General features: G+C 71.8%; 158 protein-coding genes, 6 tRNA genes, 1 pseudogene and 1 riboswitch (1 of these 166 cut by a window edge). Of the genes and pseudogenes, 50 read left to right on the top strand and 115 right to left on the bottom strand.

Annotated features, from left to right (window positions below; genetic code table 11):
* Nucleotides 1–346 (top strand): hypothetical protein (locus ACIQWR_RS04245; protein ID WP_404004994.1); only part of this gene is annotated, 346 nt, incomplete at its 5' end.
* Between the two features lie 149 nt (nucleotides 347–495).
* Here the strand turns inward: ACIQWR_RS04245 and ACIQWR_RS04240 are convergent.
* The 3 genes from ACIQWR_RS04240 to thyX all read right to left on the bottom strand — a co-directional run bounded on the left by ACIQWR_RS04240 (nucleotide 496) and on the right by thyX (nucleotide 4212).
* Nucleotides 496–2181 (bottom strand): ribonuclease J, encoded by a 1686-nt coding sequence (locus tag ACIQWR_RS04240; RefSeq protein WP_404004992.1) that lies wholly within the window; start codon nucleotides 2179–2181, stop codon nucleotides 496–498.
* Between the two features lie 153 nt (nucleotides 2182–2334).
* Nucleotides 2335–3234 (bottom strand): 4-hydroxy-tetrahydrodipicolinate synthase, encoded by a 900-nt coding sequence (gene dapA / locus ACIQWR_RS04235; RefSeq protein ID WP_399265870.1) that lies wholly within the window; start codon nucleotides 3232–3234, stop codon nucleotides 2335–2337.
* Between the two features lie 237 nt (nucleotides 3235–3471).
* Entirely contained in the window at nucleotides 3472–4212 is a 741-nt protein-coding gene (gene thyX / locus ACIQWR_RS04230; protein ID WP_404004991.1) for an FAD-dependent thymidylate synthase, read from the bottom strand.
* Nucleotides 4213–4441: 229 nt separating this feature from the next.
* Here thyX and ACIQWR_RS04225 point away from each other — a divergent pair, with 229 nt between their 5' ends.
* Nucleotides 4442–4681, top strand: coding sequence for a hypothetical protein (locus ACIQWR_RS04225; RefSeq protein WP_385787470.1), 240 nt, complete (start codon nucleotides 4442–4444; stop codon nucleotides 4679–4681).
* Nucleotides 4682–4785: 104 nt separating this feature from the next.
* Nucleotides 4786–5346, top strand: coding sequence for a PH domain-containing protein (locus ACIQWR_RS04220; protein WP_404004989.1), 561 nt, complete (start codon nucleotides 4786–4788; stop codon nucleotides 5344–5346).
* Between the two features lie 46 nt (nucleotides 5347–5392).
* Here the strand turns inward: ACIQWR_RS04220 and ACIQWR_RS04215 are convergent, their stop codons facing one another.
* The 6 genes from ACIQWR_RS04215 to eccD form a co-directional block, all read right to left on the bottom strand.
* Nucleotides 5393–5845, bottom strand: coding sequence for a hypothetical protein (locus ACIQWR_RS04215; protein WP_404004988.1), 453 nt, complete (start codon nucleotides 5843–5845; stop codon nucleotides 5393–5395).
* A gap of 19 nt (nucleotides 5846–5864) precedes the next feature.
* A complete protein-coding gene (dapB, locus tag ACIQWR_RS04210; protein WP_404004987.1) occupies nucleotides 5865–6617 on the bottom strand; it encodes a 4-hydroxy-tetrahydrodipicolinate reductase in 753 nt (250 codons plus the stop codon).
* A gap of 37 nt (nucleotides 6618–6654) precedes the next feature.
* Nucleotides 6655–8031, bottom strand: a complete 1377-nt coding sequence (locus ACIQWR_RS04205) for a M16 family metallopeptidase (RefSeq protein ID WP_404004986.1) — start codon at nucleotides 8029–8031, stop codon at nucleotides 6655–6657.
* Nucleotides 8028–10250: a polyribonucleotide nucleotidyltransferase gene (locus ACIQWR_RS04200; protein ID WP_404005047.1), complete on the bottom strand. Its 2223-nt coding sequence runs from the start codon at nucleotides 10248–10250 to the stop codon at nucleotides 8028–8030. The genes ACIQWR_RS04205 and ACIQWR_RS04200 overlap by 4 nt, the downstream gene beginning before the upstream one ends.
* 286 nt (nucleotides 10251–10536) lie before the next feature.
* Nucleotides 10537–10824: a 30S ribosomal protein S15 gene (gene rpsO / locus ACIQWR_RS04195; protein ID WP_330332947.1), complete on the bottom strand. Its 288-nt coding sequence runs from the start codon at nucleotides 10822–10824 to the stop codon at nucleotides 10537–10539.
* Nucleotides 10825–11008: 184 nt separating this feature from the next.
* Nucleotides 11009–12511, bottom strand: coding sequence for a type VII secretion integral membrane protein EccD (eccD, locus tag ACIQWR_RS04190; protein ID WP_404004985.1), 1503 nt, complete (start codon nucleotides 12509–12511; stop codon nucleotides 11009–11011).
* A 219-nt stretch (nucleotides 12512–12730) separates the two neighbouring features.
* Here eccD and eccCa point away from each other — a divergent pair, with 219 nt between their 5' ends.
* Both eccCa and ACIQWR_RS04180 read left to right on the top strand, forming a co-directional pair.
* Complete coding sequence (gene eccCa, locus ACIQWR_RS04185; protein WP_404004984.1) at nucleotides 12731–16684, top strand: type VII secretion protein EccCa; 3954 nt, start codon at nucleotides 12731–12733, stop codon at nucleotides 16682–16684.
* 111 nt (nucleotides 16685–16795) lie between these two features.
* Nucleotides 16796–17029 (top strand): DUF397 domain-containing protein, encoded by a 234-nt coding sequence (locus ACIQWR_RS04180; protein ID WP_399265854.1) that lies wholly within the window; start codon nucleotides 16796–16798, stop codon nucleotides 17027–17029.
* Nucleotides 17030–17109: 80 nt separating this feature from the next.
* Here the strand turns inward: ACIQWR_RS04180 and ACIQWR_RS04175 are convergent, their stop codons facing one another.
* The 4 genes from ACIQWR_RS04175 to eccB all read right to left on the bottom strand — a co-directional run bounded on the left by ACIQWR_RS04175 (nucleotide 17110) and on the right by eccB (nucleotide 20819).
* A complete protein-coding gene (locus tag ACIQWR_RS04175; protein WP_354383793.1) occupies nucleotides 17110–17400 on the bottom strand; it encodes a WXG100 family type VII secretion target in 291 nt (96 codons plus the stop codon).
* Between the two features lie 48 nt (nucleotides 17401–17448).
* On the bottom strand, nucleotides 17449–17769 hold the full coding sequence (locus ACIQWR_RS04170; RefSeq protein ID WP_354383792.1) for a WXG100 family type VII secretion target: 321 nt from the start codon (nucleotides 17767–17769) through the stop codon (nucleotides 17449–17451).
* Between the two features lie 129 nt (nucleotides 17770–17898).
* Entirely contained in the window at nucleotides 17899–19197 is a 1299-nt protein-coding gene (gene mycP / locus ACIQWR_RS04165) for a type VII secretion-associated serine protease mycosin (protein ID WP_404004981.1), read from the bottom strand.
* A 14-nt stretch (nucleotides 19198–19211) separates the two neighbouring features.
* Nucleotides 19212–20819 (bottom strand): type VII secretion protein EccB, encoded by a 1608-nt coding sequence (gene eccB / locus ACIQWR_RS04160; protein WP_404004980.1) that lies wholly within the window; start codon nucleotides 20817–20819, stop codon nucleotides 19212–19214.
* A gap of 404 nt (nucleotides 20820–21223) precedes the next feature.
* Between eccB and eccE the strand changes: the two genes are divergently transcribed.
* The 3 genes from eccE (at nucleotide 21224) to ACIQWR_RS04145 (ending at nucleotide 26378) form a co-directional block, all read left to right on the top strand.
* Nucleotides 21224–22405: a type VII secretion protein EccE gene (gene eccE / locus ACIQWR_RS04155; protein WP_404004979.1), complete on the top strand. Its 1182-nt coding sequence runs from the start codon at nucleotides 21224–21226 to the stop codon at nucleotides 22403–22405.
* A gap of 13 nt (nucleotides 22406–22418) precedes the next feature.
* Nucleotides 22419–23117: a hypothetical protein gene (locus ACIQWR_RS04150; RefSeq protein WP_399265847.1), complete on the top strand. Its 699-nt coding sequence runs from the start codon at nucleotides 22419–22421 to the stop codon at nucleotides 23115–23117.
* Nucleotides 23118–23501: 384 nt separating this feature from the next.
* Nucleotides 23502–26378: an SCO5717 family growth-regulating ATPase gene (locus ACIQWR_RS04145; RefSeq protein ID WP_404004977.1), complete on the top strand. Its 2877-nt coding sequence runs from the start codon at nucleotides 23502–23504 to the stop codon at nucleotides 26376–26378.
* A 107-nt stretch (nucleotides 26379–26485) separates the two neighbouring features.
* Here ACIQWR_RS04145 and ACIQWR_RS04140 read toward each other — a convergent pair whose 3' ends face one another.
* The 9 genes from ACIQWR_RS04140 to rimP form a co-directional block, all read right to left on the bottom strand.
* Nucleotides 26486–27442, bottom strand: a complete 957-nt coding sequence (locus ACIQWR_RS04140) for a bifunctional riboflavin kinase/FAD synthetase (RefSeq protein ID WP_385779807.1) — start codon at nucleotides 27440–27442, stop codon at nucleotides 26486–26488.
* Nucleotides 27443–27554: 112 nt separating this feature from the next.
* On the bottom strand, nucleotides 27555–31319 hold the full coding sequence (locus ACIQWR_RS04135) for a trypsin-like peptidase domain-containing protein (protein WP_404004975.1): 3765 nt from the start codon (nucleotides 31317–31319) through the stop codon (nucleotides 27555–27557).
* Nucleotides 31320–31582: 263 nt separating this feature from the next.
* The gene (truB, locus tag ACIQWR_RS04130; RefSeq protein WP_404004973.1) at nucleotides 31583–32491 is read right to left on the bottom strand and encodes a tRNA pseudouridine(55) synthase TruB; all 909 of its coding nucleotides are present in this window, start codon (nucleotides 32489–32491) and stop codon (nucleotides 31583–31585) included.
* Nucleotides 32488–32934, bottom strand: coding sequence for a 30S ribosome-binding factor RbfA (gene rbfA / locus ACIQWR_RS04125; protein ID WP_399265836.1), 447 nt, complete (start codon nucleotides 32932–32934; stop codon nucleotides 32488–32490). Before rbfA ends, truB begins: the two co-directional genes overlap by 4 nt.
* A gap of 27 nt (nucleotides 32935–32961) precedes the next feature.
* Nucleotides 32962–33255 carry a DUF503 domain-containing protein gene (locus tag ACIQWR_RS04120; RefSeq protein ID WP_354383783.1) on the bottom strand — a complete coding sequence of 98 codons (294 nt, stop codon included), beginning with the start codon at nucleotides 33253–33255 and terminating at the stop codon, nucleotides 32962–32964.
* Nucleotides 33256–33425: 170 nt separating this feature from the next.
* Entirely contained in the window at nucleotides 33426–36593 is a 3168-nt protein-coding gene (gene infB / locus ACIQWR_RS04115) for a translation initiation factor IF-2 (RefSeq protein ID WP_404004971.1), read from the bottom strand.
* Between the two features lie 166 nt (nucleotides 36594–36759).
* A complete protein-coding gene (locus ACIQWR_RS04110; RefSeq protein ID WP_354383781.1) occupies nucleotides 36760–37032 on the bottom strand; it encodes a YlxR family protein in 273 nt (90 codons plus the stop codon).
* Between the two features lie 135 nt (nucleotides 37033–37167).
* Entirely contained in the window at nucleotides 37168–38202 is a 1035-nt protein-coding gene (gene nusA / locus ACIQWR_RS04105; RefSeq protein WP_399265831.1) for a transcription termination factor NusA, read from the bottom strand.
* 2 nt (nucleotides 38203–38204) lie between these two features.
* The gene (rimP, locus tag ACIQWR_RS04100; protein ID WP_399265829.1) at nucleotides 38205–38717 is read right to left on the bottom strand and encodes a ribosome maturation factor RimP; all 513 of its coding nucleotides are present in this window, start codon (nucleotides 38715–38717) and stop codon (nucleotides 38205–38207) included.
* Nucleotides 38718–38873: 156 nt separating this feature from the next.
* On the opposite strand from rimP, the gene ACIQWR_RS04095 reads away from it, so the two are divergent.
* The 4 genes from ACIQWR_RS04095 to ACIQWR_RS04080 all read left to right on the top strand — a co-directional run bounded on the left by ACIQWR_RS04095 (nucleotide 38874) and on the right by ACIQWR_RS04080 (nucleotide 41973).
* Entirely contained in the window at nucleotides 38874–39479 is a 606-nt protein-coding gene (locus tag ACIQWR_RS04095) for a hypothetical protein (protein ID WP_404004969.1), read from the top strand.
* A gap of 8 nt (nucleotides 39480–39487) precedes the next feature.
* The gene (locus ACIQWR_RS04090) at nucleotides 39488–39964 is read left to right on the top strand and encodes a ferritin-like domain-containing protein (protein ID WP_404004968.1); all 477 of its coding nucleotides are present in this window, start codon (nucleotides 39488–39490) and stop codon (nucleotides 39962–39964) included.
* A 16-nt stretch (nucleotides 39965–39980) separates the two neighbouring features.
* Nucleotides 39981–40886, top strand: coding sequence for an aminoglycoside phosphotransferase family protein (locus ACIQWR_RS04085; RefSeq protein ID WP_404004966.1), 906 nt, complete (start codon nucleotides 39981–39983; stop codon nucleotides 40884–40886).
* 208 nt (nucleotides 40887–41094) lie between these two features.
* Nucleotides 41095–41973, top strand: a complete 879-nt coding sequence (locus tag ACIQWR_RS04080; RefSeq protein ID WP_404004964.1) for a slipin family protein — start codon at nucleotides 41095–41097, stop codon at nucleotides 41971–41973.
* Between the two features lie 177 nt (nucleotides 41974–42150).
* On the opposite strand, the gene ACIQWR_RS04075 is transcribed toward ACIQWR_RS04080, so the two are convergent.
* The 11 genes from ACIQWR_RS04075 to ACIQWR_RS04025 all read right to left on the bottom strand — a co-directional run bounded on the left by ACIQWR_RS04075 (nucleotide 42151) and on the right by ACIQWR_RS04025 (nucleotide 58054).
* On the bottom strand, nucleotides 42151–43845 hold the full coding sequence (locus tag ACIQWR_RS04075; protein WP_399265819.1) for a proline--tRNA ligase: 1695 nt from the start codon (nucleotides 43843–43845) through the stop codon (nucleotides 42151–42153).
* 53 nt (nucleotides 43846–43898) lie between these two features.
* On the bottom strand, nucleotides 43899–44468 hold the full coding sequence (locus tag ACIQWR_RS04070; RefSeq protein ID WP_404004963.1) for a GNAT family N-acetyltransferase: 570 nt from the start codon (nucleotides 44466–44468) through the stop codon (nucleotides 43899–43901).
* 161 nt (nucleotides 44469–44629) lie between these two features.
* A complete protein-coding gene (locus ACIQWR_RS04065) occupies nucleotides 44630–45475 on the bottom strand; it encodes a GNAT family N-acetyltransferase (protein WP_404004961.1) in 846 nt (281 codons plus the stop codon).
* Between the two features lie 192 nt (nucleotides 45476–45667).
* Entirely contained in the window at nucleotides 45668–46825 is a 1158-nt protein-coding gene (ispG, locus tag ACIQWR_RS04060; protein WP_404004960.1) for a flavodoxin-dependent (E)-4-hydroxy-3-methylbut-2-enyl-diphosphate synthase, read from the bottom strand.
* 211 nt (nucleotides 46826–47036) lie between these two features.
* Complete coding sequence (locus tag ACIQWR_RS04055) at nucleotides 47037–48338, bottom strand: M50 family metallopeptidase (RefSeq protein WP_404004958.1); 1302 nt, start codon at nucleotides 48336–48338, stop codon at nucleotides 47037–47039.
* A complete protein-coding gene (gene dxr / locus ACIQWR_RS04050; RefSeq protein ID WP_404004957.1) occupies nucleotides 48335–49585 on the bottom strand; it encodes a 1-deoxy-D-xylulose-5-phosphate reductoisomerase in 1251 nt (416 codons plus the stop codon). The genes ACIQWR_RS04055 and dxr overlap by 4 nt, the downstream gene beginning before the upstream one ends.
* A 45-nt stretch (nucleotides 49586–49630) precedes the next feature.
* Complete coding sequence (locus ACIQWR_RS04045; protein WP_404004956.1) at nucleotides 49631–50398, bottom strand: hypothetical protein; 768 nt, start codon at nucleotides 50396–50398, stop codon at nucleotides 49631–49633.
* A gap of 70 nt (nucleotides 50399–50468) precedes the next feature.
* The gene (locus tag ACIQWR_RS04040) at nucleotides 50469–52403 is read right to left on the bottom strand and encodes an acyl-CoA dehydrogenase family protein (RefSeq protein ID WP_404004955.1); all 1935 of its coding nucleotides are present in this window, start codon (nucleotides 52401–52403) and stop codon (nucleotides 50469–50471) included.
* Between the two features lie 169 nt (nucleotides 52404–52572).
* Nucleotides 52573–54018 (bottom strand): aldehyde dehydrogenase family protein, encoded by a 1446-nt coding sequence (locus ACIQWR_RS04035; RefSeq protein WP_399265805.1) that lies wholly within the window; start codon nucleotides 54016–54018, stop codon nucleotides 52573–52575.
* Between the two features lie 177 nt (nucleotides 54019–54195).
* Nucleotides 54196–55782 carry a PucR family transcriptional regulator gene (locus ACIQWR_RS04030; protein WP_404004953.1) on the bottom strand — a complete coding sequence of 529 codons (1587 nt, stop codon included), beginning with the start codon at nucleotides 55780–55782 and terminating at the stop codon, nucleotides 54196–54198.
* Between the two features lie 97 nt (nucleotides 55783–55879).
* Entirely contained in the window at nucleotides 55880–58054 is a 2175-nt protein-coding gene (locus tag ACIQWR_RS04025; protein WP_404004952.1) for an ATP/GTP-binding protein, read from the bottom strand.
* A 519-nt stretch (nucleotides 58055–58573) separates the two neighbouring features.
* Between ACIQWR_RS04025 and gabT the strand changes: the two genes are divergently transcribed.
* Nucleotides 58574–59908, top strand: coding sequence for a 4-aminobutyrate--2-oxoglutarate transaminase (gene gabT / locus ACIQWR_RS04020; RefSeq protein WP_404004950.1), 1335 nt, complete (start codon nucleotides 58574–58576; stop codon nucleotides 59906–59908).
* A gap of 454 nt (nucleotides 59909–60362) precedes the next feature.
* The gene (locus ACIQWR_RS04015; protein ID WP_404004949.1) at nucleotides 60363–60920 is read left to right on the top strand and encodes a phosphatase PAP2 family protein; all 558 of its coding nucleotides are present in this window, start codon (nucleotides 60363–60365) and stop codon (nucleotides 60918–60920) included.
* Here ACIQWR_RS04015 and ACIQWR_RS04010 read toward each other — a convergent pair.
* The 8 genes from ACIQWR_RS04010 to ACIQWR_RS03975 form a co-directional block, all read right to left on the bottom strand.
* Nucleotides 60859–62655, bottom strand: a complete 1797-nt coding sequence (locus tag ACIQWR_RS04010) for a chitinase (protein ID WP_404005046.1) — start codon at nucleotides 62653–62655, stop codon at nucleotides 60859–60861. The two genes, ACIQWR_RS04015 and ACIQWR_RS04010, sit on opposite strands and share 62 nt — an antisense overlap.
* 82 nt (nucleotides 62656–62737) lie before the next feature.
* Nucleotides 62738–63214: a hypothetical protein gene (locus tag ACIQWR_RS04005; RefSeq protein WP_404004947.1), complete on the bottom strand. Its 477-nt coding sequence runs from the start codon at nucleotides 63212–63214 to the stop codon at nucleotides 62738–62740.
* Between the two features lie 230 nt (nucleotides 63215–63444).
* On the bottom strand, nucleotides 63445–64863 hold the full coding sequence (locus ACIQWR_RS04000; RefSeq protein ID WP_404004946.1) for an NAD(P)/FAD-dependent oxidoreductase: 1419 nt from the start codon (nucleotides 64861–64863) through the stop codon (nucleotides 63445–63447).
* Nucleotides 64864–64942: 79 nt separating this feature from the next.
* Nucleotides 64943–65749, bottom strand: coding sequence for an ABC transporter permease (locus ACIQWR_RS03995; protein WP_404004944.1), 807 nt, complete (start codon nucleotides 65747–65749; stop codon nucleotides 64943–64945).
* Entirely contained in the window at nucleotides 65749–66672 is a 924-nt protein-coding gene (locus tag ACIQWR_RS03990) for an ABC transporter permease (protein WP_404004943.1), read from the bottom strand. Before ACIQWR_RS03990 ends, ACIQWR_RS03995 begins: the two co-directional genes overlap by 1 nt.
* Complete coding sequence (locus ACIQWR_RS03985) at nucleotides 66669–67820, bottom strand: ABC transporter ATP-binding protein (RefSeq protein ID WP_404004941.1); 1152 nt, start codon at nucleotides 67818–67820, stop codon at nucleotides 66669–66671. The genes ACIQWR_RS03990 and ACIQWR_RS03985 overlap by 4 nt, the downstream gene beginning before the upstream one ends.
* Before the next feature lie 242 nt (nucleotides 67821–68062).
* Entirely contained in the window at nucleotides 68063–69316 is a 1254-nt protein-coding gene (locus ACIQWR_RS03980; RefSeq protein ID WP_404004939.1) for a spermidine/putrescine ABC transporter substrate-binding protein, read from the bottom strand.
* Nucleotides 69317–69364: 48 nt separating this feature from the next.
* Nucleotides 69365–70879, bottom strand: coding sequence for a gamma-aminobutyraldehyde dehydrogenase (locus ACIQWR_RS03975; RefSeq protein ID WP_404004937.1), 1515 nt, complete (start codon nucleotides 70877–70879; stop codon nucleotides 69365–69367).
* A gap of 174 nt (nucleotides 70880–71053) precedes the next feature.
* Here ACIQWR_RS03975 and ACIQWR_RS03970 point away from each other — a divergent pair, with 174 nt between their 5' ends.
* The 3 genes from ACIQWR_RS03970 (at nucleotide 71054) to ACIQWR_RS03960 (ending at nucleotide 73764) form a co-directional block, all read left to right on the top strand.
* On the top strand, nucleotides 71054–71605 hold the full coding sequence (locus ACIQWR_RS03970) for an NADAR family protein (protein ID WP_404004936.1): 552 nt from the start codon (nucleotides 71054–71056) through the stop codon (nucleotides 71603–71605).
* 96 nt (nucleotides 71606–71701) lie between these two features.
* Nucleotides 71702–71775 (top strand) — tRNA-Lys (locus ACIQWR_RS03965).
* 345 nt (nucleotides 71776–72120) lie between these two features.
* The gene (locus tag ACIQWR_RS03960; protein ID WP_404004935.1) at nucleotides 72121–73764 is read left to right on the top strand and encodes a TROVE domain-containing protein; all 1644 of its coding nucleotides are present in this window, start codon (nucleotides 72121–72123) and stop codon (nucleotides 73762–73764) included.
* Nucleotides 73765–73837: 73 nt separating this feature from the next.
* On the opposite strand, the gene ACIQWR_RS03955 is transcribed toward ACIQWR_RS03960, so the two are convergent.
* Nucleotides 73838–74590, bottom strand: coding sequence for a DUF4190 domain-containing protein (locus ACIQWR_RS03955; RefSeq protein WP_404004934.1), 753 nt, complete (start codon nucleotides 74588–74590; stop codon nucleotides 73838–73840).
* A gap of 110 nt (nucleotides 74591–74700) precedes the next feature.
* Here ACIQWR_RS03955 and ACIQWR_RS03950 point away from each other — a divergent pair, with 110 nt between their 5' ends.
* The 5 genes from ACIQWR_RS03950 to ACIQWR_RS03930 all read left to right on the top strand — a co-directional run bounded on the left by ACIQWR_RS03950 (nucleotide 74701) and on the right by ACIQWR_RS03930 (nucleotide 79745).
* On the top strand, nucleotides 74701–75726 hold the full coding sequence (locus tag ACIQWR_RS03950) for an adenosine deaminase (RefSeq protein WP_404004933.1): 1026 nt from the start codon (nucleotides 74701–74703) through the stop codon (nucleotides 75724–75726).
* A 20-nt stretch (nucleotides 75727–75746) separates the two neighbouring features.
* Nucleotides 75747–76442: a glycerophosphodiester phosphodiesterase gene (locus tag ACIQWR_RS03945; RefSeq protein ID WP_404004932.1), complete on the top strand. Its 696-nt coding sequence runs from the start codon at nucleotides 75747–75749 to the stop codon at nucleotides 76440–76442.
* Nucleotides 76442–77662 (top strand): sensor histidine kinase, encoded by a 1221-nt coding sequence (locus ACIQWR_RS03940; protein WP_404005045.1) that lies wholly within the window; start codon nucleotides 76442–76444, stop codon nucleotides 77660–77662. The genes ACIQWR_RS03945 and ACIQWR_RS03940 overlap by 1 nt, the downstream gene beginning before the upstream one ends.
* Complete coding sequence (locus tag ACIQWR_RS03935; RefSeq protein ID WP_404004931.1) at nucleotides 77659–78390, top strand: response regulator; 732 nt, start codon at nucleotides 77659–77661, stop codon at nucleotides 78388–78390. The genes ACIQWR_RS03940 and ACIQWR_RS03935 overlap by 4 nt, the downstream gene beginning before the upstream one ends.
* A gap of 155 nt (nucleotides 78391–78545) precedes the next feature.
* Nucleotides 78546–79745 carry a serine hydrolase domain-containing protein gene (locus ACIQWR_RS03930; protein ID WP_404004930.1) on the top strand — a complete coding sequence of 400 codons (1200 nt, stop codon included), beginning with the start codon at nucleotides 78546–78548 and terminating at the stop codon, nucleotides 79743–79745.
* On the opposite strand, the gene ACIQWR_RS03925 is transcribed toward ACIQWR_RS03930, so the two are convergent.
* From ACIQWR_RS03925 to ACIQWR_RS03915, 3 genes are all read right to left on the bottom strand, one after another.
* Entirely contained in the window at nucleotides 79735–80253 is a 519-nt protein-coding gene (locus tag ACIQWR_RS03925) for a hypothetical protein (protein WP_404004929.1), read from the bottom strand. The genes ACIQWR_RS03930 and ACIQWR_RS03925 overlap by 11 nt on opposite strands.
* Before the next feature lie 67 nt (nucleotides 80254–80320).
* Complete coding sequence (locus tag ACIQWR_RS03920) at nucleotides 80321–81499, bottom strand: spermidine/putrescine ABC transporter substrate-binding protein (protein ID WP_404004928.1); 1179 nt, start codon at nucleotides 81497–81499, stop codon at nucleotides 80321–80323.
* A 106-nt stretch (nucleotides 81500–81605) separates the two neighbouring features.
* Nucleotides 81606–83045, bottom strand: a complete 1440-nt coding sequence (locus ACIQWR_RS03915) for a gamma-aminobutyraldehyde dehydrogenase (RefSeq protein ID WP_404004926.1) — start codon at nucleotides 83043–83045, stop codon at nucleotides 81606–81608.
* A gap of 169 nt (nucleotides 83046–83214) precedes the next feature.
* On the opposite strand from ACIQWR_RS03915, the gene ACIQWR_RS03910 reads away from it, so the two are divergent.
* The 6 genes from ACIQWR_RS03910 (at nucleotide 83215) to ACIQWR_RS03885 (ending at nucleotide 89262) form a co-directional block, all read left to right on the top strand.
* Nucleotides 83215–83718, top strand: a complete 504-nt coding sequence (locus ACIQWR_RS03910) for an Lrp/AsnC family transcriptional regulator (RefSeq protein ID WP_037791052.1) — start codon at nucleotides 83215–83217, stop codon at nucleotides 83716–83718.
* Nucleotides 83703–85082, top strand: a complete 1380-nt coding sequence (locus ACIQWR_RS03905; RefSeq protein ID WP_399265762.1) for an aspartate aminotransferase family protein — start codon at nucleotides 83703–83705, stop codon at nucleotides 85080–85082. Before ACIQWR_RS03910 ends, ACIQWR_RS03905 begins: the two co-directional genes overlap by 16 nt.
* Before the next feature lie 171 nt (nucleotides 85083–85253).
* On the top strand, nucleotides 85254–86078 hold the full coding sequence (locus ACIQWR_RS03900) for an ABC transporter ATP-binding protein (protein ID WP_404004924.1): 825 nt from the start codon (nucleotides 85254–85256) through the stop codon (nucleotides 86076–86078).
* A complete protein-coding gene (locus ACIQWR_RS03895) occupies nucleotides 86060–87139 on the top strand; it encodes a hypothetical protein (RefSeq protein ID WP_404004923.1) in 1080 nt (359 codons plus the stop codon). Before ACIQWR_RS03900 ends, ACIQWR_RS03895 begins: the two co-directional genes overlap by 19 nt.
* Nucleotides 87140–87165: 26 nt before the next feature.
* A complete protein-coding gene (locus ACIQWR_RS03890) occupies nucleotides 87166–88257 on the top strand; it encodes an LOG family protein (protein ID WP_404004922.1) in 1092 nt (363 codons plus the stop codon).
* An 87-nt stretch (nucleotides 88258–88344) separates the two neighbouring features.
* The gene (locus tag ACIQWR_RS03885) at nucleotides 88345–89262 is read left to right on the top strand and encodes a hypothetical protein (protein ID WP_404004921.1); all 918 of its coding nucleotides are present in this window, start codon (nucleotides 88345–88347) and stop codon (nucleotides 89260–89262) included.
* A 548-nt stretch (nucleotides 89263–89810) separates the two neighbouring features.
* Here ACIQWR_RS03885 and ACIQWR_RS03880 read toward each other — a convergent pair.
* The 9 genes from ACIQWR_RS03880 to rpsB form a co-directional block, all read right to left on the bottom strand.
* Nucleotides 89811–90833 carry an ABC transporter ATP-binding protein gene (locus tag ACIQWR_RS03880; RefSeq protein ID WP_404004920.1) on the bottom strand — a complete coding sequence of 341 codons (1023 nt, stop codon included), beginning with the start codon at nucleotides 90831–90833 and terminating at the stop codon, nucleotides 89811–89813.
* Nucleotides 90833–92449, bottom strand: a complete 1617-nt coding sequence (locus ACIQWR_RS03875; RefSeq protein WP_404005043.1) for an ABC transporter permease — start codon at nucleotides 92447–92449, stop codon at nucleotides 90833–90835. The genes ACIQWR_RS03880 and ACIQWR_RS03875 overlap by 1 nt, the downstream gene beginning before the upstream one ends.
* 119 nt (nucleotides 92450–92568) lie before the next feature.
* Nucleotides 92569–93645, bottom strand: a complete 1077-nt coding sequence (locus ACIQWR_RS03870; RefSeq protein ID WP_404004918.1) for a thiamine ABC transporter substrate binding subunit — start codon at nucleotides 93643–93645, stop codon at nucleotides 92569–92571.
* A gap of 98 nt (nucleotides 93646–93743) precedes the next feature.
* Nucleotides 93744–93852, bottom strand: a riboswitch (TPP riboswitch).
* 72 nt (nucleotides 93853–93924) lie between these two features.
* Nucleotides 93925–95040, bottom strand: coding sequence for a 23S rRNA (adenine(2503)-C(2))-methyltransferase RlmN (gene rlmN, locus ACIQWR_RS03865; RefSeq protein WP_404004917.1), 1116 nt, complete (start codon nucleotides 95038–95040; stop codon nucleotides 93925–93927).
* A 165-nt stretch (nucleotides 95041–95205) separates the two neighbouring features.
* On the bottom strand, nucleotides 95206–96273 hold the full coding sequence (locus ACIQWR_RS03860) for a phosphatidate cytidylyltransferase (RefSeq protein WP_404004916.1): 1068 nt from the start codon (nucleotides 96271–96273) through the stop codon (nucleotides 95206–95208).
* Nucleotides 96273–96830: a ribosome recycling factor gene (gene frr / locus ACIQWR_RS03855; RefSeq protein WP_404004915.1), complete on the bottom strand. Its 558-nt coding sequence runs from the start codon at nucleotides 96828–96830 to the stop codon at nucleotides 96273–96275. The genes ACIQWR_RS03860 and frr overlap by 1 nt, the downstream gene beginning before the upstream one ends.
* Before the next feature lie 68 nt (nucleotides 96831–96898).
* The gene (gene pyrH, locus ACIQWR_RS03850; RefSeq protein WP_404004914.1) at nucleotides 96899–97678 is read right to left on the bottom strand and encodes a UMP kinase; all 780 of its coding nucleotides are present in this window, start codon (nucleotides 97676–97678) and stop codon (nucleotides 96899–96901) included.
* A gap of 162 nt (nucleotides 97679–97840) precedes the next feature.
* Entirely contained in the window at nucleotides 97841–98677 is an 837-nt protein-coding gene (tsf, locus tag ACIQWR_RS03845; RefSeq protein WP_404004913.1) for a translation elongation factor Ts, read from the bottom strand.
* A gap of 134 nt (nucleotides 98678–98811) precedes the next feature.
* On the bottom strand, nucleotides 98812–99747 hold the full coding sequence (rpsB, locus tag ACIQWR_RS03840) for a 30S ribosomal protein S2 (RefSeq protein WP_404004911.1): 936 nt from the start codon (nucleotides 99745–99747) through the stop codon (nucleotides 98812–98814).
* A 250-nt stretch (nucleotides 99748–99997) separates the two neighbouring features.
* Here rpsB and ACIQWR_RS03835 point away from each other — a divergent pair, with 250 nt between their 5' ends.
* Nucleotides 99998–100537: a M23 family metallopeptidase gene (locus tag ACIQWR_RS03835; RefSeq protein ID WP_404004909.1), complete on the top strand. Its 540-nt coding sequence runs from the start codon at nucleotides 99998–100000 to the stop codon at nucleotides 100535–100537.
* A gap of 17 nt (nucleotides 100538–100554) precedes the next feature.
* On the opposite strand, the gene ACIQWR_RS03830 is transcribed toward ACIQWR_RS03835, so the two are convergent.
* The 18 genes and pseudogenes from ACIQWR_RS03830 to proS form a co-directional block, all read right to left on the bottom strand.
* Nucleotides 100555–101112, bottom strand: coding sequence for a TetR/AcrR family transcriptional regulator (locus tag ACIQWR_RS03830; RefSeq protein ID WP_385779218.1), 558 nt, complete (start codon nucleotides 101110–101112; stop codon nucleotides 100555–100557).
* Between the two features lie 52 nt (nucleotides 101113–101164).
* Nucleotides 101165–101998 carry an RNA polymerase sigma factor WhiG gene (whiG, locus tag ACIQWR_RS03825; protein ID WP_385779103.1) on the bottom strand — a complete coding sequence of 278 codons (834 nt, stop codon included), beginning with the start codon at nucleotides 101996–101998 and terminating at the stop codon, nucleotides 101165–101167.
* Nucleotides 101999–102207: 209 nt separating this feature from the next.
* Nucleotides 102208–103392, bottom strand: a complete 1185-nt coding sequence (gene dprA / locus ACIQWR_RS03820; protein ID WP_404004906.1) for a DNA-processing protein DprA — start codon at nucleotides 103390–103392, stop codon at nucleotides 102208–102210.
* Entirely contained in the window at nucleotides 103389–105014 is a 1626-nt protein-coding gene (locus ACIQWR_RS03815) for a YifB family Mg chelatase-like AAA ATPase (RefSeq protein WP_404004904.1), read from the bottom strand. The genes dprA and ACIQWR_RS03815 overlap by 4 nt, the downstream gene beginning before the upstream one ends.
* Nucleotides 105014–105463, bottom strand: coding sequence for a YraN family protein (locus tag ACIQWR_RS03810; protein WP_404004902.1), 450 nt, complete (start codon nucleotides 105461–105463; stop codon nucleotides 105014–105016). Before ACIQWR_RS03810 ends, ACIQWR_RS03815 begins: the two co-directional genes overlap by 1 nt.
* 104 nt (nucleotides 105464–105567) lie before the next feature.
* Complete coding sequence (locus tag ACIQWR_RS03805; RefSeq protein WP_005311352.1) at nucleotides 105568–105876, bottom strand: DUF2469 domain-containing protein; 309 nt, start codon at nucleotides 105874–105876, stop codon at nucleotides 105568–105570.
* 55 nt (nucleotides 105877–105931) lie between these two features.
* Entirely contained in the window at nucleotides 105932–106423 is a 492-nt protein-coding gene (locus tag ACIQWR_RS03800) for an NUDIX hydrolase (RefSeq protein ID WP_404004900.1), read from the bottom strand.
* The gene (gene lepB, locus ACIQWR_RS03795; RefSeq protein ID WP_404004898.1) at nucleotides 106410–107186 is read right to left on the bottom strand and encodes a signal peptidase I; all 777 of its coding nucleotides are present in this window, start codon (nucleotides 107184–107186) and stop codon (nucleotides 106410–106412) included. Before lepB (ACIQWR_RS03795) ends, ACIQWR_RS03800 begins: the two co-directional genes overlap by 14 nt.
* A gap of 45 nt (nucleotides 107187–107231) precedes the next feature.
* A complete protein-coding gene (gene lepB / locus ACIQWR_RS03790) occupies nucleotides 107232–108104 on the bottom strand; it encodes a signal peptidase I (protein ID WP_404004896.1) in 873 nt (290 codons plus the stop codon).
* Nucleotides 108076–109113 (bottom strand): annotated as a pseudogene (lepB, locus tag ACIQWR_RS03785) (signal peptidase I); the annotation flags it as partial. The pseudogene lepB (ACIQWR_RS03785) and the gene lepB (ACIQWR_RS03790), both read right to left, overlap by 29 nt.
* Nucleotides 109106–109870: a signal peptidase I gene (lepB, locus tag ACIQWR_RS03780; protein WP_404004894.1), complete on the bottom strand. Its 765-nt coding sequence runs from the start codon at nucleotides 109868–109870 to the stop codon at nucleotides 109106–109108. The pseudogene lepB (ACIQWR_RS03785) and the gene lepB (ACIQWR_RS03780), both read right to left, overlap by 8 nt.
* 46 nt (nucleotides 109871–109916) lie before the next feature.
* The gene (rplS, locus tag ACIQWR_RS03775; RefSeq protein WP_399265722.1) at nucleotides 109917–110267 is read right to left on the bottom strand and encodes a 50S ribosomal protein L19; all 351 of its coding nucleotides are present in this window, start codon (nucleotides 110265–110267) and stop codon (nucleotides 109917–109919) included.
* 133 nt (nucleotides 110268–110400) lie between these two features.
* Nucleotides 110401–111222 (bottom strand): tRNA (guanosine(37)-N1)-methyltransferase TrmD, encoded by an 822-nt coding sequence (trmD, locus tag ACIQWR_RS03770; RefSeq protein ID WP_399265720.1) that lies wholly within the window; start codon nucleotides 111220–111222, stop codon nucleotides 110401–110403.
* A complete protein-coding gene (gene rimM, locus ACIQWR_RS03765) occupies nucleotides 111222–111833 on the bottom strand; it encodes a ribosome maturation factor RimM (RefSeq protein ID WP_404004892.1) in 612 nt (203 codons plus the stop codon). The genes trmD and rimM overlap by 1 nt, the downstream gene beginning before the upstream one ends.
* Before the next feature lie 93 nt (nucleotides 111834–111926).
* Nucleotides 111927–112166 carry an RNA-binding protein gene (locus ACIQWR_RS03760; RefSeq protein ID WP_283456387.1) on the bottom strand — a complete coding sequence of 80 codons (240 nt, stop codon included), beginning with the start codon at nucleotides 112164–112166 and terminating at the stop codon, nucleotides 111927–111929.
* 2 nt (nucleotides 112167–112168) lie between these two features.
* Nucleotides 112169–112609, bottom strand: a complete 441-nt coding sequence (gene rpsP / locus ACIQWR_RS03755; RefSeq protein WP_330332868.1) for a 30S ribosomal protein S16 — start codon at nucleotides 112607–112609, stop codon at nucleotides 112169–112171.
* Nucleotides 112610–112840: 231 nt separating this feature from the next.
* Nucleotides 112841–113440 (bottom strand): hypothetical protein, encoded by a 600-nt coding sequence (locus tag ACIQWR_RS03750; protein WP_354380087.1) that lies wholly within the window; start codon nucleotides 113438–113440, stop codon nucleotides 112841–112843.
* Between the two features lie 199 nt (nucleotides 113441–113639).
* The gene (proS, locus tag ACIQWR_RS03745; RefSeq protein WP_404004889.1) at nucleotides 113640–115052 is read right to left on the bottom strand and encodes a proline--tRNA ligase; all 1413 of its coding nucleotides are present in this window, start codon (nucleotides 115050–115052) and stop codon (nucleotides 113640–113642) included.
* A gap of 133 nt (nucleotides 115053–115185) precedes the next feature.
* On the opposite strand from proS, the gene ACIQWR_RS03740 reads away from it, so the two are divergent.
* Complete coding sequence (locus tag ACIQWR_RS03740) at nucleotides 115186–115869, top strand: methyltransferase type 11 (protein WP_404004887.1); 684 nt, start codon at nucleotides 115186–115188, stop codon at nucleotides 115867–115869.
* Between the two features lie 40 nt (nucleotides 115870–115909).
* Here the strand turns inward: ACIQWR_RS03740 and ftsH are convergent, their stop codons facing one another.
* The 6 genes from ftsH to ACIQWR_RS03710 all read right to left on the bottom strand — a co-directional run bounded on the left by ftsH (nucleotide 115910) and on the right by ACIQWR_RS03710 (nucleotide 125842).
* A complete protein-coding gene (ftsH, locus tag ACIQWR_RS03735; RefSeq protein ID WP_404004885.1) occupies nucleotides 115910–117874 on the bottom strand; it encodes an ATP-dependent zinc metalloprotease FtsH in 1965 nt (654 codons plus the stop codon).
* 130 nt (nucleotides 117875–118004) lie between these two features.
* The gene (gene ffh / locus ACIQWR_RS03730; protein WP_399265709.1) at nucleotides 118005–119576 is read right to left on the bottom strand and encodes a signal recognition particle protein; all 1572 of its coding nucleotides are present in this window, start codon (nucleotides 119574–119576) and stop codon (nucleotides 118005–118007) included.
* Between the two features lie 291 nt (nucleotides 119577–119867).
* Entirely contained in the window at nucleotides 119868–122303 is a 2436-nt protein-coding gene (locus ACIQWR_RS03725) for a [protein-PII] uridylyltransferase (RefSeq protein WP_404004883.1), read from the bottom strand.
* 19 nt (nucleotides 122304–122322) lie between these two features.
* Complete coding sequence (locus ACIQWR_RS03720) at nucleotides 122323–122661, bottom strand: P-II family nitrogen regulator (protein WP_351040006.1); 339 nt, start codon at nucleotides 122659–122661, stop codon at nucleotides 122323–122325.
* A complete protein-coding gene (locus tag ACIQWR_RS03715) occupies nucleotides 122658–124001 on the bottom strand; it encodes an ammonium transporter (RefSeq protein ID WP_399265705.1) in 1344 nt (447 codons plus the stop codon). The genes ACIQWR_RS03720 and ACIQWR_RS03715 overlap by 4 nt, the downstream gene beginning before the upstream one ends.
* Nucleotides 124002–124315: 314 nt before the next feature.
* Complete coding sequence (locus ACIQWR_RS03710) at nucleotides 124316–125842, bottom strand: hypothetical protein (protein ID WP_404004881.1); 1527 nt, start codon at nucleotides 125840–125842, stop codon at nucleotides 124316–124318.
* A gap of 396 nt (nucleotides 125843–126238) precedes the next feature.
* On the opposite strand from ACIQWR_RS03710, the gene ACIQWR_RS03705 reads away from it, so the two are divergent.
* Nucleotides 126239–126907 (top strand): bifunctional DNA primase/polymerase, encoded by a 669-nt coding sequence (locus ACIQWR_RS03705; RefSeq protein ID WP_404005042.1) that lies wholly within the window; start codon nucleotides 126239–126241, stop codon nucleotides 126905–126907.
* 136 nt (nucleotides 126908–127043) lie between these two features.
* On the opposite strand, the gene ftsY is transcribed toward ACIQWR_RS03705, so the two are convergent.
* Nucleotides 127044–128258: a signal recognition particle-docking protein FtsY gene (gene ftsY / locus ACIQWR_RS03700; RefSeq protein WP_404004879.1), complete on the bottom strand. Its 1215-nt coding sequence runs from the start codon at nucleotides 128256–128258 to the stop codon at nucleotides 127044–127046.
* Nucleotides 128259–128404: 146 nt separating this feature from the next.
* Between ftsY and ACIQWR_RS03695 the strand changes: the two genes are divergently transcribed.
* The gene (locus ACIQWR_RS03695) at nucleotides 128405–129868 is read left to right on the top strand and encodes a cytosine permease (RefSeq protein ID WP_404004877.1); all 1464 of its coding nucleotides are present in this window, start codon (nucleotides 128405–128407) and stop codon (nucleotides 129866–129868) included.
* 71 nt (nucleotides 129869–129939) lie between these two features.
* Entirely contained in the window at nucleotides 129940–130926 is a 987-nt protein-coding gene (locus tag ACIQWR_RS03690; protein ID WP_404004875.1) for an LLM class flavin-dependent oxidoreductase, read from the top strand.
* A gap of 43 nt (nucleotides 130927–130969) precedes the next feature.
* Here ACIQWR_RS03690 and ACIQWR_RS03685 read toward each other — a convergent pair whose 3' ends face one another.
* From ACIQWR_RS03685 to ACIQWR_RS03670, 4 genes are all read right to left on the bottom strand, one after another.
* Nucleotides 130970–132400 (bottom strand): sugar porter family MFS transporter, encoded by a 1431-nt coding sequence (locus ACIQWR_RS03685; RefSeq protein ID WP_404004873.1) that lies wholly within the window; start codon nucleotides 132398–132400, stop codon nucleotides 130970–130972.
* 256 nt (nucleotides 132401–132656) lie between these two features.
* Entirely contained in the window at nucleotides 132657–136421 is a 3765-nt protein-coding gene (locus ACIQWR_RS03680; protein ID WP_404004871.1) for an AAA family ATPase, read from the bottom strand.
* A 229-nt stretch (nucleotides 136422–136650) separates the two neighbouring features.
* The gene (locus ACIQWR_RS03675) at nucleotides 136651–136866 is read right to left on the bottom strand and encodes a hypothetical protein (RefSeq protein ID WP_283460000.1); all 216 of its coding nucleotides are present in this window, start codon (nucleotides 136864–136866) and stop codon (nucleotides 136651–136653) included.
* 314 nt (nucleotides 136867–137180) lie between these two features.
* The gene (locus tag ACIQWR_RS03670) at nucleotides 137181–137462 is read right to left on the bottom strand and encodes an acylphosphatase (RefSeq protein WP_399265689.1); all 282 of its coding nucleotides are present in this window, start codon (nucleotides 137460–137462) and stop codon (nucleotides 137181–137183) included.
* 123 nt (nucleotides 137463–137585) lie between these two features.
* On the opposite strand from ACIQWR_RS03670, the gene ACIQWR_RS03665 reads away from it, so the two are divergent.
* A complete protein-coding gene (locus ACIQWR_RS03665; RefSeq protein ID WP_404004869.1) occupies nucleotides 137586–138446 on the top strand; it encodes a CAP domain-containing protein in 861 nt (286 codons plus the stop codon).
* A gap of 34 nt (nucleotides 138447–138480) precedes the next feature.
* Here the strand turns inward: ACIQWR_RS03665 and ACIQWR_RS03660 are convergent, their stop codons facing one another.
* A complete protein-coding gene (locus ACIQWR_RS03660; RefSeq protein ID WP_404004867.1) occupies nucleotides 138481–139083 on the bottom strand; it encodes a flavodoxin family protein in 603 nt (200 codons plus the stop codon).
* Nucleotides 139084–139188: 105 nt separating this feature from the next.
* On the opposite strand from ACIQWR_RS03660, the gene ACIQWR_RS03655 reads away from it, so the two are divergent.
* The gene (locus tag ACIQWR_RS03655) at nucleotides 139189–139596 is read left to right on the top strand and encodes a winged helix-turn-helix transcriptional regulator (RefSeq protein WP_399265683.1); all 408 of its coding nucleotides are present in this window, start codon (nucleotides 139189–139191) and stop codon (nucleotides 139594–139596) included.
* On the opposite strand, the gene mutM is transcribed toward ACIQWR_RS03655, so the two are convergent.
* From mutM to ACIQWR_RS03610, 9 genes are all read right to left on the bottom strand, one after another.
* A complete protein-coding gene (mutM, locus tag ACIQWR_RS03650) occupies nucleotides 139569–140438 on the bottom strand; it encodes a bifunctional DNA-formamidopyrimidine glycosylase/DNA-(apurinic or apyrimidinic site) lyase (protein WP_404004865.1) in 870 nt (289 codons plus the stop codon). The genes ACIQWR_RS03655 and mutM overlap by 28 nt on opposite strands.
* Before the next feature lie 127 nt (nucleotides 140439–140565).
* Entirely contained in the window at nucleotides 140566–141405 is an 840-nt protein-coding gene (gene rnc / locus ACIQWR_RS03645; protein ID WP_404004863.1) for a ribonuclease III, read from the bottom strand.
* A gap of 19 nt (nucleotides 141406–141424) precedes the next feature.
* Nucleotides 141425–141598 carry a 50S ribosomal protein L32 gene (rpmF, locus tag ACIQWR_RS03640; RefSeq protein WP_003965982.1) on the bottom strand — a complete coding sequence of 58 codons (174 nt, stop codon included), beginning with the start codon at nucleotides 141596–141598 and terminating at the stop codon, nucleotides 141425–141427.
* Between the two features lie 2 nt (nucleotides 141599–141600).
* The gene (locus ACIQWR_RS03635) at nucleotides 141601–142248 is read right to left on the bottom strand and encodes a YceD family protein (RefSeq protein ID WP_399265878.1); all 648 of its coding nucleotides are present in this window, start codon (nucleotides 142246–142248) and stop codon (nucleotides 141601–141603) included.
* A 143-nt stretch (nucleotides 142249–142391) separates the two neighbouring features.
* On the bottom strand, nucleotides 142392–143510 hold the full coding sequence (locus tag ACIQWR_RS03630) for a cell division initiation protein (RefSeq protein ID WP_404004861.1): 1119 nt from the start codon (nucleotides 143508–143510) through the stop codon (nucleotides 142392–142394).
* A 94-nt stretch (nucleotides 143511–143604) separates the two neighbouring features.
* Entirely contained in the window at nucleotides 143605–144084 is a 480-nt protein-coding gene (coaD, locus tag ACIQWR_RS03625) for a pantetheine-phosphate adenylyltransferase (protein ID WP_404005041.1), read from the bottom strand.
* 29 nt (nucleotides 144085–144113) lie between these two features.
* Nucleotides 144114–144692, bottom strand: coding sequence for a 16S rRNA (guanine(966)-N(2))-methyltransferase RsmD (gene rsmD, locus ACIQWR_RS03620; protein WP_404004859.1), 579 nt, complete (start codon nucleotides 144690–144692; stop codon nucleotides 144114–144116).
* A 67-nt stretch (nucleotides 144693–144759) separates the two neighbouring features.
* The gene (recG, locus tag ACIQWR_RS03615; protein WP_404004857.1) at nucleotides 144760–146973 is read right to left on the bottom strand and encodes an ATP-dependent DNA helicase RecG; all 2214 of its coding nucleotides are present in this window, start codon (nucleotides 146971–146973) and stop codon (nucleotides 144760–144762) included.
* Nucleotides 146974–147034: 61 nt separating this feature from the next.
* On the bottom strand, nucleotides 147035–148711 hold the full coding sequence (locus ACIQWR_RS03610; RefSeq protein WP_404005039.1) for a DAK2 domain-containing protein: 1677 nt from the start codon (nucleotides 148709–148711) through the stop codon (nucleotides 147035–147037).
* 253 nt (nucleotides 148712–148964) lie between these two features.
* Between ACIQWR_RS03610 and rpmB the strand changes: the two genes are divergently transcribed.
* Nucleotides 148965–149150, top strand: coding sequence for a 50S ribosomal protein L28 (gene rpmB / locus ACIQWR_RS03605; RefSeq protein WP_073911113.1), 186 nt, complete (start codon nucleotides 148965–148967; stop codon nucleotides 149148–149150).
* A gap of 156 nt (nucleotides 149151–149306) precedes the next feature.
* Here the strand turns inward: rpmB and thiD are convergent, their stop codons facing one another.
* Both thiD and ACIQWR_RS03595 read right to left on the bottom strand, forming a co-directional pair.
* Nucleotides 149307–150110 carry a bifunctional hydroxymethylpyrimidine kinase/phosphomethylpyrimidine kinase gene (gene thiD, locus ACIQWR_RS03600; protein WP_404004855.1) on the bottom strand — a complete coding sequence of 268 codons (804 nt, stop codon included), beginning with the start codon at nucleotides 150108–150110 and terminating at the stop codon, nucleotides 149307–149309.
* Nucleotides 150107–151087: a thiamine-phosphate kinase gene (locus ACIQWR_RS03595; RefSeq protein WP_356407989.1), complete on the bottom strand. Its 981-nt coding sequence runs from the start codon at nucleotides 151085–151087 to the stop codon at nucleotides 150107–150109. Before ACIQWR_RS03595 ends, thiD begins: the two co-directional genes overlap by 4 nt.
* Before the next feature lie 236 nt (nucleotides 151088–151323).
* On the opposite strand from ACIQWR_RS03595, the gene ACIQWR_RS03590 reads away from it, so the two are divergent.
* Together ACIQWR_RS03590 and ACIQWR_RS03585 are read left to right on the top strand one after the other, a co-directional pair.
* The gene (locus ACIQWR_RS03590; protein ID WP_404004853.1) at nucleotides 151324–151557 is read left to right on the top strand and encodes an Lrp/AsnC ligand binding domain-containing protein; all 234 of its coding nucleotides are present in this window, start codon (nucleotides 151324–151326) and stop codon (nucleotides 151555–151557) included.
* A 23-nt stretch (nucleotides 151558–151580) separates the two neighbouring features.
* Nucleotides 151581–152081, top strand: coding sequence for a DUF3515 domain-containing protein (locus ACIQWR_RS03585; protein WP_404005038.1), 501 nt, complete (start codon nucleotides 151581–151583; stop codon nucleotides 152079–152081).
* 84 nt (nucleotides 152082–152165) lie between these two features.
* Here the strand turns inward: ACIQWR_RS03585 and ACIQWR_RS03580 are convergent, their stop codons facing one another.
* From ACIQWR_RS03580 to ACIQWR_RS03570, 3 genes are read right to left on the bottom strand one after another with little or no spacing between them, the layout of a single operon-like run.
* Nucleotides 152166–153323, bottom strand: coding sequence for a D-alanine--D-alanine ligase family protein (locus tag ACIQWR_RS03580; protein ID WP_399265664.1), 1158 nt, complete (start codon nucleotides 153321–153323; stop codon nucleotides 152166–152168).
* Between the two features lie 39 nt (nucleotides 153324–153362).
* Complete coding sequence (locus ACIQWR_RS03575; protein WP_404004851.1) at nucleotides 153363–154373, bottom strand: NAD(P)H-dependent glycerol-3-phosphate dehydrogenase; 1011 nt, start codon at nucleotides 154371–154373, stop codon at nucleotides 153363–153365.
* Nucleotides 154370–155122: a lysophospholipid acyltransferase family protein gene (locus tag ACIQWR_RS03570; RefSeq protein ID WP_404004849.1), complete on the bottom strand. Its 753-nt coding sequence runs from the start codon at nucleotides 155120–155122 to the stop codon at nucleotides 154370–154372. Before ACIQWR_RS03570 ends, ACIQWR_RS03575 begins: the two co-directional genes overlap by 4 nt.
* Before the next feature lie 172 nt (nucleotides 155123–155294).
* On the opposite strand from ACIQWR_RS03570, the gene cofC reads away from it, so the two are divergent.
* Together cofC and ACIQWR_RS03560 are read left to right on the top strand one after the other, a co-directional pair.
* Complete coding sequence (gene cofC / locus ACIQWR_RS03565) at nucleotides 155295–155987, top strand: 2-phospho-L-lactate guanylyltransferase (protein ID WP_404004847.1); 693 nt, start codon at nucleotides 155295–155297, stop codon at nucleotides 155985–155987.
* 70 nt (nucleotides 155988–156057) lie between these two features.
* Complete coding sequence (locus ACIQWR_RS03560) at nucleotides 156058–156264, top strand: hypothetical protein (protein WP_283459872.1); 207 nt, start codon at nucleotides 156058–156060, stop codon at nucleotides 156262–156264.
* A gap of 93 nt (nucleotides 156265–156357) precedes the next feature.
* Here ACIQWR_RS03560 and ACIQWR_RS03555 read toward each other — a convergent pair whose 3' ends face one another.
* The 4 genes from ACIQWR_RS03555 to leuC form a co-directional block, all read right to left on the bottom strand.
* The gene (locus ACIQWR_RS03555) at nucleotides 156358–157035 is read right to left on the bottom strand and encodes an HU family DNA-binding protein (RefSeq protein WP_404004845.1); all 678 of its coding nucleotides are present in this window, start codon (nucleotides 157033–157035) and stop codon (nucleotides 156358–156360) included.
* Nucleotides 157036–157179: 144 nt separating this feature from the next.
* Nucleotides 157180–157407, bottom strand: coding sequence for a hypothetical protein (locus ACIQWR_RS03550; protein WP_330332835.1), 228 nt, complete (start codon nucleotides 157405–157407; stop codon nucleotides 157180–157182).
* A gap of 125 nt (nucleotides 157408–157532) precedes the next feature.
* Nucleotides 157533–158126 (bottom strand): 3-isopropylmalate dehydratase small subunit, encoded by a 594-nt coding sequence (gene leuD / locus ACIQWR_RS03545; RefSeq protein WP_404004842.1) that lies wholly within the window; start codon nucleotides 158124–158126, stop codon nucleotides 157533–157535.
* Nucleotides 158127–158129: 3 nt separating this feature from the next.
* Complete coding sequence (gene leuC / locus ACIQWR_RS03540) at nucleotides 158130–159554, bottom strand: 3-isopropylmalate dehydratase large subunit (protein ID WP_404004840.1); 1425 nt, start codon at nucleotides 159552–159554, stop codon at nucleotides 158130–158132.
* A 184-nt stretch (nucleotides 159555–159738) separates the two neighbouring features.
* Here leuC and ndgR point away from each other — a divergent pair, with 184 nt between their 5' ends.
* Nucleotides 159739–160455 (top strand): IclR family transcriptional regulator NdgR, encoded by a 717-nt coding sequence (ndgR, locus tag ACIQWR_RS03535; RefSeq protein ID WP_389120751.1) that lies wholly within the window; start codon nucleotides 159739–159741, stop codon nucleotides 160453–160455.
* 163 nt (nucleotides 160456–160618) lie between these two features.
* Here ndgR and ACIQWR_RS03530 read toward each other — a convergent pair.
* The 9 genes from ACIQWR_RS03530 to ACIQWR_RS03490 all read right to left on the bottom strand — a co-directional run bounded on the left by ACIQWR_RS03530 (nucleotide 160619) and on the right by ACIQWR_RS03490 (nucleotide 164647).
* Nucleotides 160619–160691: transfer RNA gene (locus ACIQWR_RS03530), tRNA-Glu, on the bottom strand.
* A gap of 18 nt (nucleotides 160692–160709) precedes the next feature.
* Nucleotides 160710–160781, bottom strand: a tRNA-Gln gene (locus ACIQWR_RS03525).
* Between the two features lie 24 nt (nucleotides 160782–160805).
* Nucleotides 160806–160878 (bottom strand) — tRNA-Glu (locus ACIQWR_RS03520).
* Between the two features lie 61 nt (nucleotides 160879–160939).
* Nucleotides 160940–161012 (bottom strand) — tRNA-Glu (locus ACIQWR_RS03515).
* A gap of 27 nt (nucleotides 161013–161039) precedes the next feature.
* Nucleotides 161040–161111, bottom strand: a tRNA-Gln gene (locus ACIQWR_RS03510).
* Nucleotides 161112–161198: 87 nt separating this feature from the next.
* Complete coding sequence (locus tag ACIQWR_RS03505) at nucleotides 161199–161963, bottom strand: HAD family hydrolase (protein ID WP_404004838.1); 765 nt, start codon at nucleotides 161961–161963, stop codon at nucleotides 161199–161201.
* A 77-nt stretch (nucleotides 161964–162040) separates the two neighbouring features.
* Nucleotides 162041–163516 carry a glutamate--tRNA ligase gene (gene gltX, locus ACIQWR_RS03500; RefSeq protein ID WP_404004836.1) on the bottom strand — a complete coding sequence of 492 codons (1476 nt, stop codon included), beginning with the start codon at nucleotides 163514–163516 and terminating at the stop codon, nucleotides 162041–162043.
* A complete protein-coding gene (locus ACIQWR_RS03495; RefSeq protein ID WP_351040087.1) occupies nucleotides 163509–164312 on the bottom strand; it encodes a fumarylacetoacetate hydrolase family protein in 804 nt (267 codons plus the stop codon). Before ACIQWR_RS03495 ends, gltX begins: the two co-directional genes overlap by 8 nt.
* 140 nt (nucleotides 164313–164452) lie before the next feature.
* Entirely contained in the window at nucleotides 164453–164647 is a 195-nt protein-coding gene (locus tag ACIQWR_RS03490) for a hypothetical protein (RefSeq protein ID WP_404004834.1), read from the bottom strand.
* A 583-nt stretch (nucleotides 164648–165230) separates the two neighbouring features.
* On the opposite strand from ACIQWR_RS03490, the gene ACIQWR_RS03485 reads away from it, so the two are divergent.
* From ACIQWR_RS03485 to ACIQWR_RS03450, 8 genes are all read left to right on the top strand, one after another.
* Nucleotides 165231–169052 carry a nitrate- and nitrite sensing domain-containing protein gene (locus ACIQWR_RS03485; protein WP_404004832.1) on the top strand — a complete coding sequence of 1274 codons (3822 nt, stop codon included), beginning with the start codon at nucleotides 165231–165233 and terminating at the stop codon, nucleotides 169050–169052.
* A gap of 9 nt (nucleotides 169053–169061) precedes the next feature.
* Nucleotides 169062–169475, top strand: coding sequence for a roadblock/LC7 domain-containing protein (locus ACIQWR_RS03480; protein WP_008739864.1), 414 nt, complete (start codon nucleotides 169062–169064; stop codon nucleotides 169473–169475).
* A 149-nt stretch (nucleotides 169476–169624) separates the two neighbouring features.
* Complete coding sequence (locus ACIQWR_RS03475; RefSeq protein ID WP_330332826.1) at nucleotides 169625–170020, top strand: DUF742 domain-containing protein; 396 nt, start codon at nucleotides 169625–169627, stop codon at nucleotides 170018–170020.
* Nucleotides 170001–170585, top strand: coding sequence for an ATP/GTP-binding protein (locus tag ACIQWR_RS03470; RefSeq protein ID WP_354380050.1), 585 nt, complete (start codon nucleotides 170001–170003; stop codon nucleotides 170583–170585). The genes ACIQWR_RS03475 and ACIQWR_RS03470 overlap by 20 nt, the downstream gene beginning before the upstream one ends.
* A 291-nt stretch (nucleotides 170586–170876) precedes the next feature.
* Nucleotides 170877–174104, top strand: coding sequence for a nitrate- and nitrite sensing domain-containing protein (locus ACIQWR_RS03465; RefSeq protein ID WP_404004829.1), 3228 nt, complete (start codon nucleotides 170877–170879; stop codon nucleotides 174102–174104).
* 10 nt (nucleotides 174105–174114) lie between these two features.
* Complete coding sequence (locus tag ACIQWR_RS03460; RefSeq protein WP_319722215.1) at nucleotides 174115–174528, top strand: roadblock/LC7 domain-containing protein; 414 nt, start codon at nucleotides 174115–174117, stop codon at nucleotides 174526–174528.
* 93 nt (nucleotides 174529–174621) lie between these two features.
* Nucleotides 174622–175206 carry a DUF742 domain-containing protein gene (locus tag ACIQWR_RS03455; protein WP_404004827.1) on the top strand — a complete coding sequence of 195 codons (585 nt, stop codon included), beginning with the start codon at nucleotides 174622–174624 and terminating at the stop codon, nucleotides 175204–175206.
* Complete coding sequence (locus tag ACIQWR_RS03450) at nucleotides 175187–175774, top strand: ATP/GTP-binding protein (protein WP_351048370.1); 588 nt, start codon at nucleotides 175187–175189, stop codon at nucleotides 175772–175774. Before ACIQWR_RS03455 ends, ACIQWR_RS03450 begins: the two co-directional genes overlap by 20 nt.
* A 113-nt stretch (nucleotides 175775–175887) precedes the next feature.
* On the opposite strand, the gene ACIQWR_RS03445 is transcribed toward ACIQWR_RS03450, so the two are convergent.
* The gene (locus ACIQWR_RS03445; protein WP_404004825.1) at nucleotides 175888–176091 is read right to left on the bottom strand and encodes an acyl-CoA carboxylase subunit epsilon; all 204 of its coding nucleotides are present in this window, start codon (nucleotides 176089–176091) and stop codon (nucleotides 175888–175890) included.
* Nucleotides 176092–176114: 23 nt separating this feature from the next.
* Nucleotides 176115–177698 (bottom strand): acyl-CoA carboxylase subunit beta, encoded by a 1584-nt coding sequence (locus ACIQWR_RS03440; protein ID WP_404004823.1) that lies wholly within the window; start codon nucleotides 177696–177698, stop codon nucleotides 176115–176117.
* A 277-nt stretch (nucleotides 177699–177975) separates the two neighbouring features.
* Here ACIQWR_RS03440 and ACIQWR_RS03435 point away from each other — a divergent pair, with 277 nt between their 5' ends.
* Nucleotides 177976–178608 (top strand): YceI family protein, encoded by a 633-nt coding sequence (locus ACIQWR_RS03435; protein ID WP_404004821.1) that lies wholly within the window; start codon nucleotides 177976–177978, stop codon nucleotides 178606–178608.
* A gap of 76 nt (nucleotides 178609–178684) precedes the next feature.
* Here ACIQWR_RS03435 and ACIQWR_RS03430 read toward each other — a convergent pair whose 3' ends face one another.
* Nucleotides 178685–180019: a hypothetical protein gene (locus ACIQWR_RS03430; RefSeq protein ID WP_404004819.1), complete on the bottom strand. Its 1335-nt coding sequence runs from the start codon at nucleotides 180017–180019 to the stop codon at nucleotides 178685–178687.
* Nucleotides 180020–180116: 97 nt separating this feature from the next.
* Nucleotides 180117–181625, bottom strand: partial view of a citramalate synthase gene (cimA, locus tag ACIQWR_RS03425; protein WP_404004817.1) — the 3' portion only. It continues 114 nt past the right edge of the window; the window shows 1509 of its 1623 coding nt (coding positions 115–1623); the start codon falls outside the window, past its right edge — the gene reads right to left on this strand; its stop codon occupies nucleotides 180117–180119.

Below are 181625 nucleotides of genomic sequence, written 5' to 3'. Positions count from 1 at the left end.
TCATCCACCGAAGTGGACGGGGTATCAACTTCTGGCGTTGATTTTTGGCACGCTGTTGAGTTCTCAAGGAACGGACGCTTCCTTTGTACTCACCCTCTCGGGCTTTCCTCCGGGCTTCGTTCTTCGTTTCCGACTCTATCAGACTCTTTCGTGTCCGATTCCCGGTCGAAACGGGATCTTGCTTTTCGCTTTCCAGGTCTTCGCTTTCGCGTTTCCCTTTCCTGAGATTCCAACTCTACCAGATTCTTTTCCCGCTCCGTTTACCGGAGTTGAATTCGAATTCGGTGACCGTTGGGGGTCTTTCCCTTTCGGGAGGTTCAGACCATATCAGGTTTCCCTGGGCTGATTTACCCGCGCTCGTGGGTGTGCCCGGGCACGTGAGTGCTCACAGGTTCCTTCGAGGCGGGAGACGTAAACGTACTGGAGCGGGGCCCCCGGATGCAAATCCGGTTGCCCCGCTCCAGTGAGGACGCTACGAGGTCGCTACGGAGAGCGTCAGACCTCGACCACGACGGGGAGGATCATCGGGCGGCGGCGGTAGCCGTCCGAGACCCACTTGCCCATGGTGCGGCGGATGAGCTGCTGGATCTGGTGCGGCTCCGCTACGCCGTCCGCCGCCGCGCGGGCGATGGACTCCTCGATCTTCGGCAGGACCGCGGCGAAGGCCGAGTCCTCGATGCCGGAGCCCCTGGCCTGGATGTTCGGGCCGCTCACGATCTTGCCCGTGGTGCTGTCCACCACGACGTAGACCGAGATGATGCCCTCGTCTCCGAGGATGCGGCGGTCCTTGAGGGAGGCCTCGGTGACGTCGCCGACCGAGAGGCCGTCGACGTACACGTAGCCGGCCTGGACCTTGCCCGTGATCTTGGCCTTGCCGTCGATGAGGTCGACGACCACGCCGTCCTCGGCGATGACGATGCGGTCCTTCGGGACACCCGTCAGGGCGCCCAGCTCGGCGTTGGCGCGCAGGTGGCGCCATTCGCCGTGGACCGGCATGAGGTTCCGCGGCTTGCAGATGTTGTAGAAGTACAACAGCTCGCCGGCCGAGGCGTGGCCCGAGACGTGCACCTTGGCGTTGCCCTTGTGGACGACGTTGGCGCCCCAGCGGGTCAGGCCGTTGATCACGCGGTAGACCGCGTTCTCGTTGCCCGGGATCAGGGACGACGCCAGGATCACGGTGTCGCCCGGGACGATCCTGATCTGGTGGTCGCGGTTGGCCATGCGGGACAGCGCGGCCATCGGCTCGCCCTGCGAACCGGTGCAGACCAGGACGACCTCGTGGGCCGGCAGGTCGTCGAGCGTCTTGACGTCCACGACGAGACCGGCCGGGACCCGCAGGTAGCCCAGGTCACGGGCGATGCCCATGTTGCGGACCATCGAGCGGCCGACGAAGGCGACCCTGCGGCCGTGCTCGTGGGCGGCGTCGATGATCTGCTGGATCCGGTGCACGTGGCTGGCGAAGCTCGCCACGATGATCCGGTTCTTGGCACTGGCGAAGACGTTGCGCAGGACGCCCGAGATCTCGCGCTCCGGCGGGACGAAGCCCGGGACCTCGGCGTTCGTGGAGTCCGAGAGGAGGAGGTCGATGCCCTCTTCGCTCAGACGCGCGAAGGCGTGCAGGTCGGTGAGGCGGTTGTCCAGCGGGAGCTGGTCCATCTTGAAGTCACCGGTGCACACGACCATGCCGGCGCCGGTGCGGATGGCCACGGCCAGGGCGTCCGGGATGGAGTGGTTGACCGCGATGAATTCGCAGTCGAAGGGGCCGAGGTTCTCGCGCTCGCCTTCCTTCACCTCAAGGGTGTAGGGGCGGATGCGGTGCTCCTGGAGCTTCGCCTCGATGAGGGCCAGCGTCAGCTTGGAGCCGATCAGCGGGATGTCCGGCTTCTCGCGGAGGAGGAACGGAACGGCGCCGATGTGGTCCTCGTGGCCGTGCGTGAGGACGATGCCCTCGATGTCGTCGAGGCGATCCCGGATGGACGAGAAGTCCGGAAGGATCAGGTCGATGCCCGGCTGCTCCTCTTCGGGGAAGAGGACGCCGCAGTCGACGATCAGCAGACGACCGTCGAACTCGAAGACGGTCATGTTGCGACCGATCTCGCCGAGACCGCCCAGGGGGGTGACCCGGAGGCCGCCCTTGGCGAGCTTCGGCGGCGGGCCCAGTTCAGGGTGCGGATGGCTCAAAAGTATCTCCTTAACCACACACGCCACGTACCTACGAAGGCACGTGGCGGGCATGTCATTCGTGCACAGGTGCACTTGCTGTGTGTCTTGTGGGTGTCTCTGGTACTGCCTATTCAGTTGTGAAGTCTGTGGTGCCCGGCGTCGGGCCCGGTGTCAGAGCTGTACCCCGCCGGCAGCAAGATCGATCTTGAGCTGGGCCGTCTCTTCGGCCGTCAGCTCGATCAGCGGCAGTCGCAGCGGACCCGCGGGCAGGCCCTGGAGGTGCAGCGCGCCCTTGGTGGTGATGACGCCCTGCGTGCGGAACATGCCGGTGAAGACCGGGAGCAGCTTCTGGTGGATCTCGGTCGCCTTCTGCACGTCGCCGCCGAGGTAGGCCTCCAGCATGGAGCGCAGCTCGGGGGTGACCACGTGGCCGACGACGGAGACGAAACCGGCCGCGCCCACGGACAGCAGGGGCAGGTTCAGCATGTCGTCGCCGGAGTACCAGGCCAGGCCGCTCTGCGCGATGGCCCAGCTGGCACGGCCCAGGTCACCCTTGGCATCCTTGTTGGCGACGATACGCGGGTGCTCCGCGAGGCGCACGATGGTTTCGGTGTTGATCGGGACACCACTGCGACCGGGGATGTCGTAGAGCATCACCGGCAGCCCGGTGGCGTCGGCGATCGCCGTGAAGTGCCGGTAGAGGCCCTCCTGCGGCGGCTTGCTGTAGTACGGCGTGACCGCGAGCAGGCCGTGCGCCCCGGTGCGCTCGGCCTCGCGCGCCAGTTCCAGGGTGTGGGCGGTGTCGTTGGTGCCGATGCCGGCGACCACATGGGCGCGGTCCCCGACCGCTTCGAGCACGGCTCGTACGAGGTCGTTTTTCTCCGCGTCGGTGGTGGTCGGGGACTCACCGGTGGTCCCGTTGATGATCAGGCCGTCGTTGCCTGCGTCCACCAGGTGGACGGCGAGCTGCTGCGCGCCGTCGAGGTCGAGTGCGCCATCCGCCGTGAACGGCGTGATCATGGCGGTGAGGACCCGCCCGAAGGGGGTCTGCGGAGTCGAGATCGGAGCCATGGGTAACACGCTACTCGCTGCCACGCTCGCGGTGTCCCCTCGGGGGACGTCAACAGGGGGGTGCCGACCTCTGAGGGGTCGGGTGGTGTTGGATCCCGGCACTGCCTGCTCGGGGGTTCAAGCAGTGCCGGGTCCGTTTGATCAGCCTAGATGAACTTTGCGAAACGTCGCAATACGGACACTTCGGTCAAGTCTCCGTACATGCGTACGTGCCGGGCGCCGCACGGGATTCCGGCGTTACGGAGCCACGCGGCCGTTTGTGTTGAAGGCCGTGTGGGTCAGGGGCATCAGGGCCGCCCAGTGCTCTTCCATCTTCTCGCCGACCATCTCGATCTCCCGCTGCGGGAAGGACGGGACCGCCGCCAGCTCGTGCTGGGTGCGCAGGCCGAGGAAGTGCATGAGCGAGCGCGCGTTGCAGGTGGCGTACATCGACGAGAAGAGGCCGACCGGCAGCACCGCGCGGGCCACCTCGCGGGCCACGCCCGCGGCGAGCATCTCCTGGTACGCCTCGTAGGCCTGGCGGTACGAGTCCTCCATGACGCGGCCGGTCAGCTCCTGCTGGTCCGCCGTGCCGTCGACGAAGACGTACTTGCCCGGGCGGCCCTCCTGGACCAGCTTGCGCTCGGCGTCGGGCACGTAGAAGACCGGCTGGAGCTCCCTGTAGCGGCCCGACTCCTCGTTGTAGGACCAGCCCACGCGGTGCCGCATGAACTCGCGGAAGACGAAGATCGGGGCGCTGATGAAGAAGGTCATCGAGTTGTGCTCGAAGGGGCTGCCGTGGCGGTCCCGCATCAGGTAGTTGATCAGGCCCTTGGACCGCTCGGGGTCCTTCTGGAGCTCTTCGAGGGACTGTTCCCCGGCCGTGGAGACCCGGGCCGCCCACAGCACGTCGGAGTCGGCGGCGGAGTGCTTCACCAACTCCACCGTGACGTCACTGCGGAAGCTGGGTTTGAGGTCTGAAGCGGCGGTCTCGCTCACCGGGGGTCCTTCCAAAGGGCATCGCTTGGGGCGCGACCACTCTACGGCGCCGGGCAGCCGCCCCCGGACCGCGGCACAGACCGTTCCACATCTGACTCCCAGCCATAAAGTTCCGCTAAATTGCCGAAATCCGGCACCGTTCGGCCCCGTTGTACGTCCTTACGAGTAGTGGTGGCCGCCCGGGTCGCCACCCGGCCCCAAGGGCCCGATCGTGAGGAGAGTCGCTCCCATGTTCCGCCGGCGCGAACCCGTCCCGTTTGCCTTCGTCGCCGAGGCCGACCGTTTCCGAAGCAACGTCACCCCGCCGCCACGCGAGAGTCTCGGTTTCGGGCAGATCGCCGCCCGTAGTCTGGTCGGACTGACCGTGGTGGCGGGGCTCGTCGGCTCGTTGCTCTTCGGCATGCCCGCACTGCAGCCGCACAAGGCGCCCGAAAAGGCCCAGCAGTCCGAGGCCTCCGAAGGGCGTTGAGCCGTACCGACCCGTCCGGCCCCCCTGAGGTGGTCGGCCGTGATCGGACTGGGTAGCCTCACCGGCACTGCCCTACCGAATGTGCATGTGAGTGAGGATCAGCCGTGCCCCTGCCCTTCCTGACGGCCGAGCACCTCGACGGCGAGGACGATGCCGACGCGGCGCTCCCCCACGACGACCCGGACCGCTGGCGTCGGCCCTACCGGCCCGGCCCCTGGCGGGTGGCCATCGCGGCCGTACTGCTCCTGCTGGCCTCGTTCATGCTGCTCGCGACGATGATCATCGCGTTCGCGGGCGCATGGGCCGGCGCCGCCGTCTGTGCCGCCGCCGCCCTCGCGGTCATCGGGACCGCGCTGCGGATGCTGCGCGCGGGCGTCTGGGTGAGCCGTACGGGGCTGCGCCGGGTGTCCTTCTTCTCGACCCGCTCGATTCCCTGGTCCGAGGTCGGCGAGGTCCGCACGGTCCAGCAGCCGGTGCGCTGGCTGGGCCTGCCCCGCACCGTGCAGGGACAGGCGCTGACCGTGGCCGCGCGCGACGGGGCCCCGGCCCCGGTGCTGCTCACCGACCACAGCGCGGACTTCCTGGCCCGCGCCGAGGCCTTCGACCGTGCCGCGGGCATCGTCGAAGCCTGGGCCGAGGAGTACCGGGCCGTGCCGGTGGGCTGAGCGGGCGTCACCGGACGCACACGCCGCGCGGAGGGCCGTACAGGTATCAGACCTGTACGGCCCTTCCGTCGTGGAGGGCGATCGCCCGCTGCATGGCCTTGCGGGCCCGCGGGGTGTCGCGGGCGTCGTGGTAGGCCACGGCGAGGCGGAACCAGTTGCGCCAGTCCCCCGGGCCCTCCTCGGTCTCGGCCTTGCGGCGCGCGAAGACCTCGTCGGCCGACTCCCGCAGGATCCGGCCGTGCTCGTCCCGCTCCAACTCGTCCACGGGCAGCCCGCCCTCGGCCTCCAGCTCGGTGGAGAGCTGGTTGGCCCGGGTGACGAACCGCGTGTTCTTCCAGAGGAACCACACGCCGACGACGGGCAGGACCAGCACCGACAGCCCGAGGGGGACGGTGATCCAGGTGCCCATGGACAGCAGGGTCACGCCCTGGCGGCCGGCCAGGACGAAGTAGAAGACCAGGACGGCGGCCGTGATGAAGTAGATGATCTTCGCGCGCATAAGGAGTGCTACTGCCTGCTCAGCCGAGGTCGAGGAAGTGTTCCAGGCCGAAGGTGAGGCCCGGGGTCTGCGTCACGCGGCGCGCGCCGAGCAGGATGCCCGGCATGAAGCTGCTGTGGTGCAGGGAGTCGTGGCGCAGGGTCAGGGTCTCGCCCTGACCGCCGAGCAGCACCTCCTGGTGGGCCAGCAGGCCCGCCAGGCGGATCGCGTGCACCCGGACGCCGTCCACGTCGGCGCCGCGGGCGCCGTCGAGAGCGGTGACCGTCGCGTCGGGCTGCGGGGCGCAGCCGGCTTCGGCGCGGGCCGCCGCGATCAGCTGCGCCGTGCGGGTCGCCGTGCCGGAGGGCGCGTCGACCTTGTGCGGGTGGTGCAGCTCGATGACCTCGACGGAGTCGAAGTAGCGCGCGGCCTGGGCCGCGAACTTCATCGTGAGCACCGCGCCGATGGAGAAGTTCGGGGCGATGAGCACACCGGTCCGCGGCGAACCGGAGAGCCAGGTGTTCAGCTGCGCGAGGCGGTCCTCGGTCCAGCCGGTCGTGCCGACGACCGCGTGCATGCCGTGGCGCACGCAGAAGTCGAGGTTGCCCATGACGGAGGCGGGGGTGGTCAGCTCGACCACGACCTCGGCGCCGACCTCGGCCAGCGTCTCCAGCTTGTCCCCGCGGGAGAGGGCGGCGACCAGTTCCATGTCCTCGGCGGCCTCGACGGCCCGTACGGCCTCGGAGCCGATCCGGCCCTTGGCACCGAGGACGGCCACGCGCAGCTTGCTCATGTCTTTCGCTTCCTTACGTCCGTGACGTCGTACGTTGCTACGCGACCGCTTCGTCGAGGCGCGCGGCCTGCTTCTCCTTCAGCGGGCCGATCACCGACAGCGAGGGCCGCTGGGCCAGTACATCGTGCGCGACCGCGCGGACGTCGTCCGGGGTCACCTCGGCGATCCGGGCCAGCATGTCGGAGACCGACATCTGGGTGCCCCAGCACAGCTCGCTCTTGCCGATGCGGTTCATCAGGGCGCCGGTGTCCTCCAGGCCGAGGACCGTGGAGCCGGAGAGCTGCCCGATGGCGCGGCGGATCTCGTCGTCGGTGAGCCCGTCGGTGGCGACCTTGTCCAGCTCGTCCCGGCAGATCCGCAGCACGTCGTGGACCTGGCTGGGGCGGCAGCCCGCGTAGACCCCGAAGAGGCCGGTGTCGGCGAAGCCGGAGGTGTACGAGTACACGCTGTAGGCCAGGCCGCGCTTCTCGCGGACCTCCTGGAAGAGGCGGGAGGACATCCCGCCGCCGAGGGCCGTGTTCAGCACGCCGAGCGCCCAGCGGCGCTCGTCGGTGCGGGCGAGTCCCGGCATCCCGAGGACCACGTGGGCCTGCTCGGTCTTGCGGTTGACCAGCTCGACCTGCCCGGCGACGCGGATCCGGCGGGTGCCGGTGCGCGGGCCGATGGGCTCCTGGCCGGTGCCGTCGAAGCCGGCGCGCTCGAAGGCGGCGCGGACCTGGCGGACGACCTTGGCGTGGTCGACGTTGCCCGCGGCGGCCACGACCAGGTGCGTCGGGTCGTAGTGCTTCTTGTAGAAGCGGCGGATCCGGTCGGCGCTCAGCGCGTTGATCGTGTCGACGGTGCCGAGGACGGGACGGCCCAGCGGGGTGTCGCCCAGCATGGTGTGCGCGAACAGGTCGTGCACGCAGTCGCCCGGATCGTCCTCGGTCATCGCGATCTCTTCGAGGATGACGCCGCGCTCGGAGTCGACGTCCTCCTCGCGGATCAGCGAGCCGGTGAGCATGTCGCACACCACGTCGATGGCGAGCGGCAGGTCCGTGTCGAGCACCCGTGCGTAGTAGCAGGTGTACTCCTTCGCCGTGAAGGCGTTCATCTCTCCGCCGACCGCGTCGATCGAGGAGGAGATGTCGAGGGCACTGCGCTTCTTGGTGCCCTTGAAGAGGAGGTGCTCCAGGTAGTGGGTGGCTCCGTTCAGCGTGGGGGTCTCGTCGCGGGATCCGACGTGGGCCCAGATGCCGAAGGTCGCCGAGCGCACGGACGGCAGCGTCTCGGTGACGATGCGCAGTCCGTTCGGCAGGGTCGTGCGGCGGACCGTGCCGGTCCCGTTCTCGCCCGGGAGCAGGGTTTGGGTACGGGCGACGGCCCGCACCTCGGAAGAGGTGCGGGCCGTCACTCGGGAACTACGCGACATCACTTGTCGGAGTCGTCCTTGTCAGCGTCGGCGTCGGCCGCTTCGCCGTCGATCACGGGGATCAGCGACAGCTTGCCACGGGAGTCGATCTCGGCGATCTCGACCTGGACCTTGGTACCGACCGCGAGCACGTCCTCGACGTTCTCCACGCGCTTGCCACCGGCGAGCTTGCGGATCTGCGAGATGTGCAGGAGGCCGTCCTTGCCGGGCATGAGGGAGACGAAGGCACCGAAGGTGGTGGTCTTGACGACCGTACCCAGGTACCGCTCGCCGACCTCCGGCATGGTCGGGTTGGCGATCTGGTTGATCGTGGCACGGGCGGCCTCGGCGGCCGGACCGTCGGAGGCGCCGATGTAGATGGTGCCGTCGTCCTCGATCGTGATCTCGGCGCCGGTGTCCTCCTGGATCTGGTTGATCATCTTGCCCTTGGGGCCGATGACCTCACCGATCTTGTCCACGGGGATCTTGACCGTGATGATCCGCGGGGCGTTGGGGGACATCTCGTCCGGCGTGTCGATCGCTTCCATCATCACGTCGAGGATGTGGAGGCGGGCGTCGCGGGCCTGGGTGAGGGCCGCGGCCAGGACGGAGGCCGGGATGCCGTCCAGCTTGGTGTCCAGCTGGAGGGCGGTCACGAACTCCTTGGTGCCGGCGACCTTGAAGTCCATGTCGCCGAAGGCGTCCTCCGCACCGAGGATGTCGGTGAGGGCGACGTAGTGCGTCTTGCCGTCGATCTCCTGGGAGATCAGACCCATGGCGATGCCGGCGACGGGGGCCTTGAGCGGCACACCGGCGTTCAGCAGCGACATGGTGGAGGCGCAGACGGAGCCCATGGAGGTCGAACCGTTGGAGCCGAGGGCCTCGGACACCTGACGGATCGCGTAGGGGAACTCCTCGCGGGTCGGCAGGACCGGCACGATCGCGCGCTCGGCGAGCGCGCCGTGGCCGATCTCGCGGCGCTTGGGCGAACCCACGCGACCCGTCTCGCCGACCGAGTACGGCGGGAAGTTGTAGTTGTGCATGTAGCGCTTGCGGGTCACCGGGGAGAGGGTGTCCAGCTGCTGCTCCATGCGGAGCATGTTGAGGGTGGTGACGCCCAGGATCTGGGTCTCGCCACGCTCGAACAGCGCCGAGCCGTGCACGCGCGGGATGGCCTCGACCTCGGCGGCGAGGGTACGGATGTCCGTGAGCCCGCGGCCGTCGATGCGGACCTTGTCCTTGATCACGCGCTCGCGGACCAGGGCCTTGGTCAGGCTGCGGTACGCGCCGGAGATCTCCTTCTCGCGGCCTTCGAAGGCCGGGAGGAGCTTCGCGGCGGCGATCTCCTTGATGCGGTCCAGCTCGGCCTCGCGGTCCTGCTTGCCCGCGATGGTCAGCGCCTTGGTCAGGTCGCCCTTGACCGCGGCCGAGAGGGCCTCGTAGACGTCGTCCTGGTAGTCCAGGAAGACCGGGAACTCGCCGGTGGGCTTGGCGGCCTTCGACGCGAGGTCGGCCTGCGCCTTGCAGAGGGCCTTGATGAAGGGCTTCGAGGCGTCGAGGCCGGCGGCCACGACCTCCTCGGTCGGCGCCTCGGCGCCGCCCTGGACCAGGGTGATGGTCTTCTCGGTGGCCTCGGCCTCGACCATCATGATCGCGACGTCGCCGTCGTCGAGCACGCGACCGGCGACGACCATGTCGAAGACGGCGTCCTCGAGCTCGGTGTGCGTCGGGAAGGCGACCCACTGGCCACGGATCAGCGCGACGCGGACGCCGCCGATCGGGCCGGAGAAGGGCAGGCCGGCCAGCTGGGTGGACGCGGACGCGGCGTTGATCGCGATGACGTCGTACAGGTGGTCCGGGTTGAGCGCCATGATCGTGGCGACGACCTGGATCTCGTTGCGCAGGCCCTTCTTGAAGGAAGGACGCAGCGGGCGGTCGATCAGGCGGCAGGTGAGGATCGCGTCCTCGGAGGGCCGGCCCTCACGACGGAAGAAGGAGCCGGGGATCTTGCCGGCCGCGTACTGCCGCTCCTCGACGTCCACCGTCAGGGGGAAGAAGTCGAGCTGGTCCTTGGGCTTCTTCGACGCGGTGGTGGCGGACAGCACCATCGTGTCGTCGTCCAGGTAGGCAACGGCGGAGCCGGCGGCCTGGCGGGCCAGACGGCCCGTCTCGAAGCGGATGGTGCGGGTGCCGAAGGAACCGTTGTCAATGACGGCCTCGGCGTAGTGGGTCTCGTTCTCCACTAGCGTTTTCTCCATTTTCGTCGTCTCCCGTCCTCCGCCCGTGTGGCGGGGGACGGTTTTCGGAGAAGCGCTCCTTGCGTGCGGGCCGGTCTTCGATCGAAGCATCCGGTTCGTGGCCCGGCATTCGGGCCTTCCGGGTGCCACTACCGAGGACCGGCGGCGTAGGGAGGGCGCTCCTCCTCTTCTGTTGTGCTGCGAACCAGACTACAAAGCGTCCGGTACGTCCCGCACGTACAGCAAAGGGAGCGGTCCCCTAATCGTGGGAACCGCTCCCTTCACGGCGTTCTTACTTGGCGCCCGCGGCACCGCGGCGGATGCCGAGGCGCTCGACCAGGATGCGGAAGCGCGCGATGTCCTTCTTGGCCAGGTACTGCAGCAGGCGGCGGCGCTGGCCGACCAGGATCAGCAGGCCACGACGCGAGTGGTGGTCGTGCTTGTGGGCCTTCAGGTGCTCGGTCAGGTCCGAGATGCGGCGGGAGAGCATCGCGACCTGCACCTCGGGGGAGCCGGTGTCGCCCTCCTTGGTGCCGAACTCGGTCATGATCTGCTTCTTCGTAGCGGCGTCGAGCGGCACGCGTACTCCTCGTGATAGGTCTTCGTAGCCACCGAGTGCCCCAGGTCGAATTCTCTGGGGAGCTTCCGTAACTCGGGAGGCGGGTCCGCTGGGCGCAGTTCTTCAGAGGCTTCGTGAGAAGGCTCCGGGAACGCGTACACAAGCGGCCGTCACCCACAGTACCAGGCCGCCGGAGCGGCCCGTCTCAGCTGGTGAGCGCGCGGGCCGCGGTGTAGACGTCGAGGACGGCCAGGCAGAGCGGGACCAGGCTGAGCAGCACGGCGGCCTCGGTGAGGTCGAGGAGTCGACCCCAGAAGGGTGACAGGCCCTTGCTCGGGATGACCAGCGCGATCATGGCGAGCAGCGCGGCGCCCGCGGCGACGGCGGCCGAGAGCCAGATCGTACGGATGTCCAGGCCACCGTGCTCCCCGTACTTGTACAGGTCGTCCAACAGGGCGGTCGGCGGGTTCAGGGCCAGCCCGAGGACGAGCAGGGCGATGGCGGCGAGCCCGGCGGTCAGGGCGCACACCACCTGCGAGGTGTAACGGAAGAGGCGGGCGCGCAGCAGCATGGCCAGTCCGGCGCCCAGGGCGAGGAGCTGGCCCCAGAGGTTGTGGGAGAAGCCGAGCACGGCGGCGGAGCCGACGACGACCGCGGCGCAGCCGCCGACCAGGCCGAGCAGCATCTCGTGACCGCGGCGGGCCTGGGCGGCGATCAGCTCGGCGTCCAGGGGGGCGCCCTGCTCGGAGGGGTCCGAGGAGGGGTCGCCGTAGGGCTCGCCCTCGTAGCGGTCCGGGGTCTCGTAGTCCTCCACGGAGCTCTGCGGGGCGGCGTAGCCGATGGGCAGCCGGGCGAAGCGCGCGGAGAGGCCGGGGAGGAAGGCGACCAGGGCGATGGCGGTGGGGGCGCAGACGGAGGCGGTCGCGGTCGCGGAGGCCTCGGTGAGGATCGCGACGAAGGTGGCGATCGTGCCGGTGGCGCCGAGGAAGGTGGCCGCGACGAAGGGGGCGTCGCCGCTGGGGGTGAGGGCGGCCAGGGCGACCGAGGCGACCAGGACGACGACGCAGCCCAACAGGAACTGGAGCCGGCCGGGTCCCTGGCCCGGGTCGGGCCCGATGATCCCGGAGCCCGCGATCAGCAGGAGCGGGAGGGCGCCGAGGCCGAGGGCGACGGCGGAGCCGCGGTCGCGGTAGACCCGGGCGCGCAGGCCGGCGGTCGCGGTGAGCAGCAGGCCGATGGTGCCGGCGATGATGCCGGGCAGGCCGTGCATGTCGTGGCGGACGGGGTCGGCGTACCAGAGGACGAAGCCGATCAGGACGAGCAGCAGGACGGCGCCGGCCAGGCCCGCGCCGCGCAGCATGTCGTCGCTCCAGCGGTGCCGGTCGCGGACCACGGCCGAGGCGACGGCGTCGGAGACGTCGTCGAAGACGGCGGGCGGCAGCGATTCGGCGAAGGGGCGCAGGCTCAGCACTTCGCCGTCGAGCACCTGCTGGCCGGCCAGGGTGCGGGCGCCGTCGAGGACGGTGCCGTCGCGGCGCACCAGGTGGTAGCCGGTGGGGGCGCCGACGGGCTGGGTCTGGCCGGTGAGGCGGAGCAGCTCGGGATAGACGTCGGCGACGGCGATGTCCTCGGGGAGGGCGACGTCGATGCGGCTGTCCGGGGCCACGACGGTGACCCTGCAGAAACCCGTCGTTGCGGCCGTACTCACCTGTGTGACCCCCTGGTTGGCGGACTCGTCCGGCGTGGCGCCGACACCTGCCGCGCTGCGGATTCGCGGATGCGCATGCTGCGCGCGGCCACCCTACCGGGCATAAGGCGGACTGTCGGCAAGTAGGATCACCTCCGCGCGGAGGACACCCGCTCCGCACCCGGGACTTGGGGGCGCCGGTATCGACGTCCCGTCCGCTTTCGAGGGATTGATGCTCCGGTGAGCCAGATCGTCGTCAAACGCCCGCCACGGTCGCTGCCGCCCGAAGTGCCTTCGGACGAACTGCACCTGGAGCCGCCGCCGGAGCTGCCGCGCGGGCAGCAGGAAGGCATGGCGATGCAGCTCCTGCCGATGCTCGGCATGGGCTCTTCCGTCGTGTTCTTCTTCATGCCGAACGTGCCGTCGTTCATGCGCATCATGGGTGTGCTGATGCTGGTGTCGACGGTGGGCATGGTGATCGCGCAGATCATGCGGTACCGGCGCGGTACGCAGGGGCAAATGGCCGACGTGCGCCGCGACTACCTCAAGTACCTCGCGCAGACGCGGCGCCAGGTGCGGCGGACCGCGCGTTCGCAGCGCGACGCGCAGCTGTACCTGCACCCGGCCCCCGAGCAGCTGTGGTCGGTGGTGGCCGAGGGCTCGCGGCTGTGGGAGCGCCGGGTCGGCGACGAGGACTTCGGACAGGCCCGGCTGGGCCTGGGCGCGCAGCGGCTGGCGACGCCGCTGGTGGCGCCGGACACGGCGCCGGTGGACGAGCTGGAGCCGCTGACGGCGGGCGCGATGCAGCGCTTCCTGAAGGTGCACTCCTCGCTGGACGGGCTGCCGGTGGCGGTGTCGGTGCGGGCGTTCTACCACGTGACGGTGTCCGGCGAGCCGGAGGCGGCGCGGGGCACGGCGCGGGCGCTGGTCGCCCAGCTGGCGACGCTGCACTCCCCCGAGGACCTGATGGTGGCCGTGGTGGCCGCGCCGGGCGCGGTGCCGGTGTGGGACTGGACGAAGTGGCTGCCGCACACGCAGGTGCCCGGTCAGGTGGACGGCGCCGGCACGAAGCGGTTGTTCGGTGACGACCTGGGTGAGATCGAGGACCTCCTCGCGGCGCGGTTGGACGGGCGGCCGCGGTTCAGCCGGGACGTGCAGCCGGTGCTGGACCAGCCGCACATCGTGGTGGTGCTCGACGGCGGGATGGTGCCGCCGGATTCGGTGTTCGCGGCGGCCGAGGGGTTGCAGGGGATCACCATCGTCGAGGTGGTCCCGGGCGAGCTGGACGAGCCGCGCGGCGGGCTCTCCGTCGTGGTGCGGCCCGGCCGGCTGCGGCTGGAGTCGGGTGCGGGCATCGCGTACGAGGGCGTGCCCGACGTCCTGTCGCTGCCCGCGGCCGAGGCGTTGGCGCGCCAGCTGGCGCCGCTGCGCACGGGCGGCGGGGACGACGACGAGCCGCTGCTCGCCAACCTGGACTTCACCGACCTGTTGAACCTGGGCGACGCGGGCTCGATCGACGTGGCCCGGACCTGGCGGCCGCGCTCCGCCGGTGAGCGGCTGCGCGTGCCGATCGGGGTCGGCGAGGGCGGCGCCCCGGTGATGCTGGACCTCAAGGAGGCGGCGCAGGAGGGCATGGGGCCGCACGGCCTGTGCGTCGGCGCGACCGGTTCCGGCAAGTCGGAGCTGCTGCGCACGCTGGTGCTGGGCCTGGCGGTCACGCACACCTCGGAGACGCTGAACTTCGTCCTCGCGGACTTCAAGGGCGGTGCGACCTTCACGGGCATGTCGCAGATGCCGCACGTGGCGGCGGTCATCACCAACCTGGCCGACGACCTGACCCTCGTGGACCGCATGGGCGACTCGATCCGCGGCGAGCTCCAGCGGCGCCAGGAGCTGCTGCGGTCGGCGGGCAACTACGCCAACATGCACGACTACGAGAAGGCGCGGGCGGCGGGCGCGCCGCTGGAGCCGCTGGCCGCGCTGGTGCTCGTCATCGACGAGTTCAGCGAACTCCTGACGGCGAAGCCCGACTTCATCGACATGTTCATCCAGATCGGCCGGATCGGCCGGTCGCTGGGCGTGCACCTGCTGCTGGCCTCGCAGCGGTTGGAGGAGGGCAAGCTCCGCGGCCTGGACACCTACCTCTCCTACCGGATCGGTCTGCGGACCTTCTCGGCGGCGGAGTCGCGGACGGCGATCGGCGTGCCGGACGCCTACCACCTGCCGTCGGTGCCCGGTTCGGGCTACCTGAAGTTCGGCACGGACGAGATGACCCGCTTCAAGGCGGCCTACGTCTCGGGCACCTACCGCTCGGGCGGGCCGGACCTGTCGGTGGGCCGGTTCCCGTTGGAGCGGCGGCCCGCGCTGTTCACGGCGACGCCGGTGCCGGTGGTGTACGCGGCGCCGGACCCGGCGTACCTGGCGGCGCAGGCGGCGCGCGCGGACGACGCGCTCGCGGACACGGTCCTCGACGTGATCGTGGCGCGGCTGGAGGGTCAGGGCGTGCCCGCGCACCAGGTGTGGTTGCCGCCGCTCGACCAGGCGCCGCCGCTGGACCAGCTGCTGCCCGCGCTGGCCAGCACGGCGGAGCGCGGACTGCACGCGGAGGGGTACACGCGGCCCGGCGGGCTCGTCGTGCCGCTCGGCCTGATCGACAAGCCCTTCGAGCAGCGGCGCGAGGTGCTCTACCGGGACTTCTCGGGCGCCGCCGGCCACCTGCTGATCGTCGGTGGTCCGCAGTCGGGCAAGTCGACGCTGATGCGGACGCTGGTGTCCTCGTTCGCGCTCACGCACACCCCCCGCGAGGTGCAGATCTACGGTCTGGACTTCGGCGGCGGCGGTTTCTCCGCGGTGCAGGACCTGCCGCACGTGGGCGGGATCGCCTCGCGGCTGGACCCGGAGCGGGTCCGGCGCACGGTCGCGGAGGTCGCGGGCGTGCTGAACAGGCGCGAGGAGTTCTTCCGCGCGCACGCGATCGACTCGATCGGCACCTACCGGCGGCGGCGGGCCTCGGGCGACCTGGCGGAGGAGGCGTTCGGTGACGTCTTCCTGTTGATCGACGGCTGGGGCCAGTTCAAGAACGACTACGAGCACCTGGAGCCGGTGGTCGCGGACATCGCGGCGCGCGGGCTGGGCTACGGCATCCACGTGGTGCTGACCGCCTCCCGGTACATGGAGGTGCGCGCGGCGCTCAAGGACCAGATCCTGGGGCGCCTGGAGCTGCGCCTCGGTGACGTCATGGACTCCGAGTTCGACCGCAAGGTCGCGGCGAACGTGCCGCAGGGCGCGCCGGGCCGGGGCCAGGTGCCGGAGAAGCTGCACTTCATGTCGGCGCTGCCGCGGGTGGACGGGCAGTCGGGGCCGGACGGGATGTCGGACGCGACCGCCGCTTTCGTGGAGTCCGTGCGGACGGGCTGGTCGGGGCCGGGGGCGCCGGCGGTACGGCTGCTGCCGCGCAAGCTGCCCGCGGACCGACTGCCGAAGGGCTTCGAGTACCCGGAGCACGGCATCGCGATCGGCATCGACGAGACCAACCTGGAACCGGTCTTCATCGACTTCGAGACCGACCCGTTCTTCCTGATCTTCGGTGAGAGCGAGTCGGGCAAGACGGCGCTGCTGCGGCTGATCGCGAAGCAGATCAGCGAGCGCTACACGCCGGAGCAGGCGCGGATCGTGGTCGGTGACTACCGGCGCACCCTGCTGGAGGCGGTGCCGTCCTCGCACCTGTTGGAGTACGCGCCGATGGCCTCGGCCATGCAGATGCACATGGAGGCGATCGCGACGGTCATGGGCAAGCGCGCCCCGGGCCCGGACATCACCCCGCAGCAGCTGCGCGACCGCAGCTGGTGGACCGGCCCGGAGCTGTTCGTGATCATCGACGACTACGAGCTGGTGTCGACGAACGCCTCGAACCCGCTGTCGCAGCTGGTGGAGAACCTGCCGTTCGCGCGGGACGTGGGCATCCGCTTCATCGTGGCCCGCTCCTCGGCGGGTGCGTCGCGGGGTGCGTACGAACCGTTCATGCAGCGGGTCAAGGAGCTGGGCGCGCAGGGCCTGATCCTGTCCGGCGACCGCAACGAGGGCGACATCCTGGGCAACGTCCGGGCCCGCCCGATGCCCCCGGGGCGCGGCACCTTCGTCTCCCGCAAGCGCGGCACCCCGCTGATCCAGGCGGGCTGGCTGGCGGACCGTTAGCACAGGGCGGTGCGGGTGGTCCAGTACCGCTGACGGGCGGGGCGGGCGCACGTACGATGCGGGGAGTGGCCGCGCAGTGACCACCCGCACCGCCGAGAGGAATTCGTGCCGATGGCTGACGCACACGAGAAGGACGCGCTGTACGCCCTGGACATTTCGGGCGTGGAGTGGACCAGTGCTCCGGGCACCGAGGAGCACGAGGAGCGGGTCGAGATCGCGCACCTGCCCGAGGGTGCGGTGGCGATGCGGTCCTCGCTGGATCCGGAGACGGTGCTGCGCTACACCGAGGCGGAGTGGACCGCCTTCGTACTCGGCGCGCGCGACGGGGAGTTCGACCTCCGCTAGGCGCGGTCGTCGCACACGTACGAGAGGGGCCCGCGCACCGAAGTGCGCGGGCCCCTCTCGTACGTTCGGGGTGCTGCCGGTCAGACCATCCGGAAACGCGTCGCGTTGCCGCGGTCGGTGTCCTGGTAGCCGACGAGCGAGCTGTCGAGCAGATTCGCGATGTTGCCCAGCTTCGCGTTCATCTGGTCCATGTTGGTGGTGACGTCGCGCTGGATCTCGAGGTAGGCGGTCTTGGCCTCACCCTCCCAGCTCTCGGCGACGGTCTTCACCTTGTTCATCAGGTTCTCGAGGCCCTGGCTGAGCTGCGAGCTGGTGGTGCGCACGTCGGACGCGGCGGTCGCGACGGTGTCGTAATTGACTGCGAGTGACATCGCTGTCTTCCCTCCCGTTGTGGTTCGTTACAGCCGTGCGGGCGTGCGTCAGACGCCGAGGATGGAGCTGGTGTTGCCGCCGACCTTGCGGATCTCGGCGATGCGCTCCTGCTCCTGGGCGGTGAAGCCCTTGACGCTCATGCGCATGGCGTCCTCCAGCTCGATCAGGCGCTGCTTGATCTTGTTCATGTTGTCGTTGACGCCGCGCTGGAGTACGTCGTACTCCTTGCTGGCGGCACCCTGCCAGCCGGCCTGGATGCGGTCGACGACGTCGTTCAGGCGGTTGATGCGGCCCGAGAGATCAGAGTGGTACGTGTTGATCTCATCTGCGAGCTTGACCTTCTTTTCGTCATCGACTTGAAGGTTCATCGCCATGTCGGTTCTCTCCCGTCATCACACTTGTGAAGTCCACTGACACTGTAGCCACTTCATAGGACAGGCCCAACAAGTATGCCCGGGCAGGTGCTCGGTTCCCGGAGTGCAAACCCGCGTTCCGGCCTACGCAGGGGCGCTTGGTCCGGTTCGGCGCCTTCTGCGACGCCTCTCCCGGGCCACCGCCGCCGCTCCCGCGATGACGGCGATCAGGACGGATCCGATGCCCAGAGCGTACGTCCCCACGCGCGCCTGGCGCTCCTGCGCGGTCTCGTCGAGGACGAGCGGCGCGGCTTCGGGCGCGGCCGCGGGCGGCGGTCCCGGGTCCGCGCTCGGCGGCCCGGCCGGCGGTGTGGCGCTGTCCGTGGCGACCGCGCGGACCGGGTCGACGACTCCCCAACCGACGTAGTCGTCGCGGCCGTTGACGGCGCGCTCGGCGGACTGCTCGATCTGCCAGATGATCTGCGGGGCGGTCCACTTGGGGTTCTGGGCGCGCAGCAGGGCCGCGAGGCCGGCGACGTACGGCGCGGAGAAGCTGGTGCCGTTGTCCACGCACTGGCCGAAGCCGGGAACGGTCGAGACCATGTCCACGCCGGGCGCCGCGACGCCGACGAAGGGTCCCGGCTGGGAGAAGGCGGCGCGCTCGTTGTTGCGGTCCACGGAGGCGACGGCGAGCACGCCGGGGAAGGCGGCCGGGTAGGTCTTGCGCTTCTGGCCGTCCATGCCGTCGTTGCCCGCGGAGGCGACCACGACGATGTCGGCGGCCACGGCCTCCTTGACGGCCTTGCCGAGGTCGGATTCCTCGGCCATCGGCAGGGTGGTGTCCTGCGAGATGTTGATGACCTGGGCCTTCTGGGCGATCGCGTGGCGGATCGCGGCGGCCAGGGTGTCGGCCTTGCCGGTTTCCTTGTCGTCGTTCTGCCGGATCGGGATGATCGTGGCCTCGGGGGCGAGCCCGACGAATCCGGTGCCCTCCTGCGGGCGGGCCGCGATCAGGCCGGCCACCTTGGTGCCGTGGCCGACGGTGTCGGTCGTGCCGTCGCCGCCCTTGGGGTCGATGTAGTCCTTGCCCGCCCCGACGTCCACGGCGGAGGCCAGCTGCGGGTTGACCCGGTCCACGCCGGTGTCGATGACGGCGACCCTGACGCCCTTGCCCTTCGTCTTCGCCCACAGCGCGTCCAGCAGCAGGCGCTGGAGGGCCCAGGGGCGGTCCGCGATCTGCTTCTTCATGGGGAAGGTGCACTCGCCCGCGCCGGCGAGCCGGACCGCGGGGACCGCCCCGGCGGGGCGCGGGTCGGCGGTCGGGGCCGCCGCCGCGGCGGCGGACGTCAGGGTCGCCGCGGAGGTCAGGGCGAGGGCCGTGGCGCAGAGCGCGACCCGGTGGCGCGCCGCCTTCGGCTTCGGGGTCGGCTCAGGGGTTGGCATCGGCATCGGCGTCCTCACGAACCCTGGGGCTGGCGCGCGGCGTTGGTGTCCAGCCGGGGGCCCTTCGACAGGAACTCGGACCACGCGATCGGCACCAGGGCCGGTACGACGTTCCCGTAGCCCAGCCGGATCTGCGCCTGGCTGGCTTCGGGGCGGCCGTCGGAACCCTTCGCCTTGGGGTCGGTCGCGCCGATCTTCGAGTGCTCGGCGTCGCTGTCCCCGTTGGCCTGGACGGCGTACCGCAGGCCGGTGTCGGTCACGAGGAACAGGGTGCCGCCGGCGCTGCCCTGGTTGCCCTGGGTCTGGGTGTAGAGGAGACCCGAGCCGGGGGTGACGTACGCGCTGGTGCCGCTCGCGGTGATGTCGACGGGGAAGCCGGTGCCCGCCCAGGTGCTCATCGTCTGGTTGCCCTGGCCGTCGACGCCGCGCAGGACGTTGCAGACGGTGTCGCGGTCGGGGCTCTGGCCGGAGCCCGCGGCGGGGGCGGGGGTGCCGGGTGCGGGGGTCCGGTTGATCTGCGCGGACTTCTTCGCGGGCCAGCGGGCGTCGCCCCGGAAGGGGACGGGGTCCGGGCTGAGGGACTGCAGGTCCACCTCGCGCGGCTTGCCCGTCATGTTGAGCTTGTCGGTCGCGGGCGCGTTGATGAGCAGCCAGGCGACGAACTCGGTGACCGGGGAGACCTTGCCGCCGGGCAGCACCACGTAGTGCTGCGGGCCGGAGCCGGTCACGGCGCGCAGCACCATGCCGACCCGGTTGTCGGCGGTGCTCAGCCCGGACACGCCCGCGTCCGCGCCCACGCCGGCGGGCAGTTGCGGGAAGCCGAGGTCCTCGCCCGGCTTCAGGGTGGCCAGCCACTGGTCGGTGACCTGCTGCGGAGTGCCGCTGCCGACCAGGGCGTTGGTGAGCTTCTGGGCGTCGGAGGCCGCCGGGCTGCCGGCCGCGCCCTCGGGGAACTTGTACTTGGTGCCCGTGGCGTCGACCAGGAAGCGTTCCTTGGTCGGGCCGGAGCTCTGGACGTAGAGCACCTGGCCGTCGGCGACCCGACGGGCGTCGTCCAGCAGGGGGGCCTCGCGGTCGGCCAGGACGAAGGCGGCGGTCTGCACGCCGTGCCCGTTGCCGCCCGGCTGCTGGCAGACGGCCCAGCGCTTGGCCTTGCCCGCGTCGGCGGGGGCGGGCAGCCGGTCGGGGGCGTAGGGGATGCCGATGATCGGGCCGCGCGGGGGCTTGCCCCCGTCCAGGAGCTTGTCGTCGACCTGGATGACCTGGAACTTGTCCGGGTCCAGGAGGAGCCGGGCGGACGCCAGGTTGAGGACGGGGTGCAGCCGGGTCTGCGTCTTGCCGCCGTCCTTCGTGGTGAGGACCACGTACCGGGTCGTCGAGTTCTTGCCGACGATGACCTTCGCGCCCGGCTCGGCCCATCCCTTGGGGGCCTGGGACTTGAACATGCCCCACGCGCCGAACGCGGCGAGGATCAGCGCTCCGACCACCAGCCCCGGCACGGCCGCGCGCAGGGGGCGCGGCGCGCCCTCCTCGGTGCCGGTGGCGGACGGCTGGAGGAACGCGGCGACGGTGCGCCGCTTCGCAAAGGTGTACGCGTTCAGCTCATCGCGTCGTGATGCCATGACCGCCTGCTTCTCCCCGCACGGCCCGGTCGGTGGGTCCGGTCCCCGAGCCTCGATTGTCGGACCGGGCACCTACTATGCCTGTTGACGGAGGGTGCGCAGGGGCCGGGTAGGGTGAGGGCGCCGCTCCGTGCCTCCCGTACCGGGGTAATCAGGGCTTGTTGGGGTGGTTAGGGGAGATTCCGGGGTCACGCGGGCAGTTACCGCACCGTCGGAACTCACGGGGCCCGGCCCCGGGAAGGGGAGGTCCGCCAGTGAGGACGACCGCGAGGCAGCGGCGTGCGGCCGAGGCCGCACCGGAGCGCGGCGCACCGTCCGCCCGGGAGCACACGGGGAATTCGAGTACCGCGTCAGGCGTGACACCACACCCCCGGTCGAGCCCGGGGCGGTTCGGACCGTTCCGATTGCAACAGCTCGTCCTGGTCCAGGTCGCGGCCGCGGTGCTGCTCGTCGCCTGGGTGGTGGACCCGCTGCTGCTGGTGCCGGCCGGCGTGCTGGCGGCCGTGCTCCTCCTGCTGGCGGTGGTCCGCCGCCACCAACGCTCGCTGCCCGAGTGGATCGGCACCGCGCTCGCGCTGCGCGCACGCCGCCGCCGGGCCGCCTCCTCCCCCGTGCCCACGGGCACCGAACCGGGGCTGGCCCCGCTCGTCGAAGCCGATCCGGCGCTGCGGACCTGCACGTTCAGCGACCGCGACCGCCGTCCGGTCGGCATGATCGGCGACGGGACCTTCCTGACCGCGGTCGTCCAGGTCGACATGGACGCGACCGCGCTGCGCCCGGACCGCTCCGCGCGGCCGCTGCCGCTCGGCATCGTCCGGGACGTCCTCGAAGTGGACGGCATCCGGCTGGAGTCGGCGCAGCTGGTGCAGCACACCCAGCCCGCGCCCGCCCCGCACCTGCCCGCCCAGTCGATGGCCACCCGCAACTACGCGCCCCTCCAGGCCCTGACCGGCACCCCGGCCGTCCGCCTCACCTGGATCGCGCTCAAGCTCGACCCCGAACTGTGCCCGGAGGCGGTCGCCGCGCGCGGCGGCGGCCTGGCGGGCGCGCAGCGCTGCGTGGTGCGGGCCGCCGACCAGCTGGCGAGCCGCCTGGCCGGGGCCGGTTTCCGGGCCACGGTCCTCACCGAGCAGGAGCTGACGGCCGCGCTGGCGACCTCCTCGTGCGCGAACCCGATGGCGATCACCCAGGCGGGTCGCGCGGCCGGCCGCGCGGGCACGCCCGGGCGGCGCACCGAGGAGACCCCGCGGACCTGGCGCTGCGACGACCGGCGGCACACGACGTACTGGATCTCGCGCTGGCCGCAGCTGGGCGGCGGCGCGGCGCCGCTGCCGCAGTTCGTCGCGCTGCTGACCTCGCTGCCCGCGCTGGCCACCAACTTCAGCCTGACCCTGGCCCCGGCCGAGCGGCACGGGGTCACCGTGACGGGACACGTCCGGATCACCGGGCGCAGCGACGAGGAACTGGTGGCCGCGCGGCGGGCGTTGGAGACCACCGCGCGCGGGGTGAAGACCGCGCTGGTCCGACTGGACCGCGAACAGCTGCCGGGCGTACTGGCTTCGCTGCCCCTCGGCGGCGCACGATGACGGTGGGATCACGATGAGAGTGGGATACGGGCTGGTCGGCCCGCGCCGGGAGCGGCACGCGATGCCGGCCGCGGACCTGGACGGGCTGGCCCTGCCGATCGGGGACGACGGCGTGGTCATAGGCGTGGACGCCGATGGCCGACCCGCGGTGCTCGGCATCAACCGTCCCGCGCCGTACGAGGTCACCCTCATCGGCGGCCTGTGGACGGCCCAGGTGCTCGCGCTGCGCGCGGCGGCGACCGGGGCCCGCGTGGCGGTGGAGACCGGGCGCCCGCAGGTCTGGTCGGGGCTGGCGCAGGCCGCGGGCGGCGGCCAGCAGTGCGTGACCCTGCACGAGGTGGGCCGGGTGCCCCCGCAGGGCGCGTCGGCCGGTAGCCCGGTGCTGGTGATCCGCGACTGCGGGATGCGCCCGCCGCGCGGCCGGGTGGTGGCCGGGCCCTGGCAGTCCGTGCTGACCCTGCTGCCCTATCTGAGCCCGACCGCGCCGAGGTTGCTCCAGCAGTCCTCGTTGGTGGGGGTGCAGCGGGTGTCCCCTGACGAGGCGGACCAGCTCGGCCGGCTGATGAACCTGCCGCGGGGCGCGGTGGAGTCGCTGCCGACGCTCGGCGACGGCGTGACGCTGTGGTGCACGCCGCGGGACCGGCAGTTCGTGATGACGCAGGGCACGGATGCGGAGACGGGGCTGCTGGGGGCGGCCCGACGGATCGACTGAGCGGTCCCCTGGCCGGGTGGCCGTGGATGTCCTGGTTCCGGTGACGGGGGTGTCCTCGGGGGCCGGCGGTTCCCGTGGGCGTCCTGGGCGAAGGGTTTGCGCAGCTCGTCGGGCCCGCCCGGCTTGCGCGGGGCGCCGTGCGGGCAGGCGTCTTCGTACGCGCCCGTCGCGCGCCCGTCCCGGCGGCGGGGCCGTGCGCGCGGGCCCCGCGGGCGGGGGCGGGCGGCCGGCCGACGGCACGCGACCGGAACCGGACCGACCCGTGGGGCGTCCGCGCCGGTGACGGGTCGGGTCCGGAGGTCGGCGCCGGGCGCGATTAGGCTGACCGTGGGCGCGGTGCCGATGGGGGCGCCGGCCCGGTGTTCGACCAGACCAGGAGGACCAGTGAACGGCGATCGGAACGAGAGCCGCGGCGGGACGTGGAACGTCCCGACGGACGATCAGTCCGACGCGGAGCCCGAGCTGACGGGCGAGTTCACCATCGACTACACCCCGCCGGCCTGGTACACGCAGGACGCGCCGGCGGGCCCGACCCCGCCGGACCTGCCGGCGGGCAGCGGGTTCGAACCGCACCGGCCGGGTGATATCACCTCCCCGTCGACGATGCGGATCGCGCCGGTCCCGGCGCAACCCTCGGCCCCCCGCCCCGCCGAGGCGACCGGCGGCTCGCCGTTCCCGGCGGCGCGCGTTCCGGGTACGGACGCGCCCGCGGACGCGGCCCCGACCGGCTCCGCCCCCACGGGCGCGCCGCACCCCGCCGCGGCCGACACGCCCCTGCCCACGGCCCCGACCACAGCCCCGGCGCCGTACCCGGCCACGGGTGACACTTCGCCGTACCCGGGCGCGCCGGTCACGGGTGGCACTTCGCCGCACCCGGGCGCACCGGCCGCGGGTGGCGCCTCGCCGCACCCGGGCGCGGGCGTTCCGCCCCTGGGCTCTCCCGTCCCCGGCCCGGCCGGGGACGGCCTCGCGCCCTACCCCGCCACGCCCGCCGACGCCGGTGCGGTGACGCCGTACCCCGCAGCGCCCGGCACGGACCCGGGCACGCCCGTTGCCGACGCCGAGGCGGCGCCGCCGGCGCCGTACCCCGGCGCGCCCGACGCTGCCGCGCAGACGCCCGGCGGTGGCTCCTACTCCGCGCTTGCGGGTGCGGGTACGCCTGCGGATGCGCCGTACCCCGGCGCGGCCGCCGCGGCCCCGGTCGCGGACGACCACGCGCCCCGCTCCGCCGACGCGGGTGCGGCGGCGGGTGGGAGCGGTGGTTCCGGGTTCACCCCCGCGGGTGACTCGGTGACCGCGTTCCCGGAGGGCCCCACCGCCTCGGCCGGACCGGAGGCGACCCCGGCCGACGGCTCGCCCGTACCGCTGTCCGGCGCCGTCGAGCCGACCCCGGCGGACGGTTCGGCCGCGCCGTCGGCCGGCCCGACCCCGTACTTCCCTCCCGCGCCGGAGACCGCCCCCGCGTCCGCTCCGGTGAGCGGTGCGACGGCCCCGGACCCGTACCGCGGCGTGGCCGACGCGCCCGCGGGTGACGGGAGTTCGCCGTTCCCGGCTCCCTTCCCGGCTCCGTACGCGGCGGCGCCCGCGCCCGCCGTGGCCGCCGCCGAGCCGCAGGACGCCGCCCCCGGGCAGCCCTGGTCCGCTCCCGCGGCGCCGGCCGAACTGCCGCCGCTGCCCGCCTCGTTCCCCTCGCACGCCGTGGACGAGCCGGCTCCGGACCCGCAGCAGGGGTACGGGTACCCCCCGGCCCCCGCACCGGCACCCGCACCCGCCCCGGCGCCCACCGCGCCGCCCGGCTACGGCTACCCGGCCGCGCCCAACCCGCCCCAGACCGGCGCCCCTTGGGGCCAGCCGCAGGCGCCTCACGCACCCCAGGTCCCGCAGCCGCCGCAGACCCCGCAGGCACCGCCGCAGGGCGACCCCCGGCTCGGCCAGCAGTGGCCGCAGCCCGGTGGCCCCGGCGCGCCCGGCCCGCAGGACCCCCGCTACCCCTCGGCCTCGCCCACCGGCGGCGCCCCGCTCGGCTACACGGCCGCCGTGGAGCTGTCCTCCGACCGCCTCCTGCGCAACAAGCAGAAGCCGAAGAGCAACCGCGCGGGCGGCTCCGGCGGCGCCGCGGGCCTCTTCCGGTTCGGCGGCAAGGCCGCCGAGGCGGAGCGTCAGCGCAAGCTGGACCTGATCCGCACCCCGGTCATGTCCTGCTACCGCATCGCCGTCATCAGCCTGAAGGGCGGCGTCGGCAAGACCACGACCACCACCGCCCTCGGCGCGACGCTGGCCACCGAGCGCCAGGACAAGATCCTGGCGATCGACGCGAACCCGGACGCCGGCACCCTCGGGCGCCGTGTGCGCCGCGAGACGGGGGCGACGATCCGCGACCTCGTCCAGGCCATCCCGTACCTGAACTCGTACATGGACATCCGGCGGTTCACCTCCCAGGCCCCCTCCGGGCTGGAGATCATCGCCAACGACGTGGACCCGGCCGTCTCGACGACCTTCAACGACGAGGACTACCGGCGCGCGATCGACACGCTGGGCCGCCAGTACCCGATCATCCTCACGGACTCGGGCACCGGGCTCCTCTACTCCGCGATGCGCGGGGTCCTGGACCTGGCCGATCAGCTGATCATCATCTCGACCCCGTCCGTGGACGGTGCGAGCAGCGCCAGCACCACGCTCGACTGGCTCTCCGCCCACGGGTACGCCGACCTCGTCTCGCGCTCGATCACCGTGATCTCGGGGGTCCGCGAGACCGGCAAGATGATCAAGGTCGAGGACATCGTCCAGCACTTCGAGACCCGCTGCCGCGGGGTGGTCGTGGTGCCGTTCGACGAGCACCTGTCCGCCGGCGCCGAAGTGGACCTCGACATGATGCGGCCGAAGACGCGCGAGGCGTACTTCAACCTCTCCGCCCTCGTCGCCGAGGACTTCGTCCGCGCGCAGCAGTCCCAGCCGCAGCCGCACTGGCAGCAGGGACCGCCGCACGCCGCGCAGGCACCGCAGCAGCCCCAACCGCCGCAGCCCCAGCCCGCACAGGCGCCCCCGCAGCCGTACCCCTACCCCCCGCACTCCCCGTACGGCCAGCCGCAGCAGCCCTACGCCCCCCAGCAGCCCCAGCAACCACAACAGCAGCCCGCCCAGCCCCACCCCCAGCAGCAGCCCCCGCAGCCCTACGGCCAGCCGTACCCGCAGCAGCAGCCCCAGCCCGGCCAGGGCTGGCCGCAGCAGCCCCCGGCCCCGCCGCAGGACCCGCGCCAGTAGCGCCACCGGCAACAGCGAGGGCCCGTACCGTCCAGGGGACGGTACGGGCCCTCGCCCGTTCCTGCGGCGCCGACCGGGCGGCCGGCGCCGCGCGTCGTGGTCGCCGGTCAGCGCTCCGCGTCGTAGACGTCGGTCAGTACCCGCGCCCGCTTCACGTCGTCCGCGATGGCCTCCAACAGGCCGTCCAGCGACTCGAACTTCGCCATCCCGCGCACGTACGCGAGGAAGTCGACCGTCACGTGCAGCCCGTAGAGGTCCAGCCCCACGCGGTCGATCGCGTACGCCTCGACCGTCCGCTCGGTCGCGTCGAACTGCAGGTTCGTGCCGACCGAGATCGCCGCGGGCATCCGCTCGCCGTCGGCCGTCAGCCAGCCCGCGTAGACGCCGTCCGCCGGGATCGCCGTGTGCGGCAGGGTCTCGACGTTCGCCGTCGGGTAGCCCAGCTCGCGGCCGCGCTGCGCACCGCGCACCACGACGCCCTCGACCCGGTGCGGCCGTCCGAGGATCTCGGCCGCGCCCTCCATGTCGCCCTCGGCGACCAGTCGGCGCACGAGCGTGGACGAGAAGGCCTCGCCGCCGCCCGCCGTGCCGCGCACAACCAGGTCGATGACCTCGACCTCGTAGTCGTAGGTGGCGCCCAGCTCCGCGAGGAAGGCGACGTTCCCGGCGGCCCGGTGGCCGAAGCGGAAGTTCGGGCCCTCGATGACGGTGCGCGCGTGCAGCTTGTCGACCAGGACCTTCACGATGAAGTCGGCCGGGGAGAGCTGCGAGAACTCCGCCGTGAACGGCAGGATCAGCAGCGCGTCGACGCCCAGCTCGGCCATCAGTTCGCCGCGCCGGTGGTGCGGGGCCAGCAGCGGCGGGTGGCTGCCGGGGCGCACGACCTCGCTGGGGTGCGGGTCGAAGGTGACGACGACGGACGGAACGCCCAGTTCGCGCGCCCGCTCCACCGTCCGTCCGATGATCAGCTGATGACCCCGGTGCACACCGTCGTACGAGCCGATGGTGACGACGCTGCGTCCCCAGTCCTGGGGGATGTCCTCCAAGCCACGCCAGCGCTGCACTGTGACCGCTCCTCGCCCGAACCCGTGTCGTACCTGTAGAGATTGCAGGTCTAAGACTGCCATGCCGGTGCTCCGGGGCCCGCATCGGCATCTGCCTCAGGTCAGGGGCACGTCAAGGCACCCTTGAGTCCGGGCGCAGCGTCTCGATCATCCGCCGCGCGCTGGGCCCGAGCAGCGAGGCCGCCTCCGCGGGGGCCTCGGCCAACCAGCGGGCCGCCAGCGCCCCGAAGGCGGGGACGGCTCGCGCCAGCTCGACCGCGCGCCGGTCGAAGACGGCCGCACCGCCCGGTGCGCGCAGCAGCCCGCGCCCGGTGCGCCGCAGCAGTTCCCGGCTCCGATCGGCGGGGCGCGCGGCCGCGCCGAGCGCCACGGCGCCGAGCAGGGCGTCCAGTACCCGCACGTCGGCCTCCGTGTCGAGGAGTACGTCGACCAGTTCGTCCCGCAGCGCGTACGCGTCCTCCCCGCCCGGCGCCGCGAGCACCTCGGCGAGCGCGGTCCGCACGCCGACGGGCCCGTCCAGCAGGTGCAGCACCAAGGGGCGCAGCACCGGGCCGGCGCAGGGGCCCTGCGCCAGGCGGTGGTGCACGAAGGCGGCCGCGTGCGGGGCGTCCTCGGGGCGCCGGGCGAGGTGGGCACGGACCAGCTCGGCGGCCCGACGGGCCAGCGCGGGCGTGGTCAGCACGGCGAGCGCCCGCAGCACCTCGCCGTCGGCCCGGTCGGCGAGCGCGTCGAAGACGGCGTCCTGGTCGGGGAGGACGGGCAGCGCGGCCACCAGCTCGGCGGCGGGCAGCCGGGAGCTGCGCGCGCGGAAGCAGACGAGCGCGTCCGGCAGGTGGCGGGCCCGCTCCTGCGGGTCGCGCAGCAGGATCGCGAGGGCGGTGCCGTGCAGCGAGGCGTCGGCCGGGCGGGCGAGGATCGCCTGGGCGGCGAAGCGGAGCAGCTCCCGGTCCGCGGGGGTGCGCACGTGCGGGGCGGCCGCCAGTGCGTACGTGGCGGCCGCGACCCGGCGTCCGGGGCGCTCGTCGTGGGCCCACCGGTCCACGGCGCGGCTGACGGCGGAGGGTTCCTCCTCGGCGAGTACGGAGAGCAGCTCGTCGGCGCGGGGGTGCGCCGCGGTGACCAGCGCCTCGGCGAGGTCGTCCACCGCGAAGCGGCGGTGCGTGTGCAGCAGGGCCTGGGCGGCGGTGGCGACGGTGGCCCCGGGACGGCCGTGCAGGCGGCGCTCGTCGCCGAACCAGGCGCAGAGCAGCGGCTGGACGGAGCGGGCGTCGCGGGCGAGGCGGCGGGCCGCGGCGTCGAGGAAGCGGTCCGCGCCCGCGCCCGGCGGACCCGGCGCCGGGTCCGGTGACGGGTCCGCCGGGAGCAGGCGGCGCAGCAGGTCGAGGCGGTCGGCTTCGGGCAACCGCAGCCGGTTCCAGAACCAGCCGCCGAACTCCCCGGGACCGGCGCGCGAGACGTGCTCCGCGAGGGCGTGCAGGACGGGGAGTTGGGGCAGGACGTCGTAGCGGCGCAGCAGGGCCCCGCGCACGAGCCGCCCCGCCCACCAGCCGCGGTCCCCGTCGGTCCCGGCGATCCCCTCGTCCCCGCGCTCGGCCAGCAGGTTCAGGACCTCGACGAGCCGGGTGAGGACCCCGGTCAGGGCCGGGTCGGGCAGGAGCAGGAGGGCCTCCAGCACCGGTCCGATCCGGTGGCGCGGGACGGGGAGGCCCAAGGCGACGTCGGGGTGGTGGACGAGCGTGTCGAGGGCGGTCGGCACGTCGAGGTGGGCGGCCTGGAGCCAATCGGACAGCTCCTCGTGGGCGAGCCGGTAGCCGCCGGGGCCGGCGGGCACGAGCAGCCCTTCGGCGAGCACGGCCGAGGCCCAGCCGGTGCGCCAGGGGAAGAGCTCCTCGAAGGAGGCCCGGTCCAACTGCCCCTGCCCGGGACCCAGGCACCGCCGCGCCGCCTCGTGCACGCGTCCGCCGACGCGGGCCGCCAACCGCCGGACCCCGGGCCCGTGCACCCCGGCCCCTCCCCCGGGCCCGCGCCCGGCCCCGGGCTCCGGCTCCCGCTCCGGGCCAGGGTCCGTGCCGGGGTCCGTGCCGCCGCCTTCGCGGGGCGCCTCCGGGGCGGGCGGCAGCCACCAGCCGGGGGCGTCGTACTCCGCGCCCCCGGACGCGGAGGGCTCCGCCTCCGGCTCCGGTCCCGGCGTGTCGGCGACGCCGTCCGGACCGCCGCGCTCCCCCGGGTCCGACGACAGCGCGGCGCCACCGGATCCCGGGCCGGACGACCCGGCGGCCTCCGGCGCCGGGTCCGTGGTCAGCGGGGAGGCCGATACGCGGACCGCGACGCGCAGGCACATCAGGTCCAGGTGGGCCGCGAAGATCTCGTTGCGGGACGGTCGGCCCGAGGTGACGCCGGCCGCGCGGACGTCCGACAGCAGCCGCAGCGCCAGCGGGTGGCGGGCGGCCAGCGGGTCGACCCCGTCGTCCGGGACGCCGTAGCGGGACCGGGCCAGCGCGGCCTCGTCCGGGGTCAGGTCGCCGAGGCGCAGCGCCGGCGGGAGGCGGCGGGCCGGGCGGCCGGGGGTGTGCAGGGCCTCGGGCGGATAGAGCGCGCCGGCCCGCTCCCAGTGTTCCGGCCGCCCCGCCACGATCAGCCGCGCGCCGGTCCGGGTCAGCCAGGCCGCCGTGCCGGCGGTCCAGTCCGCCAGCCGGTGGGCCAGGTGCGGCGGCATCTCCTCCGGCGCGTCCAGCAGGACCAGCAGCGGCCGCCGGGCGCGCACGGCCAGCGCCGCCACCCGTTCCCCGAGCTCCGGATCGACGGTCGGGATCCGGGGTGCGGCCACGATGCGGGCCGCTTCCGACAGCGCCCTCCCCACCGCTTCGCCCACGGAGCCGTCGGTGGCCAGCAGGTCCGCGCCGCGCAGCCACACCGTGGGGGCCGGTGCGCAGCCGCGGGCCCGGCGGGCGGCCAGGGCGGCCAGCTCCGTGGTGCGGCCCGCGCCCGGCTCGCCGACCAGGCCCAGTACCGGCCGCCCGGAGCCGAGGAAGGCCTCGAACTCCCGGACGGTGCCCGCCCGTTCCACTGCCTCCACGGCGGGTGCGGGGGCCGCGGGTCCCATCGTCATCCCGGTCAGCTGGAGGGCCCCGGCGAGGTTCAGGTCGTTCCCGTAGCCGGGGACGGTCGCGGCGTTGCGGGCCAGGAGTTCGGCGAGGGGGCCGCGCGGGTCGGCAGCGGCCGCCGCGTGCAGGGGGACCACGAAGGTTCCGCAGCGCTGGTCCGCTTGGAGTGCGGTGCTCACCACCGCGAGCACCGAGCCGGTCTCGGCGTCCAGCACGGGACCTCCGCAGACCTCCCCGCCCAGCCTGAGGGCGTCCCGGCCGTCGGTGCCGATGGCCAGTTCCACCGCCGCGGCGACGGGCCACGGCCCGCCGTCCCCCACCCGGTCCGCGACCGCCCGGTAGGTGACCTGCGCGCCCCCGAGCACCCTTGCCTGCCGCCAGCCCCGCGCGGCCAGCCGGACGTACGCCCCCGGCTCGACCGCCTCCCGCGCGGCCACCGGCAGCGGCCGCACCCCCAGGCCGTCGGTCCGTACGAGCGCCAGCGCGGTCCCCGGCAGCAGGGTCACCTGGTCCGCCGCGGCGAGCCGGCCGCGTTCCCCGGCCCCGCGCAGCAGGACCCGGTCGAGACCCTCCACCGCTTCGTGGGCGGTCAGTACCGTCCCGCGGTCATCGGCGACGAAGCCGCTCCCCCGCGGGTGCCCGGCCGGGTCGAAGATCCCGACCAGTCCCACCTCGCGCTCCGGATCGGCCGCGCCGAATGCGGCGCCCTCGGCGCCCTCGGCATCTTCACCGCCCGAACCAGCCGTACCGCCCGTACCGCCCGTGAACGCCATCGCCGCACCCGCTCCCCGCCACGCCCGTACTCACGACGGTAGGTCGGTGAAGATCAGCGCGAAAAGCACGCGTCGCGAAAGCGCCCCCCTTCGCTCCCTCCATTCACTCCGAGCGCCTGCTCGGACGGGTGAATAAGGGGGTCCGGGTGGATAGAGACCTACCCGAGGGGGGTCGTGGAGCGGTGAGCAGCGGTCTTCGAGCGCTCACCGCTCCACGTCGAAAGGCGTCGAGCGCCGCCGGGCACGACCCGGCGGCCGGCGTGTCAGACGAAGACCGCCAGGGACTTCGCCTTGCCGCCCTTGTTCTCCACCAGCCCGAGGAGCGTGCCCTGCGGCCCGTAGACCGCGACGGTCCTGCCCACCGGGTACTCCTCCGGCATCTCCAGCCGCACTCCGTTGCCGAGCAGTGCGGCGCGCCGGGCGTCGAGGTCCCAGCGCGGGAACGCCGCGGCCGCCGCCTCGGCGATCGGCATGACGGTGAGTTCCTCCTGGTGCTGCTCCAGGGTGCGCGCCTTGTCCAGCTTGTACGGGCCCACCCGGGTGCGCCGGAGCGCCGTGAGGTGGCCGCCGACGCCGAGGTCGGCGCCCAGGTCGCGCGCGAGGGCGCGGATGTACGTACCGCTGGAGCAGACGACGGAGACGACGAGGTCGACGACCTTGGTGCCGTCCTCGGCCTCGGCCTCGCGCATGTCGTAGACCTGGAACGAGGAGATGGTGACCGGGCGGGCCGGGATCTCGAAGTCCTCGCCGTCACGGGCGCGCTTGTAGGACCGTACGCCGTTGATCTTGATGGCGCTGACCTTCGACGGGACCTGCATGATCTCGCCGGAGAGCTTGGCGATGCCCTCGTCCACGGCCTCGCGGGTCACCCCGGAGGCGTCCGTGGAGGAGATGAGGTCGCCCTCGGCGTCGTCGGTCAGGGTGTTCTGGCCGAGGCGGATCGTACCGAGGTACTCCTTCTCGGTCAGCGCGAGGTGGCCGAGCAGCTTGGTGGCCTTCTCCACGCCGAGGACGAGGACGCCCGTGGCCATCGGGTCGAGCGTGCCGGCGTGGCCGACGCGGCGGGTCCTGGCGATCCCGCGCATCTTGGCGACCACGTCGTGCGAAGTGAAGCCGGACGGCTTGTCGACGATGACAAGGCCGTCCGGCGGCGGGGTGCGGTCAGTGCTCATTCCGCAGCTGCGTCCTCGTCCTCGTCCGGCTTCTTGTACGGGTCGGCCTCGCCCGCGAACGTGGCGCCCGAGGACGCCTCGCGCACCTGGGCGTCGGAGGCGCGGACCTTGTCGAGGAGGTCCTCGATGGTCTTGGCGTTCTCCGGGAGGGCGTCCGCCACGAAGGTCAGCGTGGGGGTGAACTTGGTGCCGGCCGCCTGGCCGACCGCCGAGCGCAGGACGCCCTTGGCGCTCTCCAGCCCGGCTGCCGCGCTGGCGCGGTCCTCGTCGTCGCCGTACACCGTGTAGAAGACCGTGGCCTCCCGCAGGTCACCGGTGACCCGGGTGTCCGTGATCGTCACGTGCGTACCGAGACGCGGGTCCTTGACTCCACGCTGGAGCTTCTGGGCGACCACCTCCCGGATGAGGTCTGCCAGCTTCTTCGCGCGCGCGTTGTCGGCCACTGGTCCGTCTCCTTCTTTTCCTTGCAGTCAGTCGTCATCACCGTGGATCCGCCGTCGTACCGACAGCAGCTCCACTTCCGGACGTGCCGCGACCAGCCGCTCACAGCGGTCCAGTACGTCCGACAAAAAGCTCGTGTCCCCGGTCACCAGAGCGACCCCTATCTCGGCCCTGCGGTGCAGGTCCTGATCGCCCACCTCGGCCGCGCTCACAGAGAACTTGCGCTGGAGCTCGGCGACGATGGGCCGGACGACGGAGCGTTTCTCCTTCAGCGAATGAACATCGCCGAGGAGCAAATCGAAGGACAGAGTCCCCACGTACATGCGGTTGCCGGATGTCCCGCCGGTTCGGGTTCGGTGACCTGCCGGACCATCGCCCGGCAGGGACACCAGAACCGTACACGCAACGCCCGGGGCCGATCGACGGATATTCCGCCGACCGGCCCCGGGGTTACGACACGGTGCTCACCGAGAGGGTGCGAACCGCCGCGTGCTTACGCGCGCGGCTTCTCGCGCATCTCGTACGTCGCGATGACGTCGTCGATCTTGATGTCGTTGTAGCTACCGAGGTTGATACCGCCCTCGAAGCCTTCACGGATCTCGGTGACGTCGTCCTTGAAGCGGCGCAGACCGGAGATGGTGAGGCTCTCGGCGATGACCTTGCCATCGCGCAGGAGCCGCGCCTTGGTGTTGCGCTTGACCTCGCCGGAGCGGATGAGAACACCCGCGATGTTGCCCAGCTTGGACGAGCGGAAGACCTCGCGGACCTCCGCAGTACCGAGCTCGACCTCTTCGTACTCCGGCTTGAGGAGACCCTTCAGGGCCGCCTCGATCTCCTCGATGGCCTGGTAGATCACCGAGTAGTAGCGGACGTCGACGCCCTCGCGGTCCGCCATCTGCGCGGCGCGACCGACCGCACGGACGTTGTAACCGATGACGATGGCGTCGGAGCCCATCGCCAGCGAGATGTCCGACTCGGTGACCGCACCCACACCACGGTGCAGGACGCGGATGTCGACCTCTTCGCCGACGTCGAGCTGGAGCAGCGAGGACTCGAGGGCCTCGACCGCACCGGACGAGTCGCCCTTGATGATGAGGTTGAGCTCCTGGACGAGACCGGCCTTGAGGACCGAGTCGAGGTCTTCCAGGGACACCCGGCGGACGCGCTTGGCGAAGTTGGCGTTGCGCTCACGCGCAGCACGCTTCTCGGCGATCTGACGGGCGGTGCGGTCCTCGTCGACGACGAGGAAGTTGTCGCCGGCGCCGGGGACGTTGGTGAGACCCAGGACCAGGACGGGGGTCGCGGGACCCGCTTCCTCGATGTTGTTGCCCTTGTCGTCGAGCATGGCGCGCACGCGGCCGTAGGCGTCGCCCACGACCATCGTGTCGCCGACGCGGAGGGTACCGCGCTGGACGAGGACGGTGGCGACGGCACCGCGGCCACGGTCGAGGTGGGACTCGATCGCAATACCCTGAGCGTCCTGCTCCGGGTTGGCGCGCAGGTCGAGCGAGGCGTCGGCGGTGAGGACGACGGCCTCCAGCAGGGAGTCGATGTGCAGACCCTGCTTGGCGGAGATGTCGACGAACATCGTGTCGCCGCCGTACTCCTCGGCGACCAGACCGAACTCGGTGAGCTGACCGCGCACCTTGACCGGGTCGGCACCCTCGACGTCGATCTTGTTGACCGCGACGACGATCGGGACGCCGGCGGCCTTGGCGTGGTTGAGCGCCTCGATCGTCTGCGGCATGACGCCGTCGTTGGCCGCGACCACGAGGATCGCGATGTCGGTCGACTTGGCACCACGGGCACGCATGGCGGTGAACGCCTCGTGACCGGGGGTGTCGATGAAGGTGATCTTGCGCTCTTCACCGTTGACCTCGGTGCCCACCTGGTAGGCGCCGATGCCCTGCGTGATGCCGCCGGCCTCGCCCGCAACGACGTTCGTCTTGCGGATGGCGTCGAGCAGTCGGGTCTTACCGTGGTCGACGTGACCCATGACGGTCACGACCGGCGGACGCGGCATGAGGTATTCCTCGCCGCCCTCGTCCTCGCCGAACTCGATGTCGAAGCCCTCGAGCAGCTCGCGGTCTTCTTCCTCCGGGCTGACGATCTGGACGACGTAGTTCATCTCGCCGGCCAGCATTTCGAGCGTCTCGTCGGAGACGGACTGCGTCGCGGTGACCATCTCGCCGAGGTTCATCATCACGGCGACGAGCGACGCCGGGTTGGCGTTGATCTTCTCCGCGAAGTCGGTGAGGGACGCACCGCGCGACAGGCGAACGGTCTCGCCGTGACCACGCGGCAGCATGACGCCGCCGACCGACGGGGCCTGCATGGCCTCGTACTCCTGGCGCCTCTGACGCTTCGACTTGCGACCACGACGGGCGGGCCCGCCGGGACGGCCGAAGGCACCCTGCGTGCCGCCACGGCCACCGGGGCCGCCGGGACGACCGGCGAAGCCGGGACGGCCACCGCCACCCGCACCGGGACCGCCGCCGAAGCCGCCGCCACCACCGGGACGGGGGCCGCCGAAGCCGCCGCCGCCACCGGGACGCGAGCCGGGACCGGCCGGACGGCCGGCGAAGCCGCCGCCACCGGCGGGACGACCGGCACCACCGGTGCCGGGACCGCGACCGCCTGCACCGGGACCGCGACCGGCGCCGCCGGGGCCGCCACCGGGACGGGGACCGGCAGCGGGACGCTGCGGCATCATGCCGGGGTTCGGACGGTTACCACTGGGGGCACCACCCGGACGCGGAGCGCCGCCCTGCGGGCGGGGCATGCCGCCCGGGGTCGGACGAGCGCCGCCGGGACCACCCTGCGGACGCGGAGCGCCGCCGGGACCACCCTGCGGACGGGGAGCACCCTGACCACCGGCGCCGGGGGCACCGGGACGCGGAGCACCCTGCGGGCGGGGAGCCTGCGGGCGCGCCATGCCGGTGGAGCCACCGGAGGTGAAGGGGTTGTTGCCGGGACGGGGACCCGCGGGACGGGCACCACCCGGACGGGCAGCACCCTGACCGCCGGCGGCGGGGCGCTGGCCCTGGGCCGGACGCTCCTGGCCACCCTGACCGGCCGGACGCGGGGCGCCGGGACGGGCACCGGACTGACCCGGGGCGGCGGCCGGACGCTGCTGCGCGGGACGCGGGCCGGGGGTCGCACCGGCGGGACGCTCGGCGCGCTCGGCGCGCTGCGGGGCAGCGGGGGCCGACGGCGGCGCGGTGAACTCGGTCGCGACCGGAGCCGGCGCCTGGGCGGCGGGCTTCGGGGCGGCCGGTGCCTTCGGACCGGGACGCGGGCCGGAAGCGGCCGGAGTCACCGGGGCGGGGGCGCTGGGCGCGGCTGCGGCCGGAGCCTCGGCGACGACCGGCTTGGGGGCCGGGGCGCCGGGCTTGGGAGCCGCGGGACGTGCAACGGGACCCGGGGTGGGAGCCCCGGGCTTGGCAGGCGCGGCCTTGCGGGGCGCGCCGGGCTTCGCAGCGGCCTTGCCGGCGTTGCCGCCGGGGCCCTGCAGTGCGTCAGTCAACTTGCGTACGACCGGCGCCTCGATAGTCGAGGACGCCGAACGCACGAACTCACCGAGTTCTTGGAGCTTGGCCATGACGACCTTGCTCTCCACTCCGAACTCCTTGGCGAGTTCGTATACCCGGACCTTAGCCACTTCGCTCCTTTTAGGTCCGGGTTACGCCGGACCGTCGCTACTTCATGGGCGTACTCATCGCGTACTCATCGAGTGCTCATCGCAATCTCGACCTACTTCCAACTCGCGAGGTACCTGACCGCACGGAGGCATCCGTGCCGTACTGCTTTGTTCTTGCGCTGTGCCTCTACGGCCCTTCTACGGCCTTGCGCAGCTCCGCCGTGTCGAACGGTCCCGAGGACTTGAAGGCCCTGGAGAACGCTCGTCGGCGTACCGCCTGGTCGAGGCAGACCACAGCGGGGTGCACATATGCACCCCGGCCGGGCAGCGTACCGCGAGGATCGGGGACGCATGCGTCCCCTGCCACCACGATGCGCAACAGGTCGTTCTTGGCCGCTCGCTCCCGGCACCCCACACAGGTGCGTTCAGGGCATGCGCCGGCATGCGTCCGGCCAGACACGCTTAAGTCTACCTCCCCGCACCGACCTCACCCGTACGGGCGAAAAATCGAACGGACGTCGTCGTGTAATCACCTGTCTACCGGCCGGGAACCTCCGGCCGGTAGCGGTTTATTCCCGGTCGCTGTCCTGGTGGACTAGCGGACCGGACGGTCCGACCGCTGGTCGCGGTCGTTTCCGGCACCCTCTTCGGAGGCCTGCTCCGTGTCGGGACGGATGTCGATGCGCCAGCCGGTGAGCCGCGCGGCGAGGCGGGCGTTCTGGCCCTCCTTGCCGATGGCCAGCGACAGCTGGTAGTCGGGCACGATCACCCGGGCGGAACGGGTGTCCCAGTCCACGACCTCGACCTCGCTCACCCGGGCGGGTGACAGCGCGTTCGCGACCATCTCCGCCGGGTCGTCCGACCAGTCGACGATGTCGATCTTCTCGCCGTGCAGCTCGGCCATCACGTTGCGCACGCGGCTGCCCATCGGGCCGATGCAGGCGCCCTTCGGGTTCAGGCCCGAGCGGGTGGACCGGACAGCGATCTTGGTGCGGTGACCGGCCTCACGGGCGATCGCGCAGATCTCGACGCTGCCGTCGGCGATCTCCGGGACCTCCAGGGCGAACAGCTTCTTCACCAGGTTGGGGTGGGTGCGCGAGAGGGTCACGGACGGACCGCGGACACCCTTGGCCACCCGGACGACGTACGTGCGAAGACGCAGGCCGTGGGTGTACTCCTCGCCCGGCACCTGCTCCTGCACCGGCAGGATGGCTTCCAGCTTGCCGATGTCGACCAGGACGTTCTTGGGGTCCTTGCCCTGCTGGACGACGCCGGTGATGACGTCGCCCTCACGGCCGAGGAACTCGCCGAAGGTCTGGTCGTCCTGCGCGTCGCGCAGACGCTGCAGGATCACCTGCTTGGCGGTGGTGGCGGCGATCCGGCCGAAGTCCGACGGTGTGTCGTCGAACTCCTTGGGCTCCTGGCCCTCCTCCAGATCCCGCGGGTCCTCCTTCGCCCACACGACCACGTGACCGTTGGTGCGGTCCAGCTCGACGCGTGCGCGGCGGAAGCTCCCGTCGGTGCGGTGGTAGGCGATGAGGAGAGCGGACTCGATCGCCTCGACCAGCAGGTCGAAGGAGATCTCCTTCTCCCGGACCAGACCCCGCAGGGCACTCATGTCGATGTCCACGACTACGCCTCCTCTTCCTTCTTGTCCTTGCGGTTGAACTCGATTTCGACACGCGCCTTGGCGATGTCGGCGAACGCGACGCGGCGGGCGGTCGCCTTGCGGCCCTTCACGCCCGGCACTTCGAGGTCCATGCCCTCGTCGTCGACGTCGAGGATGCGGGCGACGAGGTCGCCGGCTCCCTTGTCGTCCTCGCCGGCCAGCTGGAACTTGGCGAGGCGACCGATGGCGCGCACGTAGTGGCGGTGCTCGGTCAGCGGGCGGTCGGCGCCGGGCGAACTCACTTCGAGGACGTACTCGTCCTCGCCCATGACGTCGCTCGCGTCCAGTGCCTCGGAGACCACCCGGCTCAGCTCGGCACAGGTGTCCAGTTCCACGCCCTCGTCGGAATCCACGATGATGCGCAGCATGCGGCGCTTGCCCGCCTTGGACATCTCGACGTCTTCGAGGTCCAGGTCCTGGGCGGCGACGAGCGGCTCCAGCAATGCGCGCAGCCTGTCGCTCTGGGTGGTGCTCATCCGGGTGACTCCTCGGCCGCGTGTGCTGTTGTGGTTCCGTCGCGTGTGTCGCGTGTCAGGTCCACAGGGTATCCGGTCGCGGGGGGTGTTGCCGTCCGCCCAGTGGACGGGGCCCCGGGTACCGTGATCTTTGCCTGTCCCCCGCCCCTGCCCGCCGTGACCACCGAGGACGTCGCCGTGCCCTGGACCATGCCTTCGCGAAGGAGCCTGCTGGCCGGAGCCGCAGGCGCGGCCACGGCCGCGCTGCTCACCGGCTGTTCGGGGGGCGCCGGCGCCACCGAGGGGGCCGAGGCTCCACCCGAACGGCCGGTGCGGGAGGGCGCCGTGCGGGACAGCAAGGCACTGCTGGAACGTTACGACGCCACCATCGCCGCGCATCCGCCGTTGGCCGCGCGCCTGGCGCCGCTGCGCGCCGCGGTGGCCGCGCACGTCGGGGCGCTGGCCCCCGACGACGGCCGGGGCAAGCCGTCCCCGTCGACCTCCCGGTCCCCCTCCGCGGCCGCCCCGACCGCGCCGGGTCCGGGAACCGGCGCGGCCGGGAACCCCCCCGGGAAGGCCCCGGGCAAGAGCGCCGAACCGGTGCCCGCGCAGCCCGCGGAGGCCATCACCGCGCTCGCGACCGCCGAGCGGGACCTGGCCGAGGCCCGCACGATCGCCCTGGCCGGGGCGTCCGGCGAGCTGGCCCGACTGCTCGCGTCGGTGGCCGCCTGCGGCGCCGTGCACACCCACCTGCTCAGCTCGAACCCCGGAGGCAAGGCGTGACGAGGCCCGTGACACGAGCGTCGGGCGCTCCCGAACCCACCCGCGGCGGCGGGCGCTCCCTGACCGCCGCGCAGGCCGCGTTGGCCGCCGAGCACGCGGCGACCTACGGCTACGGGGTGATCGGCGCCCGGGTCGCTCCGGAGCGCGCGAACGAGGCCCGGGACGCCTACGGGGGCCATGTGGCCCGCCGGGATTCGCTCGCCCGCACCGTGCGTGACCTGGGCGGAGCCCCGCAGCCCGCGGAGGCGGCGTACACGCTGCCGTTCCCCGTGCGCACCCCGGGCGACGCGGAGCGGCTCGCGGCCGACATCGAGGAGCGGGTGGCGGGCGCGTACTCCGATCTGGTGCGCGCGGCCGACGGCCCGCTGCGCCGCGAGGCGGCCGACGCGCTGAGCGCCGCGGCGGTCCGCGCGGCGCGCTGGCGCGGCGGCGGCGTAGCCTTCCCTGGGCTCGCGGAACGCGCGGAACCAGCCCGCACCAGCTGAAAGGGACCACGCACGCATGGCTTTCGAACCGCCGGAGCGGCTTGTACGGGCGCTCGGCGAGACGCCGGGATCGTCGCGGACCACGGAATGGCTGGGGCGGTTGCCCGAGCTGGCCGGGAAGGCTCTGGACCGGCGTGGGGTGCAGGCCCAGCGGGTGCAGGCACCGGGCGGGCGCAGCAGTCTGGTCATCCTGGTCCGGTACGCCGACGGCACACCGGCCGCGCTGAAGATCGCGCCGCCGCAGGCCCGGCCCGACCGGGAGCGTGCCGCGCTGGAGCACTGGGCCGGTTTCGGCGCCGTACGGGTCCTCCCCGCGCCGGACGGGGCGGACGAGGACGGCGCGCTGCTCCTGGAGCGGCTCCAGCCGGAGGTCTCGCTGCGCTCGTTGCCGGAGGCGAAGGCGCTGCTGGAGGCGGCCGGGACGATCCGGCGGCTGTGGGTGGCGCCGGCGGCGGACCACCCCTTCGAGACGGTGGCGGAGCGTACGGGGCACCAGTGCGCGGCGTTCGCCACGGCGCCCGCGCAGGCGGCCCCGCTGGTCGCGGCGGCGCTCGCGGCGCGCGAGGAACTGACCGCGGCGGCGGGCGAACCGGTGCTGCTGCACGGCAACTTCCGCCAGGGCAAGGTGCTGGCGGGCGAGCGGGCGCCGTGGCTGACGGTCGGCCCGGAGCCGCTGGTCGGCGACCGGGAGTACGACCTCGCCCGGCTGTGCCGGGACCGGTTGGAGGACCAGGTCGCCACCTCGGCGGGGGCGGCGGGCGCGCGGCGCCGGGTGAACCGGCTGGCGGACTCGCTGGAGGTCGACCGGGACCGGCTGCGCGGCTGGACCCTCTTCCGGGCGGTGGAGTCCGGGGTCCGGGCCCTGGCGGCGGGGCGCCACCGGGACGGCGAGCTGCTGCTGGAGTTCGCGGGCTGGCTCTAGTGCCGCGTCAGGCAACGTTCGCCCCGTCGCGACGCCCGGCACGCACTCTCGCCGCACCGGCCGAAAGCCCAAGTACATCCAGTACGAGCGCTTCCGTCCGGCACGGCGAGAACACGCACCGGACGCCGCTCCTCAACGGGCGAACGTTGCCTGACGCGGCACTAGCAGCCGGTTGTCGGGCGCGCCGGCGGGCATACCGTAGGTAGGTGTGTCAGTCCGGCAGGAGGCCGTCATGGTCGCAGAGCTGCTGACGGCGTCGATCGCCGCGGGAACCGGTGTCGCGGTCCTCTTCGGCGCCGCCTCCCGGGTGGTCAAGCAGTACGAGCGCGGTGTGGTCTTCCGCTTCGGTCGGCTGCGGGAGGGGATCCGGGGGCCCGGTTTCACGCTGGTCGTCCCGGGGATGGACCGGCTGCGGAAGGTCAACATGCAGATCGTGACGATGCCGATCCCGGCCCAGGAGGGCATCACGCGGGACAACGTCACGGTCCGGGTGGACGCGGTCGTCTACTTCAAGGTGGTCGACGCGGCGAGCGCGATCATCGAGGTGGAGGACTACCGCTTCGCGGTCTCGCAGATGGCGCAGACCTCGCTGCGGTCCATCATCGGCAAGTCGGACCTCGACGACCTGCTGTCGAACCGGGAGCAGCTGAACCAGGGCCTGGAGCTGATGATCGACAGTCCGGCGATCGGGTGGGGCGTGCAGATCGACCGGGTCGAGATCAAGGACGTGTCGCTGCCGGAGACGATGAAGCGGTCGATGGCCCGGCAGGCGGAGGCGGACCGCGAGCGGCGGGCCCGGGTGATCAACGCGGACGCGGAGCTCCAGGCGTCGAAGAAGCTGGCCGAGGCGGCAGAGGTCATGTCGGAACAGCCGGCGGCGCTCCAGCTGAGGCTGCTCCAGACGGTGGTGGCGGTGGCCGCGGAGAAGAACTCCACGCTGGTCCTGCCGTTCCCGGTGGAACTGCTGCGCTTCCTGGAACGCGCGACCCCGGCGGCGCCCCCGCCCCCTGCCTCCGGCGCCACCTCGGCTGGAACGCCTCCCAGCGGGAACGAGGCCGCGCCCCGGATCAGCCCCGCCGGCGATTGAGGCGGCGCCGGAGGCGAAACGACACCAGCACCGGTCGCCGGACACCCGCCGGCAACGGGGAGGCCTCCGGCGGGGCTGGATGGGCTCCGACGGGGCCGGGTCCGAAACAGCCCCGCCGGCGATTGAGGCGCCGCCGGAGGCACACGGCACCGACGGAGCCAGGGGCGGACACGGGCGTCAGATCAGGCGGGACAGGGCCTCGTCCAGGGTGAGTTCCTCGCGGACACCGGTGGCCCGGTTCTGGAGCTCGACGACCTCTTCGGCGGACCGGCGCCCCGCGACCAGGATCCACGGCACGCCCATCAGTTCGGCGTCCGTCAGCTTCACCCCGGGCGAGAGCCCCGGCCGGTCGTCCAGCAGGACCCGCCGCCCGGCCCCGCCGAGGGCCTCGGCCGCCCGCTCCGCCAGCGCGAGCGGCACCGCCTTGCCCGCCGCCACCACGTGGACGTCGGCGGGGGCGACCTCCGCGGGCCAGCACAGGCCGCGGTCGTCGGCGCTCTGTTCCGCCAGGGCCGCGACCGCGCGCGAGACCCCGATGCCGTAGGAACCCATGGTGACCCGGACCGGCTTGCCCTCCTTGCCGAGGACGTCGAGCCCGAAGGCGTCCGCGTACTTGCGGCCGAGCTGGAAGATGTGCCCGATCTCGATGGCACGGTCCAGCCGGAGGCCCGCACCGCAGGAGGGGCAGGGGTCGCCGGGTTCGACGACGACCACGTCGAGGTACTGGTCGACCTCGAAGTCCCGCCCGCAGACCACGTTGCGGGCGTGGGTGTCGACGCGGTTGGCGCCGGTGACCCACGAAGTGCCGGGCGCGACGCGGGGGTCGGCCAGGTAGCGGACCTTCTCCAGGCCCTGCGGGCCGACGTAGCCGCGGACCAGGTCGGGACGACCGGTGAAGTCCTCGGCCGTCACCAACTCGACCACGGCCGGGGCCAGGTGCTCGCCGAGCTTGCCCAGGTCCACCTCGCGGTCACCCGGCACGCCGACGGCCACGATCTCGCCGTCGACCTTGACCAGCAGGTTCTTCAGCGTGGCCGAGGCCGGTACGCCCAGGTGCGCGGCCAGCGATTCGATGGTGGGGGTGTCGGGGGTCGCGATGTCCTCGACCGGGCCGTGTTCCCCGGCGACCGGCGCCAGGGCGAAGGTGACGGCCTCGGTGTTGGCCGCGTAGTCGCAGGAGGGGCAGTCGACGAAGGTGTCCTCGCCGGCACCGGCGGGGGCCAGGAACTCCTCGGAGGCGGAGCCGCCCATCGCGCCCGAGACGGCCGAGACGATGCGGTGGTCCAGCCCGAGCCGGGTGAAGATCCGCTGGTAGGCGGCGCGGTGGAGCGCGTAGGACTCGGCGAGGCCCTCGTCGCTGACGTCGAAGGAGTAGGAGTCCTTCATCTGGAACTCGCGGCCGCGCAGCACGCCCGAGCGGGGCCGGGCCTCGTCGCGGTACTTGGTCTGGATCTGATAGAGCATCACCGGCAGGTCCTTGTAGGACGTGCACTGGTCCTTCACCACGAGGGTGAAGATCTCCTCGTGGGTGGGGCCGAGCAGGTAGTCGGCGCCCTTGCGGTCCTTGAGCCGGAAGAGCAGGTCGCCGTACTCCGACCAGCGCCCGCTGACCTCGTACGGCTCGCGCGGCAACAGTGCGGGCAGCAGCACCTCCTGGGCGCCGATCGCGTCCATCTCCTCGCGGACGATGCGCGAGACGTTCTCCAGGACCCGCTTGCCCAGGGGCAGCCAGCTCCACACCCCGGCCGAGCTGCGGCGCACGTAGCCCGCGCGGACGAGGAGCTTGTGGCTGAGGGTCTCCGCGTCGGCGGGGTCCTCGCGGAGGGTCTTGGCCATCAGTCGGGACATGCGCTGCACGTGTTGCGTTGACATGCCGCGAGGCTACCGGGGGCTCCGGCGCCCCGGAAAATCCATTACGGAGCCGGTCAGGGGCGCCGCAGCGGCAGGGGGGCGCCCATCACCGCGTACGGCAGCCGGGCGCTCGGGAAGCGCACCCGGCGGGCGAGGTCGGTGTAGCCCAGGTTCCGGTAGAGCGCGCGGGCCGGGCTGTCGGCGTCGATCGCGGAGAGGATCGAGCGCGGCTCGGCGGCGGTGTCGGTGATCCGGGTGATCAGGGCGCGGCCGACCCCCCGGCCCTGGAAGGCGGGGTGGACGTGGAGTTCGGTGATGACGAAGGAGCCGTCGAGCCACCCGTCGTGGCCGCCCGCGAGCAGGTGCGGCTCGACGACCGTGGACCACCAGTGCGCGCGGTCGTTGGGCATCCCGTAGACGAAGCCGACCAGGGCGCCGCCGTCCTCGTAGGCACCGAGCGCGCGGGCTCCGGGGGAGGTCATGTGGCGCTGCACGATGTAGCGCCGGATGGCGACCTCCTCCTCGCTCAGGCCGAAGGCGACGGCCTGGACCCGCAGGGCCTCGTCCACCCGGGCGGCGAGGTCGAGCGGACCGAGGGTGACGCCGGCGGGGTGGCGGGGGTCGCCCCCGGAGGTAGGCAGCATGCGGCCGACCTTACTTCGCGCCGCCCGCGCCCGGATACGCCTTCGGCACAGCTCGACGGCAAGGGACGGCGACACCGGGCGGGGGCACGGGACGGCGGCAGCGACCCCCGGCATACGACGCCGCGGCGCCGGGGCGCGTCCGGAGCCGGCGCCGGCCCGGATCAGAACAGGACGCTCATGAACGCGCCGACCTCGCGGAAGCCCACGCGCCGGTACGAGGCCCGTGCGGCGGTGTTGAAGTCGTTCACGTAGAGGCTGACGACGGGGGCGACGTCCCGCAGGGCGTACTCGACCACGGCGGCCATCCCCGTCTCGGAGTGGCCGAGGCCTCGGTGGTCGGGGTCGACCCAGACGCCCTGGATCTGGCAGGCGCGCGCGGTGGCCGCGCCGATCTCCGCCTTGAAGACGACCTTGCCGCCCTCGATCCGGGCGAAGGAGCGGCCCGCCGCGACCAACTCGGCCACCCGGGCCTGGTAGAGCAGGCCGCCGTCCCCGGCGAGCGGGGAGACGCCGACCTCCTCGGTGAACATGGCCACGCACGCGGGCATGATCACGTCCATCTCCTCCTTGCGGACCCGGCGGACCAGCGGGTCCGCGGCGATCTCGGCGGAAGGCCGCTCGATGGTCATCAGGGGCTGGTGGGAGCGGACGTCCCGGGCGGGGCCCCAGTGCGGCTCCAACAGCCGCCACAACAGACCGGCGGCCTCGACGGGGCCCACGATGGAGGAGCAGCGGCGGCCGGTGCGCCGGGCGCGGTCGGCGAAGGCCCGTACGGCGTCGGGGGTGGCGCAGGCCGGAACCAGGTTCGCCCCCGCGTAGCACAGGGAGCGCAGCTCGCCGTCGGTGTACCAGCCCCACATCTCGCCGCCGAGCCGCCAGGGGTCGAGACCCGCGACCTGGACCCGGGACGTGACGAAGGCGTTCGCGACGGGCTCGCGGCCGAGCACCGCGAGCGCGGCGTCGAGATCACTGGGTTCCAGGACCCGGGTGGTGGTCTGCGTCAACACTGTAGGGGGCCTCACCGTGCACGTCCGCTGATCTCCGCACTGTACCCGCAGGACCTGTGGGATGCCGCCCGCAGCGGCGCGAAAAGGCCCGGGCCCCGCCCGCGAGCTGCGGGAACGGGGCCTGGGCCGGGACGAGCGGGGGTGCGGCGAGCGGCCGCGCGGGGCGCGGCGACGGCCGGCTCGCGGTGGTACTCAGCCCGCGACGGAGATCTGCGGCTCGCCGGAGGCCACGCCGTCCTTCTCCATCTGCTCGGCGATCTTCAGCGCCTCTTCGATGAGGGTCTCGACGATCTTCGACTCGGGCACGGTCTTGATGATCTCGCCCTTGACGAAGATCTGGCCCTTGCCGTTGCCGGAGGCGACGCCGAGGTCGGCCTCACGGGCCTCGCCGGGGCCGTTGACGACGCAGCCCATGACGGCGACGCGCAGCGGCACCTCCATGCCGTCCAGACCCGCGCTGACCTCTTCGGCGAGCTTGTAGACGTCGACCTGGGCGCGGCCGCAGGAGGGGCAGGAGACGATCTCCAGGCGGCGCTGCTTGAGGTTCAGCGACTCCAGGATCTGGAGGCCGACCTTGATCTCCTCGACGGGCGGGGCCGAGAGGGAGACGCGGATGGTGTCGCCGATGCCCTCGGAGAGCAGGGCGCCGAAGGCGACCGCGGACTTGATGGTGCCCTGGAAGGCGGGGCCGGCCTCGGTGACGCCGAGGTGCAGCGGGTAGTCGCAGGCGGCGGCGAGCTGGCGGTAGGCGTTGACCATGATGACCGGGTCGTTGTGCTTGACCGAGATCTTGATGTCGCCGAAGCCGTGCTCCTCGAAGAGGGAGGCCTCCCACAGCGCGGACTCGACCAGCGCCTCGGGGGTGGCCTTGCCGTACTTCTTCAGCAGCCGCGCGTCGAGGGAGCCCGCGTTGACGCCGATCCGGATCGGGGTGCCCGCGTCCTTGGCGGCGCGCGCGATCTCCTTGACCTTGTCGTCGAACTGCTTGATGTTGCCCGGGTTCACGCGGACCGCGGCGCAGCCCGCGTCGATCGCCGCGAAGACGTACTTGGGCTGGAAGTGGATGTCGGCGATCACCGGGATCTGCGACTTCTTCGCGATGGTCGCGAGCGCGTCGGCGTCGTCCTGGGTCGGGCAGGCCACCCGCACGATCTGGCAGCCCGAAGCCGTCAGCTCGGCGATCTGCTGCAGCGTGGCGCCGATGTCGGAGGTCCGGGTCGTGGTCATGGACTGCACCGAGACGGGTGCGTCGCCGCCGACGGCGACCGAGCCGACCTGGATCTTGCGGCTGACCCGGCGGTCGGCAAGCTTGGTCGGCACGGACGGCATTCCGAGAGAGATGGCAGTCATCTGCTGAGCAACCCCAAGGTGTGGATCAAGGTGTGGATCGAGGTGGATCGAGGTCCCGGGACCGACGGGCTCCAGCGTTCGAGATTACGCCAATCAGCGCGCCCCCCGCGCATCCGAGGGGGCGTACCACCCGAACGTAGGGAGTCGGACACGATTTGTGGCCGACTCCCCCTGGAGTGCGGTACGACAATCGGCTGATCCCGAACGAGGATCAGCTGATCTTGATCGGGTTCACCACGTCCGCCACCATCACCAGCAGCGTGAAGCAGACGAAGACCCCGGCCACCAGGTAGGCGGCGGGCATCAGCTTGGCGACGTCGAAGGGACCCGGGTCGGGGCGCCGGAAGACCCGCGCCACGTTGCGCCGGAGCGACTCCCACAGGGCGCCGGCGATGTGCCCGCCGTCGAGCGGGAGCAGCGGCAGCATGTTGAAGAGGAACAGCGCCAGGTTGAACATCCCGACGAGGTTCAGGTACATCACGAGCTGATCGGTGACCGGGATGTCGAGGTTGGCGATCTCGCCGCCGATGCGGGCCGCGCCGACGATGCCGATCGGGGAGTCCGGCTCGCGCTCGCCGTTGCCGAAGGCCGCGTTCCACAGCGGGGGGATCTTGGACGGGAGCTTGAGCAGGCCGGTGACGCTCTGGTCCACGACGTCGCCCATGTGGGTCACGGACTGGCCGAAGCCGAGCGTCTCGGTCTCCCGCGCGGGGCCGAAGCCGAGGAAGCCGGCCGTGACGAACTGTCCCTTGACGTAGCCGCCCTGGCCGTCGGTCTTGCCGACGGTGTTCTCGATCAGCTTGGCGTTGAGGGTCAGTTCCTTGCCGTCGCGCAGCACGGTGATGGTGGCCGGCCCGACGGTGGCGCGGATCCGGTCCTGGAGCACGGACCAGTCGTCGACCTTCCGCCCGTCGAAGCCGACGATCCGGTCGCCGGCCCGGAGCCCGGCGGCCTTGGCCGGTGCCACCGGGTCACCGGGCTGGCAGGTGGTGCGCTTGTCGCTCTGCTTCAGGACGCAGTCCGAGACGGAGGAGACCTTGGTCGTCTGCTGGGTGACGCCGAAGGTCATCCAGACGCCGAAGAAGACCGCGAGGGCGAGCACCAGGTTCATGAAGGGGCCCGCGAACATCACGATGACGCGCTTCCAGGGCTTGCGCGTGTAGAAGAGCCGCTTCTCGTCGCCGGGTTCGAGCTCCTCGTACGCCGCCGAGCGCGCGTCCTCGATCATCGACCGGAAGGGCGAGGTCGAGCGGGCGGTGACCTTCCCGTCCTCGCCGGGCGGGAACATCCCGATCATGCGGATGTAGCCGCCCATCGGGATGGCCTTGAGGCCGTACTCCGTGTCGCCCTTCTTCCGCGACCAGATGGTCCGGCCGAAGCCGACCATGTACTGGGGCACGCGGATGCCGAACATCTTGGCCGTCGACAGGTGGCCCAGCTCGTGCCAGGCGATCGAGATCAGCAGCCCGATCACGAAGATGAGCATGCCGATCACGGTCATCACAATCGTCATGCGCGCGCCTCCACTGCGGCCTGTGCCGCCGTCTCCCGGGCCCGGGCCCGTGCCCAGGCTTCCGCTTCCAGGACGTCCTGGACGGTCAGAGAAGTTCCCGAGCTCGGGGTTCCGTGCTCGTCGACCACGGCTGCGACGGTATCCATGATTGCTGTGAACGGCAGCCGACCGGCCAGGAAGGCCTCCACGCACTCCTCGTTCGCCGCATTGAAGACGGCGGGGGCGGTGCCGCCGAGGGTGCCGACGTGCCGGGCCAGGCCCACGGACGGGAAGGCCTCGGTGTCGAGCGGGAAGAACTCCCAGGTGGACGCCTTGGTCCAGTCGAAGGCGGGGGCCGCGTCGGGGACCCGCTGGGGCCAGCCGAGGCCGATCGCGATGGGGCCGCGCATGTCGGGCGGGGTGGCCTGGGCGAGGGTGGAACCGTCGGTGAACTCGACCATCGAGTGCACGTAGGACTGCGGGTGGACCACGACCTCGATGCGGTCGAAGGGGATGTCGTAGAGCAGGTGCGCCTCGATGACCTCCAGCCCCTTGTTGACCAGGGTCGCGGAGTTCACCGTGATGACGGGGCCCATGGCCCAGGTGGGGTGCGCGAGGGCGTCCTCGACCCGGACGTCGGCGAGCTCGGCGCGGGTGCGGCCGCGGAAGGGGCCGCCGGAGGCGGTGACGACCAGCTTGCGCACGTCGGCGCGGGTGCCGGCCGCGAGGGCCTGGAAGAGCGCCGCGTGCTCGGAGTCCACCGGGATGATCTGACCGGGCTTCGCCAGCTCCTTGACCAGCGGGCCGCCGACGATCAGCGACTCCTTGTTGGCCAGCGCGAGGGTGCGGCCGGCGCGGAGCGCGGCGAGGGTGGGCGCGAGGCCGATGGAACCGGTGATGCCGTTGAGGACGGTGTGGCAGTCGGACGCGGCGAGTTCGGCCGCGGCGTCCGGGCCGGCCAGGATCTCGGGCATCGGCTCGGCGCCGTACTGGTCGCCCAGCGCCTCCTTCAGGGCCGGCACGACGTCCTCGCGGGAGACCGCCACCGTCTTCACCCGCAGCAGCCGCGCCTGCTCCGCGAGCAGCCCGACGCGGCCGCCCGCGGCGGACAGCGCGGTCACCCGGAACCGGTCCGGGTTGCGCAGGACGAGGTCGATGGCCTGGGTGCCGATGGATCCGGTCGACCCGAGGACGACGATGTCCCGGCGGCCGACCGCGGCGTCGAAGAGGAGGTGCGGGTCGGCGAGGGGGGATGGGCTGTCGCTCATCCCCCTATTGTTGCCCCATCGCCGACCCGCTCGGACACCGTCTCCCTAGGAGGAGGCGCCCGATCCCTTGGCGAACTTCTCCCACTGCGCCGTGACGACCTCCGGCGGTACGGCGCCGAAGTCCTTGATGTCGAGAATGTCGGAGCGGAACGAGAGCGTGACCGCGCCGGAGCGGATCACCGTCAGGTACTTGTACAGCGAGAGGTTCTTCTCCTTCACGTCCTGGACCACGATCCGGTACGCCAGCGCCTCGTCCCCGAGCTTCGGCGCCTGGACCGCCTCCACCTTGAGGACCTTGCCCTCGGCCAGCATCCGGTCCTCGGTGTAGCCGCCCGCGCAGCTCTTGCCCGCGGCGGCCAGGGACTTCAGGGCCGCGTCGGCGGCGGTCCCGTCCTTGTACGAGCGCAGCAGGATGTCGGTGCCGACGCCCGTCAGCTCACCGGGCACGCTCGTGTGCGCGTACGCCTGGGCGGTGTGGCCCGCCTTGCCGAGGCTGGTCAGCGGCGCGCAGACCGCGGGGGTGACCTCGTAGGACTCGTTGATCGGCTCGTCCAGGACCGGTTCGCCCGCCTGGTAGGGGCCGGTCGTCTCGCCGGCGGCGAGGGCGAGGGCCTTCAGCCGGTCCGCGCCGGGTCCCGGGGCCGCGGGGGGCACCGGGGTCGGCGCGCCCTGCGCGCTGGGGGCCCCGGTGCGGGGCGCGGGCACGCCCGTCTCCTTGTCCGCCCGGTCGGAGCCGCCGCAGGCGGTGGCTCCGACCAGGAGCAGCGCCCCGAGGGCGGCCCCCGTCGCGCGCCGGACCGTCGTGTTGCCCACCCTGTACATCGTGTCCCCGTCCCCTTCGGATCATGTCGAGGGGACGATTGTCCGACAGGCGTCCGACGGGTCAGCGGATGGGTCGGTGCACGTTCTTGTGCGCGGAGGGGCCGGGGGTGGCGTCGGCGATCCACGGGCCGTCGCCGGAGGGGTCCAGGACGCCCTCCTCCAACCAGGTGTAGACGCCGCCGAGGACGCCTTCGACCACGGTGCGGTCGAGGTCGTCGGTGTTGTCCCAGAGCCGGCCGAAGAGCTCCTCGACCCGCAGCCGGGACTGCCGGCAGAAGGCGTCGGCCAGTTGGTAGGCCTCGCGACCGTGGTCGCCGGTGGCGCGCAGGTGCTCGGCGCGCACGCAGGCCGCGCTCATCGCGAAGAGCTCGGCCCCGATGTCCACGATCCGGCCGAGGAAGCCCTGTTTGGTCTCCATCCGGCCCTGCCAGCGGGACATGGCGTAGAAGGTCGAGCGGGCGAGTTTGCGGGCGCCGCGCTCGACGTACCGCAGGTGGGTGGCGAGGTCGGGGTGACCGCTCGGGTGGAAGGCCCGGTAGGTGCCGGGGACCTGGCCGGCGCCGGTCGCCAGTTTGGGCAGCCAGCGGGCGTAGAAGCCGGCGGCCCGGGCGCCGGCCCTGGCCTTGTCGCCGAGCGCCTTGTCGGGGTCGATCAGGTCGCCCGCGACCGAGAGGTGGGCGTCGACGGCCTCGCGGGCGATCAGGAGGTGCATGATCTCGGTGGATCCCTCGAAGATCCGGTTGATGCGCAGGTCGCGGAGCATCTGTTCGGCGGGGACGGCGCGTTCGCCGCGCGCGGCGAGGGACTCCGCGGTCTCGAAGCCGCGGCCGCCGCGGATCTGGACCAGTTCGTCGGCCATCAGACAGGCCATCTCGCTGCCGTACAGCTTGGCCAGCGCGGCTTCGATGCGGATGTCGTTGCGGTCCTCGTCGGCCATCTGGGAGGCGAGGTCGACCATCGCCTCCAGCGCGAAGGTGGTGGCCGCGATGAAGGAGATCTTGGCGCCTACGGCCTCGTGCCGGGCGACCGGGCGGCCCCACTGCTCGCGCACCCCGGACCATTCGCGGGCGATCTTCAGGCACCACTTGCCCGCGCCGACGCACATCGCGGGCAGCGACAGCCGGCCGGTGTTGAGGGTGGTCAGGGCGATCTTGAGACCGGCGCCCTCGGGGCCGATCCGGTGGGCGGCCGGGACCCGCACCTTGTGCAGCCGGGTGACGCCGTTCTCCAGCCCGCGCAGGCCCATGAAGGCGTTGCGGTGCTCGACGGTGACGCCCGGCGAGTCCGCTTCGACGACGAAGGCGGTGATGCCGCCCTTGTGCCCGTCGGACTTCGGCACCCGGGCCATGACGACGAGCAGGTCGGCGACCACGCCGTTGGTGGTCCAGAGCTTCACGCCGTCCAGGACGTAGGCGTCGTCGCCGTCGGGCACGGCCGTGGTGGCGAGCCGGGCCGGGTCGGATCCGACGTCCGGTTCGGTGAGCAGGAAGGCGCTGATGTCGGTGCGGGCGCAGCGCGGCAGGAAGAGGTCGCGCTGTTCCTGGGTGCCGAAGAGCTTGAGCGGCTGCGGCACGCCGATCGACTGGTGTGCGGAGAGCAGGGCGCCGATGGCCGGGCTGACGGAGCCGACCAGGGCCAGTGCCTTGTTGTAGTAGACCTGGGTGAGGCCGAGGCCCCCGTACTTGGTGTCGATCTTCATCCCGAGGGCGCCGAGCTCCTTGAGCCCGCGCACGGTCTCGTCGGGGATCTTCGCCTCGCGCTCGATGCGGGCGCTGTCGATCTCGGTCTCGCAGAAGGCGCGCAGCCGCTCCAGGAAGGCCTCGCCGCGCCGGACGTCCTCGTCGGCGGGGAGCGGGTGCGGATGGATCAGGTCGAGCCGGAACCGTCCCAGGAAGAGTTCCTTGGCGAAGCTGGGCTTGCGCCAGTCCTGCTCCCGGGCCGCCTCCGCGACCTGCCGGGCCTCGCGCTCGGTCACCTTGGGCTGTGTTGCGGACATGCGCAGCTCACCTCGCCGCCGAATCGGATGATCAGGTGATTACCGGTCGGTGCTACCAGTGAGTCGTACCCGCTTCGGGCGCGGGGGAAAAGGGGCCGGGCAAAAGAGGGACGGCCCGAACCCCCGCACAGTGGGTTCGGGCCGTCGGCTCATCGCCGTACGAGTCGGCTCAGATGTCGAGGCCCGTGAGGACCAGGACGCGCTCGTAGGTGTAGTCGTCCATGGCGTAGCGGACGCCCTCGCGGCCCACGCCGGACTGCTTGACCCCGCCGTACGGCATCTGGTCGGCGCGGTAGGAGGGGGCGTCGCCCACGATCACGCCGCCGACCTCCAGCTCGCGGTGGGCGCGGAAGGCGGTCTGGATGTTCCGCGTGAAGACGCCGGTCTGCAGGCCGAACTTCGAGTCGTTGACGGCGGCGAAGGCCTCGTCGACGCCCTCGACCTTCCGCAGGGTCAGGACCGGTCCGAAGACCTCTTCGCAGGCCAGCTTGACGCCCGCGGGCAGCTCGGCGATCACGGTGGGCTCGTACGAGGCGCCCTCGCGCTTGCCACCGGTCAGCAGCTTGGCACCCGCGGCCACGGCCTCGTCCACCCAGGACTCGACGCGCTTGGCGGCGTCCTCGGAGACCAGCGGGCCGACGTCGGTGCCCGCGTCGGACGGGTCGCCGGTGACCTGGGCCTGGACCTTCGCGACGACCTTCTCGACCAGGCGGTCGTAGACGGTGGCGTCGGCGATCACGCGCTGCACCGAGATGCAGGACTGGCCGGCCTGGTAGTTCGAGAAGGTCGCGATGCGGGTCGCGGCCCAGTCGAGGTCGGCCTCGGAGGACCAGTCGTCCAGGACGACGGCCGCGGCGTTGCCGCCCAGCTCCAGGGTGCAGTGCTTGTGGGGCACCGACTGCTGGATGGCGTAGCCGACGGTGTCGGAACCCGTGAAGGAGATGACGGGCAGCCGCTCGTCCTTGACCAGGGCCGGCATCTTGTCGTTGGCCACGGGGAGCACGGACCAGGAACCGGCCGGGAGGTCGGTCTCGGCGAGCAGCTCGCCCAGGATCAGGCCGGAGAGCGGGGTGGCCGGGGCCGGCTTCAGGATGATCGGCGCGCCGACGGCGATGGCCGGGGCCACCTTGTGGGCGCACAGGTTCAGCGGGAAGTTGAACGGCGCGATGCCGAGGACCGGGCCCTTGACGAAGCGGCGGGTCAGGGCGAGGCGGCCGACGCCGCCGGCGTCGGTGTCCAGGCGCTGGGCGTCACCGCCGTTGAAGCGGCGGGCCTCCTCGGCGGCGAAGCGGAACACGGAGACGGCGCGGCCGACCTCGCCGCGGGCCCACTTGATGGGCTTGCCGTTCTCGGCGGAGATCAGCTGGGCGATCTCCTCGGTGCGCTCGGCGAGCCGCTTGGACACGTGGTCCAGGGCGGCGGCCCGTACGTGGGCGGGGGTCGCCGAGAACTCCGCGGTCACGGCGTGGGCGGCCGCCACGGCCTCCTCGACCTGCGCGTCGGTGGGCACGCTGACGGTGCCCACGACGCGGCCGTCCCAGGGGGACGTGACGTCGAAGCTGTCCTCGCCGGTGGCCTGGCGACCGGCGAGCCAGAAGGCGTGGGTGGAAGTCATGGCGAATCCCGGCCCTTCGGAGTGTGTGCGGAGTCCTTGTCCCTCCCACCGTAGGACTCCGCCGCGGATTCGGCGCTTGTCCGGCGTGGAGTGGCGCCCGGGCGTGGTGCGCCGGTTTGTCAGGGGACGACCCGGCCCGGCCCGCACCCGCCGACCGGCGGGCTTCCGGGCGCGGGGTCAGGACGGGGCGTCGGTGCCCGCGACCTTCAGGGCGAGCCACAGCTCCATCCGGACGTCCGGATCGTCCAGGGAGCGGCCCAGGATCTCCTCGACCCGGCGCATCCGGTAGCGCAGCGTGTGCCGGTGCACCCCGAGGTCGGCGGCGGCCGCGTCCCACTGGCCGTGCCGGGAGAGCCAGGCCCGCAGGGAGGCGACCAGGTCCCCGCGGCCGATGGCGTCGTGGTCGATCAGGGCGCGCAGCGTCCCGTCCGCGAAGGCCCGTACCGCGTCGTCGGCGAGCAGCGGCAGCACGGATCCCGCCGCCAGGTCGTCGTGCTCGACCAGTGGGCGGCCGCGCCGCCGGGCGACGACGAGGGCCTGGTCGGCCTGCTTGTAGGCGGCCGCGGCGCTCGCGGAGCCCGCGGGCGCGGACAGGCCGACGACGAGTTCGTCGGGCTCCGCTCCCGTCGTATCGCGCCCGCGCCGTGATTCGAGGGCTTCGGCGTGGTCCGCCACGGCCGCGGCGGCCGCTCCCCCGTCCGCGGCGAGCACGACCAGCCGGCCGGGCTCGTTGACCACCAGCAGGGCCTCGCCGCTGCGGGCCGCCGCCGACTCCACGGCGTCGGCGAGCAGCGCGAGCCCCTCGGGCTGCGCCGTGCCCGCCAGGGCGGGTTCGGCGATGACGAGGCGGAAGGGCGCGTCGAGGAGTACGCCGTACAGGTCGCCGGCGACGGCCCGGGCGTGCGCGGTCTCCCCGTCCAGCAGCAGCCGCAGCACGGCCGAGCCGAGCCGGGATTCGGCGTCGTGGAGGGAGCGGGAGCGTTCGGTGGTGAGGGTGAGGAGGGCGACCGCGGAGTGCACGGCGTACCGCTCGGCGGTGCCCAGCGGGGCTCCCGTCCCGACGGCGAGGGCGCCGCGGGCGCGCCGGCCCGTGCCCAGGGACTGGAGCTCGACCCGGTCCTCGGAACCGCCGACGACGGCGCTGGCGGGGGCGGGCCGCTCGCGCAGCCGCTCGACGTCGGGGGTGAGCCGGGCGGCCCGCCGGGCGGCCCAGTCGGGGGCGGCGGCGACGACGGCGCCGGAGGTGTCGTAGAGGGCGGCCCAGCCGTGCACGTGCGCGGCGAGCTTGGCCAGGAGCTCGGCCGGGCCGTCGGCGGAGAGGGCGGCCCGGGTCAGCTCGCGCTGGGCCTCGAAGCCGGCGGTGACGGCCCGGTACTGGTCGGCGGCCAGGGCCGCGGAGACGGCTTTGCTGATGGCGAGGAAGGGGGTGCGCCGCGGCACCTCCAGCAGGGGGAGGTCCTCGGCACGGGCCGCCTCGACGAGCGCCTCGGGGACCGCCTCGTAGTTGACGCCGACCGCGAAGCCGAGGCCGACGACGCCGGCGGCGGCGAGCCTGCGGACGTAGCGGAGCATCTCCTCGGGATCCTCCGCGTCCAGCTTCATCGCGGTGATCAGCAGGAGCTCGCCGCCCTCCATGTAGGGGACGGGATCGGCCAGCTCGCTGACGTGGGCCCACCGGACGGGGGTGTCCAGGCGGCTCTCCCCCGCCCGGACGCTGAGCTTGAGCGCCGAGTGCTGGACGAGCGAGGCGAGGGTGAGCGGCATCGGATACCAGCGGCCTTAGGGCGGAGGGGGAATTTCGCCGTGTCGTACGAACGACACCTCTCGATTCTGCCACCTCGTACGGGTCGCCGAACCCGCCTCAGCCGAGGAGTGAGACGAGGAGCGGCGCCGCCCTCTCGCCGTCCACCGAGGTCAGCGAGAGCACGGCATGGCCCGGTGGCACGGTGTTGGCCAGGGCAGAGGCGGACCAACGCTCGCGTTCCACCTGCCGCACGGTGACGGCATCCGTGGTGACCGCCTTGCCGGTGATCAGCTTGCGCACCGTGTTGATGAACCGGGTCATGGGCTGGTCGGCGTAGACCGTCCGGCTCGTGACGTCGCGGGTCTCCACCAGCTCGGTCCCCCAAGCGTCGGCGAACCACTTTCCGTCCCAGGTGGTGACACCGGAGAAGGCCATCCGGCAGCCGACGGCGCCGAGCAGCGGAGTGCGCAGCGGTTCCGGTACATCGTCCAGCGTGCGCAAGGTCAGGAGCACCCCGGCGTTGGCAGCGCGTAGCCGCTGGATACCGCGGATGGTTCCCGAGGTGAGGGTGTGCGAGGCGTCGTCGATGGCGAGGAAGGCGAAGAGGGAGCGGTCGCCGCGCGCCGCGACCGCGGCGTTGAACTGCGCGAGCAGCAACCGGGCCAGCAGACGGGAGGCATCCGCGTGGCCGCGCTCGGGGAGGTCGATACGGACCCGGACGGGGTGCTCCAGGGCGCGCAGGGAGAAGGGCCGCCCGGCGCCGGAGGTGTCGAAGAAGCCGTGGAAGGCGGGTCGGTCCAGGAGGGCGACCCGGTCGGCGAGGGCCGGGCCGGGGTCCCCGTGGGCCCCGTGCTGCCGGGTCCTGGCGTCAAGGTCGCGCAGCATGTCCTGGCGGCCCGCGTTCTCCAACTCCTGGCGCAGCGCGCCGAGCGTGGCGGGTCCCCCGTCAAGGAGTTCGCGCAGCTCCGGCACGGCGGGGAAGCGTTCGTACGCCGCCCGGAAGGGCCCGATGAGCTGGGCGAGGACGGTGGCGCACCGGCGTACGTCGATGCCCGGGACGTCGCCGACGAAGGCCTCGGCGAGCACGTGGGCGGCCTCATCGGGATCGGTGGTGCCGCCGTAGAGGTCGAGGTCGTGGACGGAGGCCGGGTCTCCGGGGCGCACCACGATGTCGTAGGCGCTGTCGGATCCGAGCGGCGAACCGGCGGCGGTGACGGCGATCAGTGCGGCCTCGCCGGCCAGTGCCTGGAGCATCAGCGATTCGACGGCGGGCCGCACCAGCCGGGTGGTCTTGCCCGCTCCCGATGGGCCGACGGCCAGCACCGAGGTGCCCAGCACGCGCGGGTCGAGGGCCAGGCCGGTGCCGCGCCGGTCGTGCGGGTTGGGTTCCGCCTGGGTCACGCCGCCGAGGCGGACCTGGGCGACGGTCAGGTCGTGGTTGGCGGTGCGCGCGGGCAGGTCACGGGCCCCGGAGGGGTGCGCGCAGGCAGCGGCGCCCTTGTCCCGTACGGCCCGGACGAAAGCCGAGTGGCGCGCGGGGTCGGCCAGGACGGAGTCCCAGGCCCGGCGGATCCGCACGTGATCGACGTCGTTCATCCGCCCGGCGGCAGCCTCACCGGCCAGCCGGTCGGCGACCTCCGACAGCCCGGCTGCACGCAGCTGCGGCCACGCGGCGGGGTCATCGGGACCGCCGGGGGCGACCGGGAGGGGTTCGCTGGGCGCGGCGGGGCCCGCGATGACCGACCGCACTAGGCCCGGCCAGTCCCCCATGCGTCCGAAGAAGAAGGCGATGGGGAAGTAGATCACCACGTAGAGGACGAAGGTGATGACCGAGCTGACGACTGGGTCGATTTCCGCGTACGGGAGGTGGCCAAAGGCAAGCGGATAGACCGGCAGGACCTGGTACGCGATCAGCAGGAAGACGAGGAAGGCGCCCGCAGCGGCGCCCAGCGCGCGGTACCAGGGGCCGCGCTCGGCGATCAGGCGATCGAAGGCCGCGCGCCACCCTCCGATCTTGGCGAAGCCGAGGAACAGGCCCACCGTGACCAACAGCTCGTAGAGCTCTAGGGCTACCCGGCCCGGGTCGCCGGCGGGGACGGACACCAATTCCCCGGTCCACCAGCTGTCGGGGGTGAAGTAGTAGAGCGGAGCACCGAGCAGGGGGAGCTTCCCGTCGAGGAAGGCCTGCCAGCACACGAAGAAGACGAGGAAGGCGACGACGACGCGGGTGAGCACTGACCGGTCGGTGTCGGGCCGCTTCGGCGCGGCCGGAACGTGGCCGTAGCGCCACACGCCCGGTCCCGCGGCGGGACGCGGGACGCGGAGCCAGGCCGCAAAGGGAGAGGAGGCGGGAGCATCGGAAGCGGTCCGCGCGCCCACGACCGTTCCCGGGGCGTATCCAGGCACGGGCGGCGGGACGGTGGCAGGACGGGGCGGCAGCCCCTCGGGCAGGGGCGGCGGAGGCCCCGCCGGGCGGGGTACCTGGGTCGGGCCCGGTACGGCCCGGGCCGTGCCGGGGTCCGGCGTGTCGTACGCACCGTGCGTCCCGTCGGTGTCCATGAACCCCAAGCCCCCTGCCCGTTCGCTGCGCTGCGCGCGGCCGTGCCGCGGGCTCAATCTAGTCGCCGGGAGCGCTCGGCGACCCGTACCCCGCCATGATCCACACGGCGCGCGCCGGATCCCTCCTATGGCCGCCACGGACAAGGACACGCGGGCACCACTCCCTATCGGAGCATGCCCTACCCCCTCCCCCGGGCCTAGCCTGCGGACAAAGACACAAGTGCGTCCGAAAACACCCCCCAGGAGCCCCCTATGACCGCTGTCCCGCAGGAGCGCCGCATCGTCACCGCGATCCCCGGCCCCAAGTCGCAGGAGCTGCAGGCCCGCCGCCTCCAGACGGTGGCCGGTGGCGTGGGCTCCGTGCTCCCCGTCTTCACGGCCCGTGCGGGCGGCGGCATCATCGAGGACGTCGACGGCAACCGCCTGATCGACTTCGGCTCCGGCATCGCCGTGACCTCGGTCGGCGCCTCCGCCGAGGCCGTCGTGCGCCGCGCCGCCGCGCAGCTCGCCAACTTCACGCACACCTGTTTCATGGTCACGCCGTACGAGGGTTACGTCGAGGTCTGCGAGGCGCTGGCCGAGCTGACCCCGGGCGACCACGCCAAGAAGTCGGCCCTGTTCAACTCGGGCGCCGAGGCCGTCGAGAACGCGGTGAAGATCGCCCGCTCGTACACCAAGCGCCAGGCCGTCGTCGTCTTCGACCACGGCTACCACGGCCGCACCAACCTGACCATGGGCATGACGGCGAAGAACATGCCGTACAAGCAGGGCTTCGGCCCCTTCGCCCCCGAGGTCTACCGCGTCCCGGTCGCCTACGGCTACCGCTGGCCGACCGGTGCGGAGAACTGCGGCCCCGAGGCCGCCGCGCAGGCGATCGACCAGATCGTCAAGCAGGTCGGCGCCGAGAACGTCGCCGCGATCATCATCGAGCCGGTGCTCGGCGAGGGCGGCTTCATCGAGCCGGCCAAGGGCTTCCTGCCCGCGATCGTGCAGTTCGCGAACGACAACGGCATCGTCTTCGTCGCCGACGAGATCCAGTCCGGCTTCTGCCGCACCGGCCAGTGGTTCGCGTGCGAGGACGAGGGCATCGTCCCGGACCTGATCACCACCGCCAAGGGCATCGCGGGCGGTCTGCCGCTCGCCGCCGTGACGGGCCGCGCCGAGATCATGGACGCCGCGCACGCGGGCGGCCTGGGCGGCACCTACGGCGGCAACCCGGTGGCCTGCGCCGGTGCGCTCGGCTCCATCGAGACGATGAAGGAGCTCGACCTCAACGCCAAGGCGAAGCGGATCGAGTCCGTGATGAAGGCCCGCCTGACGGCGATGGCGGAGAAGTTCGACATCATCGGCGACATCCGTGGTCGCGGCGCGATGATCGCGGTCGAGCTGGTCACCGACCGCGCGACCAAGGAGCCGAACGCGGCCGCCGCGGGCGCCCTGGCCAAGGCCTGCCACGCCGAGGGCCTGATGGTCCTCACCTGTGGCACCTACGGCAACGTGCTGCGCTTCCTGCCCCCGATCGTGATCGGCGAGGACCTGCTGAACGAGGGCCTGGACATCATCGAGGCCGCGTTCGCGGGCGTCTGAGGCCGCGTCATGGGGATCGTCGTGGAGGTCCGGGCGAACACCCGAGCACCACGCTCGATCCCCTGCTCGATCGATACCGGCGGTAACGGTCGGGCGCTGTGAAGAAGGTGTGGGGGGCCGATGGCGGGAGCGCGTTCTCGCTGTCGGTCCCCCTTTCGCTGCCGTACGGTTTCTGCAGATGAGTGAAACAGCCCGCCCGCGGAATTCCACGGGCGACCCTGGTAACGGGCTTCCCCAGCGCCGTACTGGGCATGCGTTCGCGCACACTCCTCACCGATCGGACAGCCGTTCGCTCCAAACCCCCCGGGGTGGGCGGCAACCCGGTCCGGGCGGCCGCCCCGGAACCACCCCCCCTGTTCCGGGGCGGCCGGCCACCTCCTCCTTCCGCTCGCCCCGCTCCCTGCTCGCGCTCGGCGCCGCCTCCTGGGCCGCCTTCGCGCTGATCACCTGGCAGGTGCTGGCCGCGGGCCCACTGCTCACCCCGGACGCGCGGATCAGCCGCGCCGTGGTGCGCACCGTCCCCGACTCGGTCACCGAGCGCCTCGCCGACCTCGGCAACGTCGAGGTCGCCGTACCGGTCCTGTTGCTCGCCATGGCGTACGCCGGCCGCCGCTCCCGGCGGTGGTGGCCCGCGCTGGCCGCGGGGCTCGCCATGGCCCTGGTCCCGGCCCTGATCGTGCCGCTCAAGGAGTGGACCGCCCGGCCGGGGCCGCTGGAGCCGTGGGCCACCGGGTACTTCCCCTCCGGCCACACCGCCACCTCGACCGTCGCCTATCTGGGCGCCGCCCTGCTGCTCGCTCCGCACGCGCGTCGCCCGTGGCCGATGGCCGTGGCCCTGCTGCTCGCGGGGGCCACGGCCGTCGGCCTGGTGCTGCGGGGGTTCCACTGGCCGCTGGACGTGCTGGCCAGTTGGCTGCTGTGCCTGCCGCTCCTGTTGGGCGTGGGCGCGGTCAGCCGAAGTACGCGTGGAAGTTCTTCGAGAACTCCCAACCTCCGAACCGGTCCCAGTTGACGGACCAGGTCATCAGGCCGCGCAGCGCGGGCCAGCTGCCGTGGGTCTGGTAGCTCCCGCAGTTCGTCTTCTTCGTCAGGCAGTCGAGCGCCTTGTTGACCTCGGCGGGCGCGGTGTAGCCGTTGCCCGCGTTGGTGGTGGCCGGGAGGCCGATGGCCACCTGGTCCGGGCGCAGCGGCGGGAAGACGCGCGCGGTGTTGCCCGCGACCGGGAAGCCGGTGAGCAGCATGTCGGTCATGGCGATGTGGAAGTCCGCGCCGCCCATCGAGTGGTACTGGTTGTCGAGGCCCATGATCGAGCCCGAGTTGTAGTCCTGGACGTGGAGCAGGGTGAGGTCGTCGCGCAGGGCGTGGATCACCGGCAGGTAGGCCCCGGCGCGCGGGTCCTGGCCGCCCCAGGGGCCGGATCCGTAGTACTGGTAGCCCAGTTGGACGAAGAAGGTCTCGGGGGCCATGGTCAGGACGAAGTCCGGACCGTACTTGGCCTTGAGGGTCTTCACCGCCGCGATCAGATTGACGATCACCGGTGTGGTGGGGCTGCGGAAGTCGGTGTCGCCGGTGGCCAGGGAGAGCGAGTGGCCCTCGAAGTCGATGTCGAGCCCGTTGAGCCCGTATTCGTCGATGATCTTGCTGACCGAGGAGACGAAGGCGTCCCGGGCGGCGGTGGTGGCCAGTTGGACCTGGCCGTTCTGGCCGCCGATGGAGATCAGCACCTTCTTGCCCGCCGCCTGCTTGGCCTTGATGGCCGCCTTGAACTCGGCGGGACTCTCCACGCCCGGGCATTCGCTGACCGGGCAGAGCTGGAAGCGGATGTCGCCCGAGGTCACCGAGGTCGGTTCGCCGAAGGCGAGGTTGATGACGTCCCAGGAGGCGGGTACGTCGGCCATCTTGAGGTAGCCGGACCCGTTGGCGAAGCTCGCGTGGAGGTAGCCGACCAGGGCGTGCGCGGGCAGGCCCGGGTTGCCGGGGTTGCCGCCGCCGGTGGTGCTCGCCGAGAGGGTCGCGCTCCGCGGGGACTCCCCCGCCGCGTTCCTCGCGCCGACCTGGAAGGCGTACGTCGTGGACGCGGCCAGACCCGTGACGGTCGCGGAGGTCCCGGTGACCTGGAGGGGCGCCGCGCCCTCCCGGTAGACGGTGTAGCCGGTGGCTCCGGCGACTGCGGACCAGGACAGGGTCAGCGCGCTCGCGGTGGCGCCGGAGGCGGTCAGGCCGGTGGGGGCGGCCGGGGGCTGGGGCTGGCCGGGGCCGGTGCCGCCGGGATCGGGGCCGACCAGGGTGAGGTCGTCGGTGAGGACGGGGCCCTGGCCGTACCAGCCGTGGGTCCAGACGGTCACCGAGGTGGTGGCGGGGCCGGTGCGGAAGGTGGTGGTCAGCTGCTTCCAGGCGCTCGGGGACTGGGTCCAGGTGGACACGTCGGTGGTGCCGGTGCCGGTCGCGCCGAGGTAGGCGTAGCCGCCCTGCACCCAGGCGCCGAGCGTGTAGGTCGAGTCCGGCTTGACGGTGACGCTCTGGGCGCACTGGGCGTAGTCCTGGCCCGCCGGGGTGGCCTTGAGGGCGGAACTCCCGCCGTGGACGGGGTTGCTGACGACGGCTCCGCTGCCCGCCGAGCAGTTCCAACCGTCGAGGCCCGCCTCGAAGCCGCCGTTGCGGGCGAGATCCGCGTCGGCGGCCGCGGCCGGCGGGCCCGCGGTCAGCAGACCGGCCACCGCCAGGGCGGTGGCCGTAAGTATGGACAGTCTTCTGCGCACAACTGCCTCCGGTGCATGGGGGGATGGAGGGGAGTAGCGGCGCCCAAGATGGTCCAGACCAATGCCCTTGTCAAGAGTTCCGATCCTCCTTCGCAGCCGCGGCCCCGGCCACCTGCGCCGCCGCCTCGTGCATCGCCAGCTCCAGCACCACCGGATCGGTGAGCGTGCCGTGGCCGTCGGGCACCACCAGCCAGCGCACGCCGCCGGTGGCCCGACCGGGGTAGGGCACCACGATCCAGGTGCCGCGCCCGGCGCCGCGCACGCCCGTACCGAGCCAGCGCGAGGCGGTCCCCGCGGGCACGAAGAAGCCCAGCCGGGCGTCGCCGAAATCGGCGAGCACCGGGCCGGGCTTCTCGATGAGCAGGTTCAGGACGTCGAGGGTGGCCTGCCCGAGCTCCCCGGGCAGGATCAGCACGTCCCAGCGCCGGCCGGCGGGCAGCAGGGTCACCCCGAGGGGGTTGCGCTCCCACTCCCACCGGCACGCCTCGGGATCCGGCGCCACCGACACCAGCCACTCCACCGCGGTCTTCGTCCCCGGGACTGTCATCGCCCGGCCTCCGATCACTCCGTGTCGAGGAAGGTCCTCGTCCGGAGAGAGCGGGGTCGGGGGCGATGATGACGCGGGTTTCGTTACTCCGTGGTAGTGAAGCGGGTCACACGGCGCTGACGGTGGTGCGCCGGGCGCTTCACCATTTCATCCGGGTATCGGGGTATCGGGTCATGTGCTCATCGGGTCACCGCACGAGCACATGACCGGCGGGCCGGCGCCTGCGGCCGTCAGCTGTCGAAGCCGAGGCCGAAGCGGTCCAGCGTCTTGAGCCACAGGTTGCGGTGCCCGCCCCGCGCGTCGGAGCGCGCCAGGGACCACTTCGTCAGCGCGATCCCGGTCCAGGCGAACGGCTCGGGCGGGAAGGGCAGCGGCTTGCTGCGCACCATCTCCAGCCCGGTGCGCTCCCCCCGTACGCCGTCCAGCAGGTCCAGCATGACGTCCGCGCCGAAGCGGGTGGCGCCCACGCCGAGTCCGGTGAAGCCGGCGGCGTAGGCCACCTTGCCCGCGTGCGCGGTGCCGAAGAAGGCCGAGAACCGCGAGCAGGTGTCGATCGCCCCGCCCCAGGCGTGGCTGAATCGCACCCCCTCCAGCTGGGGGAAGCAGGTGAAGAACTGCTCCGCGAGCTTGAGGTAGGTCTCGGGACGGTGGTCGCGCTCCGGGTCGAGCCGGCCGCCGTAGGGGTAGATGGCGTCGTAGCCGCCCCACAGGATCCGGTGGTCGGGGGTGATCCGGAAGTAGTGGAACTGGTTGGCGCTGTCGCCGAGTCCCTGCCGGTTCTTCCAGCCGATGGCGGCCAGCTGCTCGGCGTTCAGCGGCTCGGTCATCAGCGCGTAGTCGTAGACCGGCACGGTGAACGGGCGGATCCGCTTGACCAGGCTGGGGAAGATGTTGGTGCCCAGCGCGACCCTGCGCGCGAAGACCCGGCCGTAGGGGGTGCGTACGGCCATCCCGGCGCCGGAGGCGGCCAGGTCCAGGCCGCGCGTGTGCTCGTAGATCCGCACCCCGAGCTCCAGGCAGGCCCGCTTGAGGCCCCAGGCGAGCTTGGCCGGATTCAACATGGCCACGCCCTCGCGGTCCCAGAGGCCGCCGAGGAAGGTCGGCGAGTCGACCTCGGCGCGCAGCGCGTCGCGCTCCAGCCATTCGGAGCCGTCGGCGAGACCGAGGCGCTGCGCCTCCTGGTGGAGTTCGAGCAGCTCCTCGACCTGGTGGGGTTCGGTGGCGACGTCGATCTCACCGGTGCGCTCGAAGTCGCAGTCGATGGAGTAGCGGGCGACCGCGGCCTCGATCCCGTCGAGGTTGCGCGCGCCGAGCTCCTCCAGCTTGGCCAGCTCTCCCGGCCAGCGGGCCAGGCCGTTGGCGAGGCCGTGGGTGAGGGAGGCGGCGCAGAAGCCGCCGTTGCGGCCCGAGGCGGCCCAGCCCGCCTCGTTCCCTTCGATCAGGACGACGTCCCGGCCGGGGTCGCGCTCCTTGGCGATGAGCGCGGTCCACAGTCCGCTGTAGCCGCCGCCGATGACGAGCAGGTCGCAGCGCTCGTCGCCGGTGAGGGCGGGCTCGGGGGCGGGCTTGCCGGGGTCGTCCAGCCAGTACGAGACCGGCAGTGCTTCGGAAAGTGATCGTGCAGCGGTGCGCATGGCGACTGGGGCCATGTCTTCCAACTCCCTACGGAATACGGACTACGGACTACGGATTGCGGTTGCGCGGCCGGCGCCGTACCGGGACGGCGCTCTACTTGGGTTGCGCCTTCTTGCGGCGGTTGCCGATCATCATGCCGGCGAGGACCACCAGCACCGCGATGACGAACATCGCCGTACCGATGACGTTGATCTGCACGGGCGTACCGCGCTGCGCCGAGCCCCACACGAACATGGGGAAGGTCACGGTGTTGCCCGAGTTGAAGTTGGTGATGATGAAGTCGTCGAAGGAGAGCGCGAAGGAGAGCAGCGCGCCCGCCGCGATGCCGGGGGCGGCGATCGGCAGGGTGACCCGCAGGAAGGTCTGGACGGGGCCCGCGTAGAGGTCGCGGGCGGCCTCCTCCAGCCGCGGGTCCATCGACAGGACACGGGCCTTGACGGCGGCGACGACGAAGCTGAGGCAGAACATGATGTGGGCGATCAGGATCGTCCAGAAGCCCAGCTGGATGCCCATGTTGAGGAAGAGGGCGAGCAGCGAGGCGGCCATCACGATCTCGGGCATGGCCATCGGCAGGAAGATCAGCGAGTTGACCGCGCCGCGCGCCCGGAAGCGGTAGCGGACCAGGGCGAAGGCGATCGCCGTGCCGAGGACGGTCGCGCCGAGGGTGGCCCACACCGCGATCTGGAGCGAGAGCGAGAGCGAGCCGCACATGTCGGCGACCCCGCAGGGGTCCTTCCACGCGTCGAGCGAGAACTCCTGCCAGGCGTAGTTGAAGCGCCCGGTGGGGTTGTTGAAGGAGAAGACCGTGACGACGACGTTCGGCAGGATCATGTAGGCGAGCGTGCCGAGGCCCGCGATGACGACGAGGTCGCGCCGGAGCCGCGTGAGGAGCGTACGCATCAGACCAGGTCCTCCGTTCCCGCTCGGCGGATGTAGATAGTGACCATGACCAGCACGATGGCCATGAGGATGAAGGACAGCGCGGCCGCGGTCGGGTAGTCGAGGATCCGCAGGTACTGCGACTGGATGACGTTGCCGATCATGCGGGTGTCGGTGGAGCCGAGCAGTTCCGCGTTGACGTAGTCGCCGCTCGCCGGGATGAAGGTGAGCAGGGTCCCGGAGACCACGCCCGGCATCGACAGCGGGAAGGTGACCTTGCGGAAGGTGGTGAAGGGGCGCGCGTACAGGTCCCCGGCCGCCTCGTGCAGGCGGGTGTCGATCCGCTCCAGCGAGGAGTAGAGCGGCAGGATCATGAAGGGGAGGAAGTTGTACGTCAGACCGCAGACCACGGCGAGCGGGGTGGCGAGCACCCGGTCGCCCTCGGTCATCCCGAGCCAGCTGGTGACGTCGAGGAACCCGATCTTGTTCAGGACGCCGACCACCGGACCGCCGTCGGCCAGGATCGTCTTCCAGGCCAGGGTGCGGATCAGGAAGCTCGTGAAGAACGGCGCGATGACCAGGATGAGCAGCAGGTTGCGCCAGCGGCCCGCCCGGAAGGCGATCAGGTAGGCCAGGGGGTAGCCGAGCAGCAGGCACAGCGCGGTCGCCGTGCCGGCGTAGAGCAGCGAGCGCAGGAACTGCGGGTAGTACTCGGTGAAGGCGTCCCAGTAGGTCTGGAAGTGCCAGGTGACCTTGAAGCCCTCCTCCAGCGAACCGGTCTGCACCGAGGTGGAGGCCTGGTAGACCATCGGCAGGACGAAGAACACGAGCAGCCACAGGATGCCGGGGAGCAGCAGCCAGTACGGGACGAGCCGCTTGCGCATCGAGGGCTTGTGGACCGGGGGCTCGGCGGCCGCCCGGGGCGGGGCTTCGGTGGCGGTCATACCCCCTCCTCCACCGTGAGCGCGCCCGCGTCGATGTCCTGGGCGGCGTCCAGGCCGAAGGTGTGCTCGGGGTTCCAGTGCAGGATCACCTCGGCGCCGGGGGTCAGGCGCGCGTCCCGCTCGATGTTCTGGGCGTAGACCTCCAGCTCGGGGCAGACCGGGCTGTCGATGACGAACTGGGTGGAGACCCCGATGAAGGAGGAGTCGACGATCCGGCCGGGCACCTTGTTGCGGCCGGCCCCGATCGTGTGCTCCTCGTCCGCGTGGGCCAGGGAGATCTTCTCGGGACGCACTCCGACCAGCAGCTTTCCGCCGGTGCGGGGCGTGGTCGAACATCGCGCCGCGGGCAGCCTGAGCTTCGTACCCGCCGAGCTGACGGTGATGTCGTCGGCGCCGGCCGCCAGGACCTCGGCCTCGATGAGGTTGGAGGTGCCGAGGAAGTTGGCGACGAAGGTGGTGCGCGGGTTCTCGTACAGCTCGGCGGGCGCGCCGAGCTGCTCGACCCGGCCGCCGTTCATCACGGCGACGGTGTCGGCCATGGTCATGGCCTCTTCCTGGTCGTGCGTGACGTGCACGAAGGTGATGCCCACCTCGGTCTGGATGCGCTTGAGCTCCAGCTGCATCTGGCGGCGCAGCTTGAGGTCGAGGGCGCCGAGCGGCTCGTCGAGGAGCAGCACCTGCGGGTGGTTGATCAGGGCGCGGGCGACGGCGACGCGCTGCTGCTGGCCGCCGGAGAGCTGGTGCGGCTTGCGCTGGGCGAACTGGCCGAGCTGGACCAGCTCCAGCATGTCGTCGACCTGCTTCTTGACGGACTTGATGCCGCGCCGGCGCAGGCCGAAGGCGATGTTCTCGGTGACGTCGAGGTGGGGGAAGAGCGCGTAGCTCTGGAAGACGGTGTTGACCGGGCGCTTGTAGGGCGGCAGGTGCGTGACCGCGGTGTCGCCGAGGTGGACCGTGCCGGTCGAGGGCTCCTCCAGGCCGGCGATCATGCGCAGGGTGGTGGTCTTCCCGCAGCCGGAGGCGCCGAGCAGGGCGAAGAAGGAGCCCTGGGGGATGGTGAGATCGAGCGGGTGCACGGCGGTGAAGGAGCCGTAGTGCTTGCTGATCCCGGTGAGGCGGACGTCGCCGCCCTCGGTCTTGTCAGTCATGGAGGGATCCCGGAGTTGGGTGCGGTCAAGGGGCCGGAGGGGGAGCCGAGGCCGGGCCGGGCGGGCCCGGCCGGCGCGCTAGGGGGTGTCTGACGGATGTGCGTGGGGAAGGAGCGGTGTCCGGTGCGTGCTCTCGGCGCGGCGACCGGAAGTCCGCGTACTGGACGTACTCGGGCTTTCGGTCGGTGCGGCGAGAGTGCGTGCCGGGCGCCGCGACGCCGCGGACATCCGGCAGACAGCCCCTAGGCGCCGATGAGCTTGGTGAACTTCTCCTCGTACGCCGTCTCTTCCTCACCGGTGAGGGAACGGAAGGCGTGGGACTTGGCGGTCATCGCCTTGTCCGGGACGATCAGCGTGTTGTCCGCGAGCGCGGGATCGATCTTGGCGAGGTCTTCCTTGACGCCCTCGACCGGGCAGACGTAACTGATGTACGCGGCCAGCTGGGCGGCGACGGGCAGCTCGTAGTAGTAGTCCATGAGCTTCTCGGCGTTCGCCTTGTGCCGGGCGTGGGCCGGGACCAGCATGTTGTCGCTGGAGGTGATGTAACCGGCCGCGGGGATCGCGTACTTGATGTCGGGGTTGCCGGCCTGGAGCTGGATGATGTCGCCCGCCCAGGCGAGGCAGGCGGCGATGTCGCCCTTGTCGAGGTCCGCGGTGTAGTCGTTGCCGGTGAAGCGGCGGATCTGCTTGCTGTCGACGCCCTTCTGGAGCCGGCCGATGGCGCCGTCGAAGTCCGCGGTGGTGAAGCTCGCCGGGTCCTTGCCCTGGTCGAGGAGGGTCATGCCGACGCTGTCGCGCATCTCGGTGAGGAAGCCCACCCGGCCCTTGAGCGTGGGGTCGTCCAGGAGCTGGGTGACGGAGTCGACCTTCTTGCCGTCGGTGGCCTTGGAGTTGTAGGCGATGACGGTCGAGATGCCGGTCCAGGGGTAGCTGTAGGAGCGGCCGGGGTCCCAGTCGGGGCTGCGGAACTGCGGTGACAGGTTCGCGAAGGCGTGCGGGAGCAGCGCGGGGTCGAGCTTCTGCGCCCAGCCGAGCCGGATGATGCGGGCGGCGAGCCAGTCGGTGACGACGATCAGGTCGCGGCCGGTGTCCTGGCCGGCCGCGAGCTGGGGGCGGATCTTGCCGAAGAACTCGACGTTGTCGTTGATGTCCTCGGTGTACTTGACCTTGATGCCGGTGCGCTTGGTGAAGGCGTCCAGCGTGGGGCGGGTCTTCTCGTCGTCGCTGGTGTCCATGTACTCGGTCCAGTTGGAGAAGTTGATCTCCTTCTCCCGGTCCGAGCGGTCGTCCGAGGCCGCCTGCTCGCCCGTACCGGCCCGCTTGGCGGGCGGGATGCCACAGGCGCTCAGCGTCGAGAGACCGCCGAGGGTGAGCGCTCCGACTCCGGAGGCGCGCAGCAGCGAGCGGCGGGTCAGGGCGCCGCGACCGCTGGTGAGACTGCGCCGCATCGCGGCGAGCTGCGCCGCCGAGAGGCGGTCGGGCTCGAACTGCTCCATGAGCTGTGCCCTTTCGGGAGGTGTGGGCCGCTGGTCAGGCAGCGTGGGTTATCTGTCCCCGAAGATCGTGCGGTGCCAGTCCTTCTCGGCGACCGCCGTGATGTCGTACATGACGTGCTTGACCTGCGTGTACTCCTCGAAGGAGTAAGCGCTCATGTCCTTTCCGAAACCACTCGCCTTGTAGCCTCCGTGGGGCATTTCGCTGATGATCGGAATGTGGTCGTTGACCCAGACGCAGCCGGCCTTCAGCTCCCGGGTGGCCCGGCCGGCGCGGTAGACGTCGCGGCTCCAGGCGGAGGCCGCGAGGCCGTACGGGGTGTCGTTGGCCAGGGCGATGCCCTCGTCGTCGCCGTCGAAGGGCAGCACGACGAGCACCGGGCCGAAGATCTCCGACTGCACGACCTCGCTGTCCTGGGCCGCGCCGGAGATCAGCGTGGGCCGGTAGTAGGCGCCCTCCGCGAGGTCCCCGCCGGGGATCTCGCCGCCGGTGACGACGGTGGCGTAGCCGCGGGCGCGCTCGACGAAGCCGGCGACCCGGTCGCGCTGCGCGTGCGAGACCAGCGGGCCCAGGTCGGTCGTGGGGGCGAAGGGGTCGCCCAGGCGGACGGTCTCCATCAGTTCGGCCACCCGGGCGACGAAGGCGTCGTGGAGCGGGCGCTGGACGTAGGCGCGGGTGGCCGCGGTGCAGTCCTGGCCGGTGTTGATCAGGGAGGCGGCCACCGCGCCGTGGGCCGCGGCCTCCAGGTCGGCGTCGTCGAAGACCAGGAAGGGGGCCTTGCCGCCGAGCTCCAGGTGGAGCCGCTTGACGGTGGCGGTGGCGATCTCGGCGACCCGCTTGCCGACCCCGGTGGATCCGGTGAAGGAGGTCATGACCACGTCGGGGTGGCCCACCAGGTGCTCGCCCGCGGTCCGGCCCGCGCCTGTGACGATGTTGATCACCCCGTCGGGGATCCCGGCGCGCTGGGCCGCCTGGGCGAACATCAGCGAGGTGAGGGGGGTCAGCTCGGCCGGCTTCAGGACGATCGTGTTGCCCGCGGCGATCGCCGGGAGGATCTTCCAGGCGGCCATCTGGAGCGGATAGTTCCAGGGCGCGATGGAGCCGACCACGCCGATCGCCTCGCGGCGTACGGAGGAGGTGTGGTCGCCCGAGTACTCGGCGGCGGCCTGGCCCTGGAGGTGGCGGGCGGCGCCCGCGAAGAAGGCGGTGTTGTCGATGGTCCCCGGTACGTCGAACTCCGTGGACAGCTTGATCGGCTTCCCGCACTGCAAGGACTCGGCCCAGGCGAAGTCCGCGGCCTCTTCGGCCAGCACGGCGGCGAGCCGGTGCAGGGCGTCGGAGCGCTCGCCCGGGGTGGCCCCCGACCAGCCGGGGAAGGCCCGCTTGGCGGCGGCCACGGCGTCGTCGACGTCGGTCGTGCTCGCCAGTTCGTAGGTGAAGACCTCTTGGCCGGTGGCCGGGTCGACGACGGTGTGTGACGCGCCCGAGGTGCCGGCCCTCAGCCGGCCGTCGATGTATTGCGCGCCGTCTGCGAATCGGTCTTTGACCTGGAAGCGGTTGCCCATCGCGCTCTCCGTAGCTACAGCTCGAATTGACTGCCGATCCTGGCAGAGGGGCTGCCCTCCGCCAAGTGATTCCGTCGTTGCCTTTTGATTACGCGACGGAATCGGTCGACCATGTGTCGAGGCGGACCTCAAATCCTTTACGAAGTGTCAGTGGTGGCTGCCAGACTCGCGTGCATGGAACGGATCGACGAACTGATCGAGCAGGTCAACCGGGGTGAACGAGTCAAGTATCTGCCGTTCTGGGGACACACGCCCCGGCACGACGGGACGCTCGGGCCGAGCTGCCTGAGTCAGTGGTGGCCCGCGCCCTTCACTGTGGGTGAGGTCCGCTACACCACCGCCGAGCACTGGATGATGGCCGAGAAGGCACGGCTGTTCAAGGACGCGGAGGCGGAGCGCGCGGCGCTGACCGCCACCAGCCCCGCCGCGGCGAAGAAGGCGGGGCGCCTCGTGCGCGGCTTCGACGCGGACACCTGGGAGCGCGAGCGGTTCGGGATCGTGGTGGCGGGCAGCGCGGCCAAGTTCGCCTCCTCGCCGGAGCTGCGCGGCTACCTCCTGGGCACCGGGCAGCGGGTCCTGGTGGAAGCCTCGCCGGTGGACCGGATCTGGGGGATCGGGCTGGCGCCGGACGACCCGGGGGCGCTGCATCCGGCACTCTGGCGCGGGCTGAACCTGCTGGGCTTCGCGCTGATGGCGGCCCGGGAGCAGCTGGCCGCGCAGGGCTGAGCGGCTGACCGCGCAGGGCTGAGCCGCTCGGCCGGAAGGGGGTGGCGGCCCGGCTAAAAGGCGTGGCGGCCCGCCGACGGCTCCTCCTAGAGTGAGGGCGTGTCCAGGTGCGCAGGCAGGACCTACTTCCACTCTTAATGGGGCGGTCGCGGGTTCGAGTCCCGTCACCGGCTTCGGGCCGGTGTAGCTCAGTTGGTAGAGCACCATGCGGTTCCGCCGCCGTGATCTCTGGACGCACACGCTTCGCACCTCCCGGTGCGCGGGCTGCGGCTCCTTCTTCCACGAAATCACGCCGCCGCCCATTCGATCTCGGGAGGCGCGCGTGGAGGATGCCCGGTGCGCAGGCGACGGTTCCTTCTGGATCGACGTGCCGCGGGTTCGAATCCCGCCCGGCTCCGGCCGGTAGCTCAGTCCGGTAGAGCGAGCGACAACACCGTCACCGACTCGATCTCGGGCATCCCCCACGCGCGCCTCCCCGATCGTTCACTCATTGCCATGAATTCGGGGGGATTCACATGTCTCGTTTCAACCGCCGCACGCCCGCGCCCGCGCCCGCCGCGTCGGGCGCCCCGCACTCGCCTATCCGGTCCACCGGGCAGGTCGCCGCGACCGCTCTGGGCGCGGTGGGCCGACTGCGTGACGCGCGCTCCGAACTCTTCCTGCTGGCCGTCGCCAACTTCGTGACCCAGCGGACCTTCCACGAGGACGCCGGGCGGCGCGACGACCGCTACACCGCGCTGGTGCGCGAGCTGGCGGTCGAGGACCCGCAGTGGACCGCCGGGCTGCTCGGTTGGCTGCGCGGGGAGGGCAACATGCGCACCGCGGCCCTCGTCGGCGCGGCCGAGTACGTCAAGGCCCGGCTCGACGCGCCGCAGGCGTCGTCCGCCACGGCGCAGGCGCAGGCCCAGGCGCCGTCGCAGGCGCAGGCGCCCTCGAACCGGCAGGTCATCGACTCGGTGCTGCGGCGGGCCGACGAGCCCGGTGAGCTGCTCGCGTACTGGACGGCCGTGCACGGCCGCAACGTGCCCAAGCCCGTCAAGCGGGGCGTCGCCGACGCCGTGCGCCGGCTCTACTCCGCCTCCTCCCTGCTGAAGTACGACACCGCCACCAAGGGCTTCCGCTTCGGCGACGTCCTCAACCTCGTGCACGCCGTGCCCGATCCCGCCAAGCCCTGGCAGGGGGAGCTGTTCCGGTACGCCCTCGACCGGCGCCACCACCCGGAGTCCGCGGTCCTGCCCGAGGGGGCCCGTACCCTGGCCGCCCACCAGGCGCTCATGGAGCTGCCGGTCGCCGAGCGGCGGACCGTGGTCACCGGGCCCGGCGGCGCCGAGCGGCTCGCCGCGGCGGGGATGACCTGGGAGGCGCTGGCCGGCTGGTTGCAAGGACCGCTGGACGCGGCCGCCTGGGAGGCGGTCATCCCCTCGATGGGGACGATGGCGCTGCTGCGCAACCTGCGCAACTTCGACGGGGCGGGGGTCGGCGACGAGGTGGCGGCCTCCGTCGCGGAGCGGATCAGCGACCCGGAGGCGGTCGCCCGCTCCCGGCAGTTCCCCTTCCGCTTCCTGGCCGCCTACCAGCACGCGCCCTCGCTGCGCTGGGCCTATCCGCTGGAGCGGGCCCTGGGGCACTCGCTGGCCGCCGTTCCGGCGCTGCCCGGCCGGACGCTGGTCCTGGTCGACCGTTCGGGGTCGATGTGGTCCCGGCTGTCGGACCGCTCGCAGCTCAACCGGGCGGACGCGGCGGCGGTGTTCGGCGCGGCGTTGGCGCTCCGGGCGGCCGACGCGGACCTGGTCCAATTCGGCACGGGCAGCGCGCCGGTGGCGTACGCCGCGGGCGAGTCGGTACTGAAGGTGCTGGAGCGGTTCGGCGACCTCGGCGGGACCAACACCACCGAGGCGGTGCGGCGCCACTACGCCGGGCACGACCGGGTGCTGATCGTCACCGACGAGCAGGCCGCCCGCCACCACGCCGGGGACCCGACCGAGCAGGTGCCGGCGGAGGTTCCGGTCTACACCTGGAACCTGGCCGGATACCAGGTGGGGCACGGCCCCTCGGGCGGCGCCAACCGGCACGTCTTCGGCGGCCTCACCGATGCCGCGTTCCGCATGGTGTCCCTGCTGGAGGCCGGGCGCGAGGCGCGGTGGCCCTGGGAGGCATAGGAACGGCGGACCGGGGCGGGGCCCGAACGGGCTCGGCCCCGGGGCGCGAGCCGACCGGGGCCGCCCGTGGGGCTCAGGTGCCGAAGGGGGTCTCGGAGACCGTGGCCGGGTAGTCGCGCCGCGTTCCGTAGGGGTCCCGCGCGTTCTCGTCCATGATCCCGGTCAGGACCGCCGCGAGCATGAGCCCGCCCAGCACGATCCCGACGATGCCGAGGATCAGGCCGGCCAGCGCCATGCCGCCGTTGTCGGCCTCGCCGCGCCCGGCTCGTTGCCGCCCGAGTGCGCCGAAGACCACCGCCACGACGCCCATGACGACGGCGAACACGCTGGTGATGCAGCCGACCACCGACAGGATGCCGAGGACCAGGGCGGTGACGCCGAATCCGTTGCGCGGGGCGGCGTAACCGCCCGGGTAGCCCGGCTGGCCCGGGTATCCGGGATAGCCCGGGTAGCCCTGGTATCCGGGGTACCCCGGATGGCCGCCCTGGTCGGGCTGGGTCGGGTACCCGTAGGCACCGGCCCCGGGCGGGGCGGGCTGCGCCGGGTACCCGTAGGCGGGCGCCGACGGCGCCCCACCCGGTATCTGGCCCGCTCCCGGTATCGGGGCGAATCCGGGGGCCGGCTGCGACGGCGGCTGCCCGAAGGGACCGCCCGTGCTCTCGCCCCCCGGCATGCCGACGACCGTCGGCTGGTCGTGCACGCGCGACGGATCCGGCGCGCCCGGCGCGGGAGCGCCCCCCGGCGCGCCCTGCTGCTTGCCCAGATCCACCGCGGGCCGCTCCGGCGGCGCCCACGGGTCGATGGGCTCGGGGCTGTGTTCGGTCATGCGACGCCCCCCTCTCGTACAGCCATGCTACGGGCTGCCACCGACATGCCCCGGGCTGCCTACGATGAACCCCAGACCTGCCCGCACGCGCGTCCCGACGGAGACTCCTCATGCCCGATCTGCACCCCTTCATCGCGGGGCTGCCCAAAGCCGAACTCCACGTCCACCACGTCGGTTCGGCCTCGCCGCGCATCGTGGCCGACCTGGCCGCCCGGCACCCCGACTCCGCGGTCCCGACCGACCCCGAGGCGCTGGCCGACTACTTCACCTTCACCGACTTCGCGCACTTCATCGAGGTGTACCTGTCGGTCGTCGACCTGATCCGCACGCCGGACGACGTCCGCCTCCTGACATACGAAGTCGCCCGTGACATGGCCCGGCAGAACATCCGGTACGCCGAACTCACCATCACCCCCTACTCCTCCACCAGCCGCGGCATCGAGGAGAAGGCCTTCATGGAGGCCATCGAGGACGCCCGCAGGGCCGCCGAGAGCGAGCTCGGCGTCATCCTCCGCTGGTGCTTCGACATTCCCGGCGAGGCCGGCCTGGAGGCAGCCGCCGAGACGGCCCGGCTCGCGGTGGACCTGCGCCCCGAGGGCCTGGTCTCCTTCGGCCTCGGCGGTCCCGAGATCGGGGTCCCGCGCCCGCAGTTCAAGCCGTACTTCGACCGGGCCCGCGCGGCCGGTCTGCACAGCGTGCCGCACGCCGGCGAGACCACGGGGCCGCAGACCGTCTGGGACGCGATCCGCGACCTGGGCGCCGAGCGCATCGGCCACGGCACCAGCTCCACGCAGGACCCGGAGCTGCTCGCCCACCTCGCCGAGCACCGGATCGCGCTGGAGGTCTGCCCGACCTCCAACATCGCCACGCGCGCCGTGGCGGACCTCGACGCGCACCCGATCAAGGAGATGGTCGCGGCGGGCGTGCTCGTCACCATCAACAGCGACGACCCGCCGATGTTCGGCTCCGACCTCAACAACGAGTACGCGGTGGCCGCGCGCCTTCTGGAGCTGGACGAGCGCGGTCTGGCGCAGCTCGCCAAGAACGCCGTCGAGGCCTCCTTCCTGGACCCGGCCGGCAAGGCGAAGCTGACGGCGGAGATCGACACGTACACCGAGGCGTGGCTGGCTCCCTGACACTGCGGAGAATGGGGATCATGCGCACTCAGACTGTGACCGCCGTCGGCCACCGCGGTGATCCCTACCGCGTCCGTGAGAACACCCTGACCTCGCTCCGCTCCGCCTTCGACCGCGGGGCGGACGCCGTCGAGATCGACGTACGCCTCACCCGGGACGGCGTCCCGGTGCTGCTCCACGACGACACGCTCCGGCGGCTGTGGGGCCACGACGTGCGGCTCGACGCCGTGACGGCCCCGCAGTTGCGGGAGCTGACCGGGGGCGGGGTGCCGACCCTGCGGGAGGCCCTGATGGCCACCGGCGCGGGACGCGTGATGATCGACCTGCCGGGCGCGAGCCCGGAGGGGGTCAGGGCGGTGGTGGGCCTGGTGCGCGAGTGCGGGGCGCGCGAGCGCGCGTACTACTGCGCGGGCGCGAACACGATGCTGGCCGTCCGGGCCGCCGATCCGGGCGCCGAGATCGCGCTGACCTGGACCTCGCTGAGCCCGCCGCGCCGGGTGCTGATCGACGCGGTGGCACCCGCCTGGCTCAACTACCGCTTCGGGCTGGTGCGGCGGGAGCTGGTGGACGCGCTGCACGGGGACGGGCTGCGCGTATCGGTGTGGACGCCGGACACCAAGCGGTCGATGCGCACGGTGTTGGCGGCCGGGGTGGACTCGGTCACGACGAACCGGATGGACGTGCTCACGGCCGTACGGGCCGAGTCCGACCGGTGATACCCGTGTGGGGGGATCTCGCCGGGGCCGTCCGGCGGGCCGATCCGCGCGCCCAGGACCTCGGGCTGACGCTGCTGGTGCAACTGGCCGTGACGATGCCGTTCGTGGTCCCGCGCGCGGCCGATCTGCCGCCCGCGGACTGGGCGGCGTACGCGGTGACCACGCTCGGCGTGCTGCCGCTGGTCTGGCGGCGGCGCTCTCCGGTGGGCGTGCTGGTCGCGATCCTGGCGGTCGGCGGCGTGTACAACCTGGCGGTCGACGGGCCCGGGCAGCCGATCCCCTACGCCGGTCTGATCGCCTTCTACACGGTCGCGCTGCTGTGCCCGCCCCGGGTCCGACTGGCCGTGGGCGCGCTCGCGGTCGTGACGGTCGCCGTGTCCGTGGGGTGGAACACGGGGTCCGCGCGCGAACTGCTCTTCACCCTCTTCGTCTCGGGCGCGGCCTACGCGCTGGGGCGCCTCCAGCACACCCGGCAGGCCTACACCGCCGCCGTGGAGGACCGCGCGGCCCAGCTGGAGCGGGCGAACCGGATCGAGGCGGAGCAGGCGGCCGCCCGGGAACGGGCCCGGATCGCCCGGGAGATGCACGACGTCCTCTCGCACGCCGTCAGCATCATGATCGTGCAGGCGGAGGCGGGTCCGGTGGCCGTGCGGCGGGCCCCCGAGCGGGCCGAGGCGGCCTTCGACGCCATCGCGGAGACCGGTCGGGACGCGATGGCCCAACTGCGCACGATGCTGGGCGTGCTGCGGACGGACGACGCTTCGCCGCGCCGCCCGCAGCCGGGGATCGCGGAGCTGGCGGAGCTGCTGGAGCGGGTCCGGGCCAGCGGGCTGACGGTGTCGTACGAGCGGACCGGCGCGGTCCGCGCGCTGCCCGCCGCGCTGGAGGCGACCGTGCACCGGGTGGTGCAGGAGGCGCTGACGAACGTGGTGAAGCACGCCGGGGCGGCGCGGGTGACGGTCACGCTGGAGTACGGGCCGCGGATGCTCGGGGTGACGGTGGTCGACGACGGGCGCGGCCCGGCCCGCGACGGGCGGGGCGGCCGGTCCGACGACGGGGCCGGGGGCGGGGGCGGGGCCGGCGGCGGGCACGGACTGATCGGGATCCGGGAGCGGGCCGCAGCCCACGGCGGCACGGCCCGGTGCGGTCCGGGTCCGGCCGGCCGGGGGTTCGAGGTGCACGTCAGCCTTGTAGCCTCGCCGCTGGAGGTGGGGAATTGACGATCCGTGTGGTGGTCGCGGACGACCAGGAGCTGGTGCGCGCCGGCTTCGCGATGATCCTGGACGCCCAGGAGGACATCGAGGTCGTCGCGGAGGTGGGTGACGGCGCGGCGGCGGTGGCCGCGGTGCGGGAGCTGGCCCCGGACGTGGCGCTGTTGGACGTCCGGATGCCGGTCATGGACGGGATCGGGGCGTGCCGGGCGATCACGGCGAGCAGCGGCTGCCGGACGGTGATGCTGACGACCTTCGACGCGGACGAGTACGTGTACGAGGCGCTGCACGCGGGGGCCAGCGGCTTCCTGCTGAAGGACGTGCGGCGGGACGATCTGGTGCACGCGGTACGGGTGGTGGCGGCGGGCGATTCCCTGCTGGCGCCCTCGGTGGCGCGGCGGCTGATCGAGGAGTACACGGCGGCGACGGCGCGGGGCCGGCTCGGGGCGGAGTCGGCGGCGGCGGAGTCAGTCGCGGCCGCCGAGGCCGCGCGCCGGTTGGCGGGGCTGACGGCCCGCGAGCGGGAGACCCTGCTGTACCTCGGGCGGGGACTGTCGAACGCGGAGATCGCGAGCGCGCTGGTGGTGAGCGAGCACACGGTCAAGTCGCACGTGGGGAACGTGCTGGCGAAGCTGGGGCTGCGGGACCGGATCCAGGCGGTGATCTGCGCGTACGAGACGGGGCTGATCTCGCCCTCCGGCGCCTCTCCCTCCGGGGGTTCTCCCTCTGGAGAGTGAGGGGTGGGCGTGTCGACTCCCCCGCGCCGGCTAGTTGTCACACCGCTGAAGACCCCTCTCGCTGGTGATCCACAACCACCCCTGTGAGCAGCACCATTGAGTCATCGGGGGCCGCGGTGGCCGCCGGAACTCGCAGTCACTCACAGGGGGAGACCATGAACGCTCGTACCCGCACGCTGATCGCCGCCACACTGGTCCTGGGGATCGCCTCGGGCCCCGTGCTCGCCCACGCGGCCCCGGCTCCGGCCCCTGCTTCGGCCACGGCTTCGGGGGTCGCCGCGCCCACGGTCCCGACCCCGCCGAACGCGGCGGCGCTGTCGGAGGCGATCGCCGGGCTCGGCGCCGACAACGAGCACGCGACCGCGGCCCTGGTCCGCGTGGGCGGCACCAGCGGGAGCTGGCAGGGCAGTTCGGGCGTCTCGGACGTGCGCACCGGCCGCGCGGCGATCGCGGAGGGCCGCTTCCGGGTGGGTTCGGTGACCAAGACCTTCACCGCGGCGGTGGTGCTCCAGCTGGTGGCCGAGGGCAAGGTGGGCCTGGACGAGACCGTCCAGCAGCGCCTGCCCGGCCTGCTGCCGGACACCTTCGAGCCCGTGACCGTGCGCCAGCTGCTCAACTACACGAGCGGCATCCAGTCGGCCGACGGCCCCGGCGACACCTTCGAGGACGCCTACCCCCACCGGTTCGGCATCAGCGACCCGCGCGCCATGATCGCCAACGCGGTGGCCAAGGGACCCGCCTTCGACCCGGGGACCAAGCAGGAGTACCTCAACATCGGCTACACGATCCTGGGCGTCCTGATCGAGAAGCTGACGGGCACCTCGTACGCGAAGGTGGTCGAGGCCCGGATCGCCAAGCCCCTGGGGCTGCGCGACACCTCCTCCCCCGGCCCGGTGCGCGTCCGGATCCCGGGCCCGCACAACCACGGCTACCAGGCGGTGTCGCGGGCGGACGGGACCAGCGAGCTGGTCGACGTGAGCGACTGGAACGCCTCCGCCCAGTTCGCCGCGGGCGACCTCGTCTCGACCACGGCGGATCTGGAGCGCTTCACCGTGGCCCTCTTCAGCGGGCGGCTCGTGCCGAAGGCGCAGCTGGAGGAGATGTTCACCGTGCCCGCGGTGAAGAACACGGACGGCGAGGACGCGGATCTCACCGCGGGCATGAAGCGGTTCCTGCTGCCGGGCGGGGTGGTGGCCTGGGGCAAGACGGGCGCCCGCCCCGGCTACAGCACGGTGATCGGGGGCACCCGCGACCTGTCCCGCACGCTGGTCTACTCGCTCAACTCCACGGACGCGAAGGGGCGGGAGACGAACCCGATAGCCGAGAAGCTGGTGATGGCGGCCTTCAAGAAGTGACGGCGGCCCCCGCCGACGCCGCCGACCCGGGCCCCGCCTCCGGCCCGCCGGCCAGCGCTTCCAACCGCTTGATCATCCGGCGGAGCACCAGCAGGGGGATCACCCCGAACACGCCGAACGACATGTCGATGACGCTCCACCCGAAGGGGATGCCGCGGATCGGTCCGCAGATCAGGGCCAGCGGGATGATTCCGGCGCAGGCGATCATGCCCGCCTCGACGATCCAGATGTTGCGGACCGGGTCCCGGTGGACTCCGTAGAAGAACACCGCGATCACCAGGTGGGCGAAGGCGAGCCAGTCGGTTCCGTAGAGGAGGAAGGGGTAGTCCGCGTCGGCCCGCTCCAGCCCCTCACCGACCCGCCGCAGCCACGCGTGGGACATCAAGGAGTTGGCCCAGTGCAGCTCGCTGACCAGCGGGAAGGCGGTGAGGCCGCTGAGCACCAAGCACACGATGAACAGGGCCAGCCAGGCCTTGATCCGGCGCAGCAGAACGCTTTGTTCGGTCATGGACCGAACAGTACGCCGATTTCTGAACGCGTTCAGCAAAATCTCTGAACATGTTCAGTTCTGTGTCTCAGAGACCGACGATCGCGTTCCATCGCTTCGCGAAGGACTGCCGCTCCGCCGCCGAGATGTCCCGGGCCACGACGAGCCGCTTGCGCATCTCGTCGTCGGGGAAGATCAGCGGGTTCGCGGCCAGTTCGGCGGTGTCCTTGTCGTCGGATCCGGCCAGCACCTCGCGGGCGGCGGGGACCGGGCAGACGTAGTTGACGGAGGCGGCGAGCTCGGCGGCGATCTCGGGCTGGTAGTAGTGGTCGACGAGTGCCTCGGCACTGGCCTTGTGGCGGGCCAGGTTCGGGATGAGCAGGCTCTCGGCCCACAGCTCGGCCCCTTCCTCCGGGACCACGAACTCGATGTCGGGGTTGTCCGCCTGGAGTTGGATGGCGTCGCCGGAGTAGGCCTGACAGGCGAGCACATCGCCCTTGCTGAGGTCCGAGGTGTAGTCGTTCCCCGTGAAGCGGCGGATGTGCTTCTTGCGGACCATCTCCTCCACCTGGTCGCAGATCCGGTGGAAGTCCGACTCGGTCCAGCGCGTGACGTCGACGCCGTTGCCCTGCATCAGCAGGGAGAAGGACTCGTCGAGCCCGGAGAAGAGCGTCACCTTGCCCGCGAGGTCGGGGTGCCAGAGCTCCTTGGTGGACTTGATCTCCCGCCCCAGCGCCTTGCGGTTGTAGGCGATGCCGGTGATCCCGGACTGCCAGGGGACCGTGTGCAGGCGCCCCTGGTCGAAGGCCGGGGAACGCAGCTGCGGGTCCAGGTACTTCGCCACGTTCGGCTGGGCCCCGCGGTTCATGGTCTGGGCCCAGCCGAGCCGGACGAACCGGGCCGCCATCCAGTCGCTGACCACCACCAGGTCGCGGCCGGTCTCCTGGTGGTTCATCAGGGCCGGGCTGACCTTGCCGAAGAACTCGTCGTTGTCGTTGATCTCCTCGGTGTACTTCACCTCGATCCCGGTCCGCTTCGAGAAGGCGTCCAGCGTCGGGCGCCGGGTCTCGTCCTCCTCATCGGTGTCGATGTAGAGCGGCCAGTTCGCGAAGGCCAGGCTCCGGTCGGCACCGGAGCGGTCCGTGCCTTCCCGTCGGCCCTCCGGGACATAGGCGGCGGGCACGCCACAACCGACGAGGCCGGCCAGCAGGCCCGCGGCGCCGAGGCCGCGCAGGGCCGCGCGGCGGGAGAGAGCGAGTTCAGGCATGCGCACAGACTGGGCGAACGCGAAGGGGCGGGCAATAGACATGTTGTCTACTGCCCGCCCCTTGAGCGAACGGCGGTGAACGATGCGCCGACGGGTCGGCGACCGGTCAGCCGTCGAGCGAGGTCATCACGTGCTTGATCCGGGTGTAGTCCTCGAAGCCGTAGGCCGAGAGGTCCTTGCCGTAGCCGGACTTCTTGTACCCGCCGTGCGGCATCTCGGCGACGAGCGGGATGTGGGTGTTGATCCACACGCAGCCGAAGTCCAGGTTCTTGGACATGCGCATCGCGCGGCCGTGGTTCTTGGTCCACACGGAGGAGGCGAGGGCGAACTCGACGCCGTTCGCGTACTCCAGGGCCTGCGACTCGTCCGTGAAGGACTGGACGGTGATGACGGGCCCGAAGACCTCGTTCTGGATGATCTCGTCGTCCTGCTTCAGGCCGGAGACCACGGTCGGGGCGTAGAAGTAGCCCTTCTCGCCGACCCGGTGGCCACCCGCCTCCACCTTGGCGTGCGCGGGCAGGCGCTCGATGAAGCCCGCGACCTGCTTCAGCTGGTTCGGGTTGTTCAGCGGGCCGTAGAGCACGTCCTCGTCGTCCGGCTGACCGGTCTTGGTGTCGGCCGCGTTCTTGGCGAGCGCCGCGACGAACTCGTCGTGGATCGACTCGTGGACGAGGACGCGGGTCGCGGCGGTGCAGTCCTGGCCCGCGTTGAAGAAGCCGGCGACCGCGATGTCCTCGGCGGCCTTGGCGATGTCGGCGTCCTCGAAGACGACGACCGGGGCCTTGCCGCCCAGCTCCAGGTGGACGCGCTTGACGTCCTTGGCGGCGCTCTCGGCGACCTGCATGCCCGCGCGCACCGAACCGGTGATGGAGGCCATCGCCGGGGTGGCGTGCTCGACCATCGCCTTGCCGGTCTCCCGGTCACCGCACACGACGTTGAAGACGCCCTTGGGCAGGATCGAGTCGATGATCTCGGCCATCAGGATCGTGGAGGCCGGGGTGGTGTCCGACGGCTTGAGGACCACGGTGTTGCCCGCCGCGATGGCCGGGGCGAACTTCCACACGGCCATCATCATCGGGTAGTTCCACGGCGCGACCTGCGCGCAGACGCCGACCGGCTCGCGGCGCACGATGGAGGTCATGCCCTCCATGTACTCGCCGGCCGAACGGCCTTCCAGCAGACGGGCGGCGCCCGCGAAGAAGCGGATCTGGTCCACCATCGGCGGCAGCTCCTCGCTGGCCGTGAGGCCCAGCGGCTTGCCGGTGTTCTCGGACTCGGTGGCCACCAGCTCCTCGGCGCGCGCCTCGAAGGCGTCCGCGATCTTCAGGAGGGCCTTCTGGCGCTCGGCGGGGGTGGTGTCGCGCCAGCCCGGGAAAGCCGCGGCGGCGGCGGCCATGGCGGCGTCGACGTCATCCTGCCCGGACAGCGGGGCGCTGGCGTACACCTCGCCGGTGGCGGGGTTGACCACCTCGGTGGTCCGCCCGTCGGCGGCGTCCTTGAACTCCCCGCCGATGTAGTTGCGCAGACGACGCAGTTCGCTGGTCACTACGGCCACTCTCCTGATCACATGTCCAATGGTTGAGACAAAACCCCAGCCTAGCCGCTGCGGAGACGCTTTCGACAGAGCCGGACGCCACGAACTACGAAATCCGCGCAATCGGAGACCCTGAACAACGAATTACATCGGTTACCGCTTGCGGAACAGACGACTCCTCGTGCACAGTGAGGTCGTGGTCAGTCGAAGCGCAGATTCCAGGAACAGACAACCGTCCCCTTCGGTCGATGCTGTGTCCCTGGCGATCATCGAGCAACTGCAAGAGGACGGCCGCCGCCCCTACGCGGCGATCGGCAAGGCCGTCGGCCTCTCCGAAGCCGCCGTGCGCCAGCGCGTGCAGAAGCTCCTCGACCAGGGCGTCATGCAGATCGTGGCCGTCACCGACCCGCTCACCGTGGGCCTGCGGCGTCAGGCGATGGTCGGCATCAACGTCGAGGGAGACCTCGACCCGGTGGCCGACGCGCTGACCGCGATGGCCGAGTGCGAGTACGTGGTGATGACCGCGGGCTCCTTCGACCTGATGGTGGAGATCGTCTGCGAGGACGACGACCACCTGCTCGACACGATCAACAAGAAGATCCGCGCGCTCCCCGGCGTGCGATCAACCGAAAGCTTCGTTTACCTGAAGCTGAAGAAGCAGACCTACATGTGGGGAACCCGATAACCGTGAGCCAGGACCTCTCCAAGACCGCGTACGACCACCTGTGGATGCACTTCACCCGCATGTCGTCCTACGAGAACGCGCCCGTCCCCACCATCGTCCGGGGCGAGGGCACCTACATCTGGGACGACAAGGGCAAGCGCTACCTGGACGGTCTCGCCGGACTGTTCGTGGTCAACGCCGGTCACGGCCGCAAGGAACTGGCCGAGGTCGCCTACAAGCAGGCGCAGGAACTCGCGTTCTTCCCCATCTGGTCGTACGCGCACCCCAAGGCCGTCGAGCTGGCCGAGCGCCTCGCCCACTACGCCCCCGGCGACCTGAACAAGGTCTTCTTCACCACGGGTGGCGGCGAGGCCGTCGAGACCGCGTGGAAGCTCGCCAAGCAGTACTTCAAGCTGCAGGGCAAGCACACCAAGTACAAGGTCATCTCGCGTGCGGTGGCCTACCACGGCACCCCGCAGGGCGCCCTGTCCATCACCGGCCTGCCGGCGCTCAAGGCCCCCTTCGAGCCGCTGGTACCCGGCGCGCACAAGGTGGTCAACACCAACATCTACCGCGCCCCGATCCACGGCGACGACCCGGTGGCCTACGGCCGCTGGTGCGCCGACCAGATCGAGCAGGAGATCCTGTTCGAGGGCGCGGACACCGTCGCCGCCGTCTTCCTGGAGCCGGTGCAGAACGCCGGTGGCTGCTTCCCGCCGCCGCCCGGCTACTTCCAGCGCGTCCGCGAGATCTGCGACCAGTACGACGTACTGCTCGTCTCCGACGAGACGATCTGCGCCTTCGGCCGTCTGGGCACGATGTTCGCCTGTGACAAGTTCGACTACGTGCCGGACATGATCACCTGCGCCAAGGGCATGACCTCGGGCTACTCCCCGATCGGTGCCTGCATCATCTCGGACAAGCTCGCCGAGCCGTTCTACAAGGGTGACAACACCTTCCTGCACGGCTACACCTTCGGTGGCCACCCGGTCTCCTCCGCCGTGGCCCTCGCCAACCTCGACATCTTCGACAAGGAAGGCCTCAACCAGCACGTGCTGGACAACGAGGACGCCTTCTTCTCGACGCTGAAGAAGCTGCACGACCTGCCGATCGTCGGTGACGTCCGCGGCAACGGCTTCTTCTACGGCATCGAGCTCGTCAAGGACAAGAACACCAAGGAGTCCTTCACGGACGAGGAGACGGAGCGCGTGCTCTACGGCTTCCTCTCCAAGGCGCTCTTCGAGAACGGCCTCTACTGCCGCGCCGACGACCGTGGCGACCCGGTCATCCAGCTGGCCCCGCCGCTGATCGCCGACCAGGGCACCTTCGACGAGATCGAAGGAATCCTGCGCTCGGTGCTCACCGAGGCGTGGACCAAGCTCTAGATCGGACCCCGGCACCGCCGGACCCCACGGCCCGGATCCTCCGTTCGAGTGAGAACGAGAGGGTCCGGGCCGTGTGCTGTAGCCAGCCAAGACGTTCATCTCTTTACATCTCATTGCGGCGCCAGTGACCAAGCGGGCTCCGCTTCGTTCCCCCGGACGGAGGTGTACGCCATGGTTGCTCCACCGGACAACGACGTGCTCTGGGCACGCTCTCTGCACTACTCCCACAGCGGATCGCCCGGCCTCATCGGTGTCTCGATCGGCGTCCGCCAGGGTGAGGTCCTCGCCGTCACGGGCCCCCGCGGCAGCGGCAAGACCACGCTGCTGCACTGCCTTGCCGGGCAGCTCGTGCCCGAACAGGGCGAGGTCTGGTTCGACGGCGTCCCCGTGCACACCATGGGGACGTTGGCCCGGGAGCGGCTGCGCCGCGACCGGTTCGGCTGGATCGGCCCCGAGCCCGGGCTGCTGCCGGAGCTGAAGGTCTGGGAGAACGCCGCGCTGCCGCTGCTCCTCGCGGGCGCCCCGCACCGCGTCGCCAAACACGCCGCCTGTGAGTGGCTGGACCGGCTCGACATCGGCGGCTTCGCCCGCAAGCGCCCCGGCGCCCTGACCCGCGCCGAGGCGCAGCGGGTCGCCCTGGCCCGGGCCCTGGTCGGCGACCCCTCGGTGATCTTCGCGGACGAACCGACGGCCCCGCTGCACCGCGCCGAGCAGGCCACCCTGCTCCGCACGCTGACCACCGCCGCCCGCTCGCACGGGATCACCGTGCTGCTGGCCACGCACGACGAGCGGACCGCCGAGGTCGCCGACCGCCGCGTGGCCCTCCTCGACGGCCGCTCGGCGGCGACGGCGGGCGCGGACCCGGGCATGGGCGCGGGCATGGGCGAGGTCCCGAGCGCGGAAGCGGACCCGAGCGGGGACGCGGACAGCGCCGCGACCGGTCCGGGGCTGCCGACGGAAGCGGAGGGTCAGGGCGCGTGCTCGCTCTCCGCCTGACCCGGGGCTCCCGGCCGCTCGTCCAGCTCCGCCGGCTGCTGGTCGCGGCCGCCTCGGCCGGTACCGGTTTCCTGCTGCTGTACGTGCTGGCGGAGGCGCTCGCCGGACCTGCCGGATCGTTCCCCCGGCTGTTGTGGGCGCTCGTCCCGCTCGCCGTGACCGTGCACTTCGCCGTCGCGGTGGCCCGTACCGACCCGGCCACCCGACCCCGCGGGGGAATGGACGCGGCCGGACTGGGGCCCGTACGCCTCGTGCTCGTCGCGGCGATCTCCACCGCCATCGCCTGCACCCTGGGCAGCGCGGTCGCCCTCGCCGCCTTCCTGCACCTGCGCGGGGAGGTCTCCGGGCTGCCCTTCGACGGGGCCGGGGCCTCGCTGCTGCACGCCGACCGGCCGCTGCCGGTGGCCGCCGCCCTCACCCTGCTCGCGCTGGTGCCGATCATCGCCTCGGCCACCGTGGCCCTCGCCCTGCGGCCCGGGGCCCGGGCGCGCCGTGCCCCGCAGGCCGAACTGCCGTGGGGGATCTCACTGACCGCCTGCGGGCTGGCGGTCGAGGCCTACGCGGGCCGCGGCGGCCCCGGGATGCTCACGGGCTGGGCACTCACCGCCGTCGGCCTGTCCCTGGCCGGGCCCGGCCTGGCCTACGCCTGCGGCACCCTCGTCCAGTCGGTGCGCCCCGGCGCCACGCGGCTGCTCGCCGGCCGGATCCTCCAGGAGGAGGCGCCCCGGGTCGGCCGCCCCCTCGGCGTGGTGTGCGCGGTGGCGGCCGGGGGTCTGACCGCCCTGGCCCTGCGCGAGCAGGGCGGACTGCACGTACCGCTGGGGCCGCTGACCGGACCCGCGGCCGCGCTAGTCGGCGCCTGCGCCGCCGCGACCCTGCTGACCACCGCCGTCGAGATCCGCCAGGGCCGCTCACCGGCCCGCGAGGCGCTGCGCGGCCTGGGCGGCGCGGCCGGGGTGCTGCGCGGCGCGGTGGCGCTGCGGGCCGTCGCCCTGCTCGCGGTCTGCGTTCCGCTCAGCTGGGGTGTGGCGCAGCTGACGGTGACCGCCTTGACCCACTGACGCGGACAGCCCTTAGGGTGGGCGAAATGGCTTACCCGGACATCGAGATCGAGACCCTCGCCGAATTCGACCAGGTCGTCGCCCGCGGGGACCTGAGCGGCTACCGCATCCAGTCGGTCAACCTGCTGGAGCGCACCCTCGCCCTGCTGTCGAGCGACACCACCGCGGCCGTCTTCCTGGGCTGCCCCATGGAGCCGGACGCGGCCGCGAAGGTGCGCGCGGACGGGGCGCTGGTCTTCCCGCCGGTGCCCGACCTGCCGTTCAACCCCTACCGGGGGCTGCTCTACACCCCACAGGAGCTCTTCGCCTCGCTGTCCGCCGGGTACGAGGCCACCCCGGACGCCGAGGCGTACTCCTGGTTCCAGGAGACGAAGGCCGACGGCGACGTCTTCTCCTCCATGCTGCGGTCCATCCACGACGACGCCATCTCGGACGCCCTGGACGAGCACCTCGCGGGCGCGCGGGTGGTGGGCGTCATGGGCGGGCACGCCATGGCCCGCGGCGGCCCGGCCTACGCGGGCGCGGCCCGACTGGGCCGGAGCCTGGCCCGGACCGGGCTGACCGTGGCCACCGGCGGCGGCCCCGGCGCGATGGAGGCGGCGAACCTCGGTGCGTACCTGGCCCCGGCCGCGGACGACGCGCTCACGGAGGCCCTGAAGATGCTGGCCGAGGCGCCGTCGTTCGCCCCGTCGGTCTCCGAGTGGGCACGGGCCGCCTTCGCCGTGCGGGAGCGCTGGCCCGACGGGGGCGACTCGGTGGGCATCCCGACCTGGTTCTACGGCCACGAGCCGCCGAACGCCTTCGCGGGCCACATCGCGAAGTACTTCGCGAACGCCGTCCGCGAGGACGGGCTCCTCGCCCGGTCCAACGCGGGCGTGGTCTTCCTGCCGGGCGCGGCGGGGACCGTCCAGGAGATCTTCGACAGCGCCACCCCGAACTACTACGGGTCGCGCGGCGAGCCCGCCCCGATGATCCTGGTCGACCGGGAGCACTGGACCGAGCGGCTCCCGGCGTGGCCACTGCTCCAGGCCCTGGCGGCGGGCCGGCCGATGGAGTCCCGGATCGCCCTGGTCGACTCCGTCGACGAGGTTCCGGCGACACTCGCGTCATTCGTTTAGGGGTACGAGGCAACTTCCGGGGCCGATAGGCCGTCTGGCATAGGTAATAGATACGTAAAAACCTGCCAGACGTGAACGGAGCCCTCTGTGCTCATAGGCCTGCTGACCGCTGTCGCGGCTTCCATCTGCTACGGCACGGGATCCGTCCTACAAGCCGTGGGCTCCCGCAAGGCGGCCCGGAGTTCCGATGCGGGCGCGGGGGTCACCCAGCACGGGGGCCCGAACCTCGCCTCCACCGCGAAAGCGGCGATGACCTGGGAGTTCATCGTCGGCACCATCCTGGACTTCGTGGGGTTCGGGCTCGGTGCGCTGGCCGCCCGGCTGCTGCCGCTGTTCCTTTCCCAGACGGTCATCAGCGCCAACCTGGTGGTCACCGCCGTGCTGAGCGTGAAGATGCTCGGCATCCGACTGACCCGCAAGGAGTGGACCTCGATCGGTGTCGTCTGCAGCGCGCTGGTGCTGCTGGCGACGGCCGCGGGCCACGAGGGCGGACACCACGCCGCCGCCGCGACGCACTGGTGGCTGCTGGCGGTGACCGTGCTGATCATCGGCGGCGGCACGGTGGCCGTGCGGTTCCTCGGCGGGCGGGCGGCGATCCTGGCGGGTCTGCTGTCCGGCCTGGCGTTCGGTGCGCTGGGCGTGGGCGTGCGCATCCTGGACGGCGTCGAGCCGTTCTCGCTCGGTGCGCTGCTGGCGGACCCGGCCTTTTACGCGATCTTCCTCGCCGGGACCGGCGGCATGTACCTGCACACCGTGGCCCTGCAGATCGGCTCGGTGAACGGTGCGACGGCGGCGCTGGTCGTGGGCGAGACGGTGCTGCCGGGGGCCATCGGCGTCCTGTGGCTCGGGGACGCGTCCCGGCCGGGGCTGGCGTGGTTGGCCGTACTGGGCTTCGTCCTGGCCGTGGCGGGTGCGGTGGCGGTGGCCTGGTTCGGCAACCACGAGGGCGCCGACCCCGAAGCCGCGCCCAGCACCAGGACGGACCCCCCGGTCCCGGTCCCCTGACGACCCCCACCCCGGGCCCCGGGCCACTCTCCCCGCCGTGGTCCGGCCCGGGCCGGTCTCGGCACCCCCGAAGCCCGGCCGCGCCCCGGCCCGGGCCGGTCTGGCCATCACCGTGGTCCGGGCCTCACCCCGGCCCGGGCCGGTCTGGCCATCACCGTGGTCCGGGCCTCGCCCCGGCCCGGGCCGGTCTCGCCTCCGGCGGGCCCTCAAACGCCGGGCAGGCTGGATGTGCCCTCAGGGCACTCCAGGCCAGCCCGGGGTACCTCCCAGCGGTAGCCCGGGGGACCCCACCCAACGCAGCCGAAGGCAAACCCAGCCCCGCCGGCGATTGAGGCGCATCCAGCCCCGCCGGGGTTCGAGGCACGGACGGCCCGCGCGGGCCGATCCCGCCCACGCCATTCCAGCCCCGCCGGCGTTTGAGGCGCCGCCGGAGGCACACGCGGCCCGCACGGGCCCACCGAGCCCAGGGATCCAGCCTCGGGCGGGCCCTCAAACGCCGGGCGGGCTGATTTTGCCCCGCCCAGCGGCCAGCGCCGGAGGCAGGGGGCCTACTCCGGGGGGAGGACGACCACCTCGGACGGGGTGAAGGTGACCGCGACCCGGTCCCCCGGCCCCGGCGCCCCCGCCCACCCGCACTCGGCCTCCAGCACCGGCCCCGAAGCCGCCCGCAGCCGCAACGCCACGTGCGTCCCCCGGAACGTCCGCGCCTCCACCACGCACCCCAGCCCGGAGGCCCCCGGCACCACCCCCGCCGACCGCACCAGCACCCGGCACGGCCCCTGCGGGGACCCCTCCGGCACCGGGATCCGGCCCCAGACGGTCTGCGCCACGCCCCCCGAGACCTCCGCCGGAACCACGTTCTCGAAGCCGAGGAACCGCGCCACGAACTCCGACGCGGGCCGCTGCCAGACCTCCAGCGGGGTCCCGACCTGGGCGATCCGCCCCGCCCGCATGACCACCACCCGGTCGGCGAGCGCGAACGCCTCGCCCTGGTCGTGCGTCACGGCGAGCACGGTCGTACCGAGCCGGGAGAACAGCTCCCGCAGCTCGACGACGAGTCGCTCCCGCAGCCCCCGGTCCAGCTGCCCCAGCGGCTCGTCGAGCATCAGCAGCCGCGGCGACGGAGCCAGCGCCCGGGCCAGCGCCACCCGCTGCTGTTCGCCGCCGGAGAGGGAGGCCACCGCCCGGCGCTGCGCCCCCGGCAGGCCGACCAGCTCCAGCAGCTCCGCCACCCGGGCCTCGTACGACGTCCGTGCCGCGCCCTGCATCCGCAGGCCGAAGGCCACGTTCCCGCCGACGTCGCGGTGCGGGAAGAGCTGGTGGTCCTGGAACATCAGGCCCACCCCGCGCCGGTGCACCGGCACCCCGCGCTGGTCGGCCCCGCCGAGGCGCACCCGCCCGGCCGCGGTCGCCTGGAGTCCGGCGACCACCCGCAGCAGCGTGGACTTCCCGCTGCCGCTCGGCCCGAGCACGCACACGGTCTCGTGCTCGGCGACCGCCAGGTCCACGGCGTCCACGACCGCGCGCTCGCCGAAGCGCACCGACACTCCGCTCAGTTCCAGCAGGGTCATCAGAACTCTCCGGAGGTCTTGTCGGGGCGCAGCCGCTCCAGCACCAGCAAGGACGCCGCGCACACCAGCATCAGGATCGTGCTCAGGGCCATCGCCTGCCCGTAGTTCATCTCGCCCGCGCGCCCCAGCAGCCGGGCCACGGCCACGGGCAGCGTCGGGTGGTCGGGCCGGGCGATGAAGACGGTCGCCCCGAACTCGCCGAGCGAGACCGCGAAGGCGAAGCCGGCGGCGATCAGCAGCGCCCGCCGCACCAGCGGCAGGTCCACCTCCCGCCAGGCCCGCAGCGGCGAGGCCCCCAGCACCGCCGCGGCCTCGCGCAGCCGGCCGTCCACCGCGCGCAGTACGGGCAGCATGGTCCGTACAACGAAGGGGACGCCGACCAGCGCCTGGGCCAGCGGCACCAGGATCCACGAGGTGCGCAGGTCCAGCGGCGGCTCGTCCAGGGTGATCAGGAAGCCGAATCCGACCGTCACGGCCGATACGCCCAGCGGAACCATCAACAGCGCGTCGAACCCGCGCACGAAGCGGCCCCCGCGCCGGGTGAGCGCCGCTGCCGCGAGCCCCCCGACGACCAGGGCGATGGCGGTGGCGGCCAGGGCGTACTGGAGGGAGTTCCAGATCGCCTCCAGCGGCGGCACCAGGAAGGTCCCGCCGCCGGCGCCCGCCTCTTGCAGGGCCCGGTAGTAGCGGAAGCCGTAGCCCCCGGGCGTGTCGAAGGACCGTTCGACCAGGACCCCGAGCGGCAGCACGATCAGCAGGGCGACCGTCAGCAGGACCGCGCCGAGCAGCAGCCGCTGCCCGATGCCGCGCGGCCGCTGCGCCGTCCCGGCGGGATCGACCAGCCGCAGCGCGGTCTCCCGCTTGCGCACGGTCCAGGCGTGCACGCCGAGGATCGCGCCGACGGCCACGAACTGCACCATCGTGAGGACGGCGGCGGTCGGCAGGTCGAGGAGCTGTGCGGTCTGCCGGTAGACCTCCACCTCCAGGGTGGAGTACGCCGGTCCGCCGAGGATCTGCACGACGCCGAAGGAGGTGAAGGTGAACAGGAAGACCATCAGGGCGGCCGCGGCGACGGCCGGGCCGAGCGCCGGCAGGGTCAACCGGCGCCAGGCGGCGAACCGCCCCGCCCCGAGCACCCGGGCGGCCTCCTCCTGGCGCGGGTCGAGCTGCGCCCAGAGGCCGCCGACCGTGCGGACGACCACGGCGTAGTTGAAGAAGACGTGGGCGAGCAGGATCGCCCAGACGGTGGTGTCCAGCCGTACGCCCCACAGCTCGTCCAGCATCCCGCCGCGTCCGACCAGGGCCAGGAAGGCGGTGCCGACGACCACGGTGGGCAGCACGAAGGGAACGGTGACGACCGCCCGCAGCAGCTGCTTGCCGGGGAACTCGAAGCGGGCGAAGGCGTACGCACCGGGCAGCGCGATCAGCAGGGTCAGCGCGGTCGAGGCCAGCGCCTGCCAGGTGGTGAACCAGAGCACGTCGGCGATGTCGGGCCGGGCGAGGACCTCGCCGATCCGGCCGAACTGCCAGCCGTCGTCGCTCTGCAGCCCGCGGCCGACGATCGCGGCGACCGGGTAGGCGAAGAACAGGCCGAAGAAGGCGAGGGGCAGGGCCATCAGGGCGAGCCGCACCGCGACCGCCCGACGCCCCTCGGCGCCCGGCGGCGGCCCGACCGGACCGGACCCGGAGTCGGGCGCGGCGCCCCCCGGCGCCGCGCCCGACTCCTTCGCGCCGCTTACTTCACGACGAGCGAGGACCATGCCTTGACCCACTGCTCACGGTTCTTGGCGATGGCGTCGGGCGCGACCGTCTCCGGCTTCTCGACGACCACGCCGTGCTTCGTGAAGAGCTCCGGCAGCTTCGCGTCCTTGACCACCGGGTTCACGAACATCTGGAGCGGCATGTCCTCCTGGAACTTCTTGCTCACCAGGAAGTCGATCAGGGCCTTGCCGCCCGCCTCGTTCTTCGCTCCCTTGAGCAGGCCCGCGAACTCGACCTGACGGAAGCAGGTGCCGGTGGCGACCCCGGTGGGGGCCTCGGCCGGCTGCGGCTCGGCGTACAGCACCTCGACCGGCGGGCTGGACGCGTAGGAGACGACCAGCGGGCGGTCACCCTTCGCCTTCTTGCCACCGGCGGAGCCGGAGAACCGCTCGTTGTACGCGGCCTCCCACGAGTCGACGACCTCGACGCCGTTCGCCTTGAGCTTGGTCCAGTAGTCCTTCCAGCCGTCGTCGCCGTACTTGCCGACGGAGGCCAGGAGGAAACCGAGGCCGGGCGAGGAGGTCGCCGCGTTCTCGGTGACCAGCAGGTTCTTGTACTCCGGCTTGATCAGGTCGTCCAGCGTCTGCGGCGGGGCGAGCTTCTTGTCGGCGAAGTACGCCTTGTCGTAGTTGACGCAGATGTCGCCGGAGTCGACCGGGGTGACCCGGTGCTCCTTGTCGAGCTGGTACTGGGCGCCGACCCCGGCCAGGCCCTTGGCCTCGTACGGGGTGAAGATGCCGCTGTCGAGACCGCGCGAGAGCAGGGTGTTGTCGATGCCGAAGAAGACGTCGCCGCGCGGCGAGCCCTTGGTCAGGATCTCCTGGTTGAGGGCGGCGCCCGCGTCGCCGCTCTTGAGCACCTTGACGGTGTAGCCGCTCTGCTGCTCGAACTCCTTCAGGACCGCCGGGGTCACGTTGAAGGAGTCGTGGCTGACGAGGGTGATCGTCTTCGGTGCGGCGGACGGCTTGTCCTCGCCGCCGCACGCGGCGAGGGTGCTCACGCCCAGCGCGACGACGAGCGCGCTGCCCGCGATCTTCTTGGTGGTGCTCATTGAATGCTTCCTCCTGGGATGTCCAGGAGAAGACGCGGCCCTGCCCGGCGCCTCGCGTCACGTGGACGCGAGAGCGGTCGCCGGGCAGGGCGCAACAGCTTGAGTGGTGACCGAACTTCCTACCCGGAATGACCCGGGCGAGGTTCAGAGGGTCTGCGGTGACGGTTACCGCACTCTCAGCGCTGTGGCGCTCCCCTGTCGGAATATGCAGTTGGTTTCGGCCACAGGGTACCCCGCGGCCCCACTCCAGGAAGAAATCCGGAACCCGGCGCCGTGCTGCTAGCGCTCCGAAGCGGCGAGCTGGCCGCAGGCGCCGTCGATCTCCTGACCGCGCGTGTCCCGGACGGTGACCGGCACGCCGTGGTTCGCGATGGCCTGGACGAAGGCCCGCTCGTCCTCGGGGCGCGAGGCGGTCCACTTGGAGCCCGGGGTCGGGTTCAGCGGGATCAGGTTGACGTGCACGCGCTTGCCCTTGAGCAGCCGGCCCAGCCGGTCGCCGCGCCAGGCCTGGTCGTTGATGTCACGGATCAACGCGTACTCGATGGAGATCCGGCGGCCGGACTTGTCGGCGTACTCCCAGGCCGCGTCCAGCACCTCGCGCACGTTCCAGCGGGTGTTCACCGGTACCAGGGTGTCGCGCAGCTCATCGTCGGGCGCGTGCAGCGAGACGGCCAGCCGGCACTTGAAGCCCTCGTCGGCGAAGCGCAGCATGGCCGGAACCAGGCCGACGGTGGAGACCGTGATGCCGCGCTGCGACAGGCCGAGGCCGTCGGGCTCCGGGTCGGTCAGCCGGCGGATGGCGCCGACCACGCGGTTGTAGTTGGCCAGCGGCTCGCCCATGCCCATGAAGACGATGTTCGACAGGCGCGCCGGGCCGCCGGGCACCTCGCCGTCGCGCAGGGCGCGCATGCCGTCGACGATCTGGTGCACGATCTCCGCGGTGGAGAGGTTGCGGTCCAGCCCCGCCTGGCCGGTGGCGCAGAACGGGCAGTTCATGCCGCAGCCCGCCTGCGAGGAGATGCACATGGTGACCCGCTCGGGGTAGCGCATCAGGACGGACTCGACCAGCGTGCCGTCGTGCAGCTTCCACAGCGTCTTGCGGGTGGTGTCGTCGTCGCACGAGATGTGCCGGATGACCGACATCAGGTCGGGGAGCAGCTCCTCGCGGAGCTTCTCGCGGGAGGCCGCGGGAATGTCCGTCCACTGCGCCGGGTCGTGGTTGTACCGGGCGAAGTAGTGCTGCGACAGCTGCTTGGCCCGGAACGGCTTCTCGCCGATCGCGGCCACGGCCTCGCGCCGTTCCTCGGGGGTGAGGTCGGCCAGGTGCCTCGGGGGCTTCTTGACTCCACGAGGGGCGACGAAAGTGAGCTCTCCCGGGACAGGACGGGGGGCCATGACTGGTACTCCTCAAATCTGACGAACCCGGGCGATCTCCGCGCGTGAGCGGAGTCAGTGTGAATGGCGCGCCCGGTGCCCGGAGAGCTCACGGGGCCATCCCCGCAGAAACGGGGAAAGCGCGCCACTCATCCGCGACGCGCTTTCCAGGATAACCCGGACGGGTCAGCCGGTGCCGACGAACGCCGCCAGCAGCAGCCACACCACGGGCGCGGTCGGCAGCAGCGAGTCCAGCCGGTCCATGATCCCGCCGTGCCCCGGCAGCAGCGTGCCCATGTCCTTGATGCCGAGGTCCCGCTTGATCATCGACTCGCCGAGGTCGCCCAGCGTGGCGCTGACCGCGACCGTCAGACCCAGCAGCAGACCCTGCCACCAAGCGCCGCCGTCGATCAGGAACTCCATGCACAGCGCACCGGCGACCATCGCGAAGGCCACCGCTCCGAAGAGCCCCTCGCGGGTCTTCCCGGGGCTGATGCGCGGGGCCAGCTTGTGCTTGCCGAAGCGCCAGCCGACCGCGTACGCCCCGGTGTCGCTGACCACCGTCAGGAGCAGGAAGGTGACCACGCGCTGCGGCCCGTCGTCCGCGGTGAGGAGCATCGCGACGAAGGTGGCCAGGAAGGGGACGTAGAAGGCGGCGAAGACCCCCGCCGTGACGTCTTTGAGGTAGTCCTCGGGGGGTTCGGTCATCCGCCACACGAGCACCGCGAGCGCGGTGAGCGCCATCGCGACCCAGGCGCCCTCGGCCCCCCGGACGTATCCGGCGATGACCATGGCCGCGCCACCGACCGCGAGCGGGACCAGCGGGGCCTTGATGCCCTTCTGCTCCTGGAGGCGGGAGGTCAGCTCCCACAGCCCCACGACGACCGCGACGACGACGACGCCGACGAACACCGCCTTGACGATGAACAGCGAGGCGAAGATCACCGCGCCGAGGCCGATGCCGACCCCTATGGCGGCGCGCAGGTCACGCCCGGCCCGCTTCTTCTGCGGGGGCTGCGAGGCGTCCTGCGGGGCCTGCGAAGGTGGGGTGGACATGGGCTCCTGCGGCGGCGTCTCGGCGCGGAACTGGGGGCCGCCCGCATCGGCGGCCCCCGGATCGCGTGCTTCCCGGTCGTCGAAGTCACGGCCGGCGGCATCGGGAACGATGGGCATGGGCCGAGTGTGCGTGCCCACCTGCGCATCGTATGCGGGACCCGCCGGAACCGGCTCCGCCCGCCAGGGAGAGTCGTTCATCAGACTTCGAGCAGCTCGGCTTCCTTGTGCTTCAGCAGCTCGTCGACCTGCGCGACGTACTTCGCGGTGGCGTCGTCGAGCTCCTTCTCCGCGCGGCGCACGTCGTCCTCGCCGGCCTCCTTGTCCTTCACCATCTTGTCGAGGGTGTCCTTCGCCTTGCGGCGGATGGAACGGATGGAGATCTTGGAGTCCTCGGCCTTGGTCTTGGCGACCTTGATGTACTCCTTGCGGCGCTCCCCCGTCAGCTCGGGGAAGGTGACGCGGATGATGCGGCCGTCGTTGCTCGGGTTGACGCCGAGGTCGGAGTCCCGGATGGCCTGCTCGATGTTCTTCAGGGCCGACGCGTCGAACGGCGTCACGATGGCCATGCGCGGCTCGGGAACCGCGAAGGAGGCGAGCTGGTTGATCGGCGTGACCGCGCCGTAGTACTCGGCCACGATCTTGTTGAACATCGCCGGGTGCGCACGGCCGGTCCGGATCGCCGCGAAGTCTTCCTTGGCGACGACGACGGCCTTCTCCATCTTCTCCTCGGCCTCGAGGAGGGTTTCTTCGATCACCACGTGCTCCTGCATGTCTTGAATGGATGGTTCAGGCTGGCGGGCCGGCCGGGCGCCGGTCGCCCGTGTCAGGCCCGGGTGCTCTGGTCGCTGACGAGCGTGCCGATCTTCTCACCCTTGACCGCGCGGGCGATATTGCCCTCGGCGAGCAGTTCGAAGACCAGGATCGGCAGCTTGTTGTCGCGGCACAGCGTGATGGCCGTGGCGTCGGCGACCTTGAGGTCGCGGGACAGCACCTCGCTGTACTCCAGCGCGTCGAACTTCACCGCGTCCGGGTTCTTCTTCGGGTCGGAGTCGTAGACCCCGTCCACGCCGTTCTTGCCCATCAGCAGGGCCTCGGCGTCGATCTCCAGGGCGCGCTGGGCGGCCGTGGTGTCGGTGGAGAAGTACGGCATGCCCATGCCCGCGCCGAAGATGACGACGCGCCCCTTCTCCAGGTGGCGCACGGCGCGCAGCGGGATGTAGGGCTCCGCGACCTGGCCCATGGTGATGGCGGTCTGGACGCGGGAGTCGATGCCCTCCTTCTCCAGGAAGTCCTGGAGGGCGAGGCAGTTCATGACCGTGCCCAGCATGCCCATGTAGTCGGACCGGGCCCGGTCCATGCCGCGCTGCTGGAGCTCGGCACCGCGGAAGAAGTTGCCGCCGCCGATGACGACCGCGATCTCGGCGCCGTCGCGGACTACGGCCGCGATCTCGCGGGCGATGGCGTGCACGACGTCGGGGTCGACGCCCAGGCCGCCGCCGCCGGAGAAGGCTTCGCCGGACAGCTTCAGCATGAAGCGGCGACCCTTCTTGTCCTGGTCGCTCTTGTCGTCGGAAGCGGTGTGGGGGTCCACGCCCTGATTCATGGAGATCTCCTCGTGCACATACGAAGGAGGCCATTGCCGGTGGGTCCTTGCGGTTCCCTCTACGGCAATGGCCTCCTCGTCAGATCTGCGGTCGTCCGGCGCGAACGCGGACGACTGCTTCAGACCCTACCGGGGTCCGGTGTCCGTCGCGTACGGACGGACTCAGATGCCGACCTTGATGCGCGCGAAGCGCACCAGGGTGACACCGGCCTCGTCCAGAATCTTCTGGACGGACTTCTTGGCGTCCAGGGCGTAGGCCTGGCCGAGCAGGGTGTTGTCGCGGACGAAGCCCTTGACGCGACCCTCGACGATCTTCGGAAGGGCAGCCTCGGGCTTGCCCTCCGCGCGGGTGACCTCTTCGGCGACGCGACGCTCGGACTCGAGGAGCTCGGCCGGGATCTCGTCCTCGGCCAGCCACTTCGGCGCGAACGCGGCGATGTGCTGCGCGACGCCGCGGGCGACCTCGGCGTTGGCCTTGTCCAGCTCGACCAGGACGCCGATCTGGAACGGCAGGTCGGGCATGGTGCGGTGCATGTACGCCGAGACGTAACCGCCGGTGAACTGCGCGAAGCGGTCCAGGACGATCTTCTCGCCAAGGTTGGCGTTGGCCTCGTCCACGAACGCCTGGACCGTCTTGCCGGCCTCGATCTCGGACGCGAGCAGCGCCTCGAGGTCGGCCGGGGTGGTCTTGGCGATGTGGGCGGCCAGCTGGTCGGTGACGGCCTGGAACTTGTCGCCCTTGGCGACGAAGTCCGTCTCGCACTTCAGCTCGACGATGACACCGGAGGTGTTGTCGTCGGCGATGAGCGAGGCGACGGCACCGTTCTCGGCAGAACGGCCTTCGCGCTTGGCGACGCCCTTCTGACCCTTGATGCGGAGCGCCTCGATGGCCTTGTCGACGTCGCCGTCGGACTCGACCAGCGCGTTCTTGCAGTCCAACATGCCGACGCCGGTGAGCTCGCGGAGCTTCTTGACGTCAGCGGCGGTGTAGTTCGCCATGAGTCTGTGATTCTCTCTCGAAGTCGTAGATCTACGGGTGAACGGCGGAGGAGCGCGCTTGTGGCGCGGCTCCCCCGCCGTCATCGTCCGTGCTGCGAGTGCCCGGCGCATGAACGCCGGGCGCTCTCAGTGGGTCAGGCCTGCTCGGCGTCGGCGGCCGGAGCCTCGACGACGGCCTCGGCGGCCGGAGCCTCGACCTCGGCGGCCGGGGTCTCGACGACCTCGGCGGCCTCGGCGACCGGAGCCTCGGCAGCGGCCTCGGCCGGAGCCTCAGCAGCGTCGTCGGCCTTCTTGTCGCCCTCGAGCAGGTCGCGCTCCCACTCGGCGAGCGGCTCGGCGACGGCCTTCTCGCCCGGCTTCGAGTCACCGGTGGCGGCACCGGAACGGGCGATGAGGCCCTCGGCGACGGCGTCGGCGATCACGCGGGTGAGCAGGGTGACGGAGCGGATCGCGTCGTCGTTGCCCGGGATCTTGTAGTCGACCTCGTCGGGGTCACAGTTGGTGTCGAGGATCGCGACGACCGGGATGTGGAGCTTGCGCGCCTCACCGACGGCGATGTGCTCCTTCTTGGTGTCGACGATCCAGACGGCGCTGGGAACCTTCGACATCTCGCGGATGCCGCCGAGGGTCTTCTCCAGCTTGGTCTTCTCGCGCGAGAGCACGAGGAGCTCCTTCTTGGTGAGACCCGAGGCCGCGACGTCCTCGAAGTCGATCGCCTCAAGCTCCTTCAGACGCTGGAGGCGCTTGTAGACGGTGGAGAAGTTGGTGAGCATGCCACCGAGCCACCGCTGGTTGACGTACGGCATGCCGACGCGCGTCGCCTGCTCGGCGATGGCTTCCTGCGCCTGCTTCTTGGTACCGACGAACATGATGGAACCGCCGTGGGCGACGGTCTCCTTCACGAACTCGTAGGCGCGGTCGATGTACGACAGCGACTGCAGCAGGTCGATGATGTAGATGCCGTTGCGCTCCGTGAAGATGAAGCGCTTCATCTTCGGGTTCCAACGACGGGTCTGGTGACCGAAGTGGACGCCGCTTTCCAGCAGCTCCCGCATCGTGACGACGGCCATGGCCATCTCCTTGTTTTCTCGGTTTGGTTCCTGACGTCCCACCGCGCCCTGCCCCCGTGGAGGGGACCGAGAGACGCTGCCACGCGGCCTGAGAGGCCGGTGCTGGGGCGTGCGAAGTCGACCCGGTGACCCGGATCGCCACCAGAAGTGTACGGGACCCGGCGGTATGCCGGGTGACGGCGATGTCCACATCGAACGGTCCGTCCACAGGCCGCGACGGAGCGTGTCCCCGGCGCGGGACGGTGGGGGCATGAAGACCCTGAACCTGGTGCTGGCGGCCCTGCTGGCGGCCCCGGCGGCGGCGCTCGCCCCGGCGTCCGCGCCCGCTCTCGCGCGTGCCGCTGCCGCTGCTCCCGTTCCCGCTCCAGTTCCCGCTCCCGGCGGGGCCGGCGGCCGCCCGCTGCCCGCCCCGCTGCACGTGGCGCGCTGGTGGGACCCGCCGCCCACCCCGTACGCGGCGGGCCACCGGGGCGTGGACCTGATCGCACCGGTGGGTACGCGGGTCCGGGCGGTGGGTACCGGCCGGGTGCACTACGCCGGACGGGTGGCGGGACGCGGCGTGCTCTCGCTGACCCTGCCGGGGGGCCTGCGCACCACGTACGAGCCGGTGCGCCCCCTCGTCGCCGAGGGCGACCAGGTGCGTGCCGGGCTCGTGGTCGCGGCCCTCGAAGCGGGCGGTCACTGCGCGGCCCCGTGCCTGCACTGGGGCCTGTTGGCGGGCGAGACGTACCTCAACCCGCTGCTCCTGCTCCCGCGCCCGAGCCCCCGACTGCTACCGCGGGCCCCCTGAGGGCGCGCCGCGCGGCGTCAGCCCCGGACGCCCCGGAGCGCCATCGAGACGGCGGTCTCGGTCACCTCGGCCGGGTCCTCGCCGGCCCCCAGCTCGATCCGGCGCACGGCGGCGTCGACGACCCCTTGCAACAGCATCGCGGCCAGTCGCGGCTGCTCCTGGCCCAGGGCGGCCAGCGCCTCGACGATCATCGCGATCAGGCCCCCGTGCGCGGCGCGGATCTTCTCGCGCGCACCGGCGTCCAGCTCGCTGGCGGAGATCGCGACCACGGCGCGGTGGCGCTGGTCGCCCACCAGGCCCAGCTGGCTGCGGACGTACGCCTCGATCTTGGCCTCCGGAGTGGCGGCCCGCTCCATCGCGGCCTCGATCTCGGCGGCCCAGACGGGGAAGTCCACGACGCACAGCTCTTCGACCACGGCCGCGCGGGAGCGGAAGTACTCGTAGACGGAGGACCGGGCGAGACCGGTCCGTTCGGCGAGGGCGGGGAAGCTCAACGCTTCCGTCCCGCCTTCGGACAGCAGGGAGCGCGCGGCGTCCAGCAGGGCGCCTCGCTGCATCGTCCGGTGCTCGGCCACGGAGGCCGCTCGAATCCTGGGCACGCGCCCACTCTACGGAGGTACCGGGGACTCAGCGCCCCACATCCGCCAGCTTGGCCCGCAGCTGGAGGACCGACTTGGTGTGGATCTGGCTGACCCGGCTCTCGGTGACCCCGAGGACGTGACCGATCTCGGCCAAGGTGAGCCCCTCGTAGTAGTAGAGGGTCACCACCGTCTTCTCCCGGTCGGGGAGCGTGTTGATCGCCCGCGCGAGCAACCGGCGCAGCTCGCGGTCCTCGGCCACGGCCACCGGGTTGTCGGCGGCGGTGTCCTCCAAGGTGTCCATCAGCGAGAGGCGGTCGCCCTCGCCGCCCACGTGCAGCAACTCTTCCAGGGCGACCACGTTGGCCAGCGACAACTGGCTGAAGACCGCGTGCAGTTCCTCCAGCGCGACGCCCATCTCGTCGGCCACCTCGGTCTCGGTGGGCGTGCGCCGCAACTGGGCTTCGAGCGTGGCGTAGGCCCGCTCGACGGCCCGCGCCTTCTGCCGCACCGAGCGCGGGATCCAGTCCAGGGCGCGCAGTTCGTCGATCATCGCGCCCCGGATCCGGGTGATCGCGTACGTCTCGAACTTGATGGAGCGCTCGATGTCGAACTTCTCGATGGCGTCGATCAGCCCGAAGACCCCGGAGGAGACGAAGTCGGCCTGCTCCACATTGGGCGGCAGGCCCACGCTGACGCGGCCGGCCACGTACTTGACGAGCGGCGAGTAGTGCAGGATCAGCTGTTCCCGCAGACGCTCGTCCCCCGATTCCTTGTACGAGCGCCAGAGCACGTCCAGGGACGAGGGCGCGGTGGTCCGCACGCTGCCGCGGGCAGCGGGGGGCACCGCAGCGCGGTCAGACCCTGAGGTGTGCTGGGGCATGCTTCGCCTTTGCCGGAGCCGGAATCCTTGGGAGCGTAGCGTGACGAAAGTGTCGCGGTGCGCGAAGAGTACGGGATCGCGCGGGGCCGTCGGGGCCTCCTGCCTCGCACGGGAGGCCCGGGACCGGCGCCTCGCGCGGGGTCCCGGCGGCTGCCATCGGGAAGACCGCTTCTCTCATCGGCTTCACTCTTTCACCGGAACGCCCCAGGTCAATGACCGCCTCGCCGGACGCCACCGGTTTGAGTGGCTCTCCCATGTGTTTGCCTGCTCAACTGCCAGTCATCGCCCTGCCGTTCGACGAACCCCAGAGAGTGAAGTTCGTACAGTCTGCCGATGACTTCATCGGTGCCGCCGCCCACGGCCCGGGCGAGGTCCGCCGCCCGCACGGGCCGTCCGGCGGGGAGCTCTTCCAACACCCGTGCGGTGTCCGGGTGCAGCAGGTCCCGGGCGAGCACCGGTCCGCGCCGCTCGGGGGCCAGCTCCCCGATGGCGCCGACCAGTTCGATGACCTCGGCGGCGTCCGTGACCAGTACCCCTTCGCCGCGCAGCAGTTCGTGCACGCCGCCCGAGAGCCCGCTGGTGGCGGGCCCGGGGACGCCCATGATGAAGCGACCCAGCCCGTGCGCCCGCCGGGCGGTGACGAGGGACCCGCTGCGATGGGCGGCCTCGACGACCACGGTCCCCCGCGTCAACGCCGCGATGACCCGGTTGCGCTGGACGAAGCGGCTGGGCGTGGGATGGCTGCCGGGCGGGAGTTCACCGATCACCAGCCCCTGCGCGGCGATCCGGCCCAGCAGTCCGGCATGTCCGCGCGGGTAGGCGACGTCCACCCCGCAGGCCAGTACCGCCGCCGTGGCCCCGCCCGCGGCGAGCGCCCCCCTGTGGGCCGCCCCGTCGATCCCGTACGCCGCCCCGGACACCACCACCCAGCCCCGCTCGGCCAGCCCGGCCGCCAGACCCTGCGCCATGTGCGCGCCGTACGGGGTGCAGGCGCGGGCGCCGACCACCGCGACCGAGCGCAGGGCCCAGGTGCGCAGGTCGGGCAGGCCGCGCAGCCACAGCCCCACCGGCCGGGCGTCGCCGAGGTCGTCGAGCTGCGAGGGCCACTGGGGCGAGCCCGGGCAGACGAACCGGGCGCCGACCGCCGCCGCGGCGGCCAGGTCCCGGTCGGGATCAGCGGCCGATGCCCGCCTGCGGTACCCGTCGAGCCGGCGCCCATCCGGCCCGGCCAGGCCCTCGGGTCCCGGGCCGGGCGCGGTCAGCTCCCGCAGCAGCGCGACCGCGCCCCGCTCCCGCAGCAGCCGGCCGGCCCGCTCGTCCCCGGGCTCCAGCACCCGGGTGAGCGCGGCCCGGGCCCGCCGCTCCTCCTCCGGGGCCGGCGCTTCCGGGGTCATGACCCGCATCCCTCGGGGAGCGGGACACCGCGGGCGATGCCGGTGCGCAGTTCCAGGGCGACCGCCACGTCCCGGGCGTCGGGGCGGTCCTTCTCGGCCAGGTCGGACACCGTCCAGGCGACCCGCAGCACCCGGTCCAGGCCGCGCGCGGTGAGCAGGCCCCGCTCCAGGTCCCGCTCGGCCTGCGCCAGGGCGCCCGGTGCGGGCAGCCAGCGGGTGCGCAGCTCATGGCCCGGCACCTCGGCGTTGACCCGCCAGGGGGTGCCGGCGAGCCGCTCCGCCGCCCGCGCCCTGGCCCCCGCCACCCGCAGGGCCACGACCGCGCTGGCTTCGCCCCGACCGCCCCCGCCGACGAGGTCGGACCGGCCGACCGGTTCCACCTCGACCCGCAGGTCCACCCGGTCCAACAGCGGCCCGGACAGCCGCCCCTGGTAGCGCCGGACGGCCGAGGGCGCGCACTCGCACCCCGCGCCGCGCAGGGTCTGCCGCCCGCAGGGACAGGGGTTGGCCGCGAGGACCATCAGGAAGCGGGCCGGCAGCCGCATCACCCCGGCGGCCCGGGCGATCACCACCTGGCCGGACTCCAACGGCTGGCGCAGGGCGTCCAGCACCCGCCCGCTGAACTCGGGCGCCTCGTCCAGGAAGAGGACCCCTCGGTGGGCCAGGGACACGGCCCCGGGCCGGGGCATCCCGCTGCCCCCGCCCACCAGGGACTGCATGGTCGCCGAGTGGTGCGGGGCGCAGTACGGCGCCGCGGTCACCAGGGGTTCCCCGGGCGGCAGGATCCCCGCGACCGAATGCACGGCGGTGACCTCCAGGGAGTCCTGCCGACCGAGCGGCGGCATGATCCCGGGCAGCCGCTCGGCGAGCATGGTCTTGCCCGCCCCCGGCGGTCCGGTCAGGAACAGGTGGTGCCCGCCCGCGGCGGCCACCTCCAGCGCCCGCCGGGCTCCGCGCTGCCCCGCCACCTCCGCGAGGTCGGGCGGCGCGCAGGCGCCGTACCCCCCGCTCGCCAGCCCCGTGCCCAGACCGGCCCCCGGGACCACCAGCCCGGCCGTCATCGGATCCGGTCGCACGACCGCGTCCGGCGGCCCCTCGTCCGGCACCTCCCCGTCGGTCAGCACGGCGATCAGCTGGCGCAGGCTCCGCACCCCCAGCACCGACACCTCGGGCACCAACGCGGCCTCGGCCGCGCACTGCTGGGGCACCACCACCTGCCGGTACCCCGCCTCGGCCGCGGCGAGCACGGCGGGCAGGATCCCCCGCACCGGGCGCACCCGCCCGTCGAGCCCGAGTTCACCGATGAGCAGCAGGTCCGCGATCACCGCCGGGTCCACCCGCTCCGCCGCGCCCAGGACGGCGGCGGCGACGGCGAGGTCGAAGCCCGAGCCGGATTTGGGCACCGAGGCCGGGCTGAGACCGACCGTCAGCTTCTTCTGGGGCCATTCGGCGCCGGAGTTCACCACGGCGGCCCGGACCCGGTCCCGGCTCTCGACCAGTGTCTTGTCGGGGAGCCCGACCAGGGTGAAGGCGGCCACTCCCGGTTCGAGGTCGGCCTGGACCTCGACCACCACGCCCTCGACGCCCACGAGTGCCACCGAGCAGGTCCGCGCGAAGCCCATCAGGCCACCCCCCTGACGTGTTCCACCACGGGGGCCCCGCGTCGGGGCAGCACCACCCCGACCAGGTCGATGCGCACCCCGCCCGGCGGTGGTCCGCCGTGATCGGCGAGCCAGCGCCCGGCGAGCAGCCGCAGCCGGTCGGTCTTGCCGGGCCGGACCGCGGCCATCGGGTGTTCGAACATCGGTGAACCGGCGGGCCCGGACCGGCGGGTCTTCACCTCGCAGACGACGAGGGCGTCCCCGTCCCGGGCGAGGATGTCGATCTCACCGGCCCGGCAGCGCCAGTTCCGGGCGATCACGGTCATCCCGGAGCCGGTCAGCCGTCGGGCGGCCAGCTCCTCGCCGTACCGCCCGAGCGCCCGCCGGGCCGCGGCCCGCTCCCCCGATGTCCGTACCACCCGCGCCGGCCGGGCCGACGCCTCCTGCTGTGCCACGCCCTTCGCGTCCATCCGGCACCACCTCCGGCACCGACGATCCCGCGACCCGGCCCACCGTGTGGATCTTGGTGGACAACCCGGGCGTTGTGGACAACTCACTCACCCCTTCGGGTGAATCAGCTGCCCGGCAGCTCCAAGTCGCTCTTGTTGAGCTCCTCGATGTTCACGTCCTTGAACGTCAACACCCTCACCTGCTTGACGAACCGGGCCGGTCGGTACATGTCCCAGACCCAGGCGTCCGCCATCGAGACCTCGAAGAAGACCTCGCCCTGGACCGAATGCACCTGCATCTCGTAGTCGTTGGTCAGATAGAAACGACGTTCGGTCTCGATCACGTACTTGAACAGCCCGACGACGTCGCGGTACTCCCGATAGAGCTTCAGCTCCATCTCGGTCTCGTACTTCTCGAGGTCCTCGGCGCTCATGGCATGTTCCCCTTCAGCCGTGCGTCCCCCTATTGTGCGCCAGGCCCGTCCGCCCCTAAACGATTTCCGGGGCCAGGATCACCGGCGCACGCGGCGGACCCTCTGCGAGCAGCGTGCGCAGCAGCTCGCCGAGTCTGGTCGGGTACACCGTCTCACGCGCCGCGATGAGTTCCTCGGAGGTCCACCACCTGGCTCCGGTGACGCTGCGCCGCTCCAGCTCGGTGAAACCGTCCGTGGCCACCTCCGTCCGGTCGGTACGGGCCAGGAAGTACCACTCGTCCTGCTCCCAGCGCCGCCCGTCGAAGGGGAACGCGCAGTAGCGCTGCCAGAGCACCGGCCCCAGCTCCACCTCGGTGATCCCCGTCTCCTCCGCGAGCTCCCGCAGCGCGGCCTGCTCACGGCTCTCGGCGCCCTCCAGCCCGCCGCCCGGGGTGAACCACCAGTGCTCCGCCGGGTCCTGCGGTTCGAAGCCGTGCAACAGCAGGATCCGGTCGGCCGGGTCGAGCAGGATCACCCGGGACACCTTGCGGACCTCAGCCCCGGGCACCGACGCGCTCCCGTCGCCGCGAGCGCCCGAGGACCCGCGCCAGCGGCCCGTAGGCGGCTCCGAGGAGCACCAGCGCCGCTCCGGCCACCACCGCGGCCAGCTGGAGCCGCAGCGGGCCCGGGCGGGAGGTCCCGCCCGGCAGCGCGTCGTAGGTCGTCGGCCGCGCCAGCATCGCGGGGTCCGGCCACGCCCGGGCGTCCACCCGCGCGCTCACCGAGTCCAGCGGGACCATGCCCTGACCCGCTTCCTGCAGGTGGGCCCGGGAGTCCAGGGAGATCGAGCGCCGGTCGCCCAACAGGAAGAGCTTGCCCTGCGGCACGGTCACCTCGAAGGTGACGTCCGACGCCTTGCCCGAGCCCGTGGAGGTCTGCGTGGACCCCGGATCGGCGATGTAGGGCTCGACCAGCGGCTTGCCGTTCAAGGTCAGCCGGCCCGCCGCGTCACAGCAGCGCACGGTGTCGCCGCCGAGCCCGACGACCCGCTTGACCATCGGCGAGTCGCTCCACACGGAGTCGGTGAAGATGACCACGTCCCCGCGGCGCACCTCGGAGCCCTCGATCCGCTGCGCCATCACCCGGTCCCCGGCCTGCACCGTCGGGACCATCGACTCGGTCGGCACGGTGTACGGCCGGTACACCAGCGCACCCCAGGCGAACCCTCCGAGGAAGAGGGCGAAACCAATGGCCACGGCGATCCCCGACAAGACATTGCCGAGGCCGCCGCGGCCGTCCCTGCCACGTATCGAACCGTTTGACCCGCCCATACCAGCGCCCCCAGCACCTCGGAGATCGTCGACCTGGGCGGCACCCTACCCGGCGGTAGGCGTCTTGGTCAGCTTCCGCCTGCGCCACAGCACGATCGGCAGCGCCGTCGCGAGGCCCAGACCGGCCGGAGCGGCCGCGCCGAGCGCCGTCGCCACGGGCTTCTTGTTGATCCCCGGCTGGTCGAAGGTGTCCGGCACCGGCAGCGTGGACCAGCGGGTGATCGGCCAGGCCACCACCACGGCGCGGCCGACGACCTTGTCGACCGGCACGAAGCCACCGGTCGAGTCCTCCTGGTGCCAGCGCGAGTCCTGCGAGTTCTGCCGGTGGTCGCCCATCACCCAGATCTTGCCCTTGGGCACGGTCAGCGGGCCGAACGGCTTGTCGTCACAGGCGGTGTTGCCCGGGAAGATGTACGGCTCGTCGAGCTGCTTGCCGTTGACGACGACCGGGCCGCCCTTCTTGCACTCCACGGTGTCCCCGCCGACCGCGATGGTCCGCTTGATCAGGTCCTTCTCCTCGGCCGAGGGCATCAGACCGATGAAGCTGAGCACCTTCTGCGCGATGTTCGGGTCCGGAGTGGGCTCGCCGTCCAGCCAGTTCGCCGGGTCGTGGAAGACCACGACCTCGCCGCGCTCCGGCTCCGAGCCGAACCACGGGGTCAGCTTGTCGACCAGGACCCGGTCGCCCTTCTGCAGCGTGTTCTGCATGGACTCGGACGGGATCGAGAAGGCCTGGACCAGGAAGGTCTTGATCAGCAGGGCCAGCACCAGCGCGATGCCGATGAGGAGCGGAAGCTCCTTCCAGAAGGACCGGTGCGCGGGCGGGGCGCTCTCGCCGTCGTGGGTCTCGTTCTCGACGGCTGCCTCCGGCCGCTGGTCCTCGGGCTCATCGCGTCCGGATCGTGCTCCTACCGCCACGTCCCCCACATCCACTCCTCACTCCGATGTGCCGCCCGCGCCGAACCGGCGGGGGCCCTCCCCTCCCTTAACGAGCGGGAGTTCCCTTGGTAAGGAGCGGGAGACCTAGGACACACTATGCGAACGCGGCACCCCCACGACGCGCACGCCGCCCGCGGCGCCCCCGCCTGCCCCGGCGCTCCTCGTCCGGAACGGAGAGGAAGGTGGCGGGTTGATCGAACTCGCCCCAGTGCCCGTAGGGCCAGGCGATCACGATGGCGCGCCCCACCACGCCGCTTTCGGCGATCGTGCCGTGAAACGCCTCGTCGAGGTGGTAGCGGGAGTCGGCGGAGTTGGCCCGGTGGTCACCGAGGACGAAGAGCCTGCCCTTGGGCACCTTCACCTCGAACATGATCTCGGAGGGCGCGTTGCCGGGTGACACGTACGGCTCATCGAGCGGCGCTCCGTTGACGGTGACCCGGCCCCGGGCGTCGCAGCACTTGACGGTGTCCCCGCCCACCCCGATGACCCGCTTGATCAGGTCCTGCTCGTCGGCCGAGGGCAGCAGGCCGATGAAGGTCAGGCCCTGCTTGATCTGCTTGACGACGATCGGGTCGGCCGCGGGCCGGGCCGACTCGCCGCGCAGCCAGCCGCCGGGGTCCTTGAAGACCACGACGTCGCCGCGCTCGACCTTGGCACCGAACCAGGGGGTGAACTTGTCCACGAGGACCCGGTCGCCGATCCGGATCGTCTGCTCCATCGACCCCGACGGGATGTAGAAGGCCTGGACGAGGAAGGTCTTGAGGAGCAGGGCGATGCACAGCGCGACCGCGACCAGCAGCGGCAGCTCACCGACCCGCCGGGTGCGCCTGCGCCGCTTGACCTTGCGGGCCAGCCTGCGCCGCTCCGCCCGACCGCCGAGCACGGCCAGCTCGGGGTCCGCGCCCGGCGTCGGCGTTGGCGTCGGCGTCGGCGCCACCGGACGGGCGGGCTCCGGCTCCTCGCCGCGCTCCCGCCCCCGGCTACCCATGTCCACCGCCGGAGCCGCCGGAGCCGCTGGTGGTCCCCAGGGACCTCCAGCGGGAGGCGGGCCAGCCGATCCAGTCGGCCCGTCCGATCACTTTGTCCACCGGCACCATCCCGCCGCCCGGCTCCCCGAGGTGGTCCCGGGAGTCCCGGGACTGGGAGCGGTGATCACCCATGACCCACAGGGTGCCCAGGGGGACGACGATCCGGAAGGGCACCTTCGACGCCGTGTCACCCGGATACAGGTAGGGCTCCCGCACGGGGACGCCGTTCACCACCAGCTGCCCGCCCGCGTCGCAGCACACCACGTCGTCGCCGCCGACCCCGATGACCCGCTTGACGAAGTCCGTGTCGGACGGTTCGGCGAGCCCGAGGGCCGACGCGGCGCCGTGCAGGGCCTCGCCGACCGGGTTGTCGTCGCCGGCGCGCTCCGGCACGAAGGACCCCGTGCCGTCGAAGACGACCAGGTCACCGCGCTCGGGCTGGGCCCCGGACCCGTACGCCAGCTTGTTCACCAGCACCCGGTCGCCGATAGCGAGCGTCGGCTCCATCGAGCGGCTCGGGATCAGGAAGGGCTGCACCACGAAATTGCTCAGCAGCAGCAGGAAGACGGTGCAGACGACCCCGAGCAGCCCGGCGCGGCGCCAGGTGAACCACCCGGGGCGCCTCAGCCGGGCCCCGGAGAACGCGAAACGCGACCTCCCCTCCCCCTCGTCGGGGGAAGAGCGGTCGCGTTGCGTGTGAGATGCCTCGGTGTCCATATCGGGGGCGAGCCTATCCGGATGCCTCCGGACACCGAAGGGGACCTCAGCGGTCGCGCTTCTCCTTGATCTTCGCGGCCTTGCCGCGGAGCTCACGGAGGAAGTACAGCTTGGCGCGACGCACGTCACCGCGGGTGACGAGCTCGATCTTCTCGAAGATCGGGGAGTGCACCGGGAAGGTACGCTCCACGCCGACGCTGAAGGAGACCTTGCGGACCGTGAAGGACTCGCTGACGCCAGAACCCTGGCGACGGATGACTACGCCCTTGAACTGCTGGATACGGGAGCGGTTGCCCTCGATCACGCGGACGTGGACGTTGACGGTGTCACCCGGGCGGAAGGCCGGGAGGTCCGTACGCAGGCTGCCGGCGGTGACGGCGTCGAGCACGTGAGACATGTTCTTCGTCTGCTTTCTACGCACGACGCCACAGGCCGCCGGGCGGGTTCTTCGGAGAGAATTCGGGAGCTGTCCCGACCCGCGGGCGACGGTCCCCCTGTGGCAGGGGCGCGCGCGGACGTACAGCAGCCGCCTATTCTTCCACGGCCGGGGGCCTGCGCCAAAATCGGCCGTCGGGCGTCGGCGACCAGCCCAGGACCGAGAGGGTCTCGCGGTCCTTCTTGTCGAAGCCGGACGCCTCGCAACGCTCGATCAGGTCGGGCCTGTTGAGGGTGGTGCGGCGGAACGCCTCGTCCCGGCGCCAGCGGGCGATCTTCCCGTGGTGCCCGCTGAGCAGGACCTCGGGGATGCCGCGTCCGCGCCACTCCGGGGGCTTGGTGTAGACGGGCCCCTCCAGCAGGTTCGCCATGTCACCGGGAGCGAAGGAGTCGTCCCGGTGCGATTCGGCGTTGCCGAGGACCCCGGGGAGCAGCCGGGCCACGGCCTCGGTGATCACCAGGACCGCCGCCTCGCCGCCTGCCAGCACGTAGTCCCCGATGGAGACCTCGTAGACCGGCATGCGCGTCGCGTACTCGTCCATCACCCGGCGGTCGATGCCCTCGTACCGGGCGGGGGTGAAGATCAGCCAGGGGCGCTCGGCCAGCTCGACGGCGAGTTCCTGGGTGAACGGGCGCCCGCTCGGGGTGGGGACGACCATGACCGGACCGTGGGCGCCGGATTCGTAGCCGTCGGCCAGGGCGGTGTCCAGGGCCTCGCCCCACGGGTCGGTCTTCATGACCATCCCGGGGCCGCCGCCGTAGGGGGTGTCATCGACCGTGTTGTGCCGGTCGTACGTCCATTCCCGCAGGTCGTGGACGTGTACGTCGAGCTGGCCGCGGGCCCGGGCCTTGCCGACGAGGGAGACGTCGAGCGGGTCGAGGTACTCCGGGAAGATGGTGACGACGTCCAGCCGCATCAGGCATCGCCCTCGGGCTCGGCCTCGGTCTTGACCTCGGTCCCGGCCTCGGCGTCGGCCCCGGCTCCGGCCTCGGCATCGCGCTCGGAAGCGATCACCGCACGGTCGTCGATCAGCCCGGGCGGCGGGTCGATGACCGCGCGCTGCTCCGAGAGGTCGATCTCCAGGACGATCTCCTCGACGAAGGGGATCATCACCTCGGTGCCGTCCGGCCGCTCGACGATGAACAGGTCCTGCGAGGGCAGGTGGGAGATCTCGGTGATCCGACCGATCTCCGTCCCGTCCTGGAGCACGACGTCCAGGTCCATCAACTGGTGGTCGTAGAACTCCTCCGGGTCCTCCGGAAGCTCCTCGGGGTCCACTTCGGCGATCAGCAGGATGTTGCGCAGCGCCTCGGCGCCGGTGCGGTCCTTGACGCCCGCGAAGCGGAGCAGGAGCCGGCCGCTGTGCACCCGGCCGGTCTCGATGGTCAGCGGACCCGCCGACAGGGGTTCGGTCTGGAGGACCGCACCGACGCCGAGCCGCAGCTCCGGCTCGTCGGTGCGCACCTCTACGGTGACCTCACCCTTGATCCCATGGGCGCGGCCGATCCGCGCGACTACGAGCTGCACGCTTGTCTCTCCTGTTCAGACGACGACGGGCCGGGAAGGGCACATGCCCTCCCCGGCCCGTGCCGGTGATTCATTCCTGCGCTGGACGCGGTCTCAGCGGACCTGGTCCACGTCGACGAGGTCGACGCGGATACCACGGCCGCCGATGGCGCCCACGACGGTCCGCAGGGCACGTGCGGTGCGGCCGTTGCGGCCGATCACCTTGCCGAGGTCATCCGGGTGGACCCGGACCTCGAGCACCTGCCCGCGACGCAGGGTGCGCGAGGCGACCTGCACGTCATCGGGATTGTCCACAATGCCCTTCACGAGGTGCTCAAGAGCCTCCTCGAGCATGATCAGGCCTCGGTCGACTCGGCGGCGGCCTCAGCCTCGTCCGCCTTCTTGTCGGCCTTCTTGGCCTTCTGCGTGATGGCCTCGCCCTTGGTCTCGCCGATGCCCTCGAGGGCCTTGGCGAACTCGTCGAAGGTGCGACGCTTGCTTTCCTTGGTCTCCGGCTGCAGCAGCGGCGCGGGGGCCGGGAGGCCCTTGTGCGCCTGCCAGTCACCGGTGAGCTTCAGGATCGCGAGGACGGCCTCGGTCGGCTGGGCGCCGACGGAGAGCCAGTACTGCGCGCGCTCGGCGTCGACCTCGATGCGCGAGGGGTTGTACGTGGGGTGGTACAGACCGATTTCCTCGATCGCACGACCATCGCGGCGGGTGCGCGAGTCGGCGACGACGATGCGGTAGTGCGGCTGGCGAATCTTGCCGAGGCGCTTGAGCTTGATCTTGACTGCCACTGGAGTGGTGTCTCCTGAACTTGACGTGGTTGGGCACATGAGATGCCACGTGGGGTTGCGGTACTCGGATGCCCGATGGACGCGTCAGTCGTAGGAGAGAGGGGCCTGTTCGACTGTCGAGTACAGCTAGTCATTGTGCCACATGACCGCGGTGCTTCCACCCCGGGGTCACCCGCACCCCCGGCCGGCCCTCCGACACCCCCCGGGGGCCGGCCCCTCGCCGGACCGGGCTCAGGAAGCCGCGGCGGAGACGGCCACCTCGGGGATGCGGAAGGGCTTGCCGCAGCCGCCGCACACGATCGGGGCCTGGGCGAGCACCGACGGCACGACCCGGACGTTGCGCCCGCAGTCGCAGACCGCCTTGACGCGCACCCCGCCGCCGGAGGACCCGTGCCGGGCGGCCGGTCCGCGGAAGCTGCGCTTGGTGTCGGCGGCGGTGGCGACGGTATGGGCCTTCAGGGCGCGCTGGAGGCGCTCCATGGTCGGCCGGTACCGCTTCTTCGCCTCGGGGTTCAGGGCGACCAGTGAGAAGCCGCTGCTCGCGTGCGGCTCCTCGGAGTGGTCCAGGCCCATCTCCTCGGCGATCGCGAGGAATCTGCGGTTGTGGTAGCGGCCGGCACGGGACGTGTCACGGACACCGCGGGCTGCGGCGATGCCGTGGACTGCCTCGTGCAGCAGTCGCTCGAAGGAGAGTTCCGCGCCGCAGGCGGACGAGGACTCTCCGATCAGGGACTCGGGCGCGGCAAGGTCAGGCAGCTCGGGGTGGTACCGCTGAATATCGGCCCACGCCTGCGCCAGCTCTGCGGCGAGAACAGGTGGTGTCGTGCTCACGTCGTGACAACGAGCCGAGGTGCCCCGGTGTTCCGATTCCGGGCCATTCCAAATTTTTTGCACGTACCAGTCAGTTCAGTCTCATGCGTCCGGATGAGGCCGGGTGCGCAGATCTCCGGAGGAGTCGGTACGTATGGGGGTGCCCCCGGAGGTGGTCAGTCACCTTCCGGGGGCACCCCCAGCGTCACTTCAGGTCACATCAGTAGGAACGCGCCACGATGGCGAGGGTTCCCGGAGCGTCGTCCGCCTGCGGGACCGAGCCGTCCTCGGCGATGAGGCAGCGCACGGAGACGGCCTGCTCGGCGAGCTTCGCCTCGCCCTCGGGGCCGAGGTCGGCCCACGGGATCCGCGCCCAGCCACCGGCGACGGCGGCCTCGGCGGCCTCCCCGATGGTCGCGACGTCGGACGTACGGGCGATGCGGCGCTCGCGGGACTCGCGCAGCAGCTGCGCCTGGTCCTCCTCCATCACCTTGGGCAGCAGCGCGACCAGGTCCGTGATCTGCACCGGCTCCTTGCCGCCCGGGATCCGGCGGGCCAGCATCGCGGTGCCGGCCTCCAGGTCGCGGGGGCCGATCTCGATGCGGACCGGTACGCCCTTGAGCTCCCAGTCCACGGCGCGACGGCCGAAGGGGGTGTCGACGCGGTCGTCGACCTGCACGCGGATGCCCGCGGCCTTGAGCTGGTCGCCCAGCTCGCGCACCTTCGCGACGGCCTCGTCGCCCTTGATCGCCATGACGACGACCTGGACGGCCGCCAGCCGCGGCGGCACCCGCAGCCCGTTGTCGTCGCCGTGGGACATGATCAGGCCGCCGACCATGCGGGTCGAAACGCCCCACGAGGTCTGCCAGACCAGCTCCTGCTTGCCTTCCTTCGACAGGTACTGCGTGTTGAAGGCCTTGGCGAAGTTGGTGCCCAGCTCGTGGCTGGTACCGAGCTGCAGCGCCTTGCCGTCGCCCATCATGCCCTCGAGGGTGAGGGTGTTGATGGCGCCCGCGAAGCGCTCCTTGGCGGTCTTGCGGCCGAGCACGACGTCGATGCCGAGCACGTTGGTCATGAAGTCGCCGTAGACGTCCGTGTGGATCCGGGCGGCGTACGCGCGGGCGTCCTCGTAGGTGGCGTGGGCCGTGTGGCCCTCCTGCCAGAGGAACTCGCTCGTACGGAGGAACACGCGCGGACGCATCTCCCAGCGGACCACGTTCGCCCACTGGTTGATCAGCAGGGGCAGGTCGCGGTAGCTCTGGACCCACTTGGAGAAGTAGTCGTTGATGATCGTCTCGGAGGTGGGCCGGACCACGACCGGCTCGTCGAGCTCCTTGCCGCCGCCGTGCGTGACGACCGCCAGCTCGGGGGCGAAGCCCTCGACGTGCTCGGCCTCCCGCGTCAGGTACGACTGCGGGATGAACAGCGGGAAGTACGCGTTCTGGGCGCCCGCGTCCTTGATGCGCGCGTCCATCTCCTGCTGCATCCGCTCCCACAGCCCGTAGCCGTACGGTCGGATGACCATGGTGCCGCGTACCGGACCGTTGTCGGCCAGCTCGGCCTTGTTGATCAGATCCTGGTACCAGCGGGGGAAATCCTCCGCCTGGGGGGTGAGAACGGGTGCCTTTGCCATGGCGCGAATGGTACGGCGCCCGGCACGCCGAACGTGAATCGGGGCCGGCGCTCCTCTGGACGCGGGGGCGAATGGGGAGTTCCCTGGCAACGGGGGCCAAGGGGGGCGACACGGAATCAGGAGCGCTCTTTCGATGACACCGACGCCGACGGCGACGCACGTGGCCCGGGACTGGGCGGAGATCCAGGAACGGATGCTGGTGCCGCTCTACGAAGCGGTCTACGACCGACTGGAGGTCGGGCCGGGCGACCGGCTGCTCGGCCTGGACTGCGGGGCCGGTCTCGGCCTGCTGCTGGCCGCGGGCCGGGGAGCCCGGGTGACCGGGGTCGAGGGACGGCCCGCGCTGCGGGCCCTGGCCGGGGAGCGGGTGCTGGAGGTGCTGGCCGCGCCGCCCGGGCCGGGGCCGGAGCTGCGCCCGTACGACGTGCTGACCTCCGTGGGTCCCGATCCCCGGGCGCTGCCCGCGGCCCTGGCCGTGCTCCGCCGCGGCGCGACGGTGGTGCTGGCCGACTGGGGGCCGCCGGAGCGCTGCACGGTCCCCGCGGTGCCGGGCGGCGGGCCCGCGCCGGTGGACCTGGACGCCCTCGTGGAGCGGGCCGGGCTGCGGCCCGACGGCTCGGGGCGGGTGTTCTGCCCGTTCGGGTACGCGGACATGGAGAGCGCGGTGCGGGGCCTGCTCTCGACCGGGCTCTACGACGGCGCCGACCCGGTGCAGGCGGAGAAGGAACTCGTCGAGGCGCTGCACCCGTTCGAGCGACCCGACGGGGCCGTGTGGCTGCCGAACATCTTCCGGTACGTCATCGCCCGGACGGCTTGAGGGCGCCAGGAGGCGGGGGCGCGCGGCCCCCGCCGCTCCCTCAGGAGTGCTTCGTCAGCCGGGTGATGCCGGCCGCCTCGTACGCCGCCGCCTCCTCCAGCGTCTCGTTCGCCAGCAGGGCGCGGGCCAGCGCGTCCAGCTTGTCGCGGTTCTCGCGCAGCAGCCGGCAGGCCGTCTCGTAGCACTCGTCCACGATCCGGCGCATCTCGGCGTCGACCGCGTCCAGGGTGGCCGGGGCCGCGGAGAGGCCGTAGGCGCTCTGCGCGTCCGAGGGGATCGCGGTCAGCCTGCCCACGCGCTCGCTCATGCCCCAGCGGGCGACCATGCCCCGGGCCAGGTTCGTCACCTGTTCGAGGTCGTTCTCGGCGCCGGTGGTGATGACCTCGTAGACCACCTGTTCGGCGGCCATCCCGCCGAGCGCGCCGATGATCCGGCCGCGCAGGTACTCCTCGGTGTACGCGTACCGGTCGGCGTCCGGGGTGGAGAGGGTGACGCCGAGGGCCCGTCCGCGCGGCACGATGGTGATCTTGCGGACCGGGTCGGCGCCCGGTTGGAGCATGCCCAGCAGCGCGTGGCCGCTCTCGTGGTACGCCGTGCGGCGGCGCTCCTCCTCCGGCATGACCAGCGGCCGCTCCGCGCCGAGCTGGACCTTCTCCAGGGCGTCGGACAGGTCCGTCTGGGTCACGGCCTTCTGCTCGCGCTTGACGGCCAGCAGGGCCGCCTCGTTGGCGAGGTTGGCGAGGTCGGCGCCGGTCATCCCGGGGGTGGTGCGGGCGACCTGGGCCAGGCTCACCTCCTGGGCCAGCGGGATGTCCCGGGTGTGGATGCGCAGGATGGCCTCGCGGCCGCCCCGGTCGGGCGGGGAGACCACGACCGTGCGGTCGAAGCGGCCGGGCCGGGTGAGGGCGGGGTCGAGCACGTCGGCGCGGTTGGTGGCGGCGATGACGACGACGCCCTCGGAGCCGGAGAAGCCGTCCATCTCGGTGAGGATCTGGTTCAGGGTCTGTTCGCGCTCGTCGTGGCCGCCCATGCCCGCGCCGCCGCCGCGGGCCCGGCCGATGGTGTCGATCTCGTCGATGAAGATGATCGCGGGGGCCACCTTGCGGGCCTCGGTGAAGAGTTCGCGGACCCGGGAGGCGCCGACGCCGACGATCATCTCGATGAACTCGGAGGCGGAGGCCGAGAAGAACGGCACGCCGGCCTCGCCGGCGACCGCGCGGGCCAGCAGGGTCTTGCCGGTGCCGGGCGGGCCCGCGAGCAGGACGCCGCCGGGCATCCGGGCACCCATCCGGTGGTAGCGCTCGGGGTTCTTGAGGAAGTCGACGACCTCGCTCAGCTCGCCCTCCACCTCGTCGATGCCCGCCACGTCCTCGAAGGTGGTGCGCTTGCCGCCCTCCAGCTCGACCGGCTTGGGGGGCTGCTTGCGACCGAGGCCGCCGGGGCCGCCCAGGCCGCCGCCGCTCATCCTGCGGGCGATGAGCACCCACAGGCCGACGAGCAGCAGCATCGGGGCGAGCGAGATGAGCAGGTTGGCCAGGAAGCTGCGGTGCTCCACCACCGGGGAGGCGGTGACGACGACGCCCTTGGACGTGAGGCTGGACCAGAGCTGGTCGTCGGCGAAGGCGGGGCGCTGGGTCGTGAACTTGGTGTAGTCGCCGTCCCCGTCTCCGGCGGGCCTGGGCTGCTTGTTCTTCAGCTCGCCCTGGATGGCGTCGCCCTTGGAGTAGATCTTCGAGACGTTGCCGCTGGTGACCTGCTTGCTGAACTCGGTGTACGGGATGGTCGGCTCGTCGCCCTCGTTGAAGAACGACAGCACCAGGTTGGTCAGCAGGTAGACGATCAGCGCCGTCAGGATCAGCCCGCGCCAGCCGCCGGGCATCTTCTTCTTGGGCGGCGGGGCGGGCGGGGCGCCCTCGGAGCGCCAGGGCGTGTCGGCCCGGTCGCGCGGCGGTACGGGGGTGGGGCTGGGCACGAGGCCTCCTTCTGCCGTCCTCCCGGCCGACATTAAGCCACAAACCGGACCGTCGCCCCATGGGGCGACGGTCCGCGCGGCAGCCCCGCCACAGCCCCTGACCAGCCCGCACGCGCGAGGGGCCCCGGTCGCTGGTCGCGACCGGGGCCCCTCGTGGTGCGTGCTACTTCATGAACTTCTTGAACTCGTCGGGGAGTTCGAAGTCCTGGCCGGCGGGACCGGCGGGCAGGCCGAACGGGTTGCCCGCGTCGCCGCCCGGCTCGACGGCCTGCGGTCCCTGCTCCTTGCGCAGGACGGCCGCGGCCTCCTCTTCCTTGCGCTTCATCGGGTTGCCGCTCTTGCGCTTGCCCTTGGCCTGCTTGATCTGCTTCTTCTGGCGGCCGGGGCCGCCGCCCATGCCCGGCATGCCCGGCATCCCGGGCATGCCGCCGCCCTGGGCCATGCGGGACATCATCTTGCGGGCGTCGAAGAACCGCTCGACGAGCGACTTCACGGCGCTGACCTCGACGCCGGCGCCCTTGGCGATGCGGGCGCGGCGCGAGCCGTTGATGATCGTCGGGTCGTGGCGCTCGGCCGGGGTCATCGACTTGATGACGGCCGCGGTGCGGTCGATGTCACGCTCGTCGATGTTGTTGATCTGGTCCTTGATCTGCCCCATGCCGGGCAGCATGCCGAGCAGCTTGGAGATGGAGCCCATCTTGCGGACCTGCTCCATCTGGGCCAGGAAGTCGTCGAGCGTGAACTCCTTCGGCCCCTTCGCCAGCTTGGCCGCCATCTTCTCGGCTTCGGCCTGACTGAAGGTCTTCTCGGCCTGCTCGATCAGGGTGAGCATGTCGCCCATGTCGAGGATCCGGCCCGCCATGCGGTCCGGGTGGAAGGCGTCGAACTCGTCGAGCTTCTCGCCGTTCGAGGCGAACATGATCTGCTTGCCGGTGACGTGCGCGATGGAGAGCGCGGCACCACCACGGGCGTCGCCGTCGAGCTTGGAGAGCACCACGCCGTCGAAGCCGACGCCGTCGCGGAAGGCCTCGGCGGTGTTGACCGCGTCCTGACCGATCATCGCGTCGACGACGAAGAGGATCTCGTCCGGGCTGACGGCGTCGCGGATGTCCGCGGCCTGCTGCATCAGCTCGGCGTCGATGCCGAGGCGGCCGGCGGTGTCGACGATCACGACGTCGTACTGCTTGGTACGGGCGTACTCGATGGAGTCCTTGGCGACCTGCACCGGGTTGCCGACGCCGTTGCCGGGCTCGGGCGCGTAGACCGCGACGCCGGCGCGCTCGGCGACCACGCTGAGCTGGTTGACGGCGTTGGGGCGCTGGAGGTCGCAGGCGACGAGCAGCGGGGCGTGGCCCTGGCCCTTGAGCCAGAAGCCGAGCTTTCCGGCGAGGGTGGTCTTACCGGCACCCTGGAGGCCCGCGAGCATGATCACGGTGGGGGCGGTCTTGGCGAACCGCAGGCGGCGGGTCTCGCCGCCGAGGATCCCGACGAGTTCCTCGTTGACGATCTTGAGGACCTGCTGGCCGGGGTTGAGGGCCTTGGAGACCTCTACGCCGAGGGAGCGCTCCTTGACCTTCGCGATGAAGGACCGGACGACGGGGAGGGCGACGTCTGCCTCGAGGAGGGCGATACGGATTTCCCGGGCCGCAGCGTCGATGTCCTGCTCGGAGAGGCGACCTTTGCCCCGGAGGCTCTTGAAGGTCGCGCTGAGGCGGTCGGAAAGCGTATCGAACACGGTAGTCGCGATTCCTCGGGTCGGGGGCGTGTGGTCGCCCCCCAGGGTATCGGGCCGCGCCGCGTGCCGGACCCTGCGGGGCGGTGCCCGTCCCCCGAAGCCCCCGGCGGCGCCTCAAACGCCGGCGGGGCTGATTTGACTGGCCCCCTCGAACCGGGCCCGGCCCACCCACCTCCGGCGGCGCCTCGCACACCTGCGGGCCGGCTCCGCCCCGGTCGCCTCCGGCGGCGCCTCAAACGCCGGCGAGGCTGATTTAGCCCCGCCGGCGTGTGAGGCGCCGCCGGGGGCGGGTCAGGTCAGGGCCGAGCGGACCGTGTCGGCCAGGAGGGCGGCTTGCGCGGGCGGTAGGGGTTTGCCGTCGACGTCCGTCACGTACAGCGTGTCCACGGCGTTGGCCCCGAGCGTGGACACGTGCGCGCTCCGCACCCGGACCCCGCCCTCGTCCAGCGCCCGCCCGATCCGGTGCAGCAACCCCACCGCATCCGGCGCCCGCACCTCCAGCACCGTCGCGAGCGGGGAGGCGTCCGCGACCACGGTGACCCGCGGCGGCGGCGGTACGACCCCCCGCCGCCGGGGGTAGGCGGCCTCGCGGTCGGCCAGTCGCGCGGGCACGTCCAGCGAGCCGTCCAGGGCCCGGATCAGGTCCGTCCGCAGCCGCGCGCCCTGCGGCAGGGACCCGTACTCCGCGGCGACCCGCCACCTCAGCACCAGCACCTCCCCCAGCGCCTCCGGCAGCTCCAGCGTCCGCAGGTCGGCGGCGCGGACCGTGAGCCGGTGCAGGGCCAGCACCCCGGCCGCCGCGGGCAGCACCCCCGGCTGGTCGGGAACGGCCACGATCAGCTCGACGCCGACCGCGTCCTCTTCCTCCTGACGCGCGTACAGGGCCAGCGCGGGCTCCCCCGTGCGCAGGGCCTCCACCGCGAGCCGTTCCGGTTCCGCGCCGGGCGGCCGCTGCGTCCCCGGCACCTCGGGCGGGACGGCCTCCCCGTCGAGGACCGCGCCGACCCGGCCCACCAGGTCGGCGACGAGGGAGCCGCGCCAGGTGCTCCAGGCCGCGGGTCCGGTGGCCAGGGCGTCGGCCTCGGTCAGGGCGTGCAGCAGCTCCAGGGTGCCGGTCGAGCCCACGGCGTCCGCGACGGAGCGGACGGTCGCGGGGTCGTCCAGGTCCCGCCGGGTGGCGGTGTCGATCAGCAGCAGGTGGTGCCGTACGAGGGTGCCCAGCACGGCGACGTCGTCCGCGTCGAAGCCGACCCGGGCGGCGACGTCGCGGGCGATGGTCTCGCCCGCGACCGAGTGGTCGCCGGGCCAGCCCTTGCCGATGTCGTGCAGCAGGGCGGCCATGAGCAGCAGGTCCGGGCGGCCGACCCGGCGGGTGAGGGCGGAGGCGCGCACGGCGGTCTCGATGAGGTGCCGGTCGACGGTCCAGGTGTGGACGGGGTTGCGCTGGGGGCGGCAGCGGACCCGCTCCCAGTCGGGCAGCAGCCTGCTGATCAGCCCTTCCGCTTCGAGGGCCTCCCAGACGGCCACGGTGGGCTCCCCCGCGCCCAGCAGGGTCACCAGCTGCTCGCGGGCCTCGGCGGGCCACGGCACGGGCAGCGGTTTCGCCTGCGCGGCCAGGCGTCGTACGGCGTGCAGCGACACCGGGAGTCCGGCCTGCGCGGCGGCGGCGCCGAGCCGCAGGGCGAGCACCGGGTCCCGCTCGGGGCGGGCGGCCAGGGCCAGTACGGCCTCGCCGTCCGCTTCGACGACGCCCTCGGCGAGCGGGGCCCGCTCCACGGCGGCCGCCCCCCGGGTACCGAGCAGCCCGCGCAGCCGCGGCCGGGAGGCCCGGGCCCGCAGCACCCGGCCGACCTCGCGCCAGGTGACGTCGCCGGCGTACGAGACGACCCGCGCCGCTTCGTACACCTCGCGCAGCAGCGCGTCCGCGTCCAGCAGGCCGAGCTGCGCGGCGACCGGGTCCTGCTCCTGGAGGGAGAGCCGGTCGGTGGCCCGCCCGGTGACCAGGTGGAGGGCGTCGCGGGCGTCCAGGAGGCGCCGTCGGGCCTCGGCCAGTCCCTCGCGCGGGGCGTCGGCCAGCCAGGAGGCGGCCACGGCCCGCAGCGCGGTGACGTCGCGGAGTCCGCCGCGGGCCTCCTTGAGGTCGGGTTCGAGCAGGAAGCGCAGTTCCCCGCTCCGTTCGGCCCGCTCCCGGCAGAGCGAGTGCAGCTGCGGGAGCCGCTTGACGGCGTTGTTGCGCCAGTCGGCGAGCACGGAGGTACGCAGTCCCGCGAGGAGTCCGACGTCGCCGGCGACGGGGCGGGCGTCCAGCAGCCCGAGGTGCACCTTGAGGTCCTCGGCGGCGGTCCTGCGGGCCTCGCCGGGGGTCCGCACGGAGTGGTCGAGGGCGAGGCCCAGGTCCCACACGGGGTACCAGATGCGGTCGGCGAGGACGCTCAGCGCCTTCGGGTCCGCCTTGCCGTCGTGCAGCAGGAGGAGGTCGAGGTCGCTGCGCGGGGAGAGTTCGCCGCGCCCGTAGCCGCCGACGGCGACCAGGGCGGCGCCCCGGACCCCGCTCTCCCGCACGGCGGTCGCGAACAGCGCGTTCAGCCAGTCGTCGGTCAGCCCGGAGAGGGCGGAACGCCGGGCGGGCCCGGACCGCGACTCCTCCTGGAGGAGTCGCAGCCGGGCCGCGGCGTAACCGCTGGGTCCCGAGTCGGCCGTGCCGGTCGTGTTGTCGACGCTCGTCACCCAGGGCTCCTGTCGTCAGCTAGAGCGCGTCAGCGCCGCGCTCGCCGGTGCGGACCCGGACCACCGAGTCCACGGGGACGCTCCACACCTTGCCGTCACCGATCTTGCCGGTGCGGGCGGCCTCGACGACGACGTGCATGACGTCCTCGGCCGCGTCGTCCTCGACGACCACCTCGATGCGGATCTTCGGGACGAGGTCCACGGTGTACTCGGCGCCGCGGTAGACCTCGGTGTGCCCGCGCTGGCGGCCGTACCCGCTGGCCTCGGAGACGGTCAGACCGTGCACCCCGAAGGTCTGGAGGGCCTCCTTGATCTCGTCGAGCCGGTGCGGCTTGACGATCGCGGTGATGAGCTTCATGCATCCACCTTCTTGCTGGCAGCGGCGACGGGTACGGAGCTGGTGGACCGGGACGAGGATCCGCCGCCGGCTCCGCTGAAGTCGTAGGCGGTCTCGGCGTGTTCGACCTGGTCGATGCCGGAGACCTCGTCGTCCTCGGTGACGCGCATCCCCATCGTCCTGTCGAGGAGGAAGGCGAGGCCCGCGGACGCGACGAGAGAGTACGCGAGGACCGAGAAGACCCCGACGGCCTGCTTGCCGAGCTGGTCGAGGCCGCCGCCGTAGAAGAGGCCGGCCGCGTCGGACTGCACCCCGCCGGTGGCGAAGAGGCCGACGAGCAGGGAGCCGATGACACCGCCGACCAGGTGGACGCCGACCACGTCGAGGGAGTCGTCGAAGCCGAACTTGTACTTCAGGCCCACCGCCATGGCGCAGACGACGCCGGCGATCGCGCCGATGGCGATCGCGCCGAGCGGGGAGCAGGAGCCGCCGGAGGGGGTGATGGCGACGAGGCCCGCGACGGCGCCGGAGGCGGCGCCCAGCGTGGTGAAGGAGCCGTGGCGCAGCTTCTCGTAGCCGAGCCAGGCCAGCATGGCGGCGGCGGTGGCGACCTGGGTGTTGACGAACATGACGGCGCCGACGCCGTCGTCGTTGCCGAGCCAGGAACCGGCGTTGAAGCCGAACCAGCCGAACCAGAGCAGGCCCGCGCCGAGCATCACGAGCGGCAGGCTGTGCGGGCGCATCGGGTCCTTCTTGAAGCCGACGCGCTTGCCGATGACGAGGATGACGCCGAGGGCCGCGGCGCCCGCGTTGATGTGGACGGCGGTGCCGCCCGCGAAGTCGATGACGCCGAGTTCGAAGAGCCAGCCGCCGGTGCCCCACACCCAGTGGGCGACGGGGAAGTAGACGATCGTGACCCAGAGGGTGATGAAGAGGGCCCAGGCGCTGAACTTGACCCGGTCGGCGAGCGCACCGCTTATCAGCGCCGGTGTGATGATCGCGAACATCAGCTGGAAGACGGCGAAGACGTAGACCGGGATGGTGTAGCCGTCCCACAGCTCGGTGATCCCGATGCCGCTGAGGCCGAGGTAGTCGGAGGACCAGCCGATCAGGGAGCCCTTGTCGGTGCCGAAGGCGAGGCTGAAGCCGTAGAGGACCCAGAGGATCGTGACGATCCCGAGGCTGATGAAGCTCATCATCAGCATGTTGAGACTGCTCTTGACGCGGACCATGCCTCCGTAGAAGAAGGCGAGACCCGGGGTCATCAGCATGACCAGGGCGGAGCAGATGAGCATGAACCCGGTGTTCGCGGCAGACAGCGTCGGGGCGTCTGCCGCGAGGGTCGTGATGGCTGATGCCATCGGCGTCTCCTCGTCGTCGGTACGTTCGCGTGCGGGCGATCGTGAAAACCTGAGCGGCGTCAAAGGGGCCCGGTCCGGGGAGCTGACCGGGGCTGGCCGGTTATTGGCCCTGAGATTCGCGCAGGCCGGTTTCCGGCGGCGCCGCTGGGTGTTTCGCGCCGATGACGAAGAGGTCGGGCGTGTTACGCGTCCATGAACGGGGGCACAGCGAGCCGGCCGCGGCGGTCCTCCGGATGACCTGGGGCGGGGGAGCCCGATCGGGCTTCACGGGAGGACTGCCGCGGCCGGGGCCTCGGGGGTGGCCGTCGAGCGGGTCAGACGGCTTCTGCGGACTCCGGGAGGCGGGCCGCGAGGTGGTCGGTGAGCTGGACGACTTCTGCGACGTGGCCGTACTCACGGGCGGCGGTGTCCACGGTCTTGCGCAGCCGCGTGTTGACGCGTTCGGACCGCACCTTTCGCGCCACGTCGAGGGCCTGGTCGACGAGGACCGCGGACTGCTCGGGCTCGCGCTGGAGCAGGTGGACGGTGGCCATGCCGATCAGGTTGAGGGCGTAGGAGCGCTGGTGTTCCTCGTCCGTGGAGAAGAGTTCCACCGCCCGCCGCATGACGGGTTCGGCGAGCGAGGCGTAGGTGGGGCTGCGGCCCGCGACGTAGGCGAGGTCCCGGAAGGAGTGGGCGTTCTCGCCGCTCAGTTCGGCCTCGGAGAAGAAGCGGATCCAGTCCGGCTCGGTCTCGCCGTCCAGGGCGGCGTCCCCGAAGGTGTCCTCGGCCATCCGGACGGCCCGCTTGCAGCGGCTGGGCTGTCCCATGTTGGCGTAGGCGCGGGCCTCCATCGCATACAGCATGGCCTGGGTGCGGGGGCCCGCGCAGTCGCGGCTGCCGTACTGGGCGAGGTGGATGAGCTCCAGGGCGTCGTCGGGGCGGCCGAGGTGGATCATCTGGCGGCTCATGTTGGAGAGGATGTACGAGCCGAGCGGCTTGTCCCCGGCCTCCTTGGAGGCGTGCAGGGCGAGCACGAAGTACTTCTGCGCGGTGGGGTGCAGCCCGATGTCGTAGCTCATCCAGCCCGCGAGTTCGGCGAGTTCCGCGGCGACCTTGAAGAGCCGGCGCATGACCGGGGCCGGGTGGCTCTCCTGGAGCAGGTCGGTGACCTCGTGGAGCTGGCCGACGACGGCCTTGCGGCGCAGGCCGCCGCCGCACTGGGCGTCCCACTGGCGGAACATGACGGTGGTCGCTTCGAGCAGGTCGAGTTCCGGTTCGGAGAGCCGGGGCGGTCGGTAGCCGCTGAGGGCGCCGGGCCGGGAGCCCGCCGGTCCCGCCTCCCGCGATCCCGGGTCGGCGGCCGGGGCGGGGACGAGCCAGCGCTGCATGGGCTCGATGAGGGCGGGGCCGGCGGAGAGCGCGAGCGAGGTCCCGAGGAAGCCCCGGCGGGCGAGCATCAGGTCGCTGCGGGAGAACTCGCCGAGCAGCGCGACGGTCTGGTCGCCCGCCCAGGGCAGGTCCACGCCGGAGACGGAGGGGGTCTGGTGCGCGGTGCGCAGGCCGAGTTGCTCGATGGCGACGACGCTGCCGAAGCGTTCGGAGAAGAGCTCGGAGAGGATGCGCGGGACGGGCTCGCGCGGCTGTTCGCCGTCGAGCCAGCGGCGGACCCGGGAGGTGTCGGTGCTGATGTGGTGGGCGCCCATCTGGCGGGCGCGGCGGTTCACCTGGCGGGCGAGCTCGCCCTTGGACCAGCCGCTGCGGACGAACCACGACGTCAGCTGCTCGTTGGGACGGGGATCCTCGGCTCGGCCCCGGACGGCTGAGTCCGCGTCCGTTCCGCTTGCGTCGCTGCCGCTCACTGGAACGCCCCCATCCGCTCAGCCTCTTTCACACGAAACCCTGGCCGGGCCCGGGTGAGCCACAGGGGGCCTTCACAAGCCCTTCACACATTGCCTCCGGCATACCCACGGACGGGCGCACCTTCGGGGTTCGTGCACTGAAAGTAATCCTACGATCACCCCTACCGCGAGGCCGTTTGCGGAATCGCCACCATTCGCCACCCCTTCGAATGAACTCGCCACGCGCCAAGCACGATTCACTTGACACGGGATGACCCGCAGTCGGCGCAGCGGTGTACGCCGGGGCGCGCACGGCGAGGAGTGCGCCGGGCGTGGCCCGTGTGCCGCACGGTCGACGACCGCGTCGCGGTGAGTCGTAACCACCGGCGCGCTCGACCCGTTGGAGGGGGCATGGGCATGGGCTTCACGATCGGCGGCAGCCGGAGCACCAAGGAGTTCCGGTCCGGCACTCGGCGCCGCGGCCGGATGTCGGAATGCACAGCGGTGGCCGAGTACACCGGACTGTGGGGATGGGACGCGGTTCCCGGCGCCCGGGCCGCCTCCCCCGGCCGGGACTGCTCCTGCGGGAACGCGCGCTGCGCGGCCCCGGGGGCGCACCCGCTGGACTTCGGGGTGGTGGTCCCCGCGGGGGCCACGCTGGACGAGGTGACCGACGCCTGGGGCGGCTTCCCGGGCGCCGCGGTGCTCCTCCCGGCGGGCCGTTCCTTCGACGTCATCGAGGTCTCCGCGGAGGCCGGGCGCCAGGCGCTGGTGCGGCTGGAGCGGATGGGTCTGCCGCTGGGTCCGGTGACCGCGACCCCCGACGGGCGGGCCCAGTTCTTCGTGGCCCCGGGGGCGGCGGCCGAGCTGCCGCAGCTGCTGTACCGGATGGGCTGGGACGACGCGGACCTCGACCTGCGCGCTCTGGGCAAGGGAGCCCACGTCACGGCTCCGCCCTCCGACCACGCGGGGCTCGGCCCGGTCGTCTGGCTGCGCCCGCCGACCCTCGACTCCGCGGGCGGCCCCCCGCAGGCCCGGCTGCTGCTGGGCACGCTGGCCTACATCTGCCACCGCTTCAGCCGCTGACGCCTGCGTCCGGCGCGGAAGCGCCGCTGCCGCCCCGGCCTGCGGCGGCTGCGGCCGGCCCCGATGCGACGGGGCCCCCGCGCCGTCGTGGCGCGGGGGCCCCGGGGGCCGTACGGCCGGGTGGCCGGTGCGGGGGTCAGTCGCCGATCAGGGCGTCGACGAAGGCCTCCGGCTCGAAGGGCGCCAGGTCGTCCGGGCCCTCGCCCAGGCCGACCAGCTTGACCGGGACGCCCAGCTCGCGCTGGACGGCGACGACGATGCCGCCCTTGGCGGTGCCGTCGAGCTTGGTCAGCACGATGCCGGTGATGTCCACGACCTCGGCGAAGACGCGGGCCTGGGTCAGACCGTTCTGCCCGGTGGTGGCGTCCAGGACCAGCAGGATCTCGTCCAGCGGGCCGTGCTTCTCCACGACCCGCTTGACCTTGCCCAGCTCGTCCATCAGGCCGGTCTTGGTGTGCAGCCGGCCCGCGGTGTCGATCAGTACGACGTCCGCGCCCTCGGCGATGCCCTCCTTGACGGCGTCGTAGGCGATCGACGCCGGGTCGCCGCCCTCGGGACCGCGCACCGTGCGCGCGCCGACCCGGTCGCCCCAGGTCTGGAGCTGGTCGGCGGCGGCGGCGCGGAAGGTGTCGGCCGCGCCGAGGACCACGCTGCGGCCGTCCGCGACCAGGACGCGGGCGAGCTTGCCGGTGGTGGTGGTCTTGCCGGTGCCGTTGACGCCGACGACCATCACGACGCCCGGGGTGTCGACGCCGCTCTCCGTCTTGACGGCGCGGTCGAAGTCGGTGCCGAGCAGGGTCAGCAGCTCCTCCTTCAGGAGGGCGCGCAGGTCGGCCGGGGTGCGGGTGCCGAGGACCTTGACCCGCTCGCGCAGCCGGTCCACCAGCTCCTGCGTGGGGGCGACGCCGACGTCGGCGATGAGGAGCGTCTCCTCGATCTCCTCCCAGGTGTCCTCGTCGAGGTGCTCGCGGGAGAGCAGCGTCAGCAGCCCCTTGCCCAGCGAGTTCTGCGAACGGGCGAGCCGGGCGCGCAGCCGGACGAGCCGGCCCGCGGTGGGCTCGGGCACGTCCAGGGCGGGCGCCGCGACGACGGGGTCCAGGGCGGCGACCGGCGAGTCGGTGGCGGTCTCCCCCTCGGGGAGCACGACCTCCTCGATCGTGCGCCGCGGCTCGTCCACCGTGGGTGCGGCGTCGTCCCCGACCTGCGGCTCGGCGGGCGGGGCAGTGATGGTCGGCGTGCTCGACGGCGCCGTGGGGGGCAGCTGCTTCTTCTTGCGGCTGCTGACCACGAGCCCGCTGATCGCGCCGACCGCGACCAGGGCGATGACTACAGCAAGGATGAGGATTTCCATAACCAACCCAGTATCGGTCACCGTCGGCCCGGACCCCGGACCTTGGCGAATCAGCCAAGGGGCGTAAGCCTCTATTTGAGCTTTTCACATCAAATCTACGATGATGGTCGACCTCCCCCGCCCTCCAGCCACTCCCGGAGTACCGCATGTCTGCCGAGCCCGCCGACGGCGCCACAGAGACCGCGATGGAAACCCGCGGCCTCGAACCCGTCCCGGACGGCGAGCGCACGGGCCGCGTCCGTGAACTCGTCCCGACCTGGGTCGCCGCCAACATCAGCGTGCTGCTGCTGACCATGGGCGCGGGTCTGGTCATCTTCAACAAGCTGAACTTCTGGCAGGTCCTCGTCGTCGCCGTCGCGGCGCCCGTGCTCTCCTACGGGATCGTCGGGCTGATATCCATCGCCGGCAAGCGCGGCGGCGCCCCGGGCATGGCCCTCTCGCGCGCCGTCTTCGGCCAGCGCGGCAACCTCTTCCCCGGCGCGCTCATCTGGGTCGCCCGCTGGGGCTGGGAGACGATCAACGCGGTCAGCGGCGCCTTCGCCATGCTGACCGTCCTGGACCTGCTCTTCGACATCCACAAGAACACCGCGCTGATCGTGGTCACGCTGCTGCTCTTCGTCGGCTGCACCTTCGTGGTCTCCGGGCTCGGCATCAACGCGCTGCGCGTGTGCTCGACGTGGTCGACGTACCTCTTCGGCGCCTTCAGCGTGCTGGTCCTCGGCTATCTGATCGCCGAGACCGACTGGTCCGCGGTCTTCGACAAGCCGGCCGGCTCGACCGCGATGATGGTCGCGGGCATCGGCACGATCGCGGCGGGCGGGATCAGCTGGGTGCCCTCCGGCCCCGACTTCACGCGGTACCTGCCGCGCACCGCTTCCTCCAGGGGCATGGTCGGCGCGACGATCGGCGGCGCGGCCGTGGTCGTCATCCCGATGGTCCTGATGGGCGCGGTCATGGCGGTCGGCACCCCCGACCTGGCCACCGCGCAGGACCCGGTCTCCTTCATCGGCGAGCTGCTGCCCGTCTGGATCGCCGTCCCGTACCTGCTCGTGGCCCTGGTCGGGATGCTGCTGATCAACTCGATGTCGATGTACTCGGCCGGCTTCACCGCGCAGACCCTCGGCATCAAGGTCCCGCGCGCCTGGGCCGTCAGCGTCAACGCCGTCATCAGCCTGGTCTTCGGCTTCCTGCTGATGGTCGTGGCCACCAGCTTCTTCGGGTCGTTCATCTCCTTCCTGACCCTGCTGGCCGTGGCGTTCTCCGCGTGGATCGGCGTCTTCGGCGTGGACATGCTGCGCGGGCGCACGTACGACGGGGCCGCGCTGCTGAACACGGGGCGCACCAGTGCCTACTGGTACAAGGGCGGCTTCGCCTGGCAGGCGATGTGCGCGTGGGGGATCGCCCTGGTCGTGGGCCTGCTGTTCACCAAGGTCGACTGGTTCGGCGGGCCGCTCGCCGACAGTTGGATCGGCGAGAACGGCCTCGGCTGGGCGGCCGGCATCGTGACCTCCGGGCTGCTGTACGCCGTCCTTCCGCGCACCGGGGCGCCGGCGGCGGGCGAGGACGCGCCCGTGCGGGAGCCCGAGCCCGCCGGATCCCTGTCCAACTGACGCCGCGTCAGCTAACGTCCCCCTTCGCCCGGCCCGTCACCGCGAGCAGCAAGGCGAAGGGGGACTTCTTCATGCCCATCACCGTGGCCCGGTTCAACCTCATCGACCCGGACGGCACGCCCGAGACCCTCTCCGCCCGCTACCGCGCGGCACTGGAGATGGCCCGGTACGCCGACGAGCACGGCGTCGACACCCTCCAGACCGAGGAGCACCACGGCACCGACAACAACTGGCTGCCCTCGCCGTTCGCCTTCGCGGGCGCGGTCTTCGGCGCCACCCGGCGGATCGCGGTCACGGTCTCGGCGATCATCGGGCCGCTCCACGACCCGCTGAAGGTCGCCGAGGACATCGCGGTCCTGGACCTGCTGAGCGGCGGGCGCCTGGTGACCGTGGCGGGCATCGGGTACCGGCCCGCGGAGTACGAGCAGCACGGCGTCGAGTGGGGCCGGCGCGGCAAGCTCCAGGACGAGCTGCTGGAGACCCTGCTCCAGGCGTGGACCGGAGAGCCCTTCGCCTACCGCGGCCGCACCGTGAAGGTCACCCCGCGCCCCTTCACCCGGCCGCACCCGCTGCTGCTGGTCGGCGGCAGCTCGCAGGCGGCGGCCCGCCGCGCGGCCCGGCTCGGCCTGCCGTTCTTCCCGAGCGCGCACCTGCCGGAGCTGGAGGCGTACTACCTCGCGCGGCTGGCGGAGTACGGCACCGAGGGCTTCTGCATGATGCCCGCGGCCGAGACGCCGCTGCTGCACATCGCCGAGGACCCGGACCGCGCGTGGGCGCTGTACGGCCACCACTTCCTGCACGAGGCCGGCATGTACGCCTCCTGGCAGTCCAAGGACATCCGCTCGGCGGTGCGCTCCGGCGCGCGGACCGTGGCGGAGCTGCGCGCGGAGGGGGTGTACCGGATCCTGACCCCGGACGAGGCGGTGACGTACGCCCGGGGCGCGGGCGAGGCCGGCAACCTGGTCCTGCACCCGCTGTGCGGCGGCATGCCGCTGGACGAGGGGCAGCGCAGCCTGGAGCTCCTGTGCCAACGGGTACTGCCCCGGCTCAAGGACTGAGCCGGGGCAGTACCGGGGGAGACGGGGCGGTGGCGGGGAATGGTTACCCCATCTCCTCCAACGCCTTGCCCTTGGTCTCCGGCACCCACTTGAGGATGAAGGGGATCGAGAGCAGGGCGAAGACCGCGTAGATCACGTACGCACCGGACAGGTTCCAGTCCGAGAGCGTCGGGAACGACACCGTGATGACCCAGTTGGCGATCCACTGGGCCGCGGCGGCCACGCCGAGGGCGGCCGCGCGGATCCGGCCGGGGAACATCTCGCCGAGCAGCACCCAGACCACCACGCCCCACGAGAGGGCGAAGAAGAGGACGAAGAAGTTGGCGGCGATGAGGGCCACCAGGCCCTGGGCGTGCGGCAGGGCGATGTCGCCGCCGCTGGTGTCCTTGTAGGAGAACGCCCACGCGGCCAGTGCGAGGGAGACCGTCATGCCCGCGGAGCCGATGAGGGCCAGCGGCTTGCGACCGATCCGGTCCACGAACACCATCGCGATCACCGTACCGATGATGTTCACGACGGAGGTCTCGAAGGAGTACAGGAACGAGGAGCTCGGGTCGATGCCGACCGACTGCCACAGCGAGGAGCTGTAGTAGAAGATCACGTTGATGCCGACGAGCTGCTGGAAGACGGAGAGGCCGATGCCGATCCAGACGATCGGCAGGAAGCCGAAGCCGCCGCCGAGCAGGTCCTTGAAGCTGGACTTCTGCTCCGAATGGATGGCGCTGTCGATCTCGCGGACCCGGGCGTCGGCGTCGATGTTCTCGCCCTCGACCTCGCGCAGGACGATCTTGGCCTTCTCCATCCGCCCCACCGAGACGAGGAAGCGCGGGGACTCGGGGATCGCGAAGGAGAGCAGCCCGTAGAGCACGGCCGGGACCACCATCACGCCGAGCATCCACTGCCAGGCTTCCAGTCCGCCGACCTTGCCGCGCTGGTCGCCGCCCGCGAGGTTCAGGATGCCCCAGTTGACGAGCTGGGAGATGGCGATGCCGATGACGATCGCGGCCTGCTGGAAGGAGGCGAGGCGGCCGCGGTAGGCGGGCGGCGACACCTCGGCGATGTAGGCGGGGCCGATGACCGAGGCCATGCCGATGCCGAAGCCGCCGATGACGCGCCACACGGCCAGGTCCCAGAGGGCGAACGGCAGGGCGGAACCGATGGCGCTCGCGGTGAAGAGGACGGCCGCGATCTGCATGCAGCGGATGCGGCCGATCCGGTCGGCGATGCGGCCCGCGGTGGCCGCGCCGAGGGCGCAGCCGATGAGTGCGGCGGCGATCACCTGGGCGAGGGTGGCGGAGCCGACGTCGAAGCGGCCCCGGATGGCCTCGACGGCGCCGTTGATGACGGAGCTGTCGTACCCGAAGAGGAAGCCGCCCATCGCCGCGGCGGCGGTGATGAAGATGACGTGACCGAGGTGCTCGGGCTGCGATGCACGTCCGCCGCCCGGCGAGGACGCCTGCGCTGTGCTGGTCAAGGTCTGCTCCTGCGTGCCCGGCTGCGGTGACGGGCGGATGTGGGGGGTGATTCCTACCAGTGGCGCACAGTTCAAGATCGGCCACCACCCGAAAGGAAGGGCAAGCGGGAGCGAGCCTATGTCTTCATTTTGTGAAGTCAAGAGGTGCCCCGAACTTCACCCCACCCGCCCTTGTGACCCATCTGGCGGAACAGGGAGGGCAAGGGGGCCCCTTTGGCTTCACTTCTTGAAGAGATGGCCTCCTGTAGCCCTCTTCTCAGCGCAGGCGCTGGCTGATGACCTTGGAGACCCCGTCGCCCTGCATCGACACCCCGTAGAGCGCGTCGGCGACCTCCATCGTCCGCTTCTGGTGCGTGATCACGATCAGCTGGGAACTCTCCTGGAGCTCCTCCATGATCCGGATCAGCCGCTGCAGGTTCGTGTCGTCCAGGGCCGCCTCGACCTCGTCCATCACGTAGAACGGGCTGGGCCGGGCCTTGAAGATGGCGACCAGCAGGGCCACGGCCGTCAGCGAGCGTTCGCCGCCCGAGAGCAGCGAGAGCCGCTTGACCTTCTTGCCCGGCGGGCGGGCCTCCACGTCCACGCCGGTGGTGAGCATGTTGTCGGGATCGGTCAGGACGAGGCGCCCCTCGCCGCCCGGGAAGAGCCGCGAGAAGACGCCCTCGAACTCGCGGGCGGTGTCGTGGTACGCCTCGGTGAACACCTGCTCGACGCGCTGGTCGACCTCCTTCACCACCTGAAGGAGGTCGGCCCGGGTCTTGCGCAGGTCTTCGAGCTGCTCGCTCAGGAACTTGTGCCGTTCCTCCAGCGCCGCGAACTCCTCCAGAGCGAGCGGATTGACCTTGCCGAGCTGCTGGTGCGCCCGTTCGGCGGCCCGCAGCCGCTTCTCCTGCTGCGCCCGGACATAGGGAACGAGCGGCGCGGCGGAGTCCGTGGTGCCCCGCTCCGCTCCCCCGCCGTCCCGCGCCTCGATCTCGGCGGGCTCGGCGGGTTCACCGGCGGACACCGGCTGGTCCGGTCCGTACTCGGCGACCAGACCGGCCGCCGTCACCCCGAACTCCTCCAGCGCCTTGGTCTCCACCTGCTCGATGCGCAACCGCTTCTCGGCGCCGAGCACCTCGCCGCGGTGCACGGAGTCGGTGAGCTTGTCGAGTTCGCCCTTGAGGTCGCGACCGCGGGTACGGGCCTGCGCCAGCTCCCCCTCCCGGACGCCCTTCGCCGACTCCGCGGCCCGGCGCTCGCCGTCCGCGCGGGCCAGGGACACCTCGATGTGCGCCGACAGCTGGCGGGCGCCGTCGCCCACCGCCGTGGCCACCCGGGCCTCGTGGCGCCGCCGGGCCGTGCGCCGCTCCGCCCGGGCCCGGGCCTCGCGCTCCGCCCGGGCCGCGCGGTCGAGGGAATCGGCCCGGCCCGCCAGCGCCTTGACCCGTTCCTCGTGGGTGCGCAGCAGGAGCCGTGCCTCCATCTCGGTCTGCCGGGCGTTGGCACCGTCCGCCGCGAGCCGGTCGCGGGCCGCGGCGTCCGGCTCCTCGGCGCCGGGCATCTCCTCGACCACCGCGAGCCGTTCGGCGCACTCCTCGACATCGGCCAGCGCCTGCTCCAGCGCGTCCTGCGCCGTGGCCGCCGCGGCGGCGCAGCGCTCGGCCTCGCCCGCCGCGCCCTTGGCCTGGCCGGACAGTCGCCCGAGCTGCTGGGCGACCCCGGCCTTCGCCCGTTCGCCCGCGCGGCGCCGCTCGGCCAGGTCCTCGACCAGCTCGGCGCACGCGCGGCGGCGGGCCTCGGCGTCCGTGCGGGCCCCGGTCAGCTCCCGGCACTCGACCTCCAGGCCGGCCAGGTCGGCGTCCGCCTCGTCGACCGCCGCCTGCACCTCGATGAGGCTGGGCGCTCCGGCGGCCCCGCCCTGGGCGAGGTGCGCCCCCAGTACGTCGCCCCCCACGGTCACCGCGACCAGCTCGGGGTGCTCGGCCACGAGGGCCTCCGCGTCCGCCAGTTCCGGCACGACCCGGTAGTCCCGCACGACCCGGGCCACGGCCCGGCGCAGCCCGGCGTCCCCGCCGACCAGCTCGGCGACGGCCACGCCGGACCCACCGGGAGCCGGGGCCGCGACGGGATCCGGGGCCCGCGTCCCCACGGTGCGCACGGCCCCCGCGGGGCCCGGCTCCAGGGCCGACTCCGCGCCGGGGGCGGTGGAGGGGGCGGGAAGCGGCGAGCTCGGGCCGGGGACCTGGGCGGGCGGTACGGGCCCGATCGCGCCCGGGTCATCTCCCGGGGCGGCCGCCGGGGCCGGTGGCTGGGCCGGGACCGCCGTCGGGGCGATCAGGAAGGTCGCCCGGCCGGCGTCCGCGTCGCGCAGGTGCCGGATCGCGGCGGCGGCCGCCGCCGGGGAGGTCACGGCGAGGGCGTCGGCCGCCGCGCCCAGTGCCGCCGCGACCGCCACCTCGTACCCCGCGGCCACCGACAGCCGCTGCGCCGCCGGGCCGAGCAGGCCCGCCAACTGCTCCCGGGCCGCCAGCACCGCCGCGGTGCCGTCCTTGCGCCGCAGGCCGAGCGCCAGCGCCTCCCTGCGCGCGGACACCGCCGCGCTGGATCGCTGCGCCGCGGCCAGTGCGTCGCGGGCCGCGGAGAGCGCGGCCTCCGCGGCGGTCAGCTCGGCCCGTGCGGCTTCGTGTTCCGCCGCCACGGCCTCGCCGGCGTCCAGCGCCCCGACCTCCTCGGCGAGGGCCTCGTACTCCCCGCGCGCCGCCACCGACCGGGATTCCGCTTCGTCCCGGGCAGCGACCAGCCGGTCGATCTCCGCCTGCGCGGCCCAGGCCCGGGAACGGGCCGCTCCCAGCCGTCCGGTCAGCCGGGCCAGGCCCTCGCGCCGGTCGGCGATGGCCCGCGCCGCGTCCCGCAGCCGGCGTTCCTCGCCTTCCAGCGCGCGTTCCAGTTCCGCCCGGTGCGCCGAGGTGTCCTCCAGGGCGCGGGTCGCCGCCTCCAGCGCGGCCGTCAGTTCCGCTTCCTGGTCGCGGACCCGGGCGGCCTCCTTCTCCAGGTCCTCGGGGTCGCGGCCGCGCCGCTCCTCCTCGACAGGAGCGGTCGCGCTGCGGATCCGTGCCTCGGCCAGCGACGCCGTGCCGCGGACCCGCTCGGCCAGTTGCGACAGTTCGTACCAGGTCTGCTGCGCCCGCTGGAGCCGCGGCGCGAGCACGCGCACGGCCTCCTCCGACTCGGCCTCCCGGCGCAGCGCCCCGGCCAGCTCCGCCTCGGCCGACTCCTTGCGTTCCTTCAGCGCGGACTCGTCCGCGATCTCCGCGTCGAGCGCGTCGCGCAGGATGACGAGGTCGTCCGCGAGCAGCCGCAGCCGGGCGTCGCGCAGGTCGGCCTGGATGACGGCGGCCCGCCGGGCGACCGCGGCCTGCCGTCCCAGCGGCTTGAGCTGGCGCCGCAGTTCGTCGCCGAGGTCCTGGACCCGTGCGAGGTTCGCCTGCATCGAGTCCAGCTTCCGCAGCGCCTTCTCCTTGCGCTTGCGGTGCTTGAGCACGCCCGCCGCCTCCTCGATGAAGGCGCGGCGGCCCATCGGATCGGCGTGCAGGACGGAATCCAGCTGGCCCTGGCCGACGATGACGTGCATCTCGCGGCCGATGCCGGAATCGGAGAGCAGCTCCTGGATGTCCAGGAGCCGACAGGTGTCCCCGTTGATCTGGTATTCGCTGCTGCCGCCCCGGAACATGATCCGGGTGATGGTGACCTCGGCATAGTCGATCGGCAGTGCGCCGTCGGAATTGTCGATGGTCAGCGAGACCTCGGCGCGGCCGAGCGGCGGCCGGCCGGTGGTCCCGGCGAAGATGACGTCCTCCATCTTGCCGCCGCGCAGGGACTTGGCCCCTTGCTCACCCATGACCCAGGAGAGTGCGTCCACCACATTGGACTTGCCCGAGCCGTTGGGGCCGACGACACAGGTGATGCCCGGCTCGAAACGCAGGGTGGTGGCGGATGCGAACGATTTGAAACCGCGCAGGGTCAGGGCCTTGAGGTGCACGCCGCCGGACTCTACCTTTCACGTTCGGTTTCGCCCATGAAGGTGCAGGGCACATCTGACGTTAAAGGAAATGGCCCCCCACCTGGCGCAATGGGAGAACGGCGAAGCCGGCGGAGATCGACGAGGACGACGGGAAAGAAAAGAAGGGACGCCGAAGCGTCCCTTGCAGATCAAGCGGTGCTGACAGTCGAGAAGATCGGGCTGACAGTCACAGCGACGAGATCGCGAATCAGGTGAGCGCAGGCTCCGCCTGGGGTACGTCGATGTCGATGCTGTCCAGCAGCAAGTCTCCGTGCTGAGCGGCGGCCGCGTTCAGAGCGTCATTCTCGGACTGGATTCGTCCGAGCTCGGACTCGAGGTCCTGGACGCGCTGCTGAAGCCGTCGCATCTCGGCGAGGAGTCGCGGGTCGGAACCGCCGACGTAACCGAGAAGCGCCTTTGCCATGATGGATGGTCCTCCACACTGAGTGACCGACCGAAGCGGTGTGGGTCGTGAGGGAATCGCACCCGCGTTGTCCGGCAGTGGCTGTCAGTCACTGCGCTAAATACTGCCAACACTGCCAAACAGCTCAGGTGCGCGGGGCTTCCAGCGTCTCACCAAAAAGTTTGACGGTCAACACGATCACGCCCTGTATCGGCGGGCAGCCCGTTTCCCGCAAGGGGGACGGAGATCGTCCGCACCTCCGAGCCTTCCACTCATGACCACGCTCGGCAACGTATGCGCAGTTCCGGCGGTATGTAGATGCGATCAGCGCACGATCACCGGATCGCGAACCCGTCATAGCCGCCGCGCGGAATTCCCCAGATCTCGGTCACCCCGTCCACCCGCCCGGGCGTGTCGGCGGACCGGAGCCAGTCGAGCAGCCGGTGGCAATTCTCACGTTGACCTTCGGCGACGACCTGTACCCGCCCGTCGTCGAGGTTGAGCGCGAAGCCCACCAGCTCGCCGATCTCCAGCGCATTGGCCCTGGTGAACCAGCGGAAGCCCACTCCCTGTACCCGGCCGCGTACCCAGGCGGTCACCCGGACATGTTCATTCATGCGTGAACGCTAACCGGGCAATCGGATTCCGGTCACCTTGCCCCCGGCACGCCATGGGCTACAGTCGCGCCTCAATGCTCACCCATTTGGGCGAGTAACGGTTGATCTTGGAAGGCACAGCCGATGGGACGCCACCGACTCCCCGCGCCGCAGCGCGACGGCCGCGGCGGCCTCGCCGTGCGCACCGGCCTGCTCGGCGCCTGCGTGGCAGTGGTCCTGGGGACCGCGGCCGTGACCACCGGCCTGGTGCCCGTCGGCGGGAGCTTCCCCTACGTCGGCCAGGGCTCGGACGGCAAGACCGAGGCCAAGGGCTCCGCGCACAAGGACGCCGGCGGCGCCTCGGACGCCAGCGAGCAGGGCGGCCTGGCGAACCTTTCCGGCCGCTCCCCCGACGCCCCGTCCCCCTCCGGCAGCGCATCCGGCAGCCCTTCGGGCTCCCCCTCGCCGTCGGCCTCGCCGAGCCCGTCCGCCTCGGCTTCCGCGTCGGCCCCCCCCTCGCCCGCGCCCTCGACGAAGGCCGCGCAGACGCCCGTACCGGCGGCGCCCAAGCCGCCGAAGCCGGCCGATCCGCCGCCCGCCAAGCCCTCCGCGCCGACCTCCGGCGGGGGGTCCTCCGAGGAGGCCGCCGTGCTGACGCTGGTGAACGTGGAGCGGGCGAAGGCCGGCTGTGGTCCGGTGCGCGCGAACCCGCCGCTGGCCGCCCTCGCCGGCGCCTTCAGCAAGGACATGGCCGTGCGCGGCTTCTTCGACCACACCGACCCGGACGGGAAGACCCCGTGGGACCGCGCGTCGAACGCCGGGATCACCAGCCTCGGCGGGGAGAACATCGCCCGGGGTCAGGGCGACGCCGACGCGGTGATGAGGGCGTGGATGGACAGTCCTGGCCACCGGGCCAACATCCTCAACTGCGAGTACCGCACCCTCGGCGTCGGGGTGTACCTCGCCTCCGGCGGCCCGTGGTGGACCCAGGACTTCGGCTTCTGACCGCTGGCCCTCCCGGGCCCGTGCCCCGCGCGGGTCAGGCGGCGACGGCGACGCGGCCCGCGAGGAAGACGCGGGTCGTCCCGGCGACGCGGCGGCCGAGGTGCTCCGCGGTCAGCAGGTCGGCCTTGTGCACGCCTTCGACGCCCTGGTCGGAGTTGCTCTGCGCGGCGGCGCCGTCGAAGAACCCGAGGCGGTTGATGTCGTTCTCGGAAGCGGTGCTGGAGTTCCAACCCGGCTTCAGGCCCAGGTTGATCCAGTTCATGCCGTGCTGCGCGGCCAGCGTCTGGAAGTAGTCCAGGGTGTTGCCCTTGTCGCCGCTCTTGGACGCGGAGTTCGTGAAGCCCGCCGCCAGCTTGTCCTGCCAGGCGTCGGCGAACCAGCGCTTCGAGCTGGCCTCGGCGAAGACGTGGAAGGCGCCGGACGCGGTGCCCATGTAGGTCGGGGAACCGAAGACGATCGCGTCGGAGCCGTCGAGGAGTTCCCACTGGGCGTCGTCGATCTCGTCGACCTTGATCAGGTGCACGGTCGCACCCGCGTCGACGGCGCCGGCGCGGACGGCCTCGGCGACGACGGCGGTGTGCCCGTAGCCGGAGTGGTAGGCGATCGAGACGACGGGGGTGGGGAGCGGAGCGGACACGGTGGATCTCCTCTGGAACGTGGTGGTGCGTCGAGAGAAGGTAAACACTAACTTTTGGAAAGCGCAAGCTATTGGTTAGCGCTGCGCAGGAGTAGTCTGTTCCTCATGGAGACCCCTGTCTGTACCGAAAGTGCCGCAGCGGCCGAACTACCGTTCGATGTTTTCGCGCGCGCCTGCCCGTCCCGGGAGACCTTGGAGCACGTCACCGGGCGCTGGGGCAGCCTGACGGTCGGCGCCCTCTACGACGGAGCGCGCCGCTTCAACGAACTGCGCCGCCGGGTCGACGGGGTGAGCGAGAAGATGCTCTCCCAGACGCTGCACGCGCTGGAGCGCGACGGCATCGTGCACCGCGAGGCGCAGCCGACGAACCCCCCGCGCGTGGACTACGAGCTGACGCCGCTGGGCCGGGAGATCGCCGAGCGGCTGCTGTCACTGATCCACTTCGTCGAGGGCAGCATGACCCCGGTGCTGGCCGCCCGGCAGTCCTACGACGAGGCGCGCGGCGGGCGCTGACAGCGCGGGCAGAAGTAGCTGGACCTGTTCATCCAGGGGCGGCGGCGCATCGGCGTGCCGCAGCGCCGGCACGGCTCGTCCTCGCGCCCGTAGGCGTCGAGGGAGCGGTCGAAGTAGCCCGACTCGCCGTTCACGTTGACGTAGAGGCTGTCGAAGCTGGTCCCGCCGACGGCGAGGGCCGCGTTCATCACGTCGCGGACGTGACCGAGGAGTTCCTGGCTCCGGGGGCGCGTGAGGGCGGCGGTGGGGCGCTCGTAGTGCAGCTTGGCGCGCCACAGCGCCTCGTCCGCGTAGATGTTGCCGATGCCGCTGATCAGGGACTGGTCCAGCAGGGCCCGCTTGAGCGTGGTCCGCTTGGCGCGCAGCGCCGCGTGGTAGACGGCCTCGTCGAAGGCCGGGTCCAGGGGGTCGCGCGCGATGTGCGCGATGACCTCGGGGAGCCCTTCGGCGCTGTCGGCGACGGTCGGGTGCAGCGAGAGCCCGCCGAAGGTCCGCTGGTCGACGAAGCGCAGCTCGGTCCCCGTGGAGTCGTCGAAGCGGACCCGGATGCGCAGGTGCTTCTCGTCCGGGGCCCCGGTGGGCTGCACCAGGAGCTGACCGCTCATGCCGAGGTGGGCCAGTACGGACAGGTCCCGGTCGTCCAGGGGCAGCCACAGGTACTTGCCGCGCCGCTGCGGGGCGCCGATGGTCCGGCCGGCCAGGCGCGCCGCGAAATCGGCGCCACCACCGGGGTGGCGGCGTACCGCGCGGGGGTGCAGCACCTCCACGGAGTCGACCGTCCGCCCGGCCACCCAGCGCGCCAACCCGCGCCGCACGACTTCGACTTCGGGCAGCTCGGGCACGGCGTCTCCTTGGGCGGGCGTTCCTTCTCGACTCGCCCCGAGCTTAGCGCCGCGCGGCGGGGGGTCCGGAAACGGGTCCGCCCGCCCCTGCCGGAGCAGGGGCGGGCGGGGGAAATCCCGAAGGAAGTCAGGCCGTCGGCGTCGGGCCGGCGGGCGTCGGCGCCCCGCCGTCCTCGGCCGGAGCCTCGGTGACAGCCGGTGCGGCGGCGGGAGCGGCTGTCGCCCCGATCCGCTCGTCCGCGGCGGCGCGGATACCGCGCCATGCGGACTCCGCAGCCTGCTGTTCCGCTTCCTTCTTGCTGCGGCCGGTGCCGGTGCCGTACGAGACACCACCGACGCGAGCAGCAGCGGTGAAGGTTTTCTCGTGGTCCGGTCCCATCTCGCTGACCAGGTACTCGGGCACACCGAGTCCCTCGGCCGCGGTCAGTTCCTGGAGACTGGTCTTCCAGTCCAGGCCTGCGCCGAGGCTCGAGGACTTCTCGATCAACGGATCGAAGAGCCGGTGAACCAGCTCCGCTGCCGCGTCGAGACCCTGGTCGAGGTAGACCGCGCCGATCACCGCTTCAAGGGTGTCGGCGAGGATGGAGGCCTTGTCCCGGCCGCCCGTGCCTTCTTCGCCCCGGCCGAGCCGGATGAAGAGACCGAGTTCGAGCCCGCGCCCGACCTCCGCCAACGCACGCGAATTGACCACAGCGGCCCGCAGTTTGGCCAGTTGGCCTTCCGGCAGGTCCGGGTGGATCCGATAGAGCGTGTCCGTGACCACCAGGCCGAGCACGGAGTCCCCGAGGAACTCCAGCCGCTCGTTGGTGGGCAGACCGCCGTTCTCGTACGCGTACGAACGGTGGGTCAGTGCACGCACCAGAAGGGCGGACTCGAGGTGATACCCGAGCCGCCCTTCCAGAAGCGTGTGGGACGAGGCCGCGTTGTTCGTGTCTGCCTGCGTTTGGCCGCCGGCAAGCTCAGACATTGCGCCTCTCACCAGCCGCTCAGACCTCGAGGACCTGGCGCTTGTTGTAGGTGCCGCAGCTCGGGCACGCAATGTGCTGGAGCTTCGGCTCCTGGCAACGCTCGCACGAAACCAGGGTGGGGACCGCAGCCTTCCACTGCGACCGGCGGTGGCGCGTGTTGCTGCGCGACATCTTCCGCTTCGGAACAGCCACGGCTACTTCTCCTGCTTCTCGGCGGCGCGCTGGACGTCAGATGCGACGCCGCTCATGTTGTCCTTCTCGTCGTCCTGATCGGTCACGACGAGTCCCTGCAACGCTGCCCAACGAATGTCGGTGGCGTCATGGTGGTGGTCCGGGTCGTCGTTCAGACTGGTCCCGCATTCGGGACACAGTCCGAGACAGTCCTCCCGGCACACCGGCTGCAGCGGCAGTGCGAGCACCACCGCGTCACGCAGCACTGATTCGAGGTCGAACAAGCCGTCCTCGATGAAGAGCGTGTCCTCGTCATTCTCAACGTCGTCGCCCGGTTCCGTTTTCACACGGCCCCGGTCGTCGGCGTCAGGGTACGAGAACATCTCCTGGAAGTCCGCCTTGAGCTCGCGCTCCACGGCCTCCAGACACCTTACGCACTCTCCGGCGGCCTGTGCACGGGCGGTGCCTGTGACAAGCACCCCTTCCATGACGGACTCCAGCCGGAGCCTCAGCTTCACCGGCGCGCCTTCCGGCACTCCGATGACGTCCGCGAGACCGAAGTCCCCCGGCGCCGCGATCTCGCGGGTCAGCCGCAGCAACGCACCAGGACGCCGACCCAGCTCGTGCGTATCGAACACGAGGGGGTTGCGGTGGTCGAGGTGGGTGTTCAGGGCTGGTCCTGCTTTCGAAATCGCTGAGCTGTTTGCCGCTTGCGGGCAGCAAGGATCGCGTCGCATACGCGCGACCGAAGAGCCAGGATACCCGCCGCTTCGCTCTGAGCCCAATCCGGGACCGCGGGGCCGACGGGGCAGGGTCAGCGGCCCTGCTCGTACTGGCGCAGCTGGTCCAGGTTGATCATGCTCGTGTCGAAGAAGCTGGTCTCGTCGAGCGCCTGCTGCGCGGGCTGTTGGTGCTGCTGGCCGGGCTGCTGCTGGTGCTGCTGGTGCTGCTGACCAGGCTGCTGGTGCTGCTGCTGGCCGGGCTGCTCGTAGGCGGCGTACGGGTCCGGCTGCTGGTGCTGGCCGCCCTGGTGCTGGGGCTGGTACGCGGCGTACGGGTCCGGCTGCTGCGGGGTCTGCTGGTAGCCGTAGGGGTCCTGGTAGCCGTACCCGTCCGGCGCCGGCTGCTGCGGGGGCCGCTGCTCGTAGGAGTAGGCCTCGTACACCGGTTCCCGCGGCGGCTGGGACTGCTGCGGGATCACGGCGGCCGGCTCCGCCAGGCCGGCCAGGAAGTCCGCGTCGCTCGTCGTGTGCTGCTGCCCGCCCGCCGCGTCCTGGGCCGCCATGTGCGCGCCCAGGTCGTCCGTGGGCAGCCGGCCGAGCAGCTTCTGGCGGCCGCGGCCGACCGCCTCCAGGGTCTTGGCCAGCACCGCCTCGAAGGTGGCCAGCTTGGTGTCGACGTAGGCGTCGACCTGGCGTCGCTGGGTCTCGGGGTCGTGGCTGCGCTCCGGCGCCTCCGCGTCCGCGAAGCCGTGCTCGTCCAGCCCGGGGCCGCGCCCGAGCAGCTTCTCGCGGCCGCGGTCGACGGACCCGATGGTCTTGGAGAGGACCGCCTCGAAGTTCGCGAGCTTGCTGTCGACGTAGTCGTCCGCCTCGGCCCGGATCGCCTCGGCCTCCTGGCGGGCCTGGGCCAGGATCCGGTCCGCCTCGCCCTGCGAGCGCCGCGCGACCTCGGTGTCGGAGACCAGCGAGCCCCGCTGGGCGTGCGCGGACTCGATGATCCGGTCCGCCTCGCGGCGGGCCTCCTCGACCATCTGTTCCCGTCCGCCGATCAGCTCCCGCGCCTGGGCGAGAGAGCCCGGCAGTGCCTGGCGCACCTCTTCGAGCTGGGCCAGCAGTTCGGCGCGGTTGATCACGCACGAGGCGGACATCGGCATGGACCGGGCGCCGCCGACCGACGCGACGATCTCGTCGAGCTTCTTCTGCACGTCCACGGCGGCTCGCACTCTCTCGGCCTCGGGTGGTTCCTGAGACGGACGGGTCGACTGTACGGCCACCGGGTGGCGCCCGGCAGCGCGTCAGGCGGCGTCAGTTGCCGTGCAGGCGTTCCATCAGCGCGGTGTGGACGAAGGTCGGCAGCAGGTGGGAGACGTCGCCGCCCCAGGTCGCCACCTCCTTGACCAGGGAGGAGGACAGGAAGCTGTAGGTCGGGTTGGTCGGCACGAAGAGCGTCTCGACCCCGGTCAGGCCCATGTTCATCTGGGCCATCTGGAGCTCGTAGTCGAAGTCGCTGACGGCGCGCAGGCCCTTGACGATGGCCGGGATGTCCCGCTGCTTGCAGAAGTCGACGAGCAGCCCGTGGAAGGACTCGACCTCGACGTTCCCGTAGCCGGCGGTGGCCTCGCGGATCAGCTCGATCCGCTCCTCGATGGTGAACAGACCCTGCTTCGACTGGTTGATCATCACGGCGACATGCACGACGTCGTAGAGCCTGGCGGCTCTGCCGATGATGTCGAGGTGTCCGTTGGTGATGGGGTCGAACGACCCCGGACAGACGGCGCGGCGCAACTGAAGTCCCTCGCTCTCCGGTGCGGGCATCATGACTCTTCGCTGGTGAAGGCGGCGCGACCGTACCAAAGGGTGCCTTCGCCGTACCGCCGGGAGCGGAGCGGCTCGAAACCGTCGGGCCAGGGGAACGCACCGCTTCTGGTGCTGCGTTCCACGGTGACGAGCGCATCGTCGGTGAGCCAGGCATTCGACCGGAGTGTGAGCAGGATCTCCGCAAGATCGTCATGTGCGACCTCGTACGGCGGGTCCAGGAAAACGATGTCGTACGGGTCCCCGAGCGCCCGGACGGCGACGATCAGCTCCGCTCTGCCCGCCCGGAACTCGGCGCCCGGCAGGCCGAGCGTCGCGATGTTGTCGCGGATCGCCTTCGCGGCCTTGGCGTCGGCCTCCACGAGCAGGGTGTGCGCGGCGCCGCGCGAGAGGGCCTCCAGGCCGACCGCGCCGGAGCCGCCGTACAGGTCGAGGACCCGGGCCCCGCCGACTCCGTGCAGTGACTCCCAGGTGGAGAAGAGGCCCTCGCGCATCCGGTCGGAGGTGGGCCGGGTGCCGGTGCCGGGCGGCACGGCGAGGCGTCGCCCACCGGCGCTGCCGGCGATCACGCGGGTCATGTGGAGGTCCTTCGCTCAGGGAATGCTCGCGGCTCCACGATAGGACCTCCTCGGCGGGGCCTCCTGGTCAGCCCTTCTCCAGGTACTGCTCGCGCTCGGTGTCGAGCAGCGCGTCGAGCGCGGTCAGCAGACCGGGCAGCCCGGTCAGCTCGGGGTCCTCGGCGACGACCCGGGCGGCCTCCTCGCGGGCCTGCGCGATGACCTCCTCGTCCTCGATGACGGACAGCATCCGCAGGGAGGAGCGCACGCCCGACTGGGCCTGGCCGAGGACGTCCCCCTCGCGGCGCTGTTCGAGGTCGATGCGGGAGAGCTCGAAGCCGTCGAGGGTGGCGGCGACGGCGGCGAGCCGGGCCCGGGCCGGACTGGCCTCGTGCATCTCGCTGACCAGCAGGCACAGCCCGGGGGCGGAGCCGCGGCCGACGCGGCCGCGCAGCTGGTGGAGCTGGGACACCCCGAAGCGGTCGGCGTCCATGATCACCATGACCGTGGAGTTGGGTACGTTCACCCCGACCTCGATGACGGTCGTGGCGACCAGCACCTTCACCTCGCCCGCGGCGAAGCGGCGCATCACGTCGTCCTTGTCGGCCGGGTCCATCCGGCCGTGCAGCACCTCGACGGACAGCCCGGCGAGCGGGCCACCGGCCAGTTGTCCGGCGATGTCCAGGACGGCGAGCGGCGGGCGCTTGTCCCCGTCCTCCTCCGCCGCGGCCTTCTTCTTGGCGGCCTTCGGGTCGTCCTCGCCGTCGCCGATGCGCGGGCACACCACGTACGCCTGGTGCCCCTTCTCCACCTCCTCGCGGACCCGCTCCCAGGCCCGGGTGAGGAAGTGCGGCTTGTCCTTGGCGGGCACCACGTGGGTGGCGATCGGGGAGCGTCCGGCCGGGAGCTGGTCCAGGACGGAGGTCTCCAGGTCGCCGAAGACGGTCATCGCGACCGTGCGCGGGATCGGGGTCGCGGTCATCACGAGCAGGTGCGGGGGCTGCTTGCCCTTGGAGCGCAGGGCGTCGCGCTGCTCCACGCCGAAGCGGTGCTGTTCGTCGACCACGACGAGGCCGAGGTCGTGGAACTTCACCTTGTCCTCGATCAGGGCGTGCGTGCCGATGACGATCCCGGCCTCGCCGGTGATCAGGTCCAGGAGCGCCCGGCGCCGCGCGGCCGTGCCCATCGAGCCGGTGAGCAGCACCACCTTGGTGCCCCGGTCGGAGCCGCCGAGCAGGCCGCCCTCGGCGAGTTCGCCCATCATCTCGGTGATCGAGCGGTGGTGCTGCTGGGCGAGCACCTCGGTGGGCGCGAGCATCGCGGCCTGTCCGCCGCAGTCGACGACGGCGAGCATCGCGCGCAGGGCGACCATGGTCTTGCCCGAGCCGACCTCGCCCTGGAGGAGGCGGTGCATGGGGTGGTCGGTGGCCAGGTCGTCGAAGATCTCCCGGGAGACCGTGAGCTGGCCGTCGGTGAGGGTGAAGGGGAGCTTGGCGTCGAAGGCATCCAACAGGCCGTCGGGGGCGGGGCGGCGCGGGACCGCGGGCAGCAGGGTGTCCGCGTGGCGGCGCCGGGCCAGGGCGACCTGGAGGACGAAGGCCTCGTCCCACTTGAGCCGCTGGCGGGCGGCTTCGACGTCGGCCTTGGTGCGGGGCCGGTGGATCGCGAGCAGCGCTTCGGTGAGCGGGAGCATCCCGCGGCCCTCGCGCAGCGCGGGCGGCAGCGGGTCCACGGCCTCCTGGGCGCTGGGCAGGACCGCGTCGACCGCCTTGGCTACCTTCCACGACTCCAGCTGCTTGCAGGCCGGGTAGATCGGGATCAGCTGCTGGGCGAAGGCGTCGACCGCCTCGGCCGTGGTGGCGTCCAGGCCCAGGGGCTCGTAGGCGGGGTGGGCGAGCTGGAGCTTGCGGTTGAACATCGAGACCTTGCCCGCGAACATCGCGCGGCTGCCGGGGAGCAGGTCCTTGTGCGGTTTGTGGACGCCCGCGCCGAAGAAGACGAGTTGGAGCCGGCCGCTGCCGTCGGTGATGGTCACCTCCAGCCGCTTGCCGCGACCTCCGTTGAAGGTGAGCACGCGGGCGTCGGCGACCTGGGCGACGACGGTGACGTGCTCGTCGATCTGGTCGGCCAGCTCCGCCAGGGAGGTCAGCTCCCCGCGCTCGGCGTACCGGCGCGGGTAGTGGTGCAGCAGGTCCAGGGCCGTGTGCAGGCCGAGCTGCTCGGCCAGCACCTTGGCGGTGGCGGGGCCGAGGGTCTTCTTGAGATCTTCGTCGAGCGCGGGCACCCGTTCATTGCACACCATCCCTGTGACAACGCGGACACGCGACCCGGTCCCGGCCCCCCGGCGGCCCGCCGCCCGGCGCCTATTCGATGCCGATGAGCAGGGGCGCGGAGTAGCGGCCGCCCCGGTAGGTGAGGGTGTCCACGGCCAGGTGCCCGTGCTGCACGTACGCCTCCAGGCGCGCGGCGAGCGCGTCCGGCACCTCCGGGCCGAGGACCAGGGTGACGAGTTCGCCGCCGGAGCCCAGCATTCGTTCCAGGACGGCTTCCGCGGTCTCCGCGAGCTCCGATCCGATGACCGCGACGTCGCCGTCGATGAGTCCGAGGACGTCGCCGGCCTGGCAGATCCCGGCCGAGGTGAAGGACTGCCGTTCGGCGATGGCGAGTTCGCCGTGGCGGGTGGCCCCCGCGGCGGCGGTCATGGCGACGACGTCCTCGTCGAAGCTGGCGTCCGGGTCGTGCACGGCGAGGGCGGCCAGGCCCTGGACGGCGGACCGGGTGGGGATGACGGCGACCCGTACGCCGTCGGCGCGCGCCTGTTCGGCGGCGGCCGCGGCGGCCGCGCGCTGTTCGGCGCCGCCGGGCAGCAGGACCACTTCGCGGGCGTGGGCGCGCCGCACGGCGGCGGCGATCTCGGCGGCGGCGGGCGGTTCGCCGGGCAGGGCGAGCACGGTGGTCGCGCCCGCCTCCTGGCAGAGCCCGGCCAGGCCCTCGCCCTGGACGACGGCGACCACGGCACGCTGGGCGCGCTCGGTGCGGGCGCGGCGGCGTTCGTCGCCGAAGTGGGTGATGCGGATCCGGTAGGGCCGTCCGGCGACCACTCCGGCTTCCACGGCGGCGCCGGGGTCGTCGACGTGGACGTGGACGTTCCACAGTCCGTCGCCGCCGACGACCACGAGCGAGTCGCCGAGGGCGTCCAGCGCCTCGCGCAGCAGGTCGACGGCCGGGTCGGGGGCGTCGAGCAGGTAGGTCACCTCGTACCCGGGCCCGTCCGGCTCCTCGTCGCAGGGCTGCTGCCGCGTCGGTACGGCCACGGCCCGCCCGCGCACCGGCTCCTGTGGCACCTCCTGCCCGGACAGGGCCTGCCACAGCGCCCCGAGCACGGCGACGATCCCGCAGCCCCCGGCGTCGACGACCCCGGCCCGGCCCAGCACGGCCAGTTGCCCCGGGGTCTCGGCGAGGGCGGCTCGGGCCCCCTCGTAGGCGGCGCGGGCCACGTCGGCCGCGCTCCCGGCGGCCGCCTCGGCGGCGCCGGCGGCCCGGGCCGCCGCGGCGGCGACGGTGAGCATGGTCCCCTCGACGGGGTGGGCGACGGCCTGGTACGCCGATTCCGCGGCCCGGGCGAGCGCGCCGGCCAGCAGTCCGCCCGACGCCGTCGCGCGGGGTTCCCCGCCGAGTACGTCGGCCACCCCGCGCAGCAGCTGCGCGAAGATCGTCCCGGAGTTGCCGCGGGCCCCGGTGAGGGCTCCGTGGGCGTAGGCCCGTACGGCGTCGCCCAGCGAGGTGGCGGCGCCGGCTCCGACCGCGCCGTCGCCGCGCGCTGTGCCCTCGCTCACATCCGCGGGGGCGTCGAAGGCGGCCTCCAGGGCCCGGGCGGCCGAGCAGGCGGTCAGGTAGAGGTTGGTCCCGGTGTCGGCGTCGGCGACCGGATAGACGTTGATCGCGTCGATGTCCTCGCGGGCCCGGCCCAGTGCGGCCAGGGTCAGGGAGCTCCAGGTGCGCACCGCGGCGGCGTCCAGGCTGTGCGGCTCGTGCGGCACCGGGTGTTCCTCCTTGAGCGGGCGAGGGTTCACCGCAGGGTAACGAAGGACGGCCCGGGATCCGGGGTGCACCCGGGACGGGGTCCGTGGCCGCCATGGTAGTTTTCTTGGACGGACGCAGTCGTTGTATGCTGCTCCGGTTGCCCGATGAGAGTCGGGCCAATCCCCCGGCAAACCACTTCAGATCTCGCAGATCTCTGATTCCGGTGCGCCGGTTTCACTGTAATTGCATCTGAAGTCTTTGGAGTGACCTGTGGCTGCCAACTGCGACGTTTGCGCCAAGGGGCCGAGCTTCGGCAACAGCATCTCCCACTCGCACCGCCGCACCTCGCGTCGCTGGAACCCGAACATCCAGCGCGTCCGTGCCGTGGTCAATGGGACGCCGAAGCGCCTCAACGCCTGCACCTCGTGCATCAAGGCCGGCAAGGTCTCGCGCTGACGCCTTCCGTCGTCGTAGCGCAGCCCTTTCCGGTTGCCAAAAAGACCGGTCCACCTCGGTGGACCGGTCTTTTGCCTTTGTCCGGGCACAACAGCGGACCGCGTACGGACGGCCGCCCCGCGACCACTGCCGGGGCGGCCGTCCCGCGTTGACCCCCTAGGGGGTCCGCCACCGCCAGGCGTGGTCAACGGGGCCGATGCCCGCGCCGAGGGCGAAGCCGGACGCGATGGCGCCCGTGACGTAGTCCTTGGCCGCGGTGACCGCCGCCGGGACGTCCAGGCCCTTGGCCAGGCCCGCGGCGATCGCGCTCGCCAGGGTGCAGCCGGTGCCGTGCGTGTGCCGGTTGTCGTGGCGGGGCGCCCGGAGCCACAGCTCCGTGGAGCCGTCGCTGAGCAGGTCGACGGCCTGGTGGCCCGAGGCGAGGTGGCCGCCCTTGATCAGGGCCCAGCGCGGCCCGTAGCCGAGGACCGCCCCGGCGGCCCGCCGCATGTCGTCCTCGCTCTCCACCCGCACGCCCGTCAGCTGGGCCACTTCGTCGAGGTTCGGGGTGGCCACGGTGGCCCGCGGCAGCAGTCGCGTGCGGACGGCCTCCAGCGCGGACGCCGCGAGCAGGGCGTCCCCGTGCTTGGAGACCCCGACGGGGTCCACCACGGCCGGAGCCGCGGTCTCGGCCAGCAGCGCGGCCACGGTCTCCACCAGGACCGCGGAGGAGAGCATGCCGGTCTTGACCGCCCCCACCCCGATGTCGTCCACCACGGCCCGGTACTGGGCCGTCACGGCCTCGGCCGGCAGTTCCCACACCCCGCGCACCCCGAGGGAGTTCTGGGCCGTCACGGCGGTGACCACGCTCATCCCGTGCACCCCGAGGGCCAGCATGGTCTTGAGGTCGGCCTGGATGCCCGCCCCGCCGCCGGAATCGGATCCGGCGACGGTCAGGCACAGCGGTGGCGCACCGCTCATCTCGGGGGTTCCTGCGCCGGGTCGGCGCCGAAGTGGTCCCAGCCGCCGGTGCTGGTCCAGGGCGCGCCGTCCACGGTCACCTGGGGCAGCGCGGACCGGTTGAGCACCTCGCCGATGACCTTCCAGCGGGCCGGGAGCTTCACGTCGGGCGGGAAGGTGGCCACGATCGCGTGGTCCTCTCCCCCGGTGAGCACCCACTGGAGCGGGTCCACGCCGACGGCCTGACCGATGTCGTGCATCTGCGTCGGGATGTCGACGGCGGCCGAGCGCAGGTCGATGCGGACCTTGCTGGCCTCGGCGATGTGGCCGAGGTCGGCGACCAGGCCGTCACTGACGTCGGTCATGGCCGTGGCGCCGAGTCCGGCGGCCGCGGGGCCCGCGTGGTAGGGCGGTTCGGGGCGTCGGTGCGCCTCGACGAAGGCCCGCGGGGAGCGGAACCCCCGGGAGAGCACCGCGAAGCCCGCCGCCGACCAGCCGAGCCAGCCGGTGACGGCGACGACGTCGCCGGGCCGGGCGCCGGAGCGCAGCACGGGGTCGTGGTTGCGCAGATCGCCGAGGGCGGTGATGGCCACCGTGATGGTGTCCCCGCGCACGACGTCCCCGCCGACCACGGCCGCGCCGGCGACCTGGCATTCGTCCCGCAGCCCGTCCATGAGCTCGGTCGGCCAGGTGACCGGCAGCTCGGCCGGTACGACGAGGCCGAGCAGCAGCGCGGTCGGCACCGCGCCCATGGCGGCGATGTCGGCCAGGTTCTGCGCGGCGGCCTTGCGTCCTACGTCGTAGGCGGTGGACCAGTCGCGCCGGAAGTGCCGTCCCTCCAGCAGGATGTCCGTGCTGGCCACGACCCGCCGGTCGGGCGCGGACACGACGGCGGCGTCGTCACCGGGTCCGAGCCGGACCGCGGGGGTGGTGGTCAGCCGTGAGGTCAGCTCCTTGATGAGCCCGAACTCCCCCAGCTCGCCGACAGTGCCCTTCATCGCTGTGCTCCTTCTGGCCCAGTCCGCTCGCGGTCGCGAGCCGTCCCAGCTCTGGGTACCGTCAACAGATACGTCAACTTCTGCTCCCCGTACGCCCCGCTGCGCGTGGCACCGGGCCCCCGGGTCTCCCCGTGGCGCTCGGCGACGCGGTACCGTGGCGTCCCTTTCTCCCCGGGCCCGGGACTTCCCACCCGAAGATTAGGGGAAATGATCCTCGCGGCCGCTCTGGAGGTTCCGTGGTACAGGCGTACATCCTCATCCAGACCGAGGTGGGCAAGGCATCGGTGGTGGCCGAGTCGATCGGCCGGATCCAGGGGGTGATCCAGGCCGAGGACGTGACGGGGCCGTACGACGTGATCGTGCGGGCCCAGGCCGACACCGTGGACGAACTCGGCCGCATGGTGGTCGCGAAGGTCCAGCAGGTGGACGGCATCACCCGCACCTTGACCTGCCCGGTCGTCCATTTGTAGCCCCCGTCTACTCTTGGCCGGTGATGTCCCTCCACCACCGGCCCGTCCGTCTGCTGGCCCTGCCCGCCCCGATGGCCGTACTCGCCGTGGCAGTCCTCGCGGGCTGCTCCCCGGGTACCGCCGGGGCCCGGGTGGCTCCGCCCCCCACGCCGCCCGCCGAGGTCGCGGGGCTCTGTGCCGCGCTGCACGAGGAGCTCCCGGAGACGGTGGCCGGCCTGAAGCGCTCGCCCGCCCAACCGTCTTCCGACCTGACCGCCGCGTGGGGCGGCTCGGCGATCGTACTGCGGTGCGGTATCCCCAAGCCCCCCGCGATGTCGGATCCCGCACAGGACGGCGTCGAGGTGAACGGCGTGGGGTGGCTGCTGGAGCAGCTCGACGGTGGCGGTTTCCGCTTCACCACCGGGCTGCGCCTGGCGTACACCGAGGTCACGGTGGACAAGGAGCACGCCAAGGACGCCGGTCTCCTGGTGCCCCTGTCGGCCGCGGTCAAGAAGACCGTGCCCGAGGGCATCGCCTCCTACTGATCGCTCCCCCCTGCGCCCACTGAGAACCGCCCGCCGGATCCGTGACCCGGCGGGCGGTCTCTCGTGCGTCGTGGCGCGGGGACCCTAGCGCAGCCCCGTGGAGCGGCGCAGGGCCGCCTGGATCAGACGGTCCACCAGCTCCGGGTACGCGACGCCGGTCTCCTGCCACATCCGCGGGTACATGGAGATGGGGGTGAACCCCGGCATCGTGTTGATCTCGTTGATGACGAAGGTGCCGTCCTCGGTGAGGAAGAAGTCGGCGCGCACCAGGCCCTCGCAGGACGCGGCCTCGAAGGCCTCGATCGCGAGGCGCTGGACCTCCGCGGTCTGCTCCGGGGTCAGCGGGGCGGGGACCAGACCGGAGGCGGAGTCGATGTACTTCGCCTCGAAGTCGTAGAAGTCGTGGCTGGAGACCGGCGGGATCTCGGCGGGCACGCTCGCGCGGGGACCGTCCTCGAACTCCAGCACTCCGCACTCGATCTCGCGGCCGCGCAGCAGCGCCTCCACGATGACCTTCGGGTCGTGGCGCTGGGCTTCCTTGAGGGCGTCGTCGAGGCCGGACGGGTCGTCGACCTTGGTGATGCCGATGGAGGACCCGGCGCGGGCCGGCTTCACGAACAGGGGCCAGCCGTGTTCGGCGGCGAAGGCCACGATCTTCTCGCGGGCGGCGCTCTCGTCGCGCTCCCACTCGCGGGGGCGGATGGTCACGTACGGGCCGACCGGCAGCCCGAAGGAGGTGAACACCCGCTTCATGTAGTCCTTGTCCTGGCCGACGGCCGAGGCGAGGACGCCCGAGCCGACGTAGGGGATGCCGGACAGTTCGAGGAGGCCCTGGAGGGTGCCGTCCTCGCCGTAGGGACCGTGCAGGACGGGGAAGACGACGTCGACCTCGCCCAGCGCCTTGGGCACGACACCGGGTTCGGTGTAGACGACCTCGCGGCTGGCCGGGTCGACCGGGAGCACCACGGTGCCCCCGGCGGAGTCGGCCAGGTCCTCGACGCTGGGGAGCTTGCGGTCGGCGATGGCCATCCGCTCGGGCTCGTCGGCCGTCAGGGCCCACCGGCCGTCCGTGGTGATGCCGATGGGCAGCACCTCGTACTTGGACCGGTCGATGGAACGCAGAACCGCGCCCGCAGTGACGACCGAGATGGCGTGTTCGGAGCTGCGGCCGCCGAACACGACGGCCACGCGCGGCTTGCGACCCTGCTGGTCAGGGCTCTGGGAAGAGTTCTGGCTGCTCATATCGGTCCGAGGGTACCCGGTCCAGGTACCGGAACGGAGTCAGCGGCGTTCCGGTTTGGCGCTGCGGCCCATGAGCTCCTTCAGGGCCACCAGCGGCGGCTTGCCGTGGTGGACGATGTCGACCACCGTGTCCGTGATGGGCATGTCCACTCCGTGACGGCGGGCCAGATCGGCCACCGACTCGCAGGACTTGACCCCCTCCGCGGTCTGCTTGGTGACCGCGATGGTCTCCTCCAGGGTCATCCCGCGGCCGAGGTTGGTGCCGAAGGTGTGGTTCCGGGAGAGCGGCGAGGAGCAGGTGGCGACCAGGTCACCGAGGCCCGCGAGGCCCGAGAAGGTGAGCGGGTCGGCGCCCATGGCCAGGCCCAGCCGGGTGGCTTCGGCCAGGCCGCGGGTGATCAGGGAGCCCTTGGTGTTGTCGCCCAGGCCCATGCCGTCGGCGATGCCCACGGCGAGGCCGATGACGTTCTTGACGGCGCCGCCGAGCTCGCAGCCGATGACGTCGGTGCTGGTGTACGGGCGGAAGTACGGGGTGTGGCAGGCGGTCTGGAGGCGTTGGGCGACGCCCTCGTCGACGCAGGCGACCACGGCGGCGGCGGGCTGCCGGGCGGCGATCTCGCGGGCCAGGTTGGGGCCGGTGACCACGGCGACGCGCGCGGAGGGGACCTTCGCCACCTCTTCGATGACCTCGCTCATCCGCTTGGCGCTGCCGAGTTCGATGCCCTTCATCAGGGAGACGAGCACGCTGTCGGCGGGGAGCAGCGGGGCCCATTCGGCGAGGTTGCCGCGCAGGGTCTGCGAGGGGATGGCGAGGACGACGAAGTCGGCGCCCCGGGCGGCCTCGGCCGCGTCGGTGGTGGCGCGCAGGTTCTCGGGCAGTGCGACGCCCGGGAGGTAGTCCGGGTTGGACCGGCCGGTGTTGATGGCCTCGACCGCTTCGGCGCGGCGGCCCCACAGGACCACCTCGCAGCCGGCGTCGGCGAGCACCATGCCGAAGGCCGTGCCCCACGAGCCGGTTCCGAACACGGCAGCTTTGACGGTGCGCGTCACTTCTCCCCCTCCCCCGCGGCCTTGCGCCGCTGTTCCACCCTGGCCTTGCGGTGGTCGTACGGCTGCACGGGAGCGGTCTCTCCGCGCAGTTCCTCCAGCAGCTCCGTGATGGCCGCCATGATGACTTCGGTGACGGCCTTGAGGACGTCCGGCGTCGGCTCCCTGTCGTAGAACTCGGAGAGGTCCACGGGCGGTCCGGCGAGCACCTGGAGGGTCTTGCGCGGGAAGAGCCGGACCTTGTTCTCCGTGGCGTATGGCGGCACCGCGAGGTTCGCGCCCCACTGGGCCACCGGGATGACGGGCGCCTTCGTCAGCAGGGCCACCCGCGCGGCGCCGGTCTTGCCGGCCATGGGCCACTGATCGGGATCGCGGGTGAGGGTGCCCTCCGGGTAAAAGGCCACGCATTCCCCGCGCTCGATCGCGTCGACGGCGGCCCGGAATGCGACGAGGGCGTTCGTGGACTCCCGGTAGACGGGGATCTGTCCTGATCCGCGCAGGATCGAACCGACAATCGGCACCTTGAAGAGGGCGGCCTTCGCGAGCAATCGGGGCACCCGGCCGGTGTTGTACTGGAAGTGCGCGTAGGAGAGCGGGTCCAGATACGAGTTGTGATTGACGGCGGTGATAAATCCGCCCTCGGCCGGAATGTGCTCCATTCCCTGCCAGTCCCGCTTGAAGAGCACTACCAGCGGCGGTTTCGCGATGACCGCCGCCAGGCGGTACCAGAAGCCGATTCTGCGGCGGGACACTCGGACACCTTCCTCTAGGACCGGTGCGCGGCGGGCACCCGATCGGCCCGGACAAGTCTCTCTCCGGGTCCGGTCTCTGTCGAGAACACCGTACGCCCCGCTCACGCCACCGAACCGCCGGGCTGCCCGGGAGGGGGTGACAATGGGCCGACGCGTGTGCGAGAACGCGTCCATGACACGTCCAGCGGGGAAGGGGTCGGCCACGAACGCCGTCTGGAGCCTGGTGATCCCGCTCAAGCCGCTCTCCGTGGCCAAGAGCCGGCTGGCCGCGGCGGCCGGGGCCGACCGGCCGCGGCTCGCGCTGGCGTTCGCCCAGGACACCGTGGCGGCGGCGCTGACCTGCGCGGCGGTCCGGGATGTGGTGGTCGTCACGGACGATCCGCTGGCCGGGGCGGAACTGGCCGCGCTGGGCGCGCGGATCGTGGCGGACCGGCCCGCGGCCGGGCTCAACGCGGCGCTGGCCCATGGCGCGGGGGCGGTCCGGGAGGTCCGGCCGGGGGCCGCGGTGGCCGCGATGAACGCGGATCTGCCCGCGCTACGGCCTTCGGAATTGCAACGGGTGCTCGAAAACTCGGCGGAATTTCCCCGGGCATTCCTGGCCGATGCGGCAGGAATCGGAACGACGTTGCTTTCCGCCGCCCCGGGCGTCGAATTGGCCCCCGCCTTCGGCGGCCCGTCGCGGGCCCGGCATTCCGCCTCGGGTGCGGTGGAAATCACGCTCCGCGGCGTCGACAGCGTGCGCCGGGACGTCGATACGGCGGCGGATCTGCGGGAGGCGCTGCTGCTGGGCCTGGGCCCCCACACGGGACGTTACGGGGCCCGACTGCGGGCCGGCGCGCCCGTACTGCGTCCCGAGGCCCGGTGACCGTCGGCCCCTTCCCCGCCGCCCGCCCCGCGCCCGCCCCGACCGGCGGGGCAGCCCTTAAGCTGCGCTCATGCAGGCAACGGCGTTCACCTACGACTCCCAGACCCGCGGCGGAAGTGTGCTGCTGGACGACGGCACCCCGGTGCCCTTCGAGGCCGCCGCCTTCGACGCGGGCGGCCTGCGGCTGCTGCGCGCGGGGCAGCGGGTGCGGATCGAGACCGAGGGCGAGGGTGCGGGGCTGCGGATCACCCTGATCACCTTGCAGACCTTCGTGTAGCACCGGACGGGCCCCGCGGGGTCCGGACAACACCGCGGGCCGGCCCCCCTGGCATGGGGGGCCGGCCCGACGTGTGTGACGTCGCCCGTGCGTCTACTTCTTGCGGGCGGTGGTCTTCTTCGCGGTGGCCTTGCGCGTCGCCGTCTTCTTCGCCGGCGCCTTCGTCGCCGCGGTGGCCTTCTTGGCCGCCGGGGCGGTCTTCTTGGCCGTGGCGGTGGCCTTCTTGGCGGTCGCCGCGGCCTTCTTGACCGTGGCGGCCTTCTTGGCGGCCGGAGTGGCCTTCTTCGCGACCGTGGTCTTCGCGGCGGACTTCTTGACCACCGTGGCGGTGGTCTTCTTCGCGGTGGTCTTCTTCGCGACCGCGGTCTTCGCCGCCGCCTTCTTGGCGGTGGTGGCCTTCTTGGCCGCGGCCTTCTTGACCGTCGCGGAAGCTCCACCGGTCAGGCTGCCCTTGGGCGCCTTCTTGACCGACACCTCGCCGCCCTTGGGCAGCTTCTTGGTGCCGCTGACCAGGTCCTTGAAGCCCTGACCCGCGCGGAAGCGGGGGACCGAGGTCTTCTTGACCCGGACGCGCTCACCCGTCTGCGGGTTACGGGCGTAACGGGCCGGCCGGTCGACCTTCTCGAACGAGCCGAAGCCCGTGACCGAGACCCGGTCGCCGGCGACCACCGCACGGACGATCGCGTCGAGCACCGCGTCGACGGCGTCCGCGGCCTGCTGGCGGCCGCCCACCTTGTCGGCAATCGCTTCTACGAGCTGCGCCTTGTTCACGTCTTCCCCTTCGGAGACTTCGCCAGAACGAATGTGTTCAAGCTTATTTCGCACGTTAGGCGGATATATACCGCAAATCAAACACGAAACGGGCTAATCACCCTAGTGCCGCAACGATGTAGGCCGTTACGGAGTTCCTTCGCATCAGTCGCCTTCAGGGAATCGACCCTCGTCGAGGTCCTTCATCAACCTGTCCAGGCGCCTTGCCGCATCGGCGAGATCGTGCTTCGCCGCTGCCGTGGCGACCAACAGCTTCCGGGACAGCGCCATCCTTACGCCCTCCGGGACTTGCAGCGAGCGCACCCTTGTGTGCGCTTCTTTCAGCCGGTCCGCGACAAGTCCGTAGAGCTCGAGTTGACTGTCGCGTTCCATGCACAGATTGTGCCATCTGGGGCGAGTTGTCGCCTCATGGGGCCTCAACAAACGCGTGTGCCCCCCGCCGGAAGGCGGGGGGCACACTGGCCAAGACGAGTTCACCAGAGGTGAATAAGCGCTGATCAGGCCTGAATCGTGCGCGGCTTGAAGCTCGGGCGGACGCTTTCGTAAGTCGCGATGTCCGCTTCGTTCTGAAGGGTGAGCGAGATGTCGTCCAGACCCTCCAGGAGACGCCAACGGGCATTGTCGTCCAGTTCGAACTCGGCCACGACGCCCTCGGCGCGGACCTCCCGGGCGACCAGGTCCACCGTGATCTCGGCGGTGGGGTCGGCCTCGGTCAGCTCCAACAGCCGATCGACCGTCTCCTGCGGCAGCACGACGGTCAGCAGGCCGTTCTTGAGGGAATTCCCGCGGAAGATGTCGGCGAAGCGGGCCGAGATCACCGTCTTGAAGCCGAAGTTCTGCAGGGCCCAGACGGCGTGCTCCCGCGAGGATCCGGTGCCGAAGTCGGGACCGGCGACCAGGACGGTCGCCCCCGCGCGCTCCGGCTGGTTCGTGATGAACGCCGGGTCCTTGCGCCAGGCCTCGAAGAGCCCGTCCTCGAACCCGTCACGGGTGATCTTCTTCAGCCAGTGGGCGGGGATGATCTGGTCGGTGTCGACGTTGCTGCGACGCAGCGGCACGGCCCGGCCGGTGTGGGTGGTGAAGGCTTCCATGGTTCAGACTCCGGCGTTCACGGGGGCTTCGGACAGGTCGGCGGGCGAGGCCAGATGGCCCAGTACCGCGGTGGCCGCGGCCACCTGCGGGGAGACCAGGTGGGTGCGTCCACCCTTGCCCTGCCGGCCTTCGAAGTTGCGGTTCGAGGTGGACGCGGAGCGCTCACCAGGGGCCAGTTGGTCGGGGTTCATGCCCAGACACATCGAACAGCCCGCGTGCCGCCATTCGGCGCCGGCCTCCGTGAAGACCTTGTCCAGACCCTCGGACATCGCCTGCAGGGCGACCCGGACCGAGCCGGGGACGACCAGCATCCGTACGCCGTCGGCGACTTTGCGGCCCTCGATGATGCCCGCGACGGCCCGCAGGTCCTCGATGCGGCCGTTGGTGCAGGAACCTACGAAGACGGTGTCGACCCGGATGTCGCGCAGCGGCTGTCCGGCGGTCAACCCCATGTACTCCAGGGCCTTTTCGGCGGCGTGTCGCTCCGAAGCGTCCTCGTACGAAGCCGGATCGGGGACGTCGGCCGACAGCGGCGCGCCCTGGCCCGGGTTGGTGCCCCAGGTGACGAAGGGGGACAGCGTGGTCCCGTCGACGACGACCTCCGCGTCGAACACCGCGTCGTCGTCCGAGCGCAGCGTCGACCAGTAGGCGACCGCCGCGTCCCAGTCCGCGCCGACCGGAGCGTGGTCACGGCCCTTGAGGTACTCGAACGTGGTGGCGTCCGGGGCGATCATGCCGGCGCGGGCGCCCGCCTCGATCGACATGTTGCAGATGGTCATGCGGGCTTCCATCGACAGCTGCTCGATGGCGGCGCCGCGGTATTCCAGGACGTAGCCCTGGCCGCCGCCGGTGCCGATCTTGGCGATGATCGCCAGGATCAGGTCCTTGGCGGTGACGCCCTCGGCCAGTGCGCCGTCGATGGTGATCGCCATCGTCTTGGGGCGGGCCAGCGGCAGCGTCTGGGTCGCCAGGACGTGCTCGACCTGGCTGGTGCCGATGCCGAAGGCCAGCGCGCCGAAGGCGCCGTGCGTGGAGGTGTGCGAGTCGCCGCAGACCACGGTGGTGCCCGGCTGGGTCAGGCCCAGCTGGGGTCCCACGACGTGGACGACGCCCTGCTCGACATCGCCCAGCGAGTGCAGCCGGACGCCGAACTCGGCGCAGTTCTTGCGCAGCGTCTCCAGCTGGGCCCGGGAGACCGGGTCCGCGATGGGCTTGTCGATGTCGAGGGTGGGGGTGTTGTGGTCCTCGGTGGCGATGGTGAGGTCGAGGCGCCGCACCGGGCGGCCCGCCTGCCGCAGGCCCTCGAAGGCCTGGGGGCTGGTCACCTCGTGCAGCAGGTGCAAGTCGATGTAGAGGAGGTCGGGCTCGCCCTCGGCGCGCCGGACGACGTGGTCGTCCCAGACCTTCTCCGCGAGTGTCCTACCCATCGCTTTCCCTCCGGCCGGCTGGTTGAGCCGGCGCTTCTAGAGATTTCCAGCCACCGGTCGGCCCGTACCCCACGTGACGGACGGCAGCTCAGGCCCCGTGGTTCGTGGACCTGCACATACAGACTCGCTGGTTCTTGGAAAAATTGAACTTGCGTTTCACAGTGTGAGACGCGAATATCGTTTCATGGACAACTCTAGCGGCGTCGGCGTTCTCGACAAGGCAGCTCTGGTATTGAGCGCACTGGAGTCCGGTCCGGCCACCCTCGCCGGGCTGGTCGCGGCGACAGGGCTCGCACGACCCACGGCACATCGCCTGGCCGTGGCACTGGAACACCACCGGATGGTGGCGAGGGACATGCAGGGCCGGTTCATCCTCGGACCGCGGCTGGCGGAACTCGCCGCCGCGGCCGGTGAGGACCGTCTGCTGGCCACGGCGGGACCGGTGCTCACGCACCTCCGTGACGTGACGGGCGAGAGCGCGCAGCTCTACCGGCGTCAAGGCGACATGCGCATCTGCGTGGCGGCGGCCGAACGGCTGTCGGGTCTGCGGGACACCGTCCCGGTCGGCTCCACGCTCCCGATGAAGGCCGGTTCGGCCGCGCAGATCCTGATGGCCTGGGAGGAGCCCGAGCGGCTCCACCGCGGCCTGCAGGGCGCGCGGTTCACGGCCACGGCCCTGTCCGGCGTGCGTCGCCGCGGTTGGGCCCAGTCGATCGGCGAGCGTGAGCCCGGCGTGGCCTCCGTCTCGGCGCCGGTGCGCGGTCCTTCGAACCGCGTGGTGGCCTCCGTATCGGTCTCCGGGCCGATCGAGCGGCTGACCCGGCACCCGGGGCGCATGCACGCGCAGGCCGTCATCGACGCGGCCGCCCGGCTGAGCGAGGCCCTGCGCCGCTCCAGCTGAGCCCCTCCAGGTTCCGCCCCACCCCATCCACTCCCCCGGGCCCGGGGGCGCGTACGACGCCGCACACGTCCGAACGCGCGCCCTCGGGCCCGTACTTGTGGCCCCGCGTCCGGAAACGACGAAGAGGCCCTCCGCGATGATCGCGGAGGGCCTCTCCTGTACGTACCCCCGACCGGATTCGAACCGGCGCTACCGCCTTGAGAGGGCGGCGTGCTAGGCCGCTACACAACGGGGGCCTGCCTGCATTTACTGCGCTGGGCTACCAGGACTCGAACCTAGAATAAGAGAACCAGAAACTCTCGTGTTGCCAATTACACTATAGCCCATAGTGGTCTAGACCAGCTAGACAGTACCCCCGACCGGATTCGAACCGGCGCTACCGCCTTGAGAGGGCGGCGTGCTAGGCCGCTACACAACGGGGGCCCTAGCGATCCTGCATCGTGACGTCCGGGTGCGACCCTGGAGATCTCGCGGGAAGGATCTGTACCCCCGACCGGATTCGAACCGGCGCTACCGCCTTGAGAGGGCGGCGTGCTAGGCCGCTACACAACGGGGGCAAAGCACTGCGTTACTACTGCACTGCGCTGGGCTACCAGGACTCGAACCTAGAATAAGGGAACCAGAAACCCTCGTGTTGCCAATTACACTATAGCCCACCAAAACGCAACCCCTTGCGGGGGGTTTGTTTGGTTTTGCGCTTCCGTTCCGGCCTTGCGGCCCGCACCGGCGGCGCAGAAAGAACATTACCGGATGGCTGACCGTGCTCCAAAACGGGTATCACCGGCCAGCAGCGACGGAAGCTGTGCGAGCCCGGTGATCCGGTGCACCCCTTCAGGGACCGGAGCGCGGACCGGAGCGCGGGCCGTCCCGCGCGCGGGTTCCGGGCCGCCGTCACGGTCGAGCCAGACCGCGGTCAGCCCCGCGTCGCGCGCCCCACGGGCGTCGATCTCCGGCTGGTCCCCCACGTAGACCACCTCCTGCGGAGCCAGCCCCAGCGCCGCACAGGCCGCCAGGAAGGCCGCCGCGTCGGGCTTGCTGACCCCCAGCTCGGCGGCGCACACCAGGACCTCGAAGCGTTCGCGCAGGCCCAGGTCGCGCAGCTTGGGGTCCTGGTTGGCGAGGGAGGAGTTGGAGAGCACCCCGTGCCGGTGGCTGTGGGCCAGGGCGTCCAGGGCGGGCAGCACGTCCGGGAAGACGGTCCAGGCCGCCTTGTAGTGCTCGACGTAGCGGCCGAACCAGGCGTCGGCCCCCGCGGCGTCCAGCTCCGGTTGCCCGAGGAAGTCCCGCACCCGGTCCCTGCGCTGCTCCTGGAAGCCGACCTCCCCGGCGGCGAAGCGCGCCCAGTGGCGGTCGGTGTGGGCCCGCCACAGGGCCAGCGCCTGGTGCGGGGCCCCGTACCGCTCGGCGAGGCCCTCCTGCTCCAGGTGCGCCCGGAGCCCGGCCGTGTCGGCCCCGGTGTAGTCGAAGAGCGTGTCGTCGATGTCCCACAGCACCGCGCGTATCGGCATGCCCCGACCCTACGCCGCAACGCCGCGGGGGCGGCGGCCTTTACGGCCACCGCCCCCGGGGAGCGTGCGAGGTGGTGCTACTCGGACAGCTTCGCCAGCGCCGCGTCGATGCGGGACAGGGACTTGTCCTTGCCCAGGATCTCCAGGGACTCGAAGAGCGGGAGACCGACGGTGCGGCCGGTGACCGCGACGCGGACCGGGGCCTGCGCCTTGCCGAGCTTGAGGCCGTGGGCCTCGCCCGCCGTCAGGACGGCCTGCTTGAGCGACTCGGGGTCGCTCCAGTTCGCCGACTCCAGGTTGGCGCGCGCCGTGGTCAGCAGGGCCGCCGGCTCGCCCTTCATCGCCTTGTCCCACGAGGGCTGGTCGGCGACCGGCTCGTCGAGGAAGAGGAAGTCGACGTTGGCCGTGATCTCCGACAGGACCGCCAGCCGGGTCTGCGCGTGGGGGGCGATGGCCTCCCAGGCCGCCTGGTCGAAGGCCTCGGGGGCCCACGGGGCGTGCGGGGCGCGCAGCCAGGGGGTGCAGGCCTCGGCGAAGGCCTTCACGTCCAGCATGCGGATGTGGTCGCCGTTGATCGACTCGCACTTCTTGAGGTCGAAGCGCGCCGGGTTCGCGTTGACGTCCGGGATGTCGAACTTCGCCACCATCTCCTCGATCGAGAAGACGTCCTGATCCTTGGAGAAGGACCAGCCGAGCAGCGAGAGGTAGTTCAGCAGGCCCTCGGGGAGGAAGCCGCGCTCGCGGTACAGGTTGAGCGAGGACTCCGGGTCGCGCTTGGAGAGCTTCTTGTTGCCCTCGCCCATCACGTACGGCAGGTGCCCGAAGGCCGGGACCGCCTTCGCGATACCGAGCTCGATCAGGGCGCCGTAGAGCGCGATCTGGCGCGGGGTGGAGGACAGCAGGTCCTCGCCGCGCAGCACGTGCGTGATCTCCATCAGCGCGTCGTCGACCGGGTTGACCAGGGTGTACAGCGGAGCGCCGTTGGCCCGGACGATGCCGAAGTCCGGCACGTTCTCGGGGGTGACGGAGATCTCGCCGCGGACCAGGTCCGTGAAGGTGATCGTCTCGTCGGGCATCCGGAAGCGGACGATCGAGGCGCGGCCCTCGGCCTGGTACGCGGCCTTCTGCTCGGCGCTCAGGTCACGGCACTGGCCGTCGTAGCCGGAGGGCTTGCCGGCCGCGCGCGCGGCGTCGCGGCGGGCGTCGAGCTCCTCGGTGGTGCAGTAGCAGTGGTAGGCGTAGCCGCCGTCCTGGAGCTTCTGCGCGACGTCCGCGTAGATGTCCATGCGCTCGGACTGGCGGTACGGGGCGTGCGGGCCGCCCACCTCGGGGCCCTCGTCCCAGGTGAAGCCGAGCCAGCGCAGCGAGTCGAGCAGCTGGACGTACGACTCCTCGGAGTCGCGGGCCGCGTCGGTGTCCTCGATGCGGAAGACGAACGTACCGCCGTGGTGGCGGGCGAACGCCCAGTTGAAGAGGGCCGTCCGGACCAGGCCCACGTGGGGGTTGCCGGTCGGGGAGGGACAGAAACGTACGCGGACAGGTCCGTTAACCACGCTTGATCACCTTGTTGGTGAGAGTGCCGATGCCTTCGATGGTGACGGCGACCTCGTCGCCGACGTTGAGGGGGCCGACTCCGGCCGGGGTCCCCGTGAGGATGACGTCGCCCGGGAGCAGCGTCATGGCCTCGGTGATGTGCACGATCAGGTCCTCGATGGAGCGGACCATGTCGCTGGTGCGGCCGAGCTGGCGCTGTTCGCCGTTCACGGTGCACTGGATGGCCAGGTCGCTCGGGTCGAGGTCGGTCTCGATCCAGGGACCGAGGGGGCAGGCTCCGTCGAACCCCTTGGCCCGGGCCCACTGCTTCTCGCGCTGCTGGACGTCGCGCGCGGTGAGGTCGTTGGCGCAGGTGTAGCCGAGGATGACGTCCTTGACGCGCTCGCGCGGGACGTCGCGGCACATGCGGCCGATCACCACGGCCAGCTCGGCCTCGTGGTGGACGTCCTGGGAGAAGGAGGGGTACGCGATCGGGTCACCGGGGCCCACCACCGAGGTGGAGGGCTTGAAGAAGGTGATCGGGGCGTCGGGCACCTCGTTCCCCAGCTCCGCGGCGTGCTCGGCGTAGTTGCGGCCGATGGCCACGATCTTGCTGGGCAGGACGGGCGGGAGCAGTCGGACCCGGTCCCGGGAGGACGGGTCGAGCGGGACCTTCGTGCCCGACAGCTCGAAGTCCCCGTACGGGATGCCCTTGATGATGTCGAGGACGAGCCCGCCCTCGGCGCCGGGGGCTGCGTCGCCCTCGACCGCGCCGAAGGCGACATTTCCGTCGATCGAGAACCTGGCGATGCGCACGTGTTGCGTCTGCCCCTCTGTCCGTCCACTGCTTGGCCCGAGTGGGCCGGAGTCTGCGGACTCCAGGCTAACGCGGCGGACCGGGGCACTTCGCTCGATTCCCGCGCGGTGCGGGGTCGGTGCGCGGTGCGCGGGCGGGGTTACCGCGCGGCGGGGGCCACCGGGGCGTCCATCAGGATGGTGCGGCGCGGGTTCGCGGTCTGGGTGGGCAGATCGACCGAGTGCTCCGGCGTCTCGACCGCCTGCAGCTCCTCGGCGTCCTTGAGGTGCGCGAGGGTGGTGCGGCGCGGGTTGGCTATGTTGCGGAACATCATCGTCGTCTTCTGCGTGCTCATCGGAGTGTCGGAACCCTTGATCGGTGTGGGCCGGACGCACCTCGTGGGCGCCGGTTGTCGGGCGTGCCATCCCTGTAAAGGGCCAGGCTAAACATCCGAATCCCCCGGGGAACCGAGAAGTAATGGCCATGGCTGTGTGAGTTTGCTCACCTACGACCGGGCATTCCGGTCAATACGGTCAGTCAATTCAAGTGCCAGAAACGGACATTGCGCCACTGAATGCGCCATTCCGCTCCCGATCATGGCGACTGGGACACCTTGTGGATCATAGCGATTACACAGCGAAAGTCCGGTTCGCCCCGAAAGAGGTCCCACATCCGGTAGTTCCTCTGTCACAAGCCGTCACCGACTCTCCGAGGGAACCCTCGCACCTTGTTGGAGATCCGGCACTGTGCTGGAATTCGCGGGACCGCCGCGGGAATCAAGCCGGTGCGCAAGCGGCGCGACCAAGCGCCGAGCGCGGTGGCAAGGAGAGGGAGACGCGCCGGTCACCGACGACCACCATGGGGCCGTCAGTGCCCCACGACTCGACACCGTCCCACCGGTCGCCCGGAGGGACGCCTGGTCCAGAGGTTGCGAGCTAGTGCAGGGACGTTTCAAGAGGGATGGCAGCGCTGCGGCGGAGCAGGAGCCGCGCAGCGGGACCGACCGTGGCTCCTCGCCCCAGCACGCCCAGAACCGCGGGCCGGCTGCCGGTGGCACGGGTGGCCCCGACACGCCCCCCGCCGTGAAGGCGAAGGGCAGGGGCAAGAGCCCGAAGGCGAAGACGAAGGCCAAGGCGAACGGCAAGACCGCCCTGGACGAGTCCGCCGAGCGGGACCAGGCGATACCGAAGGCCCCCAGTGGGCCCGGCTCCCGGCTCGCCCTGCAGAACTGGCGCATCAGCACGCGACTGGTGTCGCTGCTGACCCTGCCCGTCGTCGCCGCCACCACGCTCGGTGGCTTCCGCATCAACGACTCCATGAACGACATCGCGCAGCTGGACCACATGCAGCTGCTGACGACGATGACCCGGCAGGCCACCAACCTGGCCGCCGCGCTCCAGGAGGAGCGCGACAAGTCCGCGGGTCCGCTGTCGGTGGCCAAGGCCGCCGCGGCCGCCAACGCGGGCGGGACCCCGGCCCCGGCCAACAGCCTCGTCGCCGGTGTGCGCGACCAGACGGACGCCGCGGCGACCGCCTTCGCCGGCGCCACCGACAAGATCGACAGCGCCGAGGACAAGGACGACACCCTCAAGTCGATCCGCAACAACGTCCTGCAGATCGGCCGTCAGCTCGCCGGCATCGAGGACATCCGCAAGAAGGCGTACCAGAACAGCGCCCAGCAGACGGTCTCCGAGTACAACGGCCTCATCGTCTCGCTGCTCTCGCTCTCCCAGGACATGGCCCAGGCCACCTCCAGCCCGGAGATGATCAAGCGCACGCGCGCCCTGGCCGCCTTCTCCTCCGCCAAGGAGTACGCCTCGATCCAGCGCGCGGTCATCGCCGCCGCGCTCCCCGAGACCGGTGACAAGCCCGGCAAGCTCAGCGAGAACGACCGTCTGTACGCCCTGGCCGCCCAGCGCGGCGAGAGCCAGGCGAAGAAGACCTTCGAACTCGTCTACCAGGGCAAGCCCGAGGAGCTCCTCCAGTCGCTCGGCGACGGCAACAGCGAGATCGGCACCGCCGACCACTACGCCCGCCGCGTGCTGACCACCGAGGGCCAGTTCGGCAAGGAGAAGAACCGGTCCTGGATGGACTGGTACGACGCCGACGACACCAAGCTCGCGGCCATGAAGGTCATCGAGCTGACCCTGCTCGACGACATGGAGCAGAAGGCCCGCGAGCTCAAGACCGAGTCGCAGCAGGACGCCATCATCAACGGTGCGCTGATCCTCATCGTCCTCGGCGTCTCCCTCGTCGGCGCCTTCGTCATGGCCCGCTCCATGATCCGCTCGCTGCGCCGCCTCCAGGACACCGCGACCCGGGTCGCCCAGGAACGCCTGCCCGAGCTGGTCAAGCAGCTCTCGGAGACCGACCCGCAGGACGTCGACACCTCCGTGGAGTCGGTCGGCGTGCACTCGCGCGACGAGATCGGCCAGGTGGCCGCGGCCTTCGACGACGTGCACCGCGAGGCCGTCCGCCTCGCCGCCGAGCAGGCCCTCCTCCGGGGCAACGTCAACGCGATGTTCACCAACCTCTCGCGCCGTTCGCAGGGCCTCATCCAGCGCCAGCTCTCGCTCATCTCCGAGCTGGAGTCGCGCGAGGCCGACCCGGACCAGCTGTCCTCGCTCTTCAAGCTCGACCACCTCGCGACCCGCATGCGCCGTAACGGCGAGAACCTCCTCGTCCTCGCGGGCGAGGAGCCCGGCCGCCGGTGGACCCGCCCCGTCCCGCTCGTCGACGTGCTCCGCGCCGCGGCGTCCGAGGTGGAGCAGTACGAGCGCATCGAACTCTCGTCGGTGCCCGGCACCGACGTCGCCGGCCGCGTCGTCAACGACCTCGTGCACCTGCTCGCCGAGCTGCTGGAGAACGCCACCTCGTTCTCCTCCCCGCAGACCAAGGTCAAGGTGACCGGTCACGCGCTGCCCGACGGGCGCGTGCTGGTCGAGATCCACGACACCGGCATCGGCCTCTCCCCCGAGGACCTCGCCGCGATCAACGAGCGACTCGCCTCGCCGCCGACCGTGGACGTCTCGGTCTCGCGCCGCATGGGTCTGTTCGTGGTCGGCCGCCTGTCCCTGCGACACGGCATCCGGATCCAGCTGCGCCCCTCCGACTCCGGCGGTACGACGGCACTCGTCATGCTCCCGGTCGACGTGGCCCAGGGCGGCAAGAAGCCCGCTCCGATGCCGGGCCAGAACAGCCCGGGCATCCCCGGTGCGGCCGGCCAGCAGGGCGCGGTCTCCGGTACGGGCGCCCGTCCCCCGGTGGGCGCGGCCCCGCAGCGCGGTCAGGTCGCCGGTGGCGGTCAGCGCGCCGCGCTGCCCGGTCGCGAGAACTCCGGCCAGCAGCGTCCCCAGGGGCAGCAGGGCCAGCAGGGCGGCCGCGGCCAGGCCCAGCAGGGCCCGAACGCCTTCGGCGCCGGTGCTCCGGTGGCCGGTCGCGGTCCGGCCGGCGGGCCCCAGGCCCGTCCGGGCGCGGCCCCGGCCGGTGCCACGCAGTCCGGTACCGCGGCCTTCCCGCAGAACGACCCGTTCGGACCCGGAACCCCCTCCGGCGCGCCGCAGGGCGGCAACGGCTTCGAGCGTCCGCAGCCCCAGGCACCGGGTCAGGGCGGACCGGTGACCCCGCGGGTGCGGCCGCAGCTGCCGCCGCGCGGTGGCGCGCCGCGTCCGGAGCTCCCGGGCGCCGGCACCGCCGCTTCCGCCGGGCTCCCGCCCAGCGCCAGCTGGGGCGCCGACCCGGGCCGCCGCGGTGGCCAGGACGTGCCGCGCGGGCACGACGAGGTCCAGGGCCCCGGCTCCACGGCCGAGTTCGCCCGCCCGGACTACAACGCCCCGATGCCCGGTTCCGGCAACGCTTCCACGACGGGCCAGTTCGCCCGTCCGGAGTTCCCCGTCCCCCAGGACCCCGCGTCCACCGGTCAGTTCGCGCGCCCCGATTTCCCGGGCACCCAGGACCCCTCCGGTACGGGCCAGTTCCCCCGCCCGGCCTTCCCGGGCAACCAGGACCCCTCCACCACCGGCCAGTTCGCGCGGCCCGACTTCGCGGCCCCGCGGACCGGTGGTCCCGGTGTCGGCGGCTACGGCGACCAGCAGCTGCCCCAGGCTCCGCAGCAGTACCAGGCCCCGCAGTCGCAGCAGCCGCTCGGGGGGCCCGTACCGGGCGCCCGCGGCGAGGCCCCGAGCCTGCCCCAGTCCCGCCAGCCGGAGGCACTGCCCCCGGCCCAGTCGCTGGGCGAGGCCCGGACCCCGCTCTTCGACAACCTGGAGTCGAACTGGTTCCGCCAGGAGGGCGAGCAGCCCTCCGGTCCGGTGCCGGCCGTACCCCAGCAGCCGCAGCAGGGGCTGGCGACCGGCCCCACTCCGGTCCCCGCGTCCCAGCAGCAGCCGCTGCCGCAGCGCGGCCAGGAGCGTGCGGGCGAGCAGTCCGCGCACCCGGCGCCCGGTTCGCCCACGGTGAGCTGGCGCTCCTCCCCCAACGACGAGCTGATGCGGCAGGCGGAGCGCGTGCGCCAGCCCGCCGCGGGCGGGATCACCACCTCGGGCCTGCCCCGTCGGGTGCCCCGCGCCAACCTCGTGGCGGGTACCGCGCAGCAGCAGGCCGAGGCCCAGGCGGGTCCGCAGGTCTCGCGCTCCCCGGACGACGTCCGCGGCCGGCTCACCAATCTCCGGCGCGGTATCCAGCAGGGCCGTCAGGCCGGCACCACCGGTCCGGCGACCGGCAGTTACCACATCGACCCCACTTACCAGCAGGAGCGATAGTTGAGTTCGATGAGCCAGGCGGCACAGAACCTGAACTGGTTGATCACGAACTTCGTGGACAACACCCCCGGGGTGTCCCACACCGTGGTGGTCTCCGCCGACGGCCTCCTTCTGGCCATGTCCGAGGGCTTCCCCCGGGACCGCGCCGACCAGCTCGCCGCGGTGGCCTCCGGGCTGACCTCGCTGACCGCGGGCGCCTCCCGCATCTTCGAGGGCGGCGCCGTCAACCAGACCGTGGTGGAGATGGACCGGGGATTCCTCTTCCTCATGTCCGTGTCCGACGGGTCCTCGCTGGCCGTGCTCGCGCACCCCGAGTGCGACATCGGCCTCGTGGGCTACGAGATGGCCCTGCTCGTGGACCGTGCGGGCAGCGTCCTCACCCCGGACCTGCGCGCGGAGCTGCAGGGCAGCCTCCTCATCTGACGTCCAGATCTCCCGGCCGGCGGGTACTGCCGGCCGGGGGACCGGGGCCCCCGCCCCGGAAACCAGTACCGCCGTTTGGCCGTCATCCCGTCCCCCCACCGGCCCCGTCGGACGGCACGTTGACCACTGCTGTCCAGCCCGGAGGATCCATGACCCCGCCCCCCGCCTATTCCGATCACTACGGCGATCCGTCGTACTCGGAAGGCGACCAGCCGCTGGTCCGCCCTTACGCGATGACCGGCGGCCGGACCCGGCCCCGCTACCAGCTCGCCATCGAGGCACTGGTCAGCACCACCGCCGATCCGATGCACCTGTCGGGCCTGCTTCCCGAGCACCAGCGCATCTGCACGCTGTGCCGCGAGGTCAAGTCGGTCGCGGAGGTGTCCGCACTGCTGTCGATGCCGCTCGGCGTCGCCCGGATCCTCGTCGCCGACCTGGCGGAGGCCGGCATGGTGGCCATCCACCAGCCGGGCAATGGAGAGGCCGGCGGAACGCCGGATGTAACGCTGCTCGAAAGGGTGCTCAGTGGACTTCGCAAGCTCTAGCGGTGGCGGAGCGACCCGCTCCACCACCTCCGCGAAGATCGTGGTGGCGGGGGGCTTCGGCGTGGGCAAGACCACGTTCGTGGGCGCCGTCTCCGAGATCAATCCGCTGCGCACCGAGGCCGTGATGACCAGCGCGAGCGCGGGCATCGACGACCTGACCCACACCGGGGACAAGACGACCACCACGGTCGCCATGGACTTCGGCCGCATCACCCTGGACCAGGACCTGATCCTGTACCTCTTCGGCACCCCCGGGCAGGACCGCTTCTGGTTCATGTGGGACGACCTCGTGCGCGGCGCCATCGGCGCGATCGTGCTCGTGGACACCCGCCGTCTCGCCGACTGCTTCCCCGCCGTCGACTACTTCGAGAACAGCGGCCTCCCCTTCGTCGTGGCGCTCAACGGCTTCGAGGGGCACCAGCCCTACACCCCCGAAGAGGTCCGCGAGGCCCTGCAGATCGGACCCGACGCACCGATCATCACCACCGACGCCCGCCACCGCGCGGACGCCAAGAGCGCGCTGATCACGCTGGTCGAGCACGCGCTGATGGCGCGCCTGAAGTAACACGCGCGCCGCTGTGCGGTTTGAGGGCGGGCTGTGTCATGCGACACGGCCCGCCCTTTCTTTTCATAACGTTTCGACAGAGAATTGCCCCCCTCCGGACACGCGCTGCGTTCGGTTGGTTCCGCTCCGCTCACAACTGCCCCCATTTTTCCCGTCGGTTGCTCTTTATGTCCGGTTTATGCGGGGCATAAGGCCCTAGGTATGGCCGGATTCAACTGTTTGGAACACGGCCGTTAACCGTGCTGGAATCAATGAACTAGCTAGTAGCACCGCCGAGAGGTTGTTGGTCGAGTGAGGCGAAGCAATTCGAGCCCCGCGGAGGAACCCGCGCGCGGCAACTTCACCCCGCCGCCGCGCGCGGGGGCGTCCTTCGACGTGCCCGTTGACGCGCCCGTCGGCGGTGGCAGCACCAGCAGGTTCGCGCCCCGCAACTGGCGCGTGCCGACCAAGCTGAACGCCATCCTGCTCGTCCCGGTCCTCGTCGGCCTGGTCATGGGCGGCTTCCAGGTGAAGGGTTCGGTCGACACCTGGAACGAGGCCAAGGACGCCGAGAAGACGGCCCGCATCGTCCAGGCAGCGGCCGAATACGGCCAAGCGCTGCTGAACGAGCGCGACCTCACCGCCGAGCCCCTCCTCAAGGGGGACCGCGGCAGCGACGTGGTCACCAAGGCGTACGCGGCGACCGACACGGCCAAGGCGAAGTTCGCCGAGGCCGTCAAGGGCATGCCGAAGAAGCAGAGCCTCGAACGCCGCCTCCAGCTCATCCAGGAGGAAGAGCCCAAGCTCGACGCCATCCGCAAGACCGCGTACTCCGCTCCGGAGACCGCGAAGAAGGACCTCCCCAAGTCGGCCGGGCCCATCCCGACCGAAGAGGGCTACGTCCTGGTGCAGCACAACCTCATGTCGTTCTCCAACGAACTGGGTCTGGGCACCGGAAACATCACGAGCTACGGCCGCATGGTCTACGCGATCGAGCTGGCCAAGGCCGCGAACTCGCTCCAGCGCTCGGTCGGCACCCACCTCCTGGTCCGCCCGAACGAGAGCGAGGAGATCCGCAAGGCCCAGCTGGTCGCCTTCTCCTCCTACGCCTACCTCGAGGACATCGCGATCGGCGAGTACGTCTCCGCCGGTACCGAGGAGGACACGGACAAGCTCAAGGCGGTCATGGGCAAGCGGGCCACCGCGGGCGCCAACAAGCTCGCCGAGGCCCAGAACCAGGCCCAGCAGTCCGGGACGCCCTTCAAGGCCCCGCCGCTCGTCAACGGCTCCGCCCTGACGGGCATGACCGAGGCGATAGCCGGCGGCGACAAGAACACCAAGCTCGCCGCGGGCGGTACCACCCCGCTGGCCTGGCAGGCCGCCTCCACCGCCAAGTTCGACGGCTACGCCGAGGTCGAGAAGGACCTGCTCGACAAGGCCGTCAGCGACACCATCGTCATCTCCGACGACGCCCGCAACGCCGCCATCACCAACGGCGCCATCGTCGTCGTGGCCCTGCTGGCCGCCTTCATCCTGGCCGGCATGATGGCCCGCCAGATGGGCCGCTCCATGCGCCGCCTGCGCAGCGCGGCCTTCGACGTCGCCGAGCAGCGCCTGCCGATGCTCGTCGACCAGCTCTCGCGCACCGACCCCGGCAAGGTCGACACCCGCGTCGTGCCGATCCCGATCGACTCCCAGGACGAGATCGGCGAGGTCGCCCGCGCCTTCGACCAGGTCCACCGCGAAGCCGTCCGGCTCGCCGCCGAGCAGGCCCTGCTGCGGGGCAACGTCAACGCGATCTTCACGAACCTCTCCATGCGCAACCAGTCGCTGATCGAGGGCCAGCTGACCCTCATCACCGACCTGGAGAACAACGAGGCCGACCCGGACCAGCTGGAGAACCTCTTCCGACTGGACCACCTGGCCACCCGTATGCGCCGCAACGGCGAGAACCTCCTCATCCTCGCGGGTGAGGAACCGGGCCGCCGCTGGGACCAGCCGGTCCCGCTGGTCGACGTCCTGCGCGCCGCCTCCTCCGAGGTGGAGCAGTACGAGCGCATCGAGCTGTCGGGCGTCTCCGAGGCCGAGATCCACGGCCAGGCCGTGACCGACCTCGTGCACCTGCTCGCCGAGCTGCTGGAGAACGCCACCACCTTCTCCTCCCCGCAGACGAAGGTCCGCGTCAACGCGACCCGCCTGCCCGACGGCCGCGTCATGGTCGAGATCCACGACAAGGGCATCGGCCTCACCGCCGAGGACTTCGCGGACATCAACCACAAGCTGGCCAACCCGCCGACCGTGGACGCCGCGATCTCGCAGCGCATGGGTCTGTTCGTGGTCGGGCGGCTGTCGGACCGGCACGGCATCCGGGTACAGCTGCGCCCCTCGGGCGAGCAGGCCGGTACGACCTCGCTGGTCATGCTCCCGGACGCGATCACCCATGGTGGTGGTGGCGAGGGCATACCCGACGACGACTTCACCGTCTCGCAGATGATCCCGGAGCAGCACCAGCTCCAGCAGAGCGCACCGCTGCGCACGGCCGCCGAGCTCGGCTTCGACGACTCGCAGTACGACCGCCGACCGGCCCCCGAGGGCGGCCCGGACGGCGCCCCGCGCGAGCTGGACTCGGTCAACCGCTCACTGGGACGCGACGAGCGCCGGGCCGCGCTGGAGGCCCAGGTCGGCTTCCCGCAGGAGCAACAGCAGGCGCAGCCCTCGCAGCAGGCGTATGCGGAACCCCAGCCGGAACACGGCTACCAGCAGTACCAGGGGTACGAGCAGCAGCCCGAGCAGAGCTACGAGCCTGCCGCCTACGACGCCCAGGGCACCCCCGACGGCTACCCCCAGCAGGCCGGCTACGCGCCGTACCAGCAGGACGGTTACGCCTATCCGGAAGACGGGTACCAGGACAACCAGCAGGGCGAACAGCCCTACGCGGGTGGCTACGATGCCCAGTCCCACCAGGCGGAGTGGCCGGAACAGAACACCTATCCGGCCGCCTACCAGCAGGATTACGGGACCGAATCGGAATCACCGGCCGGTGCCGAACCCGCCCCGGAGCGCGTAGGCTTCGACCGTCCGGACACCGCTGCCGACACCGGTCACACACTGACCGGAGCAGGCCTGCCGCGTCGCGGCAGCCAGCAGCAGTGGCAGCCGGCACAGAAGGAAACGGAGTCCACCGGATCCCTCTTCGAGGGGCGGCAGCAGCGACAGCAGCAGGCCGCCGAAACGGAGACGGCCCCGGAGGAAGCACCCGGCCCCGACTCCTGGCGCTCGCGCAATGACGAGCGTTGGCAGCAGGCCGGAAAGCTCCGTGAGCCGAAGGCGGGCGGGGTCACCCCGTCCGGTCTCCCTCGGCGGGTGCCCAAGGCCAACCTGGTCGAGGGCGCGGCGGAATCGACTCCGCAGGGCGGCCCACAGGTCTCCCGCGCACCGGAGGACGTCCGCGGCAGGTTGAGCAACCTGCGCCGCGGCGTCCAACAGGGACGCACCGCGGGTTCGGAGCAGTCAAGTAACAGCTATGACCAGGAGCGTTAGTGTGAGCCCGATGAGCCAGGCGGCACAGAACCTGAACTGGTTGATCACGAACTTCGTGGACAACACCCCCGGGGTGTCCCACACGGTGGTGGTCTCCGCCGACGGCCTGCTTCTGGCCATGTCGGAAGGCTTCCCGCGGGACCGCGCCGACCAGCTGGCGGCCGTGGCCTCCGGACTGACCTCGCTGACCGCGGGTGCCTCGCGCATCTTCGAAGGCGGCGCCGTCAACCAGACGGTGGTGGAGATGGACCGCGGGTTCCTCTTCCTCATGTCGGTGTCCGACGGATCCTCCCTCGCGGTGCTCGCGCACCCCGAGTGCGACATCGGTCTGGTGGGCTACGAGATGGCCCTGCTCGTGGATCGCGCGGGCAGCGTCCTCACTCCGGACCTGCGTGCGGAGCTGCAGGGCAGTCTTCTCAACTAGCAGACAGGCAGTGCGTTTCGCGCCATCGCACCATAGGGTGCGGTGGCGCGGTTCCACAGGGAGTACTGCGTTCTTGGAGTCGGAGGAGGAAACGTGACAACACCCCACGGAGGACATCCTTATGGCGGCGCGCAGCAGCCGCAGGGTGGGCACGACCAGAACCGCTTCAACTTCCCTTCCACTCCCAGCCGGCCCGTGCCGGAGCACCAGCCCTACCCCCAGCAGCCCTACGGACAGCCCTCGCAGGCTCCGCAGCGGCAGCAGCCGTACACGCCCCCGCAGCACCAGCAGCACCAGCAGCCGCAGCGGCCTTCGCAGCCGCCGGCCCCCAAGGCGCACAACCCGCTGGTGCGTCCGTACGCCATGACCGGCGGCCGGACCCGGCCCCGCTACCAGCTCGCCATCGAGGCACTGGTCAGCACCACGGCCGACCCCTCGCGCCTGCAAGGGCAGTTGCCCGAGCACCAGCGCATCTGCCGACTCTGCATCGAGATCAAGTCGGTCGCCGAGATCTCGGCCCTGCTCTCCATTCCCCTCGGCGTCGCCCGAATCCTCGTCGCCGACCTGGCGGAGGCGGGCCTTGTCGCCATCCATCAGCCCGGCGGGGACGAATCCGCCGGCGGTCAGCCAGACGTGACACTGCTCGAAAGGGTGCTCAGTGGACTTCGCAAGCTCTAGCGGCGGTGGCGGAGCGACTCGCTCCACCACTTCCGCGAAGATCGTGGTGGCGGGTGGCTTCGGCGTGGGCAAGACCACGTTCGTGGGCGCCGTCTCCGAGATCAACCCGCTGCGCACCGAAGCCGTGATGACGTCCGCTTCCGCGGGGATCGACGATCTCACCCACACCGGGGACAAGACGACCACCACGGTCGCCATGGACTTCGGCCGCATCACCCTGGACCAGGACCTGATCCTGTACCTCTTCGGCACCCCCGGGCAGGACCGCTTCTGGTTCATGTGGGACGACCTCGTGCGCGGCGCCATCGGCGCCGTCGTCCTCGTGGACACCCGCCGTCTCGCCGACTGCTTCCCCGCCGTCGACTACTTCGAGAACAGCGGCCTCCCCTTCGTGATCGCCCTGAACGGTTTCGACGGGCACCAGCCGTACACCCCCGAAGAGGTCCGCGAGGCCCTGCAGATCGGACCCGACGCACCGATCATCACCACCGACGCCCGCCACCGCGGCGACGCCAAGAGTGCCCTGATCACTCTCGTCGAGCACGCGCTGATGGCCCGCCTGCGGTAGCCACCGCAGGACAGCGAAAGGCCCCCCGCACTCGGAAGAGTGCGGGGGGCCTTTCGTGTGGTGCGAGGTGCGCGGTGCGGGCCGCGGGGTGCGCGGCCCGCCGGGGCGCGTGCCTAGCCCTGCCAGCTGTGCGGGGCGCGGAAGCCCGGGGTGCGCTCCAGGCGGCGCCATCCGGCGGTGGAGCCGGTGGTGCGGACCGGGCCGGCCTCGGAGGTGGCGGCGGCGCGGGCGAGCAGGATCGCGGTGATCGCGGCCAGCTCCTCGGGCTCGGCGTGGCCCTTTTCGACGCGCAGCAGGGTGCCGGTGCTGATGCTCATGGGTGGCAGGTCTCCTTCACTTCTTACTGCGGCGGGTTGCCGTGCTTGCGCGACGGCAGGTCGGCGTGCTTGTTGCGGAGCATCGAGAGCGCGGCCACGAGGGTCTCGCGGGTCTCGGCGGGGTCGATGACGTCGTCGACGAGACCGCGTTCGGCCGCGTAGTACGGGTGCATCAGCTCGGACTTGTACTCCTTGACCATCCGCGCGCGCATCGCCTCGGGGTCCTCGGCGTCCGCGATCTGCTTGCGGAAGATCACGTTGGCGGCGCCCTCGGCGCCCATCACGGCGATCTCGTTGGTCGGCCACGCGTACGTGATGTCGGCGCCGATGGACTGCGAGTCCATGACGATGTAGGCGCCGCCGTACGCCTTGCGCAGGATGAGCGAGATCCGCGGCACCGTCGCGTTGCAGTACGCGTACAGCAGCTTCGCACCGTGCCGGATGATCCCGCCGTGCTCCTGGTCCACGCCCGGCAGGAAGCCGGGCACGTCCAGCAGCGTGATGATCGGGATGTTGAAGGCGTCGCACAGCTGCACGAACCGTGCGGCCTTCTCCGACGCGTGGATGTCCAGCACGCCGGCGAGGTGACCGGGCTGGTTGGCGACGATGCCGACGACCTGGCCGTCCATCCGCGCCAGCGCGCAGATGATGTTGCGGGCCCAGCGCTCGTGGATCTCCAGGACGTCGCCTTCGTCGACGAGCTCCTCGATGACCTTGAGCATGTCGTACGGACGGTTGCCGTCCGCCGGCACCAGGTCCAGCAGCACGTCGGAGCGGCGGTCGGCCGGGTCCGTGCTCTCGTGGACCGGCGGGTTCTCCCGGTTGTTCGAGGGCAGCATCGAGATCAGGTAGCGGACCTCGGCGATGCAGGTCTCCTCGTCGTCGTACGCGAAGTGCGCGACGCCCGAGGTCTCCGCGTGCACGTCGGCGCCGCCCAGACCGTTCTGCGAGATCTCCTCGCCGGTCACCGCGCGGACCACGTCCGGGCCGGTGATGAACATCTGCGAGGTGTCGCGGACCATGAAGACGAAGTCGGTCAGCGCCGGCGAGTACGCCGCGCCGCCCGCGCACGGGCCCAGCATCACCGAGATCTGCGGGATCACGCCGGAGGCCCTGGTGTTGCGCTGGAAGATGCCGCCGTAGCCGGCGAGCGCCGAGACGCCCTCCTGGATACGGGCCCCCGCGCCGTCGTTCAGCGAGACCAGCGGAGCACCCGCCGCGATCGCCATGTCCATGATCTTGTGGATCTTCGTCGCGTGGGCCTCGCCCAGCGCGCCGCCGAAGATGCGGAAGTCATGGGCGTAGACGAAGACCGTCCGGCCCTCGACCGTGCCCCAGCCCGTGATCACACCGTCGGTGTAGGGCTTCTTCGACTCCAGGCCGAAGCCCGTCGCACGGTGGCGACGCAGCTGCTCGACCTCCTTGAAGGACCCTTCGTCGAGCAGGAGCGCGATCCGCTCCCGCGCCGTCAGCTTGCCCTTGGCATGCTGCGCCTCGGTCGCACGGTCGCTGGGTCCGCGCCGCGCCTGCTCCCGCAGGTCGTGCAGCTCGGCCACCCGGCCACGTGCGTCCGTGGGCTCGCTCGAAGTCTGGTCCACAACGGTCATGTACCGACCTTACGAAGCGGACCGCCGAAAACCCTCCGTTGGTTCCGCACAGTCTCCGGCCCGATCCGCTGTCCGGCCCGGACAGATGGCGTGCGTCATGCGAGGACTCCACCAGTTGGGACCTTCGTCCTTTGTGGTGTCCCTACAAAGGAGCGCGACACGACGCAGAGATGTTGAAATTTGAACGGAATGGGCCTAACGTCAATCTCGTTGAAGCTTAAACAACAAGCCTCAACGAGAAGCGCTCCCACCGGGCGCCAGAACCGAGGAGTGAGTCATGGGAATCTTCACCCGCCGCAGCCAGAACACCGCCCCCGCCGGTACGTCGACCGGATCCACCGCGGTCGCCACGCTGGACGTGGACCCGGCACTGGCCGCGCTCACCGGTGACTACGTCATCGACGCCGCCCACAGCCGCATCGGCTTCACCGTCCGCCACGCCATGGTGACCAACGTCCGCGGCACCTTCGCCGACCACGAGGGCACCCTGCACCTGGACGGCGCCGACCCCGCGCGCTCCACGGCCTCCATCGACGTGCGGATCGCCTCCGTCGACACCGGGATCGCCGACCGCGACGGCCACCTGCGCTCCGGAGACTTCTTCGACGCCGAGGCCTTCCCCCTGATGACCTTCCGCTCCACCGCGGCGGCCCCGCTGTCCGGCGACACCTACCGCATCACCGGCGAGCTGACGATCAAGGACGTCACCCGGCCGCTCTCCATCGACCTGGAGTTCGGCGGATCCGCCAAGGACGTCTACGGCAACGAGCGCGTGGGCTTCGAGGGGTCCGCCGAGATCCTGCGCTCCGACTGGGGCCTGACCTGGAACGCCGCCCTGGAGGCCGGTGGCGTGATGGTGAGCGACAAGGTGAAGCTGACCTTCGACATCTCCGCGATCAAGCAGGGCTGATGCCGCGGGCGGCCGCGCGCGAGGGGTGGGGGCGGGGGCGGGCCGATCGGCCCGGCCCCCCGCCCACCAGGACCTCCTAGAAGTCCCCGCCGCCGAAGCCGCCGCCCCCGTCGAAACCGCCGCCCCCACCGAAGTCGCCCCCGCCGAAGTCGGAGGGGTTGAAGTCGGCGCCGGAGACGTCCCCGCCGTCGAAACCGCCGCCGCCCATGTCGGAGGCGTAGGCGGGACCCGACATCATCATCGAGCCGAGCATCGTGCCCATGAGCAGCCCGGGCAGCATGCCGCCGCCGAAGTATCCGCCGGCCCAGGGACCGTACGCCGGGCCGGCGTCGTAGTACGGGCGCGGGCCGTGCTCCGTGTCGACCGTACGGACCGCCGGGTCCTGGCCGTCGCGCAGCCGGACGGCGTCCGCCGCGCAGACCGGGACGGTCCGGGGCGCCCCGCCCGCCGGGGCCCAGTCGGCGTCCGCGGTGCTGGGTCCGTGGCGCGGGTCGAAGAAACAGGGCGCCCGACGCTCGGGCACGGGCCTGCCCTGCCGGCGCGCGTCCAGCGAGGCCAGTGCGTACCGGCCGTCCTCCAGCGCCTGGGTCACGCCCTGCACCTCTTCGGGGTGCTGCACCGAGGCCATGATCTGCTTGGCCTTCTCGTACGAGTCGAGCCCCTGCTCGTAGTCCTTGCGCATCGCGTCGTCGGCCCCGGGCTCACCGGGGTGGAAGTCCAGCCGGTCCAGCTCCTCGCCGAAGGCCGTGATGTCCTCGTCGACGACCACGGAGAGCTTGCGGATGGCCTCGCGCTCCGCCTCTTCCTTCTTCTTGCGGCTGCGGCGCACCAGTGCGTACGCGCCACCGCCGCCCACGAGGGCCACCGCGCCCAGGCCGATCAGCGCTCCGGAGCCGCCGCCGTCGTCCGAGCCGCCGCCCCAGGAGGCCGGGGCGCGGCCCTTGGTCTGGGACAGGGCCTGGTCGACGAAGTTGTCGAGCTGGGTGGCCGCGTCGACGGGACCGCCCGCCTTGACGGCGTCGGTGAGGTTGCGGACCGAGTTGGCCGGCAGGACCGTGCGGTCGGCCGCGGCGTTGAAGCCGTCGCCGAGCCGGATCGCGTAGAGCCCCGTGATGCCGGTCTCGGTGCGGATCGTGCGCAGCACGCTGGCGGCGGGGAACTCGGCGGTGGCGGGCAGCACCGCGACGAACACGGGCTTGCCGGCGTCCTTGATCTTCTTCGCCAGGGCGTCCGCCCGGTCCTTGGGGAGCTGCGCCTCGGCGCGGGGGTCGACGTAGACCGGGCCCTTCTTGAGGGCCTCCGCCACGGCTGCGGGTCCGGTGGCCGCGGCCGCCTGTGGCGCGGCCACGAGGGCGGTCGCGGACAGGGCCAGCAGCAGGCCGGAGAGTACGGATATCAGCCTGGTCCTCATGGTCACGACGGTACCGGAACCGGTCGTTTCCTGTGTGAGTGGGACATAAGCCCCCCGGGGGTCCGTCCACGGACCCCCGGTCGGCCGTCCGCCGGACCTACTCCGCGGGCTCCACGCCCGCGTGCAGCAGGCCGTAGGTGAAGGCGTCCTCCAGTGCCTGCCAGGACGCCGCGATCACGTTCGTGCCCACGCCCACCGTGGACCACTCGCGGTGGCCGTCGGTGGTGGCGATCAGCACCCGGGTCGTGGAGTCCGTGCCGTGCTTGCCCTCCAGGATGCGGACCTTGTAGTCGATCAGCTCGAACTTGGCGAGCTGCGGGTAGAAGCGCTCCAGCGCCCCCCGCAGGGCCCGGTCGAGGGCGTTGACCGGGCCGTTGCCCTCCGCGGTGGCGACGATCCGCTCGCCCTTGGCCCACAGCTTCACCGTGGCCTCGTTGGCGTGCGTGCCGTCGGGGCGGTCCTCGACGATCGCGCGCCAGGACTCCGTACGGAAGTACTTGCGCGCGCGGCCCTCGACCTCGGCCCGCAACAGCAGCTCGAAGGAGGCGTCGGCGGCCTCGAAGGTGTAGCCGGCCAGCTCGCGCTCCTTGACCCGCTCGACCACCCGCGAGATCAGCGCGCGGTCCCCGCCGAGGTCGACGCCCAGCTCCTTGCCCTTGAGCTCGATCGAGGCGCGCCCGGCCATGTCGGAGACCAGCATCCGCATGGTGTTGCCGACCCGCTCGGGGTCGATGTGCTGGTAGAGGTCCGGGTCCACCTTGATCGCCGAGGCGTGCAGGCCCGCCTTGTGCGCGAAGGCCGAGACGCCGACGTAGGGCTGGTGGGTGGAGGGCGTGAGGTTGACGACCTCGGCGATGGCGTGCGAGATCCGGGTCATCTCGGCCAGCGCGCCCTCGGGGAGCACGGTGCGGCCGTACTTGATCTCCAGCGCGGCCACCACCGGGAAGAGGTTGGCGTTGCCGACCCGCTCGCCGTAGCCGTTGGCCGTGCACTGCACGTGGGTGGCGCCCGCGTCGACGGCGGCCAGCGTGTTGGCGACCGCGCAGCCCGTGTCGTCCTGGGCGTGGATGCCCAGGCGCGCGCCGGTGTCGGCGAGGACGGTGGCGACGACGGCGCTCACCTGGGCGGGCAGCATGCCGCCGTTGGTGTCGCAGAGGATGACCACGTCCGCACCGGCCTCGTGGGCGGCGCGCACGACCGCTTTGGCGTAGGCGGCGTTCGCGCGGTATCCGTCGAAGAAGTGCTCGCAGTCGACGAATACCCGCCGGCCCTGCTCGCGCAGGTAGGAGACGGTGTCGCGGACCATGGCGAGGTTCTCGTCCAAGGTGGTGCGCAGGGCGAGCTCGACGTGCCGGTCGTGCGACTTGGCCACCAGGGTGATGACCGGGGCGCCCGACTCCAGCAGGGCGCGGACCTGCGGGTCCTCGGCGGCCGAGCCGCCCGCGCGCCGGGTCGCGCCGAAGGCGACCAGCTGGGCGTGCTTGAAGTCGATCTCACTGCGGGCGCGGGCGAAGAACTCGGTGTCGCGCGGGTTGGCGCCGGGCCAGCCGCCTTCGATGAAGCCCACGCCGAAGTCGTCCAGGTGCCGGGCGATCGTCAGCTTGTC

Origin of the sequence: Streptomyces sp. NPDC098789 (assembly GCF_044759975.1) — a bacterium.
In the GTDB taxonomy this organism is placed as follows: Bacteria; Actinomycetota; Actinomycetes; order Streptomycetales; family Streptomycetaceae; genus Streptomyces.
Note: the sequence above shows the minus strand (reverse complement) of the source record. Positions and strands in the feature narration are given on the sequence as shown.

What these genes read in the sequence shown, in the direction of transcription:
- dapA (WP_399265870.1), bottom strand. Translation starts at nt 3,234, where the DNA reads ATGGCTCCGATCTCGACTCCGCAGACCCCCTTCGGGCGGGTCCTCACC.
- ACIQWR_RS04225 (WP_385787470.1), top strand. Translation starts at nt 4,442, where the DNA reads ATGTTCCGCCGGCGCGAACCCGTCCCGTTTGCCTTCGTCGCCGAGGCC.
- ACIQWR_RS04215 (WP_404004988.1), bottom strand. Translation starts at nt 5,845, where the DNA reads ATGCGCGCGAAGATCATCTACTTCATCACGGCCGCCGTCCTGGTCTTC.
- dapB (WP_404004987.1), bottom strand. Translation starts at nt 6,617, where the DNA reads ATGAGCAAGCTGCGCGTGGCCGTCCTCGGTGCCAAGGGCCGGATCGGC.
- ACIQWR_RS04180 (WP_399265854.1), top strand. Translation starts at nt 16,796, where the DNA reads ATGGCTGACGCACACGAGAAGGACGCGCTGTACGCCCTGGACATTTCG.
- ACIQWR_RS04175 (WP_354383793.1), bottom strand. Translation starts at nt 17,400, where the DNA reads ATGTCACTCGCAGTCAATTACGACACCGTCGCGACCGCCGCGTCCGAC.
- ACIQWR_RS04170 (WP_354383792.1), bottom strand. Translation starts at nt 17,769, where the DNA reads ATGAACCTTCAAGTCGATGACGAAAAGAAGGTCAAGCTCGCAGATGAG.
- mycP (WP_404004981.1), bottom strand. Translation starts at nt 19,197, where the DNA reads ATGCCAACCCCTGAGCCGACCCCGAAGCCGAAGGCGGCGCGCCACCGG.
- eccB (WP_404004980.1), bottom strand. Translation starts at nt 20,819, where the DNA reads ATGGCATCACGACGCGATGAGCTGAACGCGTACACCTTTGCGAAGCGG.
- ACIQWR_RS04150 (WP_399265847.1), top strand. Translation starts at nt 22,419, where the DNA reads ATGAGAGTGGGATACGGGCTGGTCGGCCCGCGCCGGGAGCGGCACGCG.
- ACIQWR_RS04135 (WP_404004975.1), bottom strand. Translation starts at nt 31,319, where the DNA reads ATGGCGTTCACGGGCGGTACGGGCGGTACGGCTGGTTCGGGCGGTGAA.
- truB (WP_404004973.1), bottom strand. Translation starts at nt 32,491, where the DNA reads ATGAGCACTGACCGCACCCCGCCGCCGGACGGCCTTGTCATCGTCGAC.
- ACIQWR_RS04120 (WP_354383783.1), bottom strand. Translation starts at nt 33,255, where the DNA reads ATGTACGTGGGGACTCTGTCCTTCGATTTGCTCCTCGGCGATGTTCAT.
- rimP (WP_399265829.1), bottom strand. Translation starts at nt 38,717, where the DNA reads ATGAGCACCACCCAGAGCGACAGGCTGCGCGCATTGCTGGAGCCGCTC.
- ACIQWR_RS04085 (WP_404004966.1), top strand. Translation starts at nt 39,981, where the DNA reads ATGGCTTTCGAACCGCCGGAGCGGCTTGTACGGGCGCTCGGCGAGACG.
- ACIQWR_RS04075 (WP_399265819.1), bottom strand. Translation starts at nt 43,845, where the DNA reads ATGTCAACGCAACACGTGCAGCGCATGTCCCGACTGATGGCCAAGACC.
- ACIQWR_RS04070 (WP_404004963.1), bottom strand. Translation starts at nt 44,468, where the DNA reads ATGCTGCCTACCTCCGGGGGCGACCCCCGCCACCCCGCCGGCGTCACC.
- ispG (WP_404004960.1), bottom strand. Translation starts at nt 46,825, where the DNA reads ATGACTGCCATCTCTCTCGGAATGCCGTCCGTGCCGACCAAGCTTGCC.
- ACIQWR_RS04055 (WP_404004958.1), bottom strand. Translation starts at nt 48,338, where the DNA reads ATGACGATTGTGATGACCGTGATCGGCATGCTCATCTTCGTGATCGGG.
- dxr (WP_404004957.1), bottom strand. Translation starts at nt 49,585, where the DNA reads ATGAGCGACAGCCCATCCCCCCTCGCCGACCCGCACCTCCTCTTCGAC.
- ACIQWR_RS04040 (WP_404004955.1), bottom strand. Translation starts at nt 52,403, where the DNA reads ATGTCCGCAACACAGCCCAAGGTGACCGAGCGCGAGGCCCGGCAGGTC.
- ACIQWR_RS04035 (WP_399265805.1), bottom strand. Translation starts at nt 54,018, where the DNA reads ATGACTTCCACCCACGCCTTCTGGCTCGCCGGTCGCCAGGCCACCGGC.
- ACIQWR_RS04030 (WP_404004953.1), bottom strand. Translation starts at nt 55,782, where the DNA reads ATGCCGCTCACCCTCGCCTCGCTCGTCCAGCACTCGGCGCTCAAGCTC.
- gabT (WP_404004950.1), top strand. Translation starts at nt 58,574, where the DNA reads ATGACCGCTGTCCCGCAGGAGCGCCGCATCGTCACCGCGATCCCCGGC.
- ACIQWR_RS04005 (WP_404004947.1), bottom strand. Translation starts at nt 63,214, where the DNA reads ATGACAGTCCCGGGGACGAAGACCGCGGTGGAGTGGCTGGTGTCGGTG.
- ACIQWR_RS04000 (WP_404004946.1), bottom strand. Translation starts at nt 64,863, where the DNA reads ATGGCCCCAGTCGCCATGCGCACCGCTGCACGATCACTTTCCGAAGCA.
- ACIQWR_RS03995 (WP_404004944.1), bottom strand. Translation starts at nt 65,749, where the DNA reads ATGCGTACGCTCCTCACGCGGCTCCGGCGCGACCTCGTCGTCATCGCG.
- ACIQWR_RS03990 (WP_404004943.1), bottom strand. Translation starts at nt 66,672, where the DNA reads ATGACCGCCACCGAAGCCCCGCCCCGGGCGGCCGCCGAGCCCCCGGTC.
- ACIQWR_RS03985 (WP_404004941.1), bottom strand. Translation starts at nt 67,820, where the DNA reads ATGACTGACAAGACCGAGGGCGGCGACGTCCGCCTCACCGGGATCAGC.
- ACIQWR_RS03980 (WP_404004939.1), bottom strand. Translation starts at nt 69,316, where the DNA reads ATGGAGCAGTTCGAGCCCGACCGCCTCTCGGCGGCGCAGCTCGCCGCG.
- ACIQWR_RS03975 (WP_404004937.1), bottom strand. Translation starts at nt 70,879, where the DNA reads ATGGGCAACCGCTTCCAGGTCAAAGACCGATTCGCAGACGGCGCGCAA.
- ACIQWR_RS03970 (WP_404004936.1), top strand. Translation starts at nt 71,054, where the DNA reads ATGGAACGGATCGACGAACTGATCGAGCAGGTCAACCGGGGTGAACGA.
- ACIQWR_RS03960 (WP_404004935.1), top strand. Translation starts at nt 72,121, where the DNA reads ATGTCTCGTTTCAACCGCCGCACGCCCGCGCCCGCGCCCGCCGCGTCG.
- ACIQWR_RS03955 (WP_404004934.1), bottom strand. Translation starts at nt 74,590, where the DNA reads ATGACCGAACACAGCCCCGAGCCCATCGACCCGTGGGCGCCGCCGGAG.
- ACIQWR_RS03950 (WP_404004933.1), top strand. Translation starts at nt 74,701, where the DNA reads ATGCCCGATCTGCACCCCTTCATCGCGGGGCTGCCCAAAGCCGAACTC.
- ACIQWR_RS03945 (WP_404004932.1), top strand. Translation starts at nt 75,747, where the DNA reads ATGCGCACTCAGACTGTGACCGCCGTCGGCCACCGCGGTGATCCCTAC.
- ACIQWR_RS03930 (WP_404004930.1), top strand. Translation starts at nt 78,546, where the DNA reads ATGAACGCTCGTACCCGCACGCTGATCGCCGCCACACTGGTCCTGGGG.
- ACIQWR_RS03925 (WP_404004929.1), bottom strand. Translation starts at nt 80,253, where the DNA reads ATGACCGAACAAAGCGTTCTGCTGCGCCGGATCAAGGCCTGGCTGGCC.
- ACIQWR_RS03920 (WP_404004928.1), bottom strand. Translation starts at nt 81,499, where the DNA reads ATGCCTGAACTCGCTCTCTCCCGCCGCGCGGCCCTGCGCGGCCTCGGC.
- ACIQWR_RS03900 (WP_404004924.1), top strand. Translation starts at nt 85,254, where the DNA reads ATGGTTGCTCCACCGGACAACGACGTGCTCTGGGCACGCTCTCTGCAC.
- ACIQWR_RS03890 (WP_404004922.1), top strand. Translation starts at nt 87,166, where the DNA reads ATGGCTTACCCGGACATCGAGATCGAGACCCTCGCCGAATTCGACCAG.
- ACIQWR_RS03880 (WP_404004920.1), bottom strand. Translation starts at nt 90,833, where the DNA reads ATGACCCTGCTGGAACTGAGCGGAGTGTCGGTGCGCTTCGGCGAGCGC.
- ACIQWR_RS03875 (WP_404005043.1), bottom strand. Translation starts at nt 92,449, where the DNA reads ATGGCCCTGCCCCTCGCCTTCTTCGGCCTGTTCTTCGCCTACCCGGTC.
- ACIQWR_RS03870 (WP_404004918.1), bottom strand. Translation starts at nt 93,645, where the DNA reads ATGAGCACCACCAAGAAGATCGCGGGCAGCGCGCTCGTCGTCGCGCTG.
- rlmN (WP_404004917.1), bottom strand. Translation starts at nt 95,040, where the DNA reads ATGGCCCCCCGTCCTGTCCCGGGAGAGCTCACTTTCGTCGCCCCTCGT.
- ACIQWR_RS03860 (WP_404004916.1), bottom strand. Translation starts at nt 96,273, where the DNA reads ATGAACGACTCTCCCTGGCGGGCGGAGCCGGTTCCGGCGGGTCCCGCA.
- pyrH (WP_404004914.1), bottom strand. Translation starts at nt 97,678, where the DNA reads ATGAATCAGGGCGTGGACCCCCACACCGCTTCCGACGACAAGAGCGAC.
- tsf (WP_404004913.1), bottom strand. Translation starts at nt 98,677, where the DNA reads ATGGCGAACTACACCGCCGCTGACGTCAAGAAGCTCCGCGAGCTCACC.
- rpsB (WP_404004911.1), bottom strand. Translation starts at nt 99,747, where the DNA reads ATGGCCGTCGTCACGATGCGGGAGCTGCTGGAAAGCGGCGTCCACTTC.
- ACIQWR_RS03835 (WP_404004909.1), top strand. Translation starts at nt 99,998, where the DNA reads ATGAAGACCCTGAACCTGGTGCTGGCGGCCCTGCTGGCGGCCCCGGCG.
- whiG (WP_385779103.1), bottom strand. Translation starts at nt 101,998, where the DNA reads ATGCCCCAGCACACCTCAGGGTCTGACCGCGCTGCGGTGCCCCCCGCT.
- dprA (WP_404004906.1), bottom strand. Translation starts at nt 103,392, where the DNA reads ATGACCCCGGAAGCGCCGGCCCCGGAGGAGGAGCGGCGGGCCCGGGCC.
- ACIQWR_RS03815 (WP_404004904.1), bottom strand. Translation starts at nt 105,014, where the DNA reads ATGGGCTTCGCGCGGACCTGCTCGGTGGCACTCGTGGGCGTCGAGGGC.
- ACIQWR_RS03810 (WP_404004902.1), bottom strand. Translation starts at nt 105,463, where the DNA reads ATGGACGCGAAGGGCGTGGCACAGCAGGAGGCGTCGGCCCGGCCGGCG.
- ACIQWR_RS03805 (WP_005311352.1), bottom strand. Translation starts at nt 105,876, where the DNA reads ATGAGCGCCGAGGACCTCGAGAAGTACGAGACCGAGATGGAGCTGAAG.
- lepB (WP_404004898.1), bottom strand. Translation starts at nt 107,186, where the DNA reads ATGGGCGGGTCAAACGGTTCGATACGTGGCAGGGACGGCCGCGGCGGC.
- lepB (WP_404004894.1), bottom strand. Translation starts at nt 109,870, where the DNA reads ATGGACACCGAGGCATCTCACACGCAACGCGACCGCTCTTCCCCCGAC.
- rplS (WP_399265722.1), bottom strand. Translation starts at nt 110,267, where the DNA reads ATGTCTCACGTGCTCGACGCCGTCACCGCCGGCAGCCTGCGTACGGAC.
- trmD (WP_399265720.1), bottom strand. Translation starts at nt 111,222, where the DNA reads ATGCGGCTGGACGTCGTCACCATCTTCCCGGAGTACCTCGACCCGCTC.
- ACIQWR_RS03760 (WP_283456387.1), bottom strand. Translation starts at nt 112,166, where the DNA reads ATGCTCGAGGAGGCTCTTGAGCACCTCGTGAAGGGCATTGTGGACAAT.
- proS (WP_404004889.1), bottom strand. Translation starts at nt 115,052, where the DNA reads ATGGCAAAGGCACCCGTTCTCACCCCCCAGGCGGAGGATTTCCCCCGC.
- ACIQWR_RS03740 (WP_404004887.1), top strand. Translation starts at nt 115,186, where the DNA reads ATGACACCGACGCCGACGGCGACGCACGTGGCCCGGGACTGGGCGGAG.
- ftsH (WP_404004885.1), bottom strand. Translation starts at nt 117,874, where the DNA reads ATGTCGGCCGGGAGGACGGCAGAAGGAGGCCTCGTGCCCAGCCCCACC.
- ACIQWR_RS03720 (WP_351040006.1), bottom strand. Translation starts at nt 122,661, where the DNA reads ATGAAGCTCATCACCGCGATCGTCAAGCCGCACCGGCTCGACGAGATC.
- ACIQWR_RS03715 (WP_399265705.1), bottom strand. Translation starts at nt 124,001, where the DNA reads ATGGCATCAGCCATCACGACCCTCGCGGCAGACGCCCCGACGCTGTCT.
- ACIQWR_RS03705 (WP_404005042.1), top strand. Translation starts at nt 126,239, where the DNA reads ATGGGCTTCACGATCGGCGGCAGCCGGAGCACCAAGGAGTTCCGGTCC.
- ftsY (WP_404004879.1), bottom strand. Translation starts at nt 128,258, where the DNA reads ATGGAAATCCTCATCCTTGCTGTAGTCATCGCCCTGGTCGCGGTCGGC.
- ACIQWR_RS03695 (WP_404004877.1), top strand. Translation starts at nt 128,405, where the DNA reads ATGTCTGCCGAGCCCGCCGACGGCGCCACAGAGACCGCGATGGAAACC.
- ACIQWR_RS03690 (WP_404004875.1), top strand. Translation starts at nt 129,940, where the DNA reads ATGCCCATCACCGTGGCCCGGTTCAACCTCATCGACCCGGACGGCACG.
- ACIQWR_RS03675 (WP_283460000.1), bottom strand. Translation starts at nt 136,866, where the DNA reads ATGGCAAAGGCGCTTCTCGGTTACGTCGGCGGTTCCGACCCGCGACTC.
- ACIQWR_RS03670 (WP_399265689.1), bottom strand. Translation starts at nt 137,462, where the DNA reads ATGAATGAACATGTCCGGGTGACCGCCTGGGTACGCGGCCGGGTACAG.
- ACIQWR_RS03665 (WP_404004869.1), top strand. Translation starts at nt 137,586, where the DNA reads ATGGGACGCCACCGACTCCCCGCGCCGCAGCGCGACGGCCGCGGCGGC.
- ACIQWR_RS03655 (WP_399265683.1), top strand. Translation starts at nt 139,189, where the DNA reads ATGGAGACCCCTGTCTGTACCGAAAGTGCCGCAGCGGCCGAACTACCG.
- rnc (WP_404004863.1), bottom strand. Translation starts at nt 141,405, where the DNA reads ATGTCTGAGCTTGCCGGCGGCCAAACGCAGGCAGACACGAACAACGCG.
- rsmD (WP_404004859.1), bottom strand. Translation starts at nt 144,692, where the DNA reads ATGACCCGCGTGATCGCCGGCAGCGCCGGTGGGCGACGCCTCGCCGTG.
- recG (WP_404004857.1), bottom strand. Translation starts at nt 146,973, where the DNA reads ATGGTGTGCAATGAACGGGTGCCCGCGCTCGACGAAGATCTCAAGAAG.
- thiD (WP_404004855.1), bottom strand. Translation starts at nt 150,110, where the DNA reads ATGAGCGGTGCGCCACCGCTGTGCCTGACCGTCGCCGGATCCGATTCC.
- ACIQWR_RS03595 (WP_356407989.1), bottom strand. Translation starts at nt 151,087, where the DNA reads ATGAAGGGCACTGTCGGCGAGCTGGGGGAGTTCGGGCTCATCAAGGAG.
- ACIQWR_RS03585 (WP_404005038.1), top strand. Translation starts at nt 151,581, where the DNA reads ATGTCCCTCCACCACCGGCCCGTCCGTCTGCTGGCCCTGCCCGCCCCG.
- ACIQWR_RS03580 (WP_399265664.1), bottom strand. Translation starts at nt 153,323, where the DNA reads ATGAGCAGCCAGAACTCTTCCCAGAGCCCTGACCAGCAGGGTCGCAAG.
- cofC (WP_404004847.1), top strand. Translation starts at nt 155,295, where the DNA reads ATGACACGTCCAGCGGGGAAGGGGTCGGCCACGAACGCCGTCTGGAGC.
- ACIQWR_RS03560 (WP_283459872.1), top strand. Translation starts at nt 156,058, where the DNA reads ATGCAGGCAACGGCGTTCACCTACGACTCCCAGACCCGCGGCGGAAGT.
- ACIQWR_RS03550 (WP_330332835.1), bottom strand. Translation starts at nt 157,407, where the DNA reads ATGGAACGCGACAGTCAACTCGAGCTCTACGGACTTGTCGCGGACCGG.
- leuD (WP_404004842.1), bottom strand. Translation starts at nt 158,126, where the DNA reads ATGGAAGCCTTCACCACCCACACCGGCCGGGCCGTGCCGCTGCGTCGC.
- leuC (WP_404004840.1), bottom strand. Translation starts at nt 159,554, where the DNA reads ATGGGTAGGACACTCGCGGAGAAGGTCTGGGACGACCACGTCGTCCGG.
- ndgR (WP_389120751.1), top strand. Translation starts at nt 159,739, where the DNA reads ATGGACAACTCTAGCGGCGTCGGCGTTCTCGACAAGGCAGCTCTGGTA.
- ACIQWR_RS03505 (WP_404004838.1), bottom strand. Translation starts at nt 161,963, where the DNA reads ATGCCGATACGCGCGGTGCTGTGGGACATCGACGACACGCTCTTCGAC.
- ACIQWR_RS03490 (WP_404004834.1), bottom strand. Translation starts at nt 164,647, where the DNA reads ATGAGCACGCAGAAGACGACGATGATGTTCCGCAACATAGCCAACCCG.
- ACIQWR_RS03480 (WP_008739864.1), top strand. Translation starts at nt 169,062, where the DNA reads ATGAGCCAGGCGGCACAGAACCTGAACTGGTTGATCACGAACTTCGTG.
- ACIQWR_RS03475 (WP_330332826.1), top strand. Translation starts at nt 169,625, where the DNA reads ATGACCCCGCCCCCCGCCTATTCCGATCACTACGGCGATCCGTCGTAC.
- ACIQWR_RS03460 (WP_319722215.1), top strand. Translation starts at nt 174,115, where the DNA reads ATGAGCCAGGCGGCACAGAACCTGAACTGGTTGATCACGAACTTCGTG.
- ACIQWR_RS03445 (WP_404004825.1), bottom strand. Translation starts at nt 176,091, where the DNA reads ATGAGCATCAGCACCGGCACCCTGCTGCGCGTCGAAAAGGGCCACGCC.
- ACIQWR_RS03440 (WP_404004823.1), bottom strand. Translation starts at nt 177,698, where the DNA reads ATGACCGTTGTGGACCAGACTTCGAGCGAGCCCACGGACGCACGTGGC.
- ACIQWR_RS03435 (WP_404004821.1), top strand. Translation starts at nt 177,976, where the DNA reads ATGGGAATCTTCACCCGCCGCAGCCAGAACACCGCCCCCGCCGGTACG.
- ACIQWR_RS03430 (WP_404004819.1), bottom strand. Translation starts at nt 180,019, where the DNA reads ATGAGGACCAGGCTGATATCCGTACTCTCCGGCCTGCTGCTGGCCCTG.